The 230,686-nt window shown below is 43.1% G+C and carries 197 protein-coding genes, 1 tRNA gene and 1 pseudogene (1 of these 199 running past the window's edge); 130 read left to right on the top strand and 69 right to left on the bottom strand.

Translation table 11 applies throughout. From position 1 onward, the window contains the following. Positions 1–412 carry the 3' portion of a phosphoribosylformylglycinamidine synthase gene (gene purL / locus FPL27_RS07460; protein WP_143960494.1) on the top strand. 3,275 nt of this gene lie to the left of the window's left edge, so the window shows 412 of its 3,687 coding nt (coding positions 3,276–3,687); the start codon falls outside the window, past its left edge; the stop codon is at positions 410–412. 134 nt (positions 413–546) lie between these two features. Here purL and FPL27_RS07455 read toward each other — a convergent pair whose 3' ends face one another. Continuing rightward, the gene (locus FPL27_RS07455; protein ID WP_143960493.1) at positions 547–3,297 is read right to left on the bottom strand and encodes a TonB-dependent receptor; all 2,751 of its coding nucleotides are present in this window, start codon (positions 3,295–3,297) and stop codon (positions 547–549) included. A 294-nt stretch (positions 3,298–3,591) separates the two neighbouring features. On the opposite strand from FPL27_RS07455, the gene FPL27_RS07450 reads away from it, so the two are divergent. The 7 genes from FPL27_RS07450 (at position 3,592) to FPL27_RS07420 (ending at position 9,795) form a co-directional block, all read left to right on the top strand. Continuing rightward, a tRNA-Gln gene (locus FPL27_RS07450) sits at positions 3,592–3,664 on the top strand. 267 nt (positions 3,665–3,931) lie between these two features. Continuing rightward, on the top strand, positions 3,932–4,858 hold the full coding sequence (locus FPL27_RS07445) for a ribose-phosphate pyrophosphokinase (protein ID WP_143960492.1): 927 nt from the start codon (positions 3,932–3,934) through the stop codon (positions 4,856–4,858). A gap of 36 nt (positions 4,859–4,894) precedes the next feature. Next, positions 4,895–5,476 carry a 50S ribosomal protein L25/general stress protein Ctc gene (locus FPL27_RS07440; protein ID WP_143960491.1) on the top strand — a complete coding sequence of 194 codons (582 nt, stop codon included), beginning with the start codon at positions 4,895–4,897 and terminating at the stop codon, positions 5,474–5,476. A 141-nt stretch (positions 5,477–5,617) separates the two neighbouring features. Continuing rightward, positions 5,618–6,178 carry an aminoacyl-tRNA hydrolase gene (gene pth, locus FPL27_RS07435; RefSeq protein WP_143960490.1) on the top strand — a complete coding sequence of 187 codons (561 nt, stop codon included), beginning with the start codon at positions 5,618–5,620 and terminating at the stop codon, positions 6,176–6,178. Positions 6,179–6,285: 107 nt separating this feature from the next. Beyond that, positions 6,286–6,579 carry a thiamine-binding protein gene (locus FPL27_RS07430; RefSeq protein ID WP_143960489.1) on the top strand — a complete coding sequence of 98 codons (294 nt, stop codon included), beginning with the start codon at positions 6,286–6,288 and terminating at the stop codon, positions 6,577–6,579. A 219-nt stretch (positions 6,580–6,798) separates the two neighbouring features. After that, positions 6,799–8,604, top strand: coding sequence for a translational GTPase TypA (gene typA, locus FPL27_RS07425; RefSeq protein ID WP_143960488.1), 1,806 nt, complete (start codon positions 6,799–6,801; stop codon positions 8,602–8,604). A 126-nt stretch (positions 8,605–8,730) separates the two neighbouring features. After that, positions 8,731–9,795: a serine hydrolase domain-containing protein gene (locus FPL27_RS07420; protein WP_235893387.1), complete on the top strand. Its 1,065-nt coding sequence runs from the start codon at positions 8,731–8,733 to the stop codon at positions 9,793–9,795. Positions 9,796–9,804: 9 nt separating this feature from the next. Here the strand turns inward: FPL27_RS07420 and FPL27_RS07415 are convergent, their stop codons facing one another. Both FPL27_RS07415 and FPL27_RS07410 read right to left on the bottom strand, forming a co-directional pair. Further along, positions 9,805–10,260 (bottom strand): hypothetical protein, encoded by a 456-nt coding sequence (locus tag FPL27_RS07415; protein ID WP_143960487.1) that lies wholly within the window; start codon positions 10,258–10,260, stop codon positions 9,805–9,807. Between the two features lie 119 nt (positions 10,261–10,379). Continuing rightward, positions 10,380–11,834 carry an NADP-dependent isocitrate dehydrogenase gene (locus FPL27_RS07410; RefSeq protein WP_143960486.1) on the bottom strand — a complete coding sequence of 485 codons (1,455 nt, stop codon included), beginning with the start codon at positions 11,832–11,834 and terminating at the stop codon, positions 10,380–10,382. Between the two features lie 229 nt (positions 11,835–12,063). Here FPL27_RS07410 and FPL27_RS07405 point away from each other — a divergent pair, with 229 nt between their 5' ends. The 16 genes from FPL27_RS07405 to FPL27_RS07330 all read left to right on the top strand — a co-directional run bounded on the left by FPL27_RS07405 (position 12,064) and on the right by FPL27_RS07330 (position 34,721). Continuing rightward, complete coding sequence (locus FPL27_RS07405; protein WP_143960485.1) at positions 12,064–12,849, top strand: enoyl-CoA hydratase/isomerase family protein; 786 nt, start codon at positions 12,064–12,066, stop codon at positions 12,847–12,849. Positions 12,850–12,873: 24 nt separating this feature from the next. Further along, positions 12,874–14,388, top strand: a complete 1,515-nt coding sequence (locus tag FPL27_RS07400) for a lipopolysaccharide biosynthesis protein (RefSeq protein WP_143960484.1) — start codon at positions 12,874–12,876, stop codon at positions 14,386–14,388. 4 nt (positions 14,389–14,392) lie between these two features. Beyond that, positions 14,393–14,827 carry a dUTP diphosphatase gene (gene dut / locus FPL27_RS07395; protein ID WP_143960483.1) on the top strand — a complete coding sequence of 145 codons (435 nt, stop codon included), beginning with the start codon at positions 14,393–14,395 and terminating at the stop codon, positions 14,825–14,827. Between the two features lie 118 nt (positions 14,828–14,945). Then, the gene (locus FPL27_RS07390) at positions 14,946–16,691 is read left to right on the top strand and encodes a tetratricopeptide repeat protein (protein WP_143960482.1); all 1,746 of its coding nucleotides are present in this window, start codon (positions 14,946–14,948) and stop codon (positions 16,689–16,691) included. Further along, a complete protein-coding gene (locus tag FPL27_RS07385) occupies positions 16,684–17,427 on the top strand; it encodes a DUF4292 domain-containing protein (protein WP_143960481.1) in 744 nt (247 codons plus the stop codon). The genes FPL27_RS07390 and FPL27_RS07385 overlap by 8 nt, the downstream gene beginning before the upstream one ends. Positions 17,428–17,431: 4 nt before the next feature. Continuing rightward, a complete protein-coding gene (locus FPL27_RS07380; protein WP_143960480.1) occupies positions 17,432–18,688 on the top strand; it encodes a murein hydrolase activator EnvC family protein in 1,257 nt (418 codons plus the stop codon). Between the two features lie 117 nt (positions 18,689–18,805). Continuing rightward, a complete protein-coding gene (locus FPL27_RS07375) occupies positions 18,806–19,006 on the top strand; it encodes a twin-arginine translocase TatA/TatE family subunit (protein ID WP_143962106.1) in 201 nt (66 codons plus the stop codon). An 18-nt stretch (positions 19,007–19,024) separates the two neighbouring features. Then, complete coding sequence (gatA, locus tag FPL27_RS07370) at positions 19,025–20,449, top strand: Asp-tRNA(Asn)/Glu-tRNA(Gln) amidotransferase subunit GatA (RefSeq protein WP_143960479.1); 1,425 nt, start codon at positions 19,025–19,027, stop codon at positions 20,447–20,449. Positions 20,450–20,467: 18 nt separating this feature from the next. Beyond that, positions 20,468–21,892: a lytic transglycosylase domain-containing protein gene (locus FPL27_RS07365; RefSeq protein ID WP_143960478.1), complete on the top strand. Its 1,425-nt coding sequence runs from the start codon at positions 20,468–20,470 to the stop codon at positions 21,890–21,892. Between the two features lie 93 nt (positions 21,893–21,985). Then, complete coding sequence (locus FPL27_RS07360; protein ID WP_143960477.1) at positions 21,986–23,095, top strand: DUF4837 family protein; 1,110 nt, start codon at positions 21,986–21,988, stop codon at positions 23,093–23,095. A gap of 24 nt (positions 23,096–23,119) precedes the next feature. Continuing rightward, entirely contained in the window at positions 23,120–25,387 is a 2,268-nt protein-coding gene (locus FPL27_RS07355) for an NADP-dependent malic enzyme (RefSeq protein ID WP_143960476.1), read from the top strand. After that, positions 25,387–25,986: a Holliday junction branch migration protein RuvA gene (ruvA, locus tag FPL27_RS07350; protein WP_143960475.1), complete on the top strand. Its 600-nt coding sequence runs from the start codon at positions 25,387–25,389 to the stop codon at positions 25,984–25,986. The genes FPL27_RS07355 and ruvA overlap by 1 nt, the downstream gene beginning before the upstream one ends. A 282-nt stretch (positions 25,987–26,268) precedes the next feature. Next, a complete protein-coding gene (gene sov / locus FPL27_RS07345; RefSeq protein ID WP_235893386.1) occupies positions 26,269–33,162 on the top strand; it encodes a T9SS outer membrane translocon Sov/SprA in 6,894 nt (2,297 codons plus the stop codon). A 53-nt stretch (positions 33,163–33,215) separates the two neighbouring features. Beyond that, on the top strand, positions 33,216–33,593 hold the full coding sequence (gene gcvH, locus FPL27_RS07340; RefSeq protein WP_143960474.1) for a glycine cleavage system protein GcvH: 378 nt from the start codon (positions 33,216–33,218) through the stop codon (positions 33,591–33,593). Beyond that, the gene (locus FPL27_RS07335) at positions 33,594–33,971 is read left to right on the top strand and encodes a VanZ family protein (RefSeq protein WP_262712078.1); all 378 of its coding nucleotides are present in this window, start codon (positions 33,594–33,596) and stop codon (positions 33,969–33,971) included. A gap of 75 nt (positions 33,972–34,046) precedes the next feature. Beyond that, the gene (locus FPL27_RS07330) at positions 34,047–34,721 is read left to right on the top strand and encodes an energy transducer TonB (RefSeq protein ID WP_143960473.1); all 675 of its coding nucleotides are present in this window, start codon (positions 34,047–34,049) and stop codon (positions 34,719–34,721) included. An 89-nt stretch (positions 34,722–34,810) separates the two neighbouring features. On the opposite strand, the gene FPL27_RS07325 is transcribed toward FPL27_RS07330, so the two are convergent. The 3 genes from FPL27_RS07325 to FPL27_RS07315 are packed head-to-tail and all read right to left on the bottom strand — an operon-like array spanning position 34,811 to position 40,150. Next, positions 34,811–35,689 carry a YicC/YloC family endoribonuclease gene (locus FPL27_RS07325; protein WP_143960472.1) on the bottom strand — a complete coding sequence of 293 codons (879 nt, stop codon included), beginning with the start codon at positions 35,687–35,689 and terminating at the stop codon, positions 34,811–34,813. A gap of 39 nt (positions 35,690–35,728) precedes the next feature. After that, complete coding sequence (locus FPL27_RS07320) at positions 35,729–39,076, bottom strand: PD40 domain-containing protein (protein ID WP_143960471.1); 3,348 nt, start codon at positions 39,074–39,076, stop codon at positions 35,729–35,731. 21 nt (positions 39,077–39,097) lie between these two features. After that, positions 39,098–40,150: an NAD(P)/FAD-dependent oxidoreductase gene (locus FPL27_RS07315; RefSeq protein ID WP_143960470.1), complete on the bottom strand. Its 1,053-nt coding sequence runs from the start codon at positions 40,148–40,150 to the stop codon at positions 39,098–39,100. Positions 40,151–40,207: 57 nt separating this feature from the next. Between FPL27_RS07315 and FPL27_RS07310 the strand changes: the two genes are divergently transcribed. The 5 genes from FPL27_RS07310 to FPL27_RS07290 are packed head-to-tail and all read left to right on the top strand — an operon-like array spanning position 40,208 to position 47,213. After that, on the top strand, positions 40,208–40,861 hold the full coding sequence (locus tag FPL27_RS07310) for an MBL fold metallo-hydrolase (RefSeq protein ID WP_143960469.1): 654 nt from the start codon (positions 40,208–40,210) through the stop codon (positions 40,859–40,861). After that, complete coding sequence (pssA, locus tag FPL27_RS07305) at positions 40,858–41,559, top strand: CDP-diacylglycerol--serine O-phosphatidyltransferase (RefSeq protein ID WP_185974320.1); 702 nt, start codon at positions 40,858–40,860, stop codon at positions 41,557–41,559. Before FPL27_RS07310 ends, pssA begins: the two co-directional genes overlap by 4 nt. Further along, positions 41,546–44,734, top strand: a complete 3,189-nt coding sequence (gene porU / locus FPL27_RS07300; RefSeq protein WP_143960467.1) for a type IX secretion system sortase PorU — start codon at positions 41,546–41,548, stop codon at positions 44,732–44,734. Before pssA ends, porU begins: the two co-directional genes overlap by 14 nt. Further along, positions 44,731–45,942, top strand: a complete 1,212-nt coding sequence (gene porV / locus FPL27_RS07295; protein WP_143960466.1) for a type IX secretion system outer membrane channel protein PorV — start codon at positions 44,731–44,733, stop codon at positions 45,940–45,942. Before porU ends, porV begins: the two co-directional genes overlap by 4 nt. Continuing rightward, the gene (locus FPL27_RS07290; RefSeq protein WP_143960465.1) at positions 45,942–47,213 is read left to right on the top strand and encodes a M16 family metallopeptidase; all 1,272 of its coding nucleotides are present in this window, start codon (positions 45,942–45,944) and stop codon (positions 47,211–47,213) included. The genes porV and FPL27_RS07290 overlap by 1 nt, the downstream gene beginning before the upstream one ends. A gap of 230 nt (positions 47,214–47,443) precedes the next feature. On the opposite strand, the gene FPL27_RS07285 is transcribed toward FPL27_RS07290, so the two are convergent. After that, entirely contained in the window at positions 47,444–48,334 is an 891-nt protein-coding gene (locus FPL27_RS07285) for a glycosyltransferase family 2 protein (protein ID WP_143960464.1), read from the bottom strand. Between the two features lie 52 nt (positions 48,335–48,386). Between FPL27_RS07285 and FPL27_RS07280 the strand changes: the two genes are divergently transcribed. Then, on the top strand, positions 48,387–49,265 hold the full coding sequence (locus FPL27_RS07280; RefSeq protein ID WP_143960463.1) for a hypothetical protein: 879 nt from the start codon (positions 48,387–48,389) through the stop codon (positions 49,263–49,265). Between the two features lie 41 nt (positions 49,266–49,306). Next, positions 49,307–49,903, top strand: coding sequence for an IMPACT family protein (locus FPL27_RS07275; protein WP_143960462.1), 597 nt, complete (start codon positions 49,307–49,309; stop codon positions 49,901–49,903). Between the two features lie 134 nt (positions 49,904–50,037). Here FPL27_RS07275 and FPL27_RS07270 read toward each other — a convergent pair whose 3' ends face one another. The 3 genes from FPL27_RS07270 to FPL27_RS07260 are packed head-to-tail and all read right to left on the bottom strand — an operon-like array spanning position 50,038 to position 53,311. Further along, complete coding sequence (locus FPL27_RS07270; RefSeq protein ID WP_143960461.1) at positions 50,038–50,646, bottom strand: 3'-5' exonuclease; 609 nt, start codon at positions 50,644–50,646, stop codon at positions 50,038–50,040. Then, positions 50,643–52,133, bottom strand: coding sequence for a Na+/H+ antiporter NhaC (nhaC, locus tag FPL27_RS07265; protein WP_143960460.1), 1,491 nt, complete (start codon positions 52,131–52,133; stop codon positions 50,643–50,645). Before nhaC ends, FPL27_RS07270 begins: the two co-directional genes overlap by 4 nt. A gap of 53 nt (positions 52,134–52,186) precedes the next feature. Then, entirely contained in the window at positions 52,187–53,311 is a 1,125-nt protein-coding gene (locus tag FPL27_RS07260) for an NAD(P)/FAD-dependent oxidoreductase (RefSeq protein ID WP_143960459.1), read from the bottom strand. Positions 53,312–53,463: 152 nt separating this feature from the next. Here FPL27_RS07260 and FPL27_RS07255 point away from each other — a divergent pair, with 152 nt between their 5' ends. Further along, positions 53,464–53,943, top strand: a complete 480-nt coding sequence (locus FPL27_RS07255; protein ID WP_143960458.1) for an Mpo1 family 2-hydroxy fatty acid dioxygenase — start codon at positions 53,464–53,466, stop codon at positions 53,941–53,943. 167 nt (positions 53,944–54,110) lie between these two features. Next, entirely contained in the window at positions 54,111–56,129 is a 2,019-nt protein-coding gene (locus tag FPL27_RS07250; protein WP_143960457.1) for a cation:proton antiporter, read from the top strand. Here FPL27_RS07250 and FPL27_RS07245 read toward each other — a convergent pair. After that, positions 56,126–58,411: a patatin-like phospholipase family protein gene (locus FPL27_RS07245; RefSeq protein WP_143960456.1), complete on the bottom strand. Its 2,286-nt coding sequence runs from the start codon at positions 58,409–58,411 to the stop codon at positions 56,126–56,128. The two genes, FPL27_RS07250 and FPL27_RS07245, sit on opposite strands and share 4 nt — an antisense overlap. Before the next feature lie 147 nt (positions 58,412–58,558). Here FPL27_RS07245 and FPL27_RS07240 point away from each other — a divergent pair, with 147 nt between their 5' ends. Both FPL27_RS07240 and FPL27_RS07235 read left to right on the top strand, forming a co-directional pair. Further along, positions 58,559–59,182, top strand: a complete 624-nt coding sequence (locus FPL27_RS07240) for a DUF4494 domain-containing protein (RefSeq protein ID WP_143960455.1) — start codon at positions 58,559–58,561, stop codon at positions 59,180–59,182. Between the two features lie 408 nt (positions 59,183–59,590). Continuing rightward, complete coding sequence (locus FPL27_RS07235) at positions 59,591–60,379, top strand: SDR family NAD(P)-dependent oxidoreductase (protein ID WP_143960454.1); 789 nt, start codon at positions 59,591–59,593, stop codon at positions 60,377–60,379. A 61-nt stretch (positions 60,380–60,440) separates the two neighbouring features. Here FPL27_RS07235 and FPL27_RS07230 read toward each other — a convergent pair whose 3' ends face one another. Beyond that, the gene (locus tag FPL27_RS07230) at positions 60,441–61,043 is read right to left on the bottom strand and encodes an HD domain-containing protein (RefSeq protein ID WP_143960453.1); all 603 of its coding nucleotides are present in this window, start codon (positions 61,041–61,043) and stop codon (positions 60,441–60,443) included. A gap of 383 nt (positions 61,044–61,426) precedes the next feature. Here FPL27_RS07230 and FPL27_RS07225 point away from each other — a divergent pair, with 383 nt between their 5' ends. After that, the gene (locus FPL27_RS07225; protein ID WP_143960452.1) at positions 61,427–61,876 is read left to right on the top strand and encodes an SRPBCC domain-containing protein; all 450 of its coding nucleotides are present in this window, start codon (positions 61,427–61,429) and stop codon (positions 61,874–61,876) included. A 230-nt stretch (positions 61,877–62,106) separates the two neighbouring features. On the opposite strand, the gene FPL27_RS07220 is transcribed toward FPL27_RS07225, so the two are convergent. From FPL27_RS07220 to FPL27_RS07210, 3 genes are read right to left on the bottom strand one after another with little or no spacing between them, the layout of a single operon-like run. After that, positions 62,107–62,979 carry a DUF4249 domain-containing protein gene (locus FPL27_RS07220; RefSeq protein WP_143960451.1) on the bottom strand — a complete coding sequence of 291 codons (873 nt, stop codon included), beginning with the start codon at positions 62,977–62,979 and terminating at the stop codon, positions 62,107–62,109. Further along, complete coding sequence (locus tag FPL27_RS07215) at positions 62,979–65,333, bottom strand: TonB-dependent receptor (protein WP_143960450.1); 2,355 nt, start codon at positions 65,331–65,333, stop codon at positions 62,979–62,981. The genes FPL27_RS07220 and FPL27_RS07215 overlap by 1 nt, the downstream gene beginning before the upstream one ends. A gap of 18 nt (positions 65,334–65,351) precedes the next feature. Continuing rightward, positions 65,352–66,029: a hypothetical protein gene (locus FPL27_RS07210; protein WP_143960449.1), complete on the bottom strand. Its 678-nt coding sequence runs from the start codon at positions 66,027–66,029 to the stop codon at positions 65,352–65,354. A 631-nt stretch (positions 66,030–66,660) separates the two neighbouring features. On the opposite strand from FPL27_RS07210, the gene FPL27_RS07205 reads away from it, so the two are divergent. From FPL27_RS07205 to FPL27_RS07180, 6 genes are all read left to right on the top strand, one after another. Next, complete coding sequence (locus FPL27_RS07205; protein ID WP_143960448.1) at positions 66,661–67,332, top strand: DUF6266 family protein; 672 nt, start codon at positions 66,661–66,663, stop codon at positions 67,330–67,332. A 322-nt stretch (positions 67,333–67,654) separates the two neighbouring features. Continuing rightward, complete coding sequence (locus FPL27_RS07200; RefSeq protein ID WP_143960447.1) at positions 67,655–68,212, top strand: cupin domain-containing protein; 558 nt, start codon at positions 67,655–67,657, stop codon at positions 68,210–68,212. A gap of 82 nt (positions 68,213–68,294) precedes the next feature. Then, positions 68,295–68,684, top strand: coding sequence for a hypothetical protein (locus FPL27_RS20000; protein ID WP_143960446.1), 390 nt, complete (start codon positions 68,295–68,297; stop codon positions 68,682–68,684). Then, a complete protein-coding gene (xerA, locus tag FPL27_RS07190) occupies positions 68,600–69,409 on the top strand; it encodes a site-specific tyrosine recombinase/integron integrase (RefSeq protein ID WP_143960445.1) in 810 nt (269 codons plus the stop codon). Before FPL27_RS20000 ends, xerA begins: the two co-directional genes overlap by 85 nt. Before the next feature lie 132 nt (positions 69,410–69,541). After that, the gene (locus FPL27_RS07185) at positions 69,542–70,156 is read left to right on the top strand and encodes a hypothetical protein (RefSeq protein ID WP_143960444.1); all 615 of its coding nucleotides are present in this window, start codon (positions 69,542–69,544) and stop codon (positions 70,154–70,156) included. A 147-nt stretch (positions 70,157–70,303) separates the two neighbouring features. Then, the gene (locus tag FPL27_RS07180) at positions 70,304–71,254 is read left to right on the top strand and encodes a hypothetical protein (RefSeq protein WP_143960443.1); all 951 of its coding nucleotides are present in this window, start codon (positions 70,304–70,306) and stop codon (positions 71,252–71,254) included. A gap of 53 nt (positions 71,255–71,307) precedes the next feature. Here FPL27_RS07180 and ltrA read toward each other — a convergent pair whose 3' ends face one another. Continuing rightward, entirely contained in the window at positions 71,308–72,588 is a 1,281-nt protein-coding gene (gene ltrA, locus FPL27_RS07175) for a group II intron reverse transcriptase/maturase (RefSeq protein ID WP_143960442.1), read from the bottom strand. 665 nt (positions 72,589–73,253) lie between these two features. Between ltrA and FPL27_RS07170 the strand changes: the two genes are divergently transcribed. Both FPL27_RS07170 and FPL27_RS07165 read left to right on the top strand, forming a co-directional pair. After that, a complete protein-coding gene (locus FPL27_RS07170) occupies positions 73,254–73,622 on the top strand; it encodes a type II toxin-antitoxin system RelE/ParE family toxin (protein WP_143960441.1) in 369 nt (122 codons plus the stop codon). Beyond that, positions 73,619–73,909: a helix-turn-helix domain-containing protein gene (locus FPL27_RS07165; protein WP_143960440.1), complete on the top strand. Its 291-nt coding sequence runs from the start codon at positions 73,619–73,621 to the stop codon at positions 73,907–73,909. Before FPL27_RS07170 ends, FPL27_RS07165 begins: the two co-directional genes overlap by 4 nt. Before the next feature lie 69 nt (positions 73,910–73,978). On the opposite strand, the gene FPL27_RS07160 is transcribed toward FPL27_RS07165, so the two are convergent. Continuing rightward, positions 73,979–74,437 (bottom strand): NUDIX domain-containing protein, encoded by a 459-nt coding sequence (locus FPL27_RS07160; protein ID WP_143960439.1) that lies wholly within the window; start codon positions 74,435–74,437, stop codon positions 73,979–73,981. A 159-nt stretch (positions 74,438–74,596) separates the two neighbouring features. On the opposite strand from FPL27_RS07160, the gene FPL27_RS07155 reads away from it, so the two are divergent. The 4 genes from FPL27_RS07155 (at position 74,597) to FPL27_RS07145 (ending at position 79,162) form a co-directional block, all read left to right on the top strand. Beyond that, entirely contained in the window at positions 74,597–74,989 is a 393-nt protein-coding gene (locus FPL27_RS07155) for a lipocalin family protein (protein WP_143960438.1), read from the top strand. Between the two features lie 116 nt (positions 74,990–75,105). Next, positions 75,106–77,811, top strand: a complete 2,706-nt coding sequence (locus tag FPL27_RS07150) for a phosphoenolpyruvate carboxylase (RefSeq protein ID WP_143960437.1) — start codon at positions 75,106–75,108, stop codon at positions 77,809–77,811. Positions 77,812–77,890: 79 nt separating this feature from the next. Beyond that, positions 77,891–78,052: a hypothetical protein gene (locus FPL27_RS19780; RefSeq protein WP_185974319.1), complete on the top strand. Its 162-nt coding sequence runs from the start codon at positions 77,891–77,893 to the stop codon at positions 78,050–78,052. A 270-nt stretch (positions 78,053–78,322) separates the two neighbouring features. After that, the gene (locus FPL27_RS07145) at positions 78,323–79,162 is read left to right on the top strand and encodes an SDR family NAD(P)-dependent oxidoreductase (RefSeq protein WP_143960436.1); all 840 of its coding nucleotides are present in this window, start codon (positions 78,323–78,325) and stop codon (positions 79,160–79,162) included. Here the strand turns inward: FPL27_RS07145 and FPL27_RS07140 are convergent. Then, complete coding sequence (locus FPL27_RS07140; protein WP_143960435.1) at positions 79,156–81,024, bottom strand: LTA synthase family protein; 1,869 nt, start codon at positions 81,022–81,024, stop codon at positions 79,156–79,158. The two genes, FPL27_RS07145 and FPL27_RS07140, sit on opposite strands and share 7 nt — an antisense overlap. 548 nt (positions 81,025–81,572) lie before the next feature. On the opposite strand from FPL27_RS07140, the gene FPL27_RS07130 reads away from it, so the two are divergent. Genes FPL27_RS07130 through FPL27_RS07120 form a run of 3 tightly spaced genes read left to right on the top strand, consistent with a single transcriptional unit; the run spans position 81,573 to position 84,939 of the window. Next, the gene (locus FPL27_RS07130; RefSeq protein WP_143960433.1) at positions 81,573–82,913 is read left to right on the top strand and encodes a sugar porter family MFS transporter; all 1,341 of its coding nucleotides are present in this window, start codon (positions 81,573–81,575) and stop codon (positions 82,911–82,913) included. Further along, on the top strand, positions 82,910–83,788 hold the full coding sequence (locus FPL27_RS07125) for a carbohydrate kinase family protein (RefSeq protein WP_143960432.1): 879 nt from the start codon (positions 82,910–82,912) through the stop codon (positions 83,786–83,788). Before FPL27_RS07130 ends, FPL27_RS07125 begins: the two co-directional genes overlap by 4 nt. 50 nt (positions 83,789–83,838) lie before the next feature. Further along, entirely contained in the window at positions 83,839–84,939 is a 1,101-nt protein-coding gene (locus FPL27_RS07120) for a Gfo/Idh/MocA family protein (protein WP_143960431.1), read from the top strand. Positions 84,940–85,004: 65 nt separating this feature from the next. Here FPL27_RS07120 and FPL27_RS07115 read toward each other — a convergent pair whose 3' ends face one another. The 8 genes from FPL27_RS07115 to FPL27_RS07080 all read right to left on the bottom strand — a co-directional run bounded on the left by FPL27_RS07115 (position 85,005) and on the right by FPL27_RS07080 (position 92,947). Further along, entirely contained in the window at positions 85,005–85,571 is a 567-nt protein-coding gene (locus FPL27_RS07115) for a porin family protein (RefSeq protein ID WP_143960430.1), read from the bottom strand. A gap of 61 nt (positions 85,572–85,632) precedes the next feature. Further along, complete coding sequence (locus FPL27_RS07110) at positions 85,633–86,238, bottom strand: porin family protein (protein ID WP_143960429.1); 606 nt, start codon at positions 86,236–86,238, stop codon at positions 85,633–85,635. A 135-nt stretch (positions 86,239–86,373) separates the two neighbouring features. Further along, the gene (locus tag FPL27_RS07105) at positions 86,374–87,444 is read right to left on the bottom strand and encodes an alanine racemase (RefSeq protein ID WP_143960428.1); all 1,071 of its coding nucleotides are present in this window, start codon (positions 87,442–87,444) and stop codon (positions 86,374–86,376) included. Beyond that, complete coding sequence (locus FPL27_RS07100; protein ID WP_143960427.1) at positions 87,444–87,887, bottom strand: GNAT family N-acetyltransferase; 444 nt, start codon at positions 87,885–87,887, stop codon at positions 87,444–87,446. The genes FPL27_RS07105 and FPL27_RS07100 overlap by 1 nt, the downstream gene beginning before the upstream one ends. Positions 87,888–87,892: 5 nt before the next feature. Continuing rightward, positions 87,893–89,332, bottom strand: coding sequence for a sodium:solute symporter family protein (locus FPL27_RS07095; RefSeq protein WP_143960426.1), 1,440 nt, complete (start codon positions 89,330–89,332; stop codon positions 87,893–87,895). Positions 89,333–89,539: 207 nt separating this feature from the next. Next, positions 89,540–90,289: a succinate dehydrogenase/fumarate reductase iron-sulfur subunit gene (locus tag FPL27_RS07090; protein ID WP_143960425.1), complete on the bottom strand. Its 750-nt coding sequence runs from the start codon at positions 90,287–90,289 to the stop codon at positions 89,540–89,542. 27 nt (positions 90,290–90,316) lie between these two features. Further along, complete coding sequence (locus FPL27_RS07085; RefSeq protein ID WP_143960424.1) at positions 90,317–92,251, bottom strand: fumarate reductase/succinate dehydrogenase flavoprotein subunit; 1,935 nt, start codon at positions 92,249–92,251, stop codon at positions 90,317–90,319. A gap of 12 nt (positions 92,252–92,263) precedes the next feature. Then, the gene (locus FPL27_RS07080; protein WP_143960423.1) at positions 92,264–92,947 is read right to left on the bottom strand and encodes a succinate dehydrogenase cytochrome b subunit; all 684 of its coding nucleotides are present in this window, start codon (positions 92,945–92,947) and stop codon (positions 92,264–92,266) included. A gap of 259 nt (positions 92,948–93,206) precedes the next feature. Between FPL27_RS07080 and FPL27_RS07075 the strand changes: the two genes are divergently transcribed. From FPL27_RS07075 to FPL27_RS07065, 3 genes are all read left to right on the top strand, one after another. Further along, positions 93,207–95,996: a T9SS type B sorting domain-containing protein gene (locus FPL27_RS07075; protein ID WP_143960422.1), complete on the top strand. Its 2,790-nt coding sequence runs from the start codon at positions 93,207–93,209 to the stop codon at positions 95,994–95,996. Between the two features lie 70 nt (positions 95,997–96,066). Continuing rightward, positions 96,067–96,942 (top strand): ACP S-malonyltransferase, encoded by an 876-nt coding sequence (gene fabD / locus FPL27_RS07070; RefSeq protein ID WP_143960421.1) that lies wholly within the window; start codon positions 96,067–96,069, stop codon positions 96,940–96,942. Between the two features lie 91 nt (positions 96,943–97,033). After that, positions 97,034–97,306 carry a DUF4242 domain-containing protein gene (locus FPL27_RS07065; RefSeq protein ID WP_143960420.1) on the top strand — a complete coding sequence of 91 codons (273 nt, stop codon included), beginning with the start codon at positions 97,034–97,036 and terminating at the stop codon, positions 97,304–97,306. 57 nt (positions 97,307–97,363) lie between these two features. On the opposite strand, the gene folK is transcribed toward FPL27_RS07065, so the two are convergent. After that, a complete protein-coding gene (folK, locus tag FPL27_RS07060; protein WP_143960419.1) occupies positions 97,364–97,846 on the bottom strand; it encodes a 2-amino-4-hydroxy-6-hydroxymethyldihydropteridine diphosphokinase in 483 nt (160 codons plus the stop codon). An 81-nt stretch (positions 97,847–97,927) separates the two neighbouring features. Between folK and sppA the strand changes: the two genes are divergently transcribed. Next, positions 97,928–99,694, top strand: a complete 1,767-nt coding sequence (gene sppA / locus FPL27_RS07055; protein ID WP_143960418.1) for a signal peptide peptidase SppA — start codon at positions 97,928–97,930, stop codon at positions 99,692–99,694. Positions 99,695–99,782: 88 nt separating this feature from the next. Here the strand turns inward: sppA and FPL27_RS07050 are convergent, their stop codons facing one another. Next, the gene (locus FPL27_RS07050) at positions 99,783–100,673 is read right to left on the bottom strand and encodes a flavin reductase family protein (protein ID WP_143962103.1); all 891 of its coding nucleotides are present in this window, start codon (positions 100,671–100,673) and stop codon (positions 99,783–99,785) included. Positions 100,674–100,839: 166 nt separating this feature from the next. Between FPL27_RS07050 and FPL27_RS07045 the strand changes: the two genes are divergently transcribed. The 17 genes from FPL27_RS07045 (at position 100,840) to FPL27_RS06965 (ending at position 126,379) form a co-directional block, all read left to right on the top strand. Beyond that, entirely contained in the window at positions 100,840–102,741 is a 1,902-nt protein-coding gene (locus tag FPL27_RS07045) for a 7TM diverse intracellular signaling domain-containing protein (protein ID WP_143960417.1), read from the top strand. A gap of 414 nt (positions 102,742–103,155) precedes the next feature. After that, positions 103,156–103,944 carry a carboxylesterase family protein gene (locus FPL27_RS07040; protein ID WP_185974318.1) on the top strand — a complete coding sequence of 263 codons (789 nt, stop codon included), beginning with the start codon at positions 103,156–103,158 and terminating at the stop codon, positions 103,942–103,944. A 5-nt stretch (positions 103,945–103,949) separates the two neighbouring features. After that, positions 103,950–105,536: a glucoamylase family protein gene (locus FPL27_RS07035; protein WP_143960415.1), complete on the top strand. Its 1,587-nt coding sequence runs from the start codon at positions 103,950–103,952 to the stop codon at positions 105,534–105,536. Beyond that, positions 105,533–106,531 (top strand): metallophosphoesterase, encoded by a 999-nt coding sequence (locus FPL27_RS07030; RefSeq protein WP_143960414.1) that lies wholly within the window; start codon positions 105,533–105,535, stop codon positions 106,529–106,531. The genes FPL27_RS07035 and FPL27_RS07030 overlap by 4 nt, the downstream gene beginning before the upstream one ends. A gap of 176 nt (positions 106,532–106,707) precedes the next feature. Then, the gene (locus FPL27_RS07025; protein ID WP_235893385.1) at positions 106,708–109,827 is read left to right on the top strand and encodes a SusC/RagA family TonB-linked outer membrane protein; all 3,120 of its coding nucleotides are present in this window, start codon (positions 106,708–106,710) and stop codon (positions 109,825–109,827) included. A gap of 17 nt (positions 109,828–109,844) precedes the next feature. After that, positions 109,845–111,383, top strand: coding sequence for a RagB/SusD family nutrient uptake outer membrane protein (locus tag FPL27_RS07020; protein WP_143960413.1), 1,539 nt, complete (start codon positions 109,845–109,847; stop codon positions 111,381–111,383). A 24-nt stretch (positions 111,384–111,407) separates the two neighbouring features. Continuing rightward, the gene (locus FPL27_RS07015; protein ID WP_143960412.1) at positions 111,408–112,490 is read left to right on the top strand and encodes a LamG-like jellyroll fold domain-containing protein; all 1,083 of its coding nucleotides are present in this window, start codon (positions 111,408–111,410) and stop codon (positions 112,488–112,490) included. Positions 112,491–112,550: 60 nt separating this feature from the next. Next, positions 112,551–114,509, top strand: a complete 1,959-nt coding sequence (locus FPL27_RS07010) for a glucoamylase family protein (RefSeq protein ID WP_143960411.1) — start codon at positions 112,551–112,553, stop codon at positions 114,507–114,509. A 21-nt stretch (positions 114,510–114,530) separates the two neighbouring features. After that, the gene (locus FPL27_RS07005; protein ID WP_143960410.1) at positions 114,531–116,093 is read left to right on the top strand and encodes a sulfatase family protein; all 1,563 of its coding nucleotides are present in this window, start codon (positions 114,531–114,533) and stop codon (positions 116,091–116,093) included. Between the two features lie 22 nt (positions 116,094–116,115). Beyond that, positions 116,116–117,867, top strand: coding sequence for a family 43 glycosylhydrolase (locus tag FPL27_RS07000; protein ID WP_221936585.1), 1,752 nt, complete (start codon positions 116,116–116,118; stop codon positions 117,865–117,867). A 52-nt stretch (positions 117,868–117,919) separates the two neighbouring features. After that, on the top strand, positions 117,920–120,202 hold the full coding sequence (gene bglX / locus FPL27_RS06995) for a beta-glucosidase BglX (RefSeq protein WP_143960408.1): 2,283 nt from the start codon (positions 117,920–117,922) through the stop codon (positions 120,200–120,202). Between the two features lie 147 nt (positions 120,203–120,349). Beyond that, positions 120,350–121,279 carry a formylglycine-generating enzyme family protein gene (locus FPL27_RS06990; RefSeq protein WP_235893384.1) on the top strand — a complete coding sequence of 310 codons (930 nt, stop codon included), beginning with the start codon at positions 120,350–120,352 and terminating at the stop codon, positions 121,277–121,279. Positions 121,280–121,304: 25 nt separating this feature from the next. Beyond that, positions 121,305–122,141, top strand: coding sequence for an endonuclease/exonuclease/phosphatase family protein (locus FPL27_RS06985; RefSeq protein WP_143960406.1), 837 nt, complete (start codon positions 121,305–121,307; stop codon positions 122,139–122,141). Positions 122,142–122,361: 220 nt separating this feature from the next. Further along, positions 122,362–123,789: a circularly permuted type 2 ATP-grasp protein gene (locus tag FPL27_RS06980; protein ID WP_143960405.1), complete on the top strand. Its 1,428-nt coding sequence runs from the start codon at positions 122,362–122,364 to the stop codon at positions 123,787–123,789. A 12-nt stretch (positions 123,790–123,801) separates the two neighbouring features. Continuing rightward, positions 123,802–124,785 (top strand): alpha-E domain-containing protein, encoded by a 984-nt coding sequence (locus tag FPL27_RS06975; RefSeq protein WP_143960404.1) that lies wholly within the window; start codon positions 123,802–123,804, stop codon positions 124,783–124,785. Then, a complete protein-coding gene (locus tag FPL27_RS06970; RefSeq protein ID WP_143960403.1) occupies positions 124,782–125,531 on the top strand; it encodes a peptidase in 750 nt (249 codons plus the stop codon). The genes FPL27_RS06975 and FPL27_RS06970 overlap by 4 nt, the downstream gene beginning before the upstream one ends. Next, on the top strand, positions 125,528–126,379 hold the full coding sequence (locus tag FPL27_RS06965; protein ID WP_143960402.1) for a transglutaminase family protein: 852 nt from the start codon (positions 125,528–125,530) through the stop codon (positions 126,377–126,379). The genes FPL27_RS06970 and FPL27_RS06965 overlap by 4 nt, the downstream gene beginning before the upstream one ends. A 34-nt stretch (positions 126,380–126,413) precedes the next feature. Here FPL27_RS06965 and fahA read toward each other — a convergent pair whose 3' ends face one another. Continuing rightward, a complete protein-coding gene (gene fahA / locus FPL27_RS06960; RefSeq protein ID WP_143960401.1) occupies positions 126,414–127,685 on the bottom strand; it encodes a fumarylacetoacetase in 1,272 nt (423 codons plus the stop codon). 158 nt (positions 127,686–127,843) lie between these two features. On the opposite strand from fahA, the gene FPL27_RS06955 reads away from it, so the two are divergent. After that, a complete protein-coding gene (locus tag FPL27_RS06955; protein ID WP_143960400.1) occupies positions 127,844–130,474 on the top strand; it encodes a valine--tRNA ligase in 2,631 nt (876 codons plus the stop codon). 211 nt (positions 130,475–130,685) lie between these two features. Here FPL27_RS06955 and FPL27_RS06950 read toward each other — a convergent pair whose 3' ends face one another. Together FPL27_RS06950 and FPL27_RS06945 are read right to left on the bottom strand one after the other, a co-directional pair. Continuing rightward, on the bottom strand, positions 130,686–131,732 hold the full coding sequence (locus tag FPL27_RS06950) for an outer membrane beta-barrel protein (protein ID WP_143960399.1): 1,047 nt from the start codon (positions 131,730–131,732) through the stop codon (positions 130,686–130,688). Between the two features lie 49 nt (positions 131,733–131,781). Continuing rightward, the gene (locus tag FPL27_RS06945; protein WP_143960398.1) at positions 131,782–132,321 is read right to left on the bottom strand and encodes an inorganic diphosphatase; all 540 of its coding nucleotides are present in this window, start codon (positions 132,319–132,321) and stop codon (positions 131,782–131,784) included. Positions 132,322–132,478: 157 nt separating this feature from the next. Between FPL27_RS06945 and FPL27_RS06940 the strand changes: the two genes are divergently transcribed. Then, positions 132,479–133,177: an SIMPL domain-containing protein gene (locus FPL27_RS06940; RefSeq protein WP_143960397.1), complete on the top strand. Its 699-nt coding sequence runs from the start codon at positions 132,479–132,481 to the stop codon at positions 133,175–133,177. Here the strand turns inward: FPL27_RS06940 and FPL27_RS06935 are convergent. Genes FPL27_RS06935 through FPL27_RS06920 form a run of 4 tightly spaced genes read right to left on the bottom strand, consistent with a single transcriptional unit; the run spans position 133,167 to position 138,212 of the window. Next, a complete protein-coding gene (locus FPL27_RS06935) occupies positions 133,167–134,279 on the bottom strand; it encodes a hybrid sensor histidine kinase/response regulator (RefSeq protein ID WP_143962101.1) in 1,113 nt (370 codons plus the stop codon). The two genes, FPL27_RS06940 and FPL27_RS06935, sit on opposite strands and share 11 nt — an antisense overlap. Beyond that, positions 134,279–136,417 (bottom strand): 7TM diverse intracellular signaling domain-containing protein, encoded by a 2,139-nt coding sequence (locus FPL27_RS06930; protein ID WP_143960396.1) that lies wholly within the window; start codon positions 136,415–136,417, stop codon positions 134,279–134,281. The genes FPL27_RS06935 and FPL27_RS06930 overlap by 1 nt, the downstream gene beginning before the upstream one ends. Continuing rightward, positions 136,414–137,115, bottom strand: coding sequence for a hypothetical protein (locus FPL27_RS06925; RefSeq protein ID WP_143960395.1), 702 nt, complete (start codon positions 137,113–137,115; stop codon positions 136,414–136,416). The genes FPL27_RS06930 and FPL27_RS06925 overlap by 4 nt, the downstream gene beginning before the upstream one ends. After that, the gene (locus FPL27_RS06920) at positions 137,112–138,212 is read right to left on the bottom strand and encodes a ThiF family adenylyltransferase (RefSeq protein ID WP_143960394.1); all 1,101 of its coding nucleotides are present in this window, start codon (positions 138,210–138,212) and stop codon (positions 137,112–137,114) included. Before FPL27_RS06920 ends, FPL27_RS06925 begins: the two co-directional genes overlap by 4 nt. Positions 138,213–138,471: 259 nt before the next feature. On the opposite strand from FPL27_RS06920, the gene FPL27_RS06915 reads away from it, so the two are divergent. After that, complete coding sequence (locus tag FPL27_RS06915) at positions 138,472–138,942, top strand: response regulator (protein ID WP_185974317.1); 471 nt, start codon at positions 138,472–138,474, stop codon at positions 138,940–138,942. On the opposite strand, the gene FPL27_RS06910 is transcribed toward FPL27_RS06915, so the two are convergent. Genes FPL27_RS06910 through porX form a run of 3 tightly spaced genes read right to left on the bottom strand, consistent with a single transcriptional unit; the run spans position 138,939 to position 142,138 of the window. Then, entirely contained in the window at positions 138,939–140,153 is a 1,215-nt protein-coding gene (locus tag FPL27_RS06910; RefSeq protein ID WP_143960392.1) for an alanine dehydrogenase, read from the bottom strand. The genes FPL27_RS06915 and FPL27_RS06910 overlap by 4 nt on opposite strands. Next, complete coding sequence (gene tsaE / locus FPL27_RS06905; protein WP_143960391.1) at positions 140,143–140,577, bottom strand: tRNA (adenosine(37)-N6)-threonylcarbamoyltransferase complex ATPase subunit type 1 TsaE; 435 nt, start codon at positions 140,575–140,577, stop codon at positions 140,143–140,145. Before tsaE ends, FPL27_RS06910 begins: the two co-directional genes overlap by 11 nt. A 1-nt stretch (position 140,578) precedes the next feature. Next, a complete protein-coding gene (porX, locus tag FPL27_RS06900) occupies positions 140,579–142,138 on the bottom strand; it encodes a T9SS response regulator signal transducer PorX (RefSeq protein WP_143960390.1) in 1,560 nt (519 codons plus the stop codon). A gap of 66 nt (positions 142,139–142,204) precedes the next feature. Here porX and FPL27_RS06895 point away from each other — a divergent pair, with 66 nt between their 5' ends. Genes FPL27_RS06895 through FPL27_RS06870 form a run of 6 tightly spaced genes read left to right on the top strand, consistent with a single transcriptional unit; the run spans position 142,205 to position 147,858 of the window. Next, complete coding sequence (locus FPL27_RS06895; RefSeq protein ID WP_143960389.1) at positions 142,205–143,425, top strand: HD domain-containing protein; 1,221 nt, start codon at positions 142,205–142,207, stop codon at positions 143,423–143,425. Positions 143,426–143,452: 27 nt separating this feature from the next. Further along, a complete protein-coding gene (gene lpxD / locus FPL27_RS06890) occupies positions 143,453–144,475 on the top strand; it encodes a UDP-3-O-(3-hydroxymyristoyl)glucosamine N-acyltransferase (RefSeq protein ID WP_143960388.1) in 1,023 nt (340 codons plus the stop codon). A 52-nt stretch (positions 144,476–144,527) separates the two neighbouring features. Next, positions 144,528–145,922: a bifunctional UDP-3-O-[3-hydroxymyristoyl] N-acetylglucosamine deacetylase/3-hydroxyacyl-ACP dehydratase gene (locus FPL27_RS06885; protein ID WP_143960387.1), complete on the top strand. Its 1,395-nt coding sequence runs from the start codon at positions 144,528–144,530 to the stop codon at positions 145,920–145,922. Continuing rightward, complete coding sequence (gene lpxA, locus FPL27_RS06880; RefSeq protein ID WP_143960386.1) at positions 145,919–146,698, top strand: acyl-ACP--UDP-N-acetylglucosamine O-acyltransferase; 780 nt, start codon at positions 145,919–145,921, stop codon at positions 146,696–146,698. The genes FPL27_RS06885 and lpxA overlap by 4 nt, the downstream gene beginning before the upstream one ends. A 1-nt stretch (position 146,699) precedes the next feature. Beyond that, the gene (locus FPL27_RS06875) at positions 146,700–147,335 is read left to right on the top strand and encodes an ABC transporter ATP-binding protein (protein ID WP_143960385.1); all 636 of its coding nucleotides are present in this window, start codon (positions 146,700–146,702) and stop codon (positions 147,333–147,335) included. A 46-nt stretch (positions 147,336–147,381) separates the two neighbouring features. After that, positions 147,382–147,858, top strand: coding sequence for a hypothetical protein (locus FPL27_RS06870; RefSeq protein WP_235893383.1), 477 nt, complete (start codon positions 147,382–147,384; stop codon positions 147,856–147,858). A 73-nt stretch (positions 147,859–147,931) separates the two neighbouring features. Here the strand turns inward: FPL27_RS06870 and FPL27_RS06865 are convergent, their stop codons facing one another. Together FPL27_RS06865 and FPL27_RS06860 are read right to left on the bottom strand one after the other, a co-directional pair. Next, positions 147,932–150,322 (bottom strand): endonuclease MutS2, encoded by a 2,391-nt coding sequence (locus FPL27_RS06865; RefSeq protein ID WP_143960384.1) that lies wholly within the window; start codon positions 150,320–150,322, stop codon positions 147,932–147,934. Between the two features lie 3 nt (positions 150,323–150,325). Further along, a complete protein-coding gene (locus tag FPL27_RS06860; RefSeq protein ID WP_143960383.1) occupies positions 150,326–150,664 on the bottom strand; it encodes a DUF4296 domain-containing protein in 339 nt (112 codons plus the stop codon). A 107-nt stretch (positions 150,665–150,771) separates the two neighbouring features. Here FPL27_RS06860 and FPL27_RS06855 point away from each other — a divergent pair, with 107 nt between their 5' ends. The 3 genes from FPL27_RS06855 to FPL27_RS06845 are packed head-to-tail and all read left to right on the top strand — an operon-like array spanning position 150,772 to position 153,572. After that, positions 150,772–151,650 carry a DUF58 domain-containing protein gene (locus tag FPL27_RS06855; RefSeq protein ID WP_143960382.1) on the top strand — a complete coding sequence of 293 codons (879 nt, stop codon included), beginning with the start codon at positions 150,772–150,774 and terminating at the stop codon, positions 151,648–151,650. Beyond that, positions 151,643–152,539, top strand: a complete 897-nt coding sequence (locus tag FPL27_RS06850; protein WP_235893382.1) for a hypothetical protein — start codon at positions 151,643–151,645, stop codon at positions 152,537–152,539. The genes FPL27_RS06855 and FPL27_RS06850 overlap by 8 nt, the downstream gene beginning before the upstream one ends. Then, the gene (locus FPL27_RS06845) at positions 152,526–153,572 is read left to right on the top strand and encodes a vWA domain-containing protein (protein ID WP_143960381.1); all 1,047 of its coding nucleotides are present in this window, start codon (positions 152,526–152,528) and stop codon (positions 153,570–153,572) included. Before FPL27_RS06850 ends, FPL27_RS06845 begins: the two co-directional genes overlap by 14 nt. A 266-nt stretch (positions 153,573–153,838) precedes the next feature. Here the strand turns inward: FPL27_RS06845 and FPL27_RS06840 are convergent, their stop codons facing one another. Together FPL27_RS06840 and FPL27_RS06835 are read right to left on the bottom strand one after the other, a co-directional pair. Continuing rightward, positions 153,839–154,474 (bottom strand): LysE family translocator, encoded by a 636-nt coding sequence (locus FPL27_RS06840; RefSeq protein WP_143960380.1) that lies wholly within the window; start codon positions 154,472–154,474, stop codon positions 153,839–153,841. Between the two features lies 1 nt (position 154,475). Beyond that, complete coding sequence (locus FPL27_RS06835; protein WP_143960379.1) at positions 154,476–156,023, bottom strand: GH3 family domain-containing protein; 1,548 nt, start codon at positions 156,021–156,023, stop codon at positions 154,476–154,478. Positions 156,024–156,112: 89 nt separating this feature from the next. Here FPL27_RS06835 and FPL27_RS06830 point away from each other — a divergent pair, with 89 nt between their 5' ends. From FPL27_RS06830 to FPL27_RS06810, 5 genes are read left to right on the top strand one after another with little or no spacing between them, the layout of a single operon-like run. Beyond that, positions 156,113–156,787: a YggS family pyridoxal phosphate-dependent enzyme gene (locus FPL27_RS06830; RefSeq protein WP_143960378.1), complete on the top strand. Its 675-nt coding sequence runs from the start codon at positions 156,113–156,115 to the stop codon at positions 156,785–156,787. A gap of 1 nt (position 156,788) precedes the next feature. Continuing rightward, positions 156,789–157,211 (top strand): DUF423 domain-containing protein, encoded by a 423-nt coding sequence (locus FPL27_RS06825; protein ID WP_143960377.1) that lies wholly within the window; start codon positions 156,789–156,791, stop codon positions 157,209–157,211. Positions 157,212–157,260: 49 nt separating this feature from the next. Then, positions 157,261–158,628 (top strand): D-alanyl-D-alanine carboxypeptidase/D-alanyl-D-alanine-endopeptidase, encoded by a 1,368-nt coding sequence (locus tag FPL27_RS06820; protein WP_235893381.1) that lies wholly within the window; start codon positions 157,261–157,263, stop codon positions 158,626–158,628. Between the two features lie 6 nt (positions 158,629–158,634). Beyond that, positions 158,635–159,681: a S66 peptidase family protein gene (locus FPL27_RS06815; RefSeq protein WP_143960376.1), complete on the top strand. Its 1,047-nt coding sequence runs from the start codon at positions 158,635–158,637 to the stop codon at positions 159,679–159,681. 50 nt (positions 159,682–159,731) lie between these two features. Further along, positions 159,732–160,331, top strand: coding sequence for an SGNH/GDSL hydrolase family protein (locus FPL27_RS06810; protein ID WP_143960375.1), 600 nt, complete (start codon positions 159,732–159,734; stop codon positions 160,329–160,331). Between the two features lie 173 nt (positions 160,332–160,504). Here the strand turns inward: FPL27_RS06810 and FPL27_RS06805 are convergent, their stop codons facing one another. The 3 genes from FPL27_RS06805 to FPL27_RS06795 form a co-directional block, all read right to left on the bottom strand. Continuing rightward, positions 160,505–161,449, bottom strand: coding sequence for a beta-1,6-N-acetylglucosaminyltransferase (locus FPL27_RS06805; RefSeq protein WP_143960374.1), 945 nt, complete (start codon positions 161,447–161,449; stop codon positions 160,505–160,507). Positions 161,450–161,624: 175 nt separating this feature from the next. Further along, complete coding sequence (locus tag FPL27_RS06800; protein ID WP_143960373.1) at positions 161,625–162,020, bottom strand: DUF1573 domain-containing protein; 396 nt, start codon at positions 162,018–162,020, stop codon at positions 161,625–161,627. Positions 162,021–162,229: 209 nt separating this feature from the next. Continuing rightward, the gene (locus FPL27_RS06795; protein WP_143960372.1) at positions 162,230–163,651 is read right to left on the bottom strand and encodes an ATP-dependent DNA helicase; all 1,422 of its coding nucleotides are present in this window, start codon (positions 163,649–163,651) and stop codon (positions 162,230–162,232) included. A 20-nt stretch (positions 163,652–163,671) separates the two neighbouring features. Here FPL27_RS06795 and FPL27_RS06790 point away from each other — a divergent pair, with 20 nt between their 5' ends. The 4 genes from FPL27_RS06790 to coaD are packed head-to-tail and all read left to right on the top strand — an operon-like array spanning position 163,672 to position 166,107. Then, positions 163,672–164,175, top strand: a complete 504-nt coding sequence (locus FPL27_RS06790) for an NUDIX domain-containing protein (protein WP_143960371.1) — start codon at positions 163,672–163,674, stop codon at positions 164,173–164,175. A gap of 54 nt (positions 164,176–164,229) precedes the next feature. Then, positions 164,230–164,811 (top strand): hypothetical protein, encoded by a 582-nt coding sequence (locus FPL27_RS06785; protein WP_143960370.1) that lies wholly within the window; start codon positions 164,230–164,232, stop codon positions 164,809–164,811. 23 nt (positions 164,812–164,834) lie between these two features. Beyond that, on the top strand, positions 164,835–165,641 hold the full coding sequence (locus FPL27_RS06780; protein WP_143960369.1) for a DUF3822 family protein: 807 nt from the start codon (positions 164,835–164,837) through the stop codon (positions 165,639–165,641). A 10-nt stretch (positions 165,642–165,651) separates the two neighbouring features. Further along, positions 165,652–166,107 carry a pantetheine-phosphate adenylyltransferase gene (gene coaD / locus FPL27_RS06775; protein WP_143960368.1) on the top strand — a complete coding sequence of 152 codons (456 nt, stop codon included), beginning with the start codon at positions 165,652–165,654 and terminating at the stop codon, positions 166,105–166,107. Here the strand turns inward: coaD and FPL27_RS06770 are convergent. Beyond that, a complete protein-coding gene (locus FPL27_RS06770; protein WP_143960367.1) occupies positions 166,095–166,781 on the bottom strand; it encodes an NUDIX hydrolase in 687 nt (228 codons plus the stop codon). The two genes, coaD and FPL27_RS06770, sit on opposite strands and share 13 nt — an antisense overlap. A gap of 83 nt (positions 166,782–166,864) precedes the next feature. Between FPL27_RS06770 and pyrE the strand changes: the two genes are divergently transcribed. Further along, on the top strand, positions 166,865–167,509 hold the full coding sequence (gene pyrE, locus FPL27_RS06765; RefSeq protein WP_143960366.1) for an orotate phosphoribosyltransferase: 645 nt from the start codon (positions 166,865–166,867) through the stop codon (positions 167,507–167,509). Positions 167,510–167,552: 43 nt separating this feature from the next. Here pyrE and FPL27_RS06760 read toward each other — a convergent pair whose 3' ends face one another. The 3 genes from FPL27_RS06760 to FPL27_RS06750 form a co-directional block, all read right to left on the bottom strand. Then, complete coding sequence (locus tag FPL27_RS06760) at positions 167,553–168,317, bottom strand: TIGR02757 family protein (protein WP_143960365.1); 765 nt, start codon at positions 168,315–168,317, stop codon at positions 167,553–167,555. After that, complete coding sequence (locus tag FPL27_RS06755; protein ID WP_143960364.1) at positions 168,314–168,871, bottom strand: hypothetical protein; 558 nt, start codon at positions 168,869–168,871, stop codon at positions 168,314–168,316. Before FPL27_RS06755 ends, FPL27_RS06760 begins: the two co-directional genes overlap by 4 nt. A gap of 211 nt (positions 168,872–169,082) precedes the next feature. Continuing rightward, a complete protein-coding gene (locus FPL27_RS06750; protein WP_143960363.1) occupies positions 169,083–170,285 on the bottom strand; it encodes a LysM peptidoglycan-binding domain-containing protein in 1,203 nt (400 codons plus the stop codon). Between the two features lie 308 nt (positions 170,286–170,593). Between FPL27_RS06750 and FPL27_RS06745 the strand changes: the two genes are divergently transcribed. The 12 genes from FPL27_RS06745 (at position 170,594) to FPL27_RS06690 (ending at position 182,523) form a co-directional block, all read left to right on the top strand. Beyond that, on the top strand, positions 170,594–171,955 hold the full coding sequence (locus FPL27_RS06745; protein WP_143960362.1) for an NfeD family protein: 1,362 nt from the start codon (positions 170,594–170,596) through the stop codon (positions 171,953–171,955). A gap of 66 nt (positions 171,956–172,021) precedes the next feature. Then, positions 172,022–172,393 carry a globin domain-containing protein gene (locus tag FPL27_RS06740; protein ID WP_143960361.1) on the top strand — a complete coding sequence of 124 codons (372 nt, stop codon included), beginning with the start codon at positions 172,022–172,024 and terminating at the stop codon, positions 172,391–172,393. Next, entirely contained in the window at positions 172,394–173,194 is an 801-nt protein-coding gene (locus tag FPL27_RS06735) for a lysophospholipid acyltransferase family protein (RefSeq protein WP_143960360.1), read from the top strand. Then, complete coding sequence (gene gatC, locus FPL27_RS06730; RefSeq protein ID WP_143960359.1) at positions 173,181–173,468, top strand: Asp-tRNA(Asn)/Glu-tRNA(Gln) amidotransferase subunit GatC; 288 nt, start codon at positions 173,181–173,183, stop codon at positions 173,466–173,468. The genes FPL27_RS06735 and gatC overlap by 14 nt, the downstream gene beginning before the upstream one ends. Further along, complete coding sequence (locus tag FPL27_RS06725; RefSeq protein WP_143960358.1) at positions 173,468–176,257, top strand: hypothetical protein; 2,790 nt, start codon at positions 173,468–173,470, stop codon at positions 176,255–176,257. Before gatC ends, FPL27_RS06725 begins: the two co-directional genes overlap by 1 nt. A 74-nt stretch (positions 176,258–176,331) precedes the next feature. Beyond that, complete coding sequence (locus tag FPL27_RS06720) at positions 176,332–177,063, top strand: ABC transporter ATP-binding protein (protein WP_143960357.1); 732 nt, start codon at positions 176,332–176,334, stop codon at positions 177,061–177,063. Positions 177,064–177,088: 25 nt separating this feature from the next. Next, a complete protein-coding gene (locus tag FPL27_RS06715) occupies positions 177,089–177,637 on the top strand; it encodes a cob(I)yrinic acid a,c-diamide adenosyltransferase (RefSeq protein ID WP_143960356.1) in 549 nt (182 codons plus the stop codon). Between the two features lie 4 nt (positions 177,638–177,641). Next, on the top strand, positions 177,642–178,709 hold the full coding sequence (locus FPL27_RS06710) for a branched-chain amino acid aminotransferase (RefSeq protein ID WP_143960355.1): 1,068 nt from the start codon (positions 177,642–177,644) through the stop codon (positions 178,707–178,709). Between the two features lie 66 nt (positions 178,710–178,775). After that, a complete protein-coding gene (locus tag FPL27_RS06705; protein ID WP_143960354.1) occupies positions 178,776–179,288 on the top strand; it encodes a hypothetical protein in 513 nt (170 codons plus the stop codon). A gap of 65 nt (positions 179,289–179,353) precedes the next feature. Next, positions 179,354–180,455 (top strand): peptide chain release factor 2 gene (gene prfB / locus FPL27_RS06700; protein WP_143960353.1). Its coding sequence is split into 2 segments (ribosomal slippage): positions 179,354–179,413 and positions 179,415–180,455, totalling 1,101 coding nucleotides; the frame shifts between segments, so codons are not numbered across the junction. Between the two features lie 70 nt (positions 180,456–180,525). Further along, positions 180,526–181,704, top strand: a complete 1,179-nt coding sequence (locus FPL27_RS06695) for an MFS transporter (RefSeq protein WP_143960352.1) — start codon at positions 180,526–180,528, stop codon at positions 181,702–181,704. A gap of 81 nt (positions 181,705–181,785) precedes the next feature. Continuing rightward, positions 181,786–182,523, top strand: a complete 738-nt coding sequence (locus FPL27_RS06690) for a lysoplasmalogenase family protein (protein WP_143960351.1) — start codon at positions 181,786–181,788, stop codon at positions 182,521–182,523. On the opposite strand, the gene FPL27_RS06685 is transcribed toward FPL27_RS06690, so the two are convergent. From FPL27_RS06685 to FPL27_RS06660, 6 genes are all read right to left on the bottom strand, one after another. Beyond that, entirely contained in the window at positions 182,508–183,854 is a 1,347-nt protein-coding gene (locus tag FPL27_RS06685) for a M24 family metallopeptidase (RefSeq protein WP_143960350.1), read from the bottom strand. The genes FPL27_RS06690 and FPL27_RS06685 overlap by 16 nt on opposite strands. After that, on the bottom strand, positions 183,851–184,414 hold the full coding sequence (locus tag FPL27_RS06680; protein ID WP_143960349.1) for an acyl-CoA thioesterase: 564 nt from the start codon (positions 184,412–184,414) through the stop codon (positions 183,851–183,853). Before FPL27_RS06680 ends, FPL27_RS06685 begins: the two co-directional genes overlap by 4 nt. Positions 184,415–184,489: 75 nt before the next feature. Continuing rightward, positions 184,490–185,854, bottom strand: a complete 1,365-nt coding sequence (locus FPL27_RS06675) for an MATE family efflux transporter (protein ID WP_143960348.1) — start codon at positions 185,852–185,854, stop codon at positions 184,490–184,492. Between the two features lie 3 nt (positions 185,855–185,857). Next, positions 185,858–186,409, bottom strand: a complete 552-nt coding sequence (locus FPL27_RS06670) for an NUDIX domain-containing protein (protein WP_394348489.1) — start codon at positions 186,407–186,409, stop codon at positions 185,858–185,860. Positions 186,410–186,513: 104 nt separating this feature from the next. Continuing rightward, positions 186,514–186,996: an Lrp/AsnC family transcriptional regulator gene (locus FPL27_RS06665; RefSeq protein WP_143960347.1), complete on the bottom strand. Its 483-nt coding sequence runs from the start codon at positions 186,994–186,996 to the stop codon at positions 186,514–186,516. A gap of 210 nt (positions 186,997–187,206) precedes the next feature. Further along, positions 187,207–188,442: a tetratricopeptide repeat protein gene (locus tag FPL27_RS06660; protein ID WP_143960346.1), complete on the bottom strand. Its 1,236-nt coding sequence runs from the start codon at positions 188,440–188,442 to the stop codon at positions 187,207–187,209. A gap of 81 nt (positions 188,443–188,523) precedes the next feature. On the opposite strand from FPL27_RS06660, the gene FPL27_RS06655 reads away from it, so the two are divergent. Both FPL27_RS06655 and FPL27_RS06650 read left to right on the top strand, forming a co-directional pair. Continuing rightward, a complete protein-coding gene (locus FPL27_RS06655) occupies positions 188,524–189,171 on the top strand; it encodes a sulfate ABC transporter permease (RefSeq protein ID WP_143960345.1) in 648 nt (215 codons plus the stop codon). Positions 189,172–189,261: 90 nt separating this feature from the next. Further along, positions 189,262–192,240 carry a glycosyltransferase family 117 protein gene (locus FPL27_RS06650; protein ID WP_143960344.1) on the top strand — a complete coding sequence of 993 codons (2,979 nt, stop codon included), beginning with the start codon at positions 189,262–189,264 and terminating at the stop codon, positions 192,238–192,240. A 39-nt stretch (positions 192,241–192,279) separates the two neighbouring features. Here the strand turns inward: FPL27_RS06650 and FPL27_RS06645 are convergent, their stop codons facing one another. Further along, the gene (locus FPL27_RS06645; protein ID WP_143960343.1) at positions 192,280–193,059 is read right to left on the bottom strand and encodes a class I SAM-dependent methyltransferase; all 780 of its coding nucleotides are present in this window, start codon (positions 193,057–193,059) and stop codon (positions 192,280–192,282) included. Positions 193,060–193,108: 49 nt separating this feature from the next. Between FPL27_RS06645 and FPL27_RS06640 the strand changes: the two genes are divergently transcribed. Both FPL27_RS06640 and rlmB read left to right on the top strand, forming a co-directional pair. Further along, the gene (locus FPL27_RS06640) at positions 193,109–194,356 is read left to right on the top strand and encodes a GWxTD domain-containing protein (protein ID WP_143960342.1); all 1,248 of its coding nucleotides are present in this window, start codon (positions 193,109–193,111) and stop codon (positions 194,354–194,356) included. Beyond that, positions 194,329–195,108 (top strand): 23S rRNA (guanosine(2251)-2'-O)-methyltransferase RlmB, encoded by a 780-nt coding sequence (gene rlmB / locus FPL27_RS06635; RefSeq protein ID WP_143960341.1) that lies wholly within the window; start codon positions 194,329–194,331, stop codon positions 195,106–195,108. Before FPL27_RS06640 ends, rlmB begins: the two co-directional genes overlap by 28 nt. A gap of 189 nt (positions 195,109–195,297) precedes the next feature. Here rlmB and FPL27_RS06630 read toward each other — a convergent pair whose 3' ends face one another. Both FPL27_RS06630 and FPL27_RS06625 read right to left on the bottom strand, forming a co-directional pair. Continuing rightward, positions 195,298–196,371 (bottom strand): mannose-1-phosphate guanylyltransferase, encoded by a 1,074-nt coding sequence (locus FPL27_RS06630; RefSeq protein ID WP_143960340.1) that lies wholly within the window; start codon positions 196,369–196,371, stop codon positions 195,298–195,300. 9 nt (positions 196,372–196,380) lie between these two features. Then, positions 196,381–197,349, bottom strand: coding sequence for a KpsF/GutQ family sugar-phosphate isomerase (locus FPL27_RS06625; RefSeq protein ID WP_143960339.1), 969 nt, complete (start codon positions 197,347–197,349; stop codon positions 196,381–196,383). 101 nt (positions 197,350–197,450) lie between these two features. Between FPL27_RS06625 and recQ the strand changes: the two genes are divergently transcribed. Genes recQ through FPL27_RS06605 form a run of 4 tightly spaced genes read left to right on the top strand, consistent with a single transcriptional unit; the run spans position 197,451 to position 202,867 of the window. Continuing rightward, positions 197,451–199,628 (top strand): DNA helicase RecQ, encoded by a 2,178-nt coding sequence (gene recQ, locus FPL27_RS06620; RefSeq protein WP_143960338.1) that lies wholly within the window; start codon positions 197,451–197,453, stop codon positions 199,626–199,628. Positions 199,629–199,638: 10 nt separating this feature from the next. Beyond that, positions 199,639–200,931 (top strand): phosphoribosylamine--glycine ligase, encoded by a 1,293-nt coding sequence (purD, locus tag FPL27_RS06615; RefSeq protein WP_143960337.1) that lies wholly within the window; start codon positions 199,639–199,641, stop codon positions 200,929–200,931. A gap of 48 nt (positions 200,932–200,979) precedes the next feature. After that, positions 200,980–202,422, top strand: coding sequence for a regulatory iron-sulfur-containing complex subunit RicT (gene ricT / locus FPL27_RS06610; protein ID WP_235893380.1), 1,443 nt, complete (start codon positions 200,980–200,982; stop codon positions 202,420–202,422). Further along, positions 202,415–202,867, top strand: a complete 453-nt coding sequence (locus FPL27_RS06605) for a gliding motility lipoprotein GldH (protein WP_235893379.1) — start codon at positions 202,415–202,417, stop codon at positions 202,865–202,867. Before ricT ends, FPL27_RS06605 begins: the two co-directional genes overlap by 8 nt. On the opposite strand, the gene FPL27_RS06600 is transcribed toward FPL27_RS06605, so the two are convergent. Both FPL27_RS06600 and FPL27_RS06595 read right to left on the bottom strand, forming a co-directional pair. Further along, positions 202,864–206,835 (bottom strand): AAA domain-containing protein, encoded by a 3,972-nt coding sequence (locus tag FPL27_RS06600; RefSeq protein WP_143960336.1) that lies wholly within the window; start codon positions 206,833–206,835, stop codon positions 202,864–202,866. The genes FPL27_RS06605 and FPL27_RS06600 overlap by 4 nt on opposite strands. Positions 206,836–206,859: 24 nt before the next feature. Then, on the bottom strand, positions 206,860–207,672 hold the full coding sequence (locus FPL27_RS06595; RefSeq protein WP_143960335.1) for an SDR family oxidoreductase: 813 nt from the start codon (positions 207,670–207,672) through the stop codon (positions 206,860–206,862). Between the two features lie 120 nt (positions 207,673–207,792). Between FPL27_RS06595 and rlmD the strand changes: the two genes are divergently transcribed. The 4 genes and pseudogenes from rlmD (at position 207,793) to FPL27_RS19990 (ending at position 210,319) form a co-directional block, all read left to right on the top strand. After that, entirely contained in the window at positions 207,793–209,199 is a 1,407-nt protein-coding gene (gene rlmD / locus FPL27_RS06590) for a 23S rRNA (uracil(1939)-C(5))-methyltransferase RlmD (RefSeq protein WP_143960334.1), read from the top strand. After that, positions 209,196–209,573: a hypothetical protein gene (locus tag FPL27_RS06585; protein WP_143960333.1), complete on the top strand. Its 378-nt coding sequence runs from the start codon at positions 209,196–209,198 to the stop codon at positions 209,571–209,573. The genes rlmD and FPL27_RS06585 overlap by 4 nt, the downstream gene beginning before the upstream one ends. 189 nt (positions 209,574–209,762) lie before the next feature. Beyond that, positions 209,763–209,936: a hypothetical protein gene (locus tag FPL27_RS19995; RefSeq protein WP_235893378.1), complete on the top strand. Its 174-nt coding sequence runs from the start codon at positions 209,763–209,765 to the stop codon at positions 209,934–209,936. Between the two features lie 74 nt (positions 209,937–210,010). After that, positions 210,011–210,319, top strand: a pseudogene (locus FPL27_RS19990) (fasciclin domain-containing protein). A 72-nt stretch (positions 210,320–210,391) separates the two neighbouring features. Here FPL27_RS19990 and thiL read toward each other — a convergent pair. Beyond that, positions 210,392–211,423 (bottom strand): thiamine-phosphate kinase, encoded by a 1,032-nt coding sequence (thiL, locus tag FPL27_RS06575; RefSeq protein WP_143960332.1) that lies wholly within the window; start codon positions 211,421–211,423, stop codon positions 210,392–210,394. 174 nt (positions 211,424–211,597) lie between these two features. Next, complete coding sequence (mce, locus tag FPL27_RS06570) at positions 211,598–212,002, bottom strand: methylmalonyl-CoA epimerase (protein ID WP_143960331.1); 405 nt, start codon at positions 212,000–212,002, stop codon at positions 211,598–211,600. A gap of 93 nt (positions 212,003–212,095) precedes the next feature. On the opposite strand from mce, the gene FPL27_RS06565 reads away from it, so the two are divergent. The 4 genes from FPL27_RS06565 to FPL27_RS06550 all read left to right on the top strand — a co-directional run bounded on the left by FPL27_RS06565 (position 212,096) and on the right by FPL27_RS06550 (position 217,910). Next, positions 212,096–212,422 (top strand): HesB/IscA family protein, encoded by a 327-nt coding sequence (locus tag FPL27_RS06565; protein WP_143960330.1) that lies wholly within the window; start codon positions 212,096–212,098, stop codon positions 212,420–212,422. Positions 212,423–212,664: 242 nt separating this feature from the next. Further along, positions 212,665–215,757, top strand: coding sequence for a SusC/RagA family TonB-linked outer membrane protein (locus FPL27_RS06560; protein ID WP_143960329.1), 3,093 nt, complete (start codon positions 212,665–212,667; stop codon positions 215,755–215,757). A gap of 4 nt (positions 215,758–215,761) precedes the next feature. Further along, entirely contained in the window at positions 215,762–217,123 is a 1,362-nt protein-coding gene (locus tag FPL27_RS06555) for a RagB/SusD family nutrient uptake outer membrane protein (RefSeq protein WP_143960328.1), read from the top strand. Positions 217,124–217,334: 211 nt separating this feature from the next. Continuing rightward, positions 217,335–217,910, top strand: coding sequence for a DUF4256 domain-containing protein (locus FPL27_RS06550; protein ID WP_143960327.1), 576 nt, complete (start codon positions 217,335–217,337; stop codon positions 217,908–217,910). 220 nt (positions 217,911–218,130) lie between these two features. Here the strand turns inward: FPL27_RS06550 and FPL27_RS06545 are convergent, their stop codons facing one another. After that, positions 218,131–218,616: a DinB family protein gene (locus FPL27_RS06545; RefSeq protein WP_143960326.1), complete on the bottom strand. Its 486-nt coding sequence runs from the start codon at positions 218,614–218,616 to the stop codon at positions 218,131–218,133. Between the two features lie 153 nt (positions 218,617–218,769). On the opposite strand from FPL27_RS06545, the gene FPL27_RS06540 reads away from it, so the two are divergent. From FPL27_RS06540 to FPL27_RS06520, 5 genes are all read left to right on the top strand, one after another. Further along, entirely contained in the window at positions 218,770–219,720 is a 951-nt protein-coding gene (locus FPL27_RS06540; RefSeq protein ID WP_143960325.1) for a helix-turn-helix transcriptional regulator, read from the top strand. A 112-nt stretch (positions 219,721–219,832) separates the two neighbouring features. Continuing rightward, positions 219,833–221,584, top strand: coding sequence for an ABC transporter ATP-binding protein (locus FPL27_RS06535; RefSeq protein ID WP_143960324.1), 1,752 nt, complete (start codon positions 219,833–219,835; stop codon positions 221,582–221,584). Between the two features lie 418 nt (positions 221,585–222,002). Further along, positions 222,003–222,911, top strand: a complete 909-nt coding sequence (locus tag FPL27_RS06530; RefSeq protein ID WP_143960323.1) for an SAM-dependent methyltransferase — start codon at positions 222,003–222,005, stop codon at positions 222,909–222,911. A 150-nt stretch (positions 222,912–223,061) separates the two neighbouring features. Then, on the top strand, positions 223,062–223,499 hold the full coding sequence (locus FPL27_RS06525) for a DUF2141 domain-containing protein (protein WP_143960322.1): 438 nt from the start codon (positions 223,062–223,064) through the stop codon (positions 223,497–223,499). Between the two features lie 144 nt (positions 223,500–223,643). Further along, positions 223,644–224,633 carry a 2-hydroxyacid dehydrogenase gene (locus tag FPL27_RS06520; protein ID WP_143960321.1) on the top strand — a complete coding sequence of 330 codons (990 nt, stop codon included), beginning with the start codon at positions 223,644–223,646 and terminating at the stop codon, positions 224,631–224,633. On the opposite strand, the gene FPL27_RS19775 is transcribed toward FPL27_RS06520, so the two are convergent. Beyond that, positions 224,626–224,877, bottom strand: a complete 252-nt coding sequence (locus FPL27_RS19775; protein WP_185974401.1) for a hypothetical protein — start codon at positions 224,875–224,877, stop codon at positions 224,626–224,628. The genes FPL27_RS06520 and FPL27_RS19775 overlap by 8 nt on opposite strands. On the opposite strand from FPL27_RS19775, the gene FPL27_RS06515 reads away from it, so the two are divergent. Beyond that, complete coding sequence (locus FPL27_RS06515; protein WP_235893377.1) at positions 224,836–225,333, top strand: L-lactate permease; 498 nt, start codon at positions 224,836–224,838, stop codon at positions 225,331–225,333. The two genes, FPL27_RS19775 and FPL27_RS06515, sit on opposite strands and share 42 nt — an antisense overlap. Here FPL27_RS06515 and FPL27_RS06510 read toward each other — a convergent pair. Then, positions 225,330–225,596 (bottom strand): hypothetical protein, encoded by a 267-nt coding sequence (locus FPL27_RS06510; RefSeq protein WP_143960319.1) that lies wholly within the window; start codon positions 225,594–225,596, stop codon positions 225,330–225,332. The genes FPL27_RS06515 and FPL27_RS06510 overlap by 4 nt on opposite strands. Before the next feature lie 83 nt (positions 225,597–225,679). On the opposite strand from FPL27_RS06510, the gene FPL27_RS06505 reads away from it, so the two are divergent. Continuing rightward, a complete protein-coding gene (locus FPL27_RS06505; protein ID WP_221936584.1) occupies positions 225,680–226,102 on the top strand; it encodes an L-lactate permease in 423 nt (140 codons plus the stop codon). A gap of 80 nt (positions 226,103–226,182) precedes the next feature. On the opposite strand, the gene FPL27_RS06500 is transcribed toward FPL27_RS06505, so the two are convergent. After that, positions 226,183–226,407: a hypothetical protein gene (locus tag FPL27_RS06500; RefSeq protein WP_143960317.1), complete on the bottom strand. Its 225-nt coding sequence runs from the start codon at positions 226,405–226,407 to the stop codon at positions 226,183–226,185. Positions 226,408–226,860: 453 nt separating this feature from the next. Between FPL27_RS06500 and FPL27_RS06495 the strand changes: the two genes are divergently transcribed. Further along, positions 226,861–227,424 (top strand): PAS domain-containing protein, encoded by a 564-nt coding sequence (locus FPL27_RS06495; protein ID WP_143960316.1) that lies wholly within the window; start codon positions 226,861–226,863, stop codon positions 227,422–227,424. A gap of 177 nt (positions 227,425–227,601) precedes the next feature. On the opposite strand, the gene FPL27_RS06485 is transcribed toward FPL27_RS06495, so the two are convergent. The 3 genes from FPL27_RS06485 to FPL27_RS19935 form a co-directional block, all read right to left on the bottom strand. Further along, complete coding sequence (locus tag FPL27_RS06485; protein WP_185974314.1) at positions 227,602–228,774, bottom strand: ScyD/ScyE family protein; 1,173 nt, start codon at positions 228,772–228,774, stop codon at positions 227,602–227,604. 264 nt (positions 228,775–229,038) lie between these two features. Next, the gene (locus FPL27_RS06480; RefSeq protein ID WP_143960314.1) at positions 229,039–230,226 is read right to left on the bottom strand and encodes a serine hydrolase domain-containing protein; all 1,188 of its coding nucleotides are present in this window, start codon (positions 230,224–230,226) and stop codon (positions 229,039–229,041) included. Positions 230,227–230,255: 29 nt separating this feature from the next. Next, a partial coding sequence (locus FPL27_RS19935) for an IS1634 family transposase (protein ID WP_221936580.1) occupies positions 230,256–230,686 on the bottom strand: 431 nt, incomplete at its 5' end.

Here is a 230,686-nt window from a genome sequence, read left to right as displayed (position 1 = left end):
GAAAGCCAAAATGCTTCACAATGACAGCCATAAGTTTGAATCTGGATTCGTGAATGTTAATATCCCTGAAAACAACACCGTGATGTTCAAATCACTGGCTGGCCAAAGACTTGGGGTTTGGGTGGCACATGGTGAAGGTAAGTTCTACCTTCCTGAAGGAAAAGACGCTTATAACATCAGTATGAGCTATAGCTACGATGCTTACCCAGCCGCTCCAAACGGTTCGGACCACAGCGTGGCCGGTATTGCTTCTGAGGATGGCAGACATTTGGCCATCATGCCACACATTGAGCGCTCCCTTTTCCCTTGGAACTGGCCGTATTACGGCAGCGGTCACGAATGCGACGAAATCACCCCATGGGTAGAGGCCTTTGTCAACGCTAGAAAATGGGTAGAATCCCACCAAGCCTAAAATAAAAGTGGCTGGCCCCAATGAGGAGCCAGCCACTTTTATTTTATATCATATCCACATCTCCTTCGCATCTCCTTCGGAAAAAAGCGAAGAAGATGCGCGTTAAGAATCTAGTGACTCTTTCTAATAAACATTTAGAGGTCCATATTGACTCCACCAAACCGGCGAAGGTTGTAAGTAAAAGTGAGCATGACGAACTGCTGAAGCACTTGGGTTCTTACGTCCTCCACAAACACATCCGTCACATTCCTATTGATGCTTAAGTTTTGGTTCAACAAATCGAATACGGTCAACTTGATTTCAGCCTTTCGGCTTGGAGGAAACCGAAAACCGAAGTCCATGTTCCAAAGCCAGATGTTCTGATCAAAGTCTTCACCCAATCCCGAATACATCAGGTGATTTATATTATTGCTGAAGAAAAACCCGCCTGCAAAATTCCAAAACAGATCAAACCTATTTCTTTGCTCAAAAAAGTTATTGTTTAAACTTTCCTGAAGGCTGCTTCTGACCATGTTGTAATTACCATTGGTAGAAATGTTGAAATCCACCCGCTCACTGATATTACTGCTCAGTACGAATCCTTGACCAAACATGGTATTGGTATTGTTGTTTTTCTGCCCGTTTATCACACCTGGACGGTTGTTGATTCTTACATTGGAATTGATGTTTAGGTTACTTTTCATAAAGGACAATGGGAAACCATAACTCACGTAAGTTCTAGTCACCCAATAGTTATCCAAATTGACAGGACGATTGTATTGACCACCTTGGCGAAGCAATACGTCACCTTGGATAAAGGTATCCTCAGAGGCAATGAAGGTTTCGTTCCCTATGAAATCTTGGATAATATTCCCAAAGAAGAACACCATGAAGGACCTGTTGGTCTCAGGATTAATCCTTCTAAATCGGGTAAAAATCCGGTGGCTATACTCCTGGTTTAGATTTGGGTTACCGTTTGAGATCTGCAGTGGATTAGAGTTGTCCAACACGTCCTGAAGTTGGCGGATAGCCGGAGGGTTAGTGTTGGTGTTATAATCAAACCTCAGATTACTGATATCGCTGAAGCTGTAATTGATAACCATTCTTGGCAACACGTTACCGAAATCCCGCTGTGTGTTTTCGAAATTCGGGAAGGTTCTGTCACTGTCAATATCTGCTCTTTGATATCGAAGATTGGCAAAAACCCGTAATTTCTCATTATTATATCTATACCCTAAACCTGCACTTTGAGTCTGGTAGGTGTTTTCAAAATTATTGGATAGAATGCTATCAAGTCTGATAATGGAAGTCTCTTGCTCTTGTCTCAATACTTGTTGAGAAGTACTACTGATGTTGTTTCTGACTCTATAATTGAACCTCAATTGGGATTTTTCTCCCAAAGGCTCTGTGTAGCTGAAATTGACATTATAATTGAAGCCTCGAGCCGTATTGTCCGAAAACTGGATCAAGCTGTCCAAGCTGTGGTTGTTGAAGTTTTGATTCACCGCTACCAGGTCAGACTGGTTTTGGTTGTTGAAAGAACCGGTATAAATATTGGTAGAAAAAGTCCTTCCACGCTTGTTAAACCTGTATCGGTAGGTCAAAGAATTACCAAAGTTGAAGTTTTCCCTCTGCGTGGTAGTCGTGTTAGTGGTTCCACTTATGGGTGTTTGGCTGTCGATCAAATTGGTCGCTACAAGTTGATTAACAGAATTGGCCTGGTCAAAACTGGCTCTAGGTCGAATAATCAACCCGTGTTTGTCATTTATATCATAATCAATTCTCATGTTGAACCTGTGGCTTTCTAACTCTTGCTGATTGCTACGGGTTTCCGTATAAAGTTGAAGGCTGTCATTTGGCAAAACATATTCGCGGGATGAATTTCTATTCAGTACATTGTCACGGTGGTTGAACAAATAACTTCCAGACACTTTGAGTTTTCCTTCCTGATATTCATCAGAAAAATTTAAGCCTATAGCATTGGTCCGAGTGATTCCGGGCAATTGTCCTACTTCCATATCATTCCCACCCCTCCTGTTATTATTGTTACCCATGGCACCGGCCATTTCATCGGAAGAAAAATTTTGCTGGTTGATATTGTTGCTTAACCCAAGGATGGTGAAACGTTGGGCTTCATTGAAGAAATTCATGTTTCCTCCGGCCATATAGTTTTGGCCCGTTCCGTATCCGGCATAAAACTTACCGAAACGCCCAGCTCTCCTACCCTTTTTGGTAATGATATTTATGGTTTTGATGGTTTCTCCGTCATCAAACCCAGTCAACTGAGCCTCATCGCCCACACGGTCAAGGAACTCAATTTTATCGATCACTTCTGCTGGAAGGTTTTTAAGCGCTGCTGCAGGATTGTCTCCAAAAAATGGTCTACCATCCACTAGAATCTCCTCCACGTTCTCACCTTGGACTTGAATAGTGCCATCCTGAATAATCACACCTGGCATTTTCCTGACCAGTTCATCGGCGTCAGCTTCCGGTCTGGTTTTATAAGCCGAAGCGTTGAACGCCACGGTATCCCGCTTTACTTCCCCTGCCAAAACGGTAGCTTCAAACTCAAAGGCATCCATCAGTTGCCCGTCATTTATCAACTGAATCTCACCAAGATTGCCATTGCTATCGGAGGTTAATTCTCTTCTTAGCGTCTGGTACCCCACATAGGAAATCTCCAGGACAAATTCTTTTTGCGTGGGTCTGCTTAGGGCAAAGCTTCCGTCAAAATCTGTAACGGCTGATTTGAGGGTCTCTCCCTCCTTATCTTTAAGGAAAACGTAAGCTCCAAAAACAGGCTCTCCATCCTCTTGATCAATCACTGTCCCTTTAAACTCTCCTTGAGCAAGGGTTTGAAAAATGGCCGCAAAAGTTAGGGCCAATGCAAATAAAATTCCTCTCATCTTTCTTCTTCCAGGTCCAATAGGTATTGAAATGAAACTGCAAGTTGAAGAAAGGCTCGGGCAAGCCCAATGGAATTTACTCCAGCAAATAAAATCGGTGTTTAATGGCGACCGTTCATATAAGGAAATGGAAGGTTTCAGTTTTTGGAAAAAAACTGTGAATTTTTCGGCCTGAGATTTAGTATTTTAGGCCAAAAGGCATAAAAATGTTTTTGGCAGGATTTGCATTAAAAGAAAAGACCCCCTACATTTGTGTCACCGTTAAGGAAAACGCTCCCATAACGTAATAATTACTGACCCATGGTGTAACTGGCAACACGTCTGATTTTGGTTCAGAAGAGTCTAGGTTCGAGCCCTAGTGGGTCAACAATCCAATCCGAAGTTGATACTTTCAGCTTCGGATTTTTTTTGTTACGGAAATTTTAAACCGCAAAGGACCAGAGAAGCGCAAAGATTATATATTAAATAAACTCCGTGAAACTCTATTTTTAACTCCGCCAAACTCCGTGTCCCTTTTTATAACGTGACCTCCAAACAAAATTCTTTAAGCAGAATTTAAATTCCCTTTAAAACCAATTTTTGTTACATTTGTACCACGTTAACAAATACTTCAACCCGCGTAAAAACTCAAACCATGACCGAGGTCAAACTCTTCTCCGGAACCCAATCCCACAAACTTGCTAAAAACATTGCCAAGCTGTACGGCAAGGACTTGGGCAAGCTTACCATTTCCAAATTTTCTGATGGTGAACTTTCGCCTAGCTTCGACGAGTCCGTAAGGGGCTGCACAGTGTTCTTGATCCAATCCACCATGCCCTCAGCTGACAACATCATGGAGCTTTGCTTGATGATCGATGCAGCCAGAAGAGCCAGCGCCTATAAAGTAGTCGCTGTAGTACCTTACTACGGCTATGCACGTCAGGACAGAAAGGACAAACCTAGAGTTTCGATCGCTGCAAAGCTTGTAGCCAACATGATCACCTCTGCAGGCGCGGACAGAATCATCACTTGTGACCTACATGCAGGCCAGATACAGGGATTTTTCGACATTCCTTTGGATCATTTGAACGGTTCAGCTATCTTTGTGCCCTATTTGAAAAGCCTGGGTTTGAAAGACCTTATTTTCGCAGCTCCTGATGTAGGGGGTGTAGGAAGAGCAAGATCTTATGCCAAGCATTTTGAAGTGGAAATGGTAGTCTGTGACAAGCACAGAAAAAGAGCCAATGAAGTAGCTTCCATGCAGGTGATCGGTGACGTTGAAGGCAAAGATGTGATCCTTATAGATGACCTGATCGATACCGCCGGCACCATGTGTAAAGCAGCTCAGATCATTATGGAAAAAGGAGCCAAATCGGTAAGAGCGGTGGTAACCCACGGTGTACTTTCCGGAAAGGCTTACGAGAACATTGAAAATTCCGTTTTGGAAGAATTGGTCATCACTGACACTATTCCATTGAGACAGGAGTCTTCAAAAATCAAAGTATTGACAGTAGCAGATTTATTTGCAAAAACCATCCACGCGGTGACGGGCAATACTTCAATCAGTTCTCTATTCATTTAAGAATTTTATTAAATAAATATATCTAAACAAACTATTATGAAATCATTAGAGATTATAGGGTTTAAAAGAGCAAATCTCGACAAGTCGGAATTGACTCAAATCCGTGAAGAAGGAAGCGTACCCTGTGTGGTTTATGGTCCTGGCATCAAAGAGCAGGTTCACTTCCACGCTCCTGCCATCCTTTTCAAGGACTTGATTTATACTCCAGACGTTCACATGGTGGACCTTAACATCGAAGGGATCAAAGTTAAAGCTATCTTAAGAGAAGCTCAATACCACCCAGTGAGTGACGTGTTGTTGCATGCTGATTTCTTGGCATTCAGCGACAACAAGGCTATCAAAATGGACATCCCGGTGAAAATCGAAGGTTCTTCTCCAGGTATCATAAAAGGTGGTAAATTGGAAATGAAAGCCAGAACGCTTTCTGTAAAAGGATTTGCTCACGATCTTCCTGATTATATCCCCGTAAACATTACTCACCTTGATCTAGGTAAATCTGTAAAGGTTTCTGAAGTAAAGGTTGAAGGTTTTGAAATCTTGACTAATCCTAACGTTTCTATCGCTACCATCGGTATCCCAAGAGCGCTAAGAGGTAAAAAAGCTGAAGCTGAAGCTTAATAAACCAATATCACATCATAAGATCCTGCCTCTTCGCCGAGGCAGGATTTTTTGTTAACGGATGCTAGAAGTCCGATGTCGGATGACCGATGTAAGGTCCATCCATCATCCGACATCCCTCATCCGACATCCGACATCAAAATGAAATATCTAATCGTTGGCCTGGGAAACATCGGGCCGGAATATGAGCTGACTAGGCATAATGTGGGTTTTTTGACCGTGGACAGAATTGCCGACCAAGAGGGGGCTTCCTGGTCGAGCAACAGACTGGCCTTCACTTCTGATTTCAAATTCAAAAGCCGCCACATCCACATGATCAAACCAACCACTTACATGAACTTAAGTGGAAAGGCTGTCAATTACTGGATGAAGGAACTCAATATCCCGAAGGAAAACGTGCTAGTCATCGTTGATGATGTTGCCTTGCCCTTTGGTAAGCTCAGAATGCGCGGCAAGGGCTCTTCAGCCGGCCACAATGGACTAAAAAGTATTGAGGAGCTCACCGGCGGACAGAATTATGCCCGACTCCGGTTCGGTATCGGGGATGATTTCCCGAAGGGAAGACAGGTGGATTATGTACTTGGCAGATGGACCCAGCAGGAGATCGACGAATTACCTATATTCATGGATAAGGCAGCTGATATGGTCAAAGGCTTTTGTACCATTGGCATCAATATGACCATGAGTCAATTTAATGATTAACCTATCCAAAGGTTCTTGGCCGAAAAATTGTTAAATTTGGTACTGGCAAGTAAAAACTTGCTTTTTTGTTCTCTAAAAATTAACTAACCACAACACATAATTATACTATGGAATCTATTAATCTTGGGCTACAGATCATTCCCAAAAGCAAATCACAAGAAGCGTATGACCTGGTAGACAAAGCCATCGAGGTAATTCAGGAATCAGGGGTAAAATACGAAGTGACACCATTTGAAACCGTCATGGAAGGACCTCAAGAAAAACTTATGGAGGTAGCTTTGCACGCCCAACAAGCAGTATTCAACGCCGGTGCGGAAGAAGTGTTGATATTTTATAGAATCCATGCCCGCAAGGATAGTGGGGTATCCATGGATGAAAAGACAGAGAAATACAGAATTTAAAATTAAATTTCTGTTATGCTTTTAAAAGGGGTCGGTTCCAAACCAACCCCTCTTTTTTTGCCTTAGGAGTAAATCAAGGGTACATACCTAATTAAATTTTAAGCTTAAGGGAATTATTTTTTGTTATAAACACCTATATATTCTGCTGACATACAAGAGGGGAACTAAATTAATCGAAATTTTATTCTTACTTTTGCACCTTCAATTTAATAACCTATCATGCAGAGTATTCGTAACATCGCGATAATCGCACACGTTGACCACGGAAAAACTACCTTGGTTGATAAAATCATCCATGCTTCAAAAATCTTTCGTGAGAACCAACAGTTCGACGATCTGATCTTAGATAATAATGACCTAGAAAGAGAAAGAGGTATCACCATTCTTTCCAAAAACGTTTCTGTCCGTTACAAAGAACATAAAATCAACATCATTGACACCCCTGGTCACGCCGATTTCGGTGGTGAAGTAGAGCGTGTGTTGAAAATGGCTGATGGAGTTATCCTTTTGGTGGATGCTTTTGAAGGTCCAATGCCTCAGACGAGATTCGTATTAGGCAAGGCCCTTGACCTTGGCCTTACCCCTATCGTTGTTGTAAACAAGGTAGATAAAGAAAACTGTCGTCCAGACGAAGTCCATGAATCAGTATTTGATTTGATGTTCAACTTGGACGCAACTGAAGAGCAACTTGATTTCGTGACCATGTACGGTTCTGCGAAAAACAACTGGATGGGTCCTGACTGGCAAAACCCAACAGACTCTATCCTTCCACTTTTGGATGCCATCATTGAGCACATCCCTGAGCCAAAAATTGAAGAAGGTTCATTGCAGATGCAGATCACTTCCTTGGATTACTCCAACTTTGTGGGAAGAATCGCTATTGGTAGAGTAAAAAGAGGTTCTGTCACTGAAGGTGCACAACTTTCTCTCTGCAAAGCTGACGGAAGCATCAAAAAAGTAAAAGTTAAAGAACTTCATGTATTTGAAGGTCTTGGAAAACATAAAGTAACAGAAGTAACCGCAGGTGACATTTGTGCAGTAACTGGAATTGAAGATTTTGAAATCGGAGATACTTTAGCCGCATTGGAAAACCCTGAGCCACTTCCAAGAATTTCCATCGATGAGCCTACGATGAACATGTTGTTTACTATCAACAACTCTCCGTTCTTCGGCAAAGAAGGTAAATTCGTTACTTCCCGTCACTTGAGAGACAGACTTTTCAAGGAAATGGAGAAAAATCTTGCCTTGAGAGTAGAGCCTACTGACAACGAAGACAAGTTCTTGGTGTACGGTAGAGGTATCCTTCACTTGTCAGTTTTGATCGAAACGATGAGAAGAGAAGGTTATGAACTTCAGGTAGGACAGCCTCAGGTTATCTTCAAAGAAGAAGACGGTCAGAAACTTGAACCAATCGAGACATTGGTAGTGGACGTACCGGATACAACTTCTGGAAAAGTGATTGAATTGGCCACCCAAAGAAAAGGTGAACTTTTGGTCATGGAGCCTAAAGGCGACCTTCAGCACCTTGAATTCAGAATCCCTTCAAGAGGTCTAATAGGTTTGAGAAACAACGTTTTGACCGCAACACAAGGTGAAGCGATCATGAACCACAGATTCTCAGCTTATGAGCCATTCAAAGGTCCTATCCCGGGTAGAAACAGTGGATCCATCATCTCTATGGAAGGTGGTCAGTGTACTGCTTATGCCATTGACAAACTTCAGGACAGAGGTGTATTCTTCGTAGATCCAGGAGAAGAGCTTTATGGCGGTCAAGTAATCGGAGAGCATAGCCGTGACAATGACATAGTTGTTAACGTTCAAAAAGGTAAGAAACTTACCAACATGAGAGCTTCTGGTTCTGATGACAACACCAGAATCGCTCCTGCTAAGAAATTCTCTTTGGAAGAGGCCATGGAATACATCCAAAAGGATGAATACCTTGAAATCACTCCAAAAACCATCCGAATGAGAAAAATTCATTTGGATGAAAACGAGAGAAACAGAGTGGCTAAGCAATTGAGCTAATTTCAAGACTGGAAAAGGGAGACCGTAAACCGATTATATAAAACTCCTTAGTAGTAATACTGAGGAGTTTTTTTTTTGACCAAGCTTATCTATATTTTAGACTGGACCTTTACAAAACCCAAAAATATGAAATTTCCCTACTTAACCTTTTTAATGCTTTTTATTGCTATCGTTTCATACGCTCAAGATAAAGCTAACATAGAGTCTATATTTAAAAATTACCACGGAGAGCAACCAGGAGCTTCAGTGGCAATAATTAAGGATGGAGAATTAATTTTTCAGGAAGGGTTTGGATTAGCAAATTTGGAAGACGGCCGTAAGGTGGATGCTCAAACCAATTTCAGGCTAGCCTCTGTTTCCAAGCAATTTACAGCCACCGCTATTTTACAGCTTGCTGCACAAGATAAAATCAATATGAATTGGTCTTTAAATGAGGTATTTGAGGATTTTCCAGATTATGGAAAGAACATCAAGGTTCACCACTTACTTAATCATACTTCAGGGCTTTGGGATTATGAGGAATTTGTGCCGGATACTGCGATGATTCATCAGGTGATGGATGAAGAAGTACTCGATTTGACCAAACAGCAAGATAAGGTATACTTTGCACCAGGAGAAGAATACCGATATAGTAATACCGCCTATGCCCTATTGGCAGTAATGATCGAAAAGTATAGCGGCAAAACATTTCCGGAGTATTTGGAGGAAAACATTTTTCAGCCTTTGGGAATGAAGAATACCGTAGCTCATGTGAAAGGTGAAAACCACGTCAACAATCGAGCATATGGTTACGATAAAAAAGACGGGGAATGGTATCGGCGAGACCAGAGCAGCACAAGCGCTGTTCTGGGTGATGGAGGCATTTACTCCAATTTCCAGGACTTATTGATCTGGGATAAGAATCTTTATGAAGGAAAAGTATTGTCGAAAGAATTGATTGAGCAGACCTTCACCCGCGGAAAACTAAATGATGGGAAAGAAATCCCATATGGCATTGCATGGCACATCAAGGAATGGGAAAATGAAAAGGTAGTATACCACACCGGCAGCACCACTAGCTTCAGAAACATTTTCTACCGCATCCCCTCCAAAAACTTAAGCATAATTATCCTCACCAACAGAAACTCACCACATGAGTTTGATATGGTAGATCTGGCGGAAGAAGTATTGAAAACGGTTTGGGAGGATTAACCTCCCAATTTAGTTTACTTTCGTATAATAAAGATTTGGTCCATCACAAGGAGCCAATTCATTGATTAACTCACCTGTGTGCATCAATGTAAAAATTTCTGCCGTCTGGCTGCCGCAAGATTCCACTATTTCACCGCCAGTCTCAAAACTTAAGGAGTAATACCCCTCCACCTCATCAAGGTCTAGCTCAGAATCTGGCTGAGTCCTGCTGTAAGTGCCGGAAGCTTCCCCTCCGGCTCCAGGCCGATTGGTGATTTTAGTGAAGCGGTTGTCCGTTCCAAACACATAGGTGGTCTCCCAAAATTCCTCATCCTCCTCATCAAAATCTTCAGGAAAACCCTGATAATCCACTCGCGAAATTCTCCATTCTCCCTCAATGGTCACACCAGCAGGGACTTCATCGTCATTATTACAGGCTGTAAAAATCAACCCTATCAAAGCAAATAAATATATTATCTTATTCATGTTAAGCTATTATTAGATCTGTCTCAATACTAATACAAAAACTAAACCTAACTATGACCGGCAAAACAGAAAAAGCCAGAATTGCTTCTGGCTTTTTTAACTTCACTTTATTTTAAAGCTTACTCTCCTTGTGATAAAGAATAGGCTCTTTCTCCATCAAAAGTGTATAGATTCTCAGTTTTAATGAAGTCAAAACCAAGTCCTTCCACTTGTTTCAAAAGGTCCAAGAGCTGGGTATGGGTAACAGTATCCTGGTTTGAAGTAAGGAACCTGCATCTCCAGTGATCGGTGCAGAAGGTTTCTCTCATTCCTCCAGGGTACACTTTCACACCTCTATTAGTGATAAGTTGAAGTTTCAACCCATCAGCATCGGCTTTTCTAAGTTTGTCTCCAAGAGCATTTGGGTCTCTTCCTTCTTCATCCCACTCTACAAATACGTCTACTCCAATAAGCTCTTTTTTGGCTTTTTCTTTTTTGGAAACCTTTATATTCATCGGTTCGGTCGCAGACTTATCAAAAGCTATCGCATCCATATTCTGAGGCTTTTGCCCCAGTCTGTCAATTATGGCTTGAGCAAACTCCTGCGTACCTGCCTTCTTGGTAGAAAGTCCTTCCTGGTAAATATCTCCAGTGTGGATACCATCCTCCAAAGTTCTCATCCAGGCATTGGCAATCTTCTCAGCTACATCTGGCTGACCGATATGCACCAACATCATGATGGCACCGTTCAATAATCCAGATGGGTTTGCCATATCCTTTCCGGCAATATCTGGAGCAGATCCGTGGATCGCTTCAAACATGGCTACTTCTTCACCTACGTTTGCAGAGCCACCAAGTCCGACAGAACCTGTCACCTGTGCAGCAATATCAGAAATGATATCACCATAAAGGTTCAAAGTCACAATCACATCAAACATCTCTGGTCTTTCAGCAATCAAGGCTGACCCGATATCGATAATCTTATGATCCGTTTCGATTTCAGGATATTCCTTAGCAACTTCAAGGAAGGTTTTGTGGAAAAGACCATCGGCCAACTTCATGATATTGTCCTTAGTCATACAGGTTACCCTCTTACGGCCGTATTTTTTGGCATATTCAAAGGCATATCTGATGATTTTCTCAGAACCCGGTCTGGATATCAGCTTCAAGCTTTGCACCACTTCTTGTGTTTGGCGGTGCTCAATTCCGGCGTAAAGGTCCTCTTCGTTTTCTCGGATGATTACCAAATCAGTTTTAGGATAATGCGTTTTGATGTAAGGAGAATAAGCCTTACATGGTCTCACATTGGCAAAAAGCCCGAAAGAAGTTCTGGTGGTCACGTTCAAACTCTTAAAACCGCCTCCTTGGGGAGTGGTAATCGGGGCTTTTAGAAAAATCTTTGTTTCCTTTAGAGATTCAAAAGCACTCGGTTCCATGCCCGAGCTAATCCCTTTCAAATAAACCTGCTCACCTATTTCAATGACATCAGTTTCAATCTGAGCGCCGGCAGCCTCCAATACATTGAGGGTGGCTTTCATAATCTCTGGTCCAATACCATCTCCGTAGGCTACGGTTATTTTTCTTTTAGAAGACATATATATGTATTTGGTTATCGATTTAATTTGAGTTACACAAAAATAGAAAAAAATGGCGGACTAAGGGTGCCAACTATCATAAATTAGCAAGACTAACGACATAATTGGGTCTTTTTCATAAGGCAATAAAAATCAAGACAATAATGGTTTTAAAAATCATTTTTGGTTTGATTGCTTTGTGATTGCCTTACGTCCTTGTATATTTGGACTTCAACATTAAAACTGACTAATGGCTGAATCTACCAATGTCCATTCCGAAAATAAAGGAGGGATACTTTTTATAACCATACAAAGGGAATCCAAGCTTAATGCTTTGAATTTTGCTACCCTTGACGAAATTAAAACCATTTTTGACGAAGTCAACGACAACCGTGAAATCAAAGGCGTAATCATCACCGGTGCCGGGGAGAAAGCTTTTGTGGCTGGAGCAGACATCAGCGAAATCGCCGAACTCAGCGAGGTCAACGCCCGCAAGTTTGCCGAAAACGGCCAGGAAATCTTCCAAATGATTGAATCATGTCACAAGCCGGTTATCGCTGTGGTCAACGGTTTTGCCCTTGGCGGAGGTTGCGAACTTGCTATGGCTTGTCATATGAGAATAGCTACGGCCAATGCCAAATTTGGCCAGCCGGAAGTAAACCTCGGAATCATCCCAGGCTATGGTGGCACTCAACGACTCACCATACTCATCGGCCGAGGCAAAGCCAACGAATTGATGATGACTGGTGATATGATCAGTGCCGAAGAGGCTAAAACTCTCGGCCTAGTCAACCATGTGGCTTCAAATAAAGAAGATGCACTTCAAAAAGCTGAAGACATCTTAGGTAAAATCATGGACAAAGCGCCTCTTGCTATCGGGATGATAGTGGATTGCGTCAACTCTGTATACACCAACGATGAAAACGGCTACTTAATTGAGGCCAACAGTTTTGCCAGATGTGTCAAATCAGATGACTTTGCAGAAGGCACTTCCGCCTTTTTAGAAAAAAGAAAACCAGATTTCAAAGGGGAGTAAGTCCCCTTTTTTTATTTTTGGCCCATGAGTCAACTTAAAAAGCTAGCAGGTCAGACGGCCGTGTACGGGATCAGCAGCATCCTGGGCAAGGTTATCAACTTTTTCCTTATCCCGATGTACACCGCATACCTTCCCAAGGAGGATGTAGGAGCTTTTACAAACATTTATGCTGCCATCGCTTTCCTCAACATCATATTCACTTATGGAATGGAAACCGCCTATTTCAGGTTTTCAACTGGAAAAGGACTTGACCCACAAAGGGTTTTTTCCAACGTACAATCCCTTATCCTGACCACGGCCCTATCGATGGGCGCCATCCTTTTCCTATCAGCTGACTACCTAGCCAACTTGATGGAATACCCCGGACAGGGCTACCTCTTCCAATGGGTGGCATTAATACTAACAATAGATGCTGTGTTGGCTATTCCTTTTGCCAAACTTAGAGCCGAAAACCGCGCGCTTACTTTTGCATTGGTCAAGCTTTTCAACATTGGGTTGAATGTAGGCTTCAACCTATTGCTTATAGCCTTTTCCTATCACGTTTTCCAAGGGGATATTTTACCTGCACTCCAACCTTTGGTGGCTCAATATTATGACCCTAGCAAGGGCATTGAATATATTCTCTTAGCCAATCTGTTGGCAAATGCACTCCTGGTGCCATTGATGATATTCATTATAGGTAAATTCCGACTCCGTTTTGAAAAAGAGATCCTCCAGCCCATGTGGCATTATGCTGTGCCCCTTCTTTTCATGGGACTTGCTGGAGTGACTAATGAGGTATTTTCCAGATTGCTATTTGAATATGTACTTCCTGAAGACCTTTACCCCCACCTAACGGCTAGAGAGGCTGGTGGAATTTTTGGTGCTACTTTCAAATTGGCCATTTTTATGAATTTGATAATCCAAGCTTTCAAATTTGCAGCGGAACCGTTTTTCTTCAACCAGTCGCAGGATAAAAACAGCCCAGCCCTATTTGCGAAAGTCATGCACTGGTTTGTAATCTTTTGCACCACTCTAATGATCGCTGTGGCTGTCAACCTCAACTGGATTGGCCCGATGATTTTGCGGGGTGAAGGTTATATGATTGCCTTGGATATTGTCCCAGTACTACTAGTAGGTTATCTGTTCTTGGGTATATATTACAATCTTAGTATCTGGTTCAAACTTACGGACCAAACCAAATACAGCTTTTACATTACCCTATTAGGAGCTGTAATTACCATAATAATAATCGTGTTGGTCGTTCCGGTGGTTGGATTTATGGGTGGCGCGCTGAGTACCTTAGCATGTTACTTATCCATGACAATAGTATGTTATTATTTTGGGCAAAAGTACTTTCCTATCCCCTATCAGACTGGTAGAGATTTAACTTATGTCATAGTAGCTATAATTTTAAGTTATGCTGGTTTTTACCTAAACTTCGACAGTTTCATTTTGACCTTCTTGGCTCAAAATTCATTTATACTTCTCTTTTTGGGTATGATTGCCCTTTTGGAAAAAAAGGAATTATATTTAATCGTTAAAAACATAAAGAAATAAACCGATGAACATAAAAGTAATCAACAACTCCGGGCACGACTTACCTCAATATCAAACAGAACTTTCTGCCGGATTGGACTTACGGGCGCACTTGGAAACCCCGGTCACCATCAAACCATTGGAAAGACAACTTATAGGAACTGGACTTTTCATCGAACTCCCTGCCGGATACGAGGCTCAAATCAGACCGAGAAGCGGTCTGGCCTATAAGCACGGGCTTACTGTTCTCAACACACCGGGAACAATCGATGCGGACTACAGAGGGGAATTAAAGGTTTTGCTCGTAAACTTGTCTAATGAGGATTTCACCGTGCAAAATGGAGAGCGAATTGCCCAGATGGTGGTAGCGAAACACGAGCAGATCAATTGGGAATCTACGGAAGCCCTTTCCGATACTGTCCGCGGCGCTGGAGGCTATGGCAGCACTGGCAAAGGCTAATCTGTTATAAAACTTTAACAAATAGCCTCCTACTGAAAACTGAACCAAAAAGGTACTAAATTTGTAACCGAAAAGGACAGTAGGCATTCCAGCATTAAGTCCCTGCCAAAAATTGCATATGAACATATTCCAGACTACAATTTCAAAAACGGTTTTGACCCTAAGCATAGCTTGTTTTTTAGGGATGGGTGAGACTTTTTCCCAAGATAAACTGAGTCGCAAAGAGCGAAAAGAGTTAGACAAGAGTGTTAAGGGTGACCGGCTCTTTGTCGAAGGACAGCGCTACATGATGCTGGAGGAATATGATAAAGCCTATTTTTACTTCGGAAAAGCTCAAGACCTCAAGCCTCACGAACCTGCCATTAAGTTCAAAATGGCTGAAATCCTAGCCCGCGCCAACGAAAACGACAAGGCGCTAGAGCTGGGCATGGAAGCGATTGAGCTGGACCCAAGCAACAAGTATTATAACTTGCTAATTGCCGAGGTCTACAAAAAGAAAAATAAACCTGCTAAAGCTGCTGAAGTTTTGCAGGGTTTGATGGACAGTTCTGATGACAACCAGCATTATATTTTGGAGTTGGCATCTCTTTATCTTACCGCCCAGGATTTCGACAATGCCTTGTCCGCTTTGGATCAGGCTGAGGAATACTACGGGGTAGTGGAGCAACTGACCGTTCAGAAGCAACGGATTTACCTAAGAAAAAACAAACTGGACAAAGCCATTGAGGAAGGTCAAAAGCTAATAGATGCCAACCCTGGCAACAGCAGTTATGTACTGGCTTTGGTTGAAATATTATTTAATAATGGCAAAGGCAATGAAGCTTTGGATTTGGTGAAGGAATCTTTAGACACTTACCCTCAGCAACCCGAGTTGCATATGGCTGCCTATACCCTGCACAAGGAAAGGGGTGAAAGGGACACAGCCAATGAATACCTAAGGCTTGCTTTCGAAAACCCAGAATTAGAAGGTGAAGTGAAGGCTAAGGCTTTTGCAGATCTAATGCAAGAGTTCAAAACCGATGACACAGAAAAGCTTTTGGCAGACTTGGAGGAGCAAATGATCACCTTGCACCCTAATGATGCTGATGTGCTAGCTGTACTAGGAGACCGGGAGCTTTTCTCAGACAATAAGGAAAAGTCTCTTCAATATTATCAGCGATCCATTGCTATCAAGCAAGACAATGCCCATGCATTACAAAGTGTTATTACTTTGAAATTTGAAATGGACCAAGATTTTGAAGCCATAGAAAAATACACCGAAATAGGTGTAGATGAATTCTCTGACAGAGCTGAATTTTGGTTCTTCGACGGAACAGCCAAAGCTGCTCAGAAAAAACATACAGAAGCCAAAGAAAGCCTTGAGCAGGCATACAAAACCAACCGTGGTAGAAACAAACAATTATCACAGCTCATCTACGGACAACTGGGTGACACTTATCATAGCTTAGGGGATGAAGAGAAGGCTTATGAAAACTATGAAAAAGGACTTGAGATCAACCCTAATGATGAGCATATCCTGAATAATTATGCCTATTTCCTTTCCCTTTCCAAAACAAAGCTGGATAAGGCTAAGCAAATGTCCGAAAGGCTAGTTAAAAAATACCCGACCAATTCCACCTATTTGGATACACACGCCTGGGTACTATTCCAACTCGAAGAATTTGATCAGGCCAAAAACTACATGGAAAAAGCTTTAGAAGCAGATGAGGCCCCAAGCGGTATCATGTACGAGCATTATGGTGATATTCTTTATCAATTAGGGGAAAAAGCTGAAGCCCTGAAATACTGGAAAAAAGCTGAAGGCAAAGAAGAGGTAACAGAACTATTGGCCCAAAAAATCAAGAACAAGCAATATTATGAGTAAGCTTTCAGGATTTGTCTTGATAGCCGGGATTTTGCTGACCTTGGGTTGTGCCAAAAGACCGGTATTGTACTCCTCCGATGAAATCATGGAGGAATTTAACCCCGAATACTTAGAATACGAATACCTCAGTGCACGTGCTCGGGTAGTCTTGGAAGAGCCAAACGGCAAAACCACCAGAGGCACGATGAACTTGCGCGCCAAGAAAGACAGCGCCTTATGGTTCAGCATTACACCCGGGCTTGGCATAGAGGCGGCAAGAGGGTTGATTACCCGCGAGGAAATTCGATTTAAAGACAGAATAAATGGGCAGTCCGTTGATATGACCTATGATGAGTTTGAGGAAAAATATGGCGTGAAACTATCCCTTGAGCTTTTCCAAAACATACTTTTTGCAAACATTCCCCATGAGTTTAGCTATCGTGACCGCTTGCTACGCATCGGTCATAGTTTTGAATTGGACCAGATGAGAGATTACATTCAATACCACTCAAAAGTGGATGTCAGTCATGGGAAGGTAACTTCCATGGAAACGACTTCCCGTTCTCACCCTGGAAAGATCTCTGCCTTTTATCCTGAATTTAAAGACCTGGAAAATCAACCTTTTGCTCATAGGCTATTGTTAATTATGGCTCTGGAACACCCTGATGGCAATGGAATACAGGAAACAACCGTTAACTTAGAAGTCAATCGAGTAGAATTGCTGGATGAACCGTTAAATTTCCCTTATAATTATTAATAGAATGCCGCTAAGAAGTTTTTTTAAGTTAATTATAATTATCGGGTTAATTGTTTTAGGAAATTATACCGTATCGGAGGCCCAAACCACCAAAAAATCAAGAGCACAGCTCGAAAAGGAAAAGATCGAGGTGCAGAAGCGTCTTCAGGAATTTGACCGCATACTCAAGCAAACTTCCACCCGCCGGCAAGCCAGCATGGGCGAGCTAAATGCTGTAAACAAGAAACTTGAAACACAAACGGCTTATATTTCTACTATCAATAGGGAGGTGAACCTTCTTAATAGGGAAATTCGCGAAACTGAACAAAAAATCAAGTCTCTTCACAATGACCTCAAAAATCTGAAGGAGGAATATGCCTCTATGGTTTACACTTCCTCAAAGTTAAATAGTGGCGTAACTGTGTTGACATTTGTTTTCAGTTCTTCGACGTTTAAGCAATTCTACATGCGCTTGCGATATCTCAAGCAGTATAGCGATGCAAGAAAAAAACAGGTTGCCCAAATTGAAAAGGTAAACCAACAGCTTCTTGCACAGCAAGATCAGCTTGAAAGCAAGAAAGACGAAAAGCAAGCCGTGCTGCGGAAAGAACAGGAGCAGAAACGAGCCCTTGACCTGCTTAAAAAAGAGCAACAATCTATTGTCAACTCCCTTGCTCAGAAAGAGGAGCAAATTAAAAAGGACATTGCAGCTCACAAAAAGCAGCAGGAAGAACTCAATCGTCTAATCACCCGTGTAATTGAAGAGGAAATCCGCCTTGCTGAAGCCGAAGCCAAGAAAAAAGACAGCAAAGCTAGCAAATCAACCGGTTCGAGTCTACCCATGACTCCAGAGGCGGCAGCTTTGTCCAGCAACTTTGCCGGCAACAAAGGCAACATCCCTTGGCCTGTTGAAAAAGGTTTCATTTCCAAAAAATACGGTACTTTCCCCCATCCCACCCTCAAGGGAATCATGGAGACCAATGATGGGGTTGATATACAGACCAACAATGACGAACCCGTAAGAGCTGTATTTGACGGGGTGGTCACCAAAATCACCACCGTGCCAGGAATGGGTGGCACCGTAATCATCAAACACGGGGAGTACTATACCATGTATAGCCGCTTAAAGACCATTAGTGTAAAGTCTGGCGAAACCATCAAAGCCCGCTCCCCTATAGGAACCGTGCATACCAATTCTTCCAATGGTGTCTCGGAAGTCCATTTCCAAACGTGGAAAGGCCTTCAGGTAATGGACCCCACTATTTGGCTTTCTAAAAAATAATGCTCAGAATTTCGTATATTTAAAAAAAAGATAGAGAACTGTAAACATTTCCTTTGTGTTGAAATACCACAGTGATATCTTTGCAATCAATTATAAACCATAAATTTACTTATCATGATGATGACATTGGGTTTCTTACCAAATATCGGAGGCGGTTCACTAATCTTGATTTTCTTAGTGATTGTGCTTCTGTTCGGAGCAAAAAGAATCCCTGAATTGGCGCGCGGCTTGGGTAGAGGTATTAGAGAGTTTAAGGATGCGACCAAGGAAATTCAGGATGATTTAGAAGACGGTCTCAAGGACAAAAGAAAAGACTAAAAGCAAAAGCAGCATACATTGGAAAAATTTCTTTCATTTGACGAAATAAAGAAATCGTTGGAAAATCGGGAAACTGATTGCAAAACGATTGTCAATCATTACCTCAACAACATCAAGACGAAGGCGCATCTCAACGCCTTCGTCGAAGTTTATGAGCAATCCGCTCTGCAACAAGCAGAGGAGATTGACCAAAAGCTTGCTATGGGAAAAGCCGGAAAACTGGCGGGAATGGTTTTGGGTATCAAGGATGTGCTTTGCCTGACCAGCCACACCGTAAATGCCTCCAGCAAAATCCTTGAGGGCTTTGAATCCCAATTTACCTCCACTGCAGTCCAACGTCTCATTAATGAGGATGCCATCATCATCGGCCGCCTCAATTGCGATGAGTTTGGAATGGGCTCCTCAAATGAAAACAGTGTTCACGGAAAAGTTCTAAATGACCTGGACAACTCTAGAGTACCAGGCGGTTCTTCAGGTGGCTCTGCTGTGGCTGTTCAGGCAAATCTATGCACAGTTTCCCTTGGAACAGATACCGGAGGATCGGTAAGACAGCCTGCAGCCTTCACTGGCCTTGTAGGCACCAAGCCAACTTATAGCCGTGTTTCCCGACATGGCCTTATTGCATATGCATCCTCTTTTGATACCATTGGCGTTTTTAGCCGGAATGTGAAAGATAACGCTCGTGTTATGGAAACCATGGCAGGACCGGATGATTTTGACAGCACTGCATCGAGAAAACCTGTTCCAAATTACAGCGAATTGCTTCATTTCGGTAAGCCCGTAAAAATCGCATACCTTAAAGAAACTATTGACTCCCCTGCTCTTCAGCCGGAAATCAAGGAAAACACCCTGGCGGTGCTTAATAGGTTGAAAAATGAAGGCCACCAAGTCGATGAGGTTAACTTCCCATTGCTTGATTATGTGCTTCCAACTTACTATATTTTGACTACTGCAGAAGCAAGTTCAAACCTTTCAAGATTTGATGGCGTGAAATTTGGTTATAGAACACCAAATGCCCATAACTTGGAGAGTATGTATAAGTTAACCAGATCGGAAGGGTTTGGAGAAGAAGTCAAGAGACGGATCATGTTGGGGACATTTGTATTGAGCGCTAGCTACTATGACGCATATTTTACCAAGGCGCAGAAAGTTAGGCGATTGATAAAGGATTTTACGGAAGACCTTTTAAACAAATATGACTACATCATTATGCCAACTACGCCTACAACTGCGTTTAAGTTTGGCGAGCATAGCAATGACCCTGTAGCCATGTATTTGGAGGATTTGTTTACCGTACAGGCATCTGTTTCAGGAGTGCCAGCCATATCCATTCCAAATGGCAAGGATGAAAAAGGCCTGCCAATTGGACTTCAGATCATGGCCAACTCCTTCAAAGAAGCGGATTTGTATGCATTTGCAGAGTATTTGTCAGCTTCCAATTAATTTAACACAATACTGATTATGAAAAATTTGTTTAAAATCTTCGTTTTAGGCTTATTCTTAAACGCCATTTATTTTTCTAAGGCGCATAGTCAGGAATTACTGGAAATACTTAACCAAACAGACCCTGAGGAAGAAGAAGAAATGATATATCCGGTATATGACTATGAGCATATACCGGATTTCACCTATGATCAGGTAAAGAAGAAAGTCCGTCAAATGGATACGGACATGCCTTTCGAGTTAAACGAAAGGATTTTCAGCTTCATCGATTATTTTACAGTAAGAAACCGGACCTATACCAAAATGGTATTGGAAAGAAAAGACACTTACTTTCCACTTTTCGAAGAAGCACTTGCCCGTCACAACATGCCCGATGACATCAAGTTTTTGGCTATCATCGAGTCTGGATTAAATCCAAAAGCTCGCTCACGGGTAGGCGCAATGGGCCTTTGGCAATTTATGCCTGCAACTGGCCGTATGTTCCACATGCACGCTACGCAAGATATTGACGAGCGTATGGATCCTGAGCTTTCCACCGAAGCTGCAGCCAAATACTTAAAATCTCTTCACAAAATGTTTGGCAATTGGGAGCTAGCCCTTGCCGCATATAACTGTGGTCCAGGAAATGTTAGAAAAGCTATCCGGAAATCCGGTGGAAAAACTACTTTCTGGGGCGTATATGACTTCCTTCCCAAAGAGACTCGTAGCTATGTGCCACAATTTCAAGCCATGATGTATGTTTTACGTCATGCAGATGATCATAATTTGATTTTGGAAGATGCCGCCTTCCCCATTGCTTTTGAAAGAATCAAATTCGAGAAATCTATGGACTTGGAGCAGTTTGCTGACATAACTGGCATCTGTATAGAAGATTTAGACCACCTTAATCCTTCAATTCTAGACCGAAGAATCCCAGAAAGCCACAAACATTTCGCGCTTAAAGTCCCAAAAGCTAAAGCACAATTCATCGCCCAAAACCAAGATTGGATCAGCGATAGTCTGAACATTCCTACTGCTCGACTTGTGGCTATCAAAGAAGCTGATTACACACCTCAGTCCTCTCTTACTAATGACAGGGTTGCCTATAGGGTAAAATCCGGTGATGCCTTGGGAAAAATCGCCCAAAACCATGGGGTAACCATAACAAACTTAAAAAACTGGAACAACTTATCTAACAATACCATCCGTATAGGCCAAGTTCTATACATATATCCAAAAGGAAATACTTCTTTTAACCGTAACCTTGCCAGCAGCGAATCCCCAAAAAGCAGTTCGGCTAGCAATTCGTTTGATGCCGCTTCAAAAACCTACACCGTGCAACCAGGCGATTCCTTGTGGTTGATTTCCCGCAAACTTGACGGGGTCACCATTGACCAAATCAAAAAGCTCAATAACTTAAACAATAACTCTATCAAACCGGGCCAAAAGCTAATCATCGGTTAATTAAGATTATTTAACTAAGTTATTAAGTTGTTTATTTTCCCTTGATTTAAAATTTTCTTAAATTGTAGGGTTAACCATCCATTAATTAAAATAATGACATTTAAGAGAATAATCCTGAGCCTTTCGCTCATTGCTTCTGCCTTGTTTGTGTTTTCATGTGAGGGAGATGGCGATGGGTCCGGCAATGGCTCATCCAATAAGCCCAAGTCACGTGGGGCAATAGGTGAAATTTTGGTAGTGATAGATTCCACCAAGTGGCAAGGCCCAGCCGGTGAAGCAGTGAGAGAAGTTTTCCAAGAAGACATAAAAGGCATCATGAGATCCGAGAGACTGTTTTCGGTCCGACGAGTGGATCCCCGCTCCATCACAAGGATGCTAAAGCTTGCCAATAATATCGTATATGTCACCTCATTTGACGACAGAAGCGGAGGAAGCCAAAAAATCAACAGTCAATTCAATGAGGAGTCCAGACAAAAGGTAGCTGAAGATCCTAGCATGTTTATGCTGAGAAGCAAGGATGAGTTTGCTGTAGGCCAAGAGGTTCTTTATCTTTTCGGTACCACAGAAGCAGATTTGATCCGAAACCTTCGGGAAAACAAATCCAAGTTGCAAAACCTCTTTCAGGTTAGAGAAAGGGAACGCCTTGGTAGAACCATCCTAAAAAGGAAAAGCGGAGAAATCGGCAGATTGGGTCAAGATAAATTTGCCATAGATCTCAACATTCCGGCCTCCTATCAACTGGTCAAAGATGAAAACAATTTTATCTGGGCCCGACAGCCTACCCCTACGGCAGACCGACCGGATATCAGCCTCTTTTTCTACGAGACAGACTACAAGTCAGAAGACCAATTATTCCCAGAAAATCTGGTAGAATTTAGGAATAGCATTACTAGAAACCATATCTTTGGGGACCCAAATAATAGGGAATCCTATTTGGTAACCGAGCGTCGTGAGGAACCACCCCTTTTCAATAATTTCAACATCCAGGGTAATTATGCCGTGGAAATGAGGGGTTCCTGGAGAACCAATACCTACAGCATGGGTGGCTCATTTTTGAGCTACATCGTGGTAGACGAGGAAAAAGGAAAGCTCTATTATATGGAGGGTTTTGTCTACTATCCTAATGAGGCCCACAGGGAAGCATTGAGAGAGATTGAAACCATATTGTTGGCCACAGAATTCCCCAGGGAAGAGGCCGATTAAGCAGCAAAAACCAACAAACCTTTTATGGCTATTAAAATCAGAAAAGAAGACGCCCTCAATTACCACACCCAAGGTAAACCGGGCAAAATTGAAGTAATCCCCACCAAACCCTTATCCAGCCAGTTAGACTTGGCCCTAGCTTATTCACCCGGAGTCGCTGAACCTTGCAACGAGATTGCTGAGGACAAGGAAAATGTCTATAAATATACAGCCAAAGGCAATCTAGTTGCTGTAATTTCCAACGGTACCGCAGTTTTGGGGCTCGGAGACATCGGTCCCGAGGCCTCCAAGCCTGTGATGGAAGGTAAAGGCGTACTGTTCAAGAAATTTGCAGGAATCGACGTGTTCGATATTGAAATAGATGAAAAGGATCCGCAAAAGCTTATCCAAATTATCAAATCCCTTGAGCCGACATTTGGCGGGGTCAATCTAGAGGATATTAAAGCTCCGGAGTGTTTTGTAATCGAGCAGACACTCAAAGAGCAAATGAAAATCCCTGTAATGCACGATGATCAGCATGGAACGGCCATCATTTCAGGTGCAGCACTCTTAAATGCCCTCGAAATTGTAGATAAAAAAATTGAAGAGATCAAACTTGTGGTAAACGGTGCCGGAGCATCTGCCGTATCCTGTACACGTTTTTACATGTCCCTTGGAGTAAAAAGGGAAAATGTAGTAATGTGCGACAAAGAAGGAGTTATCCGCAACGACCGTCCAGAGTTGGATGATATCAAAAAAGAATTCAGTACCGATAGAGATATCCGTACATTGACTGATGCCTTAACAGGTGCAGATGTATTCCTCGGGCTTTCTGCAGGGAACATTGTATCTCAAGATCAGATCCGTCAGATGGGTCCAAATCCGATAGTTTTTGCATTGGCAAATCCAAACCCTGAGATCCCTTATGAATTAGCCATTGAAGCGCGTGAGGATATTATCATGGCCACTGGAAGATCTGACCATCCTAACCAGGTGAACAATGTTTTGGGTTTCCCATACATTTTCCGGGGAGCTTTGGATGTGAGAGCTACCGCCATCAATGAAGAAATGAAATTGGCTGCAGCAAAAGCTATCGCCAAATTGGCAAAAGAGCCTGTTCCGGATATTGTTAATAAGGCATACGGAGATAGCAAAATCAGCTTTGGTACCATGTACCTTATCCCTAAGCCTCTTGATCCAAGGTTGATCACCACCATCGCTCCTGCTGTTGCAAAAGCAGCTATGGATTCGGGAGTGGCCAAAAACCCAATTACCGATTGGACCGCATACGAGCTTGAGCTTCAGGAAAGAATCGGTATTGATCAGCGATTGATGTCTAGGGTTATTTCCAGAGCACGTAAAAATCCAAAACGTATTGTATTTGCGGAGGCAGATAATATTAAGATCCTTAAATCGGCACAAATCATTAAGGATGAAAACATTGCCATTCCGATACTTCTCGGAAACAGTCAAGTCATCAAGCAACTGATTCAAGAGCACTCTTTGGATCTGCAAGATGCTTTGATCATCGATCCATTTACGGATGATGCTAAAATTGAGCATTATAGCAGGATACTTTACGAAAAACGTAAGCGTAAAGGTATCACTCCTCAAGAGGCTAAAAAGATGATGAGGGAAAGGAATTACTTTGGTTCAATGATGGTGGAATTAGGCGAGGCTGATGCCTTGATTTCCGGCCTTACCAAAGACTACCCAAAAACCATCTTACCTGCACTGCATGTCATTGGCGTGAAAGAAGGCGTAGACAGAGTCGCCGGCATGTATATCATGAATACTAACAAAGGGCCCTACTTCTTTGCAGATACCACAGTAAATGTAAATCCTACTGCTCAGGAACTGGTAGAAATCATCGGGCTTACTGCTAATGCAGTTCGATTCTTTGACATTGAGCCAAGAGTAGCTGTGCTTTCATATTCCAACTTCGGATCGGCTAAAGGGATCATACCAAGCAAAACTGCTTTGGCCACAAAGTTAGCCAAAGAGCAGTTCCCTGATTTGATAATCGAAGGAGAAATGCAGGCCAACGTTGCCATTAATGAGGAAATCCAGCAGGAAAATTATCCTTTCAGCGCCATGGTACAGAAGAAAGCCAATACGTTGGTATTCCCTGACCTTAGTTCGGGTAACATTGCCTATAAGCTGCTTTCAGAACTTGGCAATTCTGAGGCTATTGGCCCTATCCTTTTGGGTATGAACAAGCCCGTGCACATCTTGCAGTTAGGAAGTTCAATCCGTGATATTGTAAATATGGTAGCCATTGCTGTAGTGGATGCACAAACCCAAAACCAATAATGATAGCATATCTGAAAGGTAAGCTTGCATATAAAGATCCTACATTTGTCATCATAGATGTCAATGGGGTCGGTTACGAGGTCAAGATCAGCTTGAATACCTATTCGAAAATAAAAGATGAGGAGCAAATTTTGCTCCTCACTTATTTGCATGTCAAAGAGGACGCTCAAGTCCTATATGGATTTAAGGAAGAGTCTGAAAAGAAACTTTTTTTGTTATTAATATCTATTAGTGGCGTGGGGCCTAATACTGGGCTCATGATTCTTTCCTCACTTCATTCCGATGAACTCGAATATGCCATCGCTCATGATGATCACCAAACCATACAGCGAGTAAAGGGAGTGGGTGCCAAAACAGCTCAAAGAATTGTATTAGAACTAAAAGATAAAATCAAAAAAGACTCCTTTGGGGATACGCCTGTTACTGGTACTGGATTCCTAAATAGTGGCAATAAAATCAAAAAAGAAGCGTTGCAAGCATTGATAACCTTAGGTTTTCCTAAGGCTACCGCAGAAAAAAATATTGATAAGATCTTAAAAAAAACCGGTCCAGATATTTCTTTGGAAGAATTAATTAAGGCATCTTTAAAGTCCACTTAATCTTGGAGAGTACGTTTGATTTTTAAAAACTCATATTATTTTTCGAGTTTAGCCCGAATCTATTTTTCAACAACAGGGTACCTCTTGTTGTTGCTCGTATTTATTTTACCCATACATTCCGGATACGGCATTCAGGACACAGTCGTAATACCAAAAGATACTATACCTACGGATACCTTACCTTCAAGGTTGGATAGCCTTATCCAACGACAACAACAACCTTCGTTTCTTCTTTGGAACAATTTTAATACCAATCCGCTTTTTCCACCTCAAAACCCATTGATGCGCCGCCAATCTCCTTTCCTCCTGGCTCCACCCACACAGAGGCAGGTTCAGGTGGAAATGGACACCACCATGCGATATAGAGTTTCGGACCAACTGGACTCAGCAATGGTTGACCCAGGGTACACGTATGATTTTGACGAGTACTCTAAAATGCAGGAGCTCAGAATCAGACAAGAATACTGGCGAAACCGCTCCAGAGGGCAAGATGGGGAAAGTGCCGTCAGTGGAAGAGGGCTAATCCCGCCCATGACGGTCAGCCCTACATTTGACAGGTTATTTGGTGGCAATGAAATCAACATTGTCCCCAACGGTAATGTGAACCTCGATTTCGGAGGCATATATAGAAGAATTGACAACCCTGCAATTCCTATTCGCCAGCAGCGAAACGGAGGATTCAACTTTGACCAACAAATACAAATGGCGGTCAACGGAACCCTGGGGCAGAAAATGAGAATCGGGGCCAATTTTGACTCCAACAACTCCTTTGATTTTCAAAACCAACTCAAGGTCGAGTACACCGGCTTTGAGGAGGATATTGTCAAGTCCATCGAAATAGGGAATGTCAGCATGCCTGTTCAAAACAGTTTAATACAAGGCGCTCAAAACCTTTTTGGGGTAAAATCCCAATTGCAGTTTGGTAAGCTTTTCATGACTACCGTTGCCTCTACACAAAGAGGACGAAGGGACGAAATTGTTCTTGAAGGCGGAAATCAAGGCCGTCCATTTGAACTGAGAGCCTCTGATTACGATGAAAACAGACATTTTTTCCTTGGCCACTTCTTTAGGAACAATTATGAAAGATGGTTGAGAGGTCTACCTCAAGTACTTTCAGGGGTAAATATAACCCGGGTAGAAGTATATATTATGAACAGGGCAAATAATACAGAAACCCTTCGAAACTTTATAGCCTTTACCGATCTTGGCGAAGGTCAGCGCATACATCGACCAGAAAATCCTAATATCGGTGCTGGTGACAGCTCGTCCCCTAACTCCAATGACGCTAACAGTCTATTCAGTAACCTTACCCGGAATGGTGCCTACCGGTCATTTGACAACGCTGGCCAGGCTATTGAAAGCGGGTTAGGATTATCAAGAGGCACCGACTTTGTCCAAATCAATGGAGCCAGAAAACTTGCAGAAACTGAATTTACATTCCATAGAGAACTTGGTTACCTTTCCCTTTTCAGAAAACTTCAAAACGATGAAGTAGTAGCCGTTTCATACGAATACACCTACAATGGACGCTCCTATAAAGTGGGGGAATTAAGTGAGGACTACCAAAACAGACCGGAAAGCGAAGTACTTTTCCTCAAAATGCTTCGTCCTGCAAGCATCAACACCCGATTGCCGACGTGGGATCTGATGATGAAAAACATCTATAACCTGAACGCTAACCAAATTCAAAGAGAAGGTTTTCAGCTCCAAGTTATTTACCGAGATGACCGAACAGGCTTGGACAACCCCAGTTTATTGGAAGGGCAAAATGTACGGGACAGACCTCTAATACGACTGACAGGGCTGGATAACCTCAACCCTCAAAATGACCCTCAACCGGATGGCAATTTTGATTTTGTTCCTGGACTGACCATAATGCCCGAGCGAGGACTTATGGCTTTCCCTGTGTTGGAGCCCTTTGGCCAAACGTTAGCAAACTTTTTTGAACCAGGTGAGGCGAATTTAGTAGATAAATTTGTTTTTGACACCCTTTACCGTACCACTCAGGCAGACGCAGAACTTGTAACGCGCTTGAATAAATACTTCATCGTCGGTAGCTTAAATGCCGGGTCAGCTTCTGAGATCATGCTGCCCGGATTGAATATTTCTGAAGGATCGGTTTTAGTCCAAGCGGGCAATATCCCCCTTACTGAAGGGGTGGATTATACGGTCGATTACAACATTGGTCGAGTAATGATAATCAACGAGGGCATTTTGGCCTCTGGAAAAAGGATAACCATCAGTTTTGAAAAAGCCGATTTAGTGAGTTTCCAGACTCGTAGCTTGCTAGGAACCCGATTTGATTATATTTTCAACGATAACCTTACTTTGGGGGGTACTTTTTTATACCTCAATGAACGTCCTAACATCACCAGAATTGCCACTGGTAATGAGACAATCCGTAATAGTATGTGGGGGCTGGACTTAAATTATAGCGATGAATCAAGGTTCCTCACTAAATTGACAGATGCATTGCCATTTACCAATACCAAGGAAAAATCTCTGTTCCAGTTTAGCGGTGAATTTGCGCAGTTATTACCCGGCACCTCCAATCAAGTAAATGGGGAAGGCACCTCCTATATCGATGATTTTGAAAATGCAGTTACTCCTTTTAGCTTGGGCGCCAATCCTCAGAGCTGGAATTTGGCAGCTACCCCAGCGACAGACGATAACCGATTTGACCTAAGTTTCCAAACTGAAGACAGGCTGGGGAATGCCTATAGAAGAGCTAGATTAGCTTGGTATTCAATTGACAATGTCTTTTATAGGGAATCGGGTCCAGGCGTCCCTTCCAATATCAGTAGGCAAGACAGACAAAACCATTACGTACGAAGGGTTATTCCTCAGGAAATATTCCGGGAAAGGTTTAGGGATGTTATTATCACTCCAGAACCATTATTTGAAATGGCTTACTTTCCTCACGAGCGTGGGATGTATAACTACAACACCAGCCTGACACCTGATGGCCTTTTGCCTAATCCCCGTCAAAACTATGGCGGTATCACCCGGGCTATCACTTCTGAGGTAGATTTTGACCGTACTAATATTGAATACATTGAATTCTGGCTAATGGATCCTTTCATAGGTGGAGAAAACGGTCGTGTACTGGATGGAATTTTCAATGATAACAACACCACGGGTGGTCGGCTAGTTTTCAACCTTGGTGAAGTCTCTGAGGATATTATTAGGGATGGTCGCCATGCCTTTGAAAACGGTCTTCCAGAAGATGGTGATCAGTCTCAGACTGTTGTCAACGAATGGGGCCGCATTACCAGGCAGCAATTCCTCACACCTGCTTTCGACAATTCACCGGAAGCAAGAGAAAATCAAGATGTAGGATTGGACGGGCTTAGCAGTGAGGAAGAGGCTGCTTTTTTTGCAGATCGCTTTATCAACCGGATCAATGTAGCAGGTGAAGCTCTTCAACAGATCATTGAAGACCCTTCTGCAGATGATTTTCAATATTATTTAAGTGAGAATTTTGACCAAAATAATGTCAAGATTCTTGAACGTTACAAGAAATTCAACGGGATGGAGGGAAACACACCGATCACTTCTAATGTGAATCTACCCTACACTCCTTCTGGTAGCAACGTACCGGACAATGAGGATCTAAACAATGATAATACTATTAATGAGGTGGAAAGCTATTATGAATATAGTTTAGACTTACGTCCCTCCGAGATGCGCCCAGGCCGGAATTACATAGTGGATGAAGTTACCCATATCGAAAATGGAGAATCTGTCAACTGGTACCTATTCCGTATTCCAGTTCGTCAGCCCCACCGTACCCAAGGTGATATTTCAGGTTTTAAATCCATAAGGTTCATGAGAACCTACTTGACAGATTTTGAGCAACCTGTGGTATTGAGAATGACCAAATTCCAGCTGGTGGGTAGCCAGTGGAGAACCTTTGAGGAATCCCTTTTCCAACGGGGCTTTGCCGAAATCCCTGAGCCAGACTTGTCCAATTTCAGAGTTGGGGTGGTCAATATTGAGGAAAACGGACAGGGAAGCGAAAACATGAGCCCTTATGTGCTCCCTCCAGGTTTTACCCGTGACAGAGACAACACCTCCACAGTGGAGAGACAACTGAACGAGCAGTCCCTACAGCTTTGCGTAGACAACCTTGCTGCTAGGGATGCCAGAGCTGTTTTCAAAAACGTGAATGAAGATTTGGTTCAGTATGGTAGGTTGAAAATGTTTCTGCATGCGGATAGTGATGATGCTGAGAATGGTGAAATCACTGCATTCTTAAGGTTGGGTACCGATTATACAGACAACTATTACGAAATTGAAGTTCCCTTGATGCTTACGCCAAGAGGTACCAGAGACCCTAGACAAATTTGGCCATTGGAAAATGAGATTGACATTGCTATTAATGAAATTGTAGGAGTAAAAGCCGAACGTGATCAACAACGTATACCCCAAAACCTACCCTATACCTCACAGGTACGTCAATACAAAGTTACCGTAATTGGCCGACCTGAACTGAGTTTTGTCCAAGGTATGATGATAGGTATCAAAAACCCCGGCTCGACAGGTGGGGCCAGTCGATCCATTTGTATTTGGGCAAATGAATTAAGGGTGACGGACTTTAATAGAAGTTCAGGCTGGGCGGCAAATGCCCGGATGAACGCTCAACTAGCCGACGTGGCCGTTATCAGTTCTTCCATACGTCACAACACTTTCGGCTTTGGAGGATTGGAAACCAGGCTTTCCCAAAGGGCAAGGGAATCTACCACCCAATATGACATATCTGCAAATATAAATGTGGACAAAATCCTCCCCGAAGGTCTCGGCATAAGCGTACCTATGTATGTGAGTATGGAAAATACCACCACTACCCCGGAATTTGACCCGCTAAATGCAGATGTTCCCTTTGAGCTTGCTTTATCCAAATTCCAAACGGAAGAAGAAAGGGAGGCTTATCGACAATTGGTGCTGGATCAAGTCAAACGAAGAAATATCTCCTTCAACAATGTGCGTAAACTTAAACGGAACGAGGATTCCAAAAGTCGTTTTTACGATTTGGAAAACCTGGCTTTTTCCTATTCAATTGGTACTGTAAGGCAGACTAACATTCGGACGGAAAGTTACGATTGGGAAACCTATCGAGGCAACATTTTATATAACTTCCAGCCAACCCCAATGGTGATTGAGCCATTTAAAAACATGGGGTTCCTGAGCAGCAAGTATCTACAGCTCATCCGGGATTTCAACCTTAACCTCACACCTTCCATGTTGACCGCAAGGCTGGACGTAGACCGGAGCTTCATGAGGACACAATATCGAAATGACCGCTTATCTACAGAGGGTGTGGATCCCCTATTCCAAAAAAGCTTTTTCATCAACCGCTTCTATGGACTCAATTGGGACCTGACGAACAACCTTCGCTTTGATTTCAACAGTAGAATCAACGCTGTAGTGGATGAACCTGAAGGTGACCTCAACACCGAAGCGAAAATGGATTCTGTACGCATGAATGCTTTCCGTCTTGGAAGAACTACCAACTATCACCACCAGGCAACGCTGAATTATGCTGTTCCCTTGGACAAATTACCGGCAACTGACTGGATCAAAGCTGACCTTCGATATGATGCCACTTATGCTTGGTTTACTGGTGCCATTGGACAAAGAGATACATTGGGAAATGTGATCCAAAACACCCGAGACCGAAGCGTCAATGGTAAATTGGATTTTGCGAAGCTATATAGCAAAAACAAGCGACTCAGGGAAGTTACCGCACCAAGGCGGCCTACCATACCCGGCAGGCAAAGACAGGAGGAAGAGGCATCGTCACAAGACTCTCCGGTAAACAGCCTTTTAAAGTTTGCCATGATGATAAAAGAAGTCAATTTCCGATACGGTATTGTCGAAGGAACATTCTTGCCTGGATACATGGAGAACACCGGGCTTTTTGGTATGGATAGAAGTTTTCTTAACCCAGGCCTAGGCTTTGTAATGGGCTCCCAAAACCCAATGGTCAGGTATGACTTGGCCAACCAAGGGCTCCTAGCGCCGAGCACCGAACTTACCCAGACATTCAGGCAAAGCCAAACCATAAACTTACAGATAAATGCCCTAGTAGAACCCATCCGGGACTTCCGAATCAACTTGGATGCGAGAAAACGGGAAATGGGTGAATACAACGAGATCTTCCGGAGGGATGAGTTTTTCGACAATGAATATCTTTCCATTAATCCCAACCGGATAGGCGCCTATAGTATAAGTTATAGCTTGATTAGAACAGCATTTGCCAGTGATGATAGGCAAAATAATAGCCCACTATTCCGCAGATTTGAAGAGTACCGCACGGTGATACAGGAAAGGTTATTTTCCGGCAATCCAACCGGGGAATATCAGCTTAACGGTCAAGACGTTTTAATTCCATCATTCTTGGCGGCATATTCAGGTCAGGATGTCAATGATATCAGCCTCTCCCCTTTCCCGAAAATCCCAATTCCAAACTGGCGAGTTGAATATCGGGGGCTAGGAAGGATCCCGGCATTGCAGGAGTATTTTTCCAGCATCAACTTGACACATAATTACACCTCGAGCTATGATGTAAGTAATTTCTCAAACAGTCTGCTTTACCAAAACGGTCTGGAACTTTACAATACGGTCCACCAATTCCCAGCTGCTTCCTTGACTAATGAGTTTGGTGAGTTCATTCCTGTATTTATCATGAATCAAATTGTGGTATCCGAAAGGTTTGCCCCTTTAATTGGGGTCAATCTTTTGACTAAAGACAGGATGAACATTGGTTTTGAATACAACACGGAAAGAAATATAGGATTGAACTTTTCAAATGCACAGGTAACCGAGCAAAGCAGCAAGGATTTCAGGTTTGATTTAGGATATACCAAGGCTGGGGTCCGCATTCCGTTTAAGATCCGCGGGCAACAAGAGGTATTGGACAATGATTTGGAAATCCGTCTTTCTACTCGAATCGTGGATACTCAAACCATACAGCGAAAAATCGAAGAAGCAAGCACTTTGACCAATGGAAACCTCAATTTTCAAATACGGCCGACGGTGGGTTATTTAATTAATCAGAATTTGCGAGTGACCCTATATTTCGACAAAACTATCAATGATCCAAAGGTTTCCACTGCATTTCGTCGAAGTTCGACCGCCTTTGGTGGACAATTACGATTTAATTTATCCCAATAGGTTTTTTCATTAAATGAAAGCTTGTATTTTTGGACAGGTATAAACAAAATTTTATGAACTTCCCAAAAGAACTAAAGTACACAAAAGATCACGAGTGGGTAAAAATTGATGGTGGCACAGTTACTATCGGTATCACCGAATTTGCACAAAGAGAACTGGGCGACATCGTATATGTAGAAGTTGAAACTGTCGGTGAAACTATTGAGCACGGTGAGGTGTTTGGTACTGTAGAAGCAGTAAAGACTGTTTCCGATTTATTTATGCCCCTTTCTGGTGAAATCCTAGAATTTAACGAAGAACTTGAAAACAGCCCTGAATTGGTCAATGAAGACCCTTATGGAGAAGGTTGGATGATCAAGGTAAAAGTGGATGGCGAATTACCATCAGACTTACTCACTTCTGAAGAATACGGAGAACTATTGGGACAATAAGTGAATAATAGACTCATACTGGCACTGGCCTGGACAATCCTCTTACTGATTGGATTACTAACACCCGGCTCATCTATCCCTGATGTACCCAAGCCACCCGGTATTGATAAACTTGTCCATCTTGGGTTATTCATGGTCTTGGCCTTTCTCTGGTCGAGGGTTTTCAATGACCGGACAGATAAAAAAATAAAAAAAAGCAAATACATTCCGAACTTCTTAGTTGTTATTGTTGTTTTTGCTATATTAGTGGAGTATATTCAACGGTTGGTACCGGGCCGATCATTTGATTACTGGGATATCCTGTTCAATATACTCGGAGTGACCATTGGCGCCGTTCTATTCTATTATTTGCACAAGCATAAAAGTAAGCTTGTATAAATGGAATAAAATAGTTACAATTGTTATCTCTTTAACATAAAGTAAACTTATTTAAACCTTTATAAGGAAATTAACATGGAAGCTAAAAAGACAGAAAAAGCTGATCTTACCAGAAAAACAGGAATGTTCCTGAATCTGGGTCTGATGATCAGTGTTGGTCTTGTCCTGTTAGCCTTTGAGTGGAAGTCTTATGACGATCTAGCATTGAAGGATCTGGGCACGATTGACGACGATTTTGAGGAGTTACTAGATATTCCGATTACGGAACAACCACCGCCACCGCCACCACCGGTAGAGCAGCCTATCATTGAGGAGATTCCTGATGAGGTGGAGATTGAGGAAAAGATCGAAGTAAACTTCGATGTGGATGTTAAAGAGGAAACCGTAATTAAGGAAGTTGAAATCTCTGACGCACCAGTTGAAGAGAAAGCAGACGAAATCTTTGACGTAGTAGAGAACCCACCACAGCCACAGGGCGGTATGGAAGGTTGGAACAAGTATCTTTCCAGCAATCTTAAATACCCAACCCAAGCAAGAAGAATGGGTATCGAAGGTACAGTTTACGTTGTGTTCGTAGTGAACACAGATGGATCTATCCAAGACGTTGACGTACTTAGAGGCATTGGCGGGGGTTGTGATGAGGAAGCTATTCGTGTAGTAAGAAATGCCCCTAAATGGACTCCTGGTAAGCAGAGAGGTAGACCAGTAAGGGTAAAAATGAGACTGCCAATCCGATTCAAATTGAGCTAATCAAACCAAATAAAAAAAGGGACTTTCAAAGTCCCTTTTTTATTTTCCCCAATCTTAAACTTTTAAACCTTTTAAACTATTAAACTTTTTTAAAGGATATTCAGCGCCTGCTCCTTGATCTTCTCCAATTCATCCTTCATAATGATCACATGCCGCTGGATGGACGCGTCATTAGCCTTTGAACCTATCGTATTGATTTCCCTTCCAATCTCCTGACTGATAAATCCTAGCTTTTTGCCCTGACTCTTATCACTGGAAAGTATTTTGTCAAAGTAATCCAAGTGTGTTCCCAGTCTAACAATCTCTTCGGTGATGTCGATTTTCTCAAAATAGTAAATCAACTCCTGCTCAAACCTATTTTCATCAAAGGAATTTTCGTCCAGCCAATCTTTAAAATTATTTTTTATTCGCTCTTTTACTCTTTGTTTCCTAATAGGATCCTCAACTTCTACTTTGCCCAATCCATCACGAATGATAGTGATGTTTTCCTGCATCTTTCTGGCCAACACAGCCCCCTCATCCAACCTATATTCATCACAATGCTCTAATGCAGCGATCATGACCTTTTTCACTTCTTCCCAATCCTCTGCTCCACTTGCCGAATCTGACAATACGGTAGTGACATTTGGAGATTGTAAGGCCAGCTTAAATATATCAGGACTGTCTACCCCAACATTTCCAGCCATCGCTGAAAATTTCTCATAATAAGCTTCAAAAAGCTCCTCATTAATGGCGACAGGCAACTCGTTGCTCTTTTTGGCGGTAAATTCAACAGACAGGTTTACCTTTCCTCTTTCCAAAATGCCATTCACGACATTCCTTATCTCTAGTTCTTTATCGCTAAACTGGCGCGGGCTTCTCAAGGACAAATCCAAAAACTTGGAATTTAATGTTTTGACCTCAACATTGATAATGTAGTCATCATTTTCAAGATTGGCTACACCATAGCCCGTCATGGATTTAATCATATTTTTATTTTTGAATTTGAATCGGTTTCATTAATTGGGCTAAAAATTATACCCCAACGTTACGTAAAATCTTGTCCTTTCCTCAGCATAATTCCTCACCGGTCTGGCGACATCGAATTTCACATAGTAATTAAGAAGTACGGTTCGCAAGCCTGCTCCATAACTTTGAAGCCATGGGTTATTGAAATTATTTACTGTTATATTAAAAGGAGAACCTTCTGTATCAATCACTTCAGTATTCCTATCATTGATTCTTTCCCAGGGTGCTGCTTCATTCCAAGAAGACCCGGCGTCATAGAATCCAACTAACTGGAAATTTTTCACGAAGTTGGAGGCAATATTACCCCTGGAAAGGTATGAAAATATCGGCACCCTCAATTCTGCGGAAAAGGTGATTACATTGTTACCTCTAATTTCGTCATAATCATATCCTCTCAAGTCAACAAACTCCGCAAACAGCAAATTTGTGTTTTCTCTACCCGTCGGATTTCGTACTGGACTTGCCTCAGGTCTATTGGCTGGAGGTTGGTAAAACTGGTTAAACAACCAATTATCCATCCCACCGACCATGTAGGTTTGAGGATTGTTTCCAAAAAAAGACCCCGCAAAAAGGCGTGTGGCCAATGTGATGTTTTTGGAGATTTTTTGATAGTTTCTTATATCCAAGTAGGCATTACTGAATGACCGTTCGCTTGCATTCAAACCTTGATAGTGCATGAAACCAACTTTACCTTTAAAGCCTTGCTCCATATAGAGCCCCAATTGATTGGTCCGGTCTACAACAAACTCAGCACGACCGCCAGCATAATTAATGTCAAGCCTGTTATCCATACCTTCCCCTCCTCGAATTATCGAATCAGGGTTTAGGTTGAAATATTGAGATTTGGCCACAAAGGGAGCTAGCATCACTCGAGAGTGAACTGTAAATGGATAACTTATACCAACTTCGGTCTTAGTCAATACATATCGCTGAAAAGTCTCGATCCCCTCAGCCCATAATATAGCTCTTCTGTCAAATCTTGCCCTTACATCTATTCTCTGTTTTAGATATTCATATTCAAAGAATACATCTGACCCAGACCTGAAATCCAATGTTGCCATAATCCCACCCCTAAAAGCATGATTATCCAAAAGATCCGTCATTTCAGCATTCAAACTAACCCCAAAGCCCCTCAAGGGATCCACCACAAAATTAGTATTGAGACTGCTAGCAATGAACCTTGGCACATAGGTAGCAGGGCCTGTCACGCGTTTTTGCATAGTCTGCTGCCTATAAGCATCCAATGCAGTACTCCTTCCCGCTCCGGCGAGCCTTGTAGTCCTATCCACTTCAGGAATGGTATCGAAAACATAATTATCAGTATCTACTCCTCCCCTCCCTTCAAACCTTAGTCTGTCAATATTGATTGTCCCAGTCTGGGGGGTAGTAGGTACAGTGTCTCTCGCCGCCCCCCCGATCAAAAGGTCATCCAGATTAATTTCTACAGGTGGTGTAGGTGCTATCGTGTCAATAGCAACATCCTCCGGCCGAACTTCAGGCTCCCGAGTCCTTCTTGCTAACGGGGTTTCTCGTCTATCCCTTCGGGTGGAAACACGTTCATTCAACAACTTAGCCTGGGCCAGTTGCACCCTGGGCGTACTCGGAGTAAATTGGTCAAGGTTGGGAAAGGTTTCCAGCACTAATTTACTCTGGATGCCATCTTGTACTGCATACGCCCATTGATTGGTCTCCGGAGAATAATCAAATGCTATCAAGCTCTTGTTGAAGGCAGAAACTTGGCTGGATACCGAGGAACCTAGACCATACCTGCTGACGTTCATAATTCCACTTTGATCACTCAGGTGAAGTATGAAATTTCTGTTAAGAACCTTAGGTTTAAAGTTTTTTGTATTCGTATTTGTAAGCCTTGTAGTTACGATTGAATCACCTACATCAATCCTAAACAGATTGTAATAATCTGGAAGATTTGAAATATCGAATATCCGCTCATTTAAAAGACTATCCGGTAGGTCTGTCCTATTGGATGAAAATACAATTGTACTATCATTTAAAAATACCGGGCTGATATTATCAAATACGTCATTGGTCAATCTGCGACCTTGACCTCTCATATTGAGTGTATAGACCTCAGTTTTGCCATTGGAGATCGCCGATAACACCATGTTTCGACCATTGGAATTGAAATCAATATCTAAAATTTGCGTGAGGTTTCTCAAGAAAATCTTATCCTGCCCGCTACCATCAATGGCACGAAGTCTCAAAGTAGATACGCCCCTTCTGAAAGTTGCTATGGCTAGGTTTAAAGTATCCTTCCAAGCAATCACGGGTGAGGTGAAGTTTGGCCGCTGGTCATCCACATTATAGCCACCACGGTAAACCGCTCTTTCCCGTCCTGAGTTCAGTTCTCTGACGATCACCCTATGCTTTCCATTGTTGTTCAGCACATAAGCTAGATTTTTCCCATCAGGACTAAATTTAACATCATTGATACTTCCTAATCTTCTTCCACTAGTAGTGGCGATGACCTTTTCTTCATTGACCTCCTTAAAAGTGGAAAGTACGGGTTCGTTCAAATTGACGTAATACCCTCTCCACTGTTCAGAAAAGTTTCTATAATTTGTACCTATAGTATTGGCAATACTGTTTTCCTCGTTTCTGTTGATTCGGCTAAGGTTGAGTATACTAGAAATGTATCTGCGTCCATATTTTTCTACAATAAAATTCCAAATGGACTGCCCTACTAAGCCCGCTTCCTCATCTCTCAACCGGTGCATTCTTGGACGGGGATTGTTGTGTAAATAATGCCGCACAAAATCATCCATTTCCCTACTCCAGCCTTTAGCCAGATACAATGCCGCACCATCCACAAACCACTCTGGAAAGCTGTTGATCAAATTGGACTGAAAGGCATCGGCAATAGATGAACCATAAAGCATTTCCTCAATGATGGCCTTGGAAACCCCGTAGATCAGTTCTTCTTTGAATTCAGGATATTCTCCAGTAAAAGGTACTTCAGCAAGTAACTTACTAAAATAAGTCTGACCATCTACAGTATATTCGTTTTTGTTGAGGTTAAGATTACTTTGAAGAAGGTCTTCGCGGGAATTGTATATGAAGACTTTAGGCTTGGTATAGGCCACATATCCGATCATTTGAGTGAGGCGGTCAAACTCCGACTCCAGGTAATCAATTGCCATTCGGGCTTTGGCTTGGCCACCATCATAATAGTAGACTTCAAAATTGTTGGAAGAATAAAAGGACCACTCCATGTTCTTATGTTGAACACGGTTTTTTCCGAACCTCTCCCGGTCAAATTGCGCTTTGGTTTCAGGAGTAAAACCAAAAAGTAGCACAAAACTCAATACTAACAGTAATCTCAGCTTCATGTATGTAGGGTAAACACTCTCTTAAATATACTTAAAAAAACGACTTATATTAACATCTTTATCCACTTCCTGATTCAAAAGTAACAGATTCGACATTATTTTACTCAAATATGGGACAAGCGAAACACCTTTTGCTCCAAATCCATTAAATATATAAACGCTTTCATATTCAGGATGTTTACCTAAAAATGGCTTCCTGTCTCTGGTAGCTGGCCGGATGCCAAAACGGTGAGAAATAATTTTTTTCTCTCCATTGCTAATTAACTTGTCATACTTCTCCAAAATCTCCTTTTTAGCCCTTTCAGTGATGCCAGTTTCAAGGTCATCCTTGCTGTATGTGGATCCCACCTTTAGTTTTCCATCCGGCAAAGTAATCCTAAATACGCCCCTGTTGATGATTTCCTGAGGCTGGAAACTCTCTTCCATTTCAAGCACCTCCCCCTTTACTGGAGCAAATGGTAAAAACCTGAAAAATCTGCTTTCCATCGAACCCAATCCATTACAATACACGACCTTGGAGGCCTTTATGCCTTTGTATTCAACCTGTGCACCATCTACTAATAGCTTCTCTTCTTCGAATTTTTCATGAGTCAAAAACCCCTCCTCTATTAGGTAACTTTGGTAGCTGTCCAACATCCGATTAAGATCAACATAACCCGAATTTTTTAGCATCACACCCCCAAAAGGATTCACCACCTCCTGATAAAGGGGCTTATTCTGAATACTGTCTATATAGGCTTGGAAGTTCTCGTCACCACTTCTTCCCATCCACTCGTTGAGTTCCTCAATAGATAAAAACGGCCTGTAAATTTTGGTGGGGTAGAAAAACTGGGTCTTCAGCTTATGTTCTAAAGCTTGATATAGTGGGGCAATCTCAGGGAAAAGCGTATCGGCAAGCCAAGTTTTAACCATCTTTTTCCCAGTTATGGGATTATATAGTCCCGCCGCTATTCGGGTGCTCCGATTTTCAGATGGTTCATCAATCAAATGAACCCGCTTACCGGCCTGAATGAGACGATGAGACAATACTGTACCGGCAAGTCCCTGCCCTATGAGTAAAAAATCTACTTCCATGCCCAAAATTAAAGTCTTTCTTTGTTATTTTTGGCATTCATTGAAAATGATTCCAACATGCTAGAGATAAAATCTTTTACCTTCAACCCTTTTCAGGAAAACACTTATGTCCTTTATGACGAAACCAAGGAGGCCGTCATAATTGACCCAGGCTGTTATGAAAAAGAAGAGAAAGATATGCTTCACAACTTCATTCTGTCCAAAGATCTTAAAGTAGTGATGTTACTCAACACCCATTGCCATATCGACCACGTGCTGGGTAATGCATTTGTAAAAAGAAAATATAACGTGGACCTGTATGTTCATGCCGATGATGAGGTAGTACTCAAATCTGTGGAATCCTACGCCTCCAATTACGGCTTTCAGCAATACGAGCCAACTTCCATCGACGAATATTTGAAGGAAGGTCAGGATGTAAAGTTTGGTAATACAACTTTGCAGGTGCTTTGGGTACCTGGTCATGCACCTGGCCATGTAGTTTTTTACCATAAAGAATCAGGCAACTGCATCGGGGGTGATACCCTGTTTGAAGGAAGTATCGGCCGGACCGATCTGCCAGGCGGAGATCATCACACCCTACTTCATGCCATCAAAACCCAGATGTTTGCCCTTCCTGATGAGACGGTAGTTTACCCTGGACATGGGCCCGAGACCACCATTGGCCAAGAAAAAATCCACAATCCGTTTGTAGGAGAAAGGGCCAGATTTTGATGATCAAAAAACACATTCCCAACTCCCTGACAGCATTGAACCTGATTTCAGGGATGACTGGAATTTATTTTGTCCTTGAGGGACAGATAACCTATGGAGCGTATTTTATTTTTGCGGCAGCTTTTTTCGATTTTTTCGACGGGTTTGCAGCAAGATTACTGAAAGTTTCCGGGGAGATGGGCAAGCAAATGGACTCCTTGGCTGACCTGGTCACCTTTGGAGTACTTCCAAGTTTCATCGTTTTCAAATTGCTGGAAAGCGCCTCCTCAGAACCGTATCTACCATTTATTGGATTCGCTATTGGGGTGATGTCAGCATTCAGGTTGGCCAAATTCAACATTGATACCCGACAGACGGACAGATTTATCGGGGTACCCACACCGGCAACAGCACTCTTACTTTCCACCTTGCCATTTCTGGCGGAAAAGTCGGAAACAGCGGCTGAAATAATCTATAACCCGATTTTTCTGGTTATTTTGACTCTTCTGATGTCCTACCTTTTGGTAGCTGAACTCCCATTGATAGCTTTGAAATTCAAGTCATTTGGCTTGGAAGGAAATATCTTTAGGTATTTGGTTATCCTCATTGCAGTGGCCAGTCTCTTATTCGCCGGGCTGGCAGGCATACCTTTCATAATAATTTCCTACATTGTACTGTCGATGATTGAGAGGCTTGTGCAAAGCGATGGGAAAGTTTAATCCATACCACTTTTTATTTCTGTTAATCCTATGCCTGGGCGGGCCATTATATTCATTGGCTCAAGGCAATTACTATAAATTCCCCATTACAGAGGAAGGCATTTACAAAATCACCGCACAGCAAGCCTCCCAAATGGGCAGCAGCATTTCCCGAGTAAGAATCTTTGGCCATCAAGGGAGTCTCCCATCTCTATTGGATAGTGGTTATAATTCCTTACAAGAATTGCACACCTTAGAAATTGGGGGAGAACTTTATTTTTACGCTTCCGGACCTCACTTTACGCAAACCGACCTAAGCTACCATCACCACCCTTATAGCGACACCCTTCATTATTTGATTCAAACGGGCTTGGAACCTAGCCGCAAAGTAGAAAAAGTTGAAGCTAGTTCCCCAGTAGAAAGCGAAACTATTGTGTATCAGCTTTTTACCCAAAAGGGGGAAACGCACAACCTACTCAACTCTGGCCGACAGTGGTGGGGAAACCGCAGCCTCAACGGTCAGGTCCAAAACCTGTTTTTCCCCTCATCCCAAAGTGAGCTTCCTTTCTATTATGATTTTAACGTCCTTGGGCAATCGACCGGCAGTAATAGCTACAGCTTCCGTCTCAATGATGAAGAAATCGAACAACTAACGATAGAAGCTATCCCTAATACCACTTATGGCATTAAAGGCCGAACAGCAATGGCCAAAGGATTCCACTCCTTCAACGCCTCATCAGGTGTAAAAGTCAGTCTTCAATATCAAAGTGCCAATCCAAACGGCATGGGGTATTTAGATTATCTTACTATAGGTTTTCCCGTAAAACTCAGCAGCCAATCCTCTGGAATTTTCCATATCATGGACCAAGATGATTTTTTTGCCCCTGAGGAAAAATACACTTTGGCAATTCAAGCAGATGGAAGCTCCCAACTTTTGTCACCAGGTTTGCACGGCTCAGGAGTTTCCAAGGTTGCTGTTTTTGACCAAGCTTCTTCCAAAACAGTCTCAAGCTTGACTCTAGTGGATTTGAATTTACGGTCGGAATCTGTCGGAGCAAACATGCTGATTATTACGGTTCCCTTGCTCAAAACCCAGGCCCAGCGCCTAGCTGATTTTAGAAGTAAGCGAGGAGTAAAAACATCTGTAGTGACTTTGGATGAAATTTATAACTCATGGGGTTATGGCAACCGGGATGTTTCCGCTGTCAGAAACTTCATTGCCAATGAATACCACCAAGGGGGTCAGTTGCAGCATGTCCTTTTCTTCGGCAAAGGCACCTTCGACTATAAAGGAATCGTTGGTGGAAGACCAAACCTAGTTCCTACCTTCACTTCCCCAGAAAGCCTAAATCCTCTAGCAACTTTCAGCAGCGATGATTTTTTTGCTCAACTGGGCTTTGAGGACGATAATCTCCAAATTGGTGTTGGACGCCTACCCGCCATTAACGTACAGGAGGCGGTAAACATGGTGGACAAATTGATTGCATACGATGAAGACGAAAAAAGCAAAGGCGAGTGGCAGAGAAAGGTACTCCTTTTTGCAGATGACGGAGACAACCACCTTCACCTCAATGATTCGGAACGCCACGCCAACTTCCTTCATGAGCAGCATCCTGAACTCAGGTTGAATAAACTATACTTGGATAATTTTGAAAAGGACCATAATAACAACCGTTATCCTTCTGCTGCAAAAACTCTGATTGAACAGGTCCGGGAAGGTGTCTTGTTGATAAACTTTGTGGGTCACGGTAATGAGGAAGTGCTCACTGCAGAACAGGTTTTCCATGTCTCCCAGCTTGAAGATTGGCCAACCCAAGCCAACCTGCCCATTTTGGTAACGGCCACCTGTGAATTTGGAAGACAAGATAGCCCATTTCTTCGCTCTGGTGCTGAAGAAATGCTCATACGTCCCAACAAAGGTGCCATTGCCCTGCTAACCACAGGCAGACCCGTATTCAGCTCCTCTAATTACGCCATCAACAGGGCCTTCTTGGAAGCAGCTTTCCGTAAGCCTTATGGCCAGAATCTTACTTTAGGCGAAATCTATAAAGAGACCAAAAATAACGGCACGACGGGCCAAAACAACCAAAGCTTTTCCCTCATCGGAGACCCCTCCATGCGGATAGCTTTGCCCGAACTTGCCACTTCTCTACCGGACTTTTCTATTTCAGAAGTGCAAGTCGATACGCTAAGATCATTTGAAAATACTGCCCTAAAAGCTCATATCACCGACCCTCTTACAGGCAGCCACTTGACCAATTTCAATGGCAGTTTTACACTTTCATTCTACGACCATCCCCAGCGTAAAGAAACGCTGGGAAATACAGAAGCCTCAACTAATTATCTGGACGAAAACCAAACCCTCTTCAGAGGTACGGGGGAAATTGAAAACGGCGTGTTGCAAACGGAATTCATACTTCCAGAGCCTGTCCAAGATTTCGGGAGAGGCCAACTAAAAATATTTGCACACGACGAGTCTGGCCAGACTGCCTTTAGTGCTTCGGAGGTATTCATTCAGAATCAACCTCCCCCAGCTAGTGACTTTGAGGGACCCCAAATACGATTAAGTCTATTTGACCCAGAGGATCACCGAAGCATCATTTCCTCCACCCAATCGCCTTTATTTATCTTTCTGAAGGATGAAAGCGGGATTTTCATTTCGGAGCAAAACCCTGATTGGCAGCCCATGATATCTCTTAATGGTGGAGCCCCAAAAATCTTGGCAGCCGAATATAGAGCCTTGGGCAATGGCTATAAAAATGGCGCCATCGCTACTATTTTGGAAGGTTTTGAGGAGGGACTCAACACCTTGGAATTCACCGCACATGATCTCTATGGAAATATCTCAATTGCTACCCTTGAGTTTCGGGTAGAAGGAAGTAGGCAGCTTCAGATACTCAGCAAAGCGGTGTACCCCAACCCAGCCAGCAGCAGCACAAGGTTTAGGCTACAACACAACCGGCCAGGACAGGATATCTCGGTTGATGTGAAAGTCTACAATTTATGGGGAGGTGAAATTTTCACCTATTCCAAGCGTTATCCTCATGCAGATGCGGAGCTTGACGACCTGGAATGGATTTTTTTGCATACCAAAACAAAATATCCGGCAAAAGGGACTTATATTTACAAACTAGAGCTCCGGTCAGAAACCGACGGAACTTCTGATTCTAAGAGCGGGAAACTAATTATTCAATGAAAATAAATTCAATCTCTTTAAAAGGATTTACTTTTTTATCCTTGCTTCTTCTTACGGCTTCCGCCCTGCACGCGCAAAACTCTGCTTTGCTTTCCGGACAGGACAGAAACCGTAGACCAATCACCACAGCCGTACCATTTTTGAATTTTGCTCCGGATAGCCGCCACTCCGCCATGGGTGACGTGGGTGTGGCCACCACACCCGATGCAAATTCCGCACATTGGAATGCCGCCAAACTAGCTTTCATTGATGATCAAATGGGCTTTTCTCTTTCTTACAGCCCCTGGCTAGGAAGGTTAGTACCTGATATGTCATTGAATTACCTAACTGGATATAAAAGAATTGATGATGTTTCCGCATTTGGGATAGACCTGCGCTATTTCAATATGGGTGACATTCAACTTACCGACGGCAGAGGAAATGAACTTGGTGAATTTACCCCAAGAGACATTGCCATAGGTGGTACATATGCAAGGAAATTATCAGATGTATTGTCATTGGGTATTTCAGCCCGTTTTATTCACTCCAACCTAAGCGGAAACGTGGGTGCGGGAGGCGGGAATGAAGGTCGTCCAGGTGTCAGTGTAGGAACAGACATCGGTGTTTATTATCGCGATGAGGTGGCGATAGCTGGTCAGGAAGCCTTCTGGTCTTGGGGTGTAAATATCTCCAATATCGGCCCGAAACTGACTTACAATAGCATCGAAGATCTCGATTACATTCCTACCAACTTCAGAATAGGTACCGCCTTGGACCTTCCGTTGGATGAAATGAACCGCCTGACTTTGGCCTTCGACCTCAATAAATTAATGGTACCAACTCCTCCCATTTACGCCAGAGATGAACAAGGCAATTTGGTGACTGACAATCAAGGTAATTTGGTAATAGAAAGCGGACGTGACCCAAATAGGCCGCTGATAAGTGGGATGTTTGGTTCTTTCTTTGACGCACCAGGAGGATTCAGGGAGGAGATGCAGGAATTCATGATTTCTTTTGGCGCTGAATATGCCTATGACCAGAAATTTATGGTCAGAACAGGCTATTTCCATGAAAACATCAACAAGGGTGGCAGAAAATATTTCACCATGGGAGTGGGATTTAATTACCAGCGCTTCGGATTTGATTTTTCCTATTTAGTGCCACAGGTTCAAAACCATCCTTTAGCTGAGACGTTAAGATTCTCACTAGCCTATAACATTCCAAGATAATGACATTAGACCGGAGCAAAGCACCCGACTTTAAGATACCCGAAAACATTACCCTTACCCACCCTACTAAGCATACTTTAAAAAACGGCATCAACCTCTACTTCATCCATACCCCGCATATCGATGCGGTAAAACTGGAAGTAATCACTGAAGCCAACAAACACCTTTTGCCTCCTGGCAAAGCATTGGTCCCTTTTTTTACCCTACACATGCTGTTGGAAGGAACCAAAAGCATGAGTTCGGCTGAGATCGACACCTTTTTTGACCATTATGCCTCCGAGGTGAATGTCATCAGTGCTTTTGAGCAAAGTGGTATGTCTCTTCTTACCACTAAAAAACATTTCTCGGAAGTGCTTCCTGTGTTTAGATCATTGTTTACCGAAGCGGTATTCCCAGAAAAGGAATTGGCTAAACGTAAATCTCAAAAGGAATTGACTATTTCTATCCAAAGAGAGGAAACAGGTGCAAGAGCCAACCAGCTTTATCGCAAGGCCCTATTTGGCCAAAACCACCCATATGGATTTGTAGGCGAAGAAGAAGATGTAAAAAATGTTTTTAGACAAGATTTGGTAGATTTCTACCAAACCTCCTTAATGGTCAACCCTGAAATTTACATTACCGGAAACCTTTCTGATTCACAAATTGATGCCATTTCTAAAAACTTTGAAGACCTCTCAGTTCTGGAAATGAATGGTACTCTTCCGGGTTATGATATTTATCCTGAACGCAGATTGGCTGAACACAGGGAAAAAGCCGTGCAGAGTAGTCTTCGTCTCGGCCAACACCTCATACCCAAAACACATCCCGATTACCATGCCCTTACGGTTTTCAATACCATTTTGGGTGGCTATTTCGGCAGCCGACTTATCAAGAATATCCGTGAAGACAAAGGCCACACCTACGGAATCTACAGCTCTATTGGTAGCCTGAGATTATCTGATTACTGGATTGTCATGGCCGATGTGCAAAAGGGAAATGCTGATTTAGTAATTGACGAGGTTTATCTTGAAATTGAAAAGCTACAGCAACACCAGGTGGGACCAGATGAGCTGGAAACCCTAAGAAACTACATGATTGGCCACTTTCTATCCAGTTTCAGTTCAGCTTTTGACCTGATCAGCCGCTTCAAAAACGTCAACCAAGCCGGCCTCTCATACGATTTTTACGAAGATCAACTTGCCTTCATCCGCCAGTTCACTTCCGACGACGTCCAGCGCATTGCTCAGACCTACTTCCGCAAAGACGGAATCTTAGAGGTGATTGTAGGTTAGCTAGAAAAAAAGGGACACAGAGTTACACCGAGTTTTAAAAGGAGTTTCACGGCATAGTCCCGAGTAATGAAATGGATCGGGAAGGCCACTTCGCAGAAAAGGAAATTTTAAAAAACTAGTTTCCCAAAATTTCTCCACGAACAAGACTCTGTGAAACTCTGTTACCTTATTTTTATTTTAAATTTTTCTTCGTCCTTCGTACCTCGTACTTAACAAATAGTACCTCGTATTTAACAAATCATTTTCATCACCCGACCCCTCACTCCCAAATACCCCAACTCTTCGGCCAACCCTAAAAACTCCCTCGCCACTTCCCTATTACCTGATAACAAGGCATGTTTGGCTTCATGAAGGGTTCTTTTGGATAGATTGCGGTTTTCGGTTTCGGTGCGGTTCATTTTTCGGATTTTTTGACAAACCCAGAGCGTGCTCCAGAGAAACTTAGAATCCTTAGATTTGTACTGCTGCAAGGAAAAATTAGTAGCATGCTGAGTTTTTTCCACTCCCACATGCTCACTGAAGCAAAATGGGTGTTTCCTAGCTAGCCTGCAGACAATATCAAAATCCTCATACACTAAGCTTTCATCATAACCACTAACCTCTTTTAGAAAAGAGGTCCTGAACACCATCGTCACAGTAGAAATACAATACTGGTAAATCACTTTTTCGTACACATCTCCACAATCAATGACTGGAGGACCGAAGCGGTTTTTCTCATAGAAACCATGCTTTTTACCCCCCTCCACGATCATGGCGTCAGAAAAGCAAATTGCCGCAGAAGGGTTAGCTTGCAGCTTTTGAACAGACTTCTCCAGATGCCTTTCAAGCAGCTTATCATCACCAGAAAGGTCTACCAAATACTCACCCCTGCTTAATTTTAAAGCCTCATTGAATGAGCGGCAATAGTTGATCGCCTCATCTCTAAAAATCAGATTTGCAGCCAAGCCGGGATTTTCAGCGACCCATTGCTCAATTTTCTTTCTGCTGTTATCCATACTGCCATTATCAATCACAAAAAGCTCAACCTCCACACCTTTTTGCTCCAAAACGCTGTCCAAGGCAGATTGGATGAAGACTTCCTGATTGCAACAGGTACAGATAACAGTAACTAATGGCACCATACAGACGAATATAACTTTTTTATTTGCCTATTTCTTCCAAATTTTACCGCCCATGATTTATTTGTTACTCTGTATCCTGGCAAACCTGCTCATCTTTGTGGTTTTCCGCCTCTATCCCAGGCTGGGCATACCTACTTTTCCGGCCATTACCATGAATTACTTTTTCTGCGTAGTCACTGGGTTACTCTTTAACTTCACAGATTTGAAAAGCTCATTTACCCAGATAGAAGCCTTTCCCTCCTGGGGCTACTTGGCTGTATTTCTAAGCTTTGCTTTCATTCTCACCTTCACCCTGATGGCAAGAACAACCCAGCTTTTTGGGGTAACAGTTGGCGCTATTGCCTCTAAGCTTTCCCTGGTCATCCCCGTTTCCTTCAGTCTGCTCATATTCTCTAAGGGTCAAGCCGCTTTCACATCCCTCAATTATCTGGGAATCGTCCTGGCCTTAGTGGCAATCGTGCTGGCTTCCATAAAAAAAGAAAAAAGAGACATTACCCTTCCGAGAGGTGCTGCTATTTTATTGCCCATTTCCATTTTCCTCTTAGGAGGCATGCTGGATACCTTAATCAATTTTGCCAACATCAACTATCTCAGCCCGGCTGATGATGCTGTATTTGTCACCTCCATCTTTATCCTTACATTCCTTTGGGGTCTTGGCAGGTTATTTTATTTAAAGCTGACCATATCCCGCAAAGCCATTTTGGGAGGCTTGATGCTGGGGCTCCCCAATTACTTTTCCATGATCTTTCTCCTAAAAAGCCTGGAAGCTTTCGGCGGCAATGGCGCACTTATCTACCCCTTGGTCAACATTGGCATCATCATCAGCGGCACCTTGGTCTCAGTTACTTTTTTCAAGGACAAATTAATGCCAATCAATTTGATCGGAGTAGGCATGTCATTAATAGCGCTGGTTTTAATCAGTTGGAGATGAAAATTGATTCCTGAATCTCAATCTAGTAACTTGCACCTCCTATGGACGACACCTACTTAACCCTTGCTAGAGAATCAGAAAGCCTTTATAAAGAAAAAGGAAGTAAATTTTTGGCTTTTGCCTACCCGGTCAGCGATGAAGAGGAAATCAAGGAAAAACAGGAGGCTCTACGCAAAAAGTATTATGATGCCCGCCATCACTGCTATGCTTACATGCTGGGAAAAGATCAGGAGCAATTTAGGGCTAACGATGATGGGGAACCTAACCATTCTGCCGGAGACCCCATTTTGGGTCAGATAAGGTCTTACAATCTGACCAATGTACTAATTGTCGTAGTTCGCTATTTTGGAGGTACTAAATTAGGGGTCGGAGGATTGATTTCCGCTTACAAAACCGCAGCGGCTGAGGCCATAGAAAACAACGAAATCATCACCGAAATAGTAACCATTCCCATCAAGTTCACCTTTGATTATCTGGACATGAACGATGTCATGCGTCTCATCAAAGACTACGACCTTACTATCAAATCCCAAGACTTCGACAACACCTGCAAAATGGCAATACGCGTGAGAGAGGCTAATTATGAGGTAGTGATGGAAAAGCTTGATGAAATTAAATCGGTGAGTTTAAAGATTTAATGTCCCCGAGACGCATAGCTGTGCTATAGGCGTCTCGGGGACTGTTTAAGGGTTTAATCGGTTACCACAAATACATTATAGGCGTTAACTAAGAAAGAAAAACGTCAAAATCTGGAATACTTGGTACATGGTACTCAATATCCCCTCTTAAACAACTCCTCCAAATACCCCTTTCTCTCCAACTCATGAAAAATCTCCAAACAGGCCCAGGCATCGGTGGCTGCGTATCGTTTCTGCTTTTCGGTGAGCAAGTCGGCTTCCCAGTTAGAGACCTGCTCTGACTTTGAAATCCGGATGTTCAGCACCATGGCGCTGAGATTTCTCACGCCTACGTTATGGAAACCTATTTTTTTGAGTTCCTCATTAAGGTCAAAAAAGGACTGGGGCTGAAAAGTCTTGTTGAGTTTCTTGAGGGCCTTAAGGTCATCTCTTACGGCTGCTCCCACTTTCACTATCGAAGGTTCCTCCAAAAGCTCTTTCAGAGAATCAGGAAAGCCCACTTGATTCAAGCGTACCAAGTATGCTTTTTCTTGGGTTGATAGCTGCAACAGGGCCACATCGTACATTACTCCCTTTCGGAAAGCCGGCCGGGTTTCGGTGTCAAAGCCTAATCTGTTTTCCTGGCCAAAGTCCCTTATTAATTCAGGAATGTCTTTGTAGTCGTCAATTAAGATAATCTCCCCTTCAAACTGACCCAATGGCAATTCATTTACTTCTGTTTTTGATATTCTTAATGGGATCATACAGCCACTTCTTCTTCTTTTTCTTTGATTTCTTCCATCTCCTCTTTAGAGTAGTAATTGATACCGATATTCAGATAACCGAACAGGATGGTCATGAACGGACTGATGATGTTAAAAAAACAATACGGCAAATAAGTCAGCGTAGCTACCCCCAAAACAGAGGCCTGAGTGGCACCGCAGGTGTTCCATGGAACTAACACAGATGTAACAGTGGCACTATCCTCTAAAGTTCTACTTAAGTTCTCTCCCTTCAATCCTCTTTTTTTATATATGTCGGCATACATCCTGCCCGGCACCAAAATAGCCAGATATTGATCGGATGTGGTGACGTTGAAAAACATACAGGTTCCGGCCGTGGAAGCGATCAGTGAACCCAAAGAGTGCACTTTTCTAATCACCGCTTCTGCAATTACTCTTAGCATTCCACTTTCCTCCATAATCCCGCCAAAAATCATCGCGCAGATAATGAGCCAAATGGTATTGAGCATTCCGGCCATACCTCCTGTGATCAAAAGCTCGTTGACCACATCATTGGACGTCACCACACTGATTTCCCCGTATAGGGCCATCATCACAGATTTAAAAGCCTGATAGGCAAACCCTTGATCAGGCGCATCAGCCAAGGCAACTATGATATCTGGTTGATAAATTACAGCAAATACCCCGCCCAGCAAGGCTCCTGTCAATAGCGCTGGCACAGCAGGTATTTTTTTCAAAATCATGATCAAAACCACTCCTGGAACGATAAATAGCCAACCATTGATCTCGAACTTTTCTAGTATAACCTCCGATATCTGCTTTACCTGCCTTACCGAACCTTCAGCACTACTCATCCAACCAATCACTCCGAAGATGATCAAGGCGATGATTATTGAAGGGACGGTGGTTTTTGCCATGTGTCTAATATGTGTAAAAAGGTCAGTACCGGCCATCGCAGGCGCAAGGTTGGTCGTATCTGAAAGCGGGGACATTTTATCCCCAAAATAAGCTCCTGAAATAATAGCTCCAGCAATTAGGCCTTCCTCAAAACCTAAGGCCCGGCCAATTCCCAAAAGCGCTACCCCAACCGTGGCCACAGTCGTCCAGCTACTCCCTGTCGCGATCGAGACAATGGCACTCACGATACAGGCAGCTATCAGAAATATGGTAGGATTCAGAATTTGCAGGCCATAATAAATCATTGCCGGAACGATGCCACTAAGCATCCAGGTCCCGGCCAACGAACCGATAAGCAATAAAATTAAGATGGATGACATCGCCGCACTGATACTCTTGACAATCCCATCTTGCAATGTTTCCCATTTATAATTCAGCCTAAAAACAGCTACAAGTGCAGCTACAGCTGAGGAAATCACCAATACCATCTGATTGGAACCAGACAAACCATCAGTTCCAAAAATTCCAATATTAATGACCAATAAAACGATAAGAAATGCTATTGGAAATATAGCCTCTAATAGGCTTGGTTGCTTCTGTTTTGTCAACATCAAGTACGCTTCAGTATTATATAAACGTTGAAATTAATAAAAAATATCTGATTTTAAGGCTTTTCAAACAGGTTTACTAACTCTTTGGCGGCCTGCCAACCTATTGCTACGCCCATTCCACCCATGCGGATGGCTACCCCTGTGCGCTCATTGAGTTTCTGGACGATGGGAGTTTTATTAGAACCGAATGCCATGATCCCCGACCATTCCATTTCAAATTTGATAGGCTGTTTGGGAAAAATTACCTCATGGGTCAGCTTAACCAAGTAATTTTTTATAACTTGATTTACCCCAAAAATATCAGTTTCCTCATCGTCAAAAGCCATATTTCTTCCACCGCCTATAAGAATCCTATTATCTACATTTCTAAAATAGGTGTAACCTTTGTCAAAATGAAAAGCACCTTTCCATGCCAGCCCTGGTATGGGTTCCGATACCAACACTGTCCCCCGTCCAGGTTTCATTTCAATATCAGGGAGCAGCTGCTTGGTGAAAGCATTGGTGCAGATGGCAATATTTTGGCCAAAAAACTCGATATGCGAATCATAGACCGGGTTTTTCACCTTCACTACCCCATTCTGTTTGTCAATTTCGGTTACTTCTGCACCTGTCAGTAATTGTACATCAAGCGAATGACACTTACTCCACAAAGCTTTAAGGAATTTACCTGAGTCCAACTGACCTTCCAGATCATTTCTTACCACAGCTTTTACAACGGGTGAAAAGCCGAACCTTTTCACGTCCTTTTCTATGTGAAACACATCCTCTCCAAAAAGGTCTTTTAGCAAGGAATTAACCAGATAAATCTTTTCCAGGCTTCGATGGTCCTCCTCCCGGAACATTTCAAAGCCGCCTAAATCCTCATAGCCGAGATCATGGTCTCCGAAAACCTCTCTGATCTCCGATAGTCCACTATATCGTCTGGCCACAAGTTCTAACACCTCATCCTCATCCATGTGATAAAGGTCATCCAAAATTTCAGTAAGACTTCCAAAGCAGGCGAACCCGGCATTTCTGGAACTGGCTCCGCTAGGAAATATGCCTCTTTCCAAAACCAACACCGACTTATCGGGGAATTTCACCTTTAGATGAATGGCAGTGGAAAGACCTACTATCCCCGCACCCACTACTATAAAATCATAATTAACGAAGTTTTTCTCTTCCCAGTAACTTAGCATAAAAGAAGTTTGGATGTCCGATGACGGATGTTGGATGACCGAAGCTATTGTACATCCGACATCTATTCATAAAATTGTATCAAAATATTCAGCCCAATTTAGTATATTAATGATTGGATTAAAATATAAGATACATTTATACTAATGGGAAAATGAGAAAGATTGACGAATTACTGGCCGAATATGGGGTAAGCCACCAAAACCCCACCAATAAAACTATTCACTGGATCTGTGTTCCGGCTATTTTTTTCAGTATTGTCGGCCTGGTTTTCAGTATTCCGGCGGGTCCACTGGAGGATCTTCGGCCCCTGTTAGGCAATTTTTCTAACTGGGCGACTTTGGTTTTGGCTATAGTTCTAATATATTATGTGTTGCTTTCACCTCCCTTGGCATTGGGCATGTTTTTATTTTCAGCCATTTGCCTGGCTGTAGCCAACCTCATTTCTATCCTCTCCCCTGTCCCTCTATGGGCTATCAGCCTTATGATTTTCATTCTAGCTTGGATCTTGCAGTTCTACGGTCACAAAATCGAAGGCAAAAAACCCTCCTTCATCAAAGACATCCAATTCCTCCTCATCGGCCCCGCCTGGCTCATGCATTTTATTTACAAGAGGTTTGGGTTTGCATATTAAGGTTTAAAGGTTAAATGTCCGCTTGCAGCGGACGTTTAAAGTTTAATGGGATAGCAGATAGCTAAATCTTAAACGTTACTCTTTAAACTTTAAACTACCTCAACTGACCGGCCAGTAATAATTTTTCCCTTATTTTTGCAACATACCTAAATTGCAACCACTACCCCATGAATTTCATTTTAGCTTCAGTTGAACTCCCTATGCTTTCCGATATAGTGGTCATTTTTGGGTTGGCCACATTGGTGATTCTCATATTTACCAGGTTTAAAATCCCCACTATTATCGGTTTTTTGCTTACCGGAGCTATAGCGGGACCTTATGGTCTTTCCCTGGTGACTGCTTCTACAACAGTGGAAGTCCTGTCTGAAATCGGCGTTATCCTGCTGCTTTTCGTCATAGGTATGGAATTTTCTCTAAAAAGCCTGCTGAGTATCAAAAAAGCAGTGTTTATAGGGGGAGCATTGCAGGTCGGCCTGACCATTGCCACGACCACGATTTTTTCCTACTTTTTAGGCTTTGACTGGAACATTGCTGTTTTCTTTGGATTCCTATTTGCACTCAGTAGTACGGCCATTGTGCTCAAACTCCTACAGGAAGCCGGACAAGTCAACACCATCTCAGGCCGGACCACCCTTGCCATCCTGATCTTCCAAGATGTCATCATTGTACCTTTCATGCTCTTTACCCCCATGCTTGCGGGCGAGTCTGATAACATTGCCCTGTCCCTGCTTTACATGGCTTTAAAAGGTGCTCTTGTAATTCTCCTTACGATTCTGAGCGCCAAATATCTTATGCCCAACTTGCTTTTCAGGGTTGCTAAAACCAGAAATGCAGAGCTTTTTCTTTTGACTATCATTGTAACCTGTTTCGCAGTTGCATACCTTACTTCCCTTTTGGGTCTTTCTTTGGGTCTCGGCGCCTTTTTAGCGGGCTTAATTATCAGTGAATCGGATTACAGCCACCAGGCTACAGGTAAAATTCTACCCTTCAGGGAAATTTTCCTCAGCTTTTTCTTCGTATCCGTTGGGATGTTGTTTGACGTGACTTTCCTGTATGAGCATTTCCTGATTATCGCAGGTTTGGTTATACTCACCTTTTTGGTAAAATTCCTTATTGCCACAATAGCGGTCAAATCCATAGGAGCTACATTGGAAGAAGCATTCATAGTGGGATTTTCCATCTTTCAGGTTGGTGAATTCTCCCTATTGCTAGCCAAGGAAGGGTTCAGGTATAACCTCCTGGATAACAATACCTATCAGTACTTCCTGGCCATATCAATCCTAACAATGGCAATCACCCCCTTTGTGTTGAAGAAAAGAGTTCAATTTGCCTACAAAGTGGGAAGAGTACCCCTGCCAACAAAACTTAAGAAAAAAATCAATCCCGATAAGGATACTCCTGCACCTGGGATAGAGGAAGATAATACGCTGAAAGACCACCTGATCATCATCGGTTATGGTCTGAATGGCCGTAACCTTTCACGTGCTGCAAAAAAGGCAAATATCCCCTATGCTATCATCGAAATGAACCCGGAAACAGTAAGAACCGAATCGGCTAACGGAGAACCCATCATCTATGGTGACGCAGCTAATGAGTCTAAATTGGAACATGTAAATATCCATAGCGCTAGGGTAGTGGTAATTGCCATTTCAGATAGTGATGCTACCAAGGGCATCATAGCTAATATCCGGCATTTCAATCAGAATGCCTTTCTTATGGTAAGAACGAGATACGTGAATGAAATCGATGAAAACATCAAACTCGGCGCCGACGAGGTCATCCCAGAAGAGTTTGAGACCAGTATTGAAATCTTTACCCGCGTACTTAATAAATATCTGGTTCCCAAACATGAGGTGGAAGATTTCACCAAGGAGGTCAGAAGTCATAATTATGAGATGTTCCGTAGTCCCACTGGGACCGCCACGTCAGAGTTTGGTTTCGACCTTCCAGAAATCAATTTTGTCAGCCTCAAGGTGGAAAAGGATTCCGGGGATTACATTGGCGTTAAACTTAAGGAAATGAATATCAGGGAAGACCTGGGCCTTAATATAGTAGCCATCAAACGCAAAGGCCGCACTTTTACCGACCTCACCGGCGATACCCGCTTCAAGCTCGGCGATGTGGTCTATGTGGTTGGCAAACCTGAAAACATCAAAAAATTGGAGGAAGAACTGGAGGTCAATTAATCAGTAGCGAACATTTCTTCAAGACGGTTTAAAGACCTTTGGTTAAAGGGGCTGTGGATGCTTTCTATTATGGAGCGTTTTTCCCGGGCTGTTAGCCTCCAGTTGAGTGAGGCACGCTGTATATCCACCTCCTCTTGTTTGACCTCCTCTCGTGCATCCAGGAAGCCTTCACGTTCCTCCACAAATGACCTCGTAGAATATTCAAATTCCACCCGGTCCATTTCCACTTCAAGAATTTCCTTCATGTAGTTATAAAGTACTTCATTATGTAAGGTCTGTACGTTATCCCAGTTGATGTAAATGTTCTTCAATGGAGTAATGAGCTTTTGTAAAATAGAGGGCGGTAACTTAGTTTCGATCTCGGTAAATTTCTCTGAGTCTCTGATGGACACCAACACCACCCCAGAGGTGTTTTCACTAATCCAATCATTGAACACATACAAAAAGCGCATAGCATCCTGTACGCCGAAATTGTCAGATAGACCAGCATCCATGATTTCCATCTGTGGGTCAGATGGCAGTTGAATATTTGGCGTGATAAAAGGAAACGTCGCCCCCATCCTCAAGGCACTAATAAACCTTAGGTTATCGGCATCATGGCTGGCATAAAATCTTTTGAAATCAATGCCCTGACTTTTTTCCCTCCATCCGTCGGCCCTTCCCATCGAAATCCCCATATAACTCATGGAGTGAGGGGAAATAAAGAGCTTTCGGGCGTCATTGATAATCAACGGAGTTACGGGCATCATAGGTATGAGTGCATCTCTTTCAGGTTGCTCATATTCTCTGATCGGCTTATCCAATATTCCTTTCGTGTTGATGTTGAGCTGGCTTTCAAATGCATATCCCCTATCCTGCAGATATCTTCTGCCATTGTAGTCAAAATATCGATTTCTAATCAACAGGTCATTCACCAATAGGGTGAATATTATCGGATTGAGGTTATCTGAGGAAATCTGCTGCAGGTAGCTAAAGTCGGTGATGTCCAAAGTCGGGTCTTCTAATGACCTTAAATAGAGCTCTCTGAAAAACCCTGCCCCTATTATCCCTCCTGAGGCTCCCGAAATCAACCGGGTCCGTTCAAAGAGTTTCCCTTTAGTTCTGGTATGAATATGCTGCAGCACATTGACAGTCCAAAGCGCAGCCCTTTGCCCACCTCCACTGGTGGCTACCATGACCATTTTGGGATTTTCCCCTTCCGGAAATTTGGACCTCCAAGTGTTGAGAATTTCCAAAGTACGCTCCTTGTCCTTCTGAACCGTATCCGCATGAAGTATGGCGTTTACAGTGGCTAAGTTGTATGGCTTTGGATCAATAGTGTAATCCAGTCCAAACGCAGTATGTGGTCTATTGAGCAAAGTAGTTTTGGAGGCCATATTGATCACCACAAAGAAAGCGATGGCCACCGGTGTTGCCCAGCCTCTCAGCCAAAAGCTGATTGCCCCAACTCCCATGGTTAGGATGGCAAGCAACAAAGTGGAACTCATAGCTGCTGGAACCTGTAGAAATTTTTCTTCTCTAAAGAAGCCCAGAAATAAGATAAAAATCACCAGAAAAGTCTGGAGGATAAAGAGGTTGAGGTGGTTTTGGTCAAACACCCTTAGTAGTTGGTTTCCTTCAAAGCGGAAAAGGTCCTGTCGCACCTCCCTTATCCGCAGTGAAGTATCGAGGTAGGTCAGGACCTTTTCCCTGCTCTTTTTCCTGTCCTTGTACCTGCTTATCACATTGGCCCGAGGAATTGAGGTTCGGCGAAGCTTCTTATCCAGAGTATCGGCAAAAAGCACAAAGAAGTCCTTATTCGTAAATCCAAAGTAAATAAAAAGCAGCACAAAAGTCAGGATAGTCCCGCCAATGAACCCTAGGAGAAACTGCGCAATGACCCAGTTGTTTTCTAGGTCATTGTCCAACTGAAACCTGATAACGGCGATAATATAAACGATATAAAACAGCAGCGGTATGATGCCGTTGTTGACGCAAAATTGAAGAAAAGGACGGGGCAGGATGGCAAGAAACTTGAATTTGGAGGCGTCCATGATGTAGACGGTCATATGAAAGGCCATCGTATAGATGGCAAACCCTATCCCCATGAAGAAAAAGCCCATCCAATTGACCTTATTAAGGTATTCCGGATCGAGGAAAAGATATGGAATGCCCAACACCTTACCAAAGCCCTCAAGGGCTATCGCCCCCAATAGCACCCACAAACCGATCAGCAAGATGTTTTTACGCAAATGAAGAATCAACAACTGTATCGGAAAACTGTAAAAAAATTTATTCCACATGTAGGGTGTCTTTTTTGACTAATATAAAGTAATAAAAATGATGTTTTCAATTATACAGAAAAAATTCTGCCAATTAATCCGGCTTAACTTTTTGGGCTTTCTCAAATTCATGTTTACCTTAGCCAGTCAATCTTAAGACAGTATTCAATGAGAACTTGGTTTTTGTGTAAAGTAAAATACGCGAAGGAAAATGAGCAGGGACTGCTCAAAAATGTGTCAGAACAGTATTTGGTGGATGCGGTATCCTTTACCGAAGCTGAAGCCAGGATTTACGATATGTTGGGCAGTGTGATCCGTGGGGATTTCCAGGTGACCAGTATTGGCAAAAGCAATATTGTTGATGTTTTCCCTTACGATGACATCGACATTTGGCACAAATGTAAAATAACCTATGTAGTGGCCGACGCCGATAGCGGCAAGGAAAAAAAGGTAACCCAGTACATGCTGATTACCGCCCACCACGTCAAGGAAGCCTATGAAAGGATATATGAATCCATGAGCAACATGCTTGTTTCCTTCAACGTGCCGGACATAGTAGAAAGCCCTATTGTAGAGGTATTCCCATATGAAAAAGATGACGAGGAGCTACTTCCGCCCCCTCCATCCAACCTTCGACCGGTGAGTGAGGTAAAAGAGGAGCAGGCCCGCCGCGACCAAGTGCGTTCTGAAAATGAAAAAGCAAGAGTTGAAAAAGAATCCGAAACTGAAGAGGAAGATGAGCTAGAAGCCGTAAGCGACGAATCCATTGACGCCGAAAGCGAAGAAAGATAATCTCTGCGTGAGGAGACCAATCAAAAAGTGACGTGGTTGTCCGCTTCGCAGTTGTCCCGCCATTGGTCGGCCTTCCACGGGAGGTAAACTTTGCCTCCCCGGCTAAGTTGTCAGGGTTGTCATTGTTCCATTCTCGCGCCCAGCAGGTGTTTATCTCCGTTTTTTTTTACTGAGAGCCCCATTCAATGCACTGCATTTAAATGGGGCTCTCAGTATTTTATCCCTAATTTCATCCTTTGGCCGCGAAGAAAGTACTCTGTGAAACTCCCTTCCAAACTCTGCGTAACTCCGTGCCCCCTTACTTTCCGCGTACAGCTTTCGGTCTTCCGTCTTTTTTCCCATCTAAACAATTTAAGCTCCTACCTTTTATATAAGCAGTTATTTACTTAAACCACAACCTTATATATTATGGACTTAAAATTGGAGAACAAAACGGCATTGGTTACGGCTTCCTCAGGCGGAATAGGAATCGCGATTGCAGAATCCCTCGCCAAAGAGGGAGTAGAAGTACTCATTAATGGCCGCTCGGAGGAATCTGTCAATAAGGCTATCAAAGAATTAAAAGAGAGAACAGGCAGTGACAAATTCAAAAGCGCAGTTGGAGATCTGGGTAAAAAAGAAGCTTGTGAAAAAATAACCCAAGACCACCCAGAAGTGGATATCTTGATCAACAACGTTGGTTTTTATGAGGCAAGCCCCTTCTTTGAAGAAACCGAGGATGACTGGCAGACTATTTTTGATGTAAATATCATGAGTGCGGTCAGGTTGAGTCAGCATTATGCCAAAAAGATGATTGACCGTGGTCATGGGAGAGTGGTCTTTATTTCTTCGGAAACAGCCGTCAACCCTGACCCTAACATGGCCCATTATGGAGCTACGAAAACCATGCTGCTGTCAATTTCCCGCAACTTGGCAGAACTCACCACTGGCACTGATGTAACGGTAAATGCCGTGATGCCCGGTTCGACCGACACGGAAAGTGTAAGGGAACTGATCAAGGAACAGTTTTCGGACGTGGACATTGAAGAAGGCATGAAAAAATTCATGAAAGAAAACCGTCCCACCTCGATCTTGGGACGACTCCTTAAACCAGACGAAATAGCTAACCTGGTCACCTTCGTCTGCAGCTCCAAAGCTTCCGGTATCAACGGTGCCGCCCTGCGAGTGGATGGCGGTATTGTGAAGAGTGTATTTTGATATGAATAAAAACCTGCCAGGTTTCATTGATTTACTGTACAAACCTGGCAGGTTTTATTTACTACTCCCCTCTCAACTGATTCCCAATCACAAACCTAATCAACTCCTCCACGGATATCCCTGCCCTCTCACTGGCATCGCTGATATCATCCCGGCTCACCTGGGCGGCAAAACTTTTATCTTTCAGCCTTTTCTTCACGCCTTTGACCTCCATACCTTCGTAGCCTTGAGGCCTCATTAGAGAATAGGCATGCACGAAGCCTGAGAGTTCATCGAATGCATAGAGCATCTTATCCATATCCGAAACCGGCTCCACACCAAAATACCGAGGCCCATGGGAAGCTATTGCCCTGATGACTCTAGGGTCAAGATTTCTTTGCTCCAGTTCCTCTATGATCCTACTGCAGTGCTCATCCGGCCACTGGTCCCAATCTGCGTCATGAAGAAGCCCAGCTAGGTACCACATATGGACAGTCTGATCATCATAGCCGTGCTGTAAGGCATATGCTTTCATCAGATGGCCCACCTGCTTCATGTGAAAGGCCAATTTGTCATTTTTTACCCAATCGAAAAGCAGCTCAAGAGCTTCCTCCTCCGAAATCACTTTCCCAATATTCTGCTCCGATCCAAAGTCAGTTTTATTTAGCGCATGTGTCATTGTCATGTCTACAGGTTTTAGGGTTGGTAAAGATTACAATTTCAGCTTCTTGAGCGGAAAATGCAAGAGCTACTGCAGATGAATAATTATATGCCCGCCTCATTCAAAATTGCTAAAGAATTGTTATCTTATTTAAAATAAGTTTTATTTATAATATAATATGATTATCCGCAATGATGCCAATAACCAGTAATTCCTTGTTTAAGGAGTCAGAAGACCGATGACCGAAGACCGTAGCTGCCATCTATCCTGCCTTCAGCCAACTTTTCATTGGTTGATGGTTTTTACTGGCAATAAAGCGGATATACAAATAATAAAAATACCCATGACCACGAATTAGTCAAACTTCTAAACTTTAATCTTTAATCCTTTAAACCATTAACCCTTTAATGAAACTAACTCCAAAAGCCACTATACAAATACAAAAGCCTATTGAAGAGATTTTTGATGGCATTGTAAATCCTGAAAAGATAACCCGGTACTTTCTTTCTGAAACTTCCGGTTGGCTTGAGGATGGAAAAGAACTGATTTGGAAATTCCCGGAATTCCCAGATTATGAATGTATAGTAAACCAGGTTGCCATCGAGCAGAACCGTTCTATCAGTTTTGTCTGGGATAAGGAAACGACTGTAAAGATAAGTTTGGAAGAACAACCGGACAAATCAGTCATTGTGCGGGTAGAAGAAAAAGAAAAGGATATCAATGAAGCCAACCTAAAATGGCTAATCGAAAACACCGAAGGCTGGGCCAACTTCCTCGCCTGCCTTAAGGCATATTTGGAATACGGCATCAACCTGCGTAAGGGAGCGTTTGAGTTCATGAAAAAAACTACAACCTAGGAAAGGCTTCACGCAACGGCGCAAAGAAGGTCGCCAAGAACGCCACGCACCCTTACCAAACTTTACAGTTCCCACCGCAAAGAAAATAAGATGCGCAAAGAAGAATATGAAGGTGTAATGAGACCAATTTCTCCCGGTGTTCGCCGCTCGAAATCATAACCTCAAAGCATAGGGAGTGTTTGACATCGGACACCCGACATCGGTCATCGGACACCCGACATCCCACACCATCACTCAATCCTAACCATATGACTCGATGCCGCACCGAAGATGCCGTACCCGTTCACAATGTTGCTGGGCATGGGGGTGGGCTCGCCACCGAAAATATCGGGGCTCTGGTTGTTATAGTGATAATAAAAGGTAGTCACATAGTCGTAATACTCCTTGCTCACCGTTTCCAAAATCAGGTAACTTTCCAAATCCTCTTGGGTACCTGAATAAAAGAGTTCACTTACCAGTACTACAATCTCAGCTTCGGTCCCTTGCGTTGGAGTCGATTCAAAGCCCACATTAAAGGGATACATAGGGGTGATGAAAGGTAGGTTGGAAGTCAACTGTATGGCCGTCCTCATCGGCTGCCCCTCTCTTTGCTGGGCAAACTTTAGCACATAATAGCTTTTGCCCTCCACAGGCGGGGAAACTCTGAAAAACACTTCCCGCTGCGGCACACTTCCCAATCCCCTATCTACACTTCCAAACCGGGCAGAAATAAGCTCAGTCGGGGCGGGAACCACTGTGGAACTGCTCACTGAGGCATATCCGGGGGCGTCGATTTCCACATCAATGCTATCTCCGATGTGGATGCGATAGGGAGCCGTATAAGGATCCTCTCCACCAAAAAAACTAAACCGCTCTAATAACTCCCCATTCACCCTCATCTGCACATTCGCGTCGGGCAAACCATCCTTAATCGAGCCCTCATCCATCATTCCATGCGATCTATGTATCCCCAACTTCACCTGGGTATCCCCATCCTTAAGCAAGGCATTCAAAACAATCTTTGATTTATGTTCGGGCAGGTCTATTTCCACCTCCTGATTTATCCATCCCAAGCAACCCGACAAAGCCATGGGAATCAATCCCCAAAATAATCTTTTCATCATCAATACAATTTGAATTCATAACTGAATGCTGGAAGGATAGGCAATAGAGCCATCTGTCTCAACCTCATGGTACCTCCCGCATTTACGCCAAAGAAATTGGTGCCTCCCGACCAATAATAGTAGAAGGGGTTTGCACGATTATAGACATTGTAAAAGCCTAAATTCCAGGTTCGTTCACCCCACCTCTTATCCTTGGAGAATCTTATCCCAAAATCTGCCCTGTGGTAGGACCGCATTCTAAAATTATTTCTACCTTCATAATGCTCTACATATGGACTTGGACGCAGCGATCCACTTGACAGACCTATTGGAGGATCAGTGTAGGCTTGGTAACGTCCTTCTGCCAAGGTGATAGCCTCCCCCGTCCCATAGGTCCAGGAGGCAGAAAAGCTCACTTTGTCATTCACCTGGTAAGCCATTGTCAAGCCTATATCATGTCTTCGGTCAAAACGATCAGGGAAGAATTGTCCATCCATAATATTGTCAAACCTGCGTTCTGATTGAGCCAAGGTGTACCCCAGCCATCCGCTCCATCGGCCTTCCTTTTTCTGAAGCAGCACCTCAATGCCCCTGGCCCGTCCCTCTCCCTCTCGTTCTATTTGCTCCTGCCAATCCGCAGCGCCTTCCAGCCAGTTCACGCCGTCCGAGTAGGCGATAAGGTTTGTCATGTTTTTGTAATATCCCTCTACAGAAAACTCCCAACCTTTATCTAACATCCTATGATAGCCCAGCGTATATTGCCAAGACTGCTGGGGCCCGGTTCGTGCAGTGGCAGGCACCCATAAATCCGTTGGGATTCCCACACCGGTGCTGCTCAAAAGGTGGACATTTTGCTGCATCTGGGCAAAACCGGCTTTTAAAGATGATCTTGGACCTACTTGGTATCTTGCAGTCATTCTCGGTTGGGCCGAAAAATATTGCTCCCCGTCCACAAAGTAATTATTGAAATGCACCCCAAGATTGGCACTAAACCGGTCGCTGAGCGTCCATTCATCTTCCAAATAATAGGAAAGCTCCCAGGCATTCACATTCTGCGATCCAAACGTAGTATCCATTTGAACACCCTGATCTGTGCTCCTTATGACATTGACCCCAGGGGTAAACTTGTGATGGATGGCTTGGGCACCTACCCGAAAAAGGTGGCTTTTGCTATGGTAATACTCAAGGTCATATTTGAGATTCCAATCCCTGATCCCTGATTGGTAGCCAAAATGATAGAAATGCTCTTCCTCGGGATTGCTGTGATCGGTGGCGATATCAAAAATATAATTGGTATAGCCCATCGTGGTGTTAGAGAAAAGTCGGTCGGAAATAATCCTGTTCCACCTTACAGTGGCCAATTGGTTGCCCCATTTGAAATAATTACTTGACCTGATGTTGCTCGAATCCCTCGCATTCACCACCCCCCTGTCGTGACCGCTGTAGGCTGTCACCTGTATTTTGTCTTTAGGGGACAGGTCATAACTAGCCTTGCCATTGAAGTCATAGAAGGTGTAACCAAAACCGTGGCTCCCACCCGAGGCAATTCTGGCTATTGGCCGGGTAAACATATCGACATAAGATCTCCGGAGAGCTACGATATAAGAACCCTTGCCTTTATTGATAGGCCCCTCATTGCTGATTCGCGCTGACACCAGCCCTACTGCCCCTTCCGTGCGCATTTCATTTCGGTTTCCATCTCTCATTTTCACATTAAGTACAGAGGAAAGTCTACCTCCATACCTGGCAGGAAAACCGCCCTTCATCAGGCTGACATCTGCTACCACATCAGGATTAAAGGTGGAAAATATCCCTCCCAGATGCCCTACGTTGTAAAGGGGAATGCCATCAAGAAGAATCAGGTTCTGGTCTGGCCCGCCACCCCTTACATACATGCCCGTAAGTCCCTCTTTTCCGCCCTGCACCCCCGGCATGAGCTGTATCCCCCTGATCAGGTCTATTTCACCGCCTACTGCAGGCAACTGTTTAAGTTGCCGGGCCGGCATATTGATCGAGGAGAGCTGCACCTGCCTTTCGAAGGAAAGCTCCTTGTTTTCCTCCACTACCACCTCGTCAAGATCATCCAATGGCTGTAGCCCCACAGTCAATTTCCTGGAGGCAGCCAAATCCACGTTTACCGTTTGGGTTTTGTACCCCACATGTGACACCTTCAAGGTAGCAGTGGAATCGGGAAGGTTAAGGCTAAAAAAGCCGTAGAAATTGGTATGGGCACCGCGCCCAGTTCCTTCAATCAAAATAGTAGCTCCAAAAAGCTTTTCACCGGTGCCTTTATCCTCCACATATCCGCTTATCTGCCCTTGGCCCCACACGTTGCCGGTAGCCAATGCAAAAATTAACATTATAAAACTTCTCATTTTCAATAAAAATTAAGGCTAAAAACTTTTTAGTATGCTTTTTTTATTATTTGACCCGATTCCATATCCTACAAATAGCCCTGTAAATGATCCTCGGTCCCGAAGGGTGTTCGGTGGAGTATTAAATATAGGTTCAGGATTTTTCACGGTGTGTCGGTTTATTCCCTGCTGATGCCGCAAGCCCAGCACAAAGTAATTATTGCGTTTGTTGTAAATCCTAGTCCCTACTTCAACGCGGAAAGTCAGGTGTTCCTTTGATTGATTCATCCTCTGGGACAAAAAATCGCCATAGAGGAATCTACTTCCCCCAAATCCGGCCTGTGCAAAAAATATCTTATTCTTGACTTGATGGTTATATCTAAGACCAATGCTGTAATTCAAACTCCTATTAATCCTCGCGGCTGTGGTATAAGTGCCTCCAGTCCCAAGAGACCTTTCATATTCCCATGTGGACTGCATGTATTCTAATTGTGTTGCTATTTGAAACTTATCATTTAATTTGGTCAGCAGGTTGACACCAAAATGACCACTTATGGGTGTAAGGAAGGAAAATTCCTCGCGATGCATACCCACCTCCGCACTAAAATGAGACACAGCCGGGCCTCCATACAGCTCTAATTCAATGGTTTGCTGGGCCATCAACTCACCGCCGAATATCAGGAATGAAAGTATAAAAAGAGTAAAATATTTCTTCATAATCATGTAATTAAAATTTTCTATAGACCAAAGGTAGAGATTCCATTCCCAGATTAGACTTAATGAAACCTAAGATATGTTAAGAAAACTAAAACCCTAGAATGTTTACACTAAAAAAACTGTTCCCCCTAACCCCAAAAAACTAACACTTAACTGCTTATATCTGGAGCCTCACCTAACCAATGCGAAGTAGGTACGATTAAATGCTACCCTCTGTGGGATTTACCAATCTCAAGAGAAACTCATTAGTCTTCCACCCCAGAATTCCAGAATTAAGATTCTTTTGTTTCCCGTTACTGAAACGTATATAAACCGTATATTCTTCTGACCATACCCTAAGCAAGTCCTAAGCATGTTCTAACCAAGTTCTAATATTACTAGTGCTGCTCAGAATAATCTTTGTTTTCACATAGTCTGTTATTTAAATTAAATATACCTAATTATTTGCTTTATTAATTCTTTCCGCTATATTCGTTTGACTTTTGATCTAATTGAGAGATTAGGCGTTATTTAATCGAGCCGGTGATTTACCTACAGGGCATGGATCTGAGTTGAGTGTTTGGCAAATTTCAGGGCACAGGCCCAGTTCTTAGCCTCAGTCTTTTTTATTATACTTTTAAACACAATTCACATGGCTAAAGCTTCAGCACAGTATCAGGGCCTAAAAGGAAAAATTGGCAACATGATTTTCTACACCATCAATGGTGTCACCTATGTACGCTCGGCGCCTGAAAAGAAGGAAAAGTCCGAAAAACTGCCTCCTACCCCTGCCCAGGCCAACCAGCAGGAAAAACTAAGGCTCGCACGTTGGTTTCTTGAGCCCATACGGGAACTTGTTTATTTCGGTCACCAACGCGGGATCAGGGGAGCGCGTACCGGTTATCATGAGGCTTCCGGACAAATCATGAATCAGGCTCTGGAGCACCAAGACACCGGACAGGCGCTTCTTCCAAGTCTGGTCAAGGTAAGTTCCGGTACCCTTACCGGCCCAAAAGCTCCTAAGGCAAAATGGACTGAAGACAACAAGGTTTTGTTTAGCTGGGCGAACAACGCCGTTGCTGGCAATGCAAAGGGAAAAGACAAAGTAATGGTGTTGCTATATGACCTGGAGGAAAGAAGGCCCTTTTACATACTAGAAGGTCCTCCCCGCTCAGCGGAGAGCCTGCTGATGACCATCCCCGACCCGGACGAGCACCGTGGCAAACTCCACGCTTACATGGCTTTCAGCTCCAATAACAGCCGCAGCAAAGCCAACCTCATAACACATAACCTGTCTGACAGCATGTACCTAGGGATAATATAAAAACAAGGGGGCACGAGTTTCGCAGAGTTTAAAACTAAGTTTCGCAGAGCTGCGACGAAGTCAACAAAAATCACTGAGTCGAAGAAGTTTAATAAGGCCTGTAGATCGCTTGAACTAGTTATGGTTTACTCAGTATTACGGTGTCCTCAAACTCTGTGTCCCTTTGTCCCAGACCAAGAAAGCCCAATGGAGAGATTTGTCTTGAACTGGAAATTTGTGTATTTTTATTATAATAAAAGGCAAAGAATTGCACTTTTTAATCCGTCACTTTTCTTACAAGCGAGACGATGTATTTAATTATTGAACTTAAAATACACCAACGGTGCCAACTAAAGGACAAATAGTAATCGACAACTTTACCGGAGATACAATAGAGTTTCTCGAAACTTCTTCAGACACAAATGGAGAAAGAGTTACTTTAAAAGTGACATTGAAAAGTAAAGGCCAAACTGTGGATGACCATCTTCATCCCTTGCAAGATGAGTCTTTTAAAGTATTATCAGGCAGAATGACATATCTATTAGACGGGAAGCAGAACTACGTTAGTGCTGGAGAAGAAATTATTTTACCCAAAAACAAACCTCATAACCATTATAATACTTCTGATGAACCAGTTGAATTTATTCAAACCATAATACCTGGAATAGATGTAGATTATTTTATAGAAAACCTGTTTGGAATGATAAATGACGGTAAAGTCAAAGAGGGCAAGTTACCGTTTTTACAGGCAATGGTAACAGCAAGATACCTGGAAAGCCCGTCGAGACTTGCTGCCATACCTATGGGACTGCAAAATGTATTAATCCATACCATTGGACCGTTGGCAAGGACATTTGGATATAGGGCCCTTTACAAAAAATATACGGGGATTGAAAAATAACGGAATACTACGCATTGGAATCTTCGTCGATGTTTGCCGGCCGTAAGTTTTTGATTAAATTAGGTAGCCAATTTTTTTTGCTATGAAAAAGATATTTTTAAGAAACGGGCTTTACCTAAAGGAGCACGTCATTCAGTTGGTTTTCCCCTATGATGCGGAGTTAAAAGAGATAGTAAAGTCCCTTACGGATTGCCGATGGGACGTTGCCCAGAAGGTTTGGTATGTCCCATATACTGAAAAACAAGTGGACGCTTTGCTAAAGGCTTTAAGGGGAAAAGCCTGGCTGGACTATTCCCAATTAAAGAAAGTAGCCCTACCCAAACCAGCACCCCAATTACCCGAACTGGAAGACTTGGATGCGGAACAGCAAAAGAAGTGGCAGCCTTTATGGACTGGATGCGCAACAAGCGGTATGCTGAATCCACCATCGAGACCTATTCGGGCGCCATTGCCACCTTTTTCAGGTTTTTGAAGAACAAGCCGCTCAAGGATGTAGACAACCAAGACTTGGAGCATTTCAACAAGGAATATGTACTTGCCAGAAAGTACTCGGCTTCCTACCAAAGTCAGGTGATCAATGCAGTAAAGCTGTTTTTCAGCAACAGGCAGCAGAGGAAGCTGGATCCGGAGATCGTATATAGGCCCAAAAAGCCCAAACTGCTTCCAAACGTCATAAGTAAAGAGGAGGTAAAGGAAATTCTTAATACCCACAAAAACATCAAGCATAAGGCAATGCTTTCCTTGATATATGCTTGTGGATTAAGGAGAAGTGAATTATTAAATATAAGAATACTGGATATAGACTCTAAAAGAAAAATGCTGAAGGTCAGTCAATCCAAAGGTCGAAAAGACAGGTTCGTGCCTTTGCCTGATAAAATAATAGAATTGCTGAGGGAATATTACAAGGTCGAAAAGCCTGTCGAATATCTTTTTGAGGGGCAAAAGCAGGGGCAAAAATACAGCGAAAAAAGTCTGGAGAACGTACTGAAACAGGCTTTGGCCAAAAGCATGATCAATAAACCGGTAACCCTGCACTGGTTAAGGCATTCCTTTGCCACCCACCATCTTGAAAACGGCACAGACTTAAGGTATATACAGGAGCTGTTGGGCCACAGCAGCAGCAAAACCACGGAGATTTATACCCATGTCAGCCTTCAGAGTCTGCAAAAAATCAGGTCCCCGTTTGAAGATTTGTAAGAAAAGTTTAGTATCATTATACTCTGACAAAACCTCTGCTTTATGAGGCTTATCCCCCCTTATCAGGGTTGATAAGCCTCATAAGCGTGAGGGGTATAAACAAGTTATGGGTTATTGTAAAAACGACTGAAATTGAGATTTATAACTACATTGATACTTATAATTTTTGGACTTGGTGGTTCTCAAATCTCTCAAGCACAAAAACTTAATAAGCAGATTGATAAAAGTCAAAAAGCAGCAATATCAAGTTCACCTTTCGAGGCTGCAAAAGGAATGTATACAGGTCTTACTCAAAATAGAAAAATAAGACCTCAATATTTGACTATTATTGATAGTTTAAGGAAGGAATTTACACAGGATACAATATTGTTGACTGAAAATTATGACTTCATATGCATTGGTTGTCCATCTGACTTTATTCAAATACAGGTAAGAGAAATTTATATAACCTTAAGATACAACTATGACATAAGGGCTTTCGAAAGAAAAAATCAAAAAATAACAAAATTGTTCTTTGACGAATCAAGGTATCATCTCAGTGACATCCAAGAATTAAGAAATGAAATCAGTGAGAATGACAATTGGAATAAGAATCCTGAAAAATATGGTACAGAAAATTGCCTTGACGGTGGGCATACATTTTATACAGTCCTCTATCCAGACAAAAAAGTAACTTCAATGTATATGCGATGTTGGATGAACAAAGAAACGAGAAATCAAACGAGTGAAGGGAACAACAACCCATAACAGGCGATTGGCCCAATGGCGGAGGACTTGGTTAATTGAACATTCTACCTCGCATCAACCTTTATGGGACATTGACAGTGAAGTTCTACGAATTCCGCCAATGTGCCAATCGCCAAAACGTTATGGCTTATTAGAAAATGAACAACAATGGAAAATTATAACAGTATTTGTGAATATTTAATATCCAATAAATATTCAATATTGATAAGTTTCCTTTCTACTGTAATTGGAGCCTTTCTTGGATTCTTTTTCGCATTGATAATATATTGGTTAGGGAATCGAAATGTTAGAAAGAATAAATTAAAAGCAGAAAAAGAGAAGGCTTATAACACATTAAAAAGGTTCTCACTTTTATTAGAATCTATAATTAAAACATGTCGCCTACAGAATGAACATTTTGATTCTCACGCGAAAGATTTATTAGAAAAACCACTTGATTTTCATTTTCCACAAATTTTGGCAACAAATGATAGAGAAAGATTAACAGAGTCAGATGATATAGAGTTATATTACTCGTTTATGCAATTTGACATAGAAAATGATAATAAATTCAGGGATTATAAAAATATTTTTAATCATGCAGATTTTTTGCAAAAGCATTACCACGACTTAATTATCCAAAATGAAAAACATCAAAGCTTTTTACATAATGATTTAAAAATAGTAAGAGATAATTTGTTAGCTATTGTAATTAGAGTTGGATTGATACAAAAAGATATTCAGTTTGCTAGCCCTAATGAATACTTGAGTAATCCCGAATTTCAATTTTTAGAGAGATATCGAAATGTTTATTTTAGCTTAAAAGGGAATGGATTTACAAATTTTGAACCATATCGTGATAAGTTTCTTATTCCTTTTCAACTAGAATTGTTTGAGAAGTTAACCAATCAATTACATGCAGATGAACTTTCTTCATATATTGCTACTGCTCTAACAAGAATGGATAATGTTCAAGTGAATTCCATAGATCATGCAGCAAATTTTTCAGGCTTAAATGAAGATGAAAACATCAATTGTGCTTTAGAATATTTCGTAAAAATAAACAATAAAATTAATGAAATAACAAGCCATAATCGAGTAGACGTCCGTGAGCCATAAGCTCACGGTGCGCCTCTCACACCACCGTACGTACGGGTCTCGTATACGGCGGTTCACTGGATTGTAGGTTGCGTTTTAAGGTAATAGGAAAGCATCGATTCATAACCTTTTCTTCTTAGGCGTGACAAAGTAATAGTAGTAATCAAAATAGGGCTTTGGGCTATCGCCCATCCCCCTTTTCTGGTCCTGCTCCATGCATAAGCATGGTCTTGATCTACCCCCAATCTGATCAGGTTCTTACGTTTCCGCTCAGGCTTTTTCCAATCGTGCCAGATACAATATCTTAGGCGGTTTCTCAACCACTCGTCGAGTGATTTCAGCTTTGCAGAGATACTGGCAAGGCGGTAGTTATTTACCCATCCCCGCCAGACTTCAGCCAGCTTTTTCAACCGCTCCTCAAAACTGTACGGTTTAGTCTTTTTGGTTATCTGCTTGAGCTTTCGTTTCAGGGATACCCAACTGTTCTGTTTCACCACCAACTGGTATTTTCCTTTTACCCCTTTTTGATAAGTCGGAACAAATGCGTGTCCCAGCAATTCAAAGTTGGAGGGTCTTCGGATGCCACTTTTCTCCCTGTTGATGGGCAATCTGAGCTTGTCTTTTAGAAAAAGGTAGATCTCGTTACCCACCTTTCGGGCTTCTCTTTTTGACTTGATGTAGATGCTGAAGTCGTCAGCATAGCGGACATATTTCAGGTTTCTCCTGTCCAGCTCCTTGTCCAGAACATCCAATAGGATATTGGAAAGAAGCGGGCTGATAGGGGATCCCTGCGGAACGCCTTTTCTACGCCTGTGCAGTTTTCCATCAATCTGGATTGGTGCACGTAGCCATTTTCGGATAAGCCGTAGGGTTGTCGGGCATTTTACCCGCTGATAGATGAATTGTAGAAGAGTAGAGTGGTCCACCTCGTCAAAGAACCCTTTTAGGTCAATATCCACAATGTCCTGATAGCCATCATTGATGTATTTCAGTGCCTGTGTTACTGCCTTATGGATGTTCTTCTCGGGGCGGAAGCCGTAGCTGTATTCTTCGAACATAAGTTCATACTTAGTCATCAGCACCTGGCTTACTGCCTGTTGGAGCCATCTATCTACCACTGTGGGAACTCCAAGCAATCTTGTTTTCCCGTTTTCCTTGGGGATTTCCACCCCTCTGATAGGCTGAGGTACATACGTATGGTTGAGAATGGACGTGGCAATACTGTCCCTGTTGTTTTCCAAGTAGGAAAACAATTCGGTGACTTTCATGCCGTCCACCCCAGCCGAACCCTTGTTCCGCACCACCTGTCGGTAGGCTTTGAAAAGATTCTTACGGTTGAGTACTTTTTCTATCATAATTAATTTGTTAACCCTGTCCGCTTAAAATGAGGCTATACCAATTTGGTACTCCCCATCGAATTTGGACGTAATCCAGCGTTCAGTCCTTCGTTACCCAGTGAGACCTCTGTAGATCTTACAGCTCGTTACCGATAACTACTATGACTTCGGCTGACTTCTTGGCTCATAGAAACCGAGTCTATTCCAAGATCTCCCTTGGTAAGATGAAAATCCTTGTGCCTATCTCTGCCATATCTACTATTTTGGTACTTCCTTCCTTTTGGAAGGTTTGGACTTCGGCATGATGTGTTACCTCATCCGACCTCATAGCCTCAGTATATGGTTCCTGTTCGTCAGTACAGACACCGCAGACTGGCTTACTTCACTGCATGCCTCACGGCAAACCAGCTTGCCACTTGCTTGGCTTCGGGACGTTACCCCCGCGCTTAAGGGACTTTCACCCGTTGGAACGTTCATTTAAATGAACTATATTCACCATTCAAGGCACACACATCAGCTTGGATCCAGCGGGCGGAACCATTTAACATAAAACACACGGCTTGGAAAGCCCGCCGGCTCCAAGCTGAATCACGTTGGGCATAAGCGCATAATGAAAACGTCAATTCACACTATATGCTTTTTAATATTTTGAAAAATAGTAACTTTTAAGTTACATTAGCGTTATGGATAAAGTCAGGGAAGTCATAGCCTATCAAGACCACTTCGAGAACTTTCTTAAAAAGCAGACAGAGAAAGTTCAAAACAAAATCTATAAGGTCATTGAAGCGATTGAAACTTTGGAAAGAGTTCCTGAAACCTACCTAAAACCGATCAAGACAAAGAAAGGGCTTTATGAAGCAAGGGTTCAGTTGGGGTCAAATATTTGGAGAGTGTTCTGTTTTTTTGATGAAGGCAAGTTGGTGATCTTACTTAATGGCTTTCAAAAGAAGACCCAAAAGACACCTTCCAAAGAAATTGAAAAAGCCGCCAAACTGATGGATGAATATTATAGAGAGAAAGAGTTCGAAAAGTTAAAAGGGAAAAAGAGATGAATACTAAAAGTTGGAAAGAAATCAAGGATGATGTGTACGGAGCAAAAGGTACCGAACGCAGGGAGGATCTGGAGAGGGATTTTGAGTCATTTAAAATTGGTCTTCTTTTAAAGAAGGCAAGGGAGGATAAAAATCTTACACAGGAGCAGCTAGCTGAATTGGTGGATAAGAAGAGAACATATATATCTAGGGTGGAAAACAACGGTAGCAACCTGACACTAAAAACCCTTTATGAAATTGTTGAAAAAGGATTGGGTGGGAAGGTAAAAATCTCCATTGAACTTTAAAAGGAAGTACGCGCGATACCATCACCGTTGGATCCAGCGGGCTGAACCATGTAATTTAAACACACAGCTTCAAAAGGCCTGCAAGGCACACATGGTCCCTTGATCCCAGATTAACTCCTGCTTGTCGAGCATTTGCTGAAACTCTTCCAGGTTGACCCATTTGGCATCGGTGATGTAATGCTGATCTGGATTTTCGGGCGGGTTTTCCATGATAACGGGGTTTTCCGCAATGAAGTAATGCATGGGCCTGTTGCCAAAAACGCGTTCCGATGAGTACAGATGGCAAACCACCTCCGACTGCATGCCCACTTCTTCTGCCAGCTCCTCTATGGCGTGGGTCAGGATGTCTTTGTCCACCTTGTCCACACCCCCACTCACGAATTTCCAGAACTTCCTGTCATAGCCGTGGATGTATTCCTGGATCATGAAGATTTCCTTGGTTTCCGTATTGAAGGGATACACGATCACCACCTCACGTTCTTTTTTGCTTGGCTTTTCGGTTAACTTTGTTTGGAGTACTTCTAACATAATTTAAGGGTTGATTTATCGAGGCGCAAAAGTAAGGAGGAATTATGAGAAAAAATTAAGGTAGGACAAATAATAGGTAACCCCACCATCTCAATCCACGTAGGGATTAGGTATACTTTAAAACAGATTTCTCCTTAATTTTCTTTTAACTTTTACACTATGAAAATACTACTATTCTTCCTAGCCGCCCTACTTGCATTTTCCTGTAACAGTGAAGACGATTTGGTTCCCGATACCGACTTGATTGGAAAGTGGGGGTTAATTGAGATACTGGCAGATCCCGGAGATGGAAGCGGTACTTTTCAACCAGTGGAAAGTGAAAAGTATGTTGAATTTCACAGCGATGGCACGATTACATCCAATGCCGATCTCTGTAGGACCTTTGACCAGCCGGGAACACCCTCTTCCGGCACATATTCACTCACTGATTCCACTATCAACCCCGATGGTTGCGACCCGCAGTGGCCTTACCCATTTGAGCATACAGGGTCTACATTAACTATAAGCTATGTTTGCATTGAGGCCTGCCAGGAAAAATACGTGAAATTGTAATGGTATAAGGACTTCCTTTGAACCATTAACACTCTATTATCTGGTTTTCAGGGGTTAAATTGGCTATTTTTATTTGTTCCTAAATCAACTGCAATTGGTAATGAAACTTTTAACCCATGTCCAAAGAAACCCTACAACTCCAAGGAATAGAAAAAATCAAGACAGATTTTCATTATCTGCTGAATCTGTTCAGTGAAATGCTCGTGTCCATAGGCGAAAAAGAACTCGCCGAAAGTTTACCCTTTGGTTCCCAGCAGAGCCACGCACAACCTGATGAAAAACTTGCCCAAGCCATTGGGATTTGCTTTGAGTTGCTCAATTTGGTTGAGGAAAATGCCGCGGCAGTATTTAGAAGAAAAACCGAAACCGAGTTGGGATTGGAATTTACGAGGGGCTCTTGGGGGGAAACGCTTAATCAATGGAAAACAGAAAAGCTTGATGAGAAAGAGATAGCTAGAAAGCTCCAGGAAATCAACGTAAGACCGGTACTGACCGCCCACCCTACCGAGGCCAAACGTCTGACTGTTTTAGACATACATAGAGAGTTGTATCTTCTTTTGGTCAAAAGAGAAAATCCCAATTGGTCCACCACGGAGCAAATTGTAATCAAGAATGAGATGTTAAGTTTAATGGAGCGGTGGTGGCGAACCGGGGAAATCTACTTGGAAAAACCCCGATTGGAGGACGAGAGAAGCAATCTGATGCATTACTTCTTAAATGTTTTTCCAAATGCTCTAAGCCATTCCGACCAGCGGCTAAAGGACGCATGGACAACCTTGGACTTTCCCCCTGAATTGTTGGAGTGGCCAGAGCATTTTCCGACCCTTCAATTTGGTAGCTGGGTGGGTGGTGACCGTGACGGGCATCCCTTTGTAACCCCCGAGTTTACTGCCTCAACCCTAAGTCTCCACCGGAAATCCGCTCTGAACATGATAAAAACCGAGCTTTTCGAGCTGGCGGCAAAGCTCAGTTTCTCAAGTTACCGTAACCGACTTCCAGATGCCTTTATGAAGGAAATTCAGGAAACTGCCCAAAAGCTTGGCACAAAAGGTCAAAAAGCCCTTGAAAGAAATCCTTCAGAGCCTTTGCGCCAATTTGTAAACCTCCTTTTAGTGAGGTTGGAGAATACGCAATTAGACAGTCCTGAATTGGTGGATTATATGTATTTCCGCTCAGCAGGAGACCTGACTTCTGAGCTCAAAAAACTCCGGCAGACGTTAATTAGCCTTGGAGCTTCCCGTGTAGCTAAACAGTGGCTTTTTCCCTTGGAGCGCAAGGTGCTGTGTTTTGGCTTCCATCTGGCAAAGCTGGATATCCGGCAAAATAGTGCCTATCACGAAAAAGCCATCAGCCAAATTCTGAAGGCCTCAGGGAATCAGGATTCGGACTATGCGGTTTGGGATGAGGAAGCGCGCCTGCGTTTTTTGAATCGGGAACTCCAAAGCAACCGTCCTTTTCTAGTAGCTGGGACTTCCTGTGGAAAGGAAGCTGACAATGTGCTTGGTTATTTACGAGAAGTCAAAACATATGTAGACCGCTTTGGTGTGGAGGGAATCGGGTCTATGATTGTCAGCATGACCAGAAGCCTAAGTGATCTCTTGGCTGTCTATCTCCTATTGCGTGAGGTGGGGCTTGGGGATACAGGATTACCGGTGGTGCCATTATTGGAAACTATAGATGATTTAGAAGCAGGTCCAGGTATTTTATCAGCCTATCTAAGCCATCCCATAATGAAAAGGCAAATTGAGGCTTCAGAGAATTTTAGCCAGGAAATTATGTTGGGTTACAGTGACAGCAACAAGGACGGGGGAATTCTGACGAGCCGGTGGACAATATATAAGGCGGAAGAAAAGCTCACTGAGACGGCCAAAAAGTTTGGAGTTAAGCTGTCATTTTTCCATGGACGCGGGGGCAGTATTAGTCGTGGTGGAGGCAAGATCCACCGTTTCTTGGACAGTATGCCACCTGGATCTATGAGCGGTCAAATGAAGATGACCGTTCAAGGTGAAACTATTGCCAACCAGTTTGCCAACCGGCTTACAGCAACTTACAATTTGGAGATGCTGCTGGCAGGTACAGCCAGACAAGCCATGATATCTGTCGAAGAGTTTCAAAATGGAAAACTATATCGAATCATGGACAACTTGGTAAGTTCAGCCAGAAAGACCTATAGAAAGCTGTTGGACCAACCACATTTTATAGACTTTTATGGCAAAGCCACTCCTATCGATGTCTTGGAAGAAAGTAAAATTGGCTCCAGGCCGGCTCGTCGCACAGGTCAAAGGTCCCTAGAGGACTTGCGTTCGATTCCGTGGGTTTTTAGCTGGAACCAGTCTAGATTCAACCTCAGCGGTTGGTTTGGTATGGGCACTGCCATCGAGCAATTCCATAGACAACATCCGGAGGATTTTGACGAGTTGAAGCGCAGGACGCGGGATTGGCCTTTTCTGAAATATATGCTAATCCAGATTGAATCGAACTTACTTTTTGCAGATCCAAAAGTGATGCAGGCTTTTGCGGAGCTTTACGAGGAACAGGACGCGAGAAAGGACCTTATGGAACTGATTTTATCCGACTACCATACTTGTTTGGAAAAAATCGAGGAAATTTTAGGCGCCTCCTTGGAGTCCCGTAGAATTTCAAAATTGGAGGACCATAAATTGCGGAACCATGCGCTGAATATGTTGCACGAAATGCAACTTAAAAATCTTATCAAATGGCGTAAAATTAAGGAGACCGATCCCAAACAAAGTGATGAGCTTCTTTTAAAACTTTTGCTGCTTGTAAATGCCTTGTCTGGAGGTTTGAAGGGTACTGGGTAATGAGGGTTAATAAGTTCATATATATCATATTATAATACCGGCTTTAAGTGTAAATTTACTTAGGTGAAATTTTAACACTATGAAGCGCCCATTTTTTCTATACCCGCTTTTAATGCTGCACGTCTTTCTGGGAGTGAGTGCTTTTGCGGGTGGCGGGATGTTGCTAAAGAATGAAAAAGAAGGCAACTTTTGGAATACTGATTTTTTTTGCGGTAAAAATCATGGGCTGCCGTCTGGCTAAATTATCCACCAGATGGAAATATGTTTGGTCCGCCCTTTTTCTCTATAGCAAGTTATGAGGTCAATAATCAAAACAGGATTTTGACGGGAGCAAGGCTGGCAGTGAGTTATAATTTTACGGAGTTGAGGTGAAATAAGCATGAGGCATAGCCTCAATTTTTAGGGTTCCATGGCTAAGCCTTAGAACAACCACCCACATCATTCCCTTAATTCAGAAAACTTAAACAATTGTGTCAGTTGAGACTTTTTTAAGTGGACTAATTAATGAAGCATGAAGTCGGGATTGAAAGGAAAAACTATTGTAATTACGGGAGGCAGCTCAGGGATTGGGGCGGCGGCGGCCAGGGAACTGTCCGGTAGAGGTGCAAACGTGGTTATTACGGGTAGGTCTGACCAGACCAAACAACTGGCAAGGGAAATCGGCTGTGAATACCATTTAGTAGATTATGCTGACCTGAACTCAGTCAGGGAGTTTGCCGAAAACCTATTGGAAAAACACCCCAAAATAGATGTGTTGGTCAATAATGTGGGAGGAGTATTTGCTGACCGGATGACTACCAAAGAAGGCAACGAAATGACTTTTCAGGTGAACCATCTGGCAGGTTTTATGCTTACCTTGCTTTTGAAGGAAAGGTTGGAAAAATCCTTCGCTATGGTTATTAATACATCGAGCATGGCCAACGTGATGGGAAAGATCAAACTGAAGGACTTTCAAAACGAGAAATCCTATAGCTCCATGAAAGCATATGGAAGGGCTAAACTGATGAACATTCTGCATGCCATGGAAGTTGTCAACCGTTTCCAAGGTGTGAAGGCAGGTTCCTTCCATCCCGGTGTAGTCTCCACCGGGTTTGCTCGTGAAGGAGGCTTTTTTGCTAAACTGTTTTACAACACCCCATTAAAAACCCTTTTCATGATCAGTCCTGAAAAAGGTGCAGACACCCTGATTTGGATGGTGACCAATCCTGACAAATGGAAAACCGGGGAATATTATTACAAGAGAAAGCCTGGAAAAAAGAATTCACAAATCTCCGATAAACTTGCCTGGAAGCTCTGGGAGCGATCCGAGAAACTTGTAAACTTGGCTATGACAAAAAAGGTTGATCAATAACCCGCATAAAACTCCTTGTTATCATTAAGCCAGGTGGAGAGGAAATATAGGAAAGGATACTCTTCCTCTTTACTCAATTTAAGTGCCTTTATTTCATAGGGATCATTCTGGATATCATAGACCTCTAACTTGTTTTGATAAAGGTTATAAATGGCTTTATGATCGGGTGACCTCATTCCTATCATATATTCGTTAAAGGTTGAAAAGAAATAGGCTAGCTGATTCCGGTCTTTATGGAATAAACTTTCGCCTTGCCAAACAGGTTCTGTGGGCATATTTAACACGTCTAAAACCGTAGGAATTAGATCAATATGACTTCCCACTACTTTTTTTGTTTGACCTGAAAACAGCTTTGGATTGAGAAAAAGAAGAGGAATTTTTACACTTTCTTCATACAGGTCAGCTCCATGTCCATTATTGCCATGTTGGCCAAAGGCCTCCCCATGATCTCCTACTACCACTACAAGGGTGCTGCTATCTTGGTCGCTCATTTTCAAATAATCCAACAGCTCCCCTAGCGCCTCATCACTCTGCCGTAAAGCATTCAGAAAAGTATTCAACCCTTTTTTCTCTACATAATCTTCCTCTTCATCGAAAACAAAATAAGGCCAATGAGTCTGTATCGTCCATAGCACACTGAAAAAAGGGCTGCTTATATGTTCCCTATTCCAGGTAGTAAAAGCATCAATCATACACCCCTCGGCCTTTCCCATTCCGACTCCTTCTGCTTCGGAAAAGAGAGTATCTTCACAAGGCATATTGTTCGAATCCATAATCTGGTCAAATCCTCTAATTGAAAGAAATTCGTTAACCTTGCTATATGTATTATCCGAGGTGTTGAAAAAAGAGGTATGGTACCCCTGGTCTTTAAAATACTTACTTATGGTAGGCCATTGGAGATATGGGTTTTCCACTATTGCGTTCTTATAGGAAATCATAGGATATACTGAACCTAGCATAGCATAAAGACTATTGGTCGTGTTGGGATTATGGGCATACACGTCACTAAAAACCAAGGCCTGATCCATATGCTTACTCAAATTCGGCATAACATGGTACACCGAATCATACCCGGGCACATACTCCGCTGACACCGATTCAAGAACAAACACTATGACATTGTTGATTCCACTCCCTTCAAGGTTAAAATTCAACTCGTCCAAACTACCCCTAAAATCGGGCAATTCTGTGGTGTAATTCTCCATATCAAGCACAAGTTTGGATGCTTCATTCGAACTTTCCCAATAAGATGTCACTAATACCTGTACGGGACTTTGAATCCTTTGATAGGCCCAGGTATCTTCCTGCTGTATTTTGCCAATCTTTGGAAAATGGTACATGAAATAGATGGTAAAAAAAACTAAACAAGCCAATCCCCACCCCAATTCACTTTTCCTTGAACCCGCCTGAATTTTTAACCCAGCCCAAAAAGCAAAAATCAATAACAGTAATCCAGCAGACAGATAAATTATAAATTCCCTTACTATTTCTGAATAAAAGAAAGTGTCCAATATATAGGTGCTACCAAAAATATCGGAATAATAAATCATCTGATAATTGATCGGACCATTCACAATAGGAAGGGCGAACACATTCACTATCGACAGAAAGAGCACGGCGAGGCTAATGATTCCATAAACAATTAGTAAAACTTTCTGATAATAAAGCTTCCTTGATACCAAAAACAACAAACAAAATAAAAGAGCCATCAGAAACACAATCTGCATTTCTCCAAAAGAAAACAATAGTAAAAGAAGCCAATACCCTACTGAGCTCACAGGTTGATCAATCTCCACTACCATGCTTTTCAGAACGATCAATAGAACTAACAAGCACATGGAAAAATAAAGTAACCTTTTCATAAAAATATCTTCAAAAAATCAATGTAGATCAAGATAAACAAGAATTTTAATAAATTCAAAAGTGATTAAAAAAAATGCTCTTGTATGGGCTCCTAGATACCAACAAATATGTCCACTTAAGCACTCCCAACTGTTCATTTCTGATACAGCAATTCCTCAAAACCCATCATACTCCTTGTAAAAGGCACTGGTATGGAACTTGGTGATAGAAATGGTAAACCTGAATCATGACTAACTTCCTACTCTGGTGCATACTGCTCATACTTTGCTGGCCGATTGCTTTGGCAGCGATTCTGCTATACCCTATTGTATGGCTTATCCTGTTGCCTTTTCGCTTACTGGGTTTTGCGGTGAATCTGTCCTTCGCTTTAGTGGCTGCTTTATTTATGTTGCCTTTTACGCTGGCAGGGCGGGGGTGAAGACTAATTAGAATGGGTTCTTGCGGCGGGCGCCGCAAACGCAACGGATATCTGGTACTTCGTACTTTGTACCCACCCCTTTCATTTCCTCTCTTTTTTACCTAATTTAAATAAACTTTTTACCGGTAGATGAAAAATAGAGGATACGTTTATTTTCTTTCCATAGTGGCAGCTCTGGGAGGATTTTTGTTTGGGTTTGATACAGCGGTGATCTCTGGGGCGGAAAGGTCCATCCAAACTAACTGGAACCTGAGTGACTGGTACCATGGTGTTGCGGTGGCCATAGCACTTTATGGAACCGTAATTGGTGCCTTGTTCGGTGGACTGCCATCTGACAAATATGGCAGGAAAAAAGTTTTACTCTGGATTGGCATCCTTTATTTCGTTTCGGCCTTGGGATCTGCCATGGCAACTGATGTCTATACTTTCATGATTTTCCGCTTTTTGGGCGGACTTGGCGTTGGAGCCTCCTCTGTAGTGGCCCCCATGTACATCAGCGAGATTGCCCCAGCCAATAATCGTGGAAAACTCGTAGCCCTATTCCAGTTCAACATTGTCTTCGGGATATTGATGGCCTATTTCAGCAATTATCTTATCGGTATCACTATCACCATGGATGCTTGGCGATATATGCTGGGTGTGGAAGCCATTCCTGCTTTGATCTATACCATATTGGTGCTCCGGGTCCCGGAAAGTCCCCGGTGGCTGGTGGTAAAAAAAGGCGATACAAGTTCGGCCTTGGCCATCCTGATGAAAACAGACCCAGATGCCGCCGAAGACATAGTCGAACGTGCTAGACCTGAAAACATCCGTAACGAGGATAGCTTGAATTTTTTCGCATTATTTAAAAAGGAATATTTCAGCATCACTGCGCTGGCTGTAGCCATAGCAGTATTCAACCAGGTATCGGGAATAAACGCCATCATCTATTTTGCACCAAGAATTTTTGAAATGGCAGGAATAGCCACAGAAAGTGCCTTATTGTCTACTATCGGAATCGGAGCAGTTAATCTTATCTGCACCATGCTGGGTCTTTTACTCATCGACCGAATGGGCAGAAGGTTTTTGATGATTGTGGGTTCGGCAGGATATATCGTCTCTCTTACCTTGATGGCGCTAAGTTTTCAAGGCGAGTTTTTCCCACCCGGTTGGCTACCAATATTTGTGTTTATTTTTATAGGTGCCCATGCCATTGGTCAAGGTAGTGTGATTTGGGTGTTCATTTCGGAGATCTTTCCCAACAAGCTCAGGGCAAAGGGACAGTCTTTAGGGTCATTTACCCATTGGATATTGGCGGCACTGATAGCCAATGTCTTCCCTTTTCTGGCGGGCACATTTGGACCGAGTTTAATCTTTGGCTTTTTTGGCCTGATGATGGTGGTTCAATTGTTTTGGGTCCTTTTCGTGATGCCGGAAACCAAGGGCAAGACATTGGAGGATATTGAAGTTATACAAAAAGCAAAGTTATGAAGCAGACCGTTTGTTTTGGGGAGGTACTCTTTGACCAGTTTAAGGACAAGGCCATACCCGGAGGGGCTCCCATGAATGTGGCGCTACATTTCCAACAGTTGGGATACCGCAGCCACATGTTGTCCATGGTAGGCAATGACCAAAAGGCAGAGGAGCTGCTGAATTTTCTAAAAGAAAGAAATCTTGACACTTCTTTTATCGGAACCAATGACTCTCTTCCCACCGGTCTTGTCATCGTGGACGATTCTGATCCCATGAATGTGAAATACGACATTGTAAAACCTGCCGCCTGGGATGCAATACCCTGGACAGCTGAGTCTCAGAAACTCATTGATGAATCTGATGTGTTTGTCTTTGGAAGCTTGGCCGTGCGGGAGGAAGTATCCCGTAATTGTTTATTGAAATACCTGAAAAACACTAAAACATTAAAAGTCTTCGATATTAATATAAGGCCACCTTTTGACGATCTAGAACTGCTAGAAAAAATCCTTGTCCACACCGATATTCTAAAAGTAAATGAGCAGGAATTGCAAATTTTAGCCGACTACCATGAATTCGGCGAGAATATAGAGATCGCTTGTGAAAAGCTAGAGGAAGCCTATGAGCTCAAGTTTATTTGTATGACCAGAGGGGCAGATGGAGCCTTAATATATCAAAACGGGGAGATTTTTGAACACGAAGGCTATGAAATTCAAGTAGTGGACACAGTTGGTTCGGGGGATGCATTTTTGGCAGCTTTAATTTTTGGCTATTTGGAGGGAGAAAAGCTAGAGGAGATGCTGGATTTTGCTTGCGCATTAGGAACTTATGTTGCCGGCCAGCAAGGAGCCACACCAATTTACGATGTAAATGAAGTCAAACGTATCATCGAATGAACAAAATCAACTTTAATTCCTTTTAATTTGACAGCCTATATATCAAACCTATGAACAGAAGAAACTTTTTACACAATACTATGCTTTCCACTTCCGCTTTGTCTTTAGCCAGCTTTCCACTCATCTGGCCATCCTCCAAAAAGAACTCAAAACAAAATAATGAGGACAAAATCGGCGTGGCCTTGGTAGGATTGGGCAGTTACAGCAAAAATCAATTGGCGCCGGCTTTAGAGCTGACTGAGCATTGTTACCTTTCGGGGATCGTAACAGGAAGCCCCGAGAAGATCCCGGAATGGCAAAAAAAGTATGACATACCCGATGGGAATGTGTACAATTATGAAAACATGGATAACATTGCCAATAACGATGACATTGACGTCATCTATATCGTACTTCCCAGTGGAATGCATGCGGAGTATGCCATCAAAGCAGCCAATACCGGCAAGCATGTGTGGTGCGAAAAACCAATGGCTAAAACAGTGGAAGAATGCCAGTCCATCATCGATGCCTGTAAGAAAAACAATGTCAAACTCTCCATTGGTTACCGAATGCAGCATGAGCCCAACACCCAACAGTTTAAAAAATGGGCGCAGGAAAAAAAGTTCGGGGAAACCAAAATGATAGAAGCTGTGGCGGGATTCTATGACTCTAGAACTGACCACTGGCGCTTGGACAAAGAATTAGGAGGTGGAGCACTTTATGACATGGGCGTATACGCCATCAATGCGGCTAGGTATGTGCTCCAGCAGGAACCCATTTCAGTAATGGCGTATGAAAGCACAACACGACCGGAGCTTTTTCACGAAGTGGATGAGACCATGAACTTCATTTTGGAATTTCCCGATGGGTTGAAGGCCAACTGTGCAACGAGTTTAGGCATTAGAATGAACCGGCTGATAGTTACAGGTCATGATGGGCATTTCAGGATGGAGCCATTCCAGTCCTACAGCGGTTTAAAAGGTTTTGCGTCGGATGGAACGCAGTTTAGCGACAAGATCAAAAACCAGCAGGCAAAGCAGATGGATAATGACGCCTTAGCCATTAAGGAGAATAAGGATGTAATGGTGCCTGGAGAGGAAGGGTTGAAAGATATTAAAGTGGTTGAAGCTATTTTTAAGTCAGCCGAAGAGGGAAGTAGAGTTGAAATTTAAAAACAGAAAAATCAATATCATGCTTAGATAAAAAAAACAGCCCCAAAGTTGGGGCTGTAGTTATTTTAGAAGTTTTTGCCGAGTGAAATTTTGACCACATTATGGCGGGTGTCCATACCGTCGTACTCGAGGCTGGTCATACCAAAATCATAACTTCCCTGCAGGTTAAACCCTAAAGGGAGGTTTAGACCTATACCCACTACTCCGCTAAGGTCATAATTCTTCAAATTATCGGTGGTTGTAAAACTAGTCGCTCCATCATAATTACGGCCGACAAGGTATGAAGCTTGTGGGCCAGCAAAAATATTCACTAATGGCAGAATGGTAACTCTAACCAACACCGGCACATCTATATAGTGAAGCCTGTCAGAAGTCGATCCCATTGAAGAAGCCTCTCCAGCCCTATAGCCTTTTTGACTATATTGAACTCCAGGTTCCACACTAATCAATCCCAGGGCATTAAATCTGAAATATGTTCCTGCATGAAAACCAGTGTAAGTTCCCGCCTCAATTCCTGAAATAGTGGGGTAATTCAATCCACCTCTTACGCCCACTTGTAAAAACTGGGCCTCCGCTTGTTGAAAACTGACGGCAGAAAACACCATCATGAAGGCAAATATTAACTTTTTCATAGACTTAAATTAAAAGCAAGCCCCTGAGTTGGAGCTTGCTAATTGCTTAGATTGGTTTATATTAGAAACTATAACCCAGGGAAACTTTGAACCCTCTGTTATAAATTTCAGCCTCACTGTCCTGGAACACAGGAGTCAGACCAAGGTCATAACTTCCCTGCACATTAAGACCCATAGGCAGATTATACCCTAGACCAAAAACCAGTCCAGCATCTAAGGAATTTACATTGTCTGTGTCCCAAACAAAAGTATTTCCAAACAAATCACCTTCAAAACGAGACCTAAGCAAGATAGAACCTTGAGGTCCCGCAAAGAAATTCAAACCATCAGTGGCATAGAATCTCAAGAGAATCGGTACATCAATATAATCTAGGATTGCTCTGCTATTTGCAAAGCCGTCATTTTGGGTACCTTTTACGGAGTAATAAGCACCTGGCTCAATGGAAAACCGATCGGTAATAAACATGTTACCATACAGGCCGGCATGGAATCCCGTTCGATTGGTGTAGCCATTGTTGGAGGCATCGCTTCCACCCCAATTGAAAAAGTTTACCCCGCCTCTAACACCGAAGTTAGCCACTTGGTCGGCTGCGGGAGTTCTCATTTGGGCATTAGCAGATAACGATAAAGTCACTGCCGCCATGATACCTAAAATTAGCTTTTTCATAAATTTAAAACGTTGGTTTATGCCCCATCTATTACGAAATCTATGCCAATAGGCCTAAAAAGGAGATAGCATCTTAAGGGGCTTTACAATGAACCCTTTAAGATGGCTATCTATTTAAGGAAATATGAAGTCTAATTATTTGACCCTCTTCTCTATATAGTTGGAATTGAGTATGGCCAACGCACCCATGTATTTAAGGTTAAATTTAATCAGGTCGCCGACTTTGTAATTACGCGGATTCTCCTGTAAATCTAAAATAAGCATATCTGAACTGGCACCTAGGATTTCAAATTCACCGTCTTCGGCAAGTAAATATTTGGGATCCACGTCCAGTAATCCAATGTCCAAAATGGCCCGGAAACTTGATTTCCCATACAAACTCTCATCTATATCCAGAATGTCTCCTTGGGGATTAGCCGCAAGCACGCCTGTTGGAAGTAGTGGCTTTTCCTGCATTTCGATAATTTCGGTAAAAAGCTCAAAGACATCCCCATGCATCCCATCGATAACTTTTTCCTCGAAAAGATCCACTCCAAAGTACAGAGTCTCCCCTACCCGGAAATGGTTAACGCCTTGGGGTAATTGATGTCTTAGCATAAGCGGTATCGTAACCGAGGTGCCAGCAGATACCCATGGTATCTTTTTATTAAATTTTAATTCAATGATTTGCTTATAAAGGCAAAGCTGGATAAGCTTATCGGTAGAAGGCATCACCCCATTGAGGCAATTGAGATTAGTACCGAGACCTATGACTTCTAGATTTGGAAGCTCAAATATTTGGGCATAAAAGTCAATCAGGTAATCCCCCATCACGCCTTCACGTAGGTCCCCGGTTTCGACCATGATAATAATTTTATGCTTTTTATTTTGGCGAACAGCCTCCTCGCTGATCCATTTGATAGTAGAAAGCTCACTGTTGAGGCTCACATCGGCATATTTGACCATGTCAACCATGTTCCGCTTGGAAGCCGGCTTGATGTAAACGGTTTGTACTTCTGGATTTAATTCTTTGACTTTGGCCAGGTTGCTAATTCTAGAATCATGAATTTCATCCACCCCTAAATCTATCAGCTCGTTGAGATACAGTTCATTGCCGCAAAGCAGTTTGGAAACTACTCCCCAGGCCACACCACTGTCCTTGAACTTGGCTTTAAGAAATTCAAAATTGGTTTTTAATTTATCCCTGTAAAGGTTTAAGAATGCCATTACTTTTTAAGTCTCATTTCTAAATATTTATTGGTAAAGCCCAAGCTCTCATATAGTTTTTTAGCCGGGTTGTCAGGCTCTACGTGTAAGGCGATATCACCACTAGCCGATTCTACGGCTTTTTGCATTAGCTTTTTACCTACACCTTTACCCCTTTGGGAGGCGTCAACGGCAATATAAACCAAAATGTACTCAGGAATATATCCAGACATTCCGGTTTCGTTAAGTACCACCGCCCCGACAATCTTTTCATCTTCTCTGGCTACGACAACAAAACCTCCTCCACGGCTCAATTCCGCATTAAGGGCATAATCAAGACATTTCATAATATCCTCTTTTGGGTCGCCATATTGGTCCAAATGCTGGAAAAGAAAAGATGCGATCTCATCCTTTTTATCATGATTGGCTTTGTCCGATGGTGTTATGGTTTCTAATTGTAACATATAGGTTATTGATTGATAATATAATTTCGTTTTTCTTTAGTTTTCATCTTATTTACTAGCAAAAATAACGCTAGAGAGGCTGTAACTCCAAATAAATTGGGGTCTAATCCAAATGGCAGCGGCCATCCACCTAGGGAAAGCACCAAGGTAGTCAATCCTCCGCCAACCATAGCCGACATGGCAGCCTTTGGGTTCGTATTTCCCCAAAACAGGGCCGCAAGCAAAGGTATCAGCAGTCCGGAAACCATAAAGGCGTAGGAGTATATCATCAGTTCCAGCACATTGGTCATTTGAAGTGCTATCATTAAAGCCACAGCCCCTATTATTAATGTAAACAACTGGCTAAGGCGCATGTTTTTCTTATCGGATTGGCGGTCAAAGAATTTTTTGAATAAGTCTGTTGTGAGGTTTCCGGAAGCGGCCATAAGACAAGAATCTGCTGTGGAAAGGACTGCTGAGAAGTAGGCCGACATCATCAAGCCCATGATCCCCGCGGGAAGTACGGTACTCAATAGAATTGGTAACCCCATTTCTGGGTCCATTTCTCCACCAACCGCTTCGATTAGTCCTTGCTCAAATGCTACTCGGGACAATAGTCCCAGCGCCACTCCCATAAAGGCCATAATAGGCCACTCAAAGAACCCGGCGATAAACCAAGCCTTCTTCGCTGAAGCCACATCACGGCTGGCAAAAATGCGTTGATACAAGGTCATGCCTACAAACCATATAGGCATGATGGTCACTCCCCAATTTACAAAATCTTGCCAACGCAGATTAGTAAGACTAAAGAATTCCGCCGGGAGGGTTTCCCTGATGGACTCCCAGCCCCCTACATGGTAATAACTGATTGGCAGACCAATGAAAATAAATCCTAGCAAAAGGATTATCCACTGAATAGTATCCGTATAGATCACTGCTTTCAAGCCTCCAAGAACTGTATACACAACAGCGATGATTCCCATAATGACCAAGGCGGTACTGAGGCTAAGCCCATCAAAGGTCCCTGAGGCAAGTTTGGCCCCAGCAAGTAACTGGCTTGATGTAAAGCCTAGATAGCCAATAAAGCAGATTAAGGCTGCTACTATGGCGACTTGATTGTTATAAAGATGCTTGAAGATTTGAGGAAAAGTATAAAAGCTGGCAAAAGCAGGATTGGATTTAACCCTAGGTATAAGATAAACTGCTGCAAGCCAAGCACCCAAAAGGCCTGTGAAAAGCATCCAACTACCCGATAACCCCATCACGAAACCAAGACCACCCAGGCCGACAGAAAAGCCCCCACCCACATCAGTCGCCACTACCGAAAGTCCAATGTGCCAAGGACCTATGGACCGGCCTCCGACGTAGTAATCATCTTGCCCAGTATTGCTGCGCATAAAATAATACCCCACTCCCAACATCACGATCATGTAAACAAAAAATATTATGAGGTCTATTAAAGCCATTTATAGGTGTCCTTCATGGACTGTTTGGTGAATCAAACCATGCAATTTAGGGGAATAAAAGGGAATTCCTAATTAGTATGCGAAAAGGGGGTGCAATGGTGATTTTTGAATGATGAATGAAAAAAATTAGGAATTAAGAATTTGAAATGAAAACTTGGTTTCCATCCCTAATTCTTAATTCCTAATTGTAAATTGTAATAAAAATTATCAGGTATTCTCGCTACTGGCTACGGCAGAGAAATACTCCCGATTCATTCTTGCAATATTGGTCAATGAAATGCCTTTTGGACATTCGGCCGAGCAGGCACCAGTATTAGTACAGGCACCGAAACCTTCCGCGTCCATTTGGGCAACCATTTTCTCCGCTCTTTCTTTCCTTTCAACTTGTCCCTGAGGCAAAAGAGCCAACTGGGAGATTTTGGCAGAAACGAATAGCATGGCAGAAGCATTTTTACAGGCTGCCACGCATGCTCCGCAACCAATACAGGTTGCCGCATCAAATGCCTCATCAGCAATCAACTTTGGAATTGGAATCTCGTTGGCATCAGGAACCCCACCAGTGTTTACACTGACATAACCGCCTGCCTGCTGAATTCTGTCAAAAGCAGAACGATCGGTGATCAAGTCTTTCATCACCGGAAAACCTGCTGCTCTCCAGGGCTCAATAGTAACGGTATCCCCATCGGCAAAAGATCTCATGTGCAGTTGACATGTGGTCGTCTGCTGAGGGCCGTGAGGATGTCCATTGATGTATAGGGAGCACATGCCGCAGATACCTTCTCTACAGTCATGGTCAAAATGAACAGGGTCCTCCCCTTTTTCGGAAAGCTGCTCGTTCAATACATCCAGCATTTCCAGGAACGACATATCCTTAGAAATGCCGCTTACTTTATAGTCTACAAAACCACCCTTGTCTTTGTGGTTTTTCTGTCTCCAGATTTTTAAGGTTAAATTCATCACAATTTCTCTTTTTTTGATGATTGATTACTTGTAACTTCTTTGCGTCAACTTCACTTCTTCAAACTTCAACTCTTCTTTGTGAAGTTCTTCTTCCACACCCTCTCCTACGAATTTCCAGGCACCTACATAAGCAAAGTTTTCGTCATCACGAAGTGCTTCACCGTCTTCGGTCTGGTATTCTTCACGGAAGTGACCGCCACAAGATTCATTTCTATGGAGTGCATCGTCTACCATCAACTCACCCAACTCAATGAAATCCGCCACTCTATGGGCCTTTTCCAGTGACTGGTTAAGCTCCTCATTGGCACCTAAAACTTTAACATCTTTCCAAAATTCAACTTTCAAATCCTTGATCAAGCCTTTGGCTTTCTGTAGTCCTTCAGCCGTTCTAGCCATGCCACAGTATTCCCACATGATCTTGCCCAATCTTTTATGGAAGTGGTCAATAGTTTTTGATCCGTTGATGGAAAGCAGTTTCTGGATTTTGTCTTTAATTTCTTTTTCAGCCTTTTGGAACTCAGGATGATCAGTAGACACCTTGTCGCTTGACATACGAGCTAAATAATCACCTATAGTGTAAGGGATTACAAAGTAACCGTCAGCAAGACCCTGCATCAAAGCTGATGCACCAAGTCTGTTGGCACCGTGGTCAGAGAAATTAGCTTCTCCCAAGGCATAAAGACCAGGAACATTGGTCATCAAGTTGTAATCTACCCAAAGACCACCCATAGTATAGTGAACCGCCGGATAAATCATCATCGGCTGCTGGTATGGGTTGTCGCCGGTAATCTGCTGATACATATCAAACAAGTTACCGTACTTGCTTCTTACCAAATCTTCGCCATCACGCTGGATAGCATCGCGGAAATCCAAGAATACAGCTTCACCAGTTTCGTTTACGCCTCTACCTTCATCACAAACATATTTTGCATTTCTTGAAGCTACGTCTCTTGGCACAAGGTTACCGAAAGAAGGATATCTTCTTTCCAAATAGTAATCTCTGTCCTCGTCTTTGATATCGCTAGGCTTGATTTCTTTTTTGCGAAGCTTTTGAGCCAGCTCTATGGTTTTCGGAACCCACACTCTACCGTCATTTCTCAATGACTCTGACATCAATGTTAACTTGGACTGATGGTCACCAGAAACAGGAATACAAGTTGGGTGGATCTGAGTATAGCAAGGGTTTGCAAATAATGCACCTTTTTTGTGTGCTCTCCAAGCCGCGGTCACATTAGACCCCATGGCATTGGTGGAAAGGAAGAATACGTTCCCGTAACCACCTGTACAAAGCAATACCGCATGTGCACTGTGCTTTTCAATTTCTCCGGTGATCAGGTTTCGGGTGATGATACCTCTAGTCTGCCCCTCAATGTTGACGATGTCCATCATCTCCGTACGAGGATAAAGCTTCACCTTGCCATTGGCAACCTGTCGGCTCAATGCAGAGTAAGCCCCCAAAAGCAATTGTTGTCCGGTCTGGCCTCTTGCATAAAAGGTTCTAGAAACCTGTGCACCCCCAAAAGAACGGTTGGCCAAAAGTCCGCCATATTCTCTGGCAAAAGGAACACCCTGGGCCACACATTGATCAATGATATTGACAGATACTTCGGCAAGTCTGTACACATTGCCTTCTCTGGCTCTATAATCGCCCCCTTTTACGGTGTCATAAAACAATCTATAAATGGAATCACCGTCATTTTGGTAATTTTTGGCGGCATTAATACCACCTTGAGCAGCAATAGAGTGCGCTCTACGAGGGCTATCCTGAAAACAAAAAGCTTTTACGTTGTAGCCAAGTTCAGCCAGGGATGCTGCCGCAGAAGCACCTGCCAAGCCCGTACCTACCACGATGACATCATACTTTCTCTTATTGGCCGGATTGACCAGCTTCATGTTAAATTTATGCTTGGTCCACTTCTCAGCTACAGGACCTGCAGGTATTTTAGAATCGAGTATCATATCTACTTATTGTTAATTCAAAGTGAAGTATATATAAAGTGGCATACTTGCGAAAAGTGCAGGTACCACGATTGCAAACGCTCTGCCTACAAATTGTATGGCTGGCGTGTATTTCTTATGGTTTGCGCCAAAAGTTTGAAAGGCACTTTCAAAACCATGGAAAAGGTGGAAGCCCAATAGTATCATGGAAATCACGTACAAAGCAACCAACCATTCTTGCTGGAAGGCAAAAACGACAATTTTGAAGAGGTCTTTGTAGGTACCGCTATCATAAGTCACCTTTGGCATGTCGCCCCAGTGCATCTGATACCAGAATCCCTGAAGGTGAACCACCAAGAAGATTAGAATGAAGGTACCCAAAATACCCATGTTTCTGGAACTCCAGCTACTTTCCTTGGGAGGGTTTACTTGATTATATTCGATTGGTCTGGCCTTCTTATTCATGGAGGTCAAAACAATGGAATAAATTACGTGTAGGATTACCGAAAGATAGGTGGTGATGGACAGGATTTGTACAAACTGGTTGGTAGTCATGAAATCGGCATATTCATTGAATGCCTGACCACCGTCGTCTTTGAACAAAAGCAAGTTACCAGTCACGTGCCCAATCAGAAATATAACCAGGAATAAACCTGTAAGGGCCATAATCAATTTTCGGCCCAGCGAACTGTTGAAGGTCTTCGTTACCCAACTCATAAACTTGTGTTTTAGTATAGATTGTTTTTATTTTTTAAACTTGACCGCCAAATTTACATTTGGAAAACTTATCAAACAATCTATGCATTCCCTTTAATCTTATTTTAAAACGTTCTAAATAACTCCTTTCTGGCGAAGTTTTCCTTACTATTGGTGATCATTTCTAAAACCAAGCGGTTAATTTTTTGGTTTTCGTTTCATTAATAATTGTACTTGCTTAACTTTAATCCGTATACTAACAGTAGTTAAGTCACCTTTTATGAAATTTAAATCATTATTTTTCCTTACCCTGTGTTTTCTATTCGCTATTCAGTACCAGGCAACTGCTACCCATATTAGGGCCGGAGAAATCATTGCAGAGAGGATTTCCACTCAAGCACTGACCTATAGAATCACTGTCGTGGGGTATACAGATACCGGTTCTCAGGTCCGCTTTGGCCCTGGAAATATCAATTTCGGAGACGGTACAACTGTTCAACTCAACACCGAAAGTGACATTTCTTTCTCAGAACCTTTAGGCAATCAGATTGAAAAAAACACATTTGTTGTAACTCATACTTATCAAGGTCCGGGAAATTATACTATCCGATTCATGGAGTTTAACCGGAATGACGGTACTCTTAACATGGATAATTCGGTGGACACGCCGTTCTATGTGGAGACTTTTATCCGGATCGACCCATTTTTTGGAGTCAACAACTCTCCTATTTTAACTATACCTCCAGTGGACAATGGCGCGGTAAATGTGCGCTACATTCACAACCCAGGAGCATATGACCCTGATGGGGATAGCCTAGCATATAATTTTGATGAAAATGTCATCGTACCTAATCAGGAATTTCAAAGACCGGTAAACAACTATAGAAGCCCAGGTTCTGGTGAATTCAGTTTCCAGCGGGAGGACGGCTCAGCCAACCCCTATATTTCCATGGATCCGCTCACAGGTGACTTGATATGGGATGCCCCAGGTATAGCAGGACAATATAATATTGCTTTCAGAATTGAAGAATGGCGGAAAATCAACGGGGAATATGAAATGATCGGCTATGTAGTCCGTGATATGCAGATTATCATAGAGCACACCGATAACAGGCGACCGGAACTCATACTTCCCCCCGACCTCTGCGTGGAGGCGGGTACCAGGATTGAGGAAATTATACAAGGCAGTGATCCAGATGGAGATGATATTCGAATTGAAGTTTTTGGAGACCCAATCGAAATTTCAAGTTCACCTGCTACCTATAGTCCAGTGGCTATATTTCAATCTTCCCCAGGAGTAATCAACTTCGATTGGCAAACCGTGTGCAACCATGTTCGCGAAAGGACTTACCAGGTTCGAATCCGAATAACGGACCGGCCGGAATCAGGGCCGGCGCTGGTGGATATACGAACATGGAATATTACCGTCATCGGGCCCCCTCCCGTCATCGAGGAAGTAGAACAGCAACCCGGAAGGAGTGCCGAAATAAGTTGGGACCCCTACTCCTGTAGCGGCTCCGCCGAAGAAATGCAAGTCTGGCGGAGGTTAAATAGCGATCCTTATGAACCCGATGAATGCGAAACAGGCATCAGGGATGGCTGGGAACTTATCGGTACCACCGATATGGAAACCTTTAATTTCCTAGATGATAATGAGGGCCAGGGATTGAGCCCAGGCAATACTTATTGTTACAGATTGGTATCCACTTTCCCACAACCAAGAAGTGGAGAAAGTATCGTTTCTGAAGAATTCTGTATTACCCTAGATGTGGATGTTCCAGTAATCACGAATGTTGATATTGATGAAACCGATAATGAAATCGGAGAGATAATCGTACGATGGACACCACCTTATGACATTGACACAGAAGAATATCCTGGTCCATATACATATGAATTAATTAGAGCCCAAGGATTTTCCGGAAATGAGAATCAATTCAGTGTCACCACTACTGCTGACACGGTGTTTACCGATGTAGGATTGAATACGGCAAATCAGATCTATAATTATAGAATCATTTTGCTGAATGACGGGGAAAGAATCGATACTTCAAGTAGAGCATCATCCGTACGATTAGAGCCCACTATCTTGAACGAGGCAATTGAGTTGAATTGGGAATTTCAAGTACCATGGAACAACTCGATGTCACAATATCCACATAGAGTATATAGAAACCGTACCGATCCAGCTTCAGCTGATGAGGAAACCTTCACCTTAATTGGTGAAGTGAATGTCACTACTGAAGGTTTTACCTTCTTTGATGACGGCAGCCATAATGGGGTGCCATTGAACAAAGACATCGAGTACTGTTATTATGTGGAAACTTTGGGCGCTTATAATATAGAACTGCTAGAATATCCATTGATCAACCGCTCTCAAGTAGTATGTGTGCGCCCAGATGATGACAGGTTACCTTGTCCTCCCGTATTGACTTACGAAGGACCAGAATGTACATCCTTTTTGGCGGACAAGCCTTGTAATTTCAGCAACTTCTATCATGATTTAAGCTGGGAACCAGATGTGAGTGGCGACTGTGATGATGAGTTGAGCCAATACAGGTTGTTCTTCTCAGAAACAGGAGAAGAAAATACATTTGAGCAAGTTGGAACATTTGGTGCCAGTACATTGAGAACCCGAATTGAAGGATTGAATAGCCTGAAAGGTTGTTACTATTTGGTAGCCGTAGACCGCTCAGGCAATGTCAGCGAACCTAGTGAGATCGTTTGTATAGACAATTGTCCTAATTATGAACTTCCAAACGTATTTACACCAAATTCTGATGGAGTCAATGACACTTTCAGAGCGTTTGACAATCCGTTTGAAAAATGTCCACGTTTTGTAGAGGCAGTTGAAATTAAAATTTACAACCGTTGGGGCGTGCAAGTATTTGAGTACAATTCAAGGACCAGCGCTGAAGGTAGCATCTTTATCAACTGGGATGGCCATGATCAAAATGGCAAGGAGTTACCAGCAGGCACCTACTTCTATTCGGGCACTGTGCAGTTTGACACATTGGATGAAGGAATAAGAGAGCAGAGTCTAAAGGGGAATATTCAGATTATTAGATAGAAGTACGAGGTACGAAGTACTCTGTATTATATTTGCGGCCAATCTAACATTTAAACTAAACCACCTATTTATGAAAGCATATATTTTCCCTGGACAAGGGGCACAATTTGTAGGAATGGGGAAAGATCTATATGAATCCAATGAGGAGGCGAAAAAGATCTTTGACCATGCCAATGAAATTCTTGGCTTTAACATCACCGAAATCATGTTTAATGGCACCGATGAAGACCTAAAGCAGACTAAGGTAACACAACCGGCCATATTTATACATTCGGTAATATTGGCAGAAACTACTCCTAATTTTAATCCTGACATGGTCGCTGGCCATTCCTTAGGCGAATTTTCAGCATTGGTTGCTAATGGTGTTTTGGCTTTTGACGATGCCTTAAAATTGGTTTACCAAAGAGCCTTGGCAATGCAAGAAGCCTGTGAGGTTAACCCAAGCACGATGGCTGCTATTTTGGGACTTGAGGATTCCAAAGTGGAAGAAATCTGCGAAAGCGTTGAAAATGAAATAGTGGTGGCTGCGAATTACAACTGTCCCGGCCAATTGGTGATATCGGGAAGTAACAAGGGAATCGAGATAGCCTGTGAAAAAATGAAGGAGGCTGGAGCCAAAAGAGCTCTTCCTCTTCCAGTAGGTGGTGCTTTCCATTCTCCTTTGATGGAGCCAGCTAGAGAAAAACTTCAGAAAGCGATTGAGGCTACTACATTCAACAAGCCTCATTGTCCAATCTACCAAAACGTGAGCACCACGGCAGTAACTGATGTGGAAAAAATCAAAGAAAACCTGATCGCTCAACTTACCGCCCCAGTAAAATGGACCCAGTCGGTACAAAACATGGTCAAAGATGGTGCAACTGAATTTATCGAAAGCGGACCTGGAAAAGTCCTTCAGGGCCTAGTGAAAAAAATCCACAGGGAAGCTGAAGTTTCCAGTATATAATAAAAGTAAAAGCTGCCTTCGGGCAGCTTTTTTTTGGCATTTATTCTTCGTAAATTATATCCCTATACTACTGGTTAATAACCATATAACCATGCCTAAATACCTGATTGAGCGAGAGATTCCAGGAGCAAGCAAATTGTCTGCGGAGGAATTAAAGGCGATATCACAAACCTCTTGTGATGTGTTGGCAAATATCGGCCCTGCAGTTCAGTGGATTCACAGCTATGTAGCAGGCAATAAGATTTACTGCATTTATATTTCTCCAAACGAAAAATTAATCCATCAACATGCCAAACAAAGTGGATTTCCTGTCGACGCTGTATCGGAGGTCTCATCCATAATCGATCCGGTCACTGCAGAATGATTTTAACTTGAAAAGACCGGGCGGAGAAACTCGGTCTTTCTTTTTAACTTTTGATGATTAAGGTATAAGTTTCGATACTTTTCCTTCATCTATACATTCAGCGAGCAACTCCCTGGTATTTTTCCCGAGAATGGGGTGGACAAAATCCGGCAGAACTTCCAAAAGAGGAATTAAGAGGAATCTCCTTTCCTGCAAAAGGGGATGAGGGAGTTTCAACCGATCAGTATTTATTATAAGATCATCGTAATAAATCAGATCGATATCCATTGTGCGATCTCCCCATTTGACCTCCCTGGTCCGATTGAGTCTTAACTCTATCTCTTGAGTTTTATCCAAGACTGATTCAGGACTTGTTTCGGTTTCCACAATTATCAGCTGATTTAGATAAGGTTGTTTGGAGTTGCCACCCCAGGCGGCTGTTTCATAAATTGAGGAGGTTTGTTTAAAAGGAAACACCTTTTCGAGCTCCATCCGGGCCAAAGAAAGATAATTCAACCTATCCCCGATATTTCCCCCCAGCAATAAAACTACTTGACTCATATAGGTGTTTATAGTGTAATTAATAGCAGGTTTTCACAAAAAAAGAATTAATTTCGACTATTAAATTAATCAATCCTTCTTATGCGATTTTTAAGTAATGTCTTGGCTACCATTGTAGGCTTGCTCCTATTTACGGTCATTGCCTTCTTTATCTTCATAGGTTTTATAGGCATAATGGCCTCTTCGGAAGATAAAGTCAACATTAAGGACCACACCCTTCTCCACATTAATTTGGAAAACAAGCTTCTCGTGGAACGAGCATTGGAAGATCCCTTTGCCGTACCATCTATTGGTCCATTTTCATCTGTACCATCCGTAGGGCTCAATGAGCTAAAGACGGCTATCAGGACAGCCAAAGATAATGATAATATCAAAGGTATCTACCTTCAAACTGGGGTAATGCTTGGAGGTGGACCTGCGTTGTTGTTGGAATTGCGCAATGAATTGGAAGCATTTAAAGAGTCAGGCAAGTTTATCGTATCGTATGGGGAAATTTTCACTGAAGGTGGTTATTTCCTTTCATCGGTTGCTGACGAAATTTACCTCAATCCTATGGGAGCGATGGAGTTTAACGGGTTATCCTCAACATCTATTTTCTTCACAAATATGTTCAAGAAGCTGGAAATCGAACCTGTTATTTTTAGGGTTGGGGAGTTTAAAAGTGCTGTAGAGCCATTTATGCTTGAAAAAATGAGTGAAGAGAATAGACTGCAGACAGCTGTTTTTCTGAATGATCTCAATGATTTTGCTCTTCAAAAGATTTCTGAGAACAGAAACATTGAATATTCCCGCCTGAAAGAGATCAACGACCAAATGCTTGTGCGCAAAAACCAGGATGCTCTTGACCTCAAACTCATTGACGGTCTTTGGTACAATGATCAGGTCGGCAATCTTTTAAGGGATAAGCTGGGAATTGGAGAAGATGATGATATTCGTACCGTCAATGTAACTAATATTAATAAAACTACGGAGACCACAAACAGGTCTTCTAGAAATCGAATTGCAGTGATTGTAGCTGAGGGTGAAATTGTATCCGGTGATAGCGAAGGGTCAATTGGGAGTCGTAAATTTGCAAACGAACTTCGAAAAGCCAGAAAAGATATGGACATCAAAGCAATAGTTTTGAGAGTCAATAGTCCAGGAGGATCAATATTAGCTTCAGATGTAATATGGAGAGAAATGGCGGAGGCCAAGAAGGAAAAGCCTGTAATCGCTTCCATGTCCGAACTTGCTGCCTCGGGAGGTTACTATATCTCAGCACCTGCCGATACCATCGTAGCACAGCCAAACACCATAACCGGTTCTATTGGTATTTTCGGACTTTGGTTTAATATGGAAGGTTTGTTGAATAATAAGCTAGGCATCACTACGGACGAGGTGGGCACTGGAGAATTTTCAGACTTTATGAACCCTACCCGCCCAATCTCTCCGGCAGAAAAGCAAATCGTTCAAAACCAAGTCGAGGATGGCTATGAAACTTTCCTTCAAAGGGTGGCCGATGGCAGAAACATGACCAAAGAACAGGTGATGGAAATCGCTTCCGGACGAGTATGGAGTGGTTTACAGGCCAAAGAAAATGGTTTGGTGGATGTACTTGGTGGTTTGGATGATGCGGTGCGGATTGCCGCAGAAAAAGCTGGAGTAGCGGATGATTTTAGAGTTCTGTATTTCCCTGAGCAAAAAACGTTTATTGAGAGATTCTTGAGCGAATTTTCCAGAGATGTCCAAAACCGATATATGAAATTCAAGCTTGGTGGGGAGCAATTTTACCTCTACCAGCAACTTGAGAGAATCAAGAGTTACGATGGAATCATGGTGAGGCTTCCATTTGATATTGAGATTAAATAGAGATAGAAGAGGTTAGACAGTAGACCGAAAACGGAACAAAAAAAGCGGCCACCTCAAAACTGAGGTGGCCGCTTTTTTTATGTGTATTTTAATGCTGCAATAAAACCTTCCAGGCTCCATCCACATCTCCTTGTAGAATATATTCTTGAGCGAGTTGGTGGAGATGAAATAGGTAGCTTTCCTGGTCATTTTGGAAGCGGGTTCGAATCTCCTGTAATTCCGGTTTATGGGCAAACTCTTCCACTTCTTCACCGGTTGGAAGTTTTTCAACATTCCCTAATCGGCCGAGATTATTACCGGTCAAAACCACGCTATCTCTTATCCCTGCAGGAATATTGTCGACGCCGATACCTTTGGTTCGCAATGGCTTCGGAATTTCAAAGAGCGACTCCCCACTTGCACGGCAATACCAATCTCCGCCCATTCTAGCCACGGGATCCAATTTGAACGGATCTATTTTCCCCTGAGTATCCAATATATTTTCATCAATGTGAGCCAGTAATATTTCACAGATTACAAGATTGGCAGCTCCCCCACCCTCACCTACAGGCAATACCTGCAGAACTTTGCATTCAAAGGCTACCGGTGCCTCAGCAACCCTAGGAGGCTTCACTAATTCAGACTTCACTTCGGTAAAGCCCGCCTTCAAAAATTCATTTACTCCTTTATCATACTCAGTGGATGCCAAGGACATTTGTTCCACCATTTTGTAATTAACAATGTTGATGACCACTTCGGAAACTTCATGTACATTTTCCAAAGTATGCTTAGTGGAGTTATCTCTCACCCGACGAGCGGGACTGAACACCACCACCGGAGGATTGGATCCAAAGGCATTAAAAAAACTGAAAGGGCTGAGGTTTACATTGCCCTCCTTGTCCACCGTACTTGCGAATGCAATCGGTCTTGGAGCGATTGCGCCGAGCATGTAACTATGAAATTCTCCTGTAGATACGTTTTTTGGGTCTATAATTTTCATCATAAATAGCTTTCAATTTTTATAACTACCCAAATATAGCTTTTTCTGTTTCGTACTAAATCCCTAAAAGCCGCGTTTTTACCAAAATACCAAGATTTCTTCCTGCCTTGCATGGCAAAATAAAAACCATCATCTTTATCTTTGAAAAATCCTACCACACCCATACATGAGTATAACCTTTCAGCGACTTTTGACATGTGCATTTCTATTGATCTGCACCATGGCCTTTGCCCAAAAGTCCAGTGAAAAGGCTACGCTCAAAATCGACGATAACTTGGAGGAGAGGATTTTCTCAATAGAAAAACTTCCATACTTCGAAGATACCACCGGTAGTCTGACTTTAGCCGAGGTAAAGGCGCCTAAGTTCCAGGGAAATTTTAAAATCAGGCCGGGGGTTTCCAAAAGCGATTTCGAAACCTCAAGCACCTATTGGGTAAAGCTTTCCATTGAGAAAACTCCAAATAGCTCCAAGAAATGGGTGATGGAATTTTATGATCAGACGATTGACCTGATCGAGGTCTTTGCCCCCGATGAAAAGGGCAATTACCAAATAGTAAGAATGGGTGACGGTCTGCCCTTTCATGATAGAAATTTTATCCATAAAAACTTTGAGCTGATCCTCGACAATGGGAGCATAGGGATTGATCACTACTATATAAAAATCCAAAGTTCACAAAAGGCCGATATCCGCATTGCAATCAGGTCTTTAAACAGGTTTCTTTATTACGCTTTAAATGAGTACTTCATTTACGGCTTGTTTTACGGCATGATCATGATCATTGCTCTGTACAATATCCTGGTTTATTTTGCCGTCAGGGAGGTCAAATACCTTTACTACACATTTTATCTATTGAGTGTTGGGATCTACGCCATGTGCGTGGACGGGATCGCCTTTCAGTACCTATGGCCCAATTCGCCCTCCTGGAACCAGATTGCCAACGGCATTTTTAGCTACTCAATAGTGCTTTGGGCCACCCTGTTTTCGATACGTTTTCTCAGCACCAATACTAGGGCAAAATTTCTCCATAAGGCACTCTTGGTGGTATTGGGGATGAAGACTGTCCTGTTTCTGATGGGCATCTTCGTAAATCCTACCTGGTTTGAGATCAGGTATTATGATGTTATTCCTTTCTTTCTGATCTTTTACAGCAGTATTTACATTTGGTCAAAAGGCTACAAGGTAGTTCGGTTTTTCGTAATTGCCTATGGGGTACTCTTTATTGGAATGGCCATCAAGGTGCTTTCCAATGCGGCGGTTATCCAGCATTACACCCTGATTTACTACAGCCTTCACTTGGCGTTTTTGGTGGAAATGTTACTATTGACATTCGCCTTGGGTGACCGGATTAGGATACTGAAGAAAAACAAGGATCTGGCGCTGAGAAGGTCCTTGGACCAGATGAAGTCCAATTACGCCTTAAAAGAAAAAGTTAACCGGGAACTCGAGGAGAAAGTACAGGAGCGCACCAAGGAACTGGAATCCAAGAATCTGCTTCTGGAATCCTTCAACTCCCAGCTCATAGAAAAGGATGAGGAGATCAAGCGTATTAATGCACTTTTGGACAGGGACAACTGGAAACTCAAGAGCAGTATCAAACAGTCCTTTCAGGCGAGGCTGGACAATGACACCTTAACCCATGAGGAGTTTTCCAACATCTTCCCTGACAGTTCGGCCTGTTTTAGATATTTGGAAGAACTGAAATGGGCAAAAGCCTTTCATTGTAGAAGCTGTGGAAACCACAAGTGTTCCAACGGACCAAAGCTATTTACCCGGCGTTGCAGTAAGTGTGGTTATATAGAAAGCGTTACTGCCGGGACTGCTTTTCATGGTGTTAGATTTCCGTTGGAGAAAGCTTTTTTCATTGCCTATACCATCATTTCCGGCCAGCACTGGACTTTGGAACAGCTATCCGAACAGTTGGATGTCCGAAAGAATACTATTTGGAGTTTCCGCAAAAAGGTAAAATCAATGTTAGTTGATAGTAAGTCCGAAAAAGCGGATTGGAAAGATATTATTATCGACCAAGACGTGGTGAAAACTGGACACCCCCTGATTCCCAAAAACTGACTTTTGCCAAAACTTTCCCCTCATTTTAAGCTTTAGTATTAAAAGGGGAATAAAAAGTAAAAACCCGCTCATATTTTCTTATAAAGCTGTTTTTTAGTGGTATTAAAGAGTGAAATCTACCTATAAAAAAAGCTATTCAAACCTGCCATAATTAGGAGTTATTCTCATTTTTTTAATGTCTTTTCTTGCTTTTCGCCTAAATTTTGAACTGGATTAATATTCAACGCAAACGATTGAAATTGAAATCAGGAACACCAAACAAAATATTCAGAATACAACCTATTACCTATCAGACCTAGCTGTAAACCGATTGCTTTATAAGGCCCTGAAGCACCAAGTTTCAGGAGCCTTTCAGCAATCAAGAAGGCTTTTAATATTGATGGCATAACATCCAATTTTTGATATATGAATACAATGGCATTACATATTGTCGCTGTGCTGGCAGTCTCCCTGCTGGTAGTTTTTCAAGCCAAAGGCCAGTCTGAGGCTTTTGAGAAAGAAATATACATTAACCAAGCAAATGATAGCCTGAGATACCGCATCCTCTTCCCGGAAGGTTATGACGGTTCTCAGGCTTATCCTCTGGTAATGTTCCTGCATGGTGCAGGAGAAAGAGGTTCAGACAATGAAAAACAGCTTACTCATGGAAGCGCCCTTTTCCTTGAAAACCGCCAAAATCACCCCGCTATAGTGGTTTTTCCTCAGTGCCCGGAGGACAAATACTGGATCGATATCAGTATTCGGGATGAGCTTTTTGGAGAAGGAGACCCTGATTTCAACCAATCTATACAGAAACCATCCGAACAGCTCACCCTGGTCAATGAACTTGTAGAAAAGCTGATCAGCGAAGAAAATGTAGACACCGATAGGGTTTATATAATGGGGCTTTCCATGGGTGGATTTGGAACCTTTGAAACTTTGGGAAGATATCCTGAAAAATATGCTGCTGCAATCGCCATTTGCGGAGGAGGTAACTTGGACCTTGCCGAGAATTATGCTGATAACACGAGTATTTGGATTACCCACGGCGCACAGGATGATGTGGTGCCTGTGGTGTTGAGTCAAAGAATTTACAAAAAGCTGCAGGAACTTGATTCAGACGTCACCTACACTGAATTTCCGGATGCCAACCACAATGCCTGGGATCCGACATTTGAAATGCCGGAACTATTGCCCTGGCTATTTTCTAAAACCTTAAAATAACATTCATGAAGCACGCTAATTCCCTTTTCCTACTTGTTTTTCTCCTCCCCTGTCTAGCATTTACATGCGAGGACAATAATCAAAACAGTACTCTTGTGGCTACTGGATATGATAGGCATGTGGAATTACAATGGCCCAAGCACCCAAATGCAGTGCAATATAGGGTAATGGTGAGTTCAGACGGGGAGAGTTTTTCTGAAAGAGCCACTTTGGAAGACACACTCTATTTGGATTTTGTCAATGATTTAGGAAACAATTTATCTCTTCACTACAAAGTTGAAGCCTTTACGACAGCAGAGCAGGCGGAAACTATTGGAACTAAAGAAGTCAAGACGAAAGACTTCTCGGATGAAGAGCTGCTCGAAATGGTATCCTATTATACTTTCAGATACTTCTGGGAAGGTGCAGAGCCAAATTCCGGTTTGGCCAGAGAAAGAATCCATCTGGATGGGGAATATCCTCAAAACGATGAGCACATCATTACAACGGGCGGTTCCGGCTTTGGTCTTTTCGGCTTATTGGCGGGCTTGGAAAGAGGTTGGATTAGTAAGGAAGAAGGAAGGGAGCGATTTGAAAGAATTGTGGATTTCCTGACTGAAGCTGACCGTTTCCATGGTATTTGGCCTCACTGGCTCAATGGAGAAACCGGGGAAGTGAAGCCTTTCGGAGAAAAGGACAATGGAGGAGACCTAGTTGAATCAGCCTTTCTGATGCAGGGACTTTTGGCCGTCAGGGAGTATTATAAAGATGGAAACATCCAAGAAAAGCAGATTGCTTCCAAAATCAATCAACTTTGGGAAGAGATGGAATGGGACTGGTATACCCAAGGTGGTCAAGATGTGCTATTCTGGCATTGGTCTCCCAATTATGGCTGGGATATGAATTTCCCGCTTTTGGGATATGATGAAACCATGATCACCTATATACTGGCAGCATCCTCTCCTACCCATACTGTTCCTGCTGATGTCTACCACAATGGTTGGGCAAGAAGCGGAGATATTAAAACAGAAAAAACCCCTTTTGGCTATAAATTGGAACTCAAGCATAATGGCGCCGAGGAAATGGGTGGACCATTATTCTGGGCTCATTATTCCTACATAGGATTAAACCCAAAAGGGTTGAAAGACAAATACGCCGATTATTGGGAGCACAATAAAAACCACACATTGATCAATAGAGCCTGGTGTGTGGAAAACCCTGAAGGATACAATGGTTATGGGGAAGACTTGTGGGGATTAACGGCAAGTTATTCGGTAAATGGCTATTCGGCTCACAAACCGGGAAGCGACCTGGGCGTGATCACACCTACCGCTGCACTTTCGAGCTATCCATACACTCCTGATGAATCTATGGATGTGATCAAAAACATGTATTATAACTATGGGGAGAAGGTTTTTGGGAGATATGGCTTTTATGATGCCTTCAGCCCGGAGGAGGACTGGTATCCCCAGCGCTACTTGGCCATCGACCAAGGACCAATTGTCGCCATGATTGAAAACCACAGATCAGGTCTTGGCTGGGAGCTTTTTATGGGCGCTCCAGAGATTCAGGAAGGATTGGAGAAACTAGGATTTGAATTTCCAGAAAAGTGAAAAAATTATTATTAATATATATTGCCCTATTAAAAATATCCCTACTGCAGGCTGAGGAGGAAAAATTAAGGCTGGTGGTACTTCCAGACACCCAATCCTATCTTGAATCCTGCCCGGAAATCATGGAAAGCCAGTTAGACTGGTTGGCTGAAAACCATGAGAATATAGATTATGTGCTTCATGTGGGAGACATCACCCAGGGAAACACACCTGCGGAATGGGCCCTTTCCCAAATATATTTCAAGAAAATAAATGGGAAAATTCCTTACGCCCTAAGTCTTGGCAACCATGATATGGGAAGCGGTCCCAACAAGTTTGCTGATACTCGTGATAGTTCTTTAGCCAATAAATACTTTCCATTGGACAAGCTTAAGTCCAATTCAGGTCTTCAGGGTGCCTTTGAAGAAGATAAAATTGACAACACCTATCACACTTTTGAGGCCCTCGGCAGGAAATGGCTGATTTTATCGCTTGAGTTTGGCCCGAGGAACAAAGTGTTGGATTGGGCTAATCAGATAGTACATAAGCATTTTGATCATTTGGCAATCTTGATCACCCACGCCTACATGTATATTGACGGGCAGCGTCAAAGTGAAGACCATGACTGGAGAGCACATGGATACGGTGTAGGTTCAGGAGAAGGACCTGAAGCAGTTAATGACGGGGACCAAATTTGGGACAAGCTTGTCAAGCGCCACCCTAATTTTTTCATGGTGTATTCCGGGCATGTGTTACACGATGGCCATGGGCAGCTTATCTCTGAAGGGGAGCATGGTAACGAGGTTTATCAATACTTAGCCAATTACCAGCGGGGTGTAAAAGGTTTCGGAGAAGGCTGTAATGGATTTCTTCGAATAGTAGATATAACACCCACTAAGATCGAGACCAAAACGTATTCACCATGGAAAGATGAATGGCTGGAGGATTCAAACAATAAATTTTTCAATTCTATCGACCTAAACAGACTCCAAACAGCAGAAAAAATTGTTAAATAAATATAAGCTTAAAACCCAAAATTAATCGCCTATGAAACATCACACAGTTCCTTAAAACCTACCTGAACTTAATTAATATCCGGATTTATTAGCTTGGAGTGTGGAGACAGACAATGAGGAAAACCTAAGGCCGGAAGCAATCAATGAATGAAATTTTAGCAAATAACTAAAATACTATGAAACAAAATCTATTAATGTGGTTGAAGTACTCTGCATGCGGTTTTGCCCTCCAGTTGATGATGGTCAACCTGGTTTACGCCAATGCCAAGAGTATGGATTATGAAAATGAGGCTATGGCAGTCGGGATATCCTCTGAGGATCCGGTAACCATTACCGGAACAGTGGTGGATGATCTTGGCGAGCCTCTTCCGGGAGTAACCATCGTAGTGGAAGGAACCACCCGGGGTACTGTTACTGATATTGACGGTAATTATTCAATAGAGGCAGAAGAGGGTGAAGTATTGGTCTTCTCCTTTGTTGGATTTACGGCCCAACGACGGGTTGTAGGCACCTCCGATGTCATCGATGTCAATATGGAGCAAGATGAAACAGCTTTAGATGAAGTAGTGGTTATCGGGTACGGAACCCAGAGGGAGCAGGACAGGACTTCTGCAATCTCCAAAGTTAACGCAGAGGACATTGTCAAAACACCTGCAACGAACGCCATGCAGTCATTACAAGGCCGGGTATCGGGTGTGCAGATTGTCAGCAACGGCGCACCTGGTGCCTCTCCAACTGTGCGTGTGAGAGGTGTAGGGTCTTTTGAAGGTGGAGCTGCCCCTCTTTATGTAGTCGACGGAATGTTTATGGACAACATTGACTTTTTGAACCCCAACGATATTGAAAGCATGTCCATATTGAAGGATGCTTCGGCCGCAGCCATTTATGGTGTAAGGGCAGCAAATGGAGTGGTTTTGATAGAAACGAAAACTGGAAGTTATGGCAGGGATCCAGAAATCACCTATGACGGGTATGTTGGTATCCAAAATCCACAAAACGTATTGCAAATGGCCAACGCCCAACAATATGCAGGATATGTACAGGAAACGGGAAGTGCAGCGGATATCAGCTTTTTGAACAATGCTATTCAGCGCTTTGGCAGAAGTCGCATTGACCCCAGTATTCCTAATGTGAATACCGATTGGTATGCAGAAATCATGAGTCCGGCCAGTATCCAAAACCACTCTTTGACTTTTAATGGCGGAACTGACAAGACCAGATACTCTATTGGCGGTAGTTATTTTGAGCAAAACGGTCTGATGAATGACAGAAGAAACGACTACACCCGATTGAATTTTAGGGCCAAGTTTGACACTGATGTGAGGGATTGGCTTACTGTGGGTGCAAATTTAAATATTAGCACAGCCCGTCGCCACAACGCAGACGACGGAGCTTGGTTTACAGCGTATAATGCTGTGCCTATCTTGCCGGTTTATGATGATTTGAACACGGCTGCTTCACCTGTTCCCAGACCATTGGCCAATGCCCAGCAGTTAGGTTACCGGTCTCCTCAAAACCCATACAACAGTATACTTTTTGGAGACAGTAGAAACAACATAGGAACTATCATGGGAAATTTCTATGGAGACATACAGCTAATTCCTGAGAAGCTATCCTTCCGCTCAGCCTATAATTACAATATCGAACAAATCAATACCAGAGTGGTGAATTTTGCACGAAATGATGGGGTAACAGAGTTTCAATCTGGACTTGAAAGAAACAACTTTACAAGATTTGATCAAATTATTGATAATTTCCTGACTTACAACGACAATTTTGGATTACATAGATTCACTGCTGTATTAGGTCAGTCTTTTCGAAGTGAGACTTTCGAAAGTCTTTTCGCACGAGGCGAAGGACTAAATCCTAATCCAAATTTCAACAACCAGCATTTCTGGTACTTGGCTAATGCAACCAATTTTGTTATAGGTGAAGAAGATTTAGGTGACGATGGAGAACGACTGTTTTTCCAGTCCTATTTTGCAAGGGTGAGTTATAATTACGATGACCGATACCTATTTTACGGTACTATCAGAAGGGACGGTAATAATAAATTCCAACGTAAATGGGGTAACTTCGCCACCATCGGTGCAGGTTGGGTGCTTTCTGAAGAAGACTTCTTTAATGTTCCAGCCATCGATTTCTTGAAATTCAGAGCTTCTTGGGGCCAACTTGGCAACGACGCCATTAACCCTGCAGTGGGCAGACCTACCATTCAAGAAAATAACCTTGCCATTAATGATGTGCTGATCATTGGCAGAAGGTTAAATCCAACATTTGACCTTATCGACAGATGGGAGACCACTGTTGAGCAAAACTTCGGAATTAGCGCCAGATTCTTCAGGGAAAGGCTATCATTGGAAGCTGATTACTACATCAGAGATACTAGAAACCTAGCAGTCTCTATTATCCCTCCTGTTTTCAGAGCTACCGAAAGAAGAAGTGTAGGTGAAATCCGAAACCAGGGTTTGGAACTTGCACTAAATTGGGAGGATAGAATTACTGATAATTTCTCCTACTGGATAGGCGGTAACGTGTCTACTCTTAAAAATACCGTACGCGATCTAGGAGGACCTGACTTTTTGGATGCTGGGTCTGCTGAGTTCCGACAAAGATCTATAGTGGGCTCTCCTTATCTTGCTTTTTATGGATACGAAGTTGATGGTGTGTTTCAAAATCAGGAACAGATCAATAACAGCGGTTATACCCAAGATTTTATCAATGACAACAACCTTCAGCCAGGTGACCTGATTTTCAGGGATGTTAACGGTGACGGGGTGATCAATGATGAGGACAGGGTTGTATTGGGATCCTTCCTTCCAACTTTGACTTGGGGTATCAATGCTGGTTTCAGATATGGCAACTTTGAGTTCAGTTCACTATTGCAAAGTCAGATGGGCCATAGCATCCTAAACAGAAAGCGTGGGGAATTGATCTTCACCAATGACACTAATCTTGATGCTGAACTTGTAAACAACCTTTGGAGAGGTGAAGGAACTTCTGACCGCTACCCATCGGCGGCAGGTTTGAGAAGAGGCTGGAACCAGAACATGAGCAGCTACTTCATCGAGGACGGTTCTTTCTTCCGAATCCAAAATGTACAGTTAGCTTACAATATCGTGGACACGAACATATTTGGCGCAAACATGCCAAGAACAAGGGTGACCTTCACTGCTGAAAGGCCATTGACGGTGTTTAACTATAATGGGTTCAATCCAGAAGTTCCTGACGGAATTGACAGACAGGTATATCCTATTCCTGCTATTTACACAGTCGGACTGAATGTTACCTTTTAATTAAAGCGAAGAAAGTCATGAAAAAAATAATCTATAAAAATATATGCACGGCTCTCATAGCAGTATTTATGGTTGGCGTGGTGCCAACATCCTGTATAGGATTGCTAGATGAACCATTGGAAAATGAAATCATCGCTGATGAGACCGACTATACTCAGTCCGGCAACATGATACAAATGTTGTATGGGGCCTATGGTGAATTATATCGCTCTCAATGGGAAACCCATACCTTGATTGGGGTTCGTGGTGATGATGTGACCGCTGCTGGGGACCAAGTGCCCCTGATTGAAACGGACCTGTTCCGCTATGACCGTAATTTTTGGATGTACAACTCTGTTTGGCTCAACCTATATTCCGACCTAATCTACTGGCATGGAGCTATGGAAGAAATCAGATTGTACCAAGAGGCGGGTGCAAATGCAGCAAATGCAGAACAATACATAGCAGAAATAAAAGTGATGCAAGGCCTGGAGTTGATCCAGCTAGCAAAGCTCTGGGGAAGTATTCTAATACCGACTTCCAGCCAGCCTGCTGAGCTTTACAATATTGAAGTTTCGAGTTTCGAGGAAGTGATGCAATATGTATCGGCCTTGATGGATGAAGCTCTTCCTGCTTTGCCAAATGTACATCCAAGTGAACGTTCGGATGTGGCCGGGGGGATTACAAGAGGAGCTGCTTTGGCAGTTAAAGCAATGGCTAATTTGGAACTGAACAACTGGGCTGCAGTCACTGAGGCCACTGGGGAAATTATCAGCAGTGGAACCTATGCTTTGGAGCCTAATTATTACCAGCTATTCAAAGTCCCAGGAAAGCTAAATCGAGAAAATGTGTTGGAATTCCAGTACTCTGACTTCGGGACAAGTACTGGTACAGTGACACAATATCCTTTTGAAACGTACGGACCAGCTTCTTGGACGCCAACTGTAGCGGGTGCTTCAAACGGGTGGGGTTTTTATGCTCCTACAGCCAAGTATATTAGATTTATGCTAGACAGAGGAGAGCAGATGAGGCTTCAGACAACGGTATTGTTTACCCCAGACGGTATTGCTGAAGTTCAATCCGAACCTGGATATGAAACGCTTCCTGATTGGGTTTCCAACGTTACTCAAGACGGTGATGTATTCAACAATCACCCGAGATATCTTTTCTTGAGCGGTAAGCATTATTTACCATCTACGCAATTGACTGAAGGTCGTTTTACATACGGCACCAATAATAACTTCACGGCTATCCGATATGCGGAAATACTATTGATGCATGCTGAAGCAGTGGTCAACGGTGGAGCAGCCGGACCATTATCCGCTGATGAAGCGGTCAACCAGGTCAGGGCACGTGCAGGACTGGAACCTGTAGCAGGCGTTGCTTTGGAGGACGTATTGAATGAAAAATATGCTGAATTTGGAATGGAACTGGGAATCCGGTTTTATGACCTGATGAGATATGGAATTGAAGGAGAACTGAATTTTGAAGGCAGAAACTTCAATATTGAAAGTCACCGATTCCTTCCATATCCATTGGAGCAAACCACCATCCTACCTCAAATCGGCCAAAATTAATAGACATCTAAAATATTAAGTGGTATGAAAAAGTATAAAATTTGGACACTTGCTTTGGTTTGGCTAGTGGCCGGCTGTAACGAAAGCTATATCGATGATATAGTGCCCGTTTCTCCCGGAGAGGATACCGAGCCGCCAGAAGTAATTATCAACTATCCTTCTGAGGGTACACAAATCAGAGTTCCTGAAGAAGTAACTCCTATCGATATTTCATTTGAAGTAACCGATGATATTGAAGTAGAGACTATCAGAGTAGAGCTAAACGGAAATGAAATTGAGACCTTCACAGATTTTCTTGATTTCCGAAGGGTTATAAAAACAGTAAGGTATGATGAGCTGCCAAATGGACAGCATGAGCTTACCATTACCGCAACCGATGCCTCAGGCAAGACTACAACCGAAACAGTCAATTTCGAAAAAGTAGAACCCTATACCCCAGTGTATGAAGGGGAGACTTTCTACCTTCCATTCGACGGGGACTTTATGGAACTGGTTTCTACCCAAAACCCGGAAGTATCTGGCAATCCAGGCTTTGCAGATGGTATCCTCAATAGAGCTTATAGAGGAGCTAGCGATGCACATCTAATTTACCCGACTGAGGGGCTATTGCATGATGAATTCACTGCTGTATTCTGGTACAACGTAAACGGTGATCCTGATCGAGCTGGTCTATTGACGATTGGGCCTCCAGATGAGGACAATCCTGATAATCAGAACAACAGGACCGGTGGGTTCAGACTGTTCCGTGAAGCAGCCGGACCGATGCAAAGAATCAAGCTGAATGTGGGCGATGGTGAAGCTGACAGCTGGTTTGATGGTGGAGAGGCAGCAGATGTGGATCCAGCAACTAACGAATGGGTTCATGTGGCAATTACCATTTCCCAAACCCAAGCGGCAGTTTACCTCAATGGTGAAGTGGTCAGCCAGGGTGATTTCTCTGGTGTTGATTGGACAGGAAGTGATATCATGACTATTGGGTCCGGCGCTCCAAGATTTACCGAATGGGGTCACTTGGGCGATGCCAGTCTGTTTGACGAACTGAGACTCTTCAACAGATCACTCGACCAAACTGAAATTCAGGCCATCATGGCAACAGAAATGCCTTAAGTAATTTCAACCCAATAGAAAAGGAAGGGCCATAGCAGCCCTTCCTTTTTATAAAAACCTATGAAGATCTACTTTAGATATATTACTTTTTTCCTTTTAATCGGCTGTAATCAGATAGAGCCGGATTTGGTAGCCCTGAACCTACTGAAAGCAGAAGTGGGAGATCAGGAAATCAGCTTTTCGGAACCCATTTCCGACGATCTTCCCCTGGACCGTCCAATAACATTGGAGTTTTCTCAAGCTTTGGACCCTGCCAGCGTCTCAGCGGGGATCAGTCTTTACGATACAGAAAATGAAGTCGACATTTCCACAAACCTTGTCAACCAAAACAAGTCAGTCATTATTTATCCTTCAGGAACGTTAAGAAACAATACCTCCTACCGAATTCATTTATCAGAACAGCTTCAAGGAGCAAGTGGGAATGCTTTTGCGACTCAAGATATTTATTTCAAAACACAGTTGGGCAACCTATCACTTGAAAGTTTCACCATTGAAAATGCTGAAGAACTTGCCCGAGGTAGAATAGCCAATGTGCCATTACAACCGGAAATCACACTTGTTTTTTCCCAGCCAATCAATCCTGAGACATTACAACAGTCAGTACGGTTTTCAGGGCAATCCGGACCGGCGCTCACTTTTACCTTAGAGGAAAACAATACCAAAGTCATTGTCAACACTTCCAGTTCGCTGGATTATTTATCAAAATATGAATTTATTATAAATGAAAACCTAGGAGGCGGGAAAGGCGAAAGCTATTCGGGAACAACCCGTACATTTTTCACACAAGTGGATGAAACTCCCAAATTCCCTCTTATTTCCGATGAGGAACTCCTCTCTTCGGTACAGGAACAGACTTTCCGCTATTTCTGGGATTTTGCACATGAAAACAGTGGCTTGGCCCGAGAGAGGAACAGTTCCGGAAATCTGGTAACCATAGGTGGATCTGGCTTTGGTGTGATGGCGCTCATTGTTGGAGTGGAGAGAAATTTCATCTCCCGACAGGATGCTGTTGAAAGATGGGATAAGATCGTGAATTTCCTTTCTGCAGCAGACAGGTTTCATGGGGTGTGGCCACATTGGCTCAACGGTGACAATGGCAGCGTGATTCCTTTTAGCACGTCTGATAATGGGGGTGACTTGGTTGAGACAGCTTTTATGATCCAGGGACTTTTGACCGTACAATCTTATCTGGATGAAAATGACCCTAGAGAAAGAAGCATCAGCGAAAGAATTACCCAGCTGTGGCAGGAAGTAGAATGGGACTGGTACTCCCGTGGCGGTCAGGATGTTCTATTTTGGCACTGGTCGCCCGATCAGCAATGGGCCATGAACCTGCCCGTCCAAGGTTATAATGAATGCTTAATAACTTATGTGTTGGCTGCGGCCTCTCCTACTCATTCAATTGAAAAAAGCGTCTATGACAACGGCTGGGCAAGGAATGGGAATATGGTTAATGGCCAAAGCTTTTACGGGCATCAGTTGCCTCTTGGGGAGGATTATGGCGGTCCCATGTTTTTTTCCCATTATAGTTTCTTAGGGCTTGACCCCCGAAACTTGCAGGATCAATACGCTAATTATTGGGAGCAGGGAGTCAGTCATACTTTGATCAACCGTGCCTACTGCATTGAAAACCCATCAGGTTTTGTGGGGTATGGCGAAAATAACTGGGGCCTTACGGCTAGCGACAACCATCAAGGGTACTCAGCTCACTCGCCAAGAAATGACCTTGGTGTAATCACCCCAACAGCTGCATTATCCTCCTTCCCTTATACACCAGAAGAGTCCATGGATGCCTTAAAGTTCTTCTATTACACCATGGGAGATAGGCTGTGGGGAGAGTTTGGCTTTCACGATGCATTCAACATTACTGAGCAATGGTATGCAGATTCTTATCTGGCAATTGATCAAGGTCCAATTGTGCTGATGATAGAAAACCACCGATCGGGGCTTTTATGGGATCTATTTATGCAAAACGAAGATGTGATAAACGGCCTGAATAGGCTGCAGTTCTCCTATTGATAATATTAACCAGTTTTAGACATGATTAGAAACTCTACTCTACTCTTGCAAATCCTATTACTTATTTGCGTTTTTTCATCATGCAGCATGGATGATGAAACGTCAGTAAACAAGCCAAATATACTGTTTATCATGACAGATGATCACGCTATGCAGGCCATCAGTGCATACGGGCATCCATTATCCGAGTTGGCGCCCACGCCGAATATTGACCGAATTGCGGCTTCTGGCGCACTATTCACAGCCAACTATTGTGGTAACTCCATTTGCGGTCCAAGTAGGGCCACTGTCTTGACCGGAAAGCATAGCCATAAAAACGGCTTCATGCAAAACACCAACGTAGGTTTTGATGGCACCCAACAGACTTTACCAAAAATCCTTCAAAAAGAAGGCTATCAAACCGCTATCATCGGTAAATGGCATCTGGTTTCGGAGCCAACCGGATTTGACCATTGGGAGATCCTCCACGATCAGGGTGAGTACAATAATCCTGATTTTATAACTTCGAAGGACACGACACAAAAGAGGGGTTATGTGACCGACTTAATTACGGAGATGACTAAGGACTGGTTGAACCAGCGCGATCCTGAAAAACCATTCTATCTGATGATGCACCATAAGGCCCCGCATAGAAACTGGGTACCCGCTGAGCGGCATTACCACCTTTATGATGACACGGAATTCCCTTTGCCGGATAATTACTTTGATGATTATAAGGGCAGGTATGCAGCTTCCCAACAGGAGATGAATATCTACCGGGACATGTATGAAGGCCATGACCTCAAGCTGAGTACTGAAAAAGGAGTGGATAGTCTTCGGTTTGACCCTTGGCCAGATGTATTCTTGGACAGGATGACCGATCAGGAAAAAGAGACTTTTTGGAAAGCCTATCATAAAAAGAATGAGAGTTATTTTGATTTGGACCCATCAGATTCTGTGGCAGTTGCCAAATGGAAATTCCAGCGCTATATGCGGGATTATCTAGCTGTCATCAAATCAGTAGATGAAAGTGTTGGAGAAATCCTGGATTATCTGGATAAAAACGGATTGGCTGAAAACACCCTTATGGTCTACACCTCTGACCAGGGATTCTATTTAGGAGAACATGGCTGGTTCGACAAGCGATTTATGTATGAGGAATCTATGATCATGCCCCTGATGATCCGATACCCCAATCAAATTGACCCAGGCATGCAAATAACCCAACTCACCCAAAATATCGATTTTGCTCCTACTTTCTTAGATTACTTAGGCATTCAGGTTCCAGCCGATATGCAGGGTGAGACTTTCAAGCCTTTATTGAATAGGTCAAGTTCAGACGACTGGAGACAGTCCCTATATTATCATTATTATGAATTTCCTGGTTTTCACAGTGTGAGAAAGCACTATGGCATAAGGGATGAAAGATACAAATTGATTTATTTCTATGAGGAAGACATATGGGAGCTTTTTGACTTACAGAATGACCCCATGGAAATGGAAAATATTTATAACGAGCACGGTACTGAAGAAATCGCCGAGAGGCTAACTGTTGAACTTAGAGACCTACAAGACAAGTATGAAGTTCCCGAAGATCACCGATAGTAAGAATTAAATAATGATTAATATGAAGCTACTCCCCCCTACTTTAAGATGGCTATTGATACTGTTTTTGGTAATTTCCTCTATGGTGTTTCCCAAAACAGCTGAAGCCCAAGACACCCATATGAGCACCTATTGTAATCCCGTCAATCTGGATTACACATATATGATCTATAATGCTCATAAGGATATGTCCTACAGATCTGGTGCAGATCCTGCTGTGGTCGAGTTCCGTGGTGAGTATTATATGTTCGTGACTCGCTCAATGGGTTATTGGCATTCTACTGACTTGCAAAATTGGACATTTATTGAACCTGAGAAGTGGTATTTTGAAGGCTCAAATGCACCCACCGCCCATAATTATAAAGATTCAGTATTGTATGTGGCAGGTAATCCTTCTGGGCACATGAGCGTGCTCTATACAGACAATCCCAAAAAAGGGGACTGGAAAGCAGTTCCGGGGATCATCAACAGCCTGCAAGATCCGCATATTTTTATTGACGAAGATGATCAAGCCTATGTTTTCTGGGGATCTTCTAACAAATATCCCATCAGAGCTAAAACTTTGGACAAAGACCTACGATTCAGGCCCTCTGAAGAAACCTTTGAGCTTTTCAACCTAAATGAAGAAAAGCATGGCTGGGAACGGTTTGGGGAAAACCATTCCGATACCGAGCTAGGCGGCTACATTGAAGGTCCTTGGCTGACCAAACATAACGGCAAATACTACATGCAGTATGCAGCACCAGGGACAGAATTTAATGTGTATGGAGATGGCGTCTATGTGAGTGAAACCCCTCTTGGCTCATATGAATATGCTCCCAACAACCCTGTCTCTTACAAACCGGGAGGGTTTATGAACGGTGCAGGACATGGCAGCACCGTAGTTGGTCCCGGTGGTGAGTATTGGCATTTTGCCAGTATGGCGGTGGCTGTCACCGTGGGATGGGAAAGAAGGGTGAGCATGGCTCCCACTTTTTTCGATGAAGACGGGCTAATGTATATGGACCACTACTTTGGAGACTACCCTCACTATGCTCCTGCCACCCCAGGCAAAAAAGGAGAGTTTGCAGGATGGATGTTGCTCTCTTATAAAAAACCAGCTAAGGCTTCCAGCAGCGCAGAGGGCAACAATGCTGAAAACCTGGTGGATGAGGAAGTCAAAACTTTTTGGCTTGCCGAATCAGCCGATGATCAGCAATGGGTAGAGATCGATCTGGAAAATGCCTCTACGGTCCATGCCATTCAGGTGAATTTCCATGATCATGAGTCAGATATGTACGGGAGGATTCCGGATTTATACCACCGCTATGAATTAGAGGGTTCTATGGACGGAGATTCTTGGACTACTTTGGTCGACAGAAAGAACAGCTTCAAGGACGTGCCCAATGATTATGTAGAATTGGCCAATCCTGTGAAAGTACGGTACATTCGGTATAAAAATATTCATGTTCCCACACCCCATTTGGCAATTTCCGGCTTAAGGATATTCGGACTGGGAGAAGGACAGGCCCCATCAAAGGTCGGATCATTTAATGTAGACAGACAGTCGGACAGTAGAGATGCCATGATCACATGGGAGGCTCAAGATGATGCTCAGGGATACAACATTCTATGGGGAATTGCTCCAGATAAGCTTTATAGCTCTTGGCTGATTTATGAAGACGATGAATTACTAATGAAAAGCCTTACCGTTGACCAAAAATATTATTTCACCATTGAGGCTTTTAACGAAAACGGTGTTTCTGACAGATCAGAGATTATTGAGGTAAACTAACTATCTTTATTATTAGAATTTTCTTAGAACCATACCTATTAAATTTATTAACATGAAAATGAGTAAAAACCTGTTTCTCGGCATGGTTTCCTTTGGGATCGCCTTTGGAACGGCCCAGGCACAGGATGAGTACACCCGCAAAGCGGACTCTGTGCTAGCCTTGATGACTCTTGATGAAAAAATCGGGCAACTTAACCTTCCTGCAGCTGGAGACATTACCACCGGCCAGGCAGAAAGTGCAAACATTGCCGAAAAAATCAAAGACGGGCAAGTCGGTGGGCTATTTAATTTAAAAGGTGCCGAAAAAATCAGGGATGTGCAGCGGGTTGCTGTGGAAGATAGCCGCTTGGGGATCCCATTATTATTTGGTATGGATGTCATCCACGGTTACGAGACCGTCTTTCCTATACCGTTGGGGATTTCCTGTAGTTGGGATATGGGTTTAATTGAAAAAACTGCCAGGATTGCTGCTCAAGAAGCCAGTGCTGACGGAATCAGCTGGACCTTCTCACCAATGACCGACATTTCCCGTGATCCTAGATGGGGCCGTGTATCTGAGGGCAGTGGTGAAGATCCCTATTTAGGAGCCCAGATTGCGAAAGCAATGGTGAAAGGATACCAAGGAGATGACCTTTCTGCTCCCCAGACCATCCTTGCAACAGTTAAACATTTTGCCCTTTATGGTGCCCCAGAGGCTGGCAGGGATTACCACACCGTGGATATGAGCCGGCAGAAAATGTACAACGAGTATTTTCCTCCCTACAAAGCCGCCGTTGAAGCAGGTGTGGGATCGGTGATGACCGCCTTCAATGATGTGGATGGCATTCCTGCAAGTGGAAACAAATGGTTAATGACTGAGGTACTTCGAAACCAGTGGGGCTTTAACGGTTTTGTAGTAACGGATTATACCGCTATCAACGAAATGATCGACCATGGACTTGGCGATTTGCAGACCGTTTCCGCGATGGCTTTGAATGCTGGTGTGGAGATGGACATGGTGGGTGAAGGTTTCTTGACAACCTTAGAAAAATCCTTGGAAGAAGGCAAGGTCACCAAGGAACAGATTGACAATGCAGCTAGGCTTATCCTAATTGCCAAATTTAAACTGGGCCTATTTGACGACCCTTATCGCTACAGCGATCCAAAGCGAGCAAAAAATGAGGTCTTTACTTCCGAAAACCGTCAGATTGCAAGGGAGCTTGCTTCTCAAACATTTGTCCTTCTGAAAAACCAGGATAATATTTTACCATTGAAAAAAGAGGGAAAAATCGCTCTTGTAGGCCCTATGGCTGACAATAGGTTGAATATGACAGGTACTTGGAGTGTGGCTGGACGGCATGATGAATCAGTTTCTTTATTGGATGGGCTGAAAAATGCTTTGGGCGATGAAGCTGATATTGTAACCGCCCGAGGTGCAAATGTGGCTGCAGACTCCCTTTTGGAAGCCAGAGTGAGCATATTTGGAAAGGACACGGATCGTGATCCAAGACCTGCTGATGAGCTGATTCAAGAAGCTCTTGAAATCTCCAAGCATGCAGACGTGATTGTGGCAGCCATGGGTGAATCAGCCGAAATGAGCGGTGAAGCCTCCAGTATGACAAATATTGAATTGCAGGAGAACCAACGGGAATTGCTGAAAGCACTTTTGGACACAGGAAAACCTGTTGTGATGGTGTTGTTCACCGGCCGCCCTTTGGCTATCAAATGGGAAGAAGAAAATGTGCCGGCGATCCTCAATGTATGGTTTGCTGGAAGTGAAGCGGGCGATGCTATTGCAGATGCTTTGTTTGGTGACGTTAATCCTTCAGGTAAATTGACAGCTACTTTCCCCCAGAATGTTGGTCAGGTTCCTATTTACTATAATCATAAAAACACAGGACGCCCTCTTGGCGAGGATGAGTGGTTCCAGAAATTCCGCTCAAATTACCTAGATGTGAGCAATGAGCCATTGTATCCATTTGGATATGGCCTAAGCTATACCACTTTTGAATACGGAGTCTTAACCCTGAGCAAAACTTCCCTTCAAGGTGAGGAAACCTTAGAGGTTAGCATAGATGTAACCAACACAGGAGAACATGATGGTGCAGAAGTGGTTCAGCTCTATATTCGTGACATGGTAGCTTCTATTACCAGACCGGTGAAGGAACTTAAGGGTTTTGAAAAAGTCCAGCTGAAAGCGGGGGAAACTAAAACGGTAACTTTCGAAGTCACCACCGAAGAATTGAAGTTTTACAACTATGATATCGACTATGTTTGGGAGCCGGGAGAATTTCAAATCATGGTAGGAGGAAATTCCAGAGATGTGAAAAGTGAAATGATAAACTGGGAAAAATAAACTTAAAGACCTTGGGCCGAAAACTTTGGCCCAAGGTCTTTTTTCGTTATGAGACATACCGCCTTAAGACTCCTTATTTTAATCTTGTTTTCCTGCTCCACCAGGGGAAGCATTGAAAAGACAGAAAAGTCTTTTTCACAAGATGGTATGGTATATATACAGGGAGGGGAATTCAATTTTGGAACTGACTCAAGAGATGCTTATTCCAATGAACGGCCTGCAGTCCTAGCTGAAGTGGAAAGCTTTTGGATGGATGAGTCCGAGGTCACCAATAGACAGTTTGCCGAATTTGTTGAGGAAACTGGTTATGTAACTGTGGCCGAAAGAAAACTAATATGGGAGGACTTGAAAAAACAACTTTCTAAGAGCACGGAAAGGCCTGCCGACTCCCTTTTGGTAGCGGGGTCCTTGGTTTTTAGCCCTCCACCCCACCCTGTAAGTTTACAGAATCCTTATAAATGGTGGAAGTGGGTTCACGGTGCAAACTGGAAACATCCTGAAGGTCCGGAAAGCAATTTGGAGAAAAGAATGGATCATCCCGTGGTACATGTAGCCTATGAGGATGCAGAGGCTTTTGCAAAATGGGCCGGCAAACGGTTACCTACTGAAAAGGAATGGGAATATGCTGCCAAGGGTGCCGATGGCAGTTCACTTTATCCATGGGGTCGAGTATTTAAGATAAATGACCAGTTCATGGCAAACACTTTCCAAGGAAATTTCCCCCATAATGACAGTTCTGAAGATGGCTTTGCAGGGACCGCTCCAGTAAAAAGCTATCCCCCCAACAAATTTGGTCTGTATGATATGGTGGGAAATGTTTGGGAAATTACCTCCGACTGGTATGATGAGTATACCCTCTCTCGTATGGATAACAAACGCGCACCATTAGACTCCGCAGTATCAAAATGTTTTAATCCCAATAACCCATTGGCAGAAGAAAAAACCATAAAGGGTGGTTCATACCTTTGTACCGATAATTATTGCATAAACTATAGAACCACTTCCAGAACCGGTCAGGATATTTATTCTGGAAGCTCAAATATCGGTTTTAGATGTGTATCCAGCATAAATGAATAATTAATCAAATTTAAATTTTTACCAAATGAAACTCTTAACCAACTTAACTATTTTACTTTGTCTTTTTGCTACATGTTCGTATGCCCAAACTATCAATGTCGCCTCCTACAACATACGGTTTGACAGCCCTACGGATGAGGGAAACATGTGGGTGGACAGGGCGCCACATTTGATTAACCTGATCAAATTCCACCAGATGGACATTGTTGGCACCCAGGAAGGCATGCATCATCAATTAAAAAAAATGGAGGAAGACCTAGATTTCCCATTCATTGGCGTGGGTCGAGACAAAGGAGATGAAGAGGGTGAATTCAGCGCAATCTTTTACAACCCGGAAAAATTAGAGCTGCTGGAAGAGGATACCTTTTGGCTTTCAGAAACGCCAGACGAACCGTCCAAAGGTTGGGATGCACAGTTGCCAAGGGTTTGTACGTATGGCAAATTCAAACATGAGGACATGGGTGAATTTTATGTCTTCAATGTCCACTATGATCACGTTGGCCAAAAGGCCCGAGAGGAAAGCAGCAAGTTGGTCATGCAAAAAATCAAAGAAATTAATCCAGATGGGTTGCCCGTCTTGTTCATGGGGGATATGAACGTAACCGATGATAACCCTGCATATCAAACTGTTGAAGAAACAGAAATGCTGAAAGACACCTATCATCTTTCACCATTCCCTTCTATTGGTCCAAAAGGTACTTTCAATGCTTTCAATTGGGAAAGACTTCCAGAAAACAGAATTGACTACATTTTTGCGAGCCCTGAAATTGAAGTCATCAGACATGGCACTCTATCCGATAACTATGGGAAGAAGTTTCCCTCAGATCATTTCCCTGTGTTGGCGGAGATAAAATTCAAATAACCATCTCAAACTTTATATAAACTAAAAAGGTCCAATTCCAATGGACCTTTTTCATTTTAAAAATATATCCTGTCAAAACTAGTAGATTTGTAAATAAAACAACTAATATTAGTAACAAATTGAATATTAATATGTTGTAATATAACATTAGCACTTTCCAAATTGACTTTTTACAAGATTTTTACTATATTATTAAGCTCATAAGTAAACCCTCTGCAATATGCCACTAATCGATTCCAAATCATCTCAGGCTTTTTTCGATGAGATGTATGATGAGAATGGCGCCTGCCGGCCTCATTATTTTAAATACGAAAGCCTGATAAAACGGGTATCCCGAAAAAAACTAAACCACCTTCAATTCGCTGCTGACAAAGCACAAGTAGGTATGGGAATGACTTTCAATGTATACCATGATGATCAAGGGGTTGAAAAAATCCTTCACTTGGACATCATTCCGCGAATTATACCTTCCAGCGAATGGAGAATCATTGAGGATGGTCTCAAGCAAAGGATCAAAGCTTTGAACCTTTTCCTTCAAGATATATATAATGAGCAAAATATCCTCAATGACGGGATCGTGCCAAAAGACCTGATTTTAGGGTCCAAGGATTTCCTTGAGCCGTGCATCGGCCTTACCCCTCCCAAAGGCATTTGGTGCCACATCACCGGAACAGACTTGGTGAAGGACAAGGATGGCCAATACTATGTATTGGAGGACAATCTACGCTGCCCGTCTGGAGTTTCCTATATGCTGGAGAGCCGGGAGATTATCAAACGGGCCTATCCGGACTTGTTCAATGACCTTGGGGTAAGACCTGTTTCGAACTACCCTATAAGGCTGCTAAACATGTTGCAGTATCTATCTGACAAAAGCAAACCAAAGATCGGAGTGTTGACACCTGGAGTCTTCAATTCAGCTTATTTTGAACATTCCTACCTGGCCCAGCAGATGGGCTGCGAGTTGGTAGTAGGAATGGACCTCATAGTGGAAGACAACATCGTTTACATGCAGACTACTGGAGGTAAAGAGCAGATTGACGTTCTTTACCGAAGACTTGACGATACATTTTTAGACCCGCAAGCTTTCAATCCAGACAGCATGTTGGGCGTACCGGGACTGTTCAATGCTTATAAGGCGGGCAATATTGCCATGGCCAACGCCCCGGGCACAGGAGTGGCTGATGACAAAGCTGTGTATGCATATGTGCCGGAAATCATCAAGTATTATCTCAATGAGGAACCTATCCTCTCGAATGTACCTACATACCTCTGCCGCAAAGAGGAAGACTGCAAGTACGTGTTGGACAACATCAAAGATTTAGTTGTTAAAGAAACAAATGCCGCAGGCGGTTACGGTATGTTAATTGGGCCAAAAGCAACGGCCGAAGAACATGAAAAGTTCAGAGGGCTGATTAAAGCAAATCCGTCCAATTACATTGCACAGCCTACATTGTCACTTTCCACGGTACCTACTCTTGTAAAAGATTCCATTGAATCTAGACATGTGGACTTGAGGCCTTATGTACTTTATGGTGAGGAAATAGATGTTATTCCTGGAGCCCTTACTAGGGTTGCGCTGAAAAAAGGGTCGTTGGTGGTTAACAGTTCCCAAGGTGGGGGCAGCAAGGATACCTGGGTTTTATATTAAAAATTGTTTTATATGCTTAGTAGAGTAGCAAATTCCATATATTGGTTAGGCAGGTATGCCGAAAGAGTTGAGAACTATGCCCGTTTTATTGATGTAAATTTCAATTTGATGCTCGATATGCCTCAAGACATGAAAGAGCAATGGGAACCATTAGTACAAATTACAGGTGACCGGGATATTTACGTCAAAAAGTACGGCAGTCATTTTGACCGTAAAACAGTTATTTTCTTTTTGGCTTTCGATGAGGACAACCCTAACTCAATCTTCAATTCGGTCCAAAACGCCAGAGAAAATGCCCGTATGATTCGAGAGAATCTCAGCAAAGAAACTTGGGAAAAACTCAATGAAACCTATCACTATGTAAAATCAGGGAAGGAAAAGTCCATTTGGAAAAAAGAAGATCCTAGGTCGTTTTTTAGCCATGTTAAAGATAGCGTTTTGCTCCTTTATGGGTTGGCAGAAAACACCGTGGCTAGGACTGAAGGCTGGTATTTTCGCCAGTTAGGCCAATATTTGGAAAGAGCGGATAAAACCAGTAGATTTTTGGATGTAAAATACCACATCCTTCTCCCCTCCCATGAAGAAGTTGGCTCTCCTTTAGACTTTCTGCAGTGGACGGCACTTTTGAAATCGGTCACTGCTTTTAATACCTATAGACGGTTTTACGGCAATATTACCCCCTCGGGTGTAGTGGAGTTTTTGGTATTGGATAAACATTTTCCCCGGTCGGTTTACTTTTGTCTGAAAGAGGCCGAGAATTGTCTTTACAAGATTTCAGGTTCCGATGGTGTGGGTTTTAAAAATAGCGCAGAAAAAGCGATGGGCGAACTCCGCTCCAAACTTGAATATGATGATGTTAACGATGTAATATCCACCGGACTTCATGAATATCTGGACAAACTTCAGATAAAAATCAATAAAATTTCCAACGAAGTGAATAAAAATTATTTCCAGATTAAAAGTAACTTGATCTTTCAAACTCAAGAGCAATCATGACCTTCTGTATTGGAATCAAACTACAGTCTGGAATATTGGGGCTGGCCGACACCCGTATTACCTCAGGGAGCGACACGACCACATCCAGAAAAGTATTTACCCTTAACCGGGAGAAGCATTCATTTTTCATCATGACTTCAGGACTTCGTTCCGTAAGGGACAAGGCCATTACTTATTTTCTGGAAAGTATAGAGGAAAGGGATGATTCTTTCGACAAGCTTTACAAAGCTGTAAACGAATTTAGCTCCCAAATCCGACGGGTAGCCTCAGAAGACAAACAAAGCCTGGTGGATGCCGGGCTTTCTTTTAACCTCTTTTCCATTATTGGAGGTCAACTGGAAAATGACAAGGAATCAAAACTTTATCTACTTTACCCAGAAGGAAACTGGATAGAAATTCAAGAAGGAACACCTTTTGTCATCATTGGTAACAGCGGATTTGGAACACCTATTCTTAGACGGTCGTTGCATTATACCGACTCGATGGAGTTTGCATTGAAATGTGCTTTTCTGGCTTTTGACGCCACTCGGATATCGGCAAATGATGTTGACTACCCTATAGATACTGTCTATTTAAAAAATGATTCCTATTTCACCATTGAAAAAAGATTTACGCAACCTGAATTAAGGCATATTTCCGACTTTTGGAACACTAGGATTAAAGCAGCTATTAACGCGCTGCCATCCGAGTCACTCAATAAAGCTATAAGCAAGGATGACCCACAGTTAAATATAAAAATGGAATGAAATCACTTCGCATAGTCCACTTAACCAGATATAGTTACTCAGAAAGTGTGGTTTTAAACCCTCATTCGATTTTTTTGTGCCCGTTGCAAAAAAGCCATTACACGCTGTCAAATTATAAGATAGAGATTACGCCTAAGCCGATGGACATGGAACTACGGCACAATATTGACAACAATCCCTACTATTTATCGTGGTTTGAAGGCGAGACAGAAAAGCTGGAAATTAAAGTGGACTTTTCAGTTCAGCTTAAAGCATTTAATCCTTTTGCCTTTATTCTGGACCATAAATTCACCGAGGATTTTCAGAAAAACAAAGACTCATTTTACTCTGAAGAGGATAAGCAGTTATTACATGCAGCCTTGCATTTTAGCGCTGAACCTGAAATAACAGCCTTTGCCAAATCCTTTTCCACCGATCAAGATGATCCGCTAATTTTTCTAAACGGTATGCTTCAGTCTATCCACGAAGAGTGGGAGCATACTTTTCGGGAGGATTTTGGCTTATGGACTCCTGAAAAGACCCTGGCAGCAAAGTCGGGAAGCTGTCGAGATCTCAGTTGGATGTTGATTCAGATGCTCAGAAGTATTGGTTTGGCTTGTAAATTCGTAAGCGGCTATGCCTTCAATCCTGAACTGGAAGAAGGGCATGAGCTTCATGCTTGGGTAGAAGTATTCTTGCCCGGTGCAGGATGGGTGGGTATTGATCCCAGCCTTGGACTTTTCGCGGATGAGCATTACCTCCCTTTGGCTAGCAGTGCTATACCTAGATTGACCCTTCCGGTGGTTGGTACCTATGGAGGTGCTGCTGAATCAAAACTGGAAAGTGAAGTTTATATAACACCCCATTAAAAAAGGCGGCTAAAATAATCAGCCGCCTTTTTTGTTACTTTTTGGTTGGTAAAACCTTGGAGCACACTTCTCCAAAACCTACCCTTATATCATCTTTCTGACAGTGACCATTCATAATCACCGTGTCCCCATCTTCGATAAATTTCCGTTCTTCACCGGAATCCAGTTTTATAGGTTTGGTGCCTTTCCAAGCCAACTCTAACATAGAACCATAGCTATCTTCAGTAGGACCTGAAATGGTACCTGAAGCATACATATCACCCACGTTTATATTGCAACCGTTGACCGTATGGTGAGCAAGTTGCTGGGCGATGTTCCAGTACATGTATTTATAATTTGAAGAACACACTTTGGTTGACTTGCCGTTATCTGGCTGGATATGCACTTCCAAATTGATATCAAAACCATGATCTCCTTGGCATTGAAGGTATGGCAACACTTCCGGTTCTTGCTTTGGACCGGCTGTTCTGAACGGCTCCATTGCTTCCATAGTCACTATCCAAGGTGAAATGCTAGAGGCGAAATTTTTACCCAAGAACGGGCCTAAGGGCACATATTCCCATGCCTGTAGATCTCTTGCAGACCAATCATTGAACAATACAAACCCGAAAATGTAATCCTCAGCCTCTTTGGTGCTGACTGAATCCCCCATTTTGGTAGATTTGCCTGTGATGAAAGCTAATTCAAGTTCAAAATCAAGTCTTCTTGATGGCCCAAATTCCGGAGTCTCCATATTTGGATCCTTATACTGTCCTTTTGGCCGGTGGATTGGAACTCCTGAAGGAATAATGGAAGAAGCACGGCCATGATAACCAACTGGCAAATGTTTCCAGTTGGGTAATAAGGCATTATCAGGATCTCTGAACATGGTTCCCACATTAGTGGCATGCTCCATGCTGCTGTAAAAATCAGTATAATCACCAACTTTTACTGGCATCAACATTTCTGCCTCCTGGCGGTTAACCATTGCTTTTCCTCTACATTGGTGGTCCTTAAGTTCTGGGGTTTCCTCTTCGAGAAGATGCTGGACTTTTTCCCTTACCTTCCGCGTGACGTTTTTGCCTAGGTCAATGAATTCATTCAGAGAATCCTTAAGGAAAATATCATCCGGCAGATGCATGTCAGAGAAAAACCCTTCCGCATGCAGCACGGACAAATCCACGATCTTATCTCCTATGGCAATACCCGCCCTAGGAGAAAGCCGCTTGTTTTTAAAAATCCCAAAAGGCAAATTATAAATGGTAAAATCAGAGTTTTTGGGCACCTGAACCCATGTTGTCTTTGAGGCTACTTTTTGGTTCTTCATCGTCAAAAATTAGTTTGTGACAAATTTAGAACTTAATAGCCGAACTCAAAATACAATCTAACTTTTAAAAGAGAGGTTATTAGCTTCACCTTGATGCCCAAAAAGATATTTATGTTATTTTTGTGCTCTGTTTACACAATTATATAGCAAAAACTGATATGTCCTTATCTACTAAGTATGATCCTTCCGAGGCGGAGTCCAAATGGTACCAGTTCTGGATGGACAACAAATTATTTAGCTCACAAGTAGATTACAATAAAGAACCTTACACGGTGGTCATCCCGCCGCCAAACGTCACCGGCGTTTTGCACATGGGCCACATGTTGAACAATACCCTCCAGGATGTTTTGGTCCGAAAGGCCAGAATGGAAGGAAAAAACGCGTGCTGGGTTCCTGGCACGGACCACGCCTCCATCGCCACGGAAACCAAGGTGGTAGCCATGCTTAAGGAAAGAGGCATTGACAAGAAATCTATCTCCCGTGAGGAGTTTTTAGAATATGCTTGGGAATGGAAAGAAAAATATGGGGGAATTATTCTTGAGCAGCTAAAAAAACTTGGCGCTTCCTGCGATTGGGACCGCACCAAGTTTACCATGGATGAGGACCTTAGCAGAGCTGTAATCAGCGTATTTGTGGACCTGCACAAGAAGGGTAAAATCTACCGAGGTATCCGTATGGTCAACTGGGATCCGCAGGGCAAGACTGCCCTTTCCGATGATGAAGTAATTTTCAAAGAGGTCAATTCAAAACTCTATTATATAAATTATAAAATCGAAGGGTCTGACGACCATTTGACCATTGCTACCACCCGTCCTGAGACCATCATGGCCGATGTAGCGATATGTATCAATCCTAATGATCCCCGCTTCACACATCTAAAAGGCAAAAAAGCCATCATTCCTTTGATAGACAGAGCCATCCCAATTATTGAGGATGAATATGTGGATGTGGAATTTGGTACTGGTTGCCTGAAAGTAACACCTGCCCATGATTTAAACGATTATGAGTTAGGGTTAAAGCATAAATTGGAATCCATCGACATTCTGAATGACGATGGTACTTTGAATGAGAAAGCTCAAATTTTGGTAGGCGAAGACAGATTTATCGCCAGAAAGAAGATTGCCAAACAGCTTGACGAAAAAGGACAGCTTGAAAAAGTAGAAGACTATAAATCTAATGTGGGCCATTCTGAAAGGACTGACGCAGTCATAGAGCCAAAGCTTTCACTCCAGTGGTTCCTAAAAATGGATGAGCTTACCAAGCCTGCTTTAAAGGCTGTCATGGAGGACATTATCCAGCTTTATCCACCGAAATTCAAAAACATGTACCGTGCGTGGATGGACAATGTACGCGATTGGTGCATCTCGCGTCAATTATGGTGGGGGCATAGAATCCCAGCTTATTACCTGCCCAATGGGGAATATGTAGTTGCGGGTACGATCGAAGAAGCGCTCAAGTCTGCTAATGAGCAGTATGGAAAAAATTATACTGAAGCAGACCTTCGACAAGAGGACGATGTACTAGATACCTGGTTTTCATCTTGGCTTTGGCCAATGTCTGTTTTTGATGCAGAAGTATTCTCCACAGGTGAGAAAAATGAAGATCTAAAGTACTATTACCCTACCAATGATTTGGTTACTGCTCCAGAAATTTTATTCTTCTGGGTAGCTAGGATGATCATAGCTGGCTATGAATACACTGGTGAAAAACCGTTCAAAAACGTTTACCTTACAGGTATAGTAAGGGACAAACTTGGCCGCAAGATGTCCAAGTCTTTAGGCAACTCCCCGGACCCATTAGACCTTATCAAGAGCTATGGTGCCGATGGAGTGAGAACAGGCATGTTGTTCAGTTCACCTGCAGGTAATGATTTACCTTTTGATGAAAAATTGGTAGAACAGGGCCGTAATTTCTCCAACAAAATCTGGAATGCTTTCCGTTTAGTAAAAGGATGGGAAGTAGACTCCTCCATCTTGGAAAACCACAATAAAGCTGCTTTCCAGTGGTTTGAAAGTAGATTAAATCAGGCCATCACCGAAATCGAAGACCACTTCAGCAAATTCAGAATTTCTGATGCATTGATGGCTACCTACAAGTTGGTATGGGATGATTTCTGCTCTTGGTACTTGGAGATGATCAAGCCGGCTTATCAGAAGCCAACAGATTTGGAGACTTACGAAAAGACCTTGGAATTTTTCGAGTCCATTCTTAAGCTTCTACACCCTTTTATGCCATTCATTACGGAGGAACTTTGGCATCAAATTAAAGGTCGCGATGTAAAGGATGCCTTGATCGTTTCCGCTTGGCCAAAAGCTGGTGATTTTGACACAAAACTCATTGACAAAGCTTCAGTAGTATTTGAAGTAGTGAGCCAGATCAGAAACACCCGGGCTTCCAAAGGCATTTCTCCAAAGGAAAGCTTTGAATTGACCATCAACACAAAGCAGCAGGAGCTTTATCAAGAATTTGAAGCCATCATCAAAAAACTGGCTAACATTAGTGAAATCAATTTTGGAGACAAAGTTGAAAATGCACTAAGCTTTGTGGTAAAATCTGACGAATTCTTCATCCCCATGGGAGACCAGATTGATGTGGAGCAGGAAAAAGAGAATCTGCAGAAAGAGCTTGATTACACCAAAGGCTTCCTAAAATCAGTTTCAAAAAAGCTCAGCAATGAACGTTTTGTAAGCGGTGCTCCTGCCCATGTCGTGGAAGTAGAAAAGAAAAAAGAAGCAGACGCAATTGCCAAAATCAAGGCTTTGGAAGAAAGTCTTGCTAAGCTAGGCTAAAGCTAATTATATAATAAATCCGCAATAATGCCAGTAAGCATTAAATCCTTGTTTAAGGAGCAGGAAGTCGGTAGACCGATGACCGAAGTGGCCATAAATCTAGCTTTCAGCCAACTTTTCATTAGTTGATGGTACTTACTGACAAAAAAGCGGATATACAAAAATAAAACTTAGAAAAGCCTCACGATACTTTATCGTGAGGCTTTTTCATTTAAAACCGTATTGCCAGAGAGGAATTGATAGCGGTGTTTCCTGTACTCACACGCCCAGCTGGAAGGTCAAAAATTGGATCTGGACTATTGAATTGTCTAAGCTCTATTCTTGCCAAAGCCTTGGGATGAACCTGATAATCCAGGTTGACCGAATACCCGGTAACTTCCATTCCGGAATTTAGAATAACACCATTTGCATCCGAATAATGATCCGCTCGGATTGCCACATAGAACTTTTCCCCCAATTGTCTTCTCAAAGAAGCCGTATAGGCATACCATTGATTGAAGGCTCGGAAAATAGCCTCCTCCACTCCATAGTCCGCACCAACAGTCGCACCCCACTTCCCAAAGGAATACATGGTATAAAAATTATTGTAAAAGCGGTTTAGCCGTAAAGTCTGGGGATATTCGTTACCAAAGAAATTGCTGTAATTGATTTCCAACCCATCAAATGGTTGATAATTCACCCCTAACCCTAAAGCCAAAGATTGGTTACCGCGAATCCTTTGTACGTTTTGCCAGCCATTCCCCGCCCAAAACGTAATTTCCAATTCCTCCGATGGTGTATAAGTCAACCTTCCTCCGGTAAGGAAATAAGGTGAATTTTCTGCCAATAGACTTCTGGACAAATGCCAGGTTTCCATCCCTTCGGCACTTTCAAAACCTATATGAGAGGGCATTATACCCACATCAAGCCAAATCTTATCATATAGCCTCACACCTACCGAAGCTTCATATACCATCTGCGCCCAAGCAGGCTCGTTTGCAAGATTAAATTGAGCATAAGTACCAGTCATTAAGGCCACATTTCCTCGGATATTTTCATCCTCATATTTAGCCCTTAAAAAGGCTAAATTGACACTAAACTCATTGTGCCGTTTAAAATTGTAAAGGAAATCAGGTCTGAGATGGTTTTCGGGTTGGTTAAATTCATAGCTATAATACGTTTCCACATATCCGGAAAGCTCCCAACCGTTCTGTTGGATAATTTGGGCATGAGAAAAGTGGCTCAGCAATATGAAAAATAAGAGGTAAAAGTATTTCATTGGTTCAATAATACCAAATAAGCCCGGTTTTAAAAACCGGGCTTATTTATTATTTATTTGTTCGGAAGTTTTTGTCGTAAAGTTCTATACTTTCCAGAATGATTCGTTTAGCATCTTCCTTACCTAAGAAATCTTCAACCTTAACTTCCTTGTTTTCCAATTTCTTATAGTCCTCAAAGAATCTGTGGACTTCCTTCATTAAGTGAGGAGGTAGCTCATCGATGTCATCAATATAGTTTACCGATTGATCATCAGCAGCTACGGCAATAATTTTATCATCTGCTTCCCCGCCATCGATCATCCTCATCACACCGATCACTTTGGCTTTTACCAATGTCATGGAAGGAATATCAATTTGGGAAATAATCAATATATCGAGTGGATCGTGGTCATCGCAGAAGGTCTGTGGAATGAAACCATAATTAGCTGGATAGTGTACAGCTGAAAACAATACCCTGTCTAAAAGCAACATACCGGTTGTCTTGTCCAGTTCGTATTTGCCTTTACTACCTTTTGGGATTTCAATTACTCCGGTCACAAATTCCGGTGCATCTTTACCTATCTGCACATCGTGCCATGGATTTATCATATCAAAAACTTTAAATTTCAAAATTCAAATGGAACGCAAAATTACGGCCATTTAACCTGTTTCCAAAGTAATTATTTGCTATTTTGTTATATATTTTTCAATAAAACCGTAGCATAACCTTTCACGTTAGCGTCTTAACTACAAAACAAAAATAATCATGAGATCTGCCTTTCTATTCCTTCTCCTCATCCTGTTCATTTCAACACCTTTGCTTGCCCAGACAAACCAAATTGAGGTAGAGGGTCAAAGTGAGATCAAAGTTAAACCAGATCAGGCGCTTCTTCAAGTCAATTTGCAGTTGAAAGCCATGCAGGCCTCCCAAGCATCACAGGCTCTTAATAAAAAAACAAACACTATCATCTCAAATTTGGATAAAGCCGATATTAAAGAAATGGAAGTTTTCACTAGCAACTATTTCGTCAACATCAACCGTCTATATCAAAAAGGCACTTCTAAGGATAGTGGTTACGTAGCTTCCCAAACTTTGAATATAAAAGTGAATGAACTGGAACAGTCACTGTTTAAAGTGATGGAGGTGTTGGGCGAGTATGATGAATTGAATTACTCCGTTAGCTTTCAATTGACAGACGATCTTAGAAAATCTAAGGAAGAGGAACTATTGCGCTTGGCACTGGACGATGCCAAACGTAGAGGAAATACGATTGCTGATGCCATGGACTTGGGTAATTTAACTGTGCAGCATGTGCAGTATAAAAGCCAGGATAACTTTTCAAGACCGATGATGCGGATGTCTATGGACGCTGGAATGGAAAGCGCCAAAGCCTCCCCGGTCCTTCTACCTGAAGAGCAAACTTTAAGCGATAAAGTCTTAGTAACCTTTGGGTTTAAACAGTAACAGGGGATACTGGGGTTTCCAAAAGGTTTGGTAATTCAACCTTTACATGAGTGCCTTCACCCACATTGGATTGAAGATGAATATTGCCTTTCATGAGTTCAACAGACTCTTTTACCATATAAAGCCCTATACCAGAGCCTACATTCTGCTGAGTAGCACGTTGGAAGAGATTAAACACTTCTTTTTGAAGTTTTTCATCGATCCCTATTCCATTGTCAAAGACATCAATCACGGCTTCTTTATCAGTTACCACCACCGTGATTCTTATCTTTTTATAAGGATTATCTTTTTTCTGAAAATTAAAGGCATTTCCAAAAAGATTATTCAAAATTACTCTAAGCTTGGAATCATCAGTTTGAAAATCAAATTCCTGAGTCACCTGGAATTCAACATTTACCTCTTCTAGGTCCCATTTTTCTTGATATGCAGCAAATTGTTGGTTGAGCACCTTATTGAAATCAATCGGGACCACCTTGTTTTCAATTTTGGTGGATCTATAAAAATCAAGCATCTTATAGATGAAATCGTCCAGCTTATCTGTAGCATGATCAATCATGCTGAAGTAATCAAGAATTTCTGGATCCTTAACTTCCAACTTGGCAAGCTTAGAAATGCCTGAAATACTCATCAAAGGACCTCTCAACTCATGCGAAAGGCTATAGACAAACTGATTCATTTCGGTATGCACCTTTTTCAGTTTGTCGTTTTTATCCTTTAATTCTTTTCGTGTGAAATATATTTCACCGGCATTATAAATAGCGTTTTTGATCTGCTCAATATTCCAAGGTTTATCGATGAATCTATAGACTTCACCTTTATTGATGGCATCGATAACAGATTTGATATCAGAATATCCTGTAAGCAGAATGCGAATGGGTTTGGGATTTATCGCAATAAGCTTTTCAAAAAATTCCACACCGGTAATATCAGGCATGCGTTGATCTGCAATGACTACTTGATACTCCTCAAGCTTAACCATCTCCAGACCAGCTTCAGCATTGATTGCCGTATGGACAATAAAGTCTTTTCTCAAACTCGCTTTAAAAGAGTTCAAGTTATTATCTTCATCATCAATATATAAAACCTTAATCTTTTCGATTATCATATCATGTCAGATTCTTGATGTACAGGAAGCCTAATAATAAAGGCAGTACCAGCATCTGGACAGCTTTCCACTTCTAGTGTCCCATTATGTTTTTCAATAATAGTAAAAACTATTGAAAGTCCAAGACCAGTGCCTTTACCCACTGGTTTGGTAGTAAAGAAAGGTTCAAAGATTCTGGCTTTAACCTCTTCAGGGATGCCTGGACCGTTGTCTATTATTTCTATTTTGACAAAATCATTCCCGTCCATCGAGGTTCTGATGATGATTTCTGGGTTTGGGTTCTTATCTAAATGCTCAGTAAGGGCATGAACAGCGTTGTTGACGATATTCATGAATACCTGGTTGATTTTACCCGCAAGACATTCCACCATCGGGATTTTACCAAAATCTTTTACAATTTGTATCTTGTTGGACATACTGCTATTCAATAGCACAAGCGTACTACTGATCCCAGCATGTAGATCAACTTTCTTAACATCTTGTTCATCCACCCTGGAAAACAACTTCAACCCTTTTACAATTTCTACAGTCCGCTTTGCCCCGTCTTCCATTCCTTGAAGCAATTGGTCAATCTCACCTTTCACATAGTCAAGTTCGATTTCATCTTCCAACCTTTTCAAGGACTTGAGCGTCTCTTCGGAGAACTCCTTTTGCCCCTTCTCTCTATAAGCTTCCATGATTTCAATAACATCGGCGACATCTCTTTTTAAAGGATTGACGTTCGAGCTTACAAAGTTGATTGGGTTATTAATTTCATGAGCAACACCAGCAGTCAATTGACCAAGAGAAGCCATCTTTTCTTGATTCACCAATTGCGTCTGGGTGTCCTGAAGATTTTTCAAAGTTTTTTCAAGTTCCTCAGTACGACTGTGTACCTTTTCTTCAAGCATGGAGTTTTGTTGCTTCACCAAACGCTCGTTTTCCTTTAAGGCGGCAAGTTTTTCAGATTGTTCCTGTTCTTTTTCTTTCTTTAATATATTGATCCTATCTGCTAAGGCCAAAGAGAGCAATATTGCTTCGCAAGCTGTACCGGCAAGCATTGGGAAATTGGCATATCCATCCAAATTAATAACACCTAGATTTTGAAGAATAAAAATCACCAATCCAACTAAAAACAATCCCCAGGCTATTAAGAAATATACAGCAGGTCTGAAACCCTTTTTCACTAATATAATTCCCGTTGTCAAGAATACCGTTACAATGGCTAGTCCATTAAGATCTGTTAGGAAATAGCTCATCTCTACCAATCCTGACAATCTCAATACCAAAGTAAGGGCATAAGAGCCCATTAGGATCAATAAGATTTTGTCAAGTACTGGAACATATTCTTTTGTTTTAAGAAAAATCCTAACAAAAGGTATCCCAAATAAGCTCGCAATTACAGTAAAGCCAATTATACTCACTTCATATAAGTAGGCATTTTCACCTAGGAAGAAATAATAGGTATATCCCATAATAGACAATTGGGCCAACCCTATGAAAAGTATGTAAAGACAATAGTATAAATAAGCCTTATCCTTTACCGAAAAATATAAGATTAGATTATACATAAACAAAGCTAGCATAAGCCCCATATATATACTCACAATCAGTAATCTATGGCTGTAATCCTGAAAAAAACTAAACTTGGGGGAAATAGTAACAGTAAAATTAACCGGAACTTCAGATTGAAACTCTGCAACCAAGTAAGGGCTATCCCCTTCTTCAGTGAGGATCTCATAAATAGGGTTAGGGTGCTTGAAAGGGTTGCTTTCCTTAGTAAGATTGCCGGCATTGGCAACCAGTCTCTTTTCCCCGTTTTCGCCAATTCTGTATAAATGAGCTTTTCGAAAAACTGGAGAATTAAACTCCATGATAGAATGCTTGCCATAATTTGGGTAGTCGGACAGGTCCATCAATATGGCAAAGTCCTCCTTAATCAACCCTAAATCGACTTTATTAATCTCTTCAAACTCCCTATGATCTCTCCAAACTCCTGCTTCAAATTCCTCTTGGGTAAGCACTTTTAGCTGGTTAACTTTGTGTTCATGAACTGGTTTGAAATCCTGTAAAAACAAAAACAGGAGAATAAAAACCAAGAATACTACGCCGAAGCTAATAAAAACATTTTTGTTGCTATCGTAAAACTGTTTCATACACGTACCGTGGGTATTTTCAGGTCAAACAAAACTTCCATTTCTCCCTTTGGCCCTTTTTCTACCAAATGGGTCAGCCCCTCTCGTCTTACATTAAATACAAATTCTCTTTCCTTTTCTTCTGCAAAAGGGATATTCTCTACATCATCAACATGCATTACGGTTGCAACTAAATCCTCTTTGGGGTAGAAAAATGTCCCGTCATTGCCTAACTCTTTTATAACCGTATAGCCCACTTTGCTGGAAATTTTCACTGTAACAGGAGAGCAAAGCCCAAACAGTTTTTTGATGTTTAGTTGAGAGGCTATTGCAACTCCAATTCGAACTAGATAGATGCTACCTATACCATACCCGGCCACCTCTTTACTATTCCAAAGACCGCAAATTTCAGCGGCTTCACAGTCGCCGAATTGAGACATGTACTCAACAATCGATGTATCAATTTCGTAAATGGCATTTTCAAAAGGAAGGGGAAACCCCTCACTTCTTAACTGCACTCTACCACCGCCCAATACTCTGGAATCCTCTATTGACTCAAACAAAATCAAATAGACATTTGGGTTGGAAGCCCAGGAACTGTCCGCAGAAGTCACTTTTGTTACCCCATATGACTCCAACACCCGGTGATGCCCTTCTATGTATTTGGTGGTAGCCTCAAGATCTTCCACTGCTCTTACCACCCTTACTCTTACTTTCATTTATTTCCAGATAAATATTGATCTATATCTATATAAAATCTCCCAGAAAATTGAGATTGCCCTAACAAAATCGACCGGCTAATATGCGCACAGGCAGCGCCTCCCAATAATACCGAACTTGCCAACTGAGGCCAGGTGGTTATCGTTTTGCCTATTTCACCTATACTTAGCTTTGCTCTTGCCGAAAGCTGTTGGAAGTCCACTAGACTTGAAAAGTACTCTTGCCCTTTGGAATTTATACCATCAACCAAAGTAGATTCTTCCCCAAATCCCTGTAATTTCCCATGAAATATAGGCCTTTCTCTTTCCAAATCAAATCTTTCTATATCAATCATTCCTCGATCACTTGTATCCATCATCACTGGGACACCTAAAGATTTGGCTTTCAATCTACTGGTAAGCTTTACATGCAAACTGTCGCATTCCTCAATTAATAAGTCCAGATTACCTCCCTTTACAAAAAACGCATCCATATTCTCAGAAGTAAGTCCTTCCTCAAACAAAATCACCTTTAAATAAGGGTCTATTTCTGCAATCTCCCTAGCCACGATTCTAGTTTTAGGCTCGCCCAAATTCACCACGCTGGTTCTGATTCGGTTCATATTGCTCAGTTCCAAGGTATCAAAATCAGCAATTCGTAACTCCCCAAAACCGCGCTCCATAGCCAAACTCAGAGCAACACTTTGCCCTACAGACAACCCAACAACACCTATTTTCTTGGTGGAAAGAGTGTCCTGTTCCTGTTGAGTTATCTTGAATTTGTTTCTTGAAGTCCTTAGGTGGGCAAAATCCTTTTCCTTCAACAATACTGTGACCGTATTTCTCCAAGGATAATATACATAATTAAACAATGCTGCCTTGGAGTGTTTAGCCAAGTACTCGATGGCTTTATGAGCCAATACTTCGGGGGAAAACTTTTCTGTTGGGTTATTGATTTTCACCAATTCCTCCACCTGGCATTGGGAAGTATCGGTTAAATTGATGTAGGGTTGGGCCAAAAGTTGATCAATTCTAGCCTGATCAATAGTGGATTGAGGGTCCAAAATTATCGCCTGGTACTCTACTTTATTACGCGTTGGGGCCAAAATACCTTCCATGAATTGCACTTTTTGTAAGCTGATATGGCAGTAAAGTTATATTTTAGAAGTGATATTTTTATAGATTTCACACAATAATTTATTTAAATGGCCAAAAATGCATTTCACACCCATCTTTACCCTCTTTTGCTATAATAATATTTCAATTTTAGGCCTTTCTTAAAAATTATTTCAAAAGGTTCAGGCGAATATCTGAAGGCAAATTCAAAATTTTCTCTAATTTAGCAACCAAATCCCAAGCGAAGATCAATTACGGATAATGGAAGAAGTAAACGAAAAAATACGAGTCCTCTATGTGGACGATGAGGTGAACAACCTTCAAGCTTTCAAAGCAACCTTCAGAAGGAACTATCAGATATTTCTTGCTGAATCTGCAGAAGAGGCGAGGAAGCTCCTTGAAAACCAAACTGTTGAAATCATCATTACCGATCAGCGAATGCCCAATGAAACTGGTGTGGAGTTTTTGGAATCTATCATTCCTGACTTCCCCGACCCAATGCGCATCTTACTGACTGGTTATACCGATATCCAGGCAGTAATCGATGCGATCAACAAAGGACAGGTTTACCACTACCTGACCAAACCATGGGATGAAGATTACATGAGAACAGTTGTAAAAAATGCTTTTGAAGTTTTTGACTTAAGGCGCAAAAATGACCAGTTGACTAAAAGCCTTATCAAGGCCAATGATCAACTTGAATTCCTATTAAGACAAAATTTACTTTCCTAATAACGTGCGGCTAGTAATAGCTGTAACTCTTTGTGAGACATAGAGAACTTCCTGGCCAAGTGAGCATTGGTCAGGCTGCCTCTATAGGTATACACGCCTTTCATAAACCACTTGTAGTTAAATATCATCTCTTCGGCCCCACCCAGATCGGCCATTTGAAGGAGAATGGGTGTGAAAATATTGCTCAATGCCACAGAGGCGGTCCTTGCAACCCTTGAGGCTATGTTTGGCACGCAATAATGAATCACATCATATTTGGTAAATGTGGGGTTATTGTGCGTAGTCATCTCAGATGTTTCCACACAGCCTCCTTGGTCTATGCTCACATCAATAATAATACTCCCTGGCATCATGGCTGCGACCATTTCGTCGGAAACCACCACCTTGGTCTTCCCTTTTTCAGCTCTTAATGCTCCAATCACCACATCAGCCTCTTTCAATGCCTGACCTAAGGTGTAATTATCAATCGTGGAGGTATATACTTGCTGACCAAGCAACTGCTTTATTCTACGTAATTTATATATATGGTTATCAAAAATCCGAATTGTTGCGCCTAATCCCAATGCTGTTCTTGCGGCATATTCAGCCACCGTACCAGCCCCGATTATCACTACTTGCGTAGGCGGCACCCCTGTGATCCCACCTAGAATCAGGCCTTTCCCATCATTGACACTGCTAAGATACTCAGCAGCTACTAGCATGACGGTACTTCCAGCAATTTCACTCATAGCCCGGACTACTGGCATCCCTCCTACCTTGTCCTCTAGGTTTTCGAATGCTACTGCAGTCACCTTCTTTCTATTGAGAGCATGGATATAGTCAGCGTTTTGTTTCCCCAACTGAAGAGCGGAAATCAAGCAGGCGCCTGGCCTCATCATGGCTATTTCATTCTCTTTTGGAGGTTCCACTTTGAGTACAATTTCTGCATCGTAAGCTTCTTTAGCTGTGTAAACAACCTTGGCTCCTGCGTCTGAATAATCCCTGTCTGTAAATTTAGACAGTTTGCCAGCATTGGTTTCCACCATTACCCGTTGCCCATTGTTAACCAATAGGGCCACGGCCTCAGGCGTAAGAACTACACGCTTTTCTTGAAAGGCCACCTCGCGGGGCAAGCCTATCATAAGCGAATTGTTGGACTTTTTAACTTTGGCTAATGCCTCTTGGGGATAAATCCCCGCCTGCTTAGTGATCTCCGCCATTTTAGCTCCCATCCCTAACTGTCTTTATTTTAAGGTTTCGTTTACCGGAGGGGTCCATACTGATACTTATCAACACAAAATCCTCTGGAATATATTCAGCAATTTTTTCGCCCCATTCTATCCAACATGGATTACCGCTATAAAAATAGTCATCTATTCCGATTTCCAGTGCTTCATCCGCATCCTCAAGTCTATAAAAATCAAAATGATAAAACAAGGCACCCCTCTCGTTTTGATATTCATTGACAATGGAAAAGGTGGGGCTACTAACATTATCCACCACTCCGTACTGCCGGGCGAGCTCTTTAATTAAAGTGGTTTTACCAGCACCCATATCCCCCTTGAAAACCCAAATGAGGTCATCCTTGCAGATGTCAATCAATGCTTGGGCTACCTTGGGTAATTCCTGCAGGCTCTCATAATTAATTTCTTCCAAATCAATATTTCTTCGGTGTAAGATGGACCAAAGGCACAATCACTTCCTCTAGCGATACCCCGCCGTGCTGGAAGGTGTCCTTGTAGTAATTTACGTAATAATTGTAATTATTAGGATATGCAAAGAAATAATCTTCTACGGCAAAAACATAACTTGTCGATACATTAAATTTTGGTAATTTGGCATCTTCTGGTTTTCTGATCTCGAAAACCTTCCCGGATTCAAAATTAAGGTTCTTACCTTGTTTATACCTAAGGTTGGTGGTTACCGTACGGTCACCGATAATCTTATATGGCCGGTGTACCCTTTTGGTGCCATGATCGGTGGTGATTACTACTTCTGCGCCAGCATCACTGATCTTTTTAAGTAACTCAAATAATGAGGAATGCGTGAACCAACTTTCAGTTAGGGAACGATAAGCCGATTCATTCGGAGCCAATTCCCGTATCATTTTCATGTCCGTCCTAGCATGGGAAAGCATATCCACGAAATTGTATACCAACACATTCAGGTCATTGTTCATCATGTTGGGAAAAGCTTCTAATAATGCCTTTCCCTGATGGGCTTGGAGAATTTTGTGATAACTGCTCTTGATATTCAGTTTGTTTCTCTGAATGTTCACATTCAAAAATTCTTCCTCATGGTTGTTTTTGCCCTCATCGGTATCCTCCCCTTCCCAGAGATCGGGGTGAAACCGAGCCATATCCATTGGCATCATACCACTGAATAGTGCATTTCTAGCATATGCGGTCGTGGTGGGCAAAATACTGTAATAAGTTTCATCACTCTGCACCACAAAATGAGTAGATAGTAATGGTTCAATCACTTCCCACTGGTCAAGGCGGAGGTTGTCGATAACAATAAAAAATAAAGGTTTGTCTTCCTGCAGTTTAGGGAAAACTTTTTCTCTCATCACATGGTGTGAAAGTAGGGGTTTATCTATGCCTTTTTCGTTGAGCCAATCGAGGTAATTTTCCTTAATGAACTTGGCAAAGTTGGCGTTGGCTTCTGTTTTTTGTGTATCGAGCACTTCCTGCATGCTCTTATTCTCGGTTTTGTCGATTTCAAGTTCCCAATATACCAGCTTGGTGTAGATTTCAGCCCATTCATCATGGTCGATGGCATCATTATAAGCCATACTGATATTTCTAAAATCTTGCTGGTAACTAAGGTTGGTTTTCTCTGTGATAAGCCTTTTATTCTGAAGAATCTTTTTGACAGAAAGCAAGATTTGATTAGGGTTGATGGGCTTGATCAAATAATCGGCGATTTTTCCCCCAATCGCATCATCCATAATATGCTCCTCCTCACTTTTGGTAATCATTACCACCGGTGTCTGCGGTTTCAAAATCTTGACCTGCTGGAGGGTTTCCAGACCTGTCATCCCGGGCATCATTTCATCTAAAAATATCACGTCAAAATTGCTTTCCTCTACCTTTTCCACCGCATCCACTCCGCTGTTGACGGTAGTAATTTCGTAGCCTTTTTGTTCCAAAAACATGATATGGGGTTTCAGCAGATCAATTTCGTCATCAGCCCAAAGGATTTTGAATTTTTGCATATTGTTTGGTTTATATCTTTTAAAATTATAATTACTTTTGTTTTTACTCACAAAAAATAAAGGCCATTGAACAGCCATAAAATACTCAACGATCCTGTCTATGGTTTTATAACCATTCCCAGCGAACTCATTTTTGCCATCATTGATCACCCCTACTTTCAAAGGTTACGTAGAATCAAACAGCTGGGTTTGACGGATTTCATTTATCCCGGGGCTTTACATACCAGGTTTCACCACGCTTTGGGTGCCATGCACCTAATGAGCATCACCTTGGACAATTTACGAAATAAAGGCCATGAAATTAGCAATGAGGAATATGAAGCTTCCCTAATCGCCATACTACTACATGACATAGGCCACGGGCCATTTTCCCATGCCCTTGAATTCAGCTTGCTCAAGGACATACACCACGAAAAGCTTTCCCTGCTAATCATTGAAGCCTTAAACCAGGAATTCAACAACAAACTGGAACTGGCCATCAAGATCTTTACCGGGAGGTACGAAAGGAAATTTTTCCATCAACTGGTCTCCAGCCAGCTGGACATAGACCGACTGGACTATCTCCAACGTGACTGCTTCTTCACTGGGGTGTCCGAAGGCACCATCGGGGCAGACAGGATCATTAAGATGATGAACATCAAAGATGATGCCTTGGTCATCGAGGAAAAAGGAATTTACAGCATTGAGAATTTTCTAAGTGCCAGAAGACTAATGTATTGGCAAGTCTACCTGCACAAAACCACCGTGAGTGCCGAAAAAATGCTCATCAATTTAATCTCCAGGGCAAAAGAAGTTCAACAATCCGGCGTTAACCTTAATGGCACCGACGAACTCATCCATTTGCTTAAATACGATTACACTGTAGAAGATTTTCAAAATTCACGGGAACTGCTCAATATTTTCACCCAGCTTGATGACTTTGACATCTGGGGTGCGGTCAAATTGTGGAAGTCCAATTCAGACTTTGTGCTGAAAAGTATTTCTAACATGTTTCTGACCCGCAACCTTTTCAAAATAGACCTGGTCAGCAAACCTTTTGAGAAGGCACACCTAGATGAAATGAAAAGAAAGACCATCGAAAGGCTTAACATTCCAGAGGAATATCTCCCTTACTTCTTTTCTTTCGGAAGCATCAGCAACAATGCTTATGTGGCCAAAGATAGCATCCTGATCTATACAAAAAAGGGCGAGGTAATCGACGTGGCACAGGCGGCAGATTTGCCAAACATCAAAGCCATGAGCAAAATTGTAAAAAAGTATTACGCTTGTCGAGCCAAAAAAATTTAACTTTGAGCCAACTTTAAAATAATATCCATGGAATTTACCATCAGTCAAGTAGCTGAACTTTTGAATGGCAAAGTAGAAGGCGATGGTTCTCAAAAGGTAAGCAGACTGGACAAAATCCAAGAAGGCAGCCCTGGGGGAATCAGTTTTCTTTCCAATTTGAAATACGAAAACCACCTTTACACCACCAATGCGAGTGCGGTGATCGTGGCCGACAATTTCCAGCCCTCCAAGGATTACACTACCACTCTCATCAAGGTAAAGGACCCTTATACGGGTTTCACCCAGCTGCTGGAAGCCTATGAGATGATGATAAAAGAAAACAAGATAGGTATCGAACAGCCTTCTTTCATGGATCCCACCAGTACCATGGGTGAGAATTGCTACCGTGGAGCATTTTCCCACATCGGGAAAAATACCAAGATCGGTAATAACACCAAAATCCATCCGCAAGCTTTCATCGGGGACAAGGTAAGTATTGGGGATAATTGTAATATTTACTCCGGCGCCAGAATACTCAACGATTGCGTTATTGGCAACAATTGTGACGTACATTCCAACTCTGTAATCGGTGCTGATGGCTTTGGATTTGCTCCACTGGCAGACGGCACTTATAAGAATATCCCACAACTGGGGAATGTAATCCTTGAAGACAACGTAAGCATCGGAGCCAACTCTACTTTGGATAGGGCCACAATGGGGTCCACTGTTATAAAAAAAGGCGCCAAAATTGATAACCTAGTCCAGATTGCCCATAATGTGGTGATAGGTGAGAATACAGTAATTGCCGCCCAGGCCGGAATCTCAGGCTCAACCGAAATTGGAAAAAACTGTATTATTGCAGGGAAAGCCGGAATTGTTGGGCACTTAAAAATAGCGGACAACACCACCATTGGTGCAAATACGGGTATTTCCAAATCGATCCCAAAACCTGGCAGCACCCTGTTGGGATACATGGGAATGGACCTGAAAGAATTTCTAAAAGCCTATGCTGTTTTCAAAAAATTGCCGGAGCTTCAAAACAAATTGAAAGATCTAGAAAAAAAACAATAAATTTGGAGTCAAATCCAATAGAATTTCGACCCTTCGAAAAGAAATATTCTGAATGAAAGTTAAACAGCATACCATAGGAAAACAAGTATCCGTGTCCGGAGTGGGCCTACATACAGGAGTAGTCACCAACATGACTTTTACCCCTGCCCCACCTAACCACGGCTATAAATTCCAAAGGACTGACTTAGAAGGCCTTCCCATCATCGATGCCGATGTGGACAATGTAGTGGACGTATCAAGAGGCACCACCCTCGAGCAGGGAGGAGCAAGGGTATTTACCGTTGAGCACGTTTTGGCAGCATTGGTTGGTCTTGAGATTGACAATGTTCTTATACAACTTGATGGACCCGAGCCCCCAATCATGGATGGCAGCTCCATACAGTTTATCAATATCTTGGAAGACGCTGGTTCGCAAGAGCAAAATGCATTGAGAAGGTTCTTCGAAGTTCCGGAAAGCATACACTACCGAGACTCAGAGCGGGAAGTTGAAATGGCTGCCTTGCCATTGGATGACTATAGGGTTACAGTGATGGTGGACTACAATTCCCCTGTTTTGGGAAGCCAGCATGCCTCTATTACCGACATCAGCCAGTTCAAAAATGAAATTGCCTCCTGTAGAACTTTCTGTTTCTTGCATGAATTGGAAATGCTTTACAACCAAAACCTGATCAAAGGCGGAGACTTAAACAACGCCATAGTGGTGGTGGATCGAGTGGTTGAAGAAGCAGAACTGGCCAATTTAGCCAAAATGTTCAACAAGCCTAAAGTTGAAGTTCGCAAGGAAGGCATTCTAAACAATGTGGAGCTTCGTTATAAAAACGAACCTGCAAGACATAAATTATTGGACGTAGTGGGTGACCTTGCCTTGGTCGGAAGGCCTTTGAAGGCCCAGATTCTTGCGGCCCGTCCTGGCCATGCGGCCAACGTGGCTTTTGCCAAAAAGCTCAAAAGAGCAATGGAAAAAAGCGGCCCAAGTCACATACCACATTACGATCCAAAATTGCCTCCTGTGTTGGATATCAACCAGATCAGCAATATTTTACCACATCGATACCCATTCCAGTTACTTGATAAAGTCATCTATTTAGACGATACCGTAGTGGCGGGTGTGAAGAACGTGACAATTAACGAACCGTTTTTTATGGGGCATTTTCCAAACAATCCAGTGATGCCTGGAGTACTCCAGGTGGAGGCCATGGCACAAACTGGTGGAATCCTAGTACTAAGCACTGTTGATGATCCCGAAAACTACTGGACCTACTTTTTAGGAATTGAAAGTTGCAAATTTAGAAAGATGGTACTTCCTGGCGACACCCTAATCTTCAAATGTGAGCTCTTGGCTCCAATCAGACGAGGGATCGCCAAAATGAAAGGCGAGGCTTATGTGGGGAACACATTGGTCTGTGAAGCCGTCATGACCGCAAGTATCGTAAGAAAAGAAGCATGATAAGTAAGCTAGCGCATATAGATAAAAATGTAGTAATCGGTGAAGATGTAACGATAGACCCTTTTACCTGCATTCATGAAAATGTTGAAATCGGTGAAGGGACTTGGATAGGTTCAAACGTAACCATCTACCCAGGAGCAAAAATCGGCAAGAACTGTAAAATTTTCCCAGGCGCGGTAATCTGCGCCATCCCCCAGGATCTCAAGTTTCAAGGAGAAGACTCTACCGTGGAGATAGGTGACAACACTACTATTAGGGAGTGTGTGACCATTAGCCGTGGTACTCTGGACAAAAGAACCACGAAGGTTGGGGCCAATTGCCTGATCATGGCTTATGTACACATCGCCCATGACTGCTTTGTTGGCGACAATGTAATCATAGCCAATTCTGTACAAGTGGCAGGCCACGTCACTATCGATGACTGGGCTATTGTGGGCGGAAGCAGTGCCATCCATCAGTTTGTTAAGATCGGCATGCATTCCATGATTTCAGGTGGATCACTTGTTCGAAAAGACGTGCCTCCATTCACAAAGGCCGCCAGAGAACCACTTAGCTATGCAGGGGTCAATTCACTAGGCTTAAGACGCAGAGGTTTCTCTAGTGAAGCCATCAGCCATATCCAAGAAGTGTACAGATATTTGTTCCTCAACAGTCTGAACAACAGCCGCGCTCTGGAAGAAATTGAAATCAACCTACCGGCAACAAAGGAAAGAGACGAAATTGTCAATTTTATCCGTACCTCCGAAAGAGGAGTGATGAAAGGATATTTCAATTGATATGATCAGCATACAGCTAGACCAGGCTGCCAAGAGATTCCAATATGACTGGATTTTCAAAAATGTCAGCCTGGTTTTACCTTCTTTTAGCAAAACTGCCATCACCGGCAGCAATGGATCAGGGAAATCCACTTTTTTGAAATGCCTGTCCGGACTAATACCTTTGACGGAGGGAAAGATAACTTACCAATTAGAAAACCAAACTATCTTGGAAGATAGCTTTTATAAGCATCTAACCTTGAGTGCTCCATATTTGGAACTTCCAGAGGAGTTTACCCTATTGGAATTTCTGGATTTTCATTTCAAATTTAAAAACAAAATCTCTGGATTATCTATCGCAGACATGTTGGAGCTGATGTACTTACAAGAGCACAAAAACAAACAAATCCAATTTTTCTCAAGCGGTATGAAACAGAGATTAAAGCTGGGTATGTGCTTTTTCTCAGACTCCCCCCTGATGCTTTTGGATGAACCTACTTCCAATTTAGATGTGAAGGGAGTTAATTGGTATCTGGATATGGTGAAAAAATTCGGTGATCAGAAAACCACCGTGATTTGCTCCAACGATGAGAGAGAATACAGTTTCTGTGACCAAATCCTATCAATAGAAGACTATAAGCTTAATAAGCAGCTTTGATTTTTGTCGGGAATAGTTAAATTTACAGCACAACAATTTTGTACTTATGATCAAGCATCTACAAAAAGGCATTTTGGCACTTATTATTTTGGCTGCAGCCTCCGCATGCGGAAGCGAAACTCCTGAACCAGACGTAAAAACACCAGAAGAACTGGCTACTGAGGAATTGGCCAACGATGGCACGGCCACTTGGTCTGTGGCGCAAGGTGGATCTGTCACCAAAGATGGCGACAACCAAACCGATTTGTTTAGCGAATTCACCATCACCTTCAATGCCTCTGGCCAAAGCCGTACTTATAGCACTTCAGAGGGACAAGGGATCTTCGATGCTTCCGGCAACTGGTCACTAACCGGCAACAACCTTGACCGCGTGATTCTAACCGGGGAGCAACCAGCATCCGGCGAAGAAATACAATTTACCCGCAACCAAGACAACCTCCGCCTCACCTTCTCCATTCCACTTCCAAACGCTCGCACCAATGCAGTTGCAGGGTCATACGTTTTTGAATTGACAAAGGAGTAGCTTACTGTCATTATTCATCATTCTAAATTCATCATTCATCATTAAACCCAATGATGAATGATGAATTCCTCTTCTATTGCTTCAACGTCACCAACGTAACTCCCGCTCCTCCTCTATCAGCATGCTCATCCTCAAAAGATGACACACTTTCCATATGTCTGAGCAGGTTTCGTGTAATGTCCCTTAGAATACCATCTCCTTTTCCATGGACAATGCGCAGATCTTTCATGCCTAGCATAAAACCCTCATCGATGAATCGTTCCACCAAAGGTAAGATCTCCTCTCCTCTTTTCCCCCTCAGATCAAGATTGACATTAAACTCCCTCATGGCAGCCGAAGTATCATAGGACATCCGCTTGGAAATTGCTTTCTTTTCCTTTTTAACCTCCGTGTTGCTGATTTTTTCCAATCTGCTAAGCTTTACATTGGACTTGAGCTCACCTATGCTGATTTCTACATCTTTGTTTTTAATGGAAATCACCTCGGCTACTGCTCCATTGTCCTTCAAACGAACATGGTCGCCTGCTTGTATTTCTCCACCGACAACCTTTATCTCCGTACTGCTGGCGGCTTTTTGCTTTTCTGGCTTGACCACCTGCTTGTGTTGCTCAAGAGTGGCTCGAGCTTTTTTAGTGACTTCTTTATCTGCTTTGCTTTCTCGAATCTCTCGGATGGTGGCTTCTATTTGCCTGTTGGTCTGATCCAAAAGCTGTTTGGCCTCCACTTTGGCCTGCTGTACGATTTCCTTCTTATTCTTTTCCAGCGTCTCCTTCAACTGGGAATACTCCTCCATCCTTTTGGTGAGCAACCTGTCCTTTTTTTGGGTTTCCAGAAGTAGCCTATCATATTTGTTCTTCTCTGCTTCTACCTTATTGAGCAGTTTATCATACCTTACTCGCTCTTCCCCGATTTTCTCCTTGGCCTCCTCGATTATATCCTTTCGGATGCCGATTTTCGAGGCTATTTCCAAAGCAAAAGAACTACCTGGCTTACCTACCTCCAGCTGATAAAGGGGCTCCAATTTATCAACATCATATCGCATGGCTCCATTGACCATTCCGTGATGCTTGGCGGCCACCTGCTTGAGGTTGCCATAATGCGTGGTCACAATGCCATAGGCGCCGGTGTTGTTCAAGGCTAACAAGATAGCTTCAGCGATCGCTCCCCCAAATTGAGGTTCGGTCCCCGTCCCGAATTCATCGATGAAGAAAATGGTTTTCTTGTCGGCAAACTGAGTGAAATACTTCATGCTCATCAAGTGGGAGCTATAAGTACTCAGGTCATTTTCTATATTTTGCTCATCACCAATATCAATAAACAGATTGCTGAATATGCTGAATTTGGAGTGGGGATCCACAGGGATGAGCAATCCGCACTGCACCATGTATTGCAGCAGAGAAACGGTTTTCAAAGTCACCGACTTACCTCCAGCATTCGGCCCAGAGATTACCAAGAGTCTTCTGTTATGGTCGAGCTGTATATTGAGAGGTGTTATCTTTTTCCCCTGTTGGGCCAAGGCAATCTCTAGAAGCGGATGTCTGGCATTGTACCATTCGATCACCTTGGCTTTTTCATATTCAGGCTTGCTGCCATTGACCTTGATGGCAAACCTAGCCTTGGCTCGGATGAAATCCACCATACCCAAAAACTGGAATGCCTTTCTCAGATCGGGAATAAAGGGTCTTAATGTATCGGTGAGTTGGGTGAGGATCTTGGTAATCTCCCGCCTTTCCATGTACTCCAGTTCCCTAAGTTCATTGTTAATATCCAGTACTTCGGCAGGTTCTAGGTAAACTGTCTGCCCAGTGGCTGATTCATCATGGACAAAGCCCTTGATTTTCCGTTTGTTTTCGGCAAGCACTGGCATCACCATTCGGCCACCTCTTATAGTCAAGGAAGCATCATCAGGACAATAGCCTTTTGCTTTCGCTTCTCTGAAAATCCTATCCAGCACTTTTCTCAGCCTATTTTCTTCATAAAGGATCTGCGAACGGATAAGCGACAATTCCTTTGAGGCATTGTTCTTCAACTTTCCCTTTTCATCAATCACTCGTTCAATAGCTTTTAACAAAGTATTGTCTAAAGTGACCATCCCCACTAGCTGAAAAAGGTTAGGATATTCTTCCTGATATTTCTCCAAAAAGGCGGTGCACCCCTTCAAGGTAATCAAGGACATTTTGATATCATGAAACTCATCCTCATAGAGGAAGGTCCCCTCAATCTTGGCCTTTTCCAAAAAGGGGTAAATGTTGAGAAAGTTGGATGCTGGAAACATTTCCCCCGAGATAATGATCTGGCGAAACTCCTCAGTTTGGTCAAGAAGTTTTTGGATCAGCTTAGGGTCTTTCGAAAAGGAAATCTTGGAAACAAAATCCACCCCCAGAGGGCTGGTACATTCGGCCTTGATATGTTCTTTGATCTTGTCAAAGTCAATCTTATGTTCAAGGCTTTGAGGATATAGCATATATTATTGTTCTCCTATATTTTGTTTGACTGTCAAAGAATCGATCACCCGGGCATAAAGCTGCTCCATCTTGGCGGCATCCCTAAGGTAATATTGCAGATTCTCCACGTAAACTGAATCAGCCACCCCATGTTTCTCGAAAACTCGGTGTTCCAAGTAGGGATAGACTTTTTTGGAGGAATCGTATGAAATGGGCAAAGCACTGGATATGCCTTCCACCATGTGAATATCCATCATGATAGACACCATTTGATCCTCACTTAGTAACTGTTTTGGTCTGTCACCGTTGCCACAGGAAAGGGCAAACACGGCCAGCACCAGAATTATTATCAATCTATTCACCCTGCAAAATTAGCCATTTCAAACGAATTTAAATAATATGTTACCTCTTACACGTTTTATTATTCAAATGAGTGCGTTAAATTTAGGCCTCAGGAAAAAAACCTCGAATGAAACACCTGCTTAAAAAGCTCCGGAAATATGAAATCATGCTCCGAAAAGTGGCCAACAACCACTTACAGGGGGATTATAGGTCTATTTTCAAAGGTGCAGGTCTAGAGTTTGACGACCTCCGCCCCTACCAGTACGGCGACGATGTAAGGACTATTGAGTGGAAAGTATCGGCAAAAGGGCACGGAACATTTGTTAAAACTTTTAAAGAAGAGAAAGATCAGTCCGTAATTTTCCTACTTGATGTCAGTGGATCCCAAAATATCGGAGCCAAAGGCAGAAAAAAAATTGACTTGGGAAAAGAGATCGCCGGGGTACTTACATTGGCGGCACTTTACGAAGGCAGCCAGGTCGGTTTAATTTCCTACAGTGACGAAAAAGAACAGGTGGTCCTCCCCGGTAAAGGCCAACGCCACGGGGTCAAGATCATTCGCGCTATTTTCCAACATGAAAACAAGAGCCTCAAAACTGACCTAAATTCCATGTTTACATACACCTTGAATATGGTCAAGAAAAGAAGTATCATCATTGTAATCTCAGATTTTATAGATGAGGGCTACGAGCGCACCCTTAAAGCCATGGGTGAGAAACACGACGTTGTAGCCATCCAAGTGACCGACCCACGGGAAACCATGCTTCCATCATTGGGAATTATCCCCATTTATGACAAAGAGGAAGACAAAACCACCTGGGTTAACACCGCCTTTCGTACTTTTTCTAAAAAGATATCCTCCACCTTTACTGAGGAAAGAGAAGCTATTAGCGACCTATGCAAAAGACACCAGATCAACTACTTACCCATTGACACTCAGCAGGACATCGTTTTGCCATTGATTGAATTGTTCAAGTACCGAAATAAAACCAGGAAACGTGGGTAAGCAGCATCCATTTTTGTTCATCATTGCCTTTCTTTTCCCTTTCATGCTTTCCGCACAGGATGTGCTAGTTGAAGGGTATTTCCGTCAAGATTCCGCCAAACTCGGTGAGCGGGTGGAGTATGTGCTCAAAGCCACTTACCGTCCCACCCAACAGGTGATCTTTCCAGATTCCTCCTTTAGGTTTGAGGACATGGAATACTTGGGTAGGAAAACTTTTGTCACCGATACACGTGACACACTTACTAGGGACAGCGTAATTTACTACCTATCCAATTTCTCTCTGGACCCTGTTCGAAATTTCACAATGCCCGTGTATGAGGTTCTGAAATATGACAGCTTAGAATATTTTCCCGAAGAGGATGAGCTAGCACTCATCTTAACCTTGCCGGAAATCCCTCCGGCTCCAACCTTTAAAGACAACGACACCTATCAGAAGATAGATAGGGAATTTAATTATCCTTATCTCTACATTGCCTTATCCATTATTTTGGTGCTGACAATCGTGATCTATTTTGTGTTTGGTGATAAAATATACAACCATTGGCTGGCTTGGTTGGAAAGACAAAGATGGAAAAGGTTTGAAAAGAAATGGGAAAATGTCACCTCAACTTTCATCTCCCAACCCACTGCTCCACATGCAGACAATGTGCTGGGACTTTGGAAAAGATATCTTGAATTGGTCACTGATCGACCTTATCAGGAGTGGACATCTACAGAGGTGGCAATCGATCTTCCGCGGGAAGGCATACTAGAAGACCTGCGGAATATAGAGTTGATCATCTATGCGGACCGCAAAACCGAGCAATTGCCGTCCATTTGCCAAAACCTGAAAACGGATTGCCGTAACATGTACAACAAAAAAATAGAACTGATCCATGAACGTGAATAATATAAGCGACATGCTTTCATGGCATTGGTTTACCCCAGAAACCCTACGATCTTTCGAATGGGAAAACATCTGGGCACTGCACCTGATCTGGATCATTCCGGTTCTTATGCTATTGAGGATTTTCATCAAATTCTTGAGAAACCCTTCCCTTGAGCTTACCCTGCCAAAAAGTGTGGCCCATAGTAATCCTTGGACCTATCTTAGACTAATCCCAACGTTCTTTTTTATGTTGGCCTTGTGGATGGTAGCTATTGCCTTAGCTCGCCCCCAACGTACCAATGAGCGTGTGGAGCAATCCACGGAGGGTATTGACATTATGTTGGTGCTTGATATATCGGAGTCCATGGACTTGCAGGACTTCAAACCCAACCGACTAGAGGCTGCCAAGGAGACCGCTATTGAATTTATCGAAGGTCGCAGAGGTGATCGTATCGGCATGGTAATTTTTTCGGGAGAAGCTTATTCCCTTGCACCATTGACAACGGATCACGCTATGCTCAACGATGTGATCGGTGATATCAGTTTTGATATGATGGATGCTAAAGGTACAGCGATTGGCAGTGCCCTAGCCACTGCAACCAACCGGATGAGAGAATCCGAAAGTGTAAGTAAGGTGATGGTATTACTCAGTGATGGAGACAATAATGCGGGCAATGTTGATCCTATCTTTGCCGCTCAACTTGCCGAGGCCATGGATATAAAAATCTATACTATTGCCGTAGGAAAGGACGGGATGGTGCCTTATGGTACTGACTTCTTTGGTCGTCCCCAGATGATCGAAAGTTACCTGGATGAGACCACTCTTCGGGAGATAGCCCAAATCGGCGGAGGGCAGTTTTTCCGTGCATCTGATGACGGTGCCCTGGACAATATTTTCGACCAGATCGACGAATTGGAAAAGGCTGAAATAATCGAAAACCGCTACAAAGAAACCCAGGATTACTACCGGGCTTACCTTATGTGGGCTTTTGTGTTCCTGTTTCTTTGGATGATGCTGAAAAGTAGTTTTGTGAATAACTTCTTGTTGGATTAAAAACTGGCACAAAGTACCAGGTACCAAGTACAAAGTACATCGGAGGATAGACTGCTGTATTAAGTCCTTTTGGCCTTACATTTCTTCATTATTCATCATTCATCATTCATTATTCATCATTTCGGTCGAGAGGTTTATTTCCCGGCGCTTCGCGTGGGGAGGGGTTTATTACTTCAGGTTGGATTTGGCGTCGCTTTGCGCTAAACTCCTAAACCTTCCCGCAGGGAAAATAACCCTCTAAACCCCATTCGTACTTCGTACTTAATCTAAAAATCCCCATCCAATTCCGCAGCAAACACTATCAGCCTTATCCCAAACCCAAAAAGCACCACTGCCACTACCCGATTGAGAATCTGCATGACCTTCGGGGTGATGAAGGTACGTAGCTTGTTAGCACTATAGGCTTTGAGAATATCTACTAGAAACACAGTCAGTAGGATCCCAAGGTAATATCCCACAATATCCACAGTCCCAAAGTTATCCTTCAAACGAACTAAACCGGCAATGGAGGTCCAAAACAGCAACACAAAAGGATTGATACCATTAAGGGAGAAGCCTTTGGCAAAGCCCTTTCGCTTCATTGGTCTATTTTGGGTTTTCGGAAAACCACCTGTATTTGGCCTGTCTACTCCCTTTTTCATAAAGGTCAATACCCCAAACGCGATTAAAAAACCTCCCCCAACAAATCCAAGTATCATTTCCACCATCGGATTATTTGTAATCATGGAAACCCCAAAGTAGGTAAGCAATACATACAGGCTATCGCTGACAAGTATACCGGCTGCCATGGCAACAGCATATTTAAACCCTTTCTCCATACTATTTTGGATAAGGGCAAAAAAAACAGGGCCGATGATCAGCGAAAGCACCAGTCCCATTCCAATTCCTTCAATTACATTCATCCTATTGGAATCCCTTTTCTTTTAAAAAGCCCAGCCAAGCTTCGGCTTTATCCCCTTTGAGCACACGTGGAAACTTGTTTTGCCCCCCTTCCTTACCCTGAAGGCGCATATATTCGATAAAGGTTTCCTGAGGTAAAACTCTTACATCCACGTCCTTCAGCGCATGTTGTCTTTCAACTATATAGTCATCGTTTAGGCTCTTCAGTTTTTCGTCGATTAAATTTCTTAACCTACCAGAATCCACCTCATCGTCGGTTCCAATATACCAGTGATGGGCAAAGAGATTCCCATGAGGCACGCCGATGACCGTAAATTCCCTGATATCAACGTTTAATTCCTCTGAGGCCAATTCCACTGCTTTGTTCATGTTGTCAACAGAAAGGTGCTCTCCGCAAAGACTGAGGAAATGCTTGGTCCTACCGGTAATCACTATCTCGGCTTCTGCCAATGATTCAAATTTGATCACATCCCCAATAAGGTATCTCCACGCTCCAGCACAGGTGCTTATCAGAATGGCATACTCTTTACCTTCCTCCACCTGGTCAATGGAAAGGGTTTGCGCATCTGGACGCACTTCTCCATTATCGTCAAAGTTTTCATCTTTGAAAGGAATAAATTCATAGAAAATCCCATTATTAAGAACAAGCCTCATGGATCGACGATCAGGTAAAGCTTGGAAAGCCAAAAATCCCTCACTGGCTAAATAGGTTTCCATATAGATCAATGGTCGATCAAGCAGCTTTTCAAAACCCTTTTTATAGGGTTCAAAACTCACCCCACCATGAACGAAAATCTTCAGGTTTGGCCAAATGTCGTGGATAGATTTTAGCCCATATCGCTCAATAATCTTTTCCAACAAAATCTGTAACCACGCCGGCACACCTACTATAATTCCAATATCCCAATTCGGAGCATTGTCTACTATTTTTTCCAGCTTCTCCCCCCAATTCTTGTTTCTGGCGATCTCGGAACCTGGCTTGTAAAATCGCTGGAACCAAATAGGAAGATTCCCAGCTGTGATACCGCTCAGGTCACCTGAGAAATAGGTACCGTTGAATTCCAGATCGGTACTTCCACCAAGCATCAATATTCCCGTGTTAAAAAGCCTGTCCGGAAGTTCATATTTTGATAGGGTAAGGATTTGCCTAACACCAGTTTTACGGATAGCTTTCACCATCTCATAGGAAATGGGAATATACTTAGATGTGGCACCTGAAGTGCCAGAGGTCATGGCAAAATACTTGATGGCCCCCGGCCAGGTAATGTTTTTTTCTCCTTCTTGGAGCTTGTGCCACCATTCATCGTACATTTTGTTGTAGTCAAAGATGGGCATATCCTGTTTGAAGGTCTCATAAAAGGTGTTCCCCTTCTTTTTAAACTCCTTAAGTTTTTCTCCAAAACCATACTTTCTACCAAACTCAGTCTTTGAGGCAGCAATCATCAGCTTCTTCAGCTCCCGCTTTTGGAGCTCAATGGGGGAACTGTATTCTTGTTCCAGGGATTCACGAAGGCGGATGCCCCGTTTCAATAATGTGCCTAGTATCGCCATAATTTTATATGCTTATGTAAAACAATGCAGGCCGGAGGATTGCCCGTCCTAATCTTAAACAGTATCTTTGAGAGTGTAAATTTAGGAGAATGACTATAAAAGAAAACCTTCAAGAGATAAAAAACACATTTAAAAATCCTGATTGCCTCTTGGTAGCCGTCAGCAAGACCAAACCTGTCGAAGATCTGCAGGAGGCTTATGATGCCGGTATCCGTGATTTTGGGGAAAACAAAGTCCAGGAACTCACCGACAAGCAGCCACAATTGCCCACCGACATTCGTTGGCATATGATTGGCCATCTGCAGCGCAACAAGGTCAAATACATCGCTCCATTTGTACACTTAATTCACGGTGTAGATTCGCTTAAATTGCTTAAAGAGATTGACAAGCAAGCGAAAAAAGCTGATAGAACCATTCCTTGCCTTTTACAGGTCCATATCGCTGAAGAGGACAGCAAGTTTGGTTTTGATGAAAACGAACTCGTTCAGCTCATCCAAAGCGGAGAGTTGGAAAGCCTCGCCAATGTAAAGATCCAAGGGCTAATGGGAATGGCGACCTTCACGGAGGACCAAGATCAAATCCGAAGGGAATTTGCTGGACTCAAGAGCCTTTTCGAAAAGCTAAAAACCCTTTCACTTCCCCCCAATATGAAGCTGGACGAACTTTCCATGGGCATGAGCGGTGACTACTTCATTGCACAAGAGGAAGGAAGCACTATGGTGAGGATAGGTAGCGCCATATTTGGAGCAAGAAATTACAATTAAAATGCATAAAGAAAAAATCATTCAAACGGCGGCCATTTTAGGTGCGCTGGCTGTGGGCATTGGAGCCTTTGGCGCACATGGGCTTGCCGACACTTTGGAGCTGCACGGCCGGACCGAAACCTTCGAAACCGGAGTAAAATATCATTTTTATCATGCCCTGGCAATGTTATTGGTAGGCATACTAGCGTTATTGAAATTGCATGAAAAGTGGCTAAAAATTAGCGCCTGGTTATTCTTGGCCGGAATACTGATTTTCTCCGGCTCGCTATACGTACTTTCCCTCACCGGCATCACCTGGCTCGGTGCCATCACACCTTTCGGCGGCGTGGCGTTCATAGCAGGATGGATATGTGTAGTATTTGCCATGCGAAGTACGAAAAACCTTAGAAGTACGAAGGACGAAGTACGAGGTACGAAAAATTAAGTACGAGGTACGAAGATGGTACCTTGTCCTTTATACCAAAAGAAAATATATGAACAATAGTAAAATAATAGGAAGTCAGCGATCGATGACTGAGTTAATTGGTACTTGGTACTTGGTTCTTGGTACCCAAAAATTTCTACTAACCTTCCTCTTACTTCTACAAAGCTATGCTCTCCTCGCCCAACCTTCCAGAGACAAAGCCACTGAGCTAGAGGCTTACCTGGGCAAGGACTCTTTTTTCAACAATCACCTGACCGGTTTCATGCTCTATGACTTAGACACACAGCAGCCGGTCTATGAGAAAAACAGCCATTTGTACTTCATTCCCGCTTCGACTACCAAATTGGTAACCTTTTTTGCCTCCCTCATCACATTAGGTGATAGCACCACCATTTTGCGATATGTGAATAAAGGAAATGAGGTAACCGTATGGGGAACTGGGGACCCGAGCTGGAAATACCATGCCTTGCCCCAGCAGCCAAGGTTGAGAGAGTTTTTTGACAGATATGAGAAAATCAATTTCTCCGATGCCAACTGGAAGGACCAGGCATTTGGTTTTGGCTGGCAATGGGATGATTATTACTTTTCCTATTCTGCCGAAAAATCCCCATTCCCAATTTATGGTAATGTAGCCAAGGTAATTAACCGCAACAATAAACCAGAGATCAGCCCATCTCTCTTCCGCCAAAACCTCACCACCAGCGACAGAGATGTGAGAAACGTGCAACGGGAATTTCACAACAATCAGTTTTTCTACAATCCCCGCACATATAACGGAATGAATTCCTATGTCCCATTTTTGACCAGCCAGCAGACTTTTGTACAGTTGGCCAGTTCGGAACTTAACAAGATGGTATTGCCGTCCAAGGAAAAACTCCCCAAGGACCACCAACGCCTTAAAGGCATCCGCACAGAGGCTCTCTACAAGGAAATGATGCTGGAAAGCGACAATTTCATCGCAGAGCACCTGCTATTGATGATATCCGATGAACTTTTCCAGGAACTCAATTCGGAAAGAGCCATTGATTATATCAAAAAAACATACTTAATTGACCTTCCTGACGAAATGTTGTGGGTAGACGGATCTGGTCTTTCCAGACACAACCTCATGACCCCGCGGTCATTGGTGGTGCTGATGGATAAAATCTACAGGGTTTTGCCAGATGAAATGCTCTTTAATCTTCTTCCAAAGGGCGGAGTGAGTGGAACCTTGAAAAATAATTACCATGCTCCAAAACCCTACGTTTTTGGCAAAACGGGCACCATATCCAATAACCATAGCTTGGTGGGATTTGTGAGAACTAAGAGCGACAAGTTATATGCATTTGCATTTATGAACAATAATTACCCCTATAAGGCCAGCAAAGTGAGAAGCGAAATGGAAAAAGTGATGGTCTATATCCGGGAAAATTTTTAATTACACATGAACAAAAGAAATTTCCTCAAGTCCTTGGGACTCTCCCTAAGTCTTTTCCCGATATTGGGAATGCAAAAAGCCATAAAATCAACTTCTCCAACTCAAAAACTCTTACCAAAACCTTTACAAAAAGGCGACACTGTAGGCTTAATCAGTCCCTCTGCGGCCACGGCCGAAAGAATACAGTTCCAGTTAGCCAAGGAGGCGCTTGAGGCACTGGGTTTTGAAGTCAAGATGGGCGAAAATCTCCAAAACCGTCGCGGCCATCTGGCAGGATCCGATGCCGAGCGCGCCCATGACCTGAACAGCATGTTTGCTGACGAGGAGGTCAAAGCCGTTATCTGCATCCGTGGCGGATCAGGCGCAGCTAGGATATTACCCATGATTGATTATGAAAACATTAAGCATAATCCAAAGCCAATCTTGGGCTACAGCGACATCACCGCCATACACAATGCCATCTTTGCCAAAACCGGCCTGATCACCTTCCACGGCCCCAACGGCACGGGCAGCTGGAACAGCTTTAATGTCAAGCAGTTTGAGGAAGTCTTTTTTAACCAGTCCTTGCACAAGTTTGAAAACGAGCAGGAAAAGGGAGACGAGTTAATAGTCAAAAACAACCGCATACAGACCATCACAGGTGGTGAAGTCGAAGGAGAACTTGTAGGCGGCAACCTGACCGTATTAACCGCTTTGGCGGGGACGGGATACCTCCCTGACTTCCACAATAAGATACTTTTTCTGGAAGATATTGGAGAGGAACCTTACAAGATTGATCGAATGATGAGTACGCTCAAACTAACGGGAGCTCTGAGCCAGATCAAAGGCTTTATTTTTGGACAATGCACCGATTGCAGTCCTACGGGCGGCTATGGCACACTGACGTTGGATGACATCTTCGATGACTACATCAAGCCATTGAACATCCCCGCATACCGCGGTGCCATGATCGGGCATGTGCCCAAGCAGTTTATCGTACCCATCGGTGCCAGAGCAAAAATGAACGCCGATGAGGGTACTTTTCAATTAACCGAATCAATTTTCCAATCGTGAAAGGATTATTTACATTTCTCATCCTTGCAATGACCACAACCATAAGCACCATGGCACAGCAATATACTTATTTGGCACTCGGAGATTCTTACACCATTGGTGAAGGAGTGTCCGAGCATGAAAGGTTCCCAAATCAAGCAGTTGCAATGTTTAGGGATAAAGGTCATGATTTTGAAGATCCTAAAATCATCGCCACCACTGGATGGACCACCGATGAACTCCAAAAGGGCATCCAGGAGGCTGATATTGAAGGCCAAACTTTTGATTTGGTCACCTTGCTCATCGGGGTGAATAACCAGTATAGAGGACGGGATCTGGATAATTACAAGGCAGAATTCAAAGAATTGCTGGATCAGGCGATTGGGTTTGCCGGCGGCAATAGAGAAAGAGTGATCGTACTTTCCATTCCCGATTGGGGCATCACCCCATTTGCCACTGAAAAGGAAACCGACAAAGCAAAGGTGGCCCAGGAAATTGACCGGTACAACCGCGCCAAGCAAGCCATCACCGAAAGATACGGCATCACCTTCATCGACATCACCACCCACTACCGCGACTATCCTTTAGCTGTGGTTAGCGACAAACTGCATCCGGATGCGGAGATTTATAAGTATTGGGCTGAGAGGGTTGTGGAGGGAATTATGAATTAAGTATCTATTCCCCCTCTCTTCCCCAACTATAGCCCAACACCCACCCAACGCTCACCCAACTACAACTTGGGCCATGGCTGGGTAAGGATTGGGTCTAGTGTGGGTGAGTGTTGGGCTATAGACGCTTCATAGACGCTTGATAGTAGGGAGGAGGGTATATTAGTAACCCTGTGCTAATCTGTGTGATCTGTGGTGATTTTTTTCCGATCAACTAATAACTCCCTATCTATATCATCAAGTATCTCCTCATCCTTATCCATTACAAACTTGCGAGCGAAGAGGAACTCGTCGGATTTTTGTTTCAGCTCTTCGAGGTCACCGGAATTGAATGTCACAGGGAGCTCACAGTTTTTGCGGGTCCAGTTGACGTAGGTTGGGGTCGGAAGGATGCTTGACTTATCACCTTGCAGCAGTTCCATCAGCAAACTTTGAAAAAACGACTCATCGGCGCAGTAGGTGTATTGCCAATACTTCTTCATCTCCTCACCACGCACCTGCATAAACTCCATAATCTTTTTGAAGGTTTCGGTATTAATGGCCCACCAGGCAGATCCGCCGTAAAGTTTGAATGGTTCTACCCTTTTCTTAAAAATTAGTTTGAATACATCCAACCCTACCCTACCCTTGAGCAAGCAGTTGATCAGCATCAAATCCATCCCTTTGAAGAAGGCAAAATCGGCCCTTTTGTCAGAAAAGTTTACTTTATAAGTCTCCCTGCGTCTGTAGCAGCCGAATTCCGACCAAGCTTCTTCAATGGGAACACAGTTGATAAAGTTTTTGTCCATGTGGGCCTGAAAGTATGCTCTGATCATCCCAGCGGGTTGCAATGGGTAATCTTGCCCACTCAAAAGTACAATCATTCCATCTTGCTGATCCTCCAGTGCCACTTCGGCCAAGTTAAGTACCGCCTGCACAAATGCATAATCGGCCCAAACACAGGCCACCCTGTTTTGGATAAATTTTACCTCCTCAGACGCCAGGTAGAGATAATCCTCAATTGCTGTTCTCACATCCATATGGATATAAAAAACCGTATCTGGGCCCTCCAGATTTCTGATTAACCTTTCGAGTTGGGCTGGGTTACGGTGGGCAATGATGAAATAGATAATTTTATTCATGGTTTAAAAAATGGGGTACGAAAAAATACTTTTTGACGGAAGACCGAAGACCGAAACCTTAGATACGAGATCAATTTATAAATTAATCCTCAAAATAAAAAAGGCCCGGATCAACCCCGGGCCATAAATTTCAATCCTTAATCTTTAAACCATTCAACGGCCGCAGGCCACTAAACTATTTCTTCGGTTGCACATTCGAGATAAGACTCACCTTCTCAATCGGTTCGGAAGCATTGGAGTAGATTCTCACTACACTGTTCTGCTTGCCCATTTTGCCGGCTGAGTTGAAGGAAACCTTGATCTCAGCAGACTCACCCGGAGCGATTGGCTCTTTTGGCCAAGCCGGTACAGTACAACCGCAAGTGGCAGCCACATTGCTGATCACTAAAGGAGCGCCACCTGTATTCTCAAATTTGAAGGTATGCTCCACTTTATCACCCTGGGTGATATCACCAAAATCCTTGGACTTTTCAGCGAACGTAATAGTAGCTCCATTATTATTGGAAGCTTCCTGTGCCTGTGCCGCAAACGCCACCACAGCCATAATCATCACTAATACTAACTTTCTCATTTTATTATATGTTAATTTTTATTGATACAAATATTAGCCAAAAAGGCTCAAAGACGCTAAGTCAGTTTCAGTTTCACGCAAAGACCGCAAAGGAGGCGCGAAGATCGCAAAGACTTTAATCACAATATTAATAAAACCTTCGCGCCCTTTGCGTAAAATCTCTGCGCTCTTTGCGTGAAACTTCCCTGCGTGAAACCTCCCCGCTCTTCTCACCCGAAAAACCTCGGATGGAAGTTCACCATGAACACCTCTTTGGTCGCCCTGGTCACAGCGGTATATAGCCAACGGATAAAACCCGTGTCAAGTTGCTCTTCCTTCAAATATCCCTGGTCCACAAACACCGCATCCCACTGCCCACCTTGCGACTTATGACAGGTTAGTGCATAGGCAAATTTCACCTGTAAGGCATTAAGATAAGGGTCTTTCTTTACCATTTCCATCCGCTCCCCTTTCTTCTCAATATCAGCATAATCCTCCTGGACCTGCCGGTAAAGCTCTCTGTATTCCTCCTGGCTCAAGGATGGAGTGGATGAATAAAGGGTATCCAGGATCACCTTGGCCTCAAAACTGGGCTCATCGGGATAGTCAAGCAGCTGCAATTCCAAAGTTGCAAACCTCAACCCATACATTTCTTCAAAAGAACGAATTTTTCTTACTTCCGCAAAATCTCCATTGGCCAAAAAATTTACCTTCTCGGATTCTGCCATGTAGATGTAATTATTTTTCACAATCATCAGTAAATCCCCCGAGGTGATTTCCTCATCCATAAAGTGAATAGCCCTTCGAATATATTGATTGTACTGCACGGCAGCCTTGTTTGACCTGGTCACGATGATAGTGTTCTCTACACCGAATTTATTGTAGGCGTACCTCAAACCATCCTCAAGTTTCTCCCCAGTCATCCTATAGAAATCCTTGAAGGGCTTTACTTGAAAAGATATTTGAGGATGCTTCTTAACTACTTCCTCCCGGAGTTTGGTCGCATTAAATAGAATACCCGAATCGAGTTCTTGTCGCATCACCTCCGTGAGTTCAGTTTCCAGGATGGAAAGTCCATAATGCCTGACCATGTGATTTTTGTCCAAAGCAGGGCTATTCATATTGTTGACAGGAGGAAGCTGCGCACTGTCACCTATCAGCATAAGCCTATTAGAAGCGTGTTGGAAAACATATCGGACCAAATCCATCAACAAGCTCTGCCCCATCCCGCCCTCATCGGAAAGCATGGAGGCCTCATCCACAATGAAGACCGTGTTTGTGTAATAGTTTTTCTGCAGATCAAAGCCGGAGAAATTTCCCTGATCACCCAAAGGTGTGTAGATGATTTTATGAATCGTATAACCGTTTTTCCCAGAATAGGTGGACATCACCTTAGCCGCCCTACCGGTGGGAGCCAACATCAAGGAGCGGTAATTGAGCTGAGGAAGGGTCTGCACCAAGGCCGATACCACGGAGGTTTTCCCCGTACCCGCGTAACCACGAAGTATGAAGGTCGGCTTCTCTCCCATCTTGGCAGAAAGAAATTCATCCAAGAGCCTGAAAAAAGTCTCCTGCCCTTGAGTGGGGGTATGGGGAAACTTTCCTTTGATCAGATTAGAAGGTTTTGACAGAGGATGCGTATCTTTACTCATGATGCTAATCTAAAGCTTTAATGCCGAATATCGCAAAAGAAATATCCGACAAGTTTGGTGACAGGTTACGGGTTCGCGTTAATGGTGTGTTGATCAGACAGGATAGGATTCTGATGATCCGCCATGATATGGGCCGGGGCCGTAGTCTTTGGAATGTCCCGGGAGGAGGTATGAAGTTTGGGAGTTCAGCTACAACCAACCTGACTAGGGAATTTGCCGAAGAAACGGGATTGACTGTTGAGGTAGACAAATTCCTTTTTACCTATGAATATCTGGAAAAGCCCCTTCATGCAGTGGAGCTTTTTTTCGAGGTCAGCGCAGATGGTCAAATTCCCATCATGGGCAGTGATCCTGAACTACCAGCCGCCACTCAACTAATCAAAGAGGTGAGATTTATGGATCTAGCTGAACTGCAATCCATACCCAATGATACCAAACATCAGGTATTTTGGGGCCTTAAATCATTAAATGATGTAAGAATATGGAAAGGTTATTTTAATTTTGAAAATAAATGCATAAAATAGCATCTTGTAAAGACAGCATCAACCTTATTAAGACGAATTAATTATCCTTAAAAAATGAACGTAACTAAGATCTTATCATTGGTATTCCTAGTGGGCGCTCTTGCTTTGGGCTATGTACTGTACAATGGCATAGATTCCGTAATGGAAGAGGAAAAAAGAATTGCAAGACTCGAAGCCAGAGTTGTGGAAAAGCTTCAAATGTTGCGTGATGCCCAAGTTGCCTATTTAGCCAGCGAAGGCGAATATGCCGACAACTGGCCAGATTTGAGAAATTTTATCCAAGATGGAGATATCTATCTTGTACAAAGATCTGAGACCACCGTCCTTTTGGACTACGGTAAGGAAGAAACCACTGTATCTTATGACACTTTGGGTTCCGTGCCGGTAATGGATTCCTTGTTCAACGAAAGAAGACATCCTAACTTCAACCTTGAAAACCTTCACATCGTACCAGGTTCCGGAGGTAGAGAATTTGAATTCTTTGCTGACAAAATCACCCGTAACAACAGGGAGATCGCAGTGTTTGAAATCAGAGACCCAGCTCCAATCAACCCAACTAGAAGGGAAAACAACAACGAAAAAGCATTGAGAGTAGGTTCTAGAACTGACTCTTCTACTTCAGGTAACTGGGAATAATAGTGGTAAATCCATTAGAGAACATGAAGTATAAATATCTAAGCGATAAATTTGACATCCAAGCGGTGTCAGATTTATCGCTTTTCTTGTCTCATGACAGTCTATTGATCATTGCCAAAGACTCCAATGGGGAAGTTATCGGAGGGGAAAGCATTTCCGAAGTTGATCTCCAAGAAACTTTGGACAGCAATGACTTACTGAAATCCAACCCCGACACAGCCAAACTTTGGGTGCACAACGATCACTTTAATCTTGTTCCCGGGGTTATCTTTGACCATAATCAAGCGGCTACTTATCTAAACTTTTCCAGCTCATTGGTTCAGAGTGAAGCTCATGAGGTGTTTTCAGAAAGCCTGGACAGCAACAATCTGCACTTGGTCGGAGCAGTAGATAAGCACACGGCAGATGTTTTTAAAAAAATATTGCCAAAAATCTCATTTGGCCATGCGGGCTCCTTAGCGCTTGATTACCTTTTCCAAAAGAAAACAGATTACCTTGGCCAAGAAATATTTGTGATTGCTGAAGAAGGATACGTATATCTCGCGGCATTTTCGAGTCAAGAACTCAAGCTTTTCAACCGTTTTGGAGTGGACAATACAGAGGACTTGCTTAAATACCTCTTTGTGGCATTTGAGCAATTGAATTTTGACCGCAATTATTGTAAAGTAAACCTTATCGGCGATCTTTCTGCCCTTAATACCAACCTGGTAGAATTACAGCCCTATTTCAAAAACCTTATACCTATCACACCGAGAGCCAATACTACCTACCACACTGGTGCAGAACGCATTCAGGAAACGCAAAGGCTAGAAACATATTGGACCTTCTAATTTATATTGAATGAAAAGAGTAGCGATTTTTCCAGGTTCTTTTGATCCTTTTACATTAGGTCATCATGATATAGTAATGCGGGGCGTTGAGCTTTTTGACGAGGTAATCATTGCCATCGGATACAACACCAACAAAAGCAAGCGGTATTTCGACCTGGATATGATCGTTGAAAAGATTAAAGGTGCTTATAAGGATCAGCCAAAAGTAAAAGTAGTGACCTACAGCGAACTGACTTCCTCCCTAGCGATGAAACATGACGCCAACTTCCTGCTTAGAGGTTTGAGAAACACTACTGATTTTGAATATGAAAATGCCATCGCCCAGATGAATAGGCATTTGAACAAAGACCTGGAAACAGTCTTTTTGATCACCTCACCTAAATACTCCTCCATCAATTCTACTATCTTGAGAGAGGTGCATCGCTATGGTGGAGAAATCAATGAATTCTTGCCCTACGAGGTCTGAACCTTGGGCATCATTTTTATAAATTTCTTGTAAAGATACCTCATGGATGGGTAGGAATTCACCAAGGCATACTTGGCCTCCTGATGGTTTAGCCATTTGACATCCTCGATTCCCTCTTCCGCTTGAGGTTTCATCTTGGAGTCATCGATTATTTCCATGGCAAACCAATAGGTTTTTTTCAAGATACTCTTACGGTTGTGGGTATAGGTATGCCAGGTCTTGATGATGGGTTCTCCCAGTTTCACCTTCACCATACACTCCTCCTCCACTTCCCTCACAGCACATTCTTCAGGAGTTTCGCCTTTATCAAACTTTCCCTTGGGAAGGTCCCACTTGCCCAGCCTTTTGATGAAAAGCACCCTTTCTCCTTTAATAACCACACCCCCTGCCGCCTTGACGATGGAAAACCTGCTTTTAATATACTTTTTAGTCTTCTCCTTATCCTCGGTAAGGATGGTAATACTGTCAAGGTTTTTAAGTTTTCTAGTTCTCAGCAGATAAAGGAGCTTTTGCAAGATCTCCTTGGATGGATTGATTAAAAGCACATCATCATGAAATTCCACATAAGAAGGAAGGTCAGAGGGATTGTCATAGATACATTCAAAGGTTTTCTCGGGAGCGAGTTCCTCAGTGGACAGAATGTCTAAAGGCTTGTCATTAATGAAAATTCTCATGGGCATTCGATTAGAAGCTAAAATTGCATAAAAAATACACCTATCACAACTGCGGTATGGGTTTTATCTTTTAATTTTAATGTATGGAATTATTAAACAAAAACATTGCCGAAGAGGTAGCCAAAAGCCTACTAGAAATAAAAGCCATTCGATTGAACCCTGAAAGCCCATTCACTTGGGCATCGGGCTGGAAGTCACCAATTTACTGCGACAACAGACTGTCACTTTCTTTTCCCAAAGTAAGGACACATATCAAGCATGCCCTTGTTGACACTATCAAGGAGAAGTATCCGAATGTAGAAGCCATTGCGGGGGTGGCCACTGCGGGAATCCCCCAAGGTGCATTGATTGCTGAGGAAATGGACCTGCCTTTTTTATATGTAAGATCTAAGCCAAAAGGTCACGGCATGGAAAACATGATCGAGGGCAAGGTGACTCCGGGACAAAAGGTAGTGGTGGTAGAGGACTTGGTTTCTACAGGCGGCAGTTCCCTAAAAGCAGTGCAAGATTTGAAGAATGCAGGTTTTGAGGTTTTAGGAATGGTAGCCATCTTTACCTACGGCTTTGAAATAGCCAGAAAAAACTTTGAGGATGCTGGAATAAAGTTGATTTGTTTGAGCGACTATTCAGCCATGCTTCCCCAGGCTGTAGCCTTGGACTATGTCTCCGATCAAGATTTGAAGTCTTTGGAAGAATGGAGGGAAAATCCTTCGGAGTGGAAAAAGTAAGTTAGAAGTACGAGGTCAGCGTAACTCTGTGTCCCATTTTACCTCAATACTTCTCCTCCACTCCTAATCCGAAAAGCGCAAAATCATACTTCACCGGATCTCTTGGATCCAGTTCGGCGAGGCAGGAGGTGAGCTCTATGGCGGTGCGCCAGTCGGTCTGCTTTCTTTCTATGAGTCCTAGTTTGCGACCTACCCTATCCACATGCACATCGCAGGGGCAGATCAATTGAGAAGGAGATATCCTGTTCCAAATTCCAAAATCTACACCCTTGTCGTCTTTTCTCACCATCCAACGGAGGAACATGTTGATGCGTTTACAGGCTGCTTTTCGGGCAGGTGTGGCGATGTGTTTTCGGGTTCGCTGAGGGGCAAGTGGGTCATCAAAAAAGAAATCATGAAAATGGACCAGCATTTTCTCCATCTCCATGCTTTTACCCATAGGAAGGAAAGCCTCTTCTAGACTGTTATGGTTTTTGTAAAACTTCTGAAAGAATGCTAAAAAATATAATGTATCGGTGGCATTGAAGGTACGATGCTTAAATTGCAGGAAGGGCTTTAATTCCTCTTCACTATGATGAAGGATGAAATCATGTGGCGCATTATCCATCATCTCCATAAGTGAAACGCATTTGTTGATAATGGTCTTGCGTTGTCCCCAGGCCAAAATAGCAGCAAAAAAACCCGCGATCTCAATATCTTGGGATTTCGTAAAACGATGGGGAATGCAGATGGGGTCATTTTCGATGAAATCCGGCTGGTTATAAAAAGCCACTTTTTCATCTAAAAACTCTTTTAAGCCCTTCCTCATAGAGCAATTTTCACTTCTCCGCCCTGGGTTCCATCAAACCATTTGAAGTTTAGCAGATTATCCTCTTTTTCTGAAAGATGCCAATCAAAGCATTTGATAGTGGTCAGGGACTTCAAGGAGTCTTCGTCAGGATTGTAGAGGCAAATATCAAAATCAGGCAGGTCCTTTGACTCTGTACTATTCCATTTCTCAAGAAGCAGCCCTTCATCCAGAACTTTGATTTTCTTTCCAAAAACGTGATCCTCCAGGATGGATGGCACACCGTCAGACCTTCTAAAGTGATAGCCACTTGGCCCAAACATGATCTGAGTAAAAACCTTCCCTTCAATCAGCTTGACATCTTGGTTAATATTTTTCCATTCTGCGTTGTCAAAAGTAACTTCCATCTTTTCCCCTTTCCGCATTTTGGTCAAAACTTTTGAGAGTCCCGAAAATAAATACGTAATACCGACAAATACCAGCCCGAAGGAGGCGAGAATCGGATAGGAAATAATGAAGATAGCATTCCAGATAAACCGGAAGAAATGGTGAAGGAAGAGTTGTAATTTATTCATTATAATGGCAATCGAACACAAAAGTAGAGTGAAAAAAGGACAATCGCAAAAGTGGCTAGCTGACAAATGAAAACAAAATCAGTAATTTCTTACTGAAAATCAACTAGATAACGAGAAGACCGAAGACAGAAGACCGAAGACAGGAAGGCTTACACGTAAAAAGAGCTGGCAATTCTCTGCCAGCTCTTTTATAAATCTAATTAAGTCTATATTAATAAGAAACCTCTACAGGGAATCTACTATTAACTGCGCGAAGCTGTTCGAAGGCTGCTTTGGAAACCTTAATCAAAAGCCTTCCATTGTCGCCGGTTTCTGGAAGTTTGCCAACCACTCTTGCAAAGATAGTCACATCATTCTCCTCATTTCTGATCCTCATGATGGTTCCCACGGGAGCGTTTCTATGAAGCACTAAGTACTTGGTATGGTTGCCCGTCCCTTCGATGACCTCCGCCTGTCCGCTTTCTTTGATGTTTTTCCTTTCGGTGGATTCTTCCTCTACCGGTGTGCTTCTGGTATTTACCACTGGTCGTGGATTCTCGGCGGGGGTTTCACTTCTTACCGTTTCTATCCACTTTTGAGCTACATTTGCCTTTTCAGCGTCCCCGCTTTTAGGTTTTTCAGGATGCTGAGTCCTTGGTTGGGTCTGGGCTGATGTTTGAGACTGAGCGGGTGTTTGGGTGGTAGCACTTCCATCCCGTTGACTTACTTTAAGTTTTTGGCCAGGGGCCAAGTTGGTAGAAGTAAGCAGATTCCAGCGGATAATATCATCAACTTTGGTATCGTAGTCTTTCGCTAGGGAAAATAATGTTTCGCCTTGAGCCACAGTATGCATTACCCATTCCCCATCAGAGGAGGAGGCAGTAGTAGGAGCAGAAGAGCTTGTGCGAGGCGATTCAGCCTTTTTGGTCTCTTCACGTCTTGGCTCTTCGCGCTTAGTGGCTGGAGCAGTGCTTGGAGGAGTGGCCGTTTCAGCGGTAGCTGCCGGCTTCTTGCCTTCCTTGATTATCAAATTTTGCCCTACGTTAAGCCCGTTGCCGTCAAGGTTGTTCCATTCGGTTACTTCTTGGACGCTCACATTATGGCTTTTAGCAATAGCAAAAAGAGTTTCACCAGGCATAACCTTGTGAAGTTTTGCCCCTTCCGGAAGCGGCGCCTTTTCTACATAGGGGATTCTAATCCTCTGACCAGGCTGAAGGCCACTGGCCAAAGTAGGGTTTGCGGTAATAATATCGTTCATGGGGGCGTCATAACGCCTGGCAATACCAAAGAGGGTTTCCTTTTGGTCAATTTCATGGATGATGAAAGTTTTGCCATCCTTTTTCTCAATCCCCACAGAGTCCATGGCCGCAAAGTCAGATGCCGACACTGCTATTCCAAGACCCATTAAACACAAAGTCAATAAACTTTTCTTCATTAGAATATTCTTACCTGCTATTATTGTTACTTTTTTAATAAAATTCACCTGTTTTCAGCAATAACGAATTGTTTTGGACGATGTTTGCCCTTTGCTTCGAAATATGTGGCCAAGAGGTAATTATTGCCTACAAATTTCAAATTTATTTCTTTAAATACAACCGGGTTCAACCACTAAAATATTTAATATTGGTTAAATTTCTCACTTATAAATGCGCCCTCCAAATTGCTGGAAAGTCGATTCTTTTGCTATAGGTGCAACGATAAAATCAATAATTTAGGTATATTGGTAAGTAAATTAGATTATTCATGAAGTATCAATTCTATATCTGGCTTTGTCTGTTCGGCTTGCTTACCTCACAAGGCTTTGCCTTTCAGGAGGACAGCATTCCTGCTTCAAAGTCTAAAGTTTTCGTTTTTGACATTAAATCGGACATTGATCCACGGATGAACCGACAGGTTACTTTGGCCATGGAAGAAGCTAAGGAAAAAGGAGCCGACCTAATCATCATCCACATGGACACTTACGGTGGAGCTGTCAATGATGCCGATGATATTCGCACGATGGTATTGGAATCGGAAATCCCTATCCATGTGTTTATTGACAAGGATGCTGCCTCCGCTGGCGCCCTCATCTCCGTGGCTGCCGATAGCATCTACATGGCTCGAGGTGCCAGTATTGGAGCCGCAACAGTGGTGGTGGGAGGCTCAGGCGAAGCGGCCCCTGACAAATATCAATCCTACATGCGCTCCATGATGAGGAGTACTGCCGAAGCCAAGGGCAGGAATCCACAGATTGCAGAGGCCATGGTGGACGAAAGCATCGAGATAGAAGGCATAACCAAAGAGGGATCTGTGGTCACTTTTTCGGTTTCAGAAGCTATAGAACATGGTTTTTGCGAAGCGCAGGTTAGCAATATTGAGGAAATTATTGAAATGCAAGGAATCACTGATTTTGAGATCATCCGCTACGAGTCCAGTGGGGTCGAAAAAGTCATCGCCTTCTTCCTTAACCCAGCCGTGAGCGGTTTTTTGATCCTAATCATCTTTGCAGGGATTTACTTTGAAATCCAGACCCCAGGAGTAGGTTTCCCCTTGGCCGCATCCGTTCTGGCCATGATTCTGTATTTTATTCCCTACTACCTCACTGGTTTGGCGGGCAACTGGGAAATTTTGATTTTCGTTGTTGGCTTTATTTTACTCGCGGTGGAAATATTTGTGCTGCCGGGATTTGGGGTATTTGGAATCTTGGGCATTTTGGGAATTCTAGCCGGGCTGACTTTTGGCATGCTCCCTAATGACGCCTTCGACTTCACTTTTGTGTCTACCGGCGAATTGTTCACCGCATTGCTTACAGTGATACTTTCAGCAGTCATCAGCATTATCCTGATCTTCTATATGGCACCTAAGGTAAACCAGTGGAAGGCTTTCAGCCATATTTCTTTGGCTACTACGCTCAAAAAATCGGAGGGGTATACCAGCTCCTTCTACAGCGATACCATGGTGGGCAAGGAAGGTGTGACTCAAACCCGCCTGATGCCAAGTGGAAAAATCATCGTGGATGATGAGCTTTACGATGCCTATAGCCGCGGAGAATTTATCGACCGTGGGGAGAAAATTGTCGTCATCAGTTCGGAAGGCACTTCCCTAAGGGTCAAACGGATGGTTTAATATTTGTTAAGCACCATCACCAAGCATTTCGTTGTTTTTTAAGTATGTTTGTGCCAAAGTATAAGCATGCACGATTTCCAGACCATCTATAGCGCTATTGGAGAAGAAAAAATCAGAAAACTGACCGCTCATTTCTATCAAGAAGTGGCGTTGCACCCTGATCTGAGAGCACTTTACCCAGAGGAATTAGCACCGGCTGAGGAGAGGCTATTCCTTTTCCTGCTGCAGGTTTTCGGCGGACCTCAAACCTACAACGAAAAGCGTGGGCATCCTATGTTACGAAGGAGGCATTTCAACTGGGAAATCGGAGGAGAAATGAGGGACGCCTGGCTAAATGCCATGATGAAGGCCGTGGACAAAATGGACTTTGACCAAACCGTAAAAGATCAGATGTTGGGCTACTTTGTCAAAGTGGCCAACCACATGATGAACAAATAGATGAACACCCTCAGAAGAATATATTCCGTGTATGGAATGGTGGTATTTGCCATCACTTTCCTGCTTTTGCTGCCCATATTTGTGATCACCATCGAGGTGCCTGGGTTGAAAAAGTACGGGCGTATGCTCAACCGGGTGTGGGCCAAGTTCTTTTTTATTATGCTTTTCATCAGAGTTAAATACCAAAACCGCCACCACCTCAAGTTCAGCAAGCAATACATTATCGTAGCTAACCACTTTTCCTACTTAGACATCCCTGCTTTAGGACTGATTCCTAATGATGCGGTGTTTATTGGGAAAAGCTCTTTGGGCAAACTCCCCTTGTTCGGGTACATGTTCCGCAATCTGCATATTGCAGTAAACAGGAACAGCCTCAGAAGCCGTGGTGAGACAATTTTCAAAACCAAAGAGGCATTGGATGAGGGTAGTAGCGTGGTAATTTTTCCAGAAGGAGGCATCATTGCGCAGAACCCACCGGAGATGGGGAGGTTTAAAGACGGGGCATTCAAGGTGGCCATAGAGAAACAAATCCCCATTATTCCTGTAACTTTATCCTATAATCATTTAATTTTGCCGGACGATGGAAAACTGCTGTTGAACTATAAAAACATCAAGGTCGTTTTTCATCCACCGATTTCAGTGGAAGGTTTGGCCGTTAAAGCCGCCGGAGAGCTCAAGGAGCGCTGCTATAACATCATTCAGGAGCAACTTTGTAAGGACAATCCGCAGCCAGTTGCCGCGGAGCATCCCATACCGGACACCACCAACATCAAGAATTTAATAATACATGAAAATAGATAACAATACCCTTAAGAAAATCGCCCACCTGGCCAGACTTGAGTTTGACGAGGCAGGTGCTGAAAAAATGACTAAAGACATGACCCAGATCCTGGATTGGGTGGAAAAACTCAACGAGGTGGACACAGAGGGCGTAGAGCCTATCACCACCATGTCATCAGAGGTCAATGTATTGAGGGAAGACAAGGTCGGCGAGCATTTATCGCATGATAAGGGCCTTCAAAATGCCCCTCAGAAAGACTCTGATTATTTCAGGGTACCAAAAGTAATGGAATAATGCCGTTTTCAAGTCGTACGAGTTACCTCCTTTTTGGTCTGATATGCCTTATTGGAGGTGTACTTCTGATAGAAACAATCTACATCAACCCAGGTCGGGCCATGCCGCTCGAGCCGGGCATTTTTTCAGAAAAGATCAACATACCCCTCAAATTCCTAAACCTCGGACTTTGGCAATTGCCTCTGGAAGTTGAAAACTTTGTGCTTTTCCAAAACTTTGAGTCTCTCCCCCCTATCATCCAAAACAATTCCACTTTAGCATTTGGTATTGTCATTTGGTTACTGACCGCAGCAGGGATGGTACTTGTTTCCACCTTTAAGCGGGTACCCTTTATTGTTACTTCAGTGATTTTCATTGGGCTTTCCCTTTTAGCTGGTTTCAATGGCCTTAATATTGGAGGAATTAACACCCCTTATGGGCTACTAATCTGGATTCTTGGAATGGTGGCGCCAGCCATGCTCATCCATACCTTTGCAGACCATTGGCAAATTGGCAAACGGGCATTGGTAATTATTCCAATCGCTGTTTTGACTTTACCTATCCTGGCATTTTTGAGCCCAGTGGTAAATCCATACTTGATGATGGCCGAAAACTTAAGCCTTTTGGCAATGGGTTTTTCCTTCATATTCTTCGCATACATTGGCCATTCAGCTATTACAGGGCTATTTTACCTCTTGGTAAAACTCAACAAAGGTGTTGGAATCAAGGTCGTCTGGCATTTCATAGCCGTTTTCATTATTTACCTGATAGCTCTGATATTTGTGTATTTGGAAATCACAGGAAATGAAACCTTTGGCTTTCCTCTATTACCCATTCCATTTCTGTTTTTGCTAATTGGTGGATTGGGTTTCCTGGAAGTTCACCTCAAAACCAAGCAAATCGACCAACCCTACCCTTTTCCATCCATTGGGAAAAGCTTTTACCTGATCGGTTTTGCCATAGCTATCTTTACTTTCTGGAAAGCTGCTTTTTCAGTTAATCAGCCGATGCATGACTTCCTGAGGCATGGGTTTATCTATACCCAGATCGCTTTCAGCACCCTTTTCTTCGCCTATGTGCTTGCCAATTTCTCCAATCTGATGAACAGTGGTCAAATGGTACACAGGGTGTTGTTTGAGCCAAAACTCTTCGCGTATATCCACATGAGACTGGGGGCCTTGATTGGTATGCTCAGTTTGATCATGTTTGCTGATGGGGTGATAGGATTACAATTTAGCGCAAGTTCCACCAATTTGACCGCCGATTATTACTACGCGACCAATCGCCCTCTGGAAGCGGGGATTCTTTATGAAAACTCTTGGGACCGGTACCGCCGCAACCCAAAAGCTAAAAATGCTTCTGCCCATCTTAAACTGACGCAAAGGCAACCCACCCTTGCCAAGAGGGAGCTTGAACAAGGACTGGAGGTAGCTCCTACTGTTAGCGATATAATACTTTTATCTTCGGTTTTGCACAAGGAAAATAAAATCCTGGATGCCATTTTCTACCTGACCAAAGGACTAGAAATCTTCCCTGGCAACATCCATTTAAGTAATAACTTGGCCTTGCTACAAAGCAAAATCAACAAGTCCGAGGATGCTTATGCGCTTTTGGAAAATGTATCAGAAAAAGAAAAAGTGGTCTTGGCCAATAAGATCGGGCTTAAAGTAAAGCACCTGATTCGATTTGAGGATGAGCTTGATCCAGGAAATGACCTTATTGCACAGGTCAACAGTCTGGCCTTTCACAACCAAAAAGGGAATATCGCCCCGTTTACCTTGGATGAAGAGAAAGATGACCGCACTCCCTTATTGGAGCGGGCCATTCTGACCAACCAGTGGAGCAACCAACCTACTAAAACGCTAACAGAGGATCTGGAGTTTTTGGACCAGAAACTTGAAGAAGAACGTCCTCCCCATGAAGAAGAGGAATGGCGACAGTTAAGAGTCCTGCGTACCTTGCAGGCCAACCGGATCAATGAAGCAGTGGAGTACAGCAATGGGCTGGCCTTTGGATTTGCTAGTTCGGCAGGATATTACCATCACCTTACAGCAATGATTTTGGCTGGAGAACTTGATTTTGACAAGTCTTCAAAGGAGCTTCAGCAGGCCGAAGAAAAAGGCTTCCGGAATTTCAAGCCTGAACATTTAGCCATACTTTATTATGGTGGCAAGCAGGATTTGGCAAAACGTATTTCGCTTCAATACCAGGTTGACTGGCCGGAATGGTTGAATTTGGAGGAGGAAGTAAATGTCGAAACCCAAGAGGAGCGGTTTTTCAATGCTTTGGCTAGGCTTCTTCCTGCCGCAAAACAAGAGGCCTTGGATAGAATAGCCACACTTGATGATGTGGATATGCGGTCAAGGTTGGCATATGAGACACTTTGGAGAAAAGCCCATTGGTTTGATGAAAGGGAACTGGAAGGGCTGCAGTCATTAGTATTGCAGTCGGCTACTTTTCAACAAGAAGAGCAGTACATTTCTGAGCTTATAAAAATGCTGAAATCCGGGGAATGGAAAGAGCCTGGGCACGAAAGATTGCGAAAAATGGTGGATGGTAGCGATTTGGCAGCAAATGCTTATTGGACACCATTGGTCCTAAAAGCCGTGGAAGCTGAGGAGAACCTTATGGAGAAATACATTATCCTTCAAGAGGCCATTAGCTTCAATAGAGATCCTTTGTTGTGGATAAATTTTGTAAAATACAGTAGACAAGCAGGCCTGCATCAGTATGGAAGTGAAGCATTAAGTGATATGAGGAGCTGGGTGGATGATCAAACTCTTGAGAATCTTCAGATTAAACACTTTTAATACCGTTTGTCGTAGATGATACCATAAAAATCCTTTGAAAACCGTATATTGAAATCCTAAAATAATTTTACACGATGGGAAAAGTAATCGAAACCAGTGACATTCAGAAGGTTTATAGAATGGGCGCCGAAGAGGTGCATGCGTTAAAATCTATTTCCATCACGGTCGACAGAGGAGAATATGTGGCATTTATGGGCCCATCAGGTTCCGGAAAGTCCACTTTGATGAATATCATAGGCTGCCTGGATACTCCAACGGCCGGTTCTTATATCCTTAACAACAAGGATGTAAGTGACATGACCGAAAACGAGCTAGCCGAAATTAGAAACCGGGAAATTGGGTTTGTTTTCCAAACCTTCAACCTTTTGCCTCGAGCATCCTGTCTTGAAAACGTGGCCCTGCCACTAATATATGCTGGATATGGCAAATCTGACCGACATGACAAGGCATACATGGCCCTCAAAAGTGTAGGACTTGCCGACAGGGTGAGCCATAAACCTAACGAACTTTCAGGGGGGCAGCGACAAAGGGTAGCTATCGCAAGAGCACTAGTCAATGATCCAAGTATCATCCTTGCCGATGAACCTACCGGTAACTTGGACTCCAAAACCTCCTATGACATCATGGGTCTTTTTGAGGAATTACACTCCAAGGGCAACACCATCATCATGGTAACCCACGAAGACGACATCGCACATTATGCGCACCGAATAGTGAGACTAAGGGATGGCCTGGTGGAGTCTGACACCATAAATCAAACACCATCAAGAGCCATAGTAAAACAGGAAGCCCATAATTTGGGTTAACAATTAACCAACTTTCATTTTTTCCATGAAAATATACACCAAATCAGGAGACAAAGGTACTACCTCTCTACTGGGAGGAACCCGTGTGTCCAAAGCCCACTTGCGAATTGATGCTTACGGGACTGTAGATGAACTTAATTCATGTATAGGGTTGCTGAAAGATCAGGAAGTCAACTCTAAAAGGGGTGATTTTTTGAAGGATATACAGGATAGGCTTTTTACTATCGGAGCGGCCTTGGCCACAGCCCCAGGCAAAGAAAATGTAAAGAGACCTGATATCCGTGAAGAAGATGTAGAATTGTTGGAAAAGGCCATCGATGAAATGGAAAGCCATCTGGAACCACTAAAAAACTTTGTATTGCCGGGTGGCCACCAAGCTGTTTCTTTTTGTCATTTGGCAAGGACGGTATGCAGAAGAACGGAAAGATGCGTCATTTTACTCAATGAATCTGAGCATGTGGACGAGTTGATTGCCACTTATATTAACCGCCTTTCCGATTATCTATTTGTATTAGGGAGGCTCATGGCCAAAGAATTGAATATTAACGAGGTTCTCTGGGAACCAAGAAAATAATAACATGAACACTACCATAGAAATCCAAATTAACCAGACCGCCAATTCAAAACTTGACCAAACTGATTTTGACAATCTTCAGTTTGGCCAAACCATCAGTGACCACATGTTTGTGGCCGATTACAAAGATGGAGAATGGGGCGACTTTAGAATTGAGCCATATGCTCCCCTAACCCTCAATCCGGCCAACTCTACCCTACATTATGGGCAATCTGTATTTGAAGGAATGAAGGCCTACAAAAACAAGGAGGGAGAAACACTTATTTTCAGACCAGAGGAAAACCAAAAAAGGTTGAATGTGTCCGCCCAAAGAATGTGCATACCAGAAGTTCCGGAGGAGGTCTTCATGGATGGATTGAAAAAGCTTTTGGAGGTGGACAATGCCTGGATCCCAAACAAAGACGGTTATTCACTCTACATCCGACCATTTGTTTTTGCTACAGACGATTATTTGGGTATCAGACCATCAAGCAATTATAAATTCATCATCTTCACCTGTCCGGTTGGCCATTACTACGCCAAACCTGTAAAAGTTAAAGTAGAAACAGAGTATAGCCGTGCGGCGGAAGGTGGAACCGGCTATGCAAAAGCTGCCGGCAACTATGCTGGGTCGCTGTACCCCGCCCTACTAGCTCAGAAGGAAGGCTACGACCAACTCCTTTGGACTGACGCCAAATCCCATCAATTAATTGAGGAAAGCGGCACGATGAATATCATGTTCCTGATCAACAATTCACTTATCACAGCTCCTTTGACAACAAGTACCATTTTGGCGGGAATCACGCGCGAAAGCGTCCTGATTTTGGCCAAAGAGATGGGACTAGATGTGGAAGAAAGATTCCTTAGAGTTGCCGAATTGGAGGAAGCCTTGGAACAAGGCACTGTGGTAGAGGCTTTTGGTACTGGTACGGCAGCTACCATCGCTCACATCTCCTTAATTTGTGTAAACGGAAAAGACTATACCCTCCCGGAAAAACCCAGCGATGCCTTCAGCTACAGAGTATTGGAGGAACTTGACGCCATTAAGTATGGTAAAAAAGAAGACCCCTACGGCTGGATAGCAAAACTTTAAAATAGAGAGCAACATCCAATAAGGTGTTGCTCTTTTTATTCAGAAACCTCATTTCCATTTGAATATATGAAAGCATTGTTATTTACATTGGTATGTTTTTTTTGCCTGGAGGCTACCTTTGCTCAGCATTTGCTGCTCTTGCAGAGAGGAGGCAATAAGAAAACAAGAATCATCTATGAGGTTGGGGAAGAAATAACATATAGACAGACAGATGCCGATTTTTTCTATACCGATGTAATAACGGAGATCCAGCAGGACATCATCGTCATGCGGGAAAATGTCTTAAAACCAGAGCAGATCGCCGTGGTGGATATCAGGCACAAAGACGAAAGAAATCAGACCATTCGGAATCTCTCCACGCTAACCGCCGGGGCAGGAGCCCTTTGGCTCACTGCAGAGACTATCAACAGTCTTTATCATGAAGGGCGGTTGAGTTATAGCACAGGCGGATTGATATTGTCAGGAGCGCTTTTTGCTACAAGTGGGATCATATCCTTGACAAAATATAAATATTTTAGAAATCGGGGGCGCAACCGGATACAGCTTATAAGGCAGGAACCGGAAGACCAAATAGATTGAATAGCCATTAGGTAAAACGGTTTTAAATTTCGAAATTTGCACCCTCAAAATTAAACGAATTTATTATGACATCAGACGGGTTGAAAGACCTGAAGGCGCGTGTTACGGCCTTGAGGAGGTATCTTTGACTACGATCGTAAGAAAGTAGAAATCGAAGACCTAGAGGCGGTTTCCGCCCAACCGGACTTCTGGAACGATCCGGAAGAAGCCGAAAAAACAATGAAAGTAATCCAAGCAAGAAAGGCTTGGACTTCTGCCTATGAAAAAGTAGACACCCAGGTACAGGATCTGGAAGTTCTCTATGAATTTTATAATGCCGGCGATGTCGGTGAGGAGGAGCTTAAAGCTGATTATACAAAAGCTCTTTCTGATGTAGAGGATCTGGAATTGAAAAAGATGCTCAGTAGCGAGGAAGACCAACTGAGCGCTATGTTGGAAATCAACCCAGGTGCAGGCGGTACAGAAAGTAATGACTGGGCCTCCATCCTTATGAGGATGTACATCATGTGGGGAGAGAAAAATGGCTACAAAGTCCGTGAAGTAGACCTTCAAGAAGGTGAAGTTGCAGGTATCAAGTCGGTGACTTTGGAGTTTGACGGCCCTTTGGCTTATGGGTTTCTAAAATCTGAGATTGGCGTACACCGCTTGGTGAGGATATCACCTTTTGATAGTGGCGGACGAAGACACACATCTTTTGCATCAGTATACGCTTATCCGGTGGTGGATGATACCATTGAGATTGAAATCAATCCTTCCGATATAGAGCTTCATACTTCCCGCTCAGGTGGTGCGGGTGGACAGAATGTAAACAAGGTGGAAACCAAGGTACAATTGACTCACAAGCCCACTGGTATTGTGGTAGTATGTCAAATTGAGCGTTCTCAGTTGGCCAACAGAGAAAAAGCCATGCAGATGCTTAAGTCCAGGCTTTACCAAATGGAAATGGAAAAGCGGAATGCCGAAAGAGCCAAGGTGGAATCAGGAAAGATGCGAATCGACTTCGGCTCTCAAATCCGTAACTATGTACTGCATCCTTATAAACTCATCAAAGATGCCCGGACAGGTCACGAAACATCCGATGTACAATCCGTACTAGATGGGGGCCTCAATGAATTCATCAAGGCATACTTACTTGCCCAAAGTGAAGAAGAATCAAAACAGGATTAAAAATCGTCAATCCCTAAGATAAGATTAAAGGCACTGCAGAAAGCGGTGCCTTTGATCATTGAACCAAAACATGAAATTTCGGCCTTCTTTCTTCACTTTAGACTTCATGTTGCTTTGCATAAGTTCATTCCTGTTCTTTGCGAGTTTCAACATGATAGTACCCGAATTGCCTTCCTACCTGACTTCATTAGGCGGGGAGGATTACAAGGGGTTGATTATTTCTTTGTTTACTTTGACGGCTGGGCTTTCTAGACCTTTCAGTGGAAAACTTGCTGACAAGATTGGAAGGATTCCGGTGATGGTTTTTGGAGCGTTGATCTGCTTTGGGGTAAGCTTACTGTATCCGGTCATGACTACGATCGGGGGATTTCTGTTTTTAAGGTTTATTCATGGATTTTCAACAGGTTTTACTCCAACAGGGACATCAGCATATGTAGCTGATATTGTCCCTTTTCAGCGGAGAGGGGAAGCTATGGGGATGCAGTCATTGTTTAGTTCGCTAGGAATGGCCGCTGGACCAGCTTTGGGTGGTTATATTGCAGCTATATATGGTTTGACCCCTCTTTTCTATCTATCCGCAATCATAGCACTTTTGTCTGTTGTTATTCTTTTCAGGTTAAAAGAAACTGTAACCGACAAAGAGAAGCTTAACAGAAGTCACTTCACCCTCCAAAGGCACGAGATTATCGAGAAACGTGTGGTGGACCCAGCAGTAGTTTTGTTCTTCACTGTTTTTTCCTTCGGTATAATTCTGACCATAATTCCTGATTACTCCGAGCACTTGGGCATAAAAAACAAAGGGTTGTTTTTTGCAGTCTTCACCCTTTCCTCACTGGCAATTAGAATAATAGCCGGCAAGACTTCAGATAGATATGGACGGATTCCAGTCATCAAGATGGCTACTTTCATTATGGCACTATCTATGTTAATTATAGCCTATGCGGATAGCAAACTGACGCTCATGATCGGCGGAGTGCTTTTCGGTTGCTCGGTGGGAATGAACTCACCCACAGTCACCGCTTGGACTATTGACCTATCTTTGGATGCCTATAGAGGCAGGGCGTTGGCCACCATGTACATCGCTCTTGAGGCGGGAATTGGCGTAGGGGCATTGTTTTCCGGCTGGCTTTACGCTAACCAAGCAGACAACTTTAAGATGGTTTTTTTGCTGGGCACAGTTAGTGCATTGATTGCGCTTATCTATCTTTTCACCCTTTCATACAAGAGAAAATATTTGATAGCCAAATAATTGCAAAACATTTTGATAATATATCTTTAATTTATTTATTGAAAGTTGATACTTTATTGCAAAAGTCTTTTCTCCAAGGTGATGATAGCCAATAACAGAACATTTATGTTGGGGTACACTTTTATTACTCTAGTAGCCATATTTAGCGCGCTGCTAGGTGGTGGGAGCAACCTTATTCATTACCTAAGCCGACTTCTAATCGTTCCAGCAATTTTATTTGCGCTCATTACTTTGTTCAAAAAATTTGAACATCCTCTCATCCCTATTCTGATCACAGGTACATTCTTCAAGTTTTTGGGCGATATATTTTTTATGGTGGATTTTGAGATCATTCTTTTTAGGATGCTTGGCCTCTGTAGTTTCATAGTGGCCAATATAGCCTATGGTCTGATGTTTTTCCTATCTTTTCAGCAAAAGCCAAAGTTCAAAAAAGATACTTTTTTCCTTCCGGAAATTTTATTCATCATGATTATCCTTACTGTCCTACTGGTGATCTTTCCGCATTTAGGTGTTTTTAAAACCCCTGTGCTTATTTATAGCATCTTCTTGGCTTTGACCATGACGGCTGCCTTCAGGAGAAGAAAATACCTAAAGCCCAGGACCTATGTTCCTGTCTTGGTGGGGTCCATCCTATTTTTGACCGTAGATATCCTGCATAGCATGGGGCTATTCTATCAGGACCCTATCAGGATAGTGGTTTTGGTCGCAGCATATAGCCTTGGACATTACTTTGTGATAGAAGGAATGAGCCTCCAATTTCGGGATGAGATACCAGAAGATCATTCCCCTTCAATTGAACCTTCTTATGGGTTGAGGTAAGTGGAGCGTCTGGGAACAGGCAAAATCTCCGTTTGTCTTCCATTGATATAAGTAACTTTCTCCCCGTCAAAAAACGCCTCTTCTTCCAACATCACCCGGATGTCTTTGCCCCATTCTTTAACAAAAACTTCAGCATTCAACTCTATGGACAATGCGGTATTAGGATACAGAGGATAGTCTCCAGAACCAGGCGTGTCACCTTGATTGTCCCACATGCCGATAGTAGGTCCCGCTGCATGGCCATGATAACCTATGGGATGGGTATAGATAGTTGCCTTGATGTTTTCCTTTTCGGCCATTTCCAAACTACGTCTCAAAATCTCATTCCCGCTTCTTCCTGTTTCAAATTGGCTAGTCAAAATATCCTGCAACCTATTACCTTCTTTAAGGGCTTCTTCCAAGAAAGCCGGAACTTCCGTTTCCCCTGGTTTTAATACATAGGCCAACTGCTGTGTATCGGTATTCAATCTCAAGTAGGTAATACCGAAATCCATATGGAGCAAATCTCCCGGCATGATTACCTCAGCATCCGGCCGGCTGGCAAATGACTTCAAGGTCTTTTCGCTTTCCGCTCGCTGTATGTCTACTGTGGGATGAAACCAAGTATCCAACTTTAATTCCTTGACCCTTTCCCGATACCACCATACCACATCATCGGTAGTGGTAACGCCGGGGGTAATTACTTTCTCAGAAAGCCCTTCCGCAATAATCTCGTGAGCGACACCAACTATATGCCTGTAGGTAGCCATTTCAGCAGGTGTGCGGGTTTCCAGCCAACCCACAGCAAGGTTTTCCGCAGACACCACCTTTTCTTTCAGGTCTTCGGGGAGATACTCCATCAGTAGGTTATATTCTGTAGCATTCAGTCCATCGGCATGGCCATAGTTATCAGCCATATTCACTCCGATTTTTGACGGGTTACGCTCTTCAATCAACCTAGCGAGCTGCTCCCATTGGTCGGGGGTCTCCTCGGGGTCCCAGGCTTTTTTGAATGCCCGGCCCACATCATACCTGGCCACAGCAAGTTTTTCAATATCCTTCCCCTCACCTTGGTCATATAGGAGCAACATAGTCCTTCTTCTGGCCGCATGCCAAGTGGCCGGCAGCAAGGTGCGGATTACGGGGTCCTCATTGTATTCGCGACTTACAACAAACCACATGTCTATTCCCTCCCGTCGCATGAGCTCAGGAAGAGTGATGTCCAGTTTATCGTTGAGCCATTGATCAATCACCTCTGCCTGCTCCCGTTGGCTCATTACGTGGGACTGGGCATTGGATTCGGAGAAAGCTATGGTTAAAGCAAAGGCAGCGGTCAGGATGGTCTTTTTCATAAGTCAGCTTTATTGATACACCGTTGGTTCTTCAGCAGGTCTATAATATCCTCATCTTCCCAGTGGCTTTTGATGTCCTTGAGACTTTCTCCGTAGTTTTTCTTGAACTTTCTTCTATAGATTGCCTCCACAAATCTTCGCAAGTCTGTGGGGGTTTCCAAAATCAATTTGGGAACGGTATAGGGCTCGTCATCCTCGCCTTTTGCCACCATAGTGAAATAACTCGTGTTGGTATGGTTTACCTTTCCACTTTTGACATTTTCGGATATCACTTTGATCCCAATGACCATGGAGCTGTTGCCCACATAATTGATCGAGGCCTTGAGGGATACCAGCTCCCCTACTGAAACAGGCTTGAGGAAATCAACCGTATCCACCGATACGGTCACGCAATAGGCCCCGCTGTGCTTACTTGCACAGGCATAGGCAACTTTATCCATTAGTGAAAGTAATATACCCCCATGGATCTTCCCGCCAAAGTTGGCGTAACTGGGGATCATGAGTTCTGTGATGGTGGTACGACTAAAATTTATCGAGCGTGCTTCTATCTTATTTTCCATATTCAAAAATTGTAAGATTGGAAAATAGCTAAAAATGTTGAATTGAACCAACTGGAGGAGAATAAAGCACCGGATTTAGTCTAAAACCGGTGCTTTTGTCTCTTTCAGAAGCCTCTCGCTGAGCTTGTGGAACCGCCAAAGCAGCATTATACCCGTAGAGGTCAAGCCTATCAAAAGGCCATACCATATCCCCTTTTCTTGCATATTGAGTACAAAGGCAAAGAAATAGCCCAACGGAAGTCCCAATACCCAATAGGCGACCAACGTCACTAGCGTCGGAACTTTCACGTCTGACATCCCTCTCAACGCTCCCAAACCCACTACCTGAATCCCATCCGAAAGCTGGAAGATTCCGGCAATGACCAGCAACGATGCTGTCATTTCAATCACCGGAAGTTCATCGATGTAGAGTGTGGGGAGGAAATTACGAAAAACTATAAATATAAAGGCAAAACAAAGCATGAATAAGGCTACCATTCCAAAGATGGTAAAACCTGCTTCCCGAAGCGTTTTAATATCATTTCGACCCAGCTGATTTCCTACCCGAACCATGGCTGCAGCGGAAAGGCCGGAAGCCATCATATAACTTATCGATGCTAAGTTGATTGCGATCTGATGGGCGGCAAGGGCATTGACCCCAATCCAGCCCATCATGATGGCTGCGGCACTGAACGCTCCTACCTCGAAAATAAATTGAAAACCTGTCGGCACCCCGATTTTCAGCATTTTGGAAATCATTGGGAAACTCAGTTTTTTGAAGCCAAACCCAATTTTATACTCCGTATATCTTTTGGAGTGCCAAACGTAATACCACATGATAAGCCCCATCAACACACGGGAAATCAAGGTAGCCCAGCCGGCGCCGTTTAGTCCCATCTCAGGAAATCCAAGTTTACCGTAGATCAAGACCCAATTTAGGAATACGTTGATCAGGTTACAGAAAATGGTGATAAACATGGCCTGCTTCGTCTGTGACAATCCCTCTGCAAACTGCTTGAAGGTTTGGAAAAACATGAAAGGAATCAAAGAAAGCGTAATGATACCCAAATACGGTATTGCCAGTCTAACTACCTCCTCAGGCTGGTTCAGATATCCTAGTGATGGAGCCGCCAAGACAATGATCAAAAATAGAACAAAGGCAGAAAACATATTGATGACAAACCCATGCTTAAAGAGTTTAGCGATACGCTTTCGGCTTCCTTTCCCATCAGCAGCAGCCACCAATGGTGTGATAGCCATGGATACACCAATCCCGAACATGAGCACCACAAAAAAGATACTGTTGGCCAAGGATGCAGCAGCCAAAGGCTCGGCCCCTAAGCGCCCCACCATCATACTATCGGCTACCCCAACCAAAACCTGTCCAAGTTGACTTAACATCACCGGATACGCCAGATTGAAGGTGCGATTGAAATGCTCTTTATACGTAAGTTGAGTCATCTGTTATTTAACATCTAAAAGTCTACTTACTTTCAACAATCCCGCTATGCTGATGGAATCCGTGATTTTCCCATCCATCACCATATCGATGGCCTCTGATAATTTAAGTTTCTTGATATGCAGCTCTTCGGTTTCCTCAAAATTAGTTTCCCCCTGAGTTAATTCAGTTGCCAAAAAGACGAAACCTTCTTCATCTGCCACCGAATTTGAGGTATGGATTCGCATGATGTTCTCCCATTTTAGGGCTGAGAGACCTGTTTCTTCCTGCAGCTCTCTTTTGGCGCTTTCGAGCATATCAATCTCCAGCGGGCCTCCACCCATAGGTATTTCCCAAGAGTATTCTTGAAGGGTATACCTATATTGCCCCACCAACCAAGTATAACCTTCTTCATCCACAGGAATGATGCCCAAGGCTTTGTTTTTGAAGTGCACCTTCCCGTAAATCCCATTGGTTCCTGTAGGGGTGACCACCTTGTGCTCCTCCACAGAAATCCAGGGATTATCGTATTTTGGCGAGGTAGACAGGGTAGTCCAGGGATTTTTTGTTTCCATCATCTTTTAACCAAATGCGGGACCCAATCAGTCAGTCCCGTGATACAAAGTTAAACAACAAAAAAAGGGTGACCGCTAAGCCACCCTCAAACTTTTTGAAGTCTTTTTTAAGCAGGTATCGGAAGGACTTTGCTATCCTTGAAAGTAGACAGGATTACCATTGATTGCATGGAATCCACTTCTTTAATCTCTGAAACTCTTTCCAACATCAGCTTTTGGTAAGCAGTGATATCTTTAGCGATGATCTTAAGAATAAAATCACCGGTACCCGTGATGTGGTGACATTCGATTACTTCCTGAATGAGGTTGATTTCTTTCATGAAGGCATCGATATTACCTTTATTGTGGCCTACTAAACCTACCAAAACGAAGGTACTTACACCTAGTCCGATTTTCTCAGGGTCAAGTTTGGCATGGTAACTTTTGATAATCCCAGATTGCTCCAGCTTCTTCACCCTCTCCAAGGTAGGTGCAGGGGAAAGCCCAATGTCTTTTGAAAGCTGAGCATTAGTGATTTTTGCGTTAGCCTGAAGGATTTCTAAAATCTTCCTGTCAATCTTGTCAAATTTTACTTTGATGCTATTATCCATAATGTATGTATTTGCAAAATTTTATGTTGCACAAATGTACTATATTCTTAAATTATTTTAAAGCAATTCAAAACAAAAAACGGCCATTTAAACAAAATATTGTTAATCCTTATGAAGTTTATCTAAAATATTACAATCAAACCTACCTACTATCTTAGAAAAATTCAAATTATCTCCTGAATTTACAATTTAGGTGATCAAAACTTTTGCTTAAATTTTATTCTTTTTAATAAAATCCCTGGCTTCTTTATGTGCCGGATGCTTCCTTTTGGCATATTTCTTCACATCTTTGAAGTACCTTTTAGCCGAAGCCTTGTCGTTTTCTTTGGTAGCTATCTTCCCCAGGTTCAGCAAACTGTACAGGTAATAGCCGCTCTCCTGGGTCTCTGATTCCTCTCCAAAAGATATAGCCTTTTGGTAATATTCTTTAGCGGTTTTGGTCTGCCCGATCCGCTCGTAATACTGCCCAACGAAAAAAGCTGCATATCTTCCACTATTCGCTTCATAACCGGTCTGTTTCTCATCAATCCTTTTTAGGATTTCCTTACTGGACTCCATGGCATCCAAGCTCCTTCCTACCGAATAAAGCTGCCTGGCATAGAATCTATGAAAATACGGATTGTTGGGATATTTGTTGTGCAAATATTCAGTTATGCTCAAAGCCTCATGGGGTTTCTTCTCCTCTGCAGAATAAAGTCGGAACAGAAAATATTGGGCCTCCACTCGGGCATAAAAAGCATTTTTGGCTACATCTTCCAATTGCTGTAACCCCAGTTGCTTATCACCTTTAGGAAACAAAGCCAAAATAGGCTTGAGTAATGGGTAATTTTCCGGTATCCATACTGAGAAATAATTAAATAAAGCATCTCCCAATAGCAATTCTGGTCCCAGCTCTTCCTCTCCACGGCTAAGTTCCAAGTATTTTAAAGCATTTTTGCCCGAGAAGGTAGCTTTGGTCCAGGATTTTCGCTCACTGTAAAGCCGCCCTTTGAATCCATGGGCACCTGCCAAGAAAAAAGCCGCTTCCTTATTATCAGGGTCATTTTTGATGATTTTTTCTGCCTTATAAATTGAAGAATCCATATAGGCAATAAAGCGTTTATCAAACCGCTCATTCTCCATATCCGGTGCAATCTTCCACCACTGACTCAATCCGATCAGAAAATCCGGTAAGGGGTGATCAGGATAAGTATGCTTCATTACCAGAAAACCTCTTTCAGCTGTAGCAAAATCGAAATTGTACATGCTGTTGACATACTCGGTAATACGAAACTGCAAGCCTCTATCAAGCAAAAGGTAACCAGATGGATTGTCTACCACCTCCTCCACTTGCCCGGAGCCAACGGTGTCCACGGCGGTCGTATCGACTGCTTCCTTCATCTGCGCGTGGACTCTTCCTGTGACCAATCCCAGGCCTATCATCAACAAACACAATATATTTCGCATACGATACTTCATTTTTCCGCAAAATTATACGCATTCACTTTCAAAAGCATACATTTACGGTAATATAATTTTGATAATTCTATGGCCGCTACTCCTACCAATTTATCACAACGCACGGAAGAACTAATTAATTTCGACAAAAGAATCTTTTTTGCCTTTTTGGTGATCACTTTCATCCTGTTGCGCTATCTGACCAATATTCTGATCCTTGAAGCTATCCCTGGAAGCGATGAACTCGCTCAGGACGGTAGTTTCACCTTTTTCCACATCTTTAATACCCTAAATTATCTTTGGACGCCATTTGCCCTATTGTGGAAATTTACGCTGACTGCTTTTCTGTTATGGATAGGCACTTTCCTTTTTGGATTTAAAGTTAAGTACGGGGAAATTTGGAAGTTTGTCTTGGTAGCCGAATTGGTTTTCATCTTTCCGGAATTGATAAGGCTGCTCTACTTTGCGGCGATTCCACCGGAAAATTATTTGGAAATAAGAAACTTTTATCCCTTTTCAATCTTTTCCATTCTCACCACGGATAATATACCTAACAGGTTTCACTATCCGCTTCAAGCTTTGAATTTGTTTGAGGTAATCTATTGGTTTTTGCTTGCTGTAGGCATTCATGCCGTGACGGGAAAAGCTTACCAGACCTGTTTGGCCTTGGTGCTGAGCAGTTATGGTGTGGGCCTTTTGCTATGGCTGGGGTATTACGCCACTGTCTTTAAAGGATAAAGTATAAGCCATTTGGTTTAAAATCTGTTAAACCACCCATTTTTCATCTATAATTTTTTATTTTCGCCATTTGTATATAAGATTTTAAACATGTTGAATTATAACAAGGTCAATAACCTCACTGGCTGGATCGTTTTTTTCTTTGCCACATTAGTCTACGTACTGACAGTTGAAGACACGGCGAGTTTTTGGGATCCAGGAGAATTTATCGCGGTAGCTTACAAACTACAGGTTCCCCACCCTCCAGGAGCCCCCTTCTTTTTGCTTATCTACCGGATGTTTGGTTTTCTCTCCTTCGGCAATGAGCTGCAAGTTGCCTATTGGATGAATATAGGAAGTGCCCTGTTTTCAGGGTTTACCATTTTGTTCCTCTTTTGGTCCATCACTTTGTTTGGCAGAAAACTGTTCAAAATCGAGATGGGCAAAGAAAGCAAAGGCCACACCATTGCCCTCATGGGTGCTGGGATCATCGGTTCACTTGCTTATACTTTCTCCGACAGTTTCTGGTTTTCAGCCGTTGAGGCCGAGGTTTACGCCATGTCCTCCTTCTTTACAGCCATAGTGATTTGGGCTTTTCTCAAGTGGGATGTAATCACCGACCCAAGAGAAGAAAACCGCTGGATGATCTTCATCGCCTACTTGGTCGGTCTTTCCATAGGGGTCCATTTGCTCAACTTGGTGACTTTGCCCGCTCTGGCTCTTATTTATTACTTCAAAAAATATCAAAACCCCAACCTCAAGGGTGCATTTATAGCACTGGTACTAGGTGGAGTTGCGTTGATCATAATCAACAACATTATCATTCCAGGACTGCCCAGCTTTGCGGGCTCCATGGAGATTTTCTTTGTCAATAGCATGGGCTTGCCGTTTGGCTCCGGTATCATCGTATTCAGCACTTTATTTATCGGAGCTTTGGTATGGGCGATGCTATACTCTATCAGAGAACAAAAAATCCTGCTCAACACTATTTTATTGTGCCTGACCTTCATCCTGATCGGGTACGGTTCCTACGCCATGATCGTTATCCGTGCCAATTCCGACACGGTGATCAATGAAAACAACCCGAAAGACGTGTTGAGCTTTGTGAGTTACCTTAAAAGGGAGCAATATGGCGACAGGCCTTTATTGCACGGCCGCTATTTCACCGCTGAAATAATTGATCAAGAAGAGGGTGCCCCTGTGTATGTTAAAGGGGAAACCAAATACGAGGTGGTGGACTACCAGATCAACAGCACCTATGATCCGGAACACACCACAATCCTACCGAGGATCTACTCCACACAGGACAGACACAAACAAATATACCGAGCAAAACTTGGTTTGCGAGAAGGCGAGAAACCTTCCTTCTCAGATAATATCTACTTCATGTTTTCCCACCAATTGGGACACATGTACTGGAGATACTTTATGTGGAACTTCTCCGGAAGGGAAAGCGATTTTTCTGACGCCCCTTGGTTGGGGATCTGGGATGCATTTGATGACTCTTACCCTGATTACATAAAAGAAAACAAAGCGCATAACAATTATCTGATGCTGCCATTTATCCTCGGCATCATAGGTTTGATTTTTCAGGCCAAAAAGGATCCAAAATCCTTCTATGTCACTTTGATGCTCTTTCTAATGATGGGTGTAGTACTGGTACTCTACCTCAATTCACCTCCTGTGGAACCGCGGGAGAGAGATTATATCTATGTGGGTTCATTTTATGCCTTTGCCATCTGGATTGGTATGGGTGTTATGGCACTTACACATTGGATTGCCAAATTAAACAAGAACTTTGCAGTGGCTGCCATTATCGCTACTATGGTAACATTCCCGGTTCCTGCCATCATGGGTATCCAAAACTGGAATGACCACGACAGAAGTGATCGTTATTTCTCAGTCGATTCAGCTAGAAACTTTCTGGCATCCTGTGAGCCTAACGCTATTCTGTTTACCGGCGGAGACAATGACACCTTCCCACTATGGTATGTGCAGGAGGTAGAAGGATTCCGTACCGATGTTAGAGTAATTGTGTTAAGTTATTTTGATACGGATTGGTATGTCGATCAGATGAGAAGGCAGGTTTATGACTCACCTCCTATCGAGTTTACTCTAGATCCTCGCAACTACCGTAAGGGAACCAATGATGTGCTTTATGTGAGCGAAAGACCAGGACTGGATGCAATTTCTGCAAGAGAGTATTTGAAATTGCTGAAAAATGAAAGTGATCTATTGAAGCTTAGATCAAGTTTTAAAGGCACCTTGTTTTCCGTTCCTTCAAGGAACCTGATCATGGATGTCAATAAAGAACAAGTCTTGAACAAGGGCGTCATTCCTGAGCACATGGAAGACCTGATGGTAGACCAGCTTAACTTGCGCGTGAAAGGTAACTATGTGACCAAAGGCGGAATGATGCTGATGGACATGATCGTGACCAACAACTGGGAGCGACCTATATATTTCAATAACACCTCTTTGGCTTCTATAGGATTTGACCTTAGCGATCATGTGGTAATGGAAGGATTGACCTACAGGTTACTTCCTGTCAAAAAGCCAGAATATGTAGAAGAGTTGGTGGATACTGACAAAGCCTATGACAATGTCATGAATGAATTTGCCTTCCGAGGCATGAATAATCCTGACAATTATTTTGATGATGAATTCAGAAGATTCACTTCCAACCATAGAAGTGCGCTGAACAGCATTACCATAGCTTTGCTTGAGGAAAATCAGACTGAAAAAGCCAGGGACATCCAAATGAAGAGCTTAGAGGCATTCCCTCATGAAGCCATTCCATATGATCTGGCTAGTGGGCAGGCAGTGCCGTTGTTATTCGAATTGGGCGAGGATGACTGGGCTATGGATATCATTGAAAAGATTTCCCAACGATCTGTTCAAATGCTACAGTTCTATACCGAACGCGACAGGCCAATTGACAGAGAGGCAATGATTGCTGGAGAAATGTTAAAGTATTTCGTGCCGCTATTGAAAGAAAGAGGCTATGATGAAATGGCCACCCAACTACAAAATGACATGGATCGCATTTTCGGACCAGCTTCCGGAGGATCCCAGTTAAACAGAAGGTAAAAAACGCTCCGCTTCGATTTTGAAGCGGAGCGTTTTTTTTTATGGTTTCTTATGAAGGAAATAAAATAGATCGAGTGCTTGTTCGGGATTATCAACTTCAAGGTAATCCTTGTATGTGATTCCCTCCACAGCATCCCCCTGTTGCTTATGCAGCTTCTTGCGGTTAAACCTGTTGAGTACCTCGTATGGTTTTCTCAACCAAGAGGCTGGCAATCTGTGTTGAAGGTCGAAAACATCAAATCTGGTGATTTTTTTCACTGATTCACGGTTTGCCTCATGGTATTCCCACACCTTATCGTTCCCGCCTATGCCCTTTGCTTCCACATGGTCAAAAATCCCATCACAAAGATCGGTAAGTTGGTTGGGCGTATATTCTCTTTCGTGCCATGGATTACGAGTCAGAGAATGGCGAACATTTGGGGTCGAAATGATAGCATATCCACCCGGCTTTAGCACTCTGTAGATTTCCTTGAGGAAAAGCATATCATCCTTGATGTGCTCAATTACTTGAAAGCTAACCACAAAATCATATTTGTTGCTTTCCACAGTTTCAAACGGTGGAATGTTCATCATCTCAAACTTACCTTTTGGGTATTTGCCTTTAAGTTTTTCGATGATTTCCTCATTTTTATCAATAGCATGAAAGCTTTTTACCTGATCAATAAGTGCGTCCACCCCCCTTCCTTCTCCACATCCAACTTCCAATAAATCGCCTTTTACGTGAGGGATGGCTGCCATATATGCTTTCAACAGGCGTTGGTGAATGGGATTGTCACTTACCAACTTATCTGAAGTAATTTCCGTTGTATAGGTAGCCATAGAAAATTTTATTAATTTCAACAAAAATACGGTTAATTTTTCATAACATATGAAGTTTCAAAAATTGCAAAAATCAATCCAAACCCTTTTACTTTTATTGGTATTCTGGTCTGTTCCACAATTTGCTTTTGCTCAGGCCACACTTCAAAACCTCAATCAGTCGCTCCGGTATTCTCGGTACTCCCGCATAGATTTGAAAATTATCCCTATCAAAAAGCAAGAAAACAGCTTTCTGATACAGATGCCGATCGAAAAAATTGAGGACAACGTTGAATTTGAAGACTACCTTTTTTCCTACGCCATTCTCAACAGTTTTACTGAAGAGATCACTGATGAAAAAATAGTACCTCTGACTAGGGAGAAACTGCGATACGATACCGACAGACATTTTTATTTTGAAGAGACTGTTGAGGTGCCTGCGGGCCAAAATGAGGCTTATGTGATCCTTTGGGCAAAAGACACCAGACAGGGGGATGAGTACATTTACCATGCAGATCTACACAGTCCCTATATTTTTGAAACTCCATCATTGGGAGCCTATTTCAGCAACAACATCCCTTTTGACCAGTCATTCCTTACCAGAGGGCAGTCTCTGTTATTCAAATCTAACCAGGGTATTAATCTTTTTAGTTTTTATTATCCACAGGAATTCAATGTGCCGGTACCTCCAATGGAAACCAAGCCAGCTCCAGTACAAAAGGAAGTGGACGTGATCGAAGAGCAGCCTTTTCTACAGAATGTCCCAAAGAGCTTTGACCAAACTGGCTACTATTTTATACAGTCCGACACCACTGCACCAGCGGGTGTCTTGATTAAAACTGTGGCGGAAACTTTCCCAAAAGTGGCCGACTGGGATGAAATGACACAAATGGTGGTGTATATTTCAACTAGAAGGGAGCATGAAAAACTATTAGAAGCTGAGGACAAGAAAAAAGCATTAGATGAATACTGGATCAACATGACTAAGAGTGAGGAAATCTCCAAGAACCTTATTAGAGAGTATTTCCGCCAGGTGGAATTTGCCAACATTCTCTTTACAGACTTTCGCGAAGGCTGGAAAACCGACCGCGGCATGGTCTACGTCGTGATGGGGCCGCCTGATGAGGTGTACTTCAATGTGGACCGTGAAGTATGGGTTTACGGAGGAGTGGACTCAAATTCAAAAATAAACTTTACCTTTGCGCGGGTCAAAAATGTGTTGACCCCTAATTATTACCAACTGAACCGTACGAGGGCCTATCAGCCGGAATGGTTTAAACGAATCACCCTATGGAGAAGCGGAAAGATAGCTTTCTAATAAATAAAGGCGAACACGAGAAGGATTTCATTTTCGGCACCAGAGCCGTCATTGAGGCCATCAACGCCCTAAAGGATATAGACAAAATCCTTGTCAACAAAGAACAGAACAACGACCTGACCAAGGAATTGCTTGCCTTGGCTAAAGCAGAAAAAATACCGGTAGTAAGGGTTCCAGAAGCCAAACTAAACCGCATTACGCGCAAAAACCACCAAGGTGTAGTGGCCCATGTATCAGCAATTGAATATGCCTCGCTGGATAATGTAATCGAAACTTGTTTTTCACAGGGCGTTTCCCCTTTGATTCTGGTTTTGGATAGAATTACAGATGTGAGAAATTTTGGGGCCATCGCACGGACCGCCGAGTGCGCCGGAGTACATGCCATCGTGATCCCTGAAAAAGGCAGCGCCCAGATCAATTCTGATGCGGTGAAAACCTCAGCAGGAGCTTTGAACTTCTTGCCTATTTGCCGTGTAAAAAATCTTTATTACACCGTGAAGGACCTTAAGAAGATGGGACTTACCGTGATCAGCTGTACAGAAAAAACCGAAAGGGATATGTATGCTGCTGACTACACCGGCCCTACCTGCCTGATCATGGGCTCGGAAGAAGATGGAATCAGCAACGAGCTTATGGGCATCAGCGATGAGTTTGTAGGAATCCCGATGACCGGCAACATTGAAAGTTTGAACGTCTCAGTAGCCTCAGGCGTCCTGATCTACGAAGCCGTCAGACAGCGAAAAGCTAAGTAATAGCGAAAAATTAGAAAAAACCGCAGAGGCGTAGAGAACCCAAAGAATTTTCTCTGATACTCTGCGCCTCTGCGGTTTCATTATTTCTCTCGACTCTTTGCTTCCCCTTATTTCTTCGCAGTTATTAATTATTTGAGCCAGATTTTTGGTCTGATACCTCTGAGCCTTAGCGGTTAAATCTTCAAATATTTAAACATACTCTTCGCCTTTGTTTTTGGCATCACTAACGAACTCTCGGAATTTCTTCTCTGCATCCAATTTGCAAATCAACAATACATTGTCAGATTCAGTGATCAAATAATTATCCAATCCCTGTACTACCACAAGTTTATCGTTATTTACTTTCACAAAGCTGTTGCTTGTATCATAAAGCAAGGCATTTCCTTCCACCACGTTGTTTTGGTTGTCATGAGGCTGCAACTCGTGAAGGCTCATCCAAGAACCTAGATCCGACCAACCAAAGTCACCCAAAACCACAAATACATTCTCTGATTTTTCCATCACCCCATAATCAATGGAGATGTTTTTCACCAAGCTGTATGCCCGTCTGATGAATTCAGGTTCCTTTTCAGTATAGAAGAAGTTTTCACCTTCCTCAAACACCTCAGCAAGCTCAGGCATATACTTTTCAAAGGCTTTAAGAATGCTCTCGTTTTTCCAAACAAACATTCCTGAATTCCACACAAAGTCACCGCTTTCCACAAATGTCTTCGCCAGGTTAAGGTTTGGTTTTTCGGTAAAGGTTTTTACTTTTTTGGCCACCCCGTTAGTTTCAGTCATGAATTGAATGTATCCGTAGCCAGTTTCAGGACGGTTAGGTGTGATACCAATCGTGACTAGACGTTCATTTTCGTCAGCAGCATCCAGTGCATCCTGTACCCTTACTTTGAATTTCTCATCTTTGAGTATAAGGTGGTCTGCAGGAGTCACCACCACTCTAGCTTCGGGGTCAAGTTTTTTGATCTTATAGCTGGCAAAAGCAATACAGGCCGCGGTGTTTCTCCTCATAGGTTCGGTAAGGATATGATCCTCCGGCATCTCGGGCAGCTGTTCCTTTACTAGGTCAAAATAGTTCTCGTTGGTCACCACAAAAAAACGATCCGGATCGGAGATTTGCACGAACCTGTCGAAGGTCATCTGCAAAAGAGTTCGGCCCGTACCCAGAATATCTAAAAATTGCTTAGGATGGTTATTTCTGCTATATGGCCAAAACCTGGAGCCAATACCTCCAGCCATAATCACTACATAGGGTTTCTGATTCATAGTTTTACATTAAACAATTCCTTCTTTCATTAAATCATGAATATGGATAAATCCTGCGATATTTCCATTATCCAATGCCACTAATTGAGTTATATTATATTCTTTCATTCTGTTCAATGCCCGAATGGCGTATTCCTGAATGTCGATTGCCTTAGGGTTGACCGTCATGATGTCTTCGGCCTTTACTTTGGTGATGTCGCTGTGGTTTTGAAGCATCCTCCTGAGGTCTCCATCGGTGATGATACCGAGCAACTGACCGTTTTCACCTGTGACGGCTGTAGCTCCAAGTCGCTTACTGCTGATCTCCACGATGATTTCCGGCAGTGCTGCGTCATGGCTCACCACGGGAATAGTGTTTTTAGGCACCACGTCGGCCACAGTAAGATAGAGTTGCTTGCCAAGGGCTCCTCCCGGATGGTATTTGGCAAAATCCTCGCTGGTAAACCCTTTAGCTTCCAACAGACATACCGCAAGCGCATCCCCCAGTGCCATATGGGCAGTGGTGCTAGTGGTAGGCGCAAGATTATTGGGGCAGGCCTCTTCTTTTATTGTCGCATCCAAAACAAAATCCGCATGTTCGGCCAAGTAACTCTGCGTATTGCTGACTAAAGCTATCAATTTCGATCCAAGCCTCTTCAATAATGGTACCAACACCTTTATCTCGGGTGTATTTCCACTCTTGGAAATACAAATTACAAAATCTTCCCGTTGAATCATACCCAAATCTCCATGGATTGCATCCGCGGCATGCATAAAAAGGGAGGGCGTACCGGTGGAGTTGAGCGTGGCCACGATCTTCTGAGCCACAATGGCACTTTTACCTATGCCTGTGATCACCACCCGGCCGTTGGAGGCAAGGATAGCTTCCACGCAGGCCTCAAAGTCACCGTTGATGTTTTCTGCTATATTTTGTAAAGCTTCGGCCTCCGATAGGAGCACCTTGATTGCGCTGTTTCTAATATTTTTTATTAACTTCAATTTTACCGCGGTTAATTGTTAAATTTGTCACAAAGGTAAAAAAAGAATCCTTTAAAGTTTAATGAGGGGTGGACCACACATCATTAAAAAAAGAAAGAGGCGTGGATAAAACAGTAAAAGAAAATCTAAAGAAAATCTTTGGTTTTAACCAATTTAGAGGTAACCAAGAGGGGATAGTAGATAATATATTGGCAGGTAACAACACATTTGTGATCATGCCTACAGGGGCGGGCAAATCACTGTGTTACCAGTTGCCAGCAATGATCAAAGAGGGGACGGCTATTGTTATTTCACCTTTGATTGCTTTGATGAAAAATCAGGTGGACCAACTCAACGCGTTTGGGATTGACGCCTATTTTCTCAATTCTACCCTAAGTAAATCCGAAATCAACAAAGTCAAGAAGGAAACCCTTGCTGGTAGGGCCAAGCTGCTTTATGTAGCACCTGAGTCCCTGACCAAGGAAGAGAATGTTAATTTCCTTAAGCAAGCCACTCTTAGTTTTGTGGCCATTGATGAGGCTCACTGTATCTCCGAGTGGGGGCATGACTTCCGTCCTGAGTACCGAAAGATCAAAAGCATCATCGCTCAAATTGGCGACAACCTTCCCGTAATTGCGCTTACGGCCACTGCGACACCAAAAGTACAGCAAGACATACAGAAAAACCTTCAGATGGAGGAAGCTGACCTTTTCAAGTCATCATTTAACCGCACCAACCTCTTCTATGAGGTCATGCCAAAAGTGAAGAATGAGACCAAAAAGCAGCTCATCAAATATGTCAAATCCCACAAAAACAAATCAGGCATAATCTATTGTCTGAGCCGTAAGAAGGTAGAGGAAATCGCTGAACTGCTTAAGGTAAATGGTATCAACGCCGCTCCTTATCATGCCGGACTGGATTCCAACCTAAGGATAAAAACCCAAGATGACTTCTTGAATGAAGAAATGGACGTGATCGTGGCGACCATTGCTTTTGGAATGGGTATTGACAAGCCTGATGTTAGGTATGTTGTGCATTATGATGTACCTAAATCCCTTGAGGGCTACTACCAAGAAACTGGGCGTGCAGGAAGGGATGGACTGGAAGGACATTGCATGATGTTCTACAAGTATGATGACATCATCAAGCTGGAAAAATTCAACAAGGATAAGCCTGTCAACGAGCGGGAAAATGCCAAAGTGCTCCTGCAAGAAATGGCCGCATATGCCGAAAGCAGCGTTTGTCGAAGAAAAGTGTTACTTCATTATTTCGGAGAAAGGTTTGAGAAGGATTGCGGCTTCTGTGACAATTGCAAGAAGCCCAAAGAAACTTTTGAGGCCATGGACTCTGTGCTGCAGGTCATTGAAGCGGTTAAAGAAACCAAACAGCGGTTTAGTCTGGAACATGTGGTAAATGTACTTCGAGGCGAAGCCAACGAGTACATGGAAAGTTACAATCATGACCAATTGGCCGTGTATGGCAAAGGCCGAGACCATGATGAAAAGCACTGGAAAACTGTGATCCGTCAGTCAATGATCCTTGGCTTACTGGAGAAAGACATAGAGAATTATGGAGTGATCAAGCTTTCCGAGAAAAGCGAAGAGTTTGCCCAAAGCCCCTACTCTCTAATTTTCAGTAAGGACCATGATTTTGACCAAATTGCGGAGGACAACCTAGCCGAAGAGCTAAACAACTCCAACAAGGCATATGATGAAAAGCTGTTTGAGTTACTCAAAGCCGAAAGGAAAAAAGTAGCCAAGGGCAAAAACCTTCCTCCATACGTAATCTTTCAAGATCCGAGCTTGGAGGAAATGGCCACCCTCTACCCTACCACAAGGGAGGAGTTGGCGCAAATCAACGGTGTTGGCATGGGCAAGGTGACCAAGTTTGGTGCACCATTCCTGAAGCTAATCAACACCTACGTAGAGGAAAACGAGATCATTACTGCCTCAGACGTGGTAGTGAAATCATCCGGAACCAGGTCTAAGGTAAAAATCTCCATCATACAACAGATCGACAGAAAAATCGATTTGGACGAGATTGCCTCAAACCTGAATATAAGCTTGAGCGAATTGCTGCAGGAGATCGAACAGATCATTTACAGTGGCACCAAACTCAACATAAATTATTATATTCAAAACATCATGGATGATGAACGCGAGGACGTCCTTCATGAATACTTCATGTCTGCAGAGACTGACAAGATTAAAGACGCACTAGCAGAGCTAGAGGATGAGGATTTTGGTGAGGAAGAGATAAGAGTCTATAGAATCAAGTTCATCTCTGAACATGCCAACTAACCCAAAAAAAATGAATATCTTATTATTAGGCAGCGGAGGCCGCGAACATGCCTTCGCTTGGAAAATAGCCAATAGCAATAAATGTGAGAAGCTTTATGTAGCTCCTGGAAACGCTGGTACTGACCAAATCGCAGAAAATGTAAACCTTAACGTCAATGATTTTGATGCCATCCGGGATTTTGTGCTTCAGAATGACATCACCATGGTGGTCGTGGGTCCTGAAGAACCATTGGTTAGAGGAATTGTAGATTATTTCTCCCAAGATACAAGCCTTAAATCCATACCTGTAATCGGTCCTGACCAGAAAGGCGCAACATTAGAAGGAAGCAAAGATTTCTCCAAGCAGTTCATGTCTCGACACGGCATCCCTACCGCCGCTCATGATACTTTCACGGCAGACACTGTCGAGAAAGGAATTGAATTCATTAAGAAACAAAAACTTCCAATCGTGCTTAAGGCTGATGGCTTAGCCGCTGGAAAGGGCGTACTTATTTGTCAAAGCTATGAAGAAGCTGAGGCAGAATTTAAGGACATGCTTCTCAACCAGAAATTCGGAGAAGCTTCTAGCAAGGTCGTAGTGGAAGAATTTCTTATAGGTATCGAGCTTTCGGTTTTTGTGGTAACGGACGGAGAAAACTACAAAATCCTGCCGGCCGCTAAAGACTATAAGCGCATCGGAGAAGGTGATTCCGGTCTGAACACAGGCGGAATGGGAGCAGTGAGCCCAGTTCCTTTTGCCAATGACAGCTTTATATCCAAAGTAGAACATAATATCGTACAACCCACCATCCAGGGACTTCATGATGAAGGAGTCAAATATAAAGGCTTTCTATTCATCGGTCTTATGAATGTAGACGGAGAACCCAAGGTCATTGAATACAATGTCAGGATGGGAGACCCAGAAACCCAGGCGGTTTTACCTAGGATCAAAAGTGACTTCTTGGATATGCTCTATGCAGTCGGCACCAAATCACTTTCCAGCTACGACCTTCAAATAGATAATACGGCCACAACTACAATCGTTATGGTCGCCGGAGGCTATCCCGAAGGATACCAAAAAGGCAATGAAATCACCGGACTGCCCAACCAGCAGTCTGAACAAGCAATGGTGTTCCATGCGGGCACCAAAGCCGAAAACGGCAAAGTTCTAACCAGCGGAGGCAGAGTATTGGGTATCACAGGCAGAGGACATAGCATAGAGGAAGCCCTGAAAAATGCCTATTCGCAGGTAGAAGCCATATCTTGGAAAGATGTCTATTATAGAAAAGACATCGGTCAGGATATCCTTAATTACGGTAAGTAATTACCCATTTAACGAGGAGAACGTTCTCCCTTAACATATAGATAGAAAATGGCAGGATGCAGTAGCTGCTCCACCGGCACCGGTACTTCCGGGGGTTGCCAAAACAACGGCACTTGCGGTACGAGCGATTGTAATAAAATGAACTCCTTCGACTGGCTGTCCCATATGGGCATCCCGGAGGTAGATAAATTCGATATAGTAGAGATAAAGTTTAAGGGCGGAAGAAAGGAATATTACCGAAACGTCGACCATCAGAGCTTTACCACCGGGGACCCCGTAGTCGTGGATGTGCCAAATGGCCACCATATCGGCTATGTGTCCCTACAAGGCGAACTGGTAAGATTGCAAATGCAGAAAAGAAAGGTCAAGAATGACGATAACATTCTGCGAATCTACCGTGTAGCCAACCAGAAGGACCTTGACAAATGGGAAGAAGCCCGAAACCGGGAAATTCCCACCCTTTACCGCGCAAAGCAAATCATCGATGAGATAAACCTCAAAATGAAGCTTTCCGATGTAGAGTATCAGGCTGATAACTCAAAGGCCACCTTTTATTACTCAGCTGATGACCGAGTGGATTTCCGAGAGCTAATCAAAATATTGGCTTCGGAGTTCAAAATCCGAGTTGAAATGCGCCAGATCAGTCTTCGGCAAGAAGCCGGTAGAATCGGTGGTATTGGGGTTTGCGGTCGCGAACTCTGCTGTTCAACCTGGATACATGACTTCAAAAGCGTAAGCACCTCTGCTGCCCGATACCAGAATCTTTCACTCAACCCATCAAAATTGAGTGGTCAGTGTGGGCGCCTGAAATGCTGCCTCAACTATGAACTGGAGACCTATATGACAGCTCTGAAGGATATTCCTAATGTGGAAAAACCTCTTCAGACTGAGGCAGGCACGGCAAAGCTTCAAAAAACAGACATCTTCCGTCGCCTAATGTGGTTTAGCTACAATAACGACAACAACTGGTTTTCTGTGGACTGTGACCGTGTAGCAGAAATTATAGCTTTAAACAAAGAAGGAAAAAAACCATTCAACCTTCAGCACGATACGGCATTTGAGGGTGAGGAGGATAATTCCAAAAACAACAGTGACCTTGAGGCACTGGACAAGAAGTTCAGCACAACGACTAAAAAGAAGAAAAAGAAAAAGAAAAAGCCGAGACCTCAAGGAGCTCCGGAGCAAGGCAACCAACCTGCCGCTCAGACGCAAAGAAAACCTGCCCCAAAAGGTGACGGAAAACCTCCAAGGGACAAGCAACAGTCTAGACCATCCAAAAAACCAAGAAATCCACAGCAGACGGATGCTGGTCCAAAGAATCAGGAATCTAAAAAGCCTCAGCAGAAAAAGCCCAACAGACCTCAAAGGCAAGGAATGGACAACAAGGCACTTGGCGGCAATTCAGACAAGCCTAGGGAAAACAAGAAAAAGAAGTTTCCTCCTAGAAATAAAGGAAAAAACAACAACAAAGGCGATAACACCAATGAGTAGAATATTTCCGGCTCTGGCCCTGATGATGGGCCTGAGCTTTTTTAGTGCTTGCGACCAAAATCGAGTTTTTGAAGAATTTCAGGGTATGCCCTCGATAAGATGGACTATAGAAGATACCGTTTCCTTTGACACAAATTTTGAGATGGAAGGAAATACAGCTTTTGTAGCGATTCGTTATAATACCGATTATGATTATCACAATCTTTATGTGAGGTATTTCCTGAATGACTCCGTTTCACAAAACGTTGAGGAAAAATTGGTTAATTTACAGCTGTTTGATCCCAAAACTGGCAAACCTTTAGGTGACGGGTTTGGAAGTACCTATACTTTGTACGACACCCTACCCCTTGAGCATCCAGGTCAGTCTATTTCTTTTGTTCAATACATGAGACAAAAGGAATTGAAAGGAATTGAAGCTGTGGGCTTTAAAATCACCCGAAATTAGATCTTTGAATTTCCCTCGAGAAGGCTGACGATCAAACCTTTGTTTTGTAACCAATACTGCCGGCTGAACACAAAATGGACAGGCCAATTTTTGGCCTTTAACCACTCAGGGTGATAGACAAAAGCTGATTTCACGCTTTTAGCGCCATACAAGCGCTGGTCGTCGGTAAGCACAGCTCCTTCAAACTTCGCCGCTTTCTTAATGGCTAAATCATAAACGAGTGACAGATTAAGCCGCTTGACCTCAAACTCTCCCAACTCCACTGCCAGAAGCTCAGTGAGTAACCAGTCAGCTTGAAAACCGAATACTGGTCTAGGAGTGATTTCCATTTTTCTTCCTTGGACTACCTGCTCTACATAGCTTAGGTATCCGCGAAGCCTTTTCACCCCATCGTGAGTTAAGTGTTTGGTTTTAAAATCGGAAGCCAACATACTACAGACCACCGTCACCCGCCTACGGGCACGGGTTATAGCTACGTTGAGCCTGTTTTCTCCTCCTGCTTTTGATAGCAAACCAAAATTAGCAGTAAACTTTCCTGCTTTGTTTTTGGCATAGCCAATGCTAAAAATCACATGGTCAAACTCATCCCCTTGCACGTTTTCTATATTTTTGACCTTCACATCACCTTTCGCCACTTTTGAATGTTTACTCAAAAGGTCCGTGATAAGGTCCATTTGGAAAAAGTTGAAGGTGATCACACCTATGCTTTCCCCAGGATAGGCATGCTGACATTTTAGGACTTGCTCCACTACCTCTTCAGCCTCTACCGGGTTAGTCTGCTTAGTCCAGATACCATCCACGTGTACGTGATCAAAGGCCTGAAACTCATCATTGAGCAGTAGCCTATCGGGCAACATTTCCAGCCTATCTTCATAAAAGTGTTGGTTTGAATATTGAATCAAGGATAAGGACTGGGACCGATAATGGCTGTTAAGATAATATTTGGAGAAATAATTTGAGGTCAAGTCAAGCAGAGAATCGGTCTCTACTTCGACCCCTTCCTCCTCCACGTCCAACCTCACTCTGTATAGGTCATATGGTTGAAGTTGTTGACTGTCCCCAGCAATGACCACTTGTTTTCCACGCAACATTGCAGGAAGGCCTTTTTCGGAATAGCATTGGGAGGATTCATCAAACACGACAAGGTCAAAATCCTGCTGCATAGGAAAAAGTGCAGATACGGTCTCTGGAGATGCTAGCCAACAAGGTATCAGTCTGAATATTTCATCCTTAAAGTTTCCTAGTAGCTTTTTCATCGGCCAAACCTTCTTCTTTTTCCGCACTTGATGGGTAAGATCCCTATAGGTGACCATGTTGCCCAATCGGTTGAACTCGAGTTCCTGAAAAGTTTGTTCACGAAGCTTGAGTTCGGCATTAAAGCGAGCCATTTCCTGTTTCTCCTTTACCGATGTGGTAAGCTCTTGGATGATATGCTCAAACTTTGCCGAGGTAATTTCCCTCAGCACCGGATATTTGGTTTCAATATGGTCAATCCAGCTTTCACGCAGACCAGACAGGAACCTCCACTTGATTTCATCAAAAGATAGCTCTGAGTACTGCTGAGCTAATTTATTCATGATTTCCAAATCAACCTTCCTTACTTTTCTACGCAGCTTATCCAGCATCACTAGCTCGGTATACTCCTCATCCAGATTCTTTTTAAAATTTTCAATTCCTTCATTTTTGATGGTGGTGAGCAAGTGCCTGATTTGCACTGTGCTCAGGTATCGTTCCCATTGGTTGAGCTTGTGCTCAATCAAATGTGTAATGCCCAAAAGTTCCTCCAAGGTCAGGTGAAAAAACTCAAAGTCAAACTTGGAGTTGGAAAGAAAAGGACCAAGTTTACCTACTTCCTCCACCACAAGTCGGGCTTCTATAATAGGTACCAATCCACCTACTCGCTCATTAAACTCCGTTTCCCCAAATGGTTTTGGAGGCATCTCAATCCATCCCTTTTCATCAAAAAGGGCATACTGATGGTTCAAGTTTAATCTGTTTTCCAGCCTTCTTACCAACTTTTTGAGTCCATCCTTACTGTCTGGCAATTTGTTGGCCTGTAGAAACTCCTTCACCTGTCCGTAGGCCTTTCGGTCAAACATTAGGGCAGCTTTTCCCATCCATGAACTCTTGGCCTCCAAAATCTGGATGGCTTTCCCCAGACTCTTTTCAATCTCCTCATCCGGCAAGGTCCACTCGATCTCTTCTTTAAGCAGTTTTTGAAAAGTACTTATTTTCCCCTTAAACCATAACAGGTCAAATTCCCCTGCCGGAAAAGGCAGCAGATTTAAGAATAGCTGATAGTTATGTTCATTGATGATGAGTTTTTGAAGTTTGATTAACTGGGGCTTTTGGGCATAGCATTCATAGATGAACAAATGACTGAAACTTTGTCCCATCAGTTCTGAAAGTGTTGCTTCTGCAGTAGCCTTGAGGTCGAGGATTTCATTCACCGTTTCCCGCAGCCTGGGCAACGCACCTTGGCCAAATTTGGAAAAATCCAGCCTGTGCAGCCAAAAAGAATCTCTTTCTAGGTATTTGGGATAAAACTTTAGAAAGATTTTCAAATCCCTAAAAAAATCATCCAGCCGGTCCCAAGGGTAATCCTTGTAATATTGAGTAAGGTCAAAACCCTTTTCAGCAGCATTACCAGTGACATAAAGCTGTTTGATAGGAATTCCACACTCCTCAGTATTGTAGAGTGCGGCTTTAAAATCCTCTAAATACTCCAGATTGGTGCTGACCTGCCTGGCAGACTTAATAAAGTTTCTCTCCAACTGAATGGCATCAAGCCCTCTATTTAGCTCCTTGTAATGATCCAAAGCTTCAATCTGGTCGGAAACCTTTTTATACAAATCTTTTCTATCCGCTCTAAAATCATGGACCAATCCGAGAAAATTTCCAAATCCCAAGGGCTTCAATCTGTCATACACTACATCCAAGGCAGCCCGCTTCTGGGAAACCACCAGCACCTTTTTCCCTCGAGCGATATAGTCGGCCACCAGGTTGCTGATCAATTGACTCTTTCCCGTGCCTGGAGGGCCTTCGACCACACAGGACTCCCCTGCCCTTACAGCCTTGAAAACCTCCTCTTGGGAAGCATCTAGAGGAAAGACGTTGAGCATGTTATCTTCCCTCACCTCGGTCAGGTGGTCGGGGTCTACGGCAAACCTCTCAGCAAACAGCTCCTCGAGGCTTTCCGGCCCCTCCATTTCCATAAGCTCTTCAAAATCCCGTACCAGATGAGAGCCCTTTTGACTAAACTGCCCCAAAACTGCATAGGAATGTAACTTCAAAAGTCCCGTCTTGTATTTTTCTTGATCCTCAGACCTGCTGCTTTCAGGAAAATCCTGAAGGCTCTTCTCAAACATTTCCTGGTTGAAATTCAGATTTAAATTTTCCTTGAGAAAATTGTAGAGGGCAGTCAAAAATTCCGTAGCATCTTTAGGCAAATCTTCCAAGCTTTCTGAAAGGTCCCTATTCACTTTAGCTTGTGTAGCGTGGGAATAGGCAAGCAAAAAGTTATGGTTGAGCATCAGAGATTCCTCCTCCCTTCTTTCCAGACACCATTCCCCATCTTTTTGGACCAAATCTACAGGAAAAAACAACAGAGGGCATTTTATGGGCTGTTCGTTGATGAGCTTCCCTTCGACGAAGGGCCATCCAACATAAAGGTTTTTCTCCCCAGTTTCCTCCTCAGCGAGTTTCACAGATTGTTGTAGTCGGTTCAGGTGGCGGGAAAGCTTATTGGAAGTCCGGTCCCTCATGTGGAGCACCTTGATTAGTGGGATACTTTTCTTTCCTGCAATCAATGCCTCCACATAGCTGAAAGCATCCTTTGAGCGGAGGAAATGGAAGCTTTTCAGGTCCACCATCTGGTTGCCAATCAACTTGGGCAAATAAATCGCCTTATTTTTGGCCGAAAGATCAATTAACCGGTTGAGGTAAACCTGAAATATTTCCTTGAGCATAGAGGTGAGTTTATATAACTAGGACTATTTGAACGGAGAGTCCTTCTCCTTAGCCATGTGATTGTACACAATTTTGTCCATCATTCCTGGCATCCACTTGTTGAGAAAAGAGGCAAGTTTACCCTGACGGGTGAGAATGAGGTCTCTTTTGCGCTTCATGGTTGCCTGCAAAATCTCGGTGGCTACTTCGGTAGCAGTCATCATGTTGTCCTCGTCCCGCGGGGACTCACCTTGAGTACTTCCATCGGAGGTAAGGGCATTATTTCGGATGTTAGAAGCGGTGAAGCCAGGGCATGCCACCAGCACGTGTACACCACGCTTCATCACCTCGGTTCGAAGGGATTCAAAGAATCCGTTCATGGCAAATTTGCTCGCCGTATAAGCAGTTCGAGCGGGAGTGCCCCTAAAACCGTTAACCGAAGAAACACCGATGATGGAACCTTGGTTTTTCAAAATCTCCGGTAGGCAATATTTGGTGGCATAAACCGTACCCCAGAAGTTTGTATCCATGACTTTTCTGAAAACATCCAACTCAAGATCTTCAAACAAAGCACGCATAGAAATGCCCGCACTATTGATCAAAACATCTATTCGACCATATTGGGCAATGGCAAATTCTGCCATCTTTTTGTTATCCTCCTCACTACCTGCATCAGCTATGATACCCGCACAGTCTATCCCATAATTTTGAAGTTTTATCAGTGTGTTATCCAACTTTACTTGGTTTCTGCCGGTGATAATCACCTTGGCACCTTCCAATCCAAAAACCCTGGCGCAGGCCTCCCCTATGCCGGAAGTCGCACCTGTGATGACGACTGTCTTATCTTTTAAGTTCATGTGATTTTATACGGTTTGACCTTAAAGATATAAAATTTAGCCTAATTCAAGTGAAAGCTCCTTGATGAATACCGCTGTCTACCTTCCTCCTTCTTATTATTTTCCTTAATTTTGCAGCCTATGTCAAGAAAAATGAAAAACAAGGTTCTCGAGAACCTTACCATTGAAAGAATTGCCTCTGAAGGGAAAAGCGTAGCCCATTATGAGGGGAAAGTGGTTTTTGTCCAAAATGTAGCTCCCGGTGACGTGGTTGATGTGCGGGTGACGCGGGGCAAAAGTAGCTTCATGGAAGGAGAGGCCATCAAAATTCATGAGTACAGCAAAGACAGGGTAGAACCATTTTGCCAGCACTTTGGCGTATGCGGAGGTTGCAAATGGCAGCATATAGATTACAAACTTCAACTGTCCTATAAAAGACAGCAGGTCATCGACCAGTTCCAACGTATCGCAAAAGTGGCCATTCCCGAAGTGATGCCCATCATCGGTTCAGCCGAAACCAGATATTATAGAAACAAACTGGATTTCACCTTTTCTAACAACCGTTGGTTGACTAGAGAGGAAATAGATTCAGGGAAAGACTTTGAAAGAAACGCCTTGGGCTTTCACATTCCCAAAAGATTTGATAAAATCGTCGATATTGAGCACTGTTACCTGCAGGGCAACATTTCCAACGATGTAAGAAACAGCCTGCGAGAGTTTGCACTCGCAAACGGTATCACATTTTTCGACATGATCAAGCAGATTGGCGTGTTGAGAAATCTAATCATCAGAACCACCTCCACAGGTGAATCTATGGTCATCGTGCAATTTGGAGAGGATGACAAGGAGGCTATTGCCAAAGTGATGGATTTTCTGAAAACGAAATTCCCGGAAGTCACTTCCCTGCTTTACATTGTTAACCTGAAAAAGAATGAAACTATCCATGATCAGGATGTTATCACCTATTATGGCAAAGATTATATAGAGGAAGAAATGGAAGGGCTGAAGTTCCGCATCAACCCTAAATCTTTCTACCAGACCAACTCTGACCAAGCATACAGGTTGTATCAGGTCGCCAGAGAGTTTGCAAACCTGCAAGGTGATGAGGTAGTATATGACCTTTACACCGGCACTGGAACAATTGCCAATTTTGTAGCAAAGAAAGCCAAGCAAGTCATCGGCATTGAGTATGTAGAAGAAGCCATCGTGGACGCAAAGGTCAACTCTGAAATCAACGGACTGGACAACACGCTGTTCTATGCAGGCGATATGAAAGACATGCTCAATGATGAGTTTATTGAGAATCATGCCGCCCCAGATGTGATCATCACTGATCCACCAAGGGCTGGGATGCACGAGGATGTGGTCAACATGTTGTTGAAACTAGAAGCGCCAAAGATTGTATATGTGAGCTGCAATCCGGCCACTCAAGCTAGGGATGTAGCATTGCTAGCTGAAAAATATCAAGTGGACATCGTACAGCCGGTCGATATGTTCCCTCACACCTATCATGTCGAAAATGTAGTATTGTTAACCAAAAAATCATGATACCTGACAGCAACGATCCTGAATTGAATGGCAAGTACCTGGGTACCATCACCAAGGATTTTGTCAAAATTTCCGACATCCTTAAGGAAGCCTCCTATCAGGTCAGGTCGAGGAAATTTTCGAAATACCCAATCTTCCCCATTTCTAAAACTGATCAGCCCATCGGACAGCTGTTTTTGGGCAAGGATGAAAAAGATCTGGACTGGAATTACTATATCACCTACTTGGATGAATTTATCCAAAGAAAGCTGATCTCAGAAGAAAACCTCGAGGAATTTTACCAAAGCTACAAAGACCCCGATGAGTTCTGCTGCCTCTTCGTAGTAGACCAGGATTTCACGAGTTTTGTGTATATACCGTATCCGGAAGAATAAAATAATTAAACCGCAGAGGCGCAGATCCCGCAGAGAAAATATAAAACTCTGTGCCCTATGCGCCTCAGCGTTTTTTGAATTTTGGCTGTGGGAAATTTTTTTTCAACATCCCCGAAAAGCATGACAAAAATCATATAGGACAAAGTTATCCTTTTTTTATCTTGCGTGTATATTCAACCCCAAGAAATCATGATAAAATCTACTCTAAATTCAATCTTTGCTGCGGGGGCCTTCCTGCTTTTGGTGTCCTGTGGAGCTAATAGCTCCGATACCTCTATTACTGTGGAACCAAGTGAACAGGTAACCCATGTGGGACAATCCGGAGTAGTGGATTCTGACTCCAAACTGAATGTTTACAAGTAGCTGTTGGGTCTCCTGATCACAGCACCTTGGTCGCTGCCCTCAAAGCTGCAGATTACGCAGATGCCCTAACCAATGTGGGTCCCTTCACTGTTTTTGCTCCAATTAACACTGCTTTTGACGCTCAGCCAGATGGCACTATGGAAACTCTGACCAAAAAGGAAAATCAAAGGCAGCTAAGGGACATCTTGGAGTAATTGCTTGGAGTTTATAAGCAAACAGATTTTGTGAAAGGCCGCAAGATGGGAACTGCAGATGGCAGAAGTGTGGTCGTGGACAAAGATGATGATGGAAACATCCTGATCAACGGAGGAAAAATCATCGCAACAGTCCCCGCTTCCAACGGCATCATCCACGTGATCGACCTGGTGTTACTTCCAGAATAAACGGCCGACGGATGACGGATGTCGGATGAACGCGAACCATCATCGGACATCCGACACCGGACACCCTACATCCTAAAAATGCTTCCACCCCTGTGCCTTCAGTGCCACAGCGGTTTGACTTTTAGTCACTAGAAACTTCCCATCTTTTTCCTTGGTCACATGACCTATGAAGTGAATGTCGGGATGTTTTTCTAGTTTTTGGAAATCTACCTGCTTGATGGTAAACAACAACTCATAATCCTCTCCCCCATTTAGCACACAGGTGATGGGATCCAAGTTCAGCTCTACAGCAGTATTATAAGTCTGCTGGTCAATAGGAAGCTTATCTTCATATATAGTCACGCCAACTTTTGAGGCTTTGCAGATATGGAAAAGCTCAGAGGCCAGTCCATCCGAAATATCCATCATGCTGGTCGGCACTACTTCAAGGTCTCTCAGCTCATGGATAATATCCATTCGGGCATCAGGCTTAAGCTGTCTGGCAGTCACAAGCGTGTACCTTTCCAAATCGGGCTTCATATCGGGGTTAGCCAAGAAAACCTGCTTTTCCCTTTCCAATACCTGCAGCCCCACTACTGCTCCGCCGAGATCACCAGTCACGCAAATAATATCGTTTTCCTTCGCACCAGAACGGTAAACCACCTGGTCTTCCATTGCCTCACCGATAGCGGTGATCGAAATGGCCAAACCTGCTCTGGAGGTGGTGGTGTCACCCCCTACCACATCTACATTGTAATGCTCAGCAGCAGCGTTGATCCCCGCATATAAAGCTTCTACAGCCTCAACAGAAAACCTGTTGGAAATCCCTATGCTGACGGTAATGTGTTTGGGGATGGCGTTCATAGCTGCAACATCCGAAACGTTGACTGCAACGGACTTGAAACCCAAGTGAGCCAATGGAGCATAAGCAAGATCAAAATGCACCCCTTCCATTAATAGGTCGGTGGTGATGACTTTCACTTTACCTTCTCCGCAGGCTATCACAGCCGCATCGTCCCCTACCCCCTTGAGGGTGGTATCATGTTTTATGACAATCTTCTCGTTCAACCGGTCAATGAGCCCAAACTCCCCGATCTCACTTATCTCTGTTCTTTTTTCTGACATATGAATTTAAAATTAAACCACAGACCAGAGGACTCAAAAAAGTGCTAGGTTTTAACCGCAAAGAAAATAAGATTTGCAAAGCGCAAAATATACATCTTTAAAACTTTGCGACCCTCAGTGTCCTTCGCGGTTAGTTTTTTCTCAGAGCCCTCTGAGCCTCTGTGGTTATTTTTTTTAGTTATCTTTTTCCTGACACAACTCCACCAACACCCCATTGGTGCTCTTTGGATGCAAAAATACAACTAATTTATTGTCCGCGCCTTGTTTTGGCGTTTCATTGAGTATTTCAAAGCCTTCAGCTTTCAGCCTTTCAACTTCTGCATATATATCTACCACATCAAAAGCAATATGGTGGACACCCTCCGATTTTTTTTCGATAAACTTTGCGATCGGACTGTCCCCCCGGGTGGCCTCCAAAAGTTCCACCTTAGTCTCACCCACCATGAAAAATGAGGTAGATACGCCCTCACCCTCCACTTTTTCTTCCTTGTAATGTTCCTTGCCTAAAAGCTTGCGGAAAAGTTCGTTGGACTTTTCCAGGTCCCTGACCGCAATCCCGAGATGCTCAATTTTTCTCATGTAAATAATTTGTATATTTGTAGTTGAATCATTTGTAAGGTAATCACGTTTTACCGTTACTCAAACCAAATTCCGCTCAAAACAAATCGAAATATGATCATAGTATCTGACAAAGCTAAAGAAAGGATTCTTGAATTAAAAAGAGAAGAAGGGCGCACTGACAATGAAAATATCAGGGTTTCCGTAAAAGGAGGAGGCTGTTCTGGCTTGATGTATGACTTAGGTTTTGACGGGGAACTTGCAGACTCGGATCAAATTTTCGAGGACAAAGGTGTTAAGATTATCGTGGACAAAAAGAGCCTTCTTTATCTAGCTGGCACTACTTTAGAGTTCACTGATGGCCTTAATGGCAAAGGATTTCAGTTTGTCAACCCTAATGCTTCAAGAACCTGCGGGTGCGGGGAAAGTTTCTCCATCTAAAACAGACATCATTTTATAACTTTTAGAAAGCAGTCTTTTTTAAGGCTGCTTTTTTTTTATTGCTTTCCCTTCTTCTAACTGCCTACTTTTTAACAGCTTTTATTATAAACTCTACTACCCCTTACATTTCAGCTCTATAAAATCATCAAATAATTTAACTTTAAAATGTATTTTGTCTAATTTTGACAATTATTAACATTTATTTTATTGATTATTCTAATTGTAACCACAATTCACTGTTTATGAGAAAAAGTTTACTAGGCGTATTGGTACTCCTCCTGCTCCTGACTGCAGAGACCTTTGCGCAAACTCGAACCGTATCCGGTACGGTGGTCTCCGATGAGGACAACCTTCCCCTCCCAGGAGTCAACGTAAGGATCAAAGACACCTCTCGGGGCGCCATCACCGACTTGGATGGGAACTACACCATCCAGGCTAGCAATGAAGATATCTTAGTCTATTCCTTTGTGGGTTTTCTTACCCAGGAAATTCAGGTAGGCAATCAAAGCACTATTAACCTTACTTTGATGACCGACGCCAAGACCTTGGGAGAAGTGGTAGTGGTGGGCTATGGTACCATAGAAAGAAGAGAACTTACAGGATCGGTGGGATCAGTTAACGCCGATGTGATCCGAGATGTTCCTGCACTCGGTATCGACCAGGCTTTACAAGGCCGAGTGGCCGGTGTGCAGATCACCCAAAACTCAGGTACACCGGGTGCCGGCATTTCCGTTAGGGTAAGGGGTTCTTCATCCATTTCAGCATCCAACCAACCTTTATATGTAATTGACGGCGTGCCTATGACTACGGGCGACCCTTCTCAGTTGGGTTTTGGCGGACAAAGTTCCAACTCCTTAGCTGACCTCAACCCTTCCGACATCGAGTCAATGGAAGTACTCAAGGATGCAGCAGCTGCAGCCATCTATGGTTCTAGGGCCGCCAACGGGGTAGTCCTAATTACCACAAAAAGAGGGGCTGACCAAAGAACGCAGGTCAACCTTAACATGTATGGTGGTATCCAGCAAGTTTGGAGAAGGCCTGATTTTTTGGATAGAAGAGGATATCTTGACCTAATGAATGATGCCATTGGCGGTTTCGTGGCCGGTGACCTTGGTATTCCAAGAGACGAAGTCGGTGATCAGGATCTGATTGATTGGTTTTATGGCGGTCTTCCTTTTGATGAAAATGTCAATACCGATTGGGTGAGAGAAGTTACCAGAACTGCCCCGATCCAAAATTATGAGCTTACTCTAAGAGGAGGAAATGAGCGTACACGATACTATATTTCCGGTAGCTTTTTTGACCAGCAGGGCACGGTAATCAATAGCCGATTCCACAGGATGTCGACCAGATTCAACTTGGATCACGACCTTAATGACAGGATGACGATAAGCTTGAACAGTGGAATAAGCCGCTCGGTACAAAACAGAATCGTTTCTGATAACTCCCTAAACAGCCCATTTGCCAATTCATTGGCTGCATCCCCGCTTTGGCCGGTGTATGATGAGGCGGGCAACTATACCCGCCCGCAGTTTTTCTATAGCAACCCGGTGGCTGAAGGGCTGGAAAACGACAACATCAACCAGTCCATCAGGATTTTCTCCAATGCTTTGGCAACTTATGAAGTCATTCCTGACCTTAATGTGAATGTAAGGGTGGGTGCGGATATCCTGAACTTTCAAGAAAGACGCTACACCCCCGACAGCTACCCTGGTAGTGCTTCGGCAGCAGAAGGTGGTTCCGGTTCTTTCAGCACCAATAACCCAATGAAGTGGGTGGCGGAAGCTTTTGTTGACTATAGAACCACCTTCAATGACAGGCATACGCTAAATGTGGTAGCAGGTCACAATAGAGAAGAAAACCTAATCACCACCTCATATGTGAGGGGTATACAGTTCCCAGATGACCGCTTCCGTTATGTAGGTTCCGCAGGTTTGGTCAATGAAGGGGATAACAACTTTGTGACTTGGGGCTTGGAGTCCTATTTCGGCCGGGCAAATTATAGTCTCGATGACAAATACCTATTCAGTGCCTCCTTTAGAGCGGATGCCTCATCCCGTTTTGGGCCTAACAACCGTTGGGGCTACTTCCCTTCCATCTCGGCTGGTTGGAGATTGATGGATGAAGATTTCTTCCCAGAGTTCGATGCTTTGTCAGACCTGAAACTTAGAGCGAGTTTTGGCTACACGGGTAACCAGGAAATCGGAAACTTTGCTTGGAGAGGACTTGTAGGGGCAGGCAATTATTTGGGTACCCCTTCTATTTTCCCGGTGCAACTGGGTAATCCGGACCTAAAGTGGGAAAATACAGCGCAAACGGATATTGGGATCGATGCGAGCTTCTTCAATGGAAGGTTGACCTTAATTGCTGATTACTACTATAAAATAACCAGAGACCTTTTATTTTCACGCCCAATCCCTACCCAAAGTGGATTTGGAACCTACCAGTCCAACATCGGTTCAGTGGAAAACAGAGGCTTTGAATTTACCATTTCTACAGTTAACATGGACGTTCCAAATGGCTTGAACTGGAGATCTGATATAAATATCAGTTTCAATAGGAACAAGATTTTGGAATTGTATCAAGGTGAGGATGTGTTTTATGGATTTGGGGGTAATTCTTTGGTATTGAGAGAAGGTCAGCCAATAGGAACATTTTACGGACTTATCGCTGACGGCGTTTTTGCCACCAACGAAGATGTTCCTGAAGAAAGAAGAGCATTCGGCATTCAGGCCGGTGACATGAATTACCGTGATATCAACGATGATGGTATCATCACAGATGATGACTTTACGATCTTGGGAAACTCACAGCCATTGTTCTTTGGAGGTTTTACAAACACTTTTACTTATAAGAATTGGGACGCGCAGGTGTTCATGCAGTTTTCGGTAGGAAATGAAATCTGGAATGCGGCAGGTAGTTTCCAAGAAGGTATGTTCGCCAACTTCTTTGATGACAACAACAGGTCTTCGGTAGATAACAGATGGCGATCAGAAGAAAACCCTGGCGACGGAATGGTACCAAGGGCGACAATTGACGTGTCAGCCAACCGTAACAATCAGTCCAATTCGACCAGATTTATTGAGGATGGTTCCTACTTGAGGGTTAAAAACCTTATCGTAGGATATAGACTTCCGCAGCCAGTATTGGACAGGATCAGGGTAAGCAGTGCCAGGGTATATTTCCAAGCACAAAACCTGCTAACCTTCACCGGATATTCAGGATTTGACCCTGAGGTCAACTTTGCTGGAACGGATAACATCACTCTTGGTGTGGATTTTTACACCTTTCCGCAACCAAGGACATTTACATTGGGCTTAAACATTGGATTCTAAGCATATGAAAAAGATAAATTTAATATATACGTTAATATTGGCCGTCAGCTTAACCTTCGGGATGGGCGCCTGCGACACTTTGGACCAAGAACCTGTAAACCAAATTCCAACAGATGAAGCTATATCGGATGTAAGAAGCGCCCAAAGGGCTATTCTAGGCATGTATGACGGTATGCAAAGCGAAGATTATTACGGATTGCGATACCTGTATTATCAGGACACCTATACCGACAACCTGCAGCACGCCGGCACTTTCACAACTGACCAAGAGGTAAGCTTCAGAAGAATAAATCCCTCAAACTTACAGATTAGAAGCACTTGGCAAACTATGTATAGAGTAATTAGGGATGCCAATTTCATCCTTTTCTCCCTTTCCAATGTGGAAGATGCCACCGAAGAGCAGCTTATAGCAATTGAAGCCGAAGCTAGGTTTATCCGTGCCTATGTTTATTATGATTTATTGAGGGTTTTTAATGGAGTGCCATTAGTTACCGAATTTGTAACTACCGTAGATGAAATCAACACTCTACCAAGGGCTTCTACCCAAGATCTTTATGCGTTTGTCATTTCTGAATTGCAATTTGCTGAACAAAATCTCGGACAGACACCAGACGCCCCTTACCGTGCTCGGCCGGCAGCGGCCACAGCAATGCTTGCCAGAGTTCACCTTCAAGCTGGCAACCCTGGTCAAGCAGCACAGAAAGCAACTGAGGCAATAGGGCTGGGCTATAGCCTACTTCCAAATTATCGTGATATTTGGACCATACCTGGGAATGCGGAAATGATCTTCAACCTAAGCTTCACAAATGTGGATGGTGACCAAAGTTCACTGGCCATCTCCTCCGATCCTGCCACAGGCGGTCAGAAGTTTTATGTAAGGGATGATTTCTTCAACTTGTTTGCCGCTTCAGCTGCAGAAGGCGATACTAGATTTGCGGCTTCAATACTTCCAGAAGGAAATGTTAGAAGAGTTTATAAATACTACCGTTCAGCCACCAATGATGACAATGTGCCATTAATAAGGCTTGCCGAGATGTACCTCATCCGTGCCGAAGCAATTGTACGTCAGGGTGCGGTAAGTGCGCAAGTAATCAGTGATATTAACACGATCCGTAACCGTGCTGGACTTGTATCGATACCAAGCTACACTTCCCCAGCAGCAGCTTTGACAGAAATCCAACGCCAAAGGAGGTTTGAATTAGCCTTTGAGGGCCACCGCTTTTCCGACATGAGAAGGTTTGGTAACATCGGCAACCTCTTCCCCGACAACGAGCAGTTCAGAGTCATATGGCCTATTCCTCTACAGGAAATCGAGGTTAATCCAAATTTAGAGCAAAACCCCGGCTATACAGCCGTTGAGGAATAGTAAAGGCTCCCTCTTTCTATATGGAAGGGGGAGTTCTTTTTTGGGGTACAAGGTACTATGTACCATGTACAATGTACATCGCAGAATTGACTGCTGTGTTATGCCGTTTTAGGGCGTTCATTATTCAATATTATTACCTAATTCTTAATTCATCATTCCCACCACGGGTAAGCATCTTTTTTCTTCCCTTTCATTTGGCTATTTTAGTGTTATGAAACAAAAGACCACTACCCTTCCTTCCATTTCTCAGGATGAGAAAAAGGAATTGATTACAATTCTTGAAAAAAGGTTTACGAAACATATGGATCGCCATCCCCATATGGACTGGCAGGAGGTTCTTCAAAGATTGGAGACAAAAGAAGAGAAATTACCCATATTGCATGAAATGGAAAGAACTGGAGGTGAACCGGATGTGGTAGCCAAGGACAATGGGTCGGGGGAGTATCTTTTCGTTGACTGCTCACCTGAAAGTCCCAAAGGCCGCCGGAGCGTATGCTATGACCGTGAGGGTCTAGAGTCACGCAAGGAACATAAACCCAAAAACAACGCCATTGATATGGCAAGGGAAATGGGGGTTGAAATCCTGAATGAAGAGCAATACAGAAACTTGCAGCAATTAGGAGAATTTGACCTCAAAACATCCAGCTGGATCCAGACTCCAAATGAAATCCGCAAACACGGAGGAGCGCTTTTTTGCGACCGACGCTACGAACATGTATTCGTGTATCACAACGGAGCGCAATCATATTATGGGGCTCGGGGGTTTAGGGGAGCTTTGAAGGTGTAGAGCACTTCATCATCATCATTCCTGCCTTATTATGCAAACGTATGGCTTCTGATTCTTCGTACCTCGTACTTCATTTCGTTTAGGGGGTTATTACCCGACGCTTCGCGTGGCGGGTTATTTAGAGGCTTATTTACTGAAGGTTGGTTTGAGTGGTTTTCACTGTGTATCCTACCCCTCCAAACCTTCCCGCAGGGAAAATAAACCTCTAAACCTTAATTCATCATTCTCTTTCCCAGAAAAATGGCGGTTCAATTCCCAATGCCCGGAGGTACACATAGCCTTGCCCACGGTGATGGATTTCGTTATCAACGAAGTATTGGAGGGTAGAAATACCGGTGCCTTCGTATTGTTCAAAGGATAGAACAGTTTGCTGAAAACGCTCCTCCTTAAGTTGCTCCCACAGACTTGGGAGATTGGCAGTGGTTCGGTCCCAAGCTTCGAGAAGCTCCTCTTTGGTGGAATACTTTAAACTCTCGTCAAAAGGCTGCCAGTCCCCCGTCACAATTCCCTTGAGGCCAGGCTCTGCGATAGCTAGTAGCTCCTGCACTATTGCCCCGAAGGGTCGCATTCCACCAATATTGAAGGTGAACAGCTCATTTTCCGGAAAGGCCTCAATCACCCTTCTGGTAAGCCTCCTGTGCCCTTCCCAATGTTCAAAAAGCTGGTCTTTCGTTACTAGTTGCGATTCTTTCATTTTCGTTTCCATGATTTCTTTATTTTTGTTCACATTCCTCATCGGACATCCGTCATCCGACTTCCATACAAATAAACCTCCCCCAAGTGACAACCCTATGTCAGCAGTCACTAGAAAAATTGAGGTATTATTAATAACTTTCTTTTTGAACCAAATCTTTTGACCATGAACCGATTGGACAGGCTCACCGCCATCCTCACCCAGCTGCAATCCAAAAAATGGATAAGGGCTACCGAGATCGCTGATCGGTTTGAAATCACTATTCGTACTGTTTATCGCGACATTCGTGCTTTAGAAGAAGCCGGAGTACCCATCGTCAGTGAGGCGGGTAGAGGCTACTCCCTTGTGGACGGTTACCGCCTGCCTCCAATCATGTTTACCAAAGAAGAAGCACTGTCTTTTATTGTGGCAGAAAAACTTTTGACCAACTTCACCGACAAAGAGAGCGGCGGGCATTTCAGTTCTGCGCTTTTTAAGATAAAGTCCGTCCTAAGAGAAGCTGAAAAGGAATTGATGGAACAGTTTTCTGACCAAGTTGCCGTAATTGGTTCTAGAGATTCCCTAAACGGCAAGTCTGAAACATTTTTACATGTCATTCAAGAAGCCTTATCCAAAAACTTGGTGCTTGAAATGGAATACCACTCTTTCGAAAACGAGGAAACAACGCGACGTCACATCGAGCCCGTGGGAATTTACTATGCCTTCGAACAATGGTACCTGATTGCCTGGTGCAGACTCAGAAAAGCATACAGAACCTTTCGGACTGACAGAGCCAAAAAAGTCAAATTGATTGAAAAAACTTTCAAAAGCTCCCACCCCACCCTAAAGGATTATTTGACCAAAGAGCAGGAGAAAAACCAATTGATCAAAGTGGTCATTGCACTTCCCGTATCAGCTATGAAATACCTGAGGGTTCAGAAATACAACCAGGGTTTTGTCATGGAAAAAATAATCGGTGATGAAGTAGAAATGACTTTTATGACCACTTCGCTTGAAAGTTTTGTGAGATGGATTCTCATGATGGCTGATACCGTATTAGTCAAAGAACCTGTGCAACTTAAAGAGATGATAAGAGGGATATTGGAGAAGGGGATTTTACTTTGTACAAATAACTAGGAAAATGTACTAAGTGTATCAAAGATTCTTTTCACTTTGAAATCAGGCACCTGGTACTTGGTACTAATTTACCTAAATTTGCATGTGTTCCACTTTTATCTATATACCCTCAATGGCCAAACAAAAAACCAATATCGGCAAAGTCTCTCTGTCTAAAGCCTTCAAAACCATCATCTGGCCACGTAAAAAGCAAATATTGATAGGGCTTGTTTTGATCGTAATCAGCCGGCTTGCAGGATTGGTGCTTCCCGGAGCAAGCAAATATCTCATGGATGATGTCATCCCGAATGCTGACATGGAACTGCTATGGTGGCTTATTGCTGCAGTGGTGGCCGCAATACTCATCCAATCGATTACCTCCTTTGCACTTACGCAGATCCTCAGCGTGGAAGCCCAAAACCTGATATCGAAACTAAGAGCCCAAGTGCAGGCACATATCCTTAAACTCCCTATCCGCTTTTTTGACAACACCAAAACCGGTGAACTTGTCTCCCGTATCATGACCGATGTGGAAGGTGTGCGCAACCTCGTAGGAACCGGCTTGGCACAGCTTGTGGGTGGAATCTTAACCTCCATTATCTGCTTGGTGCTTTTGATTGCTATCAGCCCTTTAATGACACTCTATGTTCTGGTTCCAGTGGCGGTTTTCGGGATAGTTTCTATGAAGGCTTTTGGAAAAATAAGACCCATATTCAAGGAGCGGGGAGTCATTAACGCTGAGGTGACTGGCAGGCTCACTGAGTCTCTTGGAGGAGTTCGGGTGATCAAAGGTTTCAATGCTGAGGCCCAGGAAATCAAAACCTTTGAAGACGGGGTCACTCGTCTATTTCTGAATGTCAAAAAAAGCCTTACCAGCACTAGTTTAATCACAAGTTCGGCCACACTCCTTCTTGGACTTGCCTCGGCAGGAATCATGGGCATCGGTGGGTATATGATCATGCAGGGCGAGCTCACATTCGGGGACTTTCTTGCTTTCACCTTGTACCTGGGTTTTATGATTGCCCCAATAGTGCAGATGAGCAATATTGGCAGCCAACTTACGGAGGCTTTTGCTGGATTGGACCGAACGGAGGAAATTATGAATACGCCTATTGAGGATAGCTTGATGACGAGAAACATTCAAATCAACCACATCAAAGGTGATATGGAATTCAGGGATGTCCATTTCGCTTATGAAGAAGGCAAAGAAGTAGTGCGAAATATCAGCTTCAAAGCCCCCGCTGGCTCGGTTACCGCCTTGGTGGGTACTTCCGGATCCGGTAAGACCACCATTGCGAGTTTGGCCGCTTCCTTTCTTAATCCTGATCAGGGCATAATTACCGTTGATGGCCATAATCTGCAGGAGGTGAGTTTAGAAAGTTACCGCAGCCAGTTAGGCGTAGTGCTGCAGGATGATTTTCTGTTTGAGGGGAGCATCCGGGACAACATTCTCTTTCCTCGACCAAATGCTACGGAATCTGAATTGCAGGATGCGGTAAAAGCCGCCCATGTGCAGGAATTCACCGACAGGTTTGATGCCGGACTGGACACTTTGATAGGGGAACGCGGGGTCAAACTCTCTGGAGGTCAACGCCAGCGGATTGCCATTGCCCGGGCTATTTTAGCAAATCCTCGAATATTGATCTTAGATGAGGCCACCTCCAATTTGGACACCGAAAGTGAAAGCCTCATCCAGGCTAGCTTAAAGCGTCTGATGCAAGGCCGAACCACCTTTGTGATCGCCCACCGCCTTAGCACCATCCGCCAAGCCGACCAGATCCTAGTGATTGAGCAGGGACAAATCGCCGAGCAAGGCAAGCATGAGGAGTTGATTGAGTTGAAGGGGAGGTATTACCAGTTGTATACTTATCAGGCGAGGATTTAGCCATTGTACAAAATACTATGTACTAGGCACCAAGTACTAAGTACCCGCAGGAAAAAAAGGCTGTGTTAGCCATTTTGGCCGTTTCTAAAGTTTTATAGGGTCCCGTTGTCCCTTGGCTGCGCCTCGGGACTTCGAAATTGGAGGCTTTTCTCAACTGGCGAAGTTCCTTAATCCGTTAATCCCATAAACCCTTAAACCCTGTCTGCGGACAGGCAGACCTTAAACCACAACGCCCACCACTCATCTCTCTAAACCTTTCAACCTCCCCCCGCTAGACAGCGCCGGGAAATAACCCTCTACCCAAAAAAACCTCCCCACCCTCGATTATCTACTGAAAATCAGCTATATTAGCTAAACATATTTTGCTCCTGAAGGGGGGTTGTCAGCCGAACTTTTTCACAATTAGATTTTTAGAAAAATGGCAAGCAGAGAAGACCTAGATTACGCTTACAGCACAATTGATAAAATCTTCCGGCTCAGCATGGGTGAGACTGGCGATTTCAGCGGGGCCATGTACAACGGAGATTTTTCACTCTCCCTCGAAAAAGCTCAAGAAAACAAGCATCGATTCATTGCCGAAAACCTCCACATCGGTAAGGGTAGCAGAGTCCTCGACATGGGTTGCGGTTGGGGGCCATTTTTGACCTATGCCAAAAAGAAAGGGGCCTATGGGATAGGGCTAACTATGTCCCAGGGTCAATTGGAGGCTTGCCAGAACAACGGTCTGATTGTATATCTCAGGGACTGTAGAAACGTTAAGCCAGAGGATTTTGGTATTTTTGATGCGGTGGTCAGCGTCGGGGCATTTGAGCACTTTTGCTCCATCGAGAACTGGAAGGCAGGCAAGCAGGAACAGATTTATCAGGACTTCTTTGAAACAGTTTACAACCTCTTACCCAAAGGCGGAAGGTTTTACTTACAGACCATGGTATTTGGGAAAAACATGATTGAATTCGATGAAATGGATATCAATGCTCCCTCCGGTTCCCCCCAACACATCATGGCTTTAATGGTGAAACAGTTTCCCGGATCCTGGCTTCCCTATGGCTATGAAATGATCTGCAAGGCGGCCTCCCCGTTTTTTAATATGGTTTCCAAAAGCAGCGGAAGGCTGGATTATATTGAAACTATAACCCAATGGCGCAAAAGATTCCGGAAGTTTGGTTTGAAAAAATACCTGCTTTACCTACGCCTCCTCCCCCATTACCTCATTGATAAGGAATTCCGACATAGGGTAACCGTATTTCGAATCAGTCCGAATAAGATATGTTTTGAAAAGGAGATTATGGATCATTATAGGGTAGTGTTTGAGAAAAAAGGGTACTAAATACTAGTAAATAGATACAAAACACATGGTAATATGACGGCTTTTTTTGCGCCTTACTTCGTCCTTCGTTCCTCGTATTTCGTACTTTAGACAAACACTCTGCTCCCCTTTCCCGTTGGATTTAGGTATTGCTATTAGTTTTTATTTGTTATGAAATATACAATCAAAGTTTGCCTTTTACTTTTATCATCTTTTACATTCCTTGCGGCTGAAAATGCTGACAGGGGGAAGTTTGTCGTCGAGGTGGGAGACTTGAAAAATTCAAAAGGTACGGTGAGGGTTATTTTATATGAAAGGGAAGGCTTCTTAACCGAGGAGGCTGTTAAGGCAAGGTTTGATGCCCCGATCCGCGATGGCAAAAGCGTCATCGAGACTAAACAGCTCCCCTTTGGTGAATACGCCATGTTTGTGTTCCACGATGAAAATGACAATGATGAGGTGGACTTTAACCTTTTCAAAATGCCCAAGGAGGGAATCGGTTTCTCCAACAATCCCAAACTTGGACTCAGCAAACCAAAATTTGAAGAAAGCAAGGTGAGGTTGAATGAGAGTAAGAAAAGGATTAGGGTGAAATTAAAGTATTATTGATGTTTTTGGTACAAAGTACTAGGTACCAAGTACCATGTACATTGAATGACAGACTGTTTTCAGGCCATTTTTGAGGTTTTGACCGACCCTTATGGTTCAGAAATCAGGTACCAATTTAAACTATAGACTTTAAAAAATATACGAATGAAAATACTTTTCTTCAGTGTTAAACCTTATGACCGAGAATTTTTTATCCGCCAAAATAAACCTTACGGCTTTCAGCTCGATTTCTTTGACGAACCTTTAAATCACAACACGGCTGTTTTAGCTAAGGGGTATGAGGCTATTTGTATTTTTGTCAATGACAGCGCCGATCCTGAGACGCTTAATCTACTCGCCCAACAAGGTGTGAAATTGATTGCACTCAGGTGTGCGGGCTACAACAATGTTGATCTCACAAAGGCCAATGAATTGGGCATAAAGGTGGTTCGGGTACCTGCTTATTCCCCATACTCCGTGGCAGAACATACCGTTGCATTGATCCTCACGATCAACCGCAAAACCCACCGGGCTTACAATAGAGTAAGGGAAGGGAATTTCGCTTTAAACGGATTAATGGGCTTTGACCTCAAGGGGAAAACGGTTGGATTGATCGGCCTGGGCAAAATAGGCATTGCTACCTCCAGAATACTGCTTGGCTTTGGATGTCGGGTTTTGGGTTTTGATGTAGAAAAATCGGATGAAGTTGAAAAACTGGGTGTAGAATATTGCGAACTTGATGAACTTTACGCCCAATCAGACATAATATCCCTCCATTGCCCCTTAACTCCCCAAACCCATCACATCATCAATGGCAACTCCATTGAAAAGATGAAACAGGGTGTGATGCTGATCAATACAAGCCGAGGGGCCTTAGTAGACACCCAAGCGGTAATACAGGCACTTAAAAGTGGACAAATCAAATACCTAGGTATTGATGTTTATGAAGAAGAGGCCGATCTGTTTTTCGAAGATCTATCAGATAAGGTAATTCAAGACGATGTTTTCATGCGCCTGTTGTCCTTCAACAATGTGCTGATAACCGGTCACCAGGCGTTTTTCACTGAAGACGCCATGCTGGAAATATCCAAGTTCACTTTATCAAATATTTCCAGCTATTTCAAAGGCGGAGAATTGGAAAATGAAGTCAATTAAGTTTTCCTAACCCAGCTATGTTATTTGTCCTTGCGTTTTTGCCAATCCTGCTGCTCATTGTGCTTTCTTTGTTGCGAAACGTATCAGAAGCGGTGTTTGTGGTTTTTGCGGTCACCACAGGTCTGTTTTTTTTTTGGGCCCGGGATTGGCTCAGTACGCCAGTACGTTGGTAATATCCGGATTTACCACCCTGAACATCCTCATGATCGTTTTCGGGGCGGCCTTTCTTTTCAATCTGATGCAAAAAAATGGGCTAATTGACAAGATAAACAGCTCCGTAGCGGGGCTTCACCACACCAGTGAAGTGCGCTTTTTCCTTTTGGCACTTGGCCTGACCGGCTTTTTTGAAGGTGTAGCGGGGTTCGGGACACCGGGAGCCATTGTCCCATTGCTCCTGATTTCTTTGGGGTACAATGCCGTGCTTTCGGTGTCGGTTGTGTTGTTGTTCAATGGACTGTTTGCTATTTTCGGGGCAGTGGGAACCCCTTTGACCATTGGAATCCAGATTCCCTTGCAGCTTAGCGAGGGGCTCATGTTTGAAATCGGAATTATTTCGGCTTTGATTTCCCTGCTGGTAGTTTTTTTATGGTTGTTTTATGTCTTCCGAATGTTTGCAGCCTATGGCATTAGGCTTTACCACAAAAAACTTATAATAGGACTTTATACGCTTTTTGCTATCCCCTTTTGCCTTTTTGCCTAGCTGGTACCAGAACTGGCAACAGTACTTGCATCCTTGGCCATGTTGATGTTTTCCATCCTTTTGCTCAAGCAGAAAGGGATAAAGGTTAGCATTAAGCCATGGTTACCATATCTTTTCCTCGCATTGCTGTTGCTACTCCCACGCCTTTTGGTGCCACTCAAAAGTGTGACCGACTGGGAGTTTACCTTTTCAGATATGTTCCAGACGGGAATGACCGCAATATCCAGACCCCTGCAAACCCCCATGGTCCCTTTTCTGATCATAAGATTTGGAGTTGCATTTTGGTACAAAAATTTTGATCTAGGGATTAAAATACCCTTACAAATGACAGGCAGGGTTATTGGTTGTGCTATTTCCATCAATCGCCATATCCCAGTTGATGATACATTCGGGGCTGGGTAAGCCATCGATGGTGGCTTTTATAGCCCAAGCTTTGGCTGAGACAGGGCAGATTTACCCTTTAATAGCACCCCTATTAGGGATTATGGGCACTTTCATCACAGGCAGCACTACTATTTCAAACCTAGTCTTTGCGCCTTCACAATTGGAAACCGCCCATGCAATAGGTCTGCCTGCTGGGATCATCCTGGCCCTCCAACATGCAGGTGCCGCTCTTGGTAATGGTGTTTCATTATTCAATATCATCGCCGCAGCCGCCATTGCCAATCTGCAAAGCTATAAGGAGGTATTGAAGCAGACTTTGGTTCCGGTGGTGTTGGGAGGAATGGTTCTGGGGCTTTTGGGAATGTTGTTGGTTGGTTTGGGGTAGGATGATGGATGTTGGATGACGGATGTTGGATGTCGGATGTTGGATGACGGATGACAGATGACGGATGATGGATGTGGGTTTTAGTCGACGTTAATCCAGTCGATGACTGTACCTTCGCATTCCGGAGCGTTGGGGCAGCAGATGTATTCTTCCCCATTTCTGTCTTTAAGCACTTTGTACTCCCCAGCCAGGAAAACCAGTTCGCAATGGATACATTTTTTCTTATCCTCAAGCTTGATAATTTCTCCAAAAGGGTGGTTTTTTTTGAGGTACTGTTGCTTATTTTGTACTTCTATTTCCTTCATCTTATTTGATCGCTCTTTTAATTTCCAAAGATCTAAATTATAATTGAAATAGTAAAAAAATATATGATTGCACAAATCAATTCCTGACAATAGTAATGTCCTATTTTTTCTTTTTTGGTTTAGGCATGGGAAGTTCCTTAACTGAAATCCGTACCAGTTCACTTAACCCGCTTACGGAGCATTATTTACTAAAAATCAGGCGGATTAGGTACCTCTATTTGTTGGCCTAATAGCCAAAATCTGTATATTCACACCTTAGTTCTTAATCATAATTTACCTACTAAATAGGAAAGTAACTGGAGATTAATTGGGTGCCAATTGAGAATTACAAACATTGCTTCCTTGATCTAGTTGTGTAATAGGGTAGGTTATAGTTCAATCACTCCTTTCCCTTTCCTACTTGTAAGCATCACTTCGTCGCTTTTGAATTGATTTAATAAAAAATCCCTCTGTATGGAAATCATGTGCCTTGACGTGTACCTTGCCCATATGGCAAGGACCACTACTAATACAAAAATCAAAATAGATAATACGCCACAAAATCCGCAACCTCCCTTATTAAGTTGGGACGTTTATTCATTGCTTTACATGGATATCCTTGAGGATTCAGGGAAAAACGCGGATATTCAGAAATTGAGAGCATTTACTGATAAAATAAACCCTGATTTTGATTGCGAGTTTATTATGGCAAAGGATTATTCAGCCCTGGTGTTCACCGATGCGCAGCAAATTATCAAATGGGTCAGTCCAGGTTTTACCAAAATGACAGGTTATGCTAAATCTTTTGCCATAGGAAAATCACCGAGTTTTCTGCAAGGGCCCCGTACTTCTAGTTTGACTCGGCAGCAGGTAAAAAACAACCTCGAAAATGGCCAAACCTCCAAGGAGATATTAGTGAATTACAAAGCTGATAATACTGAGTACTTCTGTGAAATTGAAATTCATCCTATAAATAATCAATGGGGGAAATTAGAAGGGTTTTTGGCTCTTGAGACTGAGTTGAGGGATGTGGGATGACGGGTGACCGGTGTCGGATGACGGATGACCGGTGACGGATGTCGGATGTGGGATGACCGGTGTCGGATGATGGATGACGGATGACCGGTGTCGGATGTCGGATGATGGAGGTGGGAAAGGTGAAGATCACTGGCTAAAATCGATGACCTTCACCTTTTATAATAATCAAAAATCTGTTTAGTCGAGTACTCTGACGGTTGGTTTCAGGTCAGAAATACCTATGTCGTTATTCTCTAAAACCCAAAGGTTCCCAATTTTATCAAACGCAATTGCACTTGGAAATGAAAGGTTAGAAGCCACTTCCTCTACCAAGTTTCCACTTAAGTCGTAAGAACTAATGACTCCGCCACTCGCTATGCCCGGAATGAGAGAGGCGAACCAGCTGCTTTTATCAAATTCCACCACATATAACAAACCATCCGGACTGATTTCCAGATCTATCACGGAGGTTAGTCCATCTATCAACAATTCGCAATCTGCTGAGGGGTCGGTCTGTGAACAAACCACATTATTGGCGTCAGGGGAGATTTTCCATACACGTGAAAGCCCTATGGGAAAAGTTCCATCTTCATCTGACATGGTTCCGGTCAATTCACCCACATATATATATCCGTCAGGCCCGATAGCGACTGCGGTTGGAACTGGCTGTACATAGCATGGAATGGACTCTCCAGTCTCATCTTCTGTATCCCACCGGACTATCCACTCCCCGGTCTCATCTACCGGTGGGGTTAGTATGGCCAACCAGTCAATGTTTCCATTTGTAGTGGCAGAAAGAACTGTGTTTCCTGCTGCATCGGCCACTATAGCAGTGTTACCAGACCTGGCTGCCACCTTGTATGGATTGTTTTGGGGACCAGGGGTAAAACCATCTATACCCTCGCATAGCTGGTTCTTCCATTGAGGCCCGGCCAAGGCATCCGGGGAGAATTCTCTTTCAAAAGCAGCCAAATCAGCTACCATACGCGAATTGCCGCGAGACACTCTGTACAACTCCCCTTCCAATGCGCGGTCAGCCCCCGCAGTGCTAAGGAAAATATTTCCAGCCCCTATAGGCGCCAAGCCGTTGATATCAGAGGTAGAGTTCACCTTCATTATACTACTGACTTTACCGTTTTTGATACTCTGAACACTTCTGGACTGCCCCTCGTTAAGGCCGACAAAAATACTACCATCGGGAGCACTTGCAATGTCAAAAACAGTCCCCGGAAATTCGAAAGGCCCATAGTCCCCTTTATTCCGCATTGCCAAAGATTCCTCGTTTTCCTCCATGTCATACATTTCATGTTCACAAGAAATTAAGCCAAGTGAAATAAATACCACCGCACAAATCTGAATGGATCGCTTCATCGAATTAATTTTAAAAGTTCTCATAATTAAACTATTTTATGGTTTGAATAAATTAAAGTAACCTTTTACAGCACTTGCTTTTTTAGGTTTCAGTAAATTCTAATCCGGTGATTAAGCTAATTTTCAATAAATTTAAAAATGAATCTTAGCCTAGTCTCTTTTACCTCTTAGACCACTATTAATGAGAGAGTTACAATAAATAAAAAGTAATAATTGAGAGATTGCTAAAGGGAGGTATGGGTATAACTGACAAGTGAGCTCTAGCTACTCAGAATCAGTAGCTATATATTGGGATTCTTTTGTCAAAAGAGAAAGTAACTGACACAAATAGGCATTTTCACTTTTAAAGTCTTTCTGAAGATTCCATTCCTGCAAAATGACCGCTACTATCTTTTGCTCTGGAATTATCAGGATGTATTGTCCTCCCTTCCCTCTGGCGGTGTAAATCGTCTTGTCATCATAGTTCAAAAGCCACCATGAATAGCCGTAGCCAATTTCCTGATAACAGTCCAAGGTTCGAAAAGCCTTGCTTTCGTTTGTGAAATTAGTAAAGCTCTTTTCCACCCACATGGAATCCAAAAGTTGATGTCCATCCACTTGGCCTTTGTTCAAATACAGTTCTCCAAACCTTGCTAGATCTCTTGCAGTGAAGTATGTCTCATCACCTCCGGCATAATAGCCATCTACTTTCCTCCAAAAGCCGCACTTTATACCAAGAGGTTTAAAAAGTTTTTCCTCTGCAAATTCCTTGGTTGTAGTGTTTGACGCTTTTGTGATCAAGGCAGAAAGTACCATTTGGGCCCCAGTGAAATATTTAAACTCCTGCCCTATTTTACTTTCGGATATACCTTCGTGCAACATCACTTGTTGCATACTCTGTGGGCCATCCCAACCTGTGAAACCTCCCCGCATAGATAGTAAATGGGCAATTTTCAATTTGTTCTTTAAATGAGAAGACACCCCTTTTGTATACTCTAAAAAGAAGGGCATTATGCCATCATTTTCCGAGTTGAAAAGGCCTTCCTGAATGGATATACCAATTAGAGCGGAAGTGATGCTTTTGGTGACAGAATGTACGTTGAAAGCACTATTAGCAGTGGCGCCATTTTGATATTTCTCCACTACCAACTTGCCATCTTTAATAATTACCAAACCCCTCAACCTTTTCCAATCTTCAATTTCTTGGAGGTATTGCTCAACTTCCCCTTCATCATACCCAGCATTGGCCGGTGAAGTACTTTCCCAGATATAGGGTTCGTGCTTAACCTCGAAAGACTGGGAAGCTGTAAAAGGTAGGGACAGGTTTAATGGATGCCATTCAAAATAGTAATTCATCCCATTGACGGCGATCATCAAACTTACCACTGAAGCTACCCCTAACAGTGCCTTCTTTTTCCTATTTTGTTTTCTAAATAAAAGGGTCGCTGTAAGAAGCAATAAAATGAATGCCACTCCTGTTTTCAGCGCTGGGACACCCAAGGCTAAAAACCGAATAAATCAGCCAATTTTCTTTGACTTTCGTTCAGGATTATTGTTTTAGAAACGGTCTGCTGGCTCGAAGGAATGGTTACTCTTACCGTGTAGATGCCTTTTGCTATGTCAATGGCCTTTTCTGGACTCAGTTCCGACTGCTTTTCCTTCAACAGCCTTTCCAGCTCCTTGTACACTTTGTAGGCCACGAATGCTATACATATATGGGCTTCTATTCTTCTTTGGGCCCTATGATATACCGGCCTTATTTTTAGGTCACTTTTGGCTATCCTGAACGCCTTTTCTATTTTCCACAGATTGTTGTAGTTTTCTATTATTTGGTCTTTCCCCAGTCGTGTATTGGTGATATAGCCTTTCAGGCCGTCCCACCTGGAATCCTGTTCAAATCTTGCCCGGTCGATCTCAATTTTGATTTCGCCCT

This window comes from Litoribacter populi, assembly GCF_007483685.1.
Classification (GTDB): domain Bacteria; phylum Bacteroidota; class Bacteroidia; order Cytophagales; family Cyclobacteriaceae; genus Litoribacter; species Litoribacter populi.
Note: the sequence above shows the minus strand (reverse complement) of the source record. Positions and strands in the feature narration are given on the sequence as shown.

Bases quoted from the DNA above. Each gene is read 5' to 3' on its own strand.
- FPL27_RS07455 (WP_143960493.1), bottom strand. From the start codon at position 3,297: ATGAGAGGAATTTTATTTGCATTGGCCCTAACTTTTGCGGCCATTTTT.
- FPL27_RS07445 (WP_143960492.1), top strand. From the start codon at position 3,932: ATGACCGAGGTCAAACTCTTCTCCGGAACCCAATCCCACAAACTTGCT.
- FPL27_RS07440 (WP_143960491.1), top strand. From the start codon at position 4,895: ATGAAATCATTAGAGATTATAGGGTTTAAAAGAGCAAATCTCGACAAG.
- pth (WP_143960490.1), top strand. From the start codon at position 5,618: ATGAAATATCTAATCGTTGGCCTGGGAAACATCGGGCCGGAATATGAG.
- FPL27_RS07430 (WP_143960489.1), top strand. From the start codon at position 6,286: ATGGAATCTATTAATCTTGGGCTACAGATCATTCCCAAAAGCAAATCA.
- typA (WP_143960488.1), top strand. From the start codon at position 6,799: ATGCAGAGTATTCGTAACATCGCGATAATCGCACACGTTGACCACGGA.
- FPL27_RS07420 (WP_235893387.1), top strand. From the start codon at position 8,731: ATGAAATTTCCCTACTTAACCTTTTTAATGCTTTTTATTGCTATCGTT.
- FPL27_RS07415 (WP_143960487.1), bottom strand. From the start codon at position 10,260: ATGAATAAGATAATATATTTATTTGCTTTGATAGGGTTGATTTTTACA.
- FPL27_RS07410 (WP_143960486.1), bottom strand. From the start codon at position 11,834: ATGTCTTCTAAAAGAAAAATAACCGTAGCCTACGGAGATGGTATTGGA.
- FPL27_RS07405 (WP_143960485.1), top strand. From the start codon at position 12,064: ATGGCTGAATCTACCAATGTCCATTCCGAAAATAAAGGAGGGATACTT.
- FPL27_RS07400 (WP_143960484.1), top strand. From the start codon at position 12,874: ATGAGTCAACTTAAAAAGCTAGCAGGTCAGACGGCCGTGTACGGGATC.
- dut (WP_143960483.1), top strand. From the start codon at position 14,393: ATGAACATAAAAGTAATCAACAACTCCGGGCACGACTTACCTCAATAT.
- FPL27_RS07390 (WP_143960482.1), top strand. From the start codon at position 14,946: ATGAACATATTCCAGACTACAATTTCAAAAACGGTTTTGACCCTAAGC.
- FPL27_RS07385 (WP_143960481.1), top strand. From the start codon at position 16,684: ATGAGTAAGCTTTCAGGATTTGTCTTGATAGCCGGGATTTTGCTGACC.
- FPL27_RS07380 (WP_143960480.1), top strand. From the start codon at position 17,432: ATGCCGCTAAGAAGTTTTTTTAAGTTAATTATAATTATCGGGTTAATT.
- FPL27_RS07375 (WP_143962106.1), top strand. From the start codon at position 18,806: ATGATGACATTGGGTTTCTTACCAAATATCGGAGGCGGTTCACTAATC.
- FPL27_RS07365 (WP_143960478.1), top strand. From the start codon at position 20,468: ATGAAAAATTTGTTTAAAATCTTCGTTTTAGGCTTATTCTTAAACGCC.
- FPL27_RS07360 (WP_143960477.1), top strand. From the start codon at position 21,986: ATGACATTTAAGAGAATAATCCTGAGCCTTTCGCTCATTGCTTCTGCC.
- FPL27_RS07355 (WP_143960476.1), top strand. From the start codon at position 23,120: ATGGCTATTAAAATCAGAAAAGAAGACGCCCTCAATTACCACACCCAA.
- ruvA (WP_143960475.1), top strand. From the start codon at position 25,387: ATGATAGCATATCTGAAAGGTAAGCTTGCATATAAAGATCCTACATTT.
- sov (WP_235893386.1), top strand. From the start codon at position 26,269: ATGCGCCGCCAATCTCCTTTCCTCCTGGCTCCACCCACACAGAGGCAG.
- gcvH (WP_143960474.1), top strand. From the start codon at position 33,216: ATGAACTTCCCAAAAGAACTAAAGTACACAAAAGATCACGAGTGGGTA.
- FPL27_RS07330 (WP_143960473.1), top strand. From the start codon at position 34,047: ATGGAAGCTAAAAAGACAGAAAAAGCTGATCTTACCAGAAAAACAGGA.
- FPL27_RS07325 (WP_143960472.1), bottom strand. From the start codon at position 35,689: ATGATTAAATCCATGACGGGCTATGGTGTAGCCAATCTTGAAAATGAT.
- FPL27_RS07320 (WP_143960471.1), bottom strand. From the start codon at position 39,076: ATGAAGCTGAGATTACTGTTAGTATTGAGTTTTGTGCTACTTTTTGGT.
- FPL27_RS07315 (WP_143960470.1), bottom strand. From the start codon at position 40,150: ATGGAAGTAGATTTTTTACTCATAGGGCAGGGACTTGCCGGTACAGTA.
- FPL27_RS07310 (WP_143960469.1), top strand. From the start codon at position 40,208: ATGCTAGAGATAAAATCTTTTACCTTCAACCCTTTTCAGGAAAACACT.
- porU (WP_143960467.1), top strand. From the start codon at position 41,546: ATGGGAAAGTTTAATCCATACCACTTTTTATTTCTGTTAATCCTATGC.
- porV (WP_143960466.1), top strand. From the start codon at position 44,731: ATGAAAATAAATTCAATCTCTTTAAAAGGATTTACTTTTTTATCCTTG.
- FPL27_RS07290 (WP_143960465.1), top strand. From the start codon at position 45,942: ATGACATTAGACCGGAGCAAAGCACCCGACTTTAAGATACCCGAAAAC.
- FPL27_RS07285 (WP_143960464.1), bottom strand. From the start codon at position 48,334: ATGGTGCCATTAGTTACTGTTATCTGTACCTGTTGCAATCAGGAAGTC.
- FPL27_RS07280 (WP_143960463.1), top strand. From the start codon at position 48,387: ATGATTTATTTGTTACTCTGTATCCTGGCAAACCTGCTCATCTTTGTG.
- FPL27_RS07275 (WP_143960462.1), top strand. From the start codon at position 49,307: ATGGACGACACCTACTTAACCCTTGCTAGAGAATCAGAAAGCCTTTAT.
- FPL27_RS07270 (WP_143960461.1), bottom strand. From the start codon at position 50,646: ATGATCCCATTAAGAATATCAAAAACAGAAGTAAATGAATTGCCATTG.
- nhaC (WP_143960460.1), bottom strand. From the start codon at position 52,133: ATGTTGACAAAACAGAAGCAACCAAGCCTATTAGAGGCTATATTTCCA.
- FPL27_RS07260 (WP_143960459.1), bottom strand. From the start codon at position 53,311: ATGCTAAGTTACTGGGAAGAGAAAAACTTCGTTAATTATGATTTTATA.
- FPL27_RS07255 (WP_143960458.1), top strand. From the start codon at position 53,464: ATGAGAAAGATTGACGAATTACTGGCCGAATATGGGGTAAGCCACCAA.
- FPL27_RS07250 (WP_143960457.1), top strand. From the start codon at position 54,111: ATGAATTTCATTTTAGCTTCAGTTGAACTCCCTATGCTTTCCGATATA.
- FPL27_RS07245 (WP_143960456.1), bottom strand. From the start codon at position 58,411: ATGTGGAATAAATTTTTTTACAGTTTTCCGATACAGTTGTTGATTCTT.
- FPL27_RS07240 (WP_143960455.1), top strand. From the start codon at position 58,559: ATGAGAACTTGGTTTTTGTGTAAAGTAAAATACGCGAAGGAAAATGAG.
- FPL27_RS07235 (WP_143960454.1), top strand. From the start codon at position 59,591: ATGGACTTAAAATTGGAGAACAAAACGGCATTGGTTACGGCTTCCTCA.
- FPL27_RS07230 (WP_143960453.1), bottom strand. From the start codon at position 61,043: ATGACAATGACACATGCGCTAAATAAAACTGACTTTGGATCGGAGCAG.
- FPL27_RS07225 (WP_143960452.1), top strand. From the start codon at position 61,427: ATGAAACTAACTCCAAAAGCCACTATACAAATACAAAAGCCTATTGAA.
- FPL27_RS07220 (WP_143960451.1), bottom strand. From the start codon at position 62,979: ATGATGAAAAGATTATTTTGGGGATTGATTCCCATGGCTTTGTCGGGT.
- FPL27_RS07215 (WP_143960450.1), bottom strand. From the start codon at position 65,333: ATGAGAAGTTTTATAATGTTAATTTTTGCATTGGCTACCGGCAACGTG.
- FPL27_RS07210 (WP_143960449.1), bottom strand. From the start codon at position 66,029: ATGAAGAAATATTTTACTCTTTTTATACTTTCATTCCTGATATTCGGC.
- FPL27_RS07205 (WP_143960448.1), top strand. From the start codon at position 66,661: ATGGCTAAAGCTTCAGCACAGTATCAGGGCCTAAAAGGAAAAATTGGC.
- FPL27_RS20000 (WP_143960446.1), top strand. From the start codon at position 68,295: ATGAAAAAGATATTTTTAAGAAACGGGCTTTACCTAAAGGAGCACGTC.
- xerA (WP_143960445.1), top strand. From the start codon at position 68,600: ATGGACTGGATGCGCAACAAGCGGTATGCTGAATCCACCATCGAGACC.
- FPL27_RS07180 (WP_143960443.1), top strand. From the start codon at position 70,304: ATGGAAAATTATAACAGTATTTGTGAATATTTAATATCCAATAAATAT.
- ltrA (WP_143960442.1), bottom strand. From the start codon at position 72,588: ATGATAGAAAAAGTACTCAACCGTAAGAATCTTTTCAAAGCCTACCGA.
- FPL27_RS07170 (WP_143960441.1), top strand. From the start codon at position 73,254: ATGGATAAAGTCAGGGAAGTCATAGCCTATCAAGACCACTTCGAGAAC.
- FPL27_RS07165 (WP_143960440.1), top strand. From the start codon at position 73,619: ATGAATACTAAAAGTTGGAAAGAAATCAAGGATGATGTGTACGGAGCA.
- FPL27_RS07160 (WP_143960439.1), bottom strand. From the start codon at position 74,437: ATGTTAGAAGTACTCCAAACAAAGTTAACCGAAAAGCCAAGCAAAAAA.
- FPL27_RS07155 (WP_143960438.1), top strand. From the start codon at position 74,597: ATGAAAATACTACTATTCTTCCTAGCCGCCCTACTTGCATTTTCCTGT.
- FPL27_RS07150 (WP_143960437.1), top strand. From the start codon at position 75,106: ATGTCCAAAGAAACCCTACAACTCCAAGGAATAGAAAAAATCAAGACA.
- FPL27_RS19780 (WP_185974319.1), top strand. From the start codon at position 77,891: ATGAAGCGCCCATTTTTTCTATACCCGCTTTTAATGCTGCACGTCTTT.
- FPL27_RS07145 (WP_143960436.1), top strand. From the start codon at position 78,323: ATGAAGTCGGGATTGAAAGGAAAAACTATTGTAATTACGGGAGGCAGC.
- FPL27_RS07140 (WP_143960435.1), bottom strand. From the start codon at position 81,024: ATGAAAAGGTTACTTTATTTTTCCATGTGCTTGTTAGTTCTATTGATC.
- FPL27_RS07130 (WP_143960433.1), top strand. From the start codon at position 81,573: ATGAAAAATAGAGGATACGTTTATTTTCTTTCCATAGTGGCAGCTCTG.
- FPL27_RS07125 (WP_143960432.1), top strand. From the start codon at position 82,910: ATGAAGCAGACCGTTTGTTTTGGGGAGGTACTCTTTGACCAGTTTAAG.
- FPL27_RS07120 (WP_143960431.1), top strand. From the start codon at position 83,839: ATGAACAGAAGAAACTTTTTACACAATACTATGCTTTCCACTTCCGCT.
- FPL27_RS07115 (WP_143960430.1), bottom strand. From the start codon at position 85,571: ATGAAAAAGTTAATATTTGCCTTCATGATGGTGTTTTCTGCCGTCAGT.
- FPL27_RS07110 (WP_143960429.1), bottom strand. From the start codon at position 86,238: ATGAAAAAGCTAATTTTAGGTATCATGGCGGCAGTGACTTTATCGTTA.
- FPL27_RS07105 (WP_143960428.1), bottom strand. From the start codon at position 87,444: ATGGCATTCTTAAACCTTTACAGGGATAAATTAAAAACCAATTTTGAA.
- FPL27_RS07100 (WP_143960427.1), bottom strand. From the start codon at position 87,887: ATGTTACAATTAGAAACCATAACACCATCGGACAAAGCCAATCATGAT.
- FPL27_RS07095 (WP_143960426.1), bottom strand. From the start codon at position 89,332: ATGGCTTTAATAGACCTCATAATATTTTTTGTTTACATGATCGTGATG.
- FPL27_RS07090 (WP_143960425.1), bottom strand. From the start codon at position 90,289: ATGAATTTAACCTTAAAAATCTGGAGACAGAAAAACCACAAAGACAAG.
- FPL27_RS07085 (WP_143960424.1), bottom strand. From the start codon at position 92,251: ATGATACTCGATTCTAAAATACCTGCAGGTCCTGTAGCTGAGAAGTGG.
- FPL27_RS07080 (WP_143960423.1), bottom strand. From the start codon at position 92,947: ATGAGTTGGGTAACGAAGACCTTCAACAGTTCGCTGGGCCGAAAATTG.
- FPL27_RS07075 (WP_143960422.1), top strand. From the start codon at position 93,207: ATGAAATTTAAATCATTATTTTTCCTTACCCTGTGTTTTCTATTCGCT.
- fabD (WP_143960421.1), top strand. From the start codon at position 96,067: ATGAAAGCATATATTTTCCCTGGACAAGGGGCACAATTTGTAGGAATG.
- FPL27_RS07065 (WP_143960420.1), top strand. From the start codon at position 97,034: ATGCCTAAATACCTGATTGAGCGAGAGATTCCAGGAGCAAGCAAATTG.
- folK (WP_143960419.1), bottom strand. From the start codon at position 97,846: ATGAGTCAAGTAGTTTTATTGCTGGGGGGAAATATCGGGGATAGGTTG.
- sppA (WP_143960418.1), top strand. From the start codon at position 97,928: ATGCGATTTTTAAGTAATGTCTTGGCTACCATTGTAGGCTTGCTCCTA.
- FPL27_RS07050 (WP_143962103.1), bottom strand. From the start codon at position 100,673: ATGAAAATTATAGACCCAAAAAACGTATCTACAGGAGAATTTCATAGT.
- FPL27_RS07045 (WP_143960417.1), top strand. From the start codon at position 100,840: ATGAGTATAACCTTTCAGCGACTTTTGACATGTGCATTTCTATTGATC.
- FPL27_RS07040 (WP_185974318.1), top strand. From the start codon at position 103,156: ATGGCATTACATATTGTCGCTGTGCTGGCAGTCTCCCTGCTGGTAGTT.
- FPL27_RS07035 (WP_143960415.1), top strand. From the start codon at position 103,950: ATGAAGCACGCTAATTCCCTTTTCCTACTTGTTTTTCTCCTCCCCTGT.
- FPL27_RS07025 (WP_235893385.1), top strand. From the start codon at position 106,708: ATGAAACAAAATCTATTAATGTGGTTGAAGTACTCTGCATGCGGTTTT.
- FPL27_RS07020 (WP_143960413.1), top strand. From the start codon at position 109,845: ATGAAAAAAATAATCTATAAAAATATATGCACGGCTCTCATAGCAGTA.
- FPL27_RS07015 (WP_143960412.1), top strand. From the start codon at position 111,408: ATGAAAAAGTATAAAATTTGGACACTTGCTTTGGTTTGGCTAGTGGCC.
- FPL27_RS07010 (WP_143960411.1), top strand. From the start codon at position 112,551: ATGAAGATCTACTTTAGATATATTACTTTTTTCCTTTTAATCGGCTGT.
- FPL27_RS07005 (WP_143960410.1), top strand. From the start codon at position 114,531: ATGATTAGAAACTCTACTCTACTCTTGCAAATCCTATTACTTATTTGC.
- FPL27_RS07000 (WP_221936585.1), top strand. From the start codon at position 116,116: ATGAAGCTACTCCCCCCTACTTTAAGATGGCTATTGATACTGTTTTTG.
- bglX (WP_143960408.1), top strand. From the start codon at position 117,920: ATGAAAATGAGTAAAAACCTGTTTCTCGGCATGGTTTCCTTTGGGATC.
- FPL27_RS06990 (WP_235893384.1), top strand. From the start codon at position 120,350: ATGGTATATATACAGGGAGGGGAATTCAATTTTGGAACTGACTCAAGA.
- FPL27_RS06985 (WP_143960406.1), top strand. From the start codon at position 121,305: ATGAAACTCTTAACCAACTTAACTATTTTACTTTGTCTTTTTGCTACA.
- FPL27_RS06980 (WP_143960405.1), top strand. From the start codon at position 122,362: ATGCCACTAATCGATTCCAAATCATCTCAGGCTTTTTTCGATGAGATG.
- FPL27_RS06975 (WP_143960404.1), top strand. From the start codon at position 123,802: ATGCTTAGTAGAGTAGCAAATTCCATATATTGGTTAGGCAGGTATGCC.
- FPL27_RS06970 (WP_143960403.1), top strand. From the start codon at position 124,782: ATGACCTTCTGTATTGGAATCAAACTACAGTCTGGAATATTGGGGCTG.
- FPL27_RS06965 (WP_143960402.1), top strand. From the start codon at position 125,528: ATGAAATCACTTCGCATAGTCCACTTAACCAGATATAGTTACTCAGAA.
- fahA (WP_143960401.1), bottom strand. From the start codon at position 127,685: ATGAAGAACCAAAAAGTAGCCTCAAAGACAACATGGGTTCAGGTGCCC.
- FPL27_RS06955 (WP_143960400.1), top strand. From the start codon at position 127,844: ATGTCCTTATCTACTAAGTATGATCCTTCCGAGGCGGAGTCCAAATGG.
- FPL27_RS06950 (WP_143960399.1), bottom strand. From the start codon at position 131,732: ATGAAATACTTTTACCTCTTATTTTTCATATTGCTGAGCCACTTTTCT.
- FPL27_RS06945 (WP_143960398.1), bottom strand. From the start codon at position 132,321: ATGATAAATCCATGGCACGATGTGCAGATAGGTAAAGATGCACCGGAA.
- FPL27_RS06940 (WP_143960397.1), top strand. From the start codon at position 132,479: ATGAGATCTGCCTTTCTATTCCTTCTCCTCATCCTGTTCATTTCAACA.
- FPL27_RS06930 (WP_143960396.1), bottom strand. From the start codon at position 136,417: ATGAAACAGTTTTACGATAGCAACAAAAATGTTTTTATTAGCTTCGGC.
- FPL27_RS06925 (WP_143960395.1), bottom strand. From the start codon at position 137,115: ATGAAAGTAAGAGTAAGGGTGGTAAGAGCAGTGGAAGATCTTGAGGCT.
- FPL27_RS06920 (WP_143960394.1), bottom strand. From the start codon at position 138,212: ATGGAAGGTATTTTGGCCCCAACGCGTAATAAAGTAGAGTACCAGGCG.
- FPL27_RS06915 (WP_185974317.1), top strand. From the start codon at position 138,472: ATGGAAGAAGTAAACGAAAAAATACGAGTCCTCTATGTGGACGATGAG.
- FPL27_RS06910 (WP_143960392.1), bottom strand. From the start codon at position 140,153: ATGGGAGCTAAAATGGCGGAGATCACTAAGCAGGCGGGGATTTATCCC.
- porX (WP_143960390.1), bottom strand. From the start codon at position 142,138: ATGCAAAAATTCAAAATCCTTTGGGCTGATGACGAAATTGATCTGCTG.
- lpxD (WP_143960388.1), top strand. From the start codon at position 143,453: ATGGAATTTACCATCAGTCAAGTAGCTGAACTTTTGAATGGCAAAGTA.
- FPL27_RS06885 (WP_143960387.1), top strand. From the start codon at position 144,528: ATGAAAGTTAAACAGCATACCATAGGAAAACAAGTATCCGTGTCCGGA.
- lpxA (WP_143960386.1), top strand. From the start codon at position 145,919: ATGATAAGTAAGCTAGCGCATATAGATAAAAATGTAGTAATCGGTGAA.
- FPL27_RS06875 (WP_143960385.1), top strand. From the start codon at position 146,700: ATGATCAGCATACAGCTAGACCAGGCTGCCAAGAGATTCCAATATGAC.
- FPL27_RS06870 (WP_235893383.1), top strand. From the start codon at position 147,382: ATGATCAAGCATCTACAAAAAGGCATTTTGGCACTTATTATTTTGGCT.
- FPL27_RS06865 (WP_143960384.1), bottom strand. From the start codon at position 150,322: ATGCTATATCCTCAAAGCCTTGAACATAAGATTGACTTTGACAAGATC.
- FPL27_RS06855 (WP_143960382.1), top strand. From the start codon at position 150,772: ATGAAACACCTGCTTAAAAAGCTCCGGAAATATGAAATCATGCTCCGA.
- FPL27_RS06845 (WP_143960381.1), top strand. From the start codon at position 152,526: ATGAACGTGAATAATATAAGCGACATGCTTTCATGGCATTGGTTTACC.
- FPL27_RS06840 (WP_143960380.1), bottom strand. From the start codon at position 154,474: ATGAATGTAATTGAAGGAATTGGAATGGGACTGGTGCTTTCGCTGATC.
- FPL27_RS06835 (WP_143960379.1), bottom strand. From the start codon at position 156,023: ATGGCGATACTAGGCACATTATTGAAACGGGGCATCCGCCTTCGTGAA.
- FPL27_RS06830 (WP_143960378.1), top strand. From the start codon at position 156,113: ATGACTATAAAAGAAAACCTTCAAGAGATAAAAAACACATTTAAAAAT.
- FPL27_RS06825 (WP_143960377.1), top strand. From the start codon at position 156,789: ATGCATAAAGAAAAAATCATTCAAACGGCGGCCATTTTAGGTGCGCTG.
- FPL27_RS06820 (WP_235893381.1), top strand. From the start codon at position 157,261: ATGAACAATAGTAAAATAATAGGAAGTCAGCGATCGATGACTGAGTTA.
- FPL27_RS06815 (WP_143960376.1), top strand. From the start codon at position 158,635: ATGAACAAAAGAAATTTCCTCAAGTCCTTGGGACTCTCCCTAAGTCTT.
- FPL27_RS06810 (WP_143960375.1), top strand. From the start codon at position 159,732: ATGGCACAGCAATATACTTATTTGGCACTCGGAGATTCTTACACCATT.
- FPL27_RS06805 (WP_143960374.1), bottom strand. From the start codon at position 161,449: ATGAATAAAATTATCTATTTCATCATTGCCCACCGTAACCCAGCCCAA.
- FPL27_RS06800 (WP_143960373.1), bottom strand. From the start codon at position 162,020: ATGAGAAAGTTAGTATTAGTGATGATTATGGCTGTGGTGGCGTTTGCG.
- FPL27_RS06795 (WP_143960372.1), bottom strand. From the start codon at position 163,651: ATGAGTAAAGATACGCATCCTCTGTCAAAACCTTCTAATCTGATCAAA.
- FPL27_RS06790 (WP_143960371.1), top strand. From the start codon at position 163,672: ATGCCGAATATCGCAAAAGAAATATCCGACAAGTTTGGTGACAGGTTA.
- FPL27_RS06785 (WP_143960370.1), top strand. From the start codon at position 164,230: ATGAACGTAACTAAGATCTTATCATTGGTATTCCTAGTGGGCGCTCTT.
- FPL27_RS06780 (WP_143960369.1), top strand. From the start codon at position 164,835: ATGAAGTATAAATATCTAAGCGATAAATTTGACATCCAAGCGGTGTCA.
- coaD (WP_143960368.1), top strand. From the start codon at position 165,652: ATGAAAAGAGTAGCGATTTTTCCAGGTTCTTTTGATCCTTTTACATTA.
- FPL27_RS06770 (WP_143960367.1), bottom strand. From the start codon at position 166,781: ATGAGAATTTTCATTAATGACAAGCCTTTAGACATTCTGTCCACTGAG.
- pyrE (WP_143960366.1), top strand. From the start codon at position 166,865: ATGGAATTATTAAACAAAAACATTGCCGAAGAGGTAGCCAAAAGCCTA.
- FPL27_RS06760 (WP_143960365.1), bottom strand. From the start codon at position 168,317: ATGAGGAAGGGCTTAAAAGAGTTTTTAGATGAAAAAGTGGCTTTTTAT.
- FPL27_RS06755 (WP_143960364.1), bottom strand. From the start codon at position 168,871: ATGAATAAATTACAACTCTTCCTTCACCATTTCTTCCGGTTTATCTGG.
- FPL27_RS06750 (WP_143960363.1), bottom strand. From the start codon at position 170,285: ATGAAGAAAAGTTTATTGACTTTGTGTTTAATGGGTCTTGGAATAGCA.
- FPL27_RS06745 (WP_143960362.1), top strand. From the start codon at position 170,594: ATGAAGTATCAATTCTATATCTGGCTTTGTCTGTTCGGCTTGCTTACC.
- FPL27_RS06740 (WP_143960361.1), top strand. From the start codon at position 172,022: ATGCACGATTTCCAGACCATCTATAGCGCTATTGGAGAAGAAAAAATC.
- FPL27_RS06735 (WP_143960360.1), top strand. From the start codon at position 172,394: ATGAACACCCTCAGAAGAATATATTCCGTGTATGGAATGGTGGTATTT.
- gatC (WP_143960359.1), top strand. From the start codon at position 173,181: ATGAAAATAGATAACAATACCCTTAAGAAAATCGCCCACCTGGCCAGA.
- FPL27_RS06725 (WP_143960358.1), top strand. From the start codon at position 173,468: ATGCCGTTTTCAAGTCGTACGAGTTACCTCCTTTTTGGTCTGATATGC.
- FPL27_RS06720 (WP_143960357.1), top strand. From the start codon at position 176,332: ATGGGAAAAGTAATCGAAACCAGTGACATTCAGAAGGTTTATAGAATG.
- FPL27_RS06715 (WP_143960356.1), top strand. From the start codon at position 177,089: ATGAAAATATACACCAAATCAGGAGACAAAGGTACTACCTCTCTACTG.
- FPL27_RS06710 (WP_143960355.1), top strand. From the start codon at position 177,642: ATGAACACTACCATAGAAATCCAAATTAACCAGACCGCCAATTCAAAA.
- FPL27_RS06705 (WP_143960354.1), top strand. From the start codon at position 178,776: ATGAAAGCATTGTTATTTACATTGGTATGTTTTTTTTGCCTGGAGGCT.
- FPL27_RS06695 (WP_143960352.1), top strand. From the start codon at position 180,526: ATGAAATTTCGGCCTTCTTTCTTCACTTTAGACTTCATGTTGCTTTGC.
- FPL27_RS06690 (WP_143960351.1), top strand. From the start codon at position 181,786: ATGATAGCCAATAACAGAACATTTATGTTGGGGTACACTTTTATTACT.
- FPL27_RS06685 (WP_143960350.1), bottom strand. From the start codon at position 183,854: ATGAAAAAGACCATCCTGACCGCTGCCTTTGCTTTAACCATAGCTTTC.
- FPL27_RS06680 (WP_143960349.1), bottom strand. From the start codon at position 184,414: ATGGAAAATAAGATAGAAGCACGCTCGATAAATTTTAGTCGTACCACC.
- FPL27_RS06675 (WP_143960348.1), bottom strand. From the start codon at position 185,854: ATGACTCAACTTACGTATAAAGAGCATTTCAATCGCACCTTCAATCTG.
- FPL27_RS06670 (WP_394348489.1), bottom strand. From the start codon at position 186,409: ATGATGGAAACAAAAAATCCCTGGACTACCCTGTCTACCTCGCCAAAA.
- FPL27_RS06665 (WP_143960347.1), bottom strand. From the start codon at position 186,996: ATGGATAATAGCATCAAAGTAAAATTTGACAAGATTGACAGGAAGATT.
- FPL27_RS06660 (WP_143960346.1), bottom strand. From the start codon at position 188,442: ATGCGAAATATATTGTGTTTGTTGATGATAGGCCTGGGATTGGTCACA.
- FPL27_RS06655 (WP_143960345.1), top strand. From the start codon at position 188,524: ATGGCCGCTACTCCTACCAATTTATCACAACGCACGGAAGAACTAATT.
- FPL27_RS06650 (WP_143960344.1), top strand. From the start codon at position 189,262: ATGTTGAATTATAACAAGGTCAATAACCTCACTGGCTGGATCGTTTTT.
- FPL27_RS06645 (WP_143960343.1), bottom strand. From the start codon at position 193,059: ATGGCTACCTATACAACGGAAATTACTTCAGATAAGTTGGTAAGTGAC.
- FPL27_RS06640 (WP_143960342.1), top strand. From the start codon at position 193,109: ATGAAGTTTCAAAAATTGCAAAAATCAATCCAAACCCTTTTACTTTTA.
- rlmB (WP_143960341.1), top strand. From the start codon at position 194,329: ATGGAGAAGCGGAAAGATAGCTTTCTAATAAATAAAGGCGAACACGAG.
- FPL27_RS06630 (WP_143960340.1), bottom strand. From the start codon at position 196,371: ATGAATCAGAAACCCTATGTAGTGATTATGGCTGGAGGTATTGGCTCC.
- purD (WP_143960337.1), top strand. From the start codon at position 199,639: ATGAATATCTTATTATTAGGCAGCGGAGGCCGCGAACATGCCTTCGCT.
- ricT (WP_235893380.1), top strand. From the start codon at position 200,980: ATGGCAGGATGCAGTAGCTGCTCCACCGGCACCGGTACTTCCGGGGGT.
- FPL27_RS06605 (WP_235893379.1), top strand. From the start codon at position 202,415: ATGAGTAGAATATTTCCGGCTCTGGCCCTGATGATGGGCCTGAGCTTT.
- FPL27_RS06600 (WP_143960336.1), bottom strand. From the start codon at position 206,835: ATGCTCAAGGAAATATTTCAGGTTTACCTCAACCGGTTAATTGATCTT.
- FPL27_RS06595 (WP_143960335.1), bottom strand. From the start codon at position 207,672: ATGAACTTAAAAGATAAGACAGTCGTCATCACAGGTGCGACTTCCGGC.
- rlmD (WP_143960334.1), top strand. From the start codon at position 207,793: ATGTCAAGAAAAATGAAAAACAAGGTTCTCGAGAACCTTACCATTGAA.
- FPL27_RS06585 (WP_143960333.1), top strand. From the start codon at position 209,196: ATGATACCTGACAGCAACGATCCTGAATTGAATGGCAAGTACCTGGGT.
- FPL27_RS19995 (WP_235893378.1), top strand. From the start codon at position 209,763: ATGATAAAATCTACTCTAAATTCAATCTTTGCTGCGGGGGCCTTCCTG.
- thiL (WP_143960332.1), bottom strand. From the start codon at position 211,423: ATGTCAGAAAAAAGAACAGAGATAAGTGAGATCGGGGAGTTTGGGCTC.
- mce (WP_143960331.1), bottom strand. From the start codon at position 212,002: ATGAGAAAAATTGAGCATCTCGGGATTGCGGTCAGGGACCTGGAAAAG.
- FPL27_RS06565 (WP_143960330.1), top strand. From the start codon at position 212,096: ATGATCATAGTATCTGACAAAGCTAAAGAAAGGATTCTTGAATTAAAA.
- FPL27_RS06560 (WP_143960329.1), top strand. From the start codon at position 212,665: ATGAGAAAAAGTTTACTAGGCGTATTGGTACTCCTCCTGCTCCTGACT.
- FPL27_RS06555 (WP_143960328.1), top strand. From the start codon at position 215,762: ATGAAAAAGATAAATTTAATATATACGTTAATATTGGCCGTCAGCTTA.
- FPL27_RS06550 (WP_143960327.1), top strand. From the start codon at position 217,335: ATGAAACAAAAGACCACTACCCTTCCTTCCATTTCTCAGGATGAGAAA.
- FPL27_RS06545 (WP_143960326.1), bottom strand. From the start codon at position 218,616: ATGGAAACGAAAATGAAAGAATCGCAACTAGTAACGAAAGACCAGCTT.
- FPL27_RS06540 (WP_143960325.1), top strand. From the start codon at position 218,770: ATGAACCGATTGGACAGGCTCACCGCCATCCTCACCCAGCTGCAATCC.
- FPL27_RS06535 (WP_143960324.1), top strand. From the start codon at position 219,833: ATGGCCAAACAAAAAACCAATATCGGCAAAGTCTCTCTGTCTAAAGCC.
- FPL27_RS06530 (WP_143960323.1), top strand. From the start codon at position 222,003: ATGGCAAGCAGAGAAGACCTAGATTACGCTTACAGCACAATTGATAAA.
- FPL27_RS06525 (WP_143960322.1), top strand. From the start codon at position 223,062: ATGAAATATACAATCAAAGTTTGCCTTTTACTTTTATCATCTTTTACA.
- FPL27_RS06520 (WP_143960321.1), top strand. From the start codon at position 223,644: ATGAAAATACTTTTCTTCAGTGTTAAACCTTATGACCGAGAATTTTTT.
- FPL27_RS06515 (WP_235893377.1), top strand. From the start codon at position 224,836: ATGATCGTTTTCGGGGCGGCCTTTCTTTTCAATCTGATGCAAAAAAAT.
- FPL27_RS06510 (WP_143960319.1), bottom strand. From the start codon at position 225,596: ATGATCAGAAAAGGGACCATGGGGGTTTGCAGGGGTCTGGATATTGCG.
- FPL27_RS06500 (WP_143960317.1), bottom strand. From the start codon at position 226,407: ATGAAGGAAATAGAAGTACAAAATAAGCAACAGTACCTCAAAAAAAAC.
- FPL27_RS06495 (WP_143960316.1), top strand. From the start codon at position 226,861: ATGGAAATCATGTGCCTTGACGTGTACCTTGCCCATATGGCAAGGACC.
- FPL27_RS06485 (WP_185974314.1), bottom strand. From the start codon at position 228,774: ATGAAGCGATCCATTCAGATTTGTGCGGTGGTATTTATTTCACTTGGC.